The organism is Streptomyces sp. NPDC096323, from assembly GCF_040302845.1.
GTDB lineage: Bacteria > Actinomycetota > Actinomycetes > Streptomycetales > Streptomycetaceae > Streptomyces.
On sequence record NZ_JBEOSI010000006.1, the window covers coordinates 1 to 229,166 of the forward strand.

Annotated in this window: 195 protein-coding genes, 7 tRNA genes, 1 pseudogene and 1 riboswitch (1 of these 204 running past the window's edge); of the genes and pseudogenes, 57 read left to right on the top strand and 146 right to left on the bottom strand. The window is 71.0% G+C overall.

The annotated features are described in order from the left end of the window. The first annotated feature begins 459 nt into the window (after window positions 1–459). Both ABTX18_RS17655 and ptsP read left to right on the top strand, forming a co-directional pair. Window positions 460–909 (top strand): PTS sugar transporter subunit IIA, encoded by a 450-nt coding sequence (locus ABTX18_RS17655; RefSeq protein ID WP_352123622.1) that lies wholly within the window; start codon window positions 460–462, stop codon window positions 907–909. 76 nt (window positions 910–985) lie between these two features. Then, complete coding sequence (gene ptsP, locus ABTX18_RS17660) at window positions 986–2,656, top strand: phosphoenolpyruvate--protein phosphotransferase (RefSeq protein WP_352123623.1); 1,671 nt, start codon at window positions 986–988, stop codon at window positions 2,654–2,656. A gap of 82 nt (window positions 2,657–2,738) precedes the next feature. Here ptsP and ABTX18_RS17665 read toward each other — a convergent pair whose 3' ends face one another. Then, window positions 2,739–3,656, bottom strand: coding sequence for a DUF8829 domain-containing protein (locus tag ABTX18_RS17665; protein WP_352124005.1), 918 nt, complete (start codon window positions 3,654–3,656; stop codon window positions 2,739–2,741). A 68-nt stretch (window positions 3,657–3,724) separates the two neighbouring features. Continuing rightward, complete coding sequence (locus ABTX18_RS17670; protein ID WP_352123624.1) at window positions 3,725–5,701, bottom strand: acetoacetate--CoA ligase; 1,977 nt, start codon at window positions 5,699–5,701, stop codon at window positions 3,725–3,727. 239 nt (window positions 5,702–5,940) lie between these two features. Between ABTX18_RS17670 and ABTX18_RS17675 the strand changes: the two genes are divergently transcribed. After that, a complete protein-coding gene (locus ABTX18_RS17675) occupies window positions 5,941–7,875 on the top strand; it encodes a glycoside hydrolase family 31 protein (RefSeq protein WP_352123625.1) in 1,935 nt (644 codons plus the stop codon). A gap of 36 nt (window positions 7,876–7,911) precedes the next feature. Here the strand turns inward: ABTX18_RS17675 and ABTX18_RS17680 are convergent, their stop codons facing one another. Further along, entirely contained in the window at window positions 7,912–8,427 is a 516-nt protein-coding gene (locus ABTX18_RS17680) for an NUDIX domain-containing protein (protein WP_352123626.1), read from the bottom strand. 113 nt (window positions 8,428–8,540) lie between these two features. On the opposite strand from ABTX18_RS17680, the gene ABTX18_RS17685 reads away from it, so the two are divergent. Together ABTX18_RS17685 and ABTX18_RS17690 are read left to right on the top strand one after the other, a co-directional pair. Continuing rightward, entirely contained in the window at window positions 8,541–9,347 is an 807-nt protein-coding gene (locus tag ABTX18_RS17685; RefSeq protein WP_352123627.1) for a M15 family metallopeptidase, read from the top strand. Window positions 9,348–9,477: 130 nt separating this feature from the next. Further along, window positions 9,478–9,825 carry an Mpo1-like protein gene (locus ABTX18_RS17690; RefSeq protein ID WP_352123628.1) on the top strand — a complete coding sequence of 116 codons (348 nt, stop codon included), beginning with the start codon at window positions 9,478–9,480 and terminating at the stop codon, window positions 9,823–9,825. A gap of 70 nt (window positions 9,826–9,895) precedes the next feature. Here ABTX18_RS17690 and ABTX18_RS17695 read toward each other — a convergent pair whose 3' ends face one another. The 4 genes from ABTX18_RS17695 to ABTX18_RS17710 are packed head-to-tail and all read right to left on the bottom strand — an operon-like array spanning window position 9,896 to window position 14,239. Further along, entirely contained in the window at window positions 9,896–10,501 is a 606-nt protein-coding gene (locus ABTX18_RS17695; RefSeq protein WP_352123629.1) for a GTP-binding protein, read from the bottom strand. Further along, the gene (locus ABTX18_RS17700) at window positions 10,482–10,904 is read right to left on the bottom strand and encodes a DUF742 domain-containing protein (RefSeq protein ID WP_352123630.1); all 423 of its coding nucleotides are present in this window, start codon (window positions 10,902–10,904) and stop codon (window positions 10,482–10,484) included. The genes ABTX18_RS17695 and ABTX18_RS17700 overlap by 20 nt, the downstream gene beginning before the upstream one ends. Before the next feature lie 9 nt (window positions 10,905–10,913). Next, window positions 10,914–11,357: a roadblock/LC7 domain-containing protein gene (locus ABTX18_RS17705; protein ID WP_352123631.1), complete on the bottom strand. Its 444-nt coding sequence runs from the start codon at window positions 11,355–11,357 to the stop codon at window positions 10,914–10,916. Beyond that, the gene (locus ABTX18_RS17710) at window positions 11,354–14,239 is read right to left on the bottom strand and encodes a sensor histidine kinase (protein ID WP_352123632.1); all 2,886 of its coding nucleotides are present in this window, start codon (window positions 14,237–14,239) and stop codon (window positions 11,354–11,356) included. The genes ABTX18_RS17705 and ABTX18_RS17710 overlap by 4 nt, the downstream gene beginning before the upstream one ends. 446 nt (window positions 14,240–14,685) lie before the next feature. Here ABTX18_RS17710 and ABTX18_RS17715 point away from each other — a divergent pair, with 446 nt between their 5' ends. Next, window positions 14,686–15,144 carry a hypothetical protein gene (locus ABTX18_RS17715; RefSeq protein WP_503061171.1) on the top strand — a complete coding sequence of 153 codons (459 nt, stop codon included), beginning with the start codon at window positions 14,686–14,688 and terminating at the stop codon, window positions 15,142–15,144. Between the two features lie 43 nt (window positions 15,145–15,187). Here ABTX18_RS17715 and ABTX18_RS17720 read toward each other — a convergent pair whose 3' ends face one another. The 6 genes from ABTX18_RS17720 to ABTX18_RS17745 form a co-directional block, all read right to left on the bottom strand. Continuing rightward, on the bottom strand, window positions 15,188–19,975 hold the full coding sequence (locus ABTX18_RS17720) for a hypothetical protein (protein WP_352123633.1): 4,788 nt from the start codon (window positions 19,973–19,975) through the stop codon (window positions 15,188–15,190). 78 nt (window positions 19,976–20,053) lie between these two features. Next, a complete protein-coding gene (locus ABTX18_RS17725; protein WP_352123634.1) occupies window positions 20,054–21,043 on the bottom strand; it encodes a hypothetical protein in 990 nt (329 codons plus the stop codon). Between the two features lie 109 nt (window positions 21,044–21,152). After that, complete coding sequence (locus ABTX18_RS17730) at window positions 21,153–22,679, bottom strand: hypothetical protein (RefSeq protein ID WP_352123635.1); 1,527 nt, start codon at window positions 22,677–22,679, stop codon at window positions 21,153–21,155. A 119-nt stretch (window positions 22,680–22,798) separates the two neighbouring features. Further along, on the bottom strand, window positions 22,799–26,482 hold the full coding sequence (locus ABTX18_RS17735) for a hydantoinase B/oxoprolinase family protein (RefSeq protein WP_352123636.1): 3,684 nt from the start codon (window positions 26,480–26,482) through the stop codon (window positions 22,799–22,801). Between the two features lie 153 nt (window positions 26,483–26,635). After that, window positions 26,636–28,057 carry a HEAT repeat domain-containing protein gene (locus ABTX18_RS17740; protein WP_352123637.1) on the bottom strand — a complete coding sequence of 474 codons (1,422 nt, stop codon included), beginning with the start codon at window positions 28,055–28,057 and terminating at the stop codon, window positions 26,636–26,638. Between the two features lie 220 nt (window positions 28,058–28,277). Then, complete coding sequence (locus tag ABTX18_RS17745) at window positions 28,278–28,670, bottom strand: ankyrin repeat domain-containing protein (protein WP_352123638.1); 393 nt, start codon at window positions 28,668–28,670, stop codon at window positions 28,278–28,280. Between the two features lie 312 nt (window positions 28,671–28,982). On the opposite strand from ABTX18_RS17745, the gene ABTX18_RS17750 reads away from it, so the two are divergent. Together ABTX18_RS17750 and ABTX18_RS17755 are read left to right on the top strand one after the other, a co-directional pair. Continuing rightward, on the top strand, window positions 28,983–29,177 hold the full coding sequence (locus tag ABTX18_RS17750) for a hypothetical protein (protein ID WP_018103962.1): 195 nt from the start codon (window positions 28,983–28,985) through the stop codon (window positions 29,175–29,177). Window positions 29,178–29,215: 38 nt separating this feature from the next. Beyond that, a complete protein-coding gene (locus ABTX18_RS17755) occupies window positions 29,216–30,808 on the top strand; it encodes an ATP-binding protein (protein WP_352123639.1) in 1,593 nt (530 codons plus the stop codon). 69 nt (window positions 30,809–30,877) lie between these two features. Here the strand turns inward: ABTX18_RS17755 and ABTX18_RS17760 are convergent, their stop codons facing one another. Then, on the bottom strand, window positions 30,878–32,377 hold the full coding sequence (locus tag ABTX18_RS17760) for an SCO1417 family PLP biosynthesis transcription factor (RefSeq protein ID WP_352123640.1): 1,500 nt from the start codon (window positions 32,375–32,377) through the stop codon (window positions 30,878–30,880). A gap of 102 nt (window positions 32,378–32,479) precedes the next feature. Here ABTX18_RS17760 and yczE point away from each other — a divergent pair, with 102 nt between their 5' ends. The 4 genes from yczE to ABTX18_RS17780 all read left to right on the top strand — a co-directional run bounded on the left by yczE (window position 32,480) and on the right by ABTX18_RS17780 (window position 35,970). Beyond that, a complete protein-coding gene (gene yczE / locus ABTX18_RS17765) occupies window positions 32,480–33,142 on the top strand; it encodes a membrane protein YczE (RefSeq protein WP_352123641.1) in 663 nt (220 codons plus the stop codon). Next, window positions 33,139–33,903: a glycerophosphodiester phosphodiesterase family protein gene (locus tag ABTX18_RS17770; protein WP_352123642.1), complete on the top strand. Its 765-nt coding sequence runs from the start codon at window positions 33,139–33,141 to the stop codon at window positions 33,901–33,903. The genes yczE and ABTX18_RS17770 overlap by 4 nt, the downstream gene beginning before the upstream one ends. A 44-nt stretch (window positions 33,904–33,947) precedes the next feature. Next, window positions 33,948–35,321 carry an MFS transporter gene (locus ABTX18_RS17775; protein WP_352123643.1) on the top strand — a complete coding sequence of 458 codons (1,374 nt, stop codon included), beginning with the start codon at window positions 33,948–33,950 and terminating at the stop codon, window positions 35,319–35,321. Between the two features lie 274 nt (window positions 35,322–35,595). After that, window positions 35,596–35,970 carry an RNA polymerase-binding protein RbpA gene (locus ABTX18_RS17780; RefSeq protein WP_014044757.1) on the top strand — a complete coding sequence of 125 codons (375 nt, stop codon included), beginning with the start codon at window positions 35,596–35,598 and terminating at the stop codon, window positions 35,968–35,970. 214 nt (window positions 35,971–36,184) lie between these two features. Here the strand turns inward: ABTX18_RS17780 and fxsA are convergent, their stop codons facing one another. From fxsA to ABTX18_RS17800, 4 genes are all read right to left on the bottom strand, one after another. Beyond that, complete coding sequence (fxsA, locus tag ABTX18_RS17785) at window positions 36,185–36,760, bottom strand: FxsA family membrane protein (protein WP_352123644.1); 576 nt, start codon at window positions 36,758–36,760, stop codon at window positions 36,185–36,187. Between the two features lie 64 nt (window positions 36,761–36,824). Then, on the bottom strand, window positions 36,825–37,592 hold the full coding sequence (locus tag ABTX18_RS17790; protein ID WP_352123645.1) for a polyprenol monophosphomannose synthase: 768 nt from the start codon (window positions 37,590–37,592) through the stop codon (window positions 36,825–36,827). Window positions 37,593–38,120: 528 nt separating this feature from the next. Then, window positions 38,121–39,761, bottom strand: coding sequence for an amidohydrolase (locus ABTX18_RS17795; protein WP_352123646.1), 1,641 nt, complete (start codon window positions 39,759–39,761; stop codon window positions 38,121–38,123). A gap of 47 nt (window positions 39,762–39,808) precedes the next feature. Next, window positions 39,809–40,249 (bottom strand): Lrp/AsnC family transcriptional regulator, encoded by a 441-nt coding sequence (locus ABTX18_RS17800; RefSeq protein ID WP_024493538.1) that lies wholly within the window; start codon window positions 40,247–40,249, stop codon window positions 39,809–39,811. 203 nt (window positions 40,250–40,452) lie between these two features. On the opposite strand from ABTX18_RS17800, the gene ABTX18_RS17805 reads away from it, so the two are divergent. Next, window positions 40,453–40,854, top strand: coding sequence for a hypothetical protein (locus tag ABTX18_RS17805; protein ID WP_136327381.1), 402 nt, complete (start codon window positions 40,453–40,455; stop codon window positions 40,852–40,854). 497 nt (window positions 40,855–41,351) lie between these two features. Here ABTX18_RS17805 and ABTX18_RS17810 read toward each other — a convergent pair whose 3' ends face one another. From ABTX18_RS17810 to ABTX18_RS17820, 3 genes are all read right to left on the bottom strand, one after another. Continuing rightward, window positions 41,352–42,524 carry an acyl-CoA dehydrogenase family protein gene (locus ABTX18_RS17810; protein ID WP_352123647.1) on the bottom strand — a complete coding sequence of 391 codons (1,173 nt, stop codon included), beginning with the start codon at window positions 42,522–42,524 and terminating at the stop codon, window positions 41,352–41,354. Between the two features lie 255 nt (window positions 42,525–42,779). Then, window positions 42,780–42,932 (bottom strand): SCO1431 family membrane protein, encoded by a 153-nt coding sequence (locus tag ABTX18_RS17815; RefSeq protein ID WP_136327384.1) that lies wholly within the window; start codon window positions 42,930–42,932, stop codon window positions 42,780–42,782. A 315-nt stretch (window positions 42,933–43,247) separates the two neighbouring features. After that, entirely contained in the window at window positions 43,248–45,125 is a 1,878-nt protein-coding gene (locus ABTX18_RS17820) for a glycoside hydrolase family 15 protein (protein ID WP_503061165.1), read from the bottom strand. Window positions 45,126–45,309: 184 nt separating this feature from the next. Between ABTX18_RS17820 and ABTX18_RS17825 the strand changes: the two genes are divergently transcribed. The 7 genes from ABTX18_RS17825 (at window position 45,310) to ABTX18_RS17855 (ending at window position 57,059) form a co-directional block, all read left to right on the top strand. After that, window positions 45,310–45,912 (top strand): TetR/AcrR family transcriptional regulator, encoded by a 603-nt coding sequence (locus tag ABTX18_RS17825; RefSeq protein WP_352123649.1) that lies wholly within the window; start codon window positions 45,310–45,312, stop codon window positions 45,910–45,912. A 116-nt stretch (window positions 45,913–46,028) separates the two neighbouring features. Beyond that, window positions 46,029–46,952, top strand: a complete 924-nt coding sequence (locus tag ABTX18_RS17830) for a TauD/TfdA dioxygenase family protein (protein WP_352123650.1) — start codon at window positions 46,029–46,031, stop codon at window positions 46,950–46,952. A 54-nt stretch (window positions 46,953–47,006) separates the two neighbouring features. After that, window positions 47,007–48,338: an MFS transporter gene (locus tag ABTX18_RS17835; protein WP_352123651.1), complete on the top strand. Its 1,332-nt coding sequence runs from the start codon at window positions 47,007–47,009 to the stop codon at window positions 48,336–48,338. A 77-nt stretch (window positions 48,339–48,415) separates the two neighbouring features. Then, complete coding sequence (locus ABTX18_RS17840) at window positions 48,416–50,122, top strand: aldehyde dehydrogenase family protein (protein ID WP_352123652.1); 1,707 nt, start codon at window positions 48,416–48,418, stop codon at window positions 50,120–50,122. Window positions 50,123–50,192: 70 nt separating this feature from the next. After that, window positions 50,193–51,758 carry a long-chain-fatty-acid--CoA ligase gene (locus tag ABTX18_RS17845; RefSeq protein WP_352123653.1) on the top strand — a complete coding sequence of 522 codons (1,566 nt, stop codon included), beginning with the start codon at window positions 50,193–50,195 and terminating at the stop codon, window positions 51,756–51,758. A 436-nt stretch (window positions 51,759–52,194) separates the two neighbouring features. After that, entirely contained in the window at window positions 52,195–55,929 is a 3,735-nt protein-coding gene (locus ABTX18_RS17850; RefSeq protein WP_352123654.1) for a S8 family serine peptidase, read from the top strand. Between the two features lie 137 nt (window positions 55,930–56,066). After that, window positions 56,067–57,059, top strand: a complete 993-nt coding sequence (locus ABTX18_RS17855) for a helix-turn-helix transcriptional regulator (protein ID WP_352123655.1) — start codon at window positions 56,067–56,069, stop codon at window positions 57,057–57,059. Window positions 57,060–57,087: 28 nt separating this feature from the next. On the opposite strand, the gene ABTX18_RS17860 is transcribed toward ABTX18_RS17855, so the two are convergent. The 6 genes from ABTX18_RS17860 to ABTX18_RS17885 form a co-directional block, all read right to left on the bottom strand. Continuing rightward, window positions 57,088–57,741, bottom strand: coding sequence for a DUF2254 family protein (locus tag ABTX18_RS17860; RefSeq protein ID WP_352123656.1), 654 nt, complete (start codon window positions 57,739–57,741; stop codon window positions 57,088–57,090). Continuing rightward, window positions 57,653–58,549, bottom strand: coding sequence for a cation:proton antiporter domain-containing protein (locus tag ABTX18_RS17865; protein WP_352123657.1), 897 nt, complete (start codon window positions 58,547–58,549; stop codon window positions 57,653–57,655). Before ABTX18_RS17865 ends, ABTX18_RS17860 begins: the two co-directional genes overlap by 89 nt. 73 nt (window positions 58,550–58,622) lie before the next feature. After that, complete coding sequence (locus ABTX18_RS17870) at window positions 58,623–59,675, bottom strand: cytochrome d ubiquinol oxidase subunit II (RefSeq protein ID WP_352123658.1); 1,053 nt, start codon at window positions 59,673–59,675, stop codon at window positions 58,623–58,625. Next, complete coding sequence (locus ABTX18_RS17875; protein WP_352123659.1) at window positions 59,672–61,141, bottom strand: cytochrome ubiquinol oxidase subunit I; 1,470 nt, start codon at window positions 61,139–61,141, stop codon at window positions 59,672–59,674. The genes ABTX18_RS17870 and ABTX18_RS17875 overlap by 4 nt, the downstream gene beginning before the upstream one ends. 34 nt (window positions 61,142–61,175) lie before the next feature. Further along, entirely contained in the window at window positions 61,176–62,015 is an 840-nt protein-coding gene (locus ABTX18_RS17880; protein ID WP_352123660.1) for an SDR family oxidoreductase, read from the bottom strand. Between the two features lie 176 nt (window positions 62,016–62,191). After that, window positions 62,192–64,084 carry a gluconokinase, GntK/IdnK-type gene (locus ABTX18_RS17885; protein ID WP_352123661.1) on the bottom strand — a complete coding sequence of 631 codons (1,893 nt, stop codon included), beginning with the start codon at window positions 64,082–64,084 and terminating at the stop codon, window positions 62,192–62,194. A gap of 83 nt (window positions 64,085–64,167) precedes the next feature. On the opposite strand from ABTX18_RS17885, the gene ABTX18_RS17890 reads away from it, so the two are divergent. Then, window positions 64,168–65,139 carry an alpha/beta hydrolase gene (locus tag ABTX18_RS17890; protein ID WP_352123662.1) on the top strand — a complete coding sequence of 324 codons (972 nt, stop codon included), beginning with the start codon at window positions 64,168–64,170 and terminating at the stop codon, window positions 65,137–65,139. A 49-nt stretch (window positions 65,140–65,188) separates the two neighbouring features. On the opposite strand, the gene ABTX18_RS17895 is transcribed toward ABTX18_RS17890, so the two are convergent. The 4 genes from ABTX18_RS17895 to ABTX18_RS17910 all read right to left on the bottom strand — a co-directional run bounded on the left by ABTX18_RS17895 (window position 65,189) and on the right by ABTX18_RS17910 (window position 69,072). Beyond that, on the bottom strand, window positions 65,189–65,860 hold the full coding sequence (locus tag ABTX18_RS17895; protein WP_352123663.1) for an enoyl-CoA hydratase-related protein: 672 nt from the start codon (window positions 65,858–65,860) through the stop codon (window positions 65,189–65,191). Window positions 65,861–65,907: 47 nt separating this feature from the next. Further along, window positions 65,908–66,486: a TetR/AcrR family transcriptional regulator gene (locus ABTX18_RS17900; protein WP_352123664.1), complete on the bottom strand. Its 579-nt coding sequence runs from the start codon at window positions 66,484–66,486 to the stop codon at window positions 65,908–65,910. A 313-nt stretch (window positions 66,487–66,799) separates the two neighbouring features. Beyond that, window positions 66,800–67,138, bottom strand: coding sequence for an alpha-amylase inhibitor (locus tag ABTX18_RS17905; RefSeq protein ID WP_352123665.1), 339 nt, complete (start codon window positions 67,136–67,138; stop codon window positions 66,800–66,802). Between the two features lie 563 nt (window positions 67,139–67,701). After that, window positions 67,702–69,072, bottom strand: coding sequence for a C39 family peptidase (locus ABTX18_RS17910; RefSeq protein WP_352123666.1), 1,371 nt, complete (start codon window positions 69,070–69,072; stop codon window positions 67,702–67,704). A gap of 173 nt (window positions 69,073–69,245) precedes the next feature. Between ABTX18_RS17910 and ABTX18_RS17915 the strand changes: the two genes are divergently transcribed. Beyond that, window positions 69,246–69,875 carry a uridine kinase family protein gene (locus tag ABTX18_RS17915; RefSeq protein ID WP_352123667.1) on the top strand — a complete coding sequence of 210 codons (630 nt, stop codon included), beginning with the start codon at window positions 69,246–69,248 and terminating at the stop codon, window positions 69,873–69,875. Between the two features lie 360 nt (window positions 69,876–70,235). After that, window positions 70,236–72,140 carry an AAA family ATPase gene (locus tag ABTX18_RS17920; RefSeq protein ID WP_352123668.1) on the top strand — a complete coding sequence of 635 codons (1,905 nt, stop codon included), beginning with the start codon at window positions 70,236–70,238 and terminating at the stop codon, window positions 72,138–72,140. 33 nt (window positions 72,141–72,173) lie between these two features. Here ABTX18_RS17920 and ABTX18_RS17925 read toward each other — a convergent pair whose 3' ends face one another. The 10 genes from ABTX18_RS17925 to ribD all read right to left on the bottom strand — a co-directional run bounded on the left by ABTX18_RS17925 (window position 72,174) and on the right by ribD (window position 80,739). Continuing rightward, window positions 72,174–73,271, bottom strand: a complete 1,098-nt coding sequence (locus ABTX18_RS17925) for a hemolysin family protein (protein ID WP_352123669.1) — start codon at window positions 73,269–73,271, stop codon at window positions 72,174–72,176. Continuing rightward, on the bottom strand, window positions 73,268–74,638 hold the full coding sequence (locus ABTX18_RS17930; RefSeq protein WP_352123670.1) for a hemolysin family protein: 1,371 nt from the start codon (window positions 74,636–74,638) through the stop codon (window positions 73,268–73,270). The genes ABTX18_RS17925 and ABTX18_RS17930 overlap by 4 nt, the downstream gene beginning before the upstream one ends. Before the next feature lie 184 nt (window positions 74,639–74,822). Further along, on the bottom strand, window positions 74,823–75,275 hold the full coding sequence (locus tag ABTX18_RS17935) for a PH domain-containing protein (RefSeq protein WP_352123671.1): 453 nt from the start codon (window positions 75,273–75,275) through the stop codon (window positions 74,823–74,825). Window positions 75,276–75,297: 22 nt separating this feature from the next. Further along, complete coding sequence (hisG, locus tag ABTX18_RS17940) at window positions 75,298–76,146, bottom strand: ATP phosphoribosyltransferase (RefSeq protein WP_352123672.1); 849 nt, start codon at window positions 76,144–76,146, stop codon at window positions 75,298–75,300. Between the two features lie 111 nt (window positions 76,147–76,257). Continuing rightward, on the bottom strand, window positions 76,258–76,530 hold the full coding sequence (locus ABTX18_RS17945) for a phosphoribosyl-ATP diphosphatase (protein WP_018524273.1): 273 nt from the start codon (window positions 76,528–76,530) through the stop codon (window positions 76,258–76,260). 35 nt (window positions 76,531–76,565) lie between these two features. After that, window positions 76,566–77,051 (bottom strand): 6,7-dimethyl-8-ribityllumazine synthase, encoded by a 486-nt coding sequence (gene ribH / locus ABTX18_RS17950; protein ID WP_352123673.1) that lies wholly within the window; start codon window positions 77,049–77,051, stop codon window positions 76,566–76,568. Between the two features lie 36 nt (window positions 77,052–77,087). Then, on the bottom strand, window positions 77,088–78,380 hold the full coding sequence (locus ABTX18_RS17955; protein WP_352123674.1) for a bifunctional 3,4-dihydroxy-2-butanone-4-phosphate synthase/GTP cyclohydrolase II: 1,293 nt from the start codon (window positions 78,378–78,380) through the stop codon (window positions 77,088–77,090). Next, window positions 78,377–79,021, bottom strand: coding sequence for a nicotinamide mononucleotide transporter family protein (locus ABTX18_RS17960; RefSeq protein WP_352123675.1), 645 nt, complete (start codon window positions 79,019–79,021; stop codon window positions 78,377–78,379). Before ABTX18_RS17960 ends, ABTX18_RS17955 begins: the two co-directional genes overlap by 4 nt. Further along, window positions 79,018–79,635: a riboflavin synthase gene (locus ABTX18_RS17965; protein ID WP_352123676.1), complete on the bottom strand. Its 618-nt coding sequence runs from the start codon at window positions 79,633–79,635 to the stop codon at window positions 79,018–79,020. Before ABTX18_RS17965 ends, ABTX18_RS17960 begins: the two co-directional genes overlap by 4 nt. After that, on the bottom strand, window positions 79,636–80,739 hold the full coding sequence (gene ribD, locus ABTX18_RS17970) for a bifunctional diaminohydroxyphosphoribosylaminopyrimidine deaminase/5-amino-6-(5-phosphoribosylamino)uracil reductase RibD (protein ID WP_352123677.1): 1,104 nt from the start codon (window positions 80,737–80,739) through the stop codon (window positions 79,636–79,638). Between the two features lie 159 nt (window positions 80,740–80,898). After that, window positions 80,899–81,029: riboswitch (FMN riboswitch) on the bottom strand. Between the two features lie 264 nt (window positions 81,030–81,293). Between ribD and ABTX18_RS17975 the strand changes: the two genes are divergently transcribed. Then, entirely contained in the window at window positions 81,294–83,618 is a 2,325-nt protein-coding gene (locus ABTX18_RS17975) for a chitinase C-terminal domain-containing protein (protein ID WP_352123678.1), read from the top strand. Between the two features lie 692 nt (window positions 83,619–84,310). Here ABTX18_RS17975 and ABTX18_RS17980 read toward each other — a convergent pair. Then, on the bottom strand, window positions 84,311–85,489 hold the full coding sequence (locus tag ABTX18_RS17980; RefSeq protein WP_352123679.1) for an ROK family transcriptional regulator: 1,179 nt from the start codon (window positions 85,487–85,489) through the stop codon (window positions 84,311–84,313). Window positions 85,490–85,644: 155 nt separating this feature from the next. Between ABTX18_RS17980 and ABTX18_RS17985 the strand changes: the two genes are divergently transcribed. Continuing rightward, window positions 85,645–86,877: an MFS transporter gene (locus tag ABTX18_RS17985; RefSeq protein ID WP_352123680.1), complete on the top strand. Its 1,233-nt coding sequence runs from the start codon at window positions 85,645–85,647 to the stop codon at window positions 86,875–86,877. A gap of 126 nt (window positions 86,878–87,003) precedes the next feature. Further along, the gene (locus ABTX18_RS17990) at window positions 87,004–88,401 is read left to right on the top strand and encodes a uracil-xanthine permease family protein (protein WP_352123681.1); all 1,398 of its coding nucleotides are present in this window, start codon (window positions 87,004–87,006) and stop codon (window positions 88,399–88,401) included. Window positions 88,402–88,426: 25 nt separating this feature from the next. Here the strand turns inward: ABTX18_RS17990 and ABTX18_RS17995 are convergent, their stop codons facing one another. From ABTX18_RS17995 to ABTX18_RS18015, 5 genes are all read right to left on the bottom strand, one after another. Further along, the gene (locus tag ABTX18_RS17995; RefSeq protein WP_352123682.1) at window positions 88,427–90,127 is read right to left on the bottom strand and encodes a flavin monoamine oxidase family protein; all 1,701 of its coding nucleotides are present in this window, start codon (window positions 90,125–90,127) and stop codon (window positions 88,427–88,429) included. A 66-nt stretch (window positions 90,128–90,193) separates the two neighbouring features. Continuing rightward, complete coding sequence (locus ABTX18_RS18000) at window positions 90,194–90,991, bottom strand: carbon-nitrogen hydrolase family protein (protein ID WP_352123683.1); 798 nt, start codon at window positions 90,989–90,991, stop codon at window positions 90,194–90,196. Window positions 90,992–91,205: 214 nt separating this feature from the next. After that, on the bottom strand, window positions 91,206–91,661 hold the full coding sequence (locus ABTX18_RS18005) for an Lrp/AsnC family transcriptional regulator (RefSeq protein ID WP_093709736.1): 456 nt from the start codon (window positions 91,659–91,661) through the stop codon (window positions 91,206–91,208). A 160-nt stretch (window positions 91,662–91,821) separates the two neighbouring features. Further along, window positions 91,822–93,279, bottom strand: a complete 1,458-nt coding sequence (locus ABTX18_RS18010; protein WP_352123684.1) for an aldehyde dehydrogenase family protein — start codon at window positions 93,277–93,279, stop codon at window positions 91,822–91,824. 195 nt (window positions 93,280–93,474) lie between these two features. Next, window positions 93,475–94,941, bottom strand: a complete 1,467-nt coding sequence (locus ABTX18_RS18015) for a GuaB1 family IMP dehydrogenase-related protein (RefSeq protein ID WP_352123685.1) — start codon at window positions 94,939–94,941, stop codon at window positions 93,475–93,477. A gap of 305 nt (window positions 94,942–95,246) precedes the next feature. On the opposite strand from ABTX18_RS18015, the gene ABTX18_RS18020 reads away from it, so the two are divergent. After that, complete coding sequence (locus ABTX18_RS18020; RefSeq protein WP_352123686.1) at window positions 95,247–96,269, top strand: terpene synthase family protein; 1,023 nt, start codon at window positions 95,247–95,249, stop codon at window positions 96,267–96,269. A 75-nt stretch (window positions 96,270–96,344) separates the two neighbouring features. Here ABTX18_RS18020 and ABTX18_RS18025 read toward each other — a convergent pair whose 3' ends face one another. The 4 genes from ABTX18_RS18025 to fmt all read right to left on the bottom strand — a co-directional run bounded on the left by ABTX18_RS18025 (window position 96,345) and on the right by fmt (window position 100,753). Continuing rightward, window positions 96,345–97,361, bottom strand: coding sequence for a sugar-binding transcriptional regulator (locus ABTX18_RS18025; protein ID WP_352124007.1), 1,017 nt, complete (start codon window positions 97,359–97,361; stop codon window positions 96,345–96,347). A 151-nt stretch (window positions 97,362–97,512) separates the two neighbouring features. Further along, window positions 97,513–98,196: a ribulose-phosphate 3-epimerase gene (gene rpe, locus ABTX18_RS18030; protein ID WP_352123687.1), complete on the bottom strand. Its 684-nt coding sequence runs from the start codon at window positions 98,194–98,196 to the stop codon at window positions 97,513–97,515. Window positions 98,197–98,313: 117 nt separating this feature from the next. Next, entirely contained in the window at window positions 98,314–99,747 is a 1,434-nt protein-coding gene (locus ABTX18_RS18035) for an RsmB/NOP family class I SAM-dependent RNA methyltransferase (RefSeq protein ID WP_352123688.1), read from the bottom strand. A 73-nt stretch (window positions 99,748–99,820) separates the two neighbouring features. Continuing rightward, on the bottom strand, window positions 99,821–100,753 hold the full coding sequence (fmt, locus tag ABTX18_RS18040; RefSeq protein ID WP_352123689.1) for a methionyl-tRNA formyltransferase: 933 nt from the start codon (window positions 100,751–100,753) through the stop codon (window positions 99,821–99,823). A 240-nt stretch (window positions 100,754–100,993) separates the two neighbouring features. Between fmt and ABTX18_RS18045 the strand changes: the two genes are divergently transcribed. Next, complete coding sequence (locus tag ABTX18_RS18045; protein ID WP_352123690.1) at window positions 100,994–101,497, top strand: hypothetical protein; 504 nt, start codon at window positions 100,994–100,996, stop codon at window positions 101,495–101,497. Between the two features lie 612 nt (window positions 101,498–102,109). Here ABTX18_RS18045 and ABTX18_RS18050 read toward each other — a convergent pair. The 14 genes from ABTX18_RS18050 to pyrR all read right to left on the bottom strand — a co-directional run bounded on the left by ABTX18_RS18050 (window position 102,110) and on the right by pyrR (window position 118,761). Continuing rightward, entirely contained in the window at window positions 102,110–104,251 is a 2,142-nt protein-coding gene (locus ABTX18_RS18050; RefSeq protein ID WP_352123691.1) for a primosomal protein N', read from the bottom strand. A 91-nt stretch (window positions 104,252–104,342) separates the two neighbouring features. Continuing rightward, on the bottom strand, window positions 104,343–105,551 hold the full coding sequence (metK, locus tag ABTX18_RS18055; RefSeq protein ID WP_352123692.1) for a methionine adenosyltransferase: 1,209 nt from the start codon (window positions 105,549–105,551) through the stop codon (window positions 104,343–104,345). Between the two features lie 238 nt (window positions 105,552–105,789). Continuing rightward, window positions 105,790–106,992: a bifunctional phosphopantothenoylcysteine decarboxylase/phosphopantothenate--cysteine ligase CoaBC gene (gene coaBC / locus ABTX18_RS18060; RefSeq protein ID WP_352123693.1), complete on the bottom strand. Its 1,203-nt coding sequence runs from the start codon at window positions 106,990–106,992 to the stop codon at window positions 105,790–105,792. Between the two features lie 147 nt (window positions 106,993–107,139). After that, the gene (gene rpoZ, locus ABTX18_RS18065; protein WP_003970369.1) at window positions 107,140–107,412 is read right to left on the bottom strand and encodes a DNA-directed RNA polymerase subunit omega; all 273 of its coding nucleotides are present in this window, start codon (window positions 107,410–107,412) and stop codon (window positions 107,140–107,142) included. 92 nt (window positions 107,413–107,504) lie between these two features. Beyond that, window positions 107,505–108,122 carry a guanylate kinase gene (gene gmk, locus ABTX18_RS18070; RefSeq protein ID WP_352123694.1) on the bottom strand — a complete coding sequence of 206 codons (618 nt, stop codon included), beginning with the start codon at window positions 108,120–108,122 and terminating at the stop codon, window positions 107,505–107,507. A gap of 38 nt (window positions 108,123–108,160) precedes the next feature. Beyond that, window positions 108,161–108,484 (bottom strand): integration host factor, encoded by a 324-nt coding sequence (locus ABTX18_RS18075; RefSeq protein ID WP_018524251.1) that lies wholly within the window; start codon window positions 108,482–108,484, stop codon window positions 108,161–108,163. A 245-nt stretch (window positions 108,485–108,729) separates the two neighbouring features. Then, window positions 108,730–109,569, bottom strand: a complete 840-nt coding sequence (gene pyrF, locus ABTX18_RS18080) for an orotidine-5'-phosphate decarboxylase (protein WP_352123695.1) — start codon at window positions 109,567–109,569, stop codon at window positions 108,730–108,732. Then, entirely contained in the window at window positions 109,566–110,675 is a 1,110-nt protein-coding gene (locus ABTX18_RS18085; protein ID WP_352123696.1) for a quinone-dependent dihydroorotate dehydrogenase, read from the bottom strand. The genes pyrF and ABTX18_RS18085 overlap by 4 nt, the downstream gene beginning before the upstream one ends. An 83-nt stretch (window positions 110,676–110,758) precedes the next feature. Next, a complete protein-coding gene (gene carB / locus ABTX18_RS18090) occupies window positions 110,759–114,067 on the bottom strand; it encodes a carbamoyl-phosphate synthase large subunit (RefSeq protein ID WP_352123697.1) in 3,309 nt (1,102 codons plus the stop codon). Next, a complete protein-coding gene (gene carA, locus ABTX18_RS18095; RefSeq protein ID WP_352123698.1) occupies window positions 114,060–115,202 on the bottom strand; it encodes a glutamine-hydrolyzing carbamoyl-phosphate synthase small subunit in 1,143 nt (380 codons plus the stop codon). Before carA ends, carB begins: the two co-directional genes overlap by 8 nt. Then, window positions 115,199–115,810 carry a PH-like domain-containing protein gene (locus tag ABTX18_RS18100; RefSeq protein ID WP_352123699.1) on the bottom strand — a complete coding sequence of 204 codons (612 nt, stop codon included), beginning with the start codon at window positions 115,808–115,810 and terminating at the stop codon, window positions 115,199–115,201. The genes carA and ABTX18_RS18100 overlap by 4 nt, the downstream gene beginning before the upstream one ends. Then, window positions 115,807–117,093, bottom strand: a complete 1,287-nt coding sequence (locus tag ABTX18_RS18105) for a dihydroorotase (RefSeq protein ID WP_352123700.1) — start codon at window positions 117,091–117,093, stop codon at window positions 115,807–115,809. Before ABTX18_RS18105 ends, ABTX18_RS18100 begins: the two co-directional genes overlap by 4 nt. A gap of 2 nt (window positions 117,094–117,095) precedes the next feature. Further along, window positions 117,096–118,091, bottom strand: a complete 996-nt coding sequence (locus ABTX18_RS18110) for an aspartate carbamoyltransferase catalytic subunit (RefSeq protein WP_352123701.1) — start codon at window positions 118,089–118,091, stop codon at window positions 117,096–117,098. A gap of 85 nt (window positions 118,092–118,176) precedes the next feature. Then, entirely contained in the window at window positions 118,177–118,761 is a 585-nt protein-coding gene (gene pyrR, locus ABTX18_RS18115) for a bifunctional pyr operon transcriptional regulator/uracil phosphoribosyltransferase PyrR (RefSeq protein WP_148016313.1), read from the bottom strand. Window positions 118,762–118,982: 221 nt separating this feature from the next. Here pyrR and bldD point away from each other — a divergent pair, with 221 nt between their 5' ends. Further along, window positions 118,983–119,483 carry a transcriptional regulator BldD gene (bldD, locus tag ABTX18_RS18120; RefSeq protein WP_018103903.1) on the top strand — a complete coding sequence of 167 codons (501 nt, stop codon included), beginning with the start codon at window positions 118,983–118,985 and terminating at the stop codon, window positions 119,481–119,483. 169 nt (window positions 119,484–119,652) lie between these two features. On the opposite strand, the gene nusB is transcribed toward bldD, so the two are convergent. From nusB to ABTX18_RS18185, 13 genes are all read right to left on the bottom strand, one after another. Beyond that, the gene (gene nusB, locus ABTX18_RS18125; RefSeq protein ID WP_136318263.1) at window positions 119,653–120,084 is read right to left on the bottom strand and encodes a transcription antitermination factor NusB; all 432 of its coding nucleotides are present in this window, start codon (window positions 120,082–120,084) and stop codon (window positions 119,653–119,655) included. Between the two features lie 2 nt (window positions 120,085–120,086). Next, on the bottom strand, window positions 120,087–120,653 hold the full coding sequence (gene efp / locus ABTX18_RS18130) for an elongation factor P (protein ID WP_352123702.1): 567 nt from the start codon (window positions 120,651–120,653) through the stop codon (window positions 120,087–120,089). A 50-nt stretch (window positions 120,654–120,703) separates the two neighbouring features. Beyond that, window positions 120,704–121,810, bottom strand: coding sequence for an aminopeptidase P family protein (locus tag ABTX18_RS18135; protein WP_352123703.1), 1,107 nt, complete (start codon window positions 121,808–121,810; stop codon window positions 120,704–120,706). 126 nt (window positions 121,811–121,936) lie between these two features. Then, window positions 121,937–122,821 (bottom strand): Pro-rich N-terminal domain-containing protein, encoded by an 885-nt coding sequence (locus ABTX18_RS18140; protein WP_352123704.1) that lies wholly within the window; start codon window positions 122,819–122,821, stop codon window positions 121,937–121,939. A 138-nt stretch (window positions 122,822–122,959) separates the two neighbouring features. Further along, window positions 122,960–123,400 carry a type II 3-dehydroquinate dehydratase gene (gene aroQ / locus ABTX18_RS18145; RefSeq protein WP_073729478.1) on the bottom strand — a complete coding sequence of 147 codons (441 nt, stop codon included), beginning with the start codon at window positions 123,398–123,400 and terminating at the stop codon, window positions 122,960–122,962. After that, a complete protein-coding gene (gene aroB, locus ABTX18_RS18150; protein WP_352123705.1) occupies window positions 123,397–125,028 on the bottom strand; it encodes a 3-dehydroquinate synthase in 1,632 nt (543 codons plus the stop codon). The genes aroQ and aroB overlap by 4 nt, the downstream gene beginning before the upstream one ends. Beyond that, the gene (aroC, locus tag ABTX18_RS18155) at window positions 125,025–126,209 is read right to left on the bottom strand and encodes a chorismate synthase (RefSeq protein ID WP_352123706.1); all 1,185 of its coding nucleotides are present in this window, start codon (window positions 126,207–126,209) and stop codon (window positions 125,025–125,027) included. The genes aroB and aroC overlap by 4 nt, the downstream gene beginning before the upstream one ends. A gap of 794 nt (window positions 126,210–127,003) precedes the next feature. Beyond that, window positions 127,004–127,846, bottom strand: coding sequence for a shikimate dehydrogenase (locus tag ABTX18_RS18160; protein ID WP_352123707.1), 843 nt, complete (start codon window positions 127,844–127,846; stop codon window positions 127,004–127,006). Beyond that, the gene (mltG, locus tag ABTX18_RS18165; protein ID WP_352123708.1) at window positions 127,833–129,632 is read right to left on the bottom strand and encodes an endolytic transglycosylase MltG; all 1,800 of its coding nucleotides are present in this window, start codon (window positions 129,630–129,632) and stop codon (window positions 127,833–127,835) included. The genes ABTX18_RS18160 and mltG overlap by 14 nt, the downstream gene beginning before the upstream one ends. 95 nt (window positions 129,633–129,727) lie before the next feature. Continuing rightward, window positions 129,728–130,201, bottom strand: a complete 474-nt coding sequence (gene ruvX, locus ABTX18_RS18170) for a Holliday junction resolvase RuvX (protein WP_352123709.1) — start codon at window positions 130,199–130,201, stop codon at window positions 129,728–129,730. A gap of 8 nt (window positions 130,202–130,209) precedes the next feature. Then, window positions 130,210–132,879 carry an alanine--tRNA ligase gene (alaS, locus tag ABTX18_RS18175; RefSeq protein ID WP_352123710.1) on the bottom strand — a complete coding sequence of 890 codons (2,670 nt, stop codon included), beginning with the start codon at window positions 132,877–132,879 and terminating at the stop codon, window positions 130,210–130,212. Next, window positions 132,879–133,229 (bottom strand): DUF6167 family protein, encoded by a 351-nt coding sequence (locus ABTX18_RS18180; RefSeq protein WP_352123711.1) that lies wholly within the window; start codon window positions 133,227–133,229, stop codon window positions 132,879–132,881. Before ABTX18_RS18180 ends, alaS begins: the two co-directional genes overlap by 1 nt. 7 nt (window positions 133,230–133,236) lie before the next feature. After that, complete coding sequence (locus ABTX18_RS18185) at window positions 133,237–133,677, bottom strand: DUF948 domain-containing protein (RefSeq protein WP_352123712.1); 441 nt, start codon at window positions 133,675–133,677, stop codon at window positions 133,237–133,239. Between the two features lie 211 nt (window positions 133,678–133,888). On the opposite strand from ABTX18_RS18185, the pseudogene ABTX18_RS18190 reads away from it, so the two are divergent. Then, window positions 133,889–136,130 (top strand): annotated as a pseudogene (locus ABTX18_RS18190) (ATP-binding protein). 15 nt (window positions 136,131–136,145) lie between these two features. Here the strand turns inward: ABTX18_RS18190 and rpsD are convergent. Continuing rightward, window positions 136,146–136,760 (bottom strand): 30S ribosomal protein S4, encoded by a 615-nt coding sequence (gene rpsD, locus ABTX18_RS18195; RefSeq protein ID WP_136327444.1) that lies wholly within the window; start codon window positions 136,758–136,760, stop codon window positions 136,146–136,148. Window positions 136,761–136,948: 188 nt separating this feature from the next. Between rpsD and ABTX18_RS18200 the strand changes: the two genes are divergently transcribed. Then, on the top strand, window positions 136,949–137,650 hold the full coding sequence (locus tag ABTX18_RS18200; protein WP_352123713.1) for a DUF2470 domain-containing protein: 702 nt from the start codon (window positions 136,949–136,951) through the stop codon (window positions 137,648–137,650). 58 nt (window positions 137,651–137,708) lie between these two features. Here the strand turns inward: ABTX18_RS18200 and ABTX18_RS18205 are convergent, their stop codons facing one another. The 4 genes from ABTX18_RS18205 to ABTX18_RS18220 form a co-directional block, all read right to left on the bottom strand. Beyond that, window positions 137,709–139,094, bottom strand: a complete 1,386-nt coding sequence (locus ABTX18_RS18205) for a replication-associated recombination protein A (RefSeq protein WP_352123714.1) — start codon at window positions 139,092–139,094, stop codon at window positions 137,709–137,711. 72 nt (window positions 139,095–139,166) lie between these two features. Continuing rightward, window positions 139,167–139,802: a vitamin K epoxide reductase family protein gene (locus tag ABTX18_RS18210; protein ID WP_352123715.1), complete on the bottom strand. Its 636-nt coding sequence runs from the start codon at window positions 139,800–139,802 to the stop codon at window positions 139,167–139,169. A gap of 315 nt (window positions 139,803–140,117) precedes the next feature. Further along, a complete protein-coding gene (hisS, locus tag ABTX18_RS18215; protein ID WP_352123716.1) occupies window positions 140,118–141,380 on the bottom strand; it encodes a histidine--tRNA ligase in 1,263 nt (420 codons plus the stop codon). 13 nt (window positions 141,381–141,393) lie between these two features. Further along, window positions 141,394–142,086 (bottom strand): MBL fold metallo-hydrolase, encoded by a 693-nt coding sequence (locus ABTX18_RS18220; protein ID WP_352123717.1) that lies wholly within the window; start codon window positions 142,084–142,086, stop codon window positions 141,394–141,396. A gap of 148 nt (window positions 142,087–142,234) precedes the next feature. Here ABTX18_RS18220 and ABTX18_RS18225 point away from each other — a divergent pair, with 148 nt between their 5' ends. Beyond that, window positions 142,235–143,032, top strand: a complete 798-nt coding sequence (locus tag ABTX18_RS18225) for a peptidylprolyl isomerase (RefSeq protein ID WP_352123718.1) — start codon at window positions 142,235–142,237, stop codon at window positions 143,030–143,032. Window positions 143,033–143,210: 178 nt separating this feature from the next. Next, entirely contained in the window at window positions 143,211–144,440 is a 1,230-nt protein-coding gene (locus ABTX18_RS18230; protein WP_352123719.1) for a DUF349 domain-containing protein, read from the top strand. An 83-nt stretch (window positions 144,441–144,523) separates the two neighbouring features. On the opposite strand, the gene ABTX18_RS18235 is transcribed toward ABTX18_RS18230, so the two are convergent. The 15 genes from ABTX18_RS18235 to pgsA all read right to left on the bottom strand — a co-directional run bounded on the left by ABTX18_RS18235 (window position 144,524) and on the right by pgsA (window position 160,026). Beyond that, window positions 144,524–147,094 carry a RelA/SpoT family protein gene (locus ABTX18_RS18235; RefSeq protein WP_352123720.1) on the bottom strand — a complete coding sequence of 857 codons (2,571 nt, stop codon included), beginning with the start codon at window positions 147,092–147,094 and terminating at the stop codon, window positions 144,524–144,526. 171 nt (window positions 147,095–147,265) lie between these two features. Further along, on the bottom strand, window positions 147,266–147,817 hold the full coding sequence (locus ABTX18_RS18240; RefSeq protein WP_136327453.1) for an adenine phosphoribosyltransferase: 552 nt from the start codon (window positions 147,815–147,817) through the stop codon (window positions 147,266–147,268). Continuing rightward, a complete protein-coding gene (gene secF / locus ABTX18_RS18245) occupies window positions 147,814–148,920 on the bottom strand; it encodes a protein translocase subunit SecF (RefSeq protein ID WP_352123721.1) in 1,107 nt (368 codons plus the stop codon). The genes ABTX18_RS18240 and secF overlap by 4 nt, the downstream gene beginning before the upstream one ends. 1 nt (window position 148,921) lies before the next feature. Further along, window positions 148,922–150,682, bottom strand: coding sequence for a protein translocase subunit SecD (secD, locus tag ABTX18_RS18250; protein WP_352123722.1), 1,761 nt, complete (start codon window positions 150,680–150,682; stop codon window positions 148,922–148,924). Window positions 150,683–150,828: 146 nt separating this feature from the next. Continuing rightward, window positions 150,829–151,320, bottom strand: coding sequence for a preprotein translocase subunit YajC (gene yajC / locus ABTX18_RS18255; protein WP_352123723.1), 492 nt, complete (start codon window positions 151,318–151,320; stop codon window positions 150,829–150,831). 164 nt (window positions 151,321–151,484) lie between these two features. Then, entirely contained in the window at window positions 151,485–152,558 is a 1,074-nt protein-coding gene (gene ruvB / locus ABTX18_RS18260; RefSeq protein ID WP_352123724.1) for a Holliday junction branch migration DNA helicase RuvB, read from the bottom strand. A 79-nt stretch (window positions 152,559–152,637) separates the two neighbouring features. Beyond that, window positions 152,638–153,264, bottom strand: a complete 627-nt coding sequence (gene ruvA, locus ABTX18_RS18265; RefSeq protein ID WP_352123725.1) for a Holliday junction branch migration protein RuvA — start codon at window positions 153,262–153,264, stop codon at window positions 152,638–152,640. Next, the gene (ruvC, locus tag ABTX18_RS18270; RefSeq protein ID WP_352123726.1) at window positions 153,261–153,839 is read right to left on the bottom strand and encodes a crossover junction endodeoxyribonuclease RuvC; all 579 of its coding nucleotides are present in this window, start codon (window positions 153,837–153,839) and stop codon (window positions 153,261–153,263) included. Before ruvC ends, ruvA begins: the two co-directional genes overlap by 4 nt. A gap of 133 nt (window positions 153,840–153,972) precedes the next feature. Further along, window positions 153,973–154,725 carry a YebC/PmpR family DNA-binding transcriptional regulator gene (locus ABTX18_RS18275; RefSeq protein WP_136327460.1) on the bottom strand — a complete coding sequence of 251 codons (753 nt, stop codon included), beginning with the start codon at window positions 154,723–154,725 and terminating at the stop codon, window positions 153,973–153,975. A gap of 61 nt (window positions 154,726–154,786) precedes the next feature. Beyond that, window positions 154,787–155,380, bottom strand: coding sequence for a pyridoxal 5'-phosphate synthase glutaminase subunit PdxT (pdxT, locus tag ABTX18_RS18280; RefSeq protein ID WP_352123727.1), 594 nt, complete (start codon window positions 155,378–155,380; stop codon window positions 154,787–154,789). A 6-nt stretch (window positions 155,381–155,386) separates the two neighbouring features. Next, the gene (gene pdxS, locus ABTX18_RS18285; protein WP_136327462.1) at window positions 155,387–156,307 is read right to left on the bottom strand and encodes a pyridoxal 5'-phosphate synthase lyase subunit PdxS; all 921 of its coding nucleotides are present in this window, start codon (window positions 156,305–156,307) and stop codon (window positions 155,387–155,389) included. A gap of 193 nt (window positions 156,308–156,500) precedes the next feature. Then, window positions 156,501–157,046 carry a LemA family protein gene (locus tag ABTX18_RS18290; protein WP_352123728.1) on the bottom strand — a complete coding sequence of 182 codons (546 nt, stop codon included), beginning with the start codon at window positions 157,044–157,046 and terminating at the stop codon, window positions 156,501–156,503. 81 nt (window positions 157,047–157,127) lie between these two features. Further along, the gene (locus ABTX18_RS18295; protein ID WP_352123729.1) at window positions 157,128–158,288 is read right to left on the bottom strand and encodes a glycosyltransferase family 4 protein; all 1,161 of its coding nucleotides are present in this window, start codon (window positions 158,286–158,288) and stop codon (window positions 157,128–157,130) included. 131 nt (window positions 158,289–158,419) lie between these two features. Further along, window positions 158,420–159,349 (bottom strand): phosphatidylinositol mannoside acyltransferase, encoded by a 930-nt coding sequence (locus ABTX18_RS18300; RefSeq protein WP_352123730.1) that lies wholly within the window; start codon window positions 159,347–159,349, stop codon window positions 158,420–158,422. Further along, window positions 159,346–160,026, bottom strand: a complete 681-nt coding sequence (gene pgsA, locus ABTX18_RS18305) for a phosphatidylinositol phosphate synthase (protein WP_352123731.1) — start codon at window positions 160,024–160,026, stop codon at window positions 159,346–159,348. Before pgsA ends, ABTX18_RS18300 begins: the two co-directional genes overlap by 4 nt. 468 nt (window positions 160,027–160,494) lie before the next feature. On the opposite strand from pgsA, the gene ABTX18_RS18310 reads away from it, so the two are divergent. Both ABTX18_RS18310 and ABTX18_RS18315 read left to right on the top strand, forming a co-directional pair. Further along, window positions 160,495–162,720: an elongation factor G-like protein EF-G2 gene (locus ABTX18_RS18310; protein ID WP_352123732.1), complete on the top strand. Its 2,226-nt coding sequence runs from the start codon at window positions 160,495–160,497 to the stop codon at window positions 162,718–162,720. A 147-nt stretch (window positions 162,721–162,867) separates the two neighbouring features. Then, a complete protein-coding gene (locus ABTX18_RS18315; RefSeq protein WP_352123733.1) occupies window positions 162,868–164,538 on the top strand; it encodes an AbeC-like domain-containing protein in 1,671 nt (556 codons plus the stop codon). Between the two features lie 88 nt (window positions 164,539–164,626). On the opposite strand, the gene ABTX18_RS18320 is transcribed toward ABTX18_RS18315, so the two are convergent. Further along, entirely contained in the window at window positions 164,627–165,187 is a 561-nt protein-coding gene (locus tag ABTX18_RS18320) for an HIT family protein (RefSeq protein ID WP_352123734.1), read from the bottom strand. A 65-nt stretch (window positions 165,188–165,252) separates the two neighbouring features. On the opposite strand from ABTX18_RS18320, the gene ABTX18_RS18325 reads away from it, so the two are divergent. Continuing rightward, complete coding sequence (locus ABTX18_RS18325) at window positions 165,253–165,930, top strand: potassium channel family protein (protein ID WP_352123735.1); 678 nt, start codon at window positions 165,253–165,255, stop codon at window positions 165,928–165,930. Between the two features lie 99 nt (window positions 165,931–166,029). Here ABTX18_RS18325 and thrS read toward each other — a convergent pair whose 3' ends face one another. The 3 genes from thrS to ABTX18_RS18340 all read right to left on the bottom strand — a co-directional run bounded on the left by thrS (window position 166,030) and on the right by ABTX18_RS18340 (window position 169,940). Continuing rightward, complete coding sequence (thrS, locus tag ABTX18_RS18330) at window positions 166,030–168,006, bottom strand: threonine--tRNA ligase (protein ID WP_352123736.1); 1,977 nt, start codon at window positions 168,004–168,006, stop codon at window positions 166,030–166,032. Between the two features lie 105 nt (window positions 168,007–168,111). Continuing rightward, window positions 168,112–169,374: a hypothetical protein gene (locus ABTX18_RS18335; protein WP_352123737.1), complete on the bottom strand. Its 1,263-nt coding sequence runs from the start codon at window positions 169,372–169,374 to the stop codon at window positions 168,112–168,114. Continuing rightward, complete coding sequence (locus tag ABTX18_RS18340; RefSeq protein WP_148016276.1) at window positions 169,374–169,940, bottom strand: DUF4365 domain-containing protein; 567 nt, start codon at window positions 169,938–169,940, stop codon at window positions 169,374–169,376. The genes ABTX18_RS18335 and ABTX18_RS18340 overlap by 1 nt, the downstream gene beginning before the upstream one ends. Window positions 169,941–170,131: 191 nt before the next feature. Between ABTX18_RS18340 and ABTX18_RS18345 the strand changes: the two genes are divergently transcribed. Continuing rightward, on the top strand, window positions 170,132–170,857 hold the full coding sequence (locus ABTX18_RS18345) for a 3'-5' exonuclease (protein ID WP_352123738.1): 726 nt from the start codon (window positions 170,132–170,134) through the stop codon (window positions 170,855–170,857). A 79-nt stretch (window positions 170,858–170,936) separates the two neighbouring features. On the opposite strand, the gene ABTX18_RS18350 is transcribed toward ABTX18_RS18345, so the two are convergent. Continuing rightward, window positions 170,937–171,008 (bottom strand) — tRNA-Val (locus tag ABTX18_RS18350). A 39-nt stretch (window positions 171,009–171,047) separates the two neighbouring features. Continuing rightward, window positions 171,048–171,494: an SRPBCC family protein gene (locus ABTX18_RS18355; protein ID WP_352123739.1), complete on the bottom strand. Its 447-nt coding sequence runs from the start codon at window positions 171,492–171,494 to the stop codon at window positions 171,048–171,050. Between the two features lie 81 nt (window positions 171,495–171,575). Here ABTX18_RS18355 and ABTX18_RS18360 point away from each other — a divergent pair, with 81 nt between their 5' ends. Beyond that, entirely contained in the window at window positions 171,576–174,038 is a 2,463-nt protein-coding gene (locus ABTX18_RS18360; RefSeq protein ID WP_352123740.1) for an SCO7613 C-terminal domain-containing membrane protein, read from the top strand. Window positions 174,039–174,071: 33 nt separating this feature from the next. Here ABTX18_RS18360 and ABTX18_RS18365 read toward each other — a convergent pair whose 3' ends face one another. From ABTX18_RS18365 to ABTX18_RS18395, 7 genes are all read right to left on the bottom strand, one after another. Continuing rightward, window positions 174,072–176,816: an exo-rhamnogalacturonan lyase family protein gene (locus ABTX18_RS18365; protein ID WP_352123741.1), complete on the bottom strand. Its 2,745-nt coding sequence runs from the start codon at window positions 176,814–176,816 to the stop codon at window positions 174,072–174,074. 91 nt (window positions 176,817–176,907) lie between these two features. Next, complete coding sequence (locus ABTX18_RS18370) at window positions 176,908–177,498, bottom strand: hypothetical protein (RefSeq protein ID WP_352123742.1); 591 nt, start codon at window positions 177,496–177,498, stop codon at window positions 176,908–176,910. A gap of 7 nt (window positions 177,499–177,505) precedes the next feature. Beyond that, window positions 177,506–178,375 (bottom strand): carbohydrate ABC transporter permease, encoded by an 870-nt coding sequence (locus tag ABTX18_RS18375; RefSeq protein WP_352123743.1) that lies wholly within the window; start codon window positions 178,373–178,375, stop codon window positions 177,506–177,508. After that, a complete protein-coding gene (locus ABTX18_RS18380) occupies window positions 178,372–179,361 on the bottom strand; it encodes a carbohydrate ABC transporter permease (RefSeq protein ID WP_503061166.1) in 990 nt (329 codons plus the stop codon). Before ABTX18_RS18380 ends, ABTX18_RS18375 begins: the two co-directional genes overlap by 4 nt. A 13-nt stretch (window positions 179,362–179,374) precedes the next feature. Continuing rightward, window positions 179,375–180,658, bottom strand: a complete 1,284-nt coding sequence (locus ABTX18_RS18385) for an ABC transporter substrate-binding protein (protein ID WP_352123744.1) — start codon at window positions 180,656–180,658, stop codon at window positions 179,375–179,377. A 176-nt stretch (window positions 180,659–180,834) separates the two neighbouring features. Beyond that, window positions 180,835–180,906: transfer RNA gene (locus tag ABTX18_RS18390), tRNA-Val, on the bottom strand. Between the two features lie 54 nt (window positions 180,907–180,960). Beyond that, a complete protein-coding gene (locus ABTX18_RS18395; protein ID WP_352123745.1) occupies window positions 180,961–181,452 on the bottom strand; it encodes a TIGR02611 family protein in 492 nt (163 codons plus the stop codon). Between the two features lie 190 nt (window positions 181,453–181,642). Here ABTX18_RS18395 and ABTX18_RS18400 point away from each other — a divergent pair, with 190 nt between their 5' ends. Together ABTX18_RS18400 and ABTX18_RS18405 are read left to right on the top strand one after the other, a co-directional pair. Further along, window positions 181,643–182,056, top strand: a complete 414-nt coding sequence (locus ABTX18_RS18400; protein WP_003959770.1) for an SsgA family sporulation/cell division regulator — start codon at window positions 181,643–181,645, stop codon at window positions 182,054–182,056. A 337-nt stretch (window positions 182,057–182,393) separates the two neighbouring features. Further along, window positions 182,394–182,969: a CGNR zinc finger domain-containing protein gene (locus ABTX18_RS18405; protein WP_352123746.1), complete on the top strand. Its 576-nt coding sequence runs from the start codon at window positions 182,394–182,396 to the stop codon at window positions 182,967–182,969. A 4-nt stretch (window positions 182,970–182,973) separates the two neighbouring features. Here the strand turns inward: ABTX18_RS18405 and ABTX18_RS18410 are convergent, their stop codons facing one another. The 4 genes from ABTX18_RS18410 to ABTX18_RS18425 all read right to left on the bottom strand — a co-directional run bounded on the left by ABTX18_RS18410 (window position 182,974) and on the right by ABTX18_RS18425 (window position 186,026). After that, window positions 182,974–183,129, bottom strand: a complete 156-nt coding sequence (locus tag ABTX18_RS18410) for a hypothetical protein (RefSeq protein ID WP_164494018.1) — start codon at window positions 183,127–183,129, stop codon at window positions 182,974–182,976. A gap of 182 nt (window positions 183,130–183,311) precedes the next feature. Then, window positions 183,312–184,283 (bottom strand): acetylxylan esterase, encoded by a 972-nt coding sequence (locus ABTX18_RS18415; RefSeq protein WP_352123747.1) that lies wholly within the window; start codon window positions 184,281–184,283, stop codon window positions 183,312–183,314. 71 nt (window positions 184,284–184,354) lie between these two features. After that, window positions 184,355–185,374, bottom strand: coding sequence for a LacI family DNA-binding transcriptional regulator (locus ABTX18_RS18420; protein WP_352123748.1), 1,020 nt, complete (start codon window positions 185,372–185,374; stop codon window positions 184,355–184,357). Between the two features lie 196 nt (window positions 185,375–185,570). Beyond that, on the bottom strand, window positions 185,571–186,026 hold the full coding sequence (locus tag ABTX18_RS18425) for a hypothetical protein (RefSeq protein WP_352123749.1): 456 nt from the start codon (window positions 186,024–186,026) through the stop codon (window positions 185,571–185,573). A gap of 192 nt (window positions 186,027–186,218) precedes the next feature. On the opposite strand from ABTX18_RS18425, the gene ABTX18_RS18430 reads away from it, so the two are divergent. Further along, complete coding sequence (locus ABTX18_RS18430; protein WP_352123750.1) at window positions 186,219–186,734, top strand: DsbA family protein; 516 nt, start codon at window positions 186,219–186,221, stop codon at window positions 186,732–186,734. A gap of 44 nt (window positions 186,735–186,778) precedes the next feature. Here ABTX18_RS18430 and ABTX18_RS18435 read toward each other — a convergent pair whose 3' ends face one another. From ABTX18_RS18435 to ABTX18_RS18445, 3 genes are all read right to left on the bottom strand, one after another. Beyond that, window positions 186,779–187,615, bottom strand: a complete 837-nt coding sequence (locus ABTX18_RS18435) for a GNAT family N-acetyltransferase (RefSeq protein WP_352123751.1) — start codon at window positions 187,613–187,615, stop codon at window positions 186,779–186,781. A gap of 75 nt (window positions 187,616–187,690) precedes the next feature. Next, complete coding sequence (locus ABTX18_RS18440; protein ID WP_352123752.1) at window positions 187,691–188,512, bottom strand: aminotransferase class IV; 822 nt, start codon at window positions 188,510–188,512, stop codon at window positions 187,691–187,693. Further along, window positions 188,509–189,564, bottom strand: a complete 1,056-nt coding sequence (locus tag ABTX18_RS18445; RefSeq protein ID WP_352123753.1) for a chorismate-binding protein — start codon at window positions 189,562–189,564, stop codon at window positions 188,509–188,511. The genes ABTX18_RS18440 and ABTX18_RS18445 overlap by 4 nt, the downstream gene beginning before the upstream one ends. Before the next feature lie 145 nt (window positions 189,565–189,709). On the opposite strand from ABTX18_RS18445, the gene ABTX18_RS18450 reads away from it, so the two are divergent. The 5 genes from ABTX18_RS18450 (at window position 189,710) to ABTX18_RS18470 (ending at window position 190,152) form a co-directional block, all read left to right on the top strand. Beyond that, window positions 189,710–189,782 (top strand) — tRNA-Gly (locus ABTX18_RS18450). Between the two features lie 37 nt (window positions 189,783–189,819). Continuing rightward, window positions 189,820–189,893 (top strand) — tRNA-Cys (locus tag ABTX18_RS18455). Window position 189,894: 1 nt separating this feature from the next. Continuing rightward, window positions 189,895–189,966, top strand: a tRNA-Val gene (locus ABTX18_RS18460). A 19-nt stretch (window positions 189,967–189,985) separates the two neighbouring features. Further along, window positions 189,986–190,057 (top strand) — tRNA-Val (locus tag ABTX18_RS18465). A gap of 23 nt (window positions 190,058–190,080) precedes the next feature. Continuing rightward, window positions 190,081–190,152 (top strand) — tRNA-Val (locus ABTX18_RS18470). Between the two features lie 105 nt (window positions 190,153–190,257). Here the strand turns inward: ABTX18_RS18470 and ABTX18_RS18475 are convergent. The 4 genes from ABTX18_RS18475 to ABTX18_RS18490 form a co-directional block, all read right to left on the bottom strand. Next, window positions 190,258–190,545, bottom strand: a complete 288-nt coding sequence (locus ABTX18_RS18475) for a TFIIB-type zinc ribbon-containing protein (protein WP_352123754.1) — start codon at window positions 190,543–190,545, stop codon at window positions 190,258–190,260. 68 nt (window positions 190,546–190,613) lie between these two features. Further along, the gene (locus ABTX18_RS18480; RefSeq protein WP_352123755.1) at window positions 190,614–191,615 is read right to left on the bottom strand and encodes a phosphotransferase enzyme family protein; all 1,002 of its coding nucleotides are present in this window, start codon (window positions 191,613–191,615) and stop codon (window positions 190,614–190,616) included. Window positions 191,616–192,115: 500 nt separating this feature from the next. Continuing rightward, complete coding sequence (locus ABTX18_RS18485) at window positions 192,116–192,325, bottom strand: hypothetical protein (RefSeq protein WP_352123756.1); 210 nt, start codon at window positions 192,323–192,325, stop codon at window positions 192,116–192,118. 187 nt (window positions 192,326–192,512) lie between these two features. Next, window positions 192,513–192,773 (bottom strand): DUF8836 family protein, encoded by a 261-nt coding sequence (locus ABTX18_RS18490; RefSeq protein WP_352123757.1) that lies wholly within the window; start codon window positions 192,771–192,773, stop codon window positions 192,513–192,515. A gap of 205 nt (window positions 192,774–192,978) precedes the next feature. Here ABTX18_RS18490 and ABTX18_RS18495 point away from each other — a divergent pair, with 205 nt between their 5' ends. Further along, on the top strand, window positions 192,979–194,265 hold the full coding sequence (locus tag ABTX18_RS18495) for a serine/threonine-protein kinase (RefSeq protein WP_352123758.1): 1,287 nt from the start codon (window positions 192,979–192,981) through the stop codon (window positions 194,263–194,265). A 36-nt stretch (window positions 194,266–194,301) separates the two neighbouring features. Here ABTX18_RS18495 and ABTX18_RS18500 read toward each other — a convergent pair whose 3' ends face one another. The 8 genes from ABTX18_RS18500 to ABTX18_RS18535 all read right to left on the bottom strand — a co-directional run bounded on the left by ABTX18_RS18500 (window position 194,302) and on the right by ABTX18_RS18535 (window position 205,213). After that, window positions 194,302–195,123 (bottom strand): TrmH family RNA methyltransferase, encoded by an 822-nt coding sequence (locus ABTX18_RS18500; RefSeq protein ID WP_352123759.1) that lies wholly within the window; start codon window positions 195,121–195,123, stop codon window positions 194,302–194,304. A 64-nt stretch (window positions 195,124–195,187) separates the two neighbouring features. After that, window positions 195,188–196,432: a uroporphyrinogen-III C-methyltransferase gene (cobA, locus tag ABTX18_RS18505; RefSeq protein ID WP_352123760.1), complete on the bottom strand. Its 1,245-nt coding sequence runs from the start codon at window positions 196,430–196,432 to the stop codon at window positions 195,188–195,190. Window positions 196,433–196,590: 158 nt separating this feature from the next. Beyond that, window positions 196,591–200,079, bottom strand: a complete 3,489-nt coding sequence (gene cobT, locus ABTX18_RS18510) for a nicotinate-nucleotide--dimethylbenzimidazole phosphoribosyltransferase (RefSeq protein WP_352123761.1) — start codon at window positions 200,077–200,079, stop codon at window positions 196,591–196,593. 332 nt (window positions 200,080–200,411) lie between these two features. Further along, window positions 200,412–201,650, bottom strand: coding sequence for a precorrin-6y C5,15-methyltransferase (decarboxylating) subunit CbiE (cbiE, locus tag ABTX18_RS18515; RefSeq protein ID WP_352123762.1), 1,239 nt, complete (start codon window positions 201,648–201,650; stop codon window positions 200,412–200,414). Window positions 201,651–201,770: 120 nt separating this feature from the next. Further along, a complete protein-coding gene (locus ABTX18_RS18520) occupies window positions 201,771–202,448 on the bottom strand; it encodes a GNAT family N-acetyltransferase (protein ID WP_352123763.1) in 678 nt (225 codons plus the stop codon). Between the two features lie 101 nt (window positions 202,449–202,549). Then, window positions 202,550–203,416 (bottom strand): MetQ/NlpA family ABC transporter substrate-binding protein, encoded by an 867-nt coding sequence (locus ABTX18_RS18525; protein WP_352123764.1) that lies wholly within the window; start codon window positions 203,414–203,416, stop codon window positions 202,550–202,552. Window positions 203,417–203,486: 70 nt separating this feature from the next. Next, on the bottom strand, window positions 203,487–204,158 hold the full coding sequence (locus ABTX18_RS18530; RefSeq protein WP_352123765.1) for a methionine ABC transporter permease: 672 nt from the start codon (window positions 204,156–204,158) through the stop codon (window positions 203,487–203,489). Next, complete coding sequence (locus ABTX18_RS18535; RefSeq protein WP_352123766.1) at window positions 204,155–205,213, bottom strand: methionine ABC transporter ATP-binding protein; 1,059 nt, start codon at window positions 205,211–205,213, stop codon at window positions 204,155–204,157. Before ABTX18_RS18535 ends, ABTX18_RS18530 begins: the two co-directional genes overlap by 4 nt. Window positions 205,214–205,843: 630 nt before the next feature. Between ABTX18_RS18535 and ABTX18_RS18540 the strand changes: the two genes are divergently transcribed. Both ABTX18_RS18540 and ABTX18_RS18545 read left to right on the top strand, forming a co-directional pair. Then, entirely contained in the window at window positions 205,844–206,203 is a 360-nt protein-coding gene (locus ABTX18_RS18540; RefSeq protein WP_136327500.1) for a hypothetical protein, read from the top strand. 2 nt (window positions 206,204–206,205) lie between these two features. Next, on the top strand, window positions 206,206–206,646 hold the full coding sequence (locus tag ABTX18_RS18545; RefSeq protein ID WP_352123767.1) for a hypothetical protein: 441 nt from the start codon (window positions 206,206–206,208) through the stop codon (window positions 206,644–206,646). Between the two features lie 13 nt (window positions 206,647–206,659). On the opposite strand, the gene ABTX18_RS18550 is transcribed toward ABTX18_RS18545, so the two are convergent. The 3 genes from ABTX18_RS18550 to ABTX18_RS18560 all read right to left on the bottom strand — a co-directional run bounded on the left by ABTX18_RS18550 (window position 206,660) and on the right by ABTX18_RS18560 (window position 209,039). Next, entirely contained in the window at window positions 206,660–207,163 is a 504-nt protein-coding gene (locus ABTX18_RS18550; protein WP_352124009.1) for a GNAT family N-acetyltransferase, read from the bottom strand. A 37-nt stretch (window positions 207,164–207,200) separates the two neighbouring features. Further along, the gene (locus tag ABTX18_RS18555; RefSeq protein ID WP_352123768.1) at window positions 207,201–207,767 is read right to left on the bottom strand and encodes a sigma-70 family RNA polymerase sigma factor; all 567 of its coding nucleotides are present in this window, start codon (window positions 207,765–207,767) and stop codon (window positions 207,201–207,203) included. A gap of 105 nt (window positions 207,768–207,872) precedes the next feature. After that, a complete protein-coding gene (locus tag ABTX18_RS18560) occupies window positions 207,873–209,039 on the bottom strand; it encodes a glycerophosphodiester phosphodiesterase (protein WP_352123769.1) in 1,167 nt (388 codons plus the stop codon). A 234-nt stretch (window positions 209,040–209,273) separates the two neighbouring features. Between ABTX18_RS18560 and ABTX18_RS18565 the strand changes: the two genes are divergently transcribed. Further along, on the top strand, window positions 209,274–209,945 hold the full coding sequence (locus tag ABTX18_RS18565) for a lysophospholipid acyltransferase family protein (RefSeq protein WP_352123770.1): 672 nt from the start codon (window positions 209,274–209,276) through the stop codon (window positions 209,943–209,945). A gap of 89 nt (window positions 209,946–210,034) precedes the next feature. Here the strand turns inward: ABTX18_RS18565 and ABTX18_RS18570 are convergent, their stop codons facing one another. Together ABTX18_RS18570 and ABTX18_RS18575 are read right to left on the bottom strand one after the other, a co-directional pair. Beyond that, window positions 210,035–211,579, bottom strand: a complete 1,545-nt coding sequence (locus ABTX18_RS18570; protein WP_352123771.1) for an MFS transporter — start codon at window positions 211,577–211,579, stop codon at window positions 210,035–210,037. Beyond that, complete coding sequence (locus ABTX18_RS18575; protein WP_352123772.1) at window positions 211,576–212,127, bottom strand: TetR/AcrR family transcriptional regulator; 552 nt, start codon at window positions 212,125–212,127, stop codon at window positions 211,576–211,578. The genes ABTX18_RS18570 and ABTX18_RS18575 overlap by 4 nt, the downstream gene beginning before the upstream one ends. Before the next feature lie 307 nt (window positions 212,128–212,434). Here ABTX18_RS18575 and ABTX18_RS18580 point away from each other — a divergent pair, with 307 nt between their 5' ends. After that, window positions 212,435–212,866, top strand: coding sequence for a DUF5958 family protein (locus ABTX18_RS18580; RefSeq protein ID WP_352123773.1), 432 nt, complete (start codon window positions 212,435–212,437; stop codon window positions 212,864–212,866). A gap of 222 nt (window positions 212,867–213,088) precedes the next feature. Next, on the top strand, window positions 213,089–213,637 hold the full coding sequence (locus ABTX18_RS18585) for an SMI1/KNR4 family protein (protein WP_352123774.1): 549 nt from the start codon (window positions 213,089–213,091) through the stop codon (window positions 213,635–213,637). A gap of 78 nt (window positions 213,638–213,715) precedes the next feature. Here the strand turns inward: ABTX18_RS18585 and ABTX18_RS18590 are convergent, their stop codons facing one another. Next, entirely contained in the window at window positions 213,716–214,213 is a 498-nt protein-coding gene (locus tag ABTX18_RS18590; RefSeq protein ID WP_352123775.1) for a hypothetical protein, read from the bottom strand. A gap of 325 nt (window positions 214,214–214,538) precedes the next feature. Here ABTX18_RS18590 and ABTX18_RS18595 point away from each other — a divergent pair, with 325 nt between their 5' ends. Then, on the top strand, window positions 214,539–215,159 hold the full coding sequence (locus tag ABTX18_RS18595) for a barstar family protein (RefSeq protein WP_352123776.1): 621 nt from the start codon (window positions 214,539–214,541) through the stop codon (window positions 215,157–215,159). 17 nt (window positions 215,160–215,176) lie between these two features. Here ABTX18_RS18595 and ABTX18_RS18600 read toward each other — a convergent pair whose 3' ends face one another. From ABTX18_RS18600 to ABTX18_RS18610, 3 genes are all read right to left on the bottom strand, one after another. Continuing rightward, entirely contained in the window at window positions 215,177–216,388 is a 1,212-nt protein-coding gene (locus tag ABTX18_RS18600; RefSeq protein WP_352123777.1) for a hypothetical protein, read from the bottom strand. Window positions 216,389–217,228: 840 nt separating this feature from the next. Then, window positions 217,229–217,609 (bottom strand): helix-turn-helix domain-containing protein, encoded by a 381-nt coding sequence (locus ABTX18_RS18605; protein WP_352123778.1) that lies wholly within the window; start codon window positions 217,607–217,609, stop codon window positions 217,229–217,231. Continuing rightward, complete coding sequence (locus tag ABTX18_RS18610; RefSeq protein WP_352123779.1) at window positions 217,609–218,730, bottom strand: tyrosine-type recombinase/integrase; 1,122 nt, start codon at window positions 218,728–218,730, stop codon at window positions 217,609–217,611. The genes ABTX18_RS18605 and ABTX18_RS18610 overlap by 1 nt, the downstream gene beginning before the upstream one ends. A gap of 310 nt (window positions 218,731–219,040) precedes the next feature. Here ABTX18_RS18610 and ABTX18_RS18615 point away from each other — a divergent pair, with 310 nt between their 5' ends. Next, the gene (locus ABTX18_RS18615; RefSeq protein ID WP_352123780.1) at window positions 219,041–219,574 is read left to right on the top strand and encodes an HAD domain-containing protein; all 534 of its coding nucleotides are present in this window, start codon (window positions 219,041–219,043) and stop codon (window positions 219,572–219,574) included. A gap of 39 nt (window positions 219,575–219,613) precedes the next feature. Here the strand turns inward: ABTX18_RS18615 and ABTX18_RS18620 are convergent, their stop codons facing one another. The 3 genes from ABTX18_RS18620 to argH form a co-directional block, all read right to left on the bottom strand. Further along, a complete protein-coding gene (locus ABTX18_RS18620; RefSeq protein WP_352123781.1) occupies window positions 219,614–220,504 on the bottom strand; it encodes a sigma-70 family RNA polymerase sigma factor in 891 nt (296 codons plus the stop codon). A 78-nt stretch (window positions 220,505–220,582) separates the two neighbouring features. Further along, window positions 220,583–221,554, bottom strand: coding sequence for an aldo/keto reductase (locus ABTX18_RS18625; protein ID WP_352123782.1), 972 nt, complete (start codon window positions 221,552–221,554; stop codon window positions 220,583–220,585). A 65-nt stretch (window positions 221,555–221,619) separates the two neighbouring features. Then, window positions 221,620–223,053 carry an argininosuccinate lyase gene (argH, locus tag ABTX18_RS18630; RefSeq protein WP_352123783.1) on the bottom strand — a complete coding sequence of 478 codons (1,434 nt, stop codon included), beginning with the start codon at window positions 223,051–223,053 and terminating at the stop codon, window positions 221,620–221,622. Window positions 223,054–223,313: 260 nt separating this feature from the next. Here argH and ABTX18_RS18635 point away from each other — a divergent pair, with 260 nt between their 5' ends. The 3 genes from ABTX18_RS18635 to ABTX18_RS18645 all read left to right on the top strand — a co-directional run bounded on the left by ABTX18_RS18635 (window position 223,314) and on the right by ABTX18_RS18645 (window position 225,960). After that, window positions 223,314–224,552, top strand: a complete 1,239-nt coding sequence (locus ABTX18_RS18635; protein ID WP_352123784.1) for a hypothetical protein — start codon at window positions 223,314–223,316, stop codon at window positions 224,550–224,552. Between the two features lie 43 nt (window positions 224,553–224,595). Continuing rightward, window positions 224,596–225,189 carry a pyridoxamine 5'-phosphate oxidase family protein gene (locus ABTX18_RS18640; RefSeq protein ID WP_352123785.1) on the top strand — a complete coding sequence of 198 codons (594 nt, stop codon included), beginning with the start codon at window positions 224,596–224,598 and terminating at the stop codon, window positions 225,187–225,189. Between the two features lie 69 nt (window positions 225,190–225,258). Beyond that, the gene (locus ABTX18_RS18645; protein ID WP_352123786.1) at window positions 225,259–225,960 is read left to right on the top strand and encodes a L,D-transpeptidase family protein; all 702 of its coding nucleotides are present in this window, start codon (window positions 225,259–225,261) and stop codon (window positions 225,958–225,960) included. Between the two features lie 9 nt (window positions 225,961–225,969). Here ABTX18_RS18645 and ABTX18_RS18650 read toward each other — a convergent pair whose 3' ends face one another. The 4 genes in view from ABTX18_RS18650 to argJ are tightly spaced (at most 10 nt apart) and all read right to left on the bottom strand, a layout consistent with a single transcriptional unit that may run on beyond the window. Beyond that, a complete protein-coding gene (locus tag ABTX18_RS18650; RefSeq protein WP_352123787.1) occupies window positions 225,970–226,506 on the bottom strand; it encodes an arginine repressor in 537 nt (178 codons plus the stop codon). Between the two features lie 10 nt (window positions 226,507–226,516). After that, window positions 226,517–227,728, bottom strand: a complete 1,212-nt coding sequence (locus tag ABTX18_RS18655; protein WP_352123788.1) for an acetylornithine transaminase — start codon at window positions 227,726–227,728, stop codon at window positions 226,517–226,519. Next, on the bottom strand, window positions 227,725–228,627 hold the full coding sequence (gene argB / locus ABTX18_RS18660) for an acetylglutamate kinase (RefSeq protein ID WP_352123789.1): 903 nt from the start codon (window positions 228,625–228,627) through the stop codon (window positions 227,725–227,727). Before argB ends, ABTX18_RS18655 begins: the two co-directional genes overlap by 4 nt. Further along, window positions 228,624–229,166 carry the 3' end of a bifunctional glutamate N-acetyltransferase/amino-acid acetyltransferase ArgJ gene (gene argJ / locus ABTX18_RS18665; protein WP_352123790.1) on the bottom strand. 612 nt of this gene lie beyond the right edge of the window, so only the last 543 of its 1,155 coding nucleotides appear in the window; the start codon falls outside the window, past its right edge; the stop codon is at window positions 228,624–228,626. Before argJ ends, argB begins: the two co-directional genes overlap by 4 nt.

Consider the following 229,166-nt stretch of genomic DNA (forward strand, 5'->3'; position numbering starts at 1 on the left):
ACCCCTGCGGGCTTTCCTCCGGGCGCTTCCCTTCGGTCTTGCGTTTCCGACTCTATCAGACTCTTTCGTGTCCGATTCCCGGTCGAAGCGGGTCTTGCATTTTCGCTTTCACAGGAATTCGCTTTCGCGTTTCCCTTTCCGGCGATCCAGACTCTATCAGGCCATTTCACTTTCCCTGACCAGCACCCCGCAGACATGAGCCTGCCCGATATCGGGTTAGGGTTTGGGCTTGATAGTCGCTGCCGACCCCCGACTCAATGTCGCGTTGGGGCCAGGCAGGAGTACGACAGTACAGGCTGCCGGGAGTCGAGGCAAATCGTTTCCGGTGCACCCCTAGGTCCTCGAACCGTCAGGACTCGGGCGGAACCGTCACTTCTTATGACTTACCCTGCTGAGCAGTACGCCGTCCCCTACAAGCCGCGGCGGCGCCATTGAAGCTCCACTCTGGGAGGCTCCCCCATGACCACTGTGACGTCCCCTCTTGCAGGGCGTGCCATCGGGCTCACTGCTGTACCCGACCCGGTCTTCTCCGGGGCGATGGTCGGTCCCGGGACCGCCATCGACCCCGTCCGTGAGCCGTCCGAGGCGGTCTCGCCGGTCGACGGAATCGTCGTCTCCCTTCACCCGCACGCCTTCGTGGTCGTGGACAGCGAGGGCCATGGGGTTCTGACCCACCTCGGCATCGACACGGTCCAGCTCAACGGCGAGGGCTTCGAGCTGCTCGTGAACAAGGGGGACACCGTCACGCGCGGCCAGGGCATCGTCCGGTGGGACCCGGCTGCGGTCGAGGCGGCCGGCAAGTCGCCGGTGTGCCCCGTCGTGGCGCTGGAGGCAACGGCCGATTCGCTGTCCGCCGTCATCGAGGACGGCGACGTGAAGGTCGGCGACACACTGTTCGGTTGGCAGTAACGCGTTCGGCGCAGTGACAGCCGACTGGATAACCACCGCGGGGGCATCGTCCGCCGCACGACCGGAGACGGGTGAAATGCAGACAACGCTGCGAGGCGTAGGCGTGAGCCACGGTGTGGCGATCGGCGAGGTACGGCACATGGGCACGGCAGTGCTCGAACCGCCGGCCAAGCAGATTCCGGCCGAGGAGGCCGAGCGCGAGCAGGGGCGGGCCCGGCAGGCCGTGGAGGCCGTGGCGGCCGACCTCATCGCGCGCGGCAACCTGGCCGGGGGCGAGGCCCAGCACGTGCTGGAGGCCCAGGCCATGATGGCGCAGGACCCCGAGCTCATGGCGGATGTGGACCGGCGTATCGCAGTCGGCAGTACCGCCGAGCGCGGTGTGTACGACGCGTTCGCCTCCTACCGCGCGCTGCTCGCCGGCGCCGGTGAGTACCTGGCCGGCCGTGTCGCCGACCTCGACGACGTACGCAACCGGATCGTGGCCCGCCTGCTCGGTGTGCCGATGCCGGGCGTGCCGGACAGCGATGAGCCGTACGTGCTGATCGCCCGGGACCTGGCTCCGGCCGACACGGCGCTGCTCGACCCCACTCTGGTTCTCGGCTTCGTCACCGAGGAGGGCGGGCCGACGAGTCACAGCGCCATTCTGGCGCGGGCGCTCGGCGTGCCCGCTGTCGTGGCGCTCCCCGGCGCCGGCGAGCTGGCCGAGGGCACGGTGATCGCCGTGGACGGCAGCACCGGCGAGATCTTCGTCGAGCCGAGTGCCGAGAAGCAGGCGGAGCTGGAGAGCTCCGCCGCCGCGCGCAAGGCGGCGCTGTCCGCGTCCACCGGTCCGGGCGCGACGTCCGACGGGCACCTGGTGCCGCTGCTGGCCAACGTCGGCGGGCCCGGTGACGTCCCGGCGGCCGTCGCCGCGGGTGCGGAGGGGGTGGGGCTCTTCCGTACCGAGTTCCTCTTCCTGGACGACAGCAAGCAGGCGCCGTCCGAGGAGAAGCAGATCGCCGCGTACCGCGCGGTGCTCGAGGCGTTCCCCGAAGGCCGGGTCGTGGTGCGGGTGCTGGATGCGGGGGCGGACAAGCCCCTGGACTTCCTGACTCCGGCCGACGAGCCGAACCCGGCGCTCGGTGTGCGAGGGCTGCGCAGCCTGCTGGATCACCCCGACGTGCTGCAGACCCAGCTGACCGCTCTGGCGAAGGCGGCCGAAGGGCTGCCCGTCTACCTAGAGGTCATGGCTCCCATGGTCGCGGACCGTGCGGACGCCAAGGCGTTCGCCGACGCGTGCCGCGCGGCCGGGCTGCAGGCCAAGTTCGGCGCGATGGTGGAGATCCCGTCGGCCGCGCTGCGGGCGCGTTCGGTGCTGCAGGAGGTGGAGTTCCTGTCGCTGGGCACCAACGACCTGGCGCAGTACACCTTCGCCGCGGACCGTCAGGTGGGTGCGGTGTCCCGTCTCCAGGACCCTTGGCAGCCCGCGCTGCTGGATCTGGTCGCCATGTCGGCCGATGCCGCCAAGGCCGAGGGCAAGAGCTGTGGTGTCTGTGGTGAGGCCGCCTCCGATCCGCTGCTCGCCTGTGTCCTGACCGGTCTGGGTGTCACGTCGCTGTCGATGGGTGCCGCGTCCATTCCCTATGTACGCAGCACGCTGGCGAAGTACACGCTCGCCCAGTGCGAGCGCGCCGCGGCTGCCGCACGTGCCGCGGACTCGGCCGAGGAGGCCCGCGTCGCCGCGCAGGCGGTGCTGTCGGGCGAGTAGGACGCCACGCATGACCATGGCGTCGTGCGATGTGTGGTGAAGGGGCTTCCCGCCCGGGTCGGCGGGAGGCCCCTTCCGGCCGTCAGTGGTGCGCCTCCGGTTCGTCGGCACCGACGTCGAACCCTGCGCAGTACTCCACGCCCGATTCCGGAGAGACGGGCTCACCGGTGTCCGCGTCGGTGCAGTAGGCGCTGAACACCTCCCCCGCGGTGAGCGGGACGAGGCTGCCGCCGGTGAGTCGCCAGCCGTGGACCCGGTCCGGGGCTCCCGGAGCGCTGGTCCGCAGGACGACTCCCCCGTGGCTTTCCAGCGCGATACCGACGGCCAGCACGGTCACGAACTCGGCGCCCTCCCCCGAATCGAGGTGCGCCGGCCCGGTGGTGTCCCGCTCGGTGTGCAGGGCGGCGAGCAGTTGCTCGTTCTCCGTGGGGGTGCTGCAGACGAGGTGGTGCGTGCCGGGGCCTGCGGCCTCCAGGGTGCGAAGCAGGAGGTGGGACGCGCGGTCGAAGGCGGCGCGTCCGACGTCCTGGCCGCAGTCCGCGCAGTCCCCGAGCCCGGACAGGAGCATCGTGGCGTACTCCCAGGTGGCCTGCCGGACCGCTCGGGAGACCAGGAGAGGGATGAGGGTGTCGAGAGGCTGTCCGGTGTAGGCGACGGTGGCGCCGCAGGCCGCGACCTCCGCGGTGAACCGGCTGCGGCCGGAGGGGCTGTCGGGGGCGATTCCCGTTTCTGCGCAGAACTCCGCGTACTCCTCGGGGTCGAAGAGAGCGACCGTCGTGTGCATGCCCTGGGCGGCGAGTGCCCTGAGCAGGCCTTCCACCTGCTGCAGATAGACGGAGTGGTCGTCGAAGGTGAAGGTGCGGTAGCGCCGCATCGCCGCGAAGTCCTGTTCATCGGTCAGGAGGCCGATGGTGCTCGGTGCTTCGCGGCGCAGCGTGCGTCGCATCGTGGTGCCGGTCCTGCCGCGGACGGTGGCCCGGTTGTTCCTGGTCTGCGCCATGATTTCCCCCAGTGCGCTGTCGAACATTGCTCACACAGCGTAATCATGGGCACTGACAGTGGCCTCGGTCAGCCGCGCTTGCGAGCCAGCTCCTCGTAGAAGTGGAGGAGTTCCAGGTTGTCGACGGATCCGGGGTTGACGGCTTTGGCCAGGGCCGTTCCCTGGAGCAGGCGCTTGACCGGAACCTCGATGCGCTTGCCGGTGAGGGTGTGCGGGATGCCGGGGACCTCGATGACCTCGTCCGGGACGTGGCGCGGGGAGAGGTTTTCGCGGATGGTGCGCTTGATGCAGTCGCGGAGGGTGTCGTCGAGTGCGGCGCCTTCGGCGAGGTGGACGAACAGCGGCATCCAGTAGCCGCCGTCGGGTTCCTCCAGGCCGATGACGAGGGACTCACGGATTTCGGGGAGGCGCTCGACGGCTTCGTAGATGTCCGCGGAACCCATGCGGACGCCCTGCCGGTTGAGGGTGGAGTCGGAGCGGCCGTGGATGACGACGGATCCGCGGTCGGTGATCGTGATCCAGTCCCCGTGCCGCCAGGTGCCGGGGTACGTCTCGAAGTAGCTGTCGCGGTAGCGGCTACCGTCGGGGTCGTTCCAGAAGCGGATCGGCATGGACGGCATGGGCTTCGTGACGACGAGTTCGCCGACCTCTCCGGTCAGGGGTTCGCCTGCGGGGTCCCAGGACTGCAGGTCCGTGCCGAGGCAGGCGGCCTGGAGTTCGCCGATGTGGACGGGAAGGGTGGGGACGGCGCCGGCGAAGCAGCTGCAGACGTCGGTGCCGCCGCTGACTGAGGCGATCCACAGGTCGTCGGCCACTTCGTCGTGTAGCCAGCGGAATCCGTCGGGCGGGAGCGGGGAGCCGGTGGTGGCGGCGCACTGGATGCGGGAGAGGTCGAAGTCCCGGCCCGGGTGGATACCGGCTTTGCGGCAGGCCATGACGTAGGCGGCGGAGGTGCCGAACAGGGTGGCGCCGGTCTGTTCGGCGACGCGCCACTGGGCGCTGACGTCCGGGTAGCCGGGGCTTCCGTCGTACAGCACGAGGGTGGTGCCGGTGAGGAGGCCGGAGACGAGGAAGTTCCACATCATCCAGCCGGTGGAGGTGTACCAGAAGAAGCGGTCCTCGGGGCCGAGGTCGCAGTGCAGGCCGATCTGCTTGAAGTGTTCGAGCAGGATGCCGCCCTGGGACTGGACGATGGCTTTGGGGAGGCCGGTCGTGCCGGAGGAGTAGAGGACCCACAGCGGGTGGTCGAAGGGGACCTGTTCGAAGACCGGTTCCGTGTCCGCTTCGGTGAGGGCGGACCAGTCGAGTGCGCCTTCGGGTGCGTCGGTGCCGAGCAGCGGGATGTGGACGACGGCGCGCAGGGTGGGGAGTTCGCGGCGCAGTTCGGCGACGGTGTCCGCGCGGTGGTGCTCCTTGCCTCCGTAGCGGTAGCCGTCGACGGTGAACAGGACGACGGGTTCGACCTGTTGGAAGCGGTCGAGGACGCTGCGGGCGCCGAAGTCGGGCGCGCAGGAGGTCCAGACGGCGCCGACGGCGGCGGTGGCGAGGAAGGCGACGACCGCCTGCGGGATGTTGGGGAGGTAGCCGCTGACGCGGTCGCCGGGCCTGACGCCGAGGGCGCGGAGTTCGGCGGCGAGCGAGCCGACCTGGCGGCGCAGCCGGGACCAGGAGACGGGCACCTGGGTGTGGGTCTCGTCGACGTGGAGCAGGGCGGGGGCGTCCGCTCGAAGAGGGTCCTCGGCGGTGCGCAGCGCGTGCTCGGCGTAGTTGAGGGTGGCGCCGGGGAACCACTGGGCGCCGGGCATGGTGCGGTCGCCGATGACGGTCTCGTACGGGGTGGAGAACCGGACGTCGAACCATTCGGCGACGGCCTTCCAGAAGGTGTCGAGCTCGTCGACCGACCAGCGGTGCAGGCTCGCGTAACCACCTTCGGCCGGTGCTCCGTGGTGTTCGGCCGCCCAGCTCTGGAAGCGGGTGACGGCGGCGGCCGCGATGCGGTCCGGGCCGGGCTGCCACAGGGGGGCTTCTTCGGCTGCTGAGGTCATGGGGCGGCTCCCTGGCTGTACGGGTACGCGGGGTGTGCGTGAGTCGCGCGCACGGGCTGGGGTGTGCGCGTGAGGCGGCTCCACGGACGATGCCATGTGATCGTCTTTCGCACCAGGGTTGCCCGCCCATGGCCGCGTGTCCCGGTATGTGGTCCCGACACGTCCGGCCACGCCGTACCGCTGGTGAACGGTAGTTGAACAGAACCCGCTCCCGTCGTGCCTGGTGGCAGGCTGAAGCGATGGACGGTCGTGACCTGGTGCGCTCGGTGAAGTCGGTCGGTTCGATGCAGGGGCTGCGTACGGTGCGCTCGGCGTGGCTACGGGTGCGGGCGGATGCGCGGGCGCTGCCTGCGCGTGGTCCGGAGCGGGCGCGGGTGCCGGGGAATCTGGTGGGGGCGGAGCCGGGGCCGGGCGGTGGTGTGGTGAGGTTCGCCCGGTCGGAGCTGCGGGTCCGGGTGGGGGCGGGCGGGGCGGTCTTCCTGGGGTGGGACGGCGCGGAGCCCTCGCCGTCGTACGCCCTGCCGGAGGATGCGCCGGACGCCGATCCGCGGGCCGTGCTGGAGCCGGACAAGGACGGCGGCTGGCAGGTGGTGTCGGAGCGGCTGACCGTGGTGGTGTCCCGGCTGGGGGCGGTGGAGCTGCGGACCCCGGGCGGGGTGGTGCTCCGGCGGCAGCTGCCGCCCCGGTGGTGGGAGCCGGTGGCGGGCGGTCCGGGGCGATGGGTGCAGCGCTCCGAGGTCCCGGCGGACGCGCGGTTCTTCGGGCCCGGCGGGCGGGCGGCGGGGCCACGGCTCGGGAACGGTGTGTACGCGCTGTGGAACAGCGGTCCGGGCGGCCGGCCCGGGCCCGGGGACGATGGGCGGTATCTGACGATGCCGGTGCAGATGGTGGTCTCGGACGCGGGGACGCATCTGATGTTCCACGACAACTCCTGGGCGGGGCGGGTGGAGCTGCGCGAGGGCACGGAGGGGGCCGGATCCGGTCATGACCGGCCGGGGTCGTCCGAGCTGCGCGTCGAGGGAGGTCCGCTGCGCTGCTGGGTGGTCGTCGGCACACCGGCCCGGGTCCTGCAGGGCTGGTCGGCCCTGACGGGGGCGCCGGCGGTGCCTCCGTCGTGGGCGCTGGGGCCGCAGCACGCACGGCGGGGGCCGGGGAGCGAGCGGGAGGCGTGGCAGGTCGCCGCCGGGGACCGGGACAGGGGGCTGCCGTTGTCCGCGCCGGAAGGGTTCGGCGGCGATCAGCGGGAGGCCGACGACGTGGGCGGCCTCGCGACGGCGCGGGCGGGGTACGACGAGTTGCTCCGGCTGCGGCCCGGGGAGCGCCCGTTCCTGGTCTCCCGGTCCGGCTGGGCGGGGACGCAGCGGTACGGGGGGATCGGGTCCGGTGATGTGGCGGCCGGCTGGCCCGGGCTGCGGGCCTCGTTGGCGCTGGTGCTGGGCCTCGGGCTGTGCGGGGTGCCGTATGCGGGGCCGGATGTGGGCGGTTCCGACGGTTCACCGTCTCCCGAGCTGTATCTGCGGTGGTTCCAGCTGGGTGCGTATCTTCCGCTCTTCCGGACGGGTGCGGCGATCGCCGCGGGGCGCCGGGAGCCGTGGGAGTTCGGCGCGCAGGTGCTCGACGGTGCGCGGGAGGTGCTGGTGGAGCGGGAGCGGCTGCGCCCGTACTGGGTGACGCTGGCGCACCTGGCCCGGCTGTCGGGGGCCCCGTACGTACGTCCGTTGTGGTGGTCGGCGCCCGGCGACCGGGCCCTGCGGGAGTGCGAGGACGCGTTCCTGCTCGGTGACGCGCTGCTGGTGGCGCCGGTGCTGGAGCCGGGCGTCGGGGAGCGGCCGGTCCGCCTGCCTCCGGGGCGCTGGTACGACACGGTGAGCGGTGCGGTGTACGAGGGCCCGGGGCAGGTGGTGGTCGAGGCGCCGCTGTCGCGGGTGCCGGTGCTGGCCCGGGCCGGATCGGTGATTCCGGTGCGGGGCGCGGACGGCGGGCTCGAACTGGAGGTGTGGGCTCCGGTGGAGGGGACGGGCGGGGGCGGCTCGGTGGTCCGTGACGGGGGTGACGGCTGGGCGCCGACGGTGGTCGAGCGGTACACGACGCGGCTGGTGGGCGGGCGGGTCGTGGTGGAGCGGGACGGCGGGGAGGGACTGGTGGACTGTCCGGTCCGGGTGCGGGGAATCTGACGGGATGCGCCACCGCGGTCCGTACTGCCCGCGCCGTCAGCGGTAGTGGCCGGCGAACCAGGAGCGGACCGCCTCGGTGTGGAGAGGGAAGGCGAGCGTTTCGGGGGCGCGCAGCACTCCGTATCCGGACGTCTCGTCGGTCGGCACGGACGGCGGAAGGGCGGCCGCCGGCCGCGCGGGGAGCAGCCCGAACAGGAGGAGGTGCCCGTCGGTGTCGCTGAGGGCGTCGGCCAGCCGGACGTCGTCGCGGTCCGCCTCGATGCCGGTCTCCTCGCGGAGTTCGCGTACGACCGCGTGTTTCCAGTCCTCCTCGTGGTCGATGAAGCCGCCGGGGAGGGCGATGCCGCCGAGGCGGGGTTCGATGGTGCGGGTGATGACGACGAGTCCGGTGCCGTCGTCGTCGGTCACGGGGAGCAGTGCGACGGCGACCGGCAGCGGGTTGCGGTAGGCGGTGGCACCGCAGGCGGGGCAGGTGCGGGGCCAGCTGTCGGGGGACGGCAGCGCGGTGTACGGCCTACCGCAACTGCCGCAGTGGGAGTGGGGATCCTTCACGGCTTCTCCGTTCCTCGTCGGTTCACGCCTGCGGCTCGTGCCGGCCGGACGGACACGCGCGGACTGTATCCGATCGTCCGCCCACGGCGGCCGGACTGGTGGACGATGTGCTCATGACAGTCATGAGGTCCGTTTTCCGTGCCCTGGCGGCGAGTGCCGCCACTCTGCTCGCCGTCACCGCTGCCGCTCCGGTGGCGCAGGCGAAGCCCGAGCCGAAGGCTCCCCCGGAGTTCGTCGCCCTGCGCGCGGTCGATCCCACGATCATCCAGGAGATGCGCTACCCCACCGAGCACGACTTCATGGGTGTCCCGGTGGACGGCTACCGCCGGTCGCTGTGCATCCTGACCCGGCCTGCGGCCGAGGCCCTGCACCGGGCCCAGGTCCGGCTGCTGGCCCAGGGGTACTCGCTGAAGGTCTACGACTGCTACCGGCCCCAGCGGGCCGTCGACCACTTCGTGCGCTGGGCGAAGGACCTGGACGACGAGACCATGAAGGGCGAGTTCTATCCGCAGGTCGACAAGACCCGCCTGTTCGCGGACGGTTACATCGCCGAGAAGTCCGGGCACAGCCGGGGCAGCACGGTGGACCTGACGCTGGTGCGGCTGCCGGCCGTGCCGACCAGGCCGTACCGCCCGGGCGAGAAGCTGGTGCCGTGCTACGCCCCGCAGGCCGACCGCTTCCCGGACAACTCGGTGGACATGGGGACCGGCTTCGACTGTTTCGACACGCTGTCGCACACCGACGACCCGCGGATCCAGGGCGTGCAGCGCGCCAACCGCCAGTTCCTCAAGAAGACGCTCACCGACGCCGGATTCGTCAATCTGGCCGAGGAGTGGTGGCACTACACCTTCAAGCCGGAGCTCTTTCCGGACACCTACTTCGACTTCCCGGTGGCCCGCAGATCCGTCGCCGGCCACTGAGGGACCGTGTGATCCGGAAAGCGGACGAGCAGGCGGCCGGGACCACCCCCGTGGGTTCCGGCCGCCCGTTCTTCTTCTCGGACGCGGATGAGCCGTATCCGGTTGCCGATTCAGTCACTACGGTGCCCGTATGCCACAGCAGACGTTCGATTCGTACGAGGAATTCTGGCCCTATTACGTCGCGATGCACTCCCGGGCCGCGACCCGCTGGGTCCATCTGACCGGCACCCTGACCGGTCTCGCGATCACCGCCTACGGACTGGCGCGCGGCCGGAAGCGGTACGCGGCGGCACTGCCGCTGATCGGGTACGGGACCGCCTGGCCCGCGCATTTCCTGATCGAGAAGAACAACCCGGCCACCTTCGGCCATCCCGCCTGGTCGCTGCGCGGCGACGCGCAGATGATCGGGATGATGCTGACGGGCCGCGACCGGGAGCTCGCGGAGACCGCCGCCAAGTGGCTCGCCGACAACGGCTGAGCGCAGCACCGCTTCTGATCCTGTGCCAGGTCCCGTGACCAGTGTGTACGCGGCCTGCGCGCCGGTGCCGTTATGTCGTGGCCGGCTCACGGAGCCGGTCCACGCGGGCCATCGCGTGTTCGACGACGGCCACCAGGACGTCCCGTACGGACGACCGGTCCCGGGCGTCGCACATGAGCACCGGCACCTGCGGATCGAGATCGAGTGCCGCCTGCACCGTCCCGGCCGGGAACCGGTCGGCGCCCTCGAAGCAGTTGACGGCGACGGCGAAGGGAATGTCGCGGCGCTCGAAGTAGTCGACCGCCGCGAAGCAGTCCTCCAGCCGGCGCGTGTCCGCGAGGACGACCGCGCCCAGCGCGCCCTGGGCGAGTTCGTCCCAGAGGAACCAGAAGCGGTCCTGTCCGGGAGTGCCGAAGAGGTACAGCACAAGGTCCTCGCGCAGGGTGATCCGGCCGAAGTCCATCGCCACGGTCGTCGTGGTCTTCGCCTCGACACCGTCCAGGTCGTCCACCGGACGTCCCGCCTCGCTCAGCCTCTCCTCCGTACGCAGCGGCCTGATCTCGCTGACCGCGCCCACCAGGGTCGTCTTGCCCACGCCGAAGCCGCCCGCCACCAAGATTTTCAAGGTAACCGGCTCAACGGGCCGCCTGTTGCGGCTAGAGCGCCCGAAGGCCATTGATCACCTCGCGAAGAATGTTCACGTCCGGCAGCTCGGCCGGCGGAACGGGACGGGTTACGTGCACCAGCTCGTCCTCGACGAGATCACCGACCAGGACCCGGACCACCCCGACGGGGAGATCCAGACCGGCCGCGAGCTCGGCGATCGACTGGGGCATGTCACTGCAGAGTTCGACGATCTCCACGTGTTCCGGGGAGAGCATCTGGTCCCTGCCGGGATCGTCGGCCGCGGGTTCGGGCATGACGATCGCGATCAGGTCGAGGCGGTGACGGGACGCGCTGCTGGTGCGTCCCCTGGTCATCGCGTACGGGCGGACCACCGGGCCGGCGTCGCCGTCGTACCAGCGCGAGGACTGCGGGTCGCCCGGGACGCCGGGGGAACGGGAGGTGTCGGCGCTCATCCCATCCACTCACCCTCCCGAGGACGTACCGGTCGTCCGGGGAGCATTGGCCAGGTGAGCTCCCACGCGCTTGACCATCAGGGTCATCTCGTACGCGACCTGCCCGACGTCCGAGTCGGAATCGGCCAGTACGGCCAGGCAGCTGCCGTCGCCCGCCGCCGTGACGAACAGGAACGCCTCGTCGAGTTCGACGACGGTCTGACGGACCCGGCCGGCGTCGAAATGGCGGCCGACGCCCTTGGCGAGGCTGTGGAATCCGGAGGCGACGGCCGCCAGGTGTTCGCCGTCCTCCCTGGTCAGGTCCTTGGACGCGCCGGTGGGGAGGCCGTCGCTGGAAAGGACCAGCGCCTTACGGATGCTGGCGACGCGCTCGACGAGTTCGTCGAGGAGCCAGTTGAGTTCGCCCGACCCCTGACGTGCGGAGTCGAGTGCTGCGGCGTTCGGTGCGGTCATGGACCGTCCCCTCCCGGAGTGGTTCCTTGTGCTGTGTCGTCGGGGCCGGTCACGTCCTCGGCGTTCTGCAGACGCCCGCGCTGCCAGCCGCGCTGGAGCGAGGCCATGCGGGTGCGTACCTCGTCGGCGTCCCGCTCGATGTCCTCGGCGCTCTCCACCGGGTCCGGCCCGGTGACGCCCGGGCCCTCGCGGAGCTGCGGGGCGAGGCTGGCCTGCCGGACCCGGCGGGGCAGTCCGCCCACGGTGTCGGGGGCGGCCGGCGGTGACGGGACGGCTGACATGGACGAGCGGGGCGCCGGAACCGATGGCGTGCCGGGCGGGGCCTCGGCGGGCCGACGGGGTCCGACGGGGCGGCGGCGTTCCTCGTGCGGAACGGGGCCGGTCGCGGGGCGCCGGGCCGGGGTGTGCGCGGCCTCCGGCTCGGCGGACGTGGGGTGGGCGCGGCCGCTCGCGTCGACGCGGCGGCCCCGGTCGGTGACCAGGGTCGGCGGTGTGCGGCGGGGCAGCGGGCGTGTGCCGTCCGGGCGCAGAGCCCGGACGCCTTCGGGCTGCGCGGTGCGGTCGGCGGCCTGCTGGTGCTGCTCGCGGTCGGCGGTCTGCGGGTGCTGTTCGCGGTCGCTGTCGCGCCGGAGCTCGCGGGCGCGGAAGATGCCGCCGCGTTCGCTCTCCGTGTCGTCCAGGTCGGCGACGCCGTCGAGTACGGGATCCAGGCCCCGGCCGGCGACGGCTTCGAGGAGGGGGTCGCGCTCGAAGTCCAGGGCCCCGGCCGGCCCTTCGAGCTCGACCGGACCGTCCAGCAGGGCCGGGTCCGCCAGCCCGCTGGGGACCGGTGACAGGCCGCCCGGCCGGTCCGGCGGGCGTGTGGCGGCGAGACTGCGGTCCGACGCGTCCTGGCCCCGGTCCTGCCGCGGGTCGCTGCCCGGCCTGCTGCTGGCGATCGCCTTCTCGGACCTGCGGTCGAGGCGGAATCCGGTGCCGTGCGAGTCAGGGGCGTCGGTGAGCAGCGCCGCCGGAATGAAGACGACGGCGGTGGTGCCTCCGTACGGGGAGGTCTGGAGGGACACGCGGACGTTCTGCCGCTGGGCCAGCCGGCTGACGACGAAGAGACCGAGCCGGTCGGTGTCGGACAGCTCGAACTCGGGGGTCTCGGCAAGCCGGAGGTTGGCGTCCAGGAGCACTTCGGGGGGCATCCCGAGGCCGCGGTCGTGGATTTCGAGGGTGAAGCCGTTGGCGACCTGTTCGCCGTGTACCTGGACCGCGGTGTGCGGGGGCGAGAACACCGTGGCGTTCTCCAGGAGTTCGGCGATGAGATGGGTGAGGTCGGCGACGGCGGGGCCGCCCACGCCGATCCGCGGGAGCCAGCGGACCTCGATCCGTTCGTAGTCCTCCACCTCGGCGACGGCGGCGCGCACCACGTCCATGAGCTGGATGGGCTTGCGCCACTGCCGGGAAGGAGCGGCTCCGGAGAGGATCACCAGTCCTTCGGCGTGGCGCCGCATCCGGGTGGTGAGATGGTCGAGGCGGAACAGGTCGGCGAGTTCGTCGGTGTTCTCGGTGCGGCGCTCCATCGTGTCCAGAAGCGTCAGCTGGCGGTGGAGCAGCACCTGGTTGCGGCGGGCCAGGTTGACGAAGACCTCGGAGACGCCGCGCCTCATGTCCGCCTGCTTGACGGCTGCCTCGACCGCGGCCCGTTGCAGCGTGTTGAGTGCCTGCCCGACCTGGCCGATCTCGTCGCGTTCGTAACTGAGGTGCGGGGACTCGGTCTCGACGTCGACGTGTTCGCCCGCGGCGAGGCGGCGCATCACGCTCGGCAGCCGCACTCCGGAGACCTCGTGGGCGTCCTTGCGCAGCCGGGAGAGGTCACGGACGAGCTCGCGGCCGATGCGTACGGACACGAAGACGGAGACGAGCAGGGCCAGGAATCCGAGCACACCGGCGACGCCCGCCTTGATCAGGACGCCGTAGCCGGCGGGCCTGCCCCGGTCCTGGAAGCGGTTGTTCATCTCGGTCGAGTCGTTGGCCAGCCGGTCCAGGACGGGCGGGGCCACCTCCTGCCAGCGGGCGGTGTCCACGGCACGGGAGTCTCGGATGGGGCCCTGGGCGAGGAGTCTGTCCTCGGCGGTGCGCAGCGGTTCGCTGTCGGGGCCGGACCAGTACCGCTCCACGCGCCGGCGCTCGGAGGCGGGGAGCACCTGGAGGTTGATCTCGTACAGCAGTTTCCGGTTGGCCACGAGGTCGGAGATCTGGCGGAGTTCCGGGGCGGAGAACCGTCCCGCCAGGAGTCCGGAGGCGACCAGCGCGTCTTCCCTGGAGAGCATCTCGCGGGCGCGCGAGACACCCGTCAGCGCCCGGACCTGCTTGTCCATGGACACGTTCTCCATCGTGTGGAGGCCGGTCAGGAAGCGGTAGCAGGGGTCGATGAGGCGGTTGTAGTAGTCCATGGCCCTGGCCCGGCCGATGGTGCGCCGGTCGACGGAGCCGCGGAGCGCGTCGAGTTCCTCGACCGCTCCGAGGATCGAGCTGAGCTGGGTCTCGGCGTCGGGGCGCAGGGCGTCGCGGATGTCCTCCTGCTGCGCGCTCGAGGTCACGCGCGCGACGACGCGGTCGGTGACGGCGCGTTGCGTGCGCAGCAGCGGAAGGGCGTCGGAGGCCCGCGGGTCGGCGAGGAAGACGAGGGTCTGGCGGCGCTCGTTCTGGACGGCCCTGACCGTGTCCTCCAGGGGATGGCCGACCTTCTCCACGACGGTGCTCGCGCTCAGCAGCTGGCCGGCCTCGCGCCCGGTCAGATAGGTGGCGAAGCCCCAGAGCGCGGTGAGGGAGACGAGCGGCACCAGAAGCAACGCCACGATCTTCCTGCGGATGGACTTTCCGCGAAAGCGCATGGCCTCCCCCAGCTCCGCCCCGCGGGGCGGGGATGGTGTTCCGTCAACAAACGGCGCGAGCCTACTACCGACACACAGACAACTCGAAGGCGTGTCCGGGCGATTTTCGGCCGCCTTGCCGGGAGTTGACCATGAGATGTCCCGGTATTCCGGGAGATGAAATTCGCGAATGCGACAGAAGGCGCCGATCAGAGCGGCATATTCCTTGCCCCGCCGGTTGGCTGGAAGTCTTCGTTCTGTGCCGGACGGGGGAACGACGGGGGAATCTTCACCGTCCGGCATTCGTCCGTCTGTACGGGGGCAGGAGAGCCACAGGAGTGCACTGGGGCGGGACGGCACAGCCCGTCCGCGTAGAAAGGGTGCATGTGGGGCAGCAACCCTGAAGTCGGACAGCGGTGGGGAGTTGAGATTCGTTGGACACGCAGGAGCGTCACGGTGCGGTGGAGGTGCCATCGGCCCGGAGGGCGAAGGAGGCGGGCACCGCGGCCCCGGCGACGCGGGACGGGCCTGAGATCCCGCGGCAGCCGCTCTGGGTCGAGGAGCCCGCCACGCGTCGGCGGATGCCGGATCCGGTGCGCAGGGCAGCCGTGCGGGCCGTACTCATCGCATCGCTGACCCTCGTCCAGGCCACAGTCGCCTTCCTGACCGAGCTGACCGGTTCCTGGCTGGCCTTCCCGATGATGCTCAGCAGTGTGGGCAGCACGGTGATCGCCACCTGGTCGGTGCTGGATGTGTGGGTCACCCGGCAGGTGTGGAATCAGCGCAACGGTGTGGTGTCGGTGCCCAGTAGTTCGGCCCGGCGGCTGCGCCGCGAGCGGCGCATGGCGAGACGGGCGGCGCGGACCGCCGCGCGGGACGGCGCGCGGATACGCCGGGACGCGGGACGGCGCCTCTCCCGCGCCTGACCCGCGCCTCGGTCGCTCAGCCACGGTGGCGTGCGGGGCTCCGCTACGGGGCCGTGCCGGGCTCCGCCGCCCGGCGGTGTGCGTCCTCGGTCCGGGCCGCCGGTACGTCCGGCGCCGGCGCGGACCGCTTGAACATCCGGGTGGCGGTGATCTCTCCGTGCACCGTCTCCGCGCCGGGGTCCTGCTGCGGCAGTCCGGGGCGCAGGTGCTCCTCGACGCTGATGTACTTCAGCCCGGCCCTCAGGTCGGCGTCGTTGCGCAACCTGATGACCAGCGGGAATTCGGCCAGCGCCGTCGTGTCGAAGAGGCCCGTGGTGTAGAGCAGCTGAACGCCCAGCGCATCCGCGACCGCACGCTGGAGCTCCAGCAGATACGTGGCGTTGGCACGGCCGATGGGGTTGTCGAGGAACAGCGTCCCCGCGTGGCGGTGCTGGTGCCGGTCGCGGCCGCGGTCGTTGCTGCGCAGGGCGGCCATGGTGCAGTACAGGGCGATGGCGGCGGTCAGCAGCTGCCCGCCGGAGAAGACGTCGCCCATCAGCCCGACCGGCACCCGTTCGGCGCGCAGCACCGCGTCGGGCTTGAGGATCTCGACGGCGATGCCCCGGGGCTCCAGCGCCGCCTGTACGCCGCGCAGCAGCAGGGACATCCCGTCGCGGCGCAGGTCGGAGTTCTTCTTCAGGGCCGCCTTGGTCGCCTCGTCGATGACCTCGCCGAGCCGTTCGGTGAGGGTGGCCTGGTCGGGCTCCTCGAAGCGGATCCGGAGGAATTCCTGGCCGGACCACTCCCCCAGGCCCTCGGGGAGCCGGGAGAGCCGCTGGGCGGAGCGGAGGGTGGTGAGCGCCGAGTCCACCAGGCCGCGCAGCCGGTCGACGATGGAGTCGCGGTTGCGCTCCAACTGGGCCAGTTCGTCGGTGAGGACCCGCAGCCGGGGTGCGAACGCCGTCGCCCACTTCTGCGCGTGCTCGGGGAGGGCCGCGGCCGGGAGTTCGCGGATCTGCTGGCGGGCCGGGGTGCGGACCTGTTCGTAGCGGGTGGAGTTGGCGTGGCGGACGAGTACGTCACTCGCCTCCCGCACGGCCGCTTCCGCGGTGGACAGGTCGGCGGAGCAGCCGCGCAGGGAACGGCGGGCCTCGGCCGCGGACCGCCGGGCCTCCTCCAGGCTGCCGGGGTACGGCTCGGGGGTCTCGGGGTCGTCGTCGGCGCCGTGGTCCCGCAGGAGGTCGCGCAGCAGGGCCGCGGTCTCCTCGAAGCCGCCTGCCGAGTCCTCGGCGGTGCGGTGGGCGTGGAGCAGTTCGGCGTGGGCGGCGCGGGCGGTGTCCAGTGCCGCGGTCGCGGCGGCGAGTTCGCCCGTCGCCGTACGCAGGAGGGCCTGGGCCTGTTCGGCGTCGGCGGGGACCTGGTCGTCAGGGAGTTCGGTGTGCAGGCTCTCGCCGTCGGCGGGGGCGAGCCGCTCGGCCTCGCCGCGCAGCCGGCCGAGCTGTTCGCTGGCGGCCGAGGCGCGTGTCTCCAGGAGCTGGACGAGGGATTCGGCGCGGGCGGCGGCGGCCTGGCGGGAGGGCCCGTCGGCGCCGTCCGTGCCTTCCAGGAGCTGGGCGGCCCGGGTGCGGACTTTGTTGGTGAGCCGGTCGAGTTCGGTCAGCGCGGCGCTCTCGTCGCTCTCGGCGCGGGCCTGTTCGGCGCGCAGGTCGGCGCCGACGCCGACCTTCTCGTAGAGCTGGGAGGCCGCCCGGTAGGCCTCGCGCAGGGCGGGCAGACTGTGCCGCGGGGTGCCCGGCTCCGGTTCGGGAAGGTGTTCGGGGGCGCCGGCGATCTCGGCGCGCTCGGCGCGCAGGGCGCGGGCGGTGCGGCGGGCGTCGTCGGCTGCGCGCTGGGCGGCCCTGCGGTCCTCGTCGGCGGCGCGGGCGCGTTCCAGACAGACGGTGGCGCGGGCCTCGGACTCGGCCGCCTCGTCGGCCAGTTCGCGCAGTTTCGCCTGCCAGCCGGCCCTTTCGCGGAGCCGGAAGGCGAGTCCGGCGAGCGCGTCGGCGGCGCGGCGGGCTCGCTGGGCGGCCTCCTGGCGTTCGTCCCGGACGCGGGCGGTGTCCGCCGCCGCCTCGTCGGCCTCCGCCCGGGCCGTGCGCGCCTCGGCGAGAGCGGCCTCGGCCGTCTCGGCGGCCGTGCGGGCGGTGCGGGCGGCCTCCGCGAGTTCGGTGAGCCGGCCGGGCGGGCAGTCGGCGCGCCAGGAGCCGATACGGGCGGCGAGCGCGCGGTCTCCGGCGAGGCGGGCCGCCAGGGTGCGGATGTCCTCGTCGCGGGCGGCGGTCCGGCTCCTGAGTGCCTGCCGTTCCTCGTCCGCGGCGTGCTCGTCGTGCATCGCCGGGTTCGGCGGGACGAGGAACACCCCGTCGGTGCTCGCGGCGGATCCGGCGGCGTGGTTCGGGACGGGGGCGAGCAGCGCGGCGGCGGTGCCCACGGCCACGGCGGAGCGCGGCAGCAGGGCGGCGGCCCCGAGCACCTCACGGGCGCGAGCATGCGCGTCCGGGTCGGTGATGACGACGCCGTCGACGAGCTCCGGGCGGGCGGCGAGCACGGCCGCGTGGTCGGCGGGGTCGACGGCCTGGGCGAGGTAGCGCCAGCCGGGCAGTGCGGGGATGCCGTGTTCGCCGAGGTATTCGACGGTGGCGAGCACATCGGGTCCCGGCGGCAGCAGTCCGCCGTCGCCCAGCGCGCCCAGGATGCGGGAGTCGTCCGCGGCCGCGGTACGCAGCTCGAAGAGCCGGCGCTCGGCCGCGGCGACGCCCTGGTCGAGGAGCTCCCGCAGCTCGTCCGCGTTGCGGTCGAACTCGTCTGCTGTGAGGGCCTGTTCGGCGGTCCCGGACAGCGCGGCGCTCCGGGCTCCGTGAGCGACCGGTCCGGGCTCGGTGCCGGACCCCACCCGGCCCTCGCCGTGCCGCTCGCCCTCCACTCCTTCCTGCCCGCCCAGCCGTGGCCGGGGAACACCGCCGGTGGTGGGCAGCCCCAGAAGGTCGGCGAGGCGGTGGTCGGCGGCGATGGACTCGGCGGCCCTCAGCTCGGCCTCGTAGGCCTGCTCGGCCGCGCGTGCGCCGTCGGAGGCCCGCGCGGCGGCGAGTTCGGCCCGGCTCTCGGCTGCGGCGGCTTGCCTCGACCGGTCCGACGCGGCCCCGGCGGCCTCGCGGGCGGTGTCCCAGGCGGCCACGGCCGTCTGCTCGGCATCGTTCGCCGCGAGGGCGGCGCGGGCCGGGTCCGCGTGGGGCGCGGTGTCGTCGAGCCAGCCCGCGCGGACCGCTTCGGCGGTCTCCTGCTCCACCTCGGCGAGGCGCTGGCGCAGATGGCCGGCCTCGCTGCGGGCGCGCTGGGCCTCGGTGGCGGCGGTGGTGGCGTCGCGGTGGGCGGCCTCGCCCGCGGTCTGGAGCGCGTCGGAGCGCTCCTCCTCCTCGTTGGCCAGGCTCTCGCCCGCTTCGGCGGCGGTGTGCAGGGCCCGTACGAGATCGGCCGCGGCGGTGGCGCGGGCGGCAAGGGCCGGCGCGGCGTCGCGCTCGGCCTCGCGGATGGCGACGGCGACCCGGGCGGAGCGGTCCGCGGCGGCGCGGTGGCGGAGCACCGCCTCGGCGGCCTGCCAGGCGGCGTGCAGGGTGCGGGCATCGCCCAGTTCACGGCGCTGGGCCGCCGCGCTCTTCTCGGCCGCGGTCAGGGCCAGGGAGGCGTGCCGGTAGGCGAGTTCGGCGGCGATGAGGGCGCTGCGGCTCCGGGCCTGCTCGGCGCCGGTGACGGTGTGGGCGGCACCGGTGACCTGCTGGGCGAGCTCCGCGGTCCGGCCGCGCTCCAGGCCGGCGCGGGCGGAGAGCCTGCGGGCCAGGGTGCGGGTGCGGCGTTCGGCGCCGGCGTGGATGTCCCGGGTCCTGGCGCGGGCTTCGGCGGCTTCCACGATGCGGCCGAGCAGGTCGACGGAGCCCGCGGTGAAGTCGCGCTCGGCGGTGAGCTCGGCGCGGCGGCCCAGCTTGTTGCCAAAGCCGCTGACGAGGTCGGCGAGTCCGTCGGTGTCGCGGGTGTCGGTGACGGCGCGCAGCAGCAGGTCGGTGAAGTCGGAGTCCTTCTTCACCGCGAAGAGTCCGGCCGCCTCACCCTCGTCGGCGTTCATCTCGCGCTGGTAGCGGAAGAGTTCGGGGTCCAGGCCCAGGTCGCCGAGGTGCTCGTTCCAGCGGTCGTGGATCTCTTCCCAGTGCACGTCGAGGTGCTGGTAGAACTTGCCCGCCTCGGTGAGCGCGTCGCGGAAGCCCTTCATGGTGCGGCGCCTGCCGCGGGCGCCGGAGGCGCCGTCGGCGGGGCGGCCGACGGAGGTGGCCTCGGCGACGGGCAGCGAGTCGAGACCGAGCCCCGGGCCGGGGCGGAAGGAGTACCAGGCCTCGGCGAACTTCCGGGGGTCGTTGGACACCTGCCGTCCGCGCCATTCGCTGACCTTGCCGACGACCACGCACTCGCCGGTCAGCGTGTGCTGCCACTCCAGCGCGACGTGTCCGCAGTCCTCCGCGAGCAGGAACTTGCGCAGCACGCCGGAGCTGGCGCCGCCCAGGGTGTTGCGGTGACCGGGCAGCATCACGGAGAAGATCAGCTTGAGCAGGACGGACTTGCCGCCGCCGTTCTCCAGGAAGAGCACCCCGGCGGGGGCCGGCCTGCGCGGCGGTCCGACCGGCTCGTCCTCGAAGAACTCCGCCTGCGCGGGCGCGGGGTGGGGCACGGGCTCGCCGACACCGCGCAGGTCGAGCACGGTGTCGGCGTAGCGCGCGCCGGCAGGCCCGATGGAGTAGAGGCGGACCCGGGACAGCTCGTACATGGCGGCGGACTCTCGTCGTTCAGGCAGCGGGAGGGAAACGTCTGGGGGTGGTCAGTGACCGGCCCGGTCGGGGTCGGGTCAGCTGTGGAACGGCAGGCCGGCGCCGGCCGCCAGCTCCAGGCCGTCGGGGTCGGGTGGCGGCAGCAGCGTGGCCGACCCGTCGGTGACCGGCACCACGCCGAGCTCGAGGAGCTCGGCCAGGGCGGCGCTTCCGGCCATGTCGCGGACCTGGAGCTGGTAGCGGGCGGTGGTGCGGAAGGCGCCTCCGGCGTCGTCCCCGGTGCGTTGGAGAAACCCGGAGTCGGTGAGGAACGCCACGGCCTTGCCGACGATGCCGGTGGTGGATCCCGCCAGCCGGCGGGCGTCCTTCGTCGCTCCGGTCGCGCTGCGCCGGGAGTAGATCCGCCAGCCCGCCTCCAGGCCGGGGGCCTCGCTGGCCGGGTCGGTGTTGTCGCCCTGTTCCTCCGCGCGCTCCTCCAGGCGGTGACACGCCTGGCGTACGAAGGCGTCGACGCCGTTGACCGTGATGCGGCCGATGTACGCGTCGTCCGCGAGGTCCTCCGGGCGCGGGAACGCCATCGCGGCGACGGCGAGGTGTGCGAGACCGTGCAGGAAGCGGTCGGCGGAGTCCGGTGAGGCCCGCCGGGCGTAATCGCCCATGCGCACGGCGAAGACCGAGTCCTCGCCCGCCGTGACGGCCATCCCGGCCCGGGTGGACACCTCCAGGACGACGAGGCCGAGCCCGGTGGCCACGGCGTCGGCGAGCCGGGCGAAGGCCGGATTTTCCCGGTAGCGGCGGAGCAGTTCGGCGTACTCGGCATCACGGGCGGGCAGCAGTTTGGGCTGGAGCCCGAAGGCGACGAGCCGGGAGGCGTCCGCCGCGTCGGCGGGGGTGACGGCGGCGGAAACGGCGGGCGCCGCGGGGCGCTCGGCGGGATACGCCTGCGCCGCCCGGTCGGCCGCGTGGCCGGACGCGGGCGCCGCCAGGTCGGCCTGGGGCACGGCGGCCGGGTGGAGCGCGGCCGGGTCGCTCCACGCGTCGGTGTGCTCTGCGCGGTGGTCGCTCACGGTCGCTCCTCGTTGCGGAAAGTCTTCGGTAGGGGTACGGAGTGCCCGGTCCTGATGCCCGTCACCGCGGCGCGGGTTCTCGCGGGAGCGGCAGGGGCGTGACTCGTCCTCATGTCGCCTCCGCCCGGTCGGCCGCCATGCCGACGGCGTCCAGCAGGGCCGTGCCCACGATCAGGTCGGCGCCGCCGAACTCGGGGTCCTCGAGCGGGGTGCCGTCGTCCACGGAGAACAGCAGGCGGCGCTCCCCCTGCCGGTAGGCGGTGCCGACCGGGGGGCTGGCGGCATGCACGGCGAGCAGGGCGACCAGATAGGGCAGTTCCGTGTCGCGCCGCCGGGCCTCGGCCAGGAGCCCGGAGAGGCGGCGCGGCGCGTCGTGCTCCAGGTCGAGCAGCTCCATCGCGGACGCCAGCTGCTCCTCGCTGAACCGGCTGTCGTCCGGAGTGGCGATCAGGTCCGGCTCGGGCATCTCGGCGCCCAGGTGTTCCCGCTCGAGCGGCGGGGTGAGCAGCATGTCGACCAGGTCGCCGACCCGGACCGAGGTGGGGGTGCGCAGCCCCGTGCCGTGGGCGAAGAACGCGTCGGTGGCCCGGATGCCCTGCTCGACGGGGAGCGGCAGCAGCGGGGCCAGGAGCTGTCCGTACAGATCGAGTCCCACGCGGGCGGCGGGCGTGGCGAAGGCCTGGCGGTCCTGCTCGGCGCGGAACAGCGGCCCGGCCTCCAGGAGGCGGGACTGGAGCTGGGTATGGCGGCGGATGCAGTCCTTGACGATGTCGACGAGCTCGGCGGCGCGCCTCTTGTGCTCGGGCTCCTCGGCCTCGTCCCTGGCCTTGCGGATGTTGGTGAGGATCGCGTTCTCGTGGCGGTAGCGGTCGGCGACGTGGTCGAGCGCCTCGGCGATCATGTCGGGCACGGCGTTGAGCCAGTCGACCGCGCGGACGTTGCGCCGGGTGGCGTCGAGCGTCTTGCGGAGCGTTTCCGCGTACTGCACGGTCCGGTAGCGGGCCTGCTCCGCGGCGAGCTGGGCGTCGGCGAGGCGGCCCCGGCTGATCAGGACCTCCAGTTTCACCTCGGCGGCGATCTGGGCGCTGGTGACATCGGTGTCGAGCGCGCCGACCAGGACGTTGACCGCTTCGTCGGTGGCGCGCAGATAGACGCTGCCGCCGTATCCCGGAACCTCCTCGATCAGCTTGAAGTCGTAGTCCCGGCGGACGTAGACGCCGTCCGGTCCGAAGGTGCCGTAGACCGCCCGGAAGCCGCGGTCCACGCTGCCGACGTTGATCAGGTTCTCCAGCACCCAGCGGGCGACCCGCTCGTGCTCGGCCACGGGGCGGCGCGGGGCCTGCGCGGCGACGCGCGGGAGCAGTCTGGCCACTATCTGGTCGTGGTCGGCCCCGGTGTCGAAGTCCATGTTGAGGGTGACGTGGTCGATCGCCGCGAGGGCGACCTCGGCCATCGCGTACACGGTGTACTCACCGGCGAGGTTCGCCTTGCGCACGTCGAGGTCGTGCAGCGGCGCCGTGCAGGCGAGCGCGCGCAGCCGCCGCGAGAGCCCCTCGTCGGCGGCCGGGCCCGGTGCGGGCCGCGGCCCCGCGCTGAGCTGGGGCGCAGCGTTTTCCGTGTAGGCAGGCGAAGTCACGCTGCACAGATTAGGTCCTCGGACTGACAACGGTCGAAACGGCGCAGAAGCGGCCGCTTGCCCCGGAGTCGGTCACGCCTCCGCAGGCCGGCCCGACGGCCTCCCGCTCCCGGCATCCCTCACGCTCCGTATCCCCCGCCGCCCGGCGTGCGGACGACCAGCACGTCCCCGGCCTTCAGCTCGGCGGTGTCGCAGCCTTTCAGCGGGGTGCGGCCCCCGTCGGCGTGCTCGATGTGCTGGCTGCCCAGGGCGCCCGGCCCGCCGCCCGCCATGCCGTACGGAGGAACGCGGCGGTGCCCGCTGAGCAGCGCCACAGTCACGGGTTCCAGGAAGCGGATCCGGCGTTCCACTCCGCATCCGCCGCGCCGGCGGCCCGGCCCCCCGCTCCCCTCCCGTACCCGGAAACTCTCCAGCAGCACCGGGTAACGCCATTCGAGGATCTCGGGATCGGTGAGCCGCGAGTTGGTCATGTGCGTCTGCACGGCGTCGGTGCCGTCGAAGTCCTCCCCCGCGCCCGAGCCGCTCGCCACGGTCTCGTAGTACTGCACCCGTTCGTTGCCGAAGGTGAGGTTGTTCATGGTGCCCGAGCCCTCGGCCTGGACGCCCAGGGCGGCGTACAGGGCTCCCGTGACGGCCTGCGAGGTCTCCACGTTGCCGGCGACGGTGGCCGCGGGGTGGGCGGGTGCCAGCATCGAGCCTTCGGGGACTCTGATCTCCAGCGGGGTGAGGCACCCGCTGTTGAGCGGGATGTCGTCGGTCACCAGGGTCCGGAACACGTACAGCACGGCGGCCATGACCACCGACTTGGGCGCGTTGAAGTTGCCCGGCTGCTGCGGCGAGGTGCCGGTGAAGTCGATGAGCGCGCTGCGGGCGTCGCGGTCGACGGTCAGCGTCACCTCGATCACGGCGCCGTTGTCGGTCTCGTACCGGCAGTGGCCGTCGTGGAGCCCGGCGATGATGCGGCGTACGGACTCCTCGGCGTTGTCCTGCACGTGCCCCATGTAGGCGGCGACGACGTCGGGGCCGAACTGGGTGACCATGCGGCGCAGTTCGGCGATGCCCTTCTCGTTGGCGGCGATCTGTGCGCGCAGGTCGGCGAGGTTGGTGTCCGGGTCGCGGGAGGGGTACGCGGCGGAGCCGAGCAGTTCGCGGGTCGCGGCCTCGCGGAAGGCGCCGTCCCGCACCAGGAGCCAGTTGTCGAAGAGCACGCCCTCCTCGTCGACGGTGCGGCTGAAGGCCGGCATCGAACCGGGAGTGATGCCGCCGATCTCGGCGTGGTGTCCCCGCGACGCCACCAGGAAACGCAGGGCGGGGGCGCCGCCCGTCTCGTCGAACACCGGTGTCACGACGGTCACGTCGGGCAGGTGCGTACCGCCGTGGTAGGGGTCGTTGATGGCGTACACGTCACCGGGCCTCATCGTGTCGCCGTTGCGGCGCAGCACCTCCTTGATGGACTCCCCCATGGAGCCGAGGTGCACCGGGATGTGCGGTGCGTTGGCGATCAGGTTGCCGTCCGCGTCGAAGAGGGCGCAGGAGAAGTCCAGCCGCTCCTTGATGTTGACGGAGTGGGCGGTGTTCTGGAGGCGCACGCCCATCTGTTCGGCGATGGACATGAAGAGGTTGTTGAAGATCTCCAGCATGACCGGGTCGACGCGGGTGCCGACCGCTTGTCTGCCGGGGCGTGGAAGGGCGCGGGTCAGGATCAGATGGCCGGTGTCCCCGAGGACGGCCTGCCATCCCGGGTCGACGACGGTGGTCGCGTCCGGCTCGGCGATGACGGCGGGGCCGGTCACGGTGTCCGTGGGCCGCAGGTCGGCTCTGCGGTGGAGCGCGGCCTGCTGCCAGCGATCCCCGGCGAACATCCGCGCCGTGTCGTGGGGCCGCGGCGCGGTGGCCTCGTCCCGCTCCGGTGCGGACGGTCGCGGCGCGGAGGCCTCGTCCCGCTCCGGTGCGGACGGTCGCGGCGCGGAGGCCTCGCCCGGCCCCCGTCCGTACGGTCGCGGCGCGTCGTACTCCCTCGTCCTGCCCGTCGCCTCCGCGGAGACGGCCTCGACCACGAGCGGCCGGTCCATCGTGAAGCCGTAGCGCGCGCGGTGCTCGCCCGTGAACGCCTCCGTCATGGCCGCCACGGTGTCCAGGCCGGTGGAGAGGCTCGCGTCGGTGCCCTCGTACCGCAGGAGCACGCGTGCCCGGGTGCTGATCGCCCGGTCCGGGACGCCGTCGGCGCGCAGTTCGGCCCGGGTACGGGCGGTCAGCGCGTCGCACACGTCGTCCAGGCGGGTCCGGGTGGAGTCGTCGAGCGGCGCCTCGACGGACTGTTCGCGCATGGCGGTCGCGTCGGCGAGGCCGATGCCGTACGCGGACAGCACACCGGCCAGCGGGGGTACGAGGACCGTGTCGATGCCGAGGGCGTCGGCGACGGCGCAGACATGCTGGCCGCCTGCTCCGCCGAAGCCCGTGAGGGCGTACCGGGTGATGTCGTGCCCTCGCTGGACGGAGATCCGCTTGACCGCGTTCGCCATGCCGAGCACGGCGATCTCCAGGAATCCCGCGGCGGCCCCGGCGGCGGTCCGCCGGGTTCCGGTGGCTCGTGCGACCTCGTCGGCGAGCGCCTCGAAGCGGGTCCGCACGATGTCCGCGTCGAGGGGGAGGTCGCCGTCCGGCCCGAAGACGGCGGGAAAGTGGGCCGGCCGGATCCGGCCGAGCATCACCTGGGCGTCGGTGACGGTCAGCGGCCCGCCCCTGCGGTAGCAGGCCGGCCCGGGCACCGCTCCGGCCGAGTCGGGGCCGACCCGGAAGCGGTTGCCGTCGAAGTGCAGGACCGAGCCACCGCCGGCCGCGACGGTGTGGATGTTCATCATGGGGGCGCGCATCCGGACGCCTGCCACCTCGGTGCCGAGCTCGCGTTCGAACCCGCCCGCGTAGTGCGAGACATCGGTGGAGGTGCCGCCCATGTCGAAGCCGACGACCCGGTCGTATCCGGCGCGCTCGGAGGTGCGGGCCATGCCGACGACTCCGCCCGCCGGTCCGGAGAGCACGGCGTCCTTGCCCCGGAAGCGGGCGGCCTCGCGCAGGCCGCCGTTGGACTGCATGAACATCAGCCGGATGCCGTCGAGTTCGGCGGCGATCGTGTCGACGTACCGGCGCAGGATCGGCGAGAGGTAGGCGTCGACGACGGTGGTGTCGCCGCGCGGCACCAGCTTGATCAGCGGGCTGACCTCGTGGGAACAGCTGATCTGGGTGAACCCCGCCGCACGGGCCTCCTCGGCGACCGCCCTCTCGTGGTCCGGGTGGCGGTAGCCGTGCATGAGGACGACGGCGGCGCTGCTCAGTCCGTCGCCGCGCGCGGCGCGCAGCCGCTCCGCCACCGCGCCCCGGTCCAGGGGCCTGACGGTCCGCCCCCGCGCGTCGACCCGCTCGGGGACCTCGATCACCCGCTCGTACACCGCCTCGGGGAGCAGGATGCGGCGGTCGAAGATCCGGGGCCTGTTCTGGTACGCGATGCGCAGGGCGTCCCGGAAGCCTTCGGTGATGACGAGGACGGTGGGTTCGCCGCGCCGTTCCAGCAGGGCGTTGGTGGCGACGGTGGTACCCATCCTGACGGCGGCGACCCGGTCGGCGGGGACCGGTTCGTCGGGACCGAGTCCCAGCAGCAGCCGGATGCCGGCCACGGCGGCGTCCCGGTAACGGTCGGGGTCGTACGAGAGGAGCTTGCGGGTGACCAGCCGCCCTTCGGGGTCTCGGCCCACCACGTCGGTGAACGTGCCGCCCCGGTCGATCCAGAACTCCCAGCGTCCGGTCATCCCTCCATAGTGGCGCGCCGCCCCTCGACAGGGGTGCACGACGCGAGGACGACGGGCGGGGCGGTACGGGCGCGGCGCGCCCCCGACGCGCTGCCCTTCCTGCGGTTCCCCGGCTGCACGCTCTTTGAGCGGCAGGGGGTCTGCGGTCCCGTTTCAGACCGCCGGTGCGTCCGGCCCGATCCTGCTGCGTACGGCGGACTGGACCTCGGCCTCCTCGGCCGGATCGGCGGCCAGCCGGCGCAGGCGCTCGGCCACCCTGATGTCGCCGGTCTCCGCGTGGCGTGCGGCGACCTCCCGGGTCGTCTCCTCGCAGTCCCACAGGCATTCGACGGCGAAGCCGGTGGCGAAGGAGGGGTCGGTGGCGGCGAGGGCGCGGGCGGCCCTGCCCCTCAGGTGGGAGGAGGACGTCTCCCGGTAGACGTGGCGCAGTACGGGCGCGGCGCAGGCGATGCCGAGCCGGCCGGCCCCGTCGACCAGGGCCCACAGGCGGGGCGCGTCCGGTCCCTCGCCGCGTACGGCGTCACGCAGGGCGCCGAGGACCAGCGGGGCGTCCTGTGCGCCGCCCCGGCCGGCCAGTACGCCGGCCGCGGAGGCGCCGAGCGCGTCGGGCCGGCGGGCCCAGCGGCGGGCCCGTTCCACGGCCGCCTCGCCGCACATCCGTTCGAAGGCGGCGACGGCCGCTTCGGCGACGGTGTGTGAGGCGCCGACCGCCGCGGCCTCGATCAGGTCGAGCACGGCCGGGTCGCGGACCTCGGCGGCGAGGTAGTGCAGCGCGGCGCATCGGGCGCCTTCCGGACCGCTGCGGGCGGCCTCGACGATCATGGGCCGGTCCTCGGTCCCCGCCACGGCGGAGAGGCAGCGGGCGGCCGGAACGTGAAGAACGCTGCCCCGGTCGAGCCCTTCCTGGGCCCAGTCGAAGACGGCACTGACGCTCCAGCCGGGGCGCGGACCGCCGGGCCGCATCTGCCGCTGCCAGCGGTCGAAGGAGCCCTGTTCCGAGGCGGCTCTCACCCGGGCGCCGACCGGGGGGCGCGGATCGTCGGCCCAGAGCCGCCAGGGGCGGGGCTCGTAGGCGTCCCGCACGGTCGCGGCGAGCTCGGCGCGGCCCTCGGCGTTCTCGGGGAACCGGGCGAGCACGGGCAGGGCGAGGGACCGGAGCCCGTCGTCGTCGTCACGCAGCGCCAGCTCGTCCAGCGCCCAGGCCCAGTTGGAGCCGGTCGCGGCGTAGCGCCGCAGCAGGGCCAGGGCGTCGTCGCGGCCGTACGAGGCGAGGTGACCGAGAACCGCCAGGGCCAGACCGGTCCGTGAGTCGTCCGTGTCGAGGTGGTCGTCGGCGTCGTACAGGTGCCGTTCGATCTCCTCGATCCCGCCGTCGAGGTCGAGGTACAGGCGTGCGTAGTAGAGGGAGCGGTTCTCGACCTGCCAGTCGTGACGCGGGTCGCTCAGGACGCAGTGGTTGACAGCCGCCAGGGCCTCGGGGCGTGGTGCGGCGAGTGCGTGGAGCGTGCCGTCGCCGCGGCCCCTCTGCAGCAGGCCGAGCAGGGTGCCGCTCGGCGCTATGAACGGATCAAACATGGGAAAAGCCTCACATCAAGCTGTCGACGCAACCGGGACTGTGCAGTTCCACGTGCCGAAAGTGGCACTAGGCCGCGCAGCAACATGATCGGCCGACCGCCGTCTTCCGCCTGGTGTAGACCATCTTCCTCTGCCTCTCGTCGGTGGCCCGAATCGGGCCCGCGACGTCATGATGACCCAGCCATTTCGCCACCGCGACCACATTTACGGCGAAGCCCCCTCAGCGGGCGCCGAAGAGTTCCAGCAGGTCGGCCTTGCCGAACATGCGCGCCGTGTCCAGCGCGGAGGGTGTTCCGGCCGCCGGATCGGCCCCCGCGTCGAGCAGGGCCTTGATCACCGCTTCCTCGCCCTTGAAGACGGCTCCGGCGAGCGGTGTCTGCCCGCGGTCGTTGGCGCGGTCCGGGTCGGCGCCACGCCCGGCGAGGGCGATGACCGCGGGGGCGTGCCCGTGGTAGGCCGCGAGCATCAGCAGCGAGTCGCCGCGGTCGTTGGTGAGGTTCACCGGGACGCCGGCGTCGATGTAGGCCGCCAGCGCGTCGGCGTCGCCGTGACGTGCCAGGTCGAAGACCTTGGTCGCCAGCTCGACCACCTCGGGATCAGGGGTTTCGCTCATCGGGGGACCGCCTTCCTTAACCGTTCGTGCTGATTCCGGCCCGCTGTGCTGTGCACCAGTGGGCCGTACGAGTGATTGGACAGAGTACTGCCCGGGCGCCCACACGCCCGGGCCCACCCATGGCAAAAGATCACCCGGAGTGACGAGAACGAGAGGCCCGCGCCCGGAGATCCCCTCTCGGCGGCACTTTTCCGTGAGCCACTCCAGTGAACAATCAGACTTTTCACCCAATTGCAGCTTTTATCCTATGGATACTTCCGGTGAGCTTGGAAGGACTCATGGTGACTGTCCCCCCAACCAGGAGAACCACTCATGATCCTTTCCATGTCAGGCGTCGTCATCCTCGGCATCATCGTCTTCCTGTTCTTCAGGAAGGACGGCCTCAAAGCGTCGCACGCCCTCGTCACCGCCCTGTTCGGCTTCTACCTGGCCGGCACCGCCATCGCACCGAGCATCACCGCGGGCGGAGCGAGCCTCGCCGGCCTCTTGGGCGGGATCAAGTTCTGACCCTCCGCTCCCGCTCCCACCCCCTTCAGGAGACCGACGTGGCCCGGCGACCACTCCCCCGCATTCTGAGCAGCGGCAGCGCTTCGATCACTCGCAGTCGAGAGATCGCGCGTACGGCCGCCGACAGCGCCACCGACGTGCTCCATCCGCTGATCATGATCACTCGTGGTCTGCGGCTGCTGGCCGGTGCAGGACGGCAGAAGTGGGCCGCGACGCCCAAGGACCGGCGTGGTCCCACGCTGTTCCTCGTCGCGGCCTGCGTCCTCGTGGTCGCGCTCATCCCGTACGGGCCGCTGCTGGCCCTCGTCGCGGTGATGGGCGCCGCCGCATGGAAGGGACGGGAACGCACCCCCGTCAAAACCGGTCCCGACGAGGCGGAGGCCGGCCGCCTGAAAGCGCTGTACGAGGCGCTCGTGCCGTACTTCTCGACGGCCGACGACCCCAGTCCGCTGTTCACCCACGGCGGCGACTGGGACAAGGTCTTCAGCGAGTACGAGTTCGACGGGGACGGCCGCGTCAGCAGCCTCCGTGTGACGTACCCGGCCTACTTCACCGACAGCGAGGCCGCTTCCCGCGCCCGGATCGAACAGCTGCTGCACACCAAGTCGGGCCGCGGCCGGGAGTACCTCTTCAGCTGGGACGAGGAGGGCAACCAGCTCCTCATGAACGTGCTTGACGCCCTGCCCGCCACCCTCACCGCCCAGCGCTTCGTCACCGCCCCCGGAGAGACCGTCCTCGGGTTCACCGACGAGGACGCGGTGCAGCGCACCGTGCCGGTGAGCGACGGCGACGAGACCCGGGACGCGCCCGGCGTCGTCTGGCGGACCGGCGCGCGCTCCACCGAACCGCATCTGCTGATCGTCGGCCAGCCCGGCAGCGGCACCACCACGCTCCTGCGCTCCATCGCTCTTCAGGCACTCCAGCACGGCGACATCCTGATCATCGAAGGAAGCGGCACCGGCGAGTACACGTGCTTCACCGGCCGCGAAGGGGTCCTGGCCGTCGAGTGCGGACTCGCCGGCGCCCTGTCCACCCTGGAATGGGCGGCCGACGAGACGGAGCGCCGGCTGATCGAGGCCAACCGGGCCCGGCAGTCCGGCGAGGCCCCTCCCGAGGACACACAGCGCCCCCTCTGGATCCTGCTGGACCGGCCGAGCGCGCTCGGCCACCTCGCCACCGCGGACAGCGGGCCCGGCCCGCAGGACCTGCTCCACGTGCCGTTGCGCCACGGCAGGGCCGCAGGCGTCACCGTGGTGATGACCGAACAGTTCGACAGCCTGGACGGCGTGAGCGACACCGTCCGGTCCCACACCAGGGCCCGGGTCGTGCTCGGTCGGTGCACACCCGGCCAGATCGAGTCCGTCCTCGGTGTCGGGCCGCACACCACCCCGCCCCCGGACGTCCCGCCGGGCCGCGGTTACGCGCGCCTCGGCACGGGTGAGGTGCTGCGGCTCCAGGTGCCCGCCACCCCCGATCCGCACGACGACGCGACGAGCGAGGCGCAGCGCCAGGCTGTCCTCGACCTGCTCCCCGAGCGGCGCACGGCGGTCGAGGCGAGCGTGCCCGACCCCGTGATGGCGGACACGCTGACGGCTTCCGTCTCCGTCGAGGGCCTGACCCTCAGCGACTGATCCGGGCAGGAAGAGGCCCGCGGACCGGGACGGGCGGATCCGCGGGCCCCTCGTCGTGTGCGCCGGCGCTCAGGCCACGAACGTACGGGGTGTCTCGGCCCCCGCCCCCGCTCCCGAACCGACCAGCTGGGCGGCGGCCGCGAGCCGCTGGGCCGCCTCGTCCGCGACCGGCCCGCCGACCGTGAACGGCAGCCGCACATAGCCCTCGAAGGCCCCGTCGACCCCGAAGCGGGGTCCGGACGGCACCCGCACCCCGACCCGCTCCCCCGCCACCGCGAGCCGCGATCCGGAGAGCCCGCCGGTGCGTACCCAGAGGGTCAGCCCGCCGCGCGGCACGGCGAACTCCCAGTCCGGCAGCTCCCGGCGCACCGCCGCGACGAGCGCGTCCCGGTTGTCCCGCGCCTGCTCCCGGCGGATCTGCACCGCCTGCTCCCAGCCCCCTGTGCGCATCAGCCAGTTCACCGCGAGCTGTTCGAGGACCGGGGTGCCCATGTCGGCGTAGGCGCGGGCGGCCACCAGGCTGCGGATCACGTCCGGAGAGGCACGGACCCAGCCGATGCGCATGCCGGCCCAGAAGGCCTTGCTGGCCGAGCCGACGGTGAGCACGGTGCTGCCCGCCGGATCGAAGGCGCAGACCCGGCGCGGCATCCTCACATCGTCGTCCAGGTACAGCTCGTTCATCGTCTCGTCGACCACCAGGACCGTGCCGGCCGAGCGCGCGGCGTCCACCAGCGCCCGGCGGCGGTCCTCGTCGGCGAGCGCGCCGGTGGGGTTGTGGAAGTCCGCGACGACGTACGCGAGCCGGGGCGCCGCGTCCCTCAGCACCTGGCGCCACCGGTTCATGTCCCAGCCGCCGAGCCCCTCCTCCATGGCCACCGGGACCAGACGTGCGCCCGCCTCCCGCATCAGCTGGAGGATGTTGGCGTAGCTCGGGGACTCCACCGCGATCCGTTCGCCGCGGCCGGCGAAGAGGTGGCAGATCGCGTCGATCGCGCCCATCGCCCCGGTGGTGACCATGATCTGTTCGGGCATCGTCGGGATACCGCTCGCGGTGTAGCGGTCGGCGATCATCTGCCGCAGCGCGGGGAGGCCGGCCGGGTAGTCGCCGTGGGTGTGGGCGTACGGGGCCAGCTCCTCCAGGGCGCCCTGGACGGCCCGGGTCAGCCAGGGTTCGGGAGCGGGCAGTGAGGCGCAGCCCAGGTCGATCATGGATCCGAGGGCTTCGGGCGGCAGCGGTTCCAGCCCGCGGGCGGGCAGCGGGTTACCGGCGGGGACCGCCGTCCAGCTGCCGGCCCCGCGCCGGGACTCCAGGAAGCCCTCGGCGCGCAGTGCCTCGTAGGCCGCGGCTACCGTGGTGCGGCTGAAGGACAGGGCCAGGGCCAGCTCCCGCTCGGCGGGCAGCCGGGCGGCGACCGGGACGCGGCCCTCGAGGACGAGCAGCCGGATGCCGTCGGCGAGCGCACGATAGGCGGGAGGCCTGCGGGTGCCGGGGCCCGCGGGCCGGGGCTGCTGGGCGTGGAGCTGCCGGGCGAGCTGTGCAGCACCGACGGCCGAAGTCCACTGCGCCATGAAAATCAGTCCACCTTCCTCGGATTGGCCATAGTTGGCAGCCAATCCCCTGCCACAGAGTGACACGCAGCAGTCCACGACCACCACACCAGGGGGCACGCCTTGTCCATCACCGCAGCGGCGCGCGGGGCTCATCTGCCCCGCCGGCTGATCCAGCTCTACGCGGGCCTGGCGCTCTACGGGGCGAGTTCGGCCCTGCTGGTCGTCGCCGGACTGGGCCTGGAGCCGTGGGGTGTGCTGCACCAGGGACTGGCCGAGCGCACCGGTATCAGCATCGGGGTCGTCTCGATCATCATCGGCGCGATCGTGCTGCTGCTCTGGATACCGCTGCGCCAGCGGCCCGGCCTGGGCACCGTCTCGAACGTCTTCGTCGTCGGTCTCGCGATGGACGGCACACTCGCCGTCGTCCCCGAGGTGCACGGTCTGGCCGCGCAAGCCGGGGTGATGGTGGCGGGAATCGTCCTCAACGGCGTGGCGACGGGGCTCTACATCGCCGCCCGGTTCGGCCCCGGGCCGCGGGACGGGCTGATGACCGGGCTGCACCGGCGGACCGGCCGGTCGATCCGGCTCGTCCGTACGGCGATCGAGGTCGCTGTCGTGCTCACCGGGTTCCTGCTCGGCGGCTCCCTCGGCGTGGGCACGGTCCTGTACGCCCTGGGCATAGGCCCGCTCGCCCAGTTCTTCCTGCGCTTCTTCGAGGTCACGGACGGCGGTGACACCACGGCCGCCGCCCGGACGCCCCCGCAGGCCATACTGCGGCAGTGACTTCCGTACGCCACCCCTATCTGGACCACCCCGCGCCGCTCGCGTTCGCCCACCGGGGCGGGGCGGCGGACGGGATCGAGAACACCGCGGCCGCGTTCCGGCGCGCCGCCGACGCCGGGTACCGGTACTTCGAGACCGATGTGCACGCCTCGGCGGACGGCCGGCTGGTCGCCTTCCACGACGCCACCCTGGACCGGGTCACGGACGCGGGGGGCCGGATAGCGGAACTGCCGTGGAGCGAGATTCGGCGTGCCCGGGTGGCCGGGCGGGAGCCGCTGCCGCTCTTCGAGGAGCTGCTGGAGACGTTCCCCGGTGCCCGCTGGAACGTGGACATCAAGGCCGCCCAGGCCCTCGCGCCGCTCGTGGAGCTGATCCGCCGGACGGACTCCTGGGACCGGGTGTGCGTCGGCTCGTTCTCCGAGGCGCGGGTGGCCAGGGCGCACCGGCTGGCGGGCCCGCGGCTCGCGACCTCCTACGGCGTCCGCGGTGTCCTGGGGCTGCGGCTGCGTTCGTACGGGATCCCGGCGGCGCTGCGCGCCGGCGCGGTGTGCGCGCAGGTCCCGGAGAGCCAGGGCGGTGTCCGGGTCGTCGACCGGCGCTTCGTACGGGAGGCGCACGCGCGCGGACTCCAGGTGCACGTCTGGACGGTGAACGAACCGGAGCGGATGGCCGCGCTCCTGGACCTCGGGGTGGATGGCATCATGACCGATCACATCGAGACGCTGCGTACGGTGCTGAGCGAGCGGGGGGCCTGGGCCTGACGCCGGCCCGGTGACGTCTCCACGGGGAGAGACGAGGGGTGCGGATGAGCGCCGAGACCGCGGACAGCGCCGGGCCGGCGGACGGCACGGCCGGCCGGGACGCCGCCGGCGACCGGCGCCGTGAGCAGCGTGGGTGGTACTTCTACGACTTCGCCTGCTCCGTCTACTCGACGAGCGTCCTCACGGTGTTCCTCGGGCCGTACCTGACGTCGGTCGCCAAGGCCGCCGCCGATGCCGACGGCTATGTCCATCCGCTCGGCGTGCCGGTGCGTGCCGGGTCGCTGTTCGCGTACGCGGTCTCGGCCTCGCTCGTCGTCGCGGTGATCCTGATGCCGATCGTGGGCGCGGCAGCCGACCGTACAGGCCGCAAGAAGCCCCTCCTCGCCGCTGCCGCGTACACGGGCGCGACCGCGACGGCCGCGATGTTCTTCCTGGACGGACACCGTTATCTGCTCGGCACGTTCCTGCTCATCGTGGCGAACGCCTCGATCTCGGTGTCGATGGTGCTCTACAACGCCTATCTGCCGCAGATCGCGGGGCCCGAGGAACGCGACGCGGTCTCCTCACGGGGCTGGGCGTTCGGCTACACGTCGGGGGCTCTGGTCCTCGTCCTCGATCTGGTCCTGTACACCGGCCACGACTCCTTCGGCCTCTCCGAATCGGAGGCCGTGCGGATCTGTCTCGCCACGGCCGGTGTCTGGTGGGGCGCCTTCACCGTCGTACCGCTGCGGCGGCTGCGCGACCGGCACATGAAGGGGGCCGGTGACGGGGCGGCGGGCTCCGGGTGGCGGCAGTTGACGGCGACCCTGCGCGACATGCGCCGCCACCCGCTCACCCTCTCCTTCCTGCTGGCGTACCTCGTCTACAACGACGGCGTGCAGACCGTCATCTCGCAGGCGTCCGTGTACGGCTCCGAGGAACTGGGCCTGAGCCAGACGACCCTGATCACGGCGGTATTGCTGGTCCAGGTGCTGGCGGTCGCCGGGGCGCTCGGGATGGGGCGCATGGCCCGGGTCCACGGCGCGAAGCACACGATTCTCGGCTCGCTCGTGGTCTGGACGCTGATCCTGGTCGCGGGCTACTTCCTGCCCGCCGGCTCACCGGTCTTCTTCTACGCGCTGGCCGCGGCGATCGGCCTCGTCCTCGGGGGCAGCCAGGCGCTGTCCCGTTCCCTTTTCTCGCATCTGGTGCCGCGCGGCAAGGAGGCCGAGTACTTCTCCGCGTACGAGATGAGCGACCGCGGGCTGAGCTGGCTGGGGCCCTTGGTGTTCGGGCTCGCGTACCAGCTGAGCGGCAGTTACCGGGATGCGATCATCTCGTTGGTGATCTTCTTCGTGGCCGGTTCCGTGCTGCTCGCGAGGGTGCCTGTGCGGCGGGCGGTGGCGGCGGCCGGGAATCCAGTCCCCGAACGGATTTAGACGTTGAAGTGAAAGGCCGGTAGTGTACGCCTTTGGCCTGCCCGGAGGACCGTTACTGCGAGTGGAAGCATCCAAACCGTTGGGTGACACCTTCCGCCAGATGTGACAAACCGGGCATTGGCGGGTACTTCAACACTCGCAAACCTGAAAAAGCAGCGGCACGACGGGCGACGCATGACCGGCAACGGGAATCTTTGCCGCCGACCGGACGTTGACCGGATGACGACGACAGCGACATTTGTCCTGTGGGCGACAAGCCCGGGAGGCACGATTCATGAGTGAGCGAGCTCTCCGCGGCACGCGACTCGTGGTTACCAGCTACGAGACGGACCGCGGCATCGATCTGGCCCCGCGCCAGGCGGTGGAGTACGCATGTCCGAACGGACATCGATTTGAGATGCCGTTCTCGGTAGAGGCGGAAATTCCGCCGGAGTGGGAGTGCAAGGCGTGTGGCGCCACGGCACTCCTGGTGGACGGGGATGGCCCCGAGGAGAAGAAGGGCAAGCCTGCGCGTACGCACTGGGACATGCTCATGGAGCGGCGCACACGCGAGGAGCTGGAGGAGGTGCTGGCCGAGAGGCTGGCGGTTCTGCGCTCCGGAGCCATGAACATTGCCGTGCACCCGCGGGACAGCAGGAAGTCTGCCTGACCGCACAGCACCGCATCGAGACAGAGCCGCGGGCCGCGACACCTTGTGTGTCGCGGCCCGCGGCTCTGTTGTGGGCCGGGCCTCGGAAAACGTTGTGCGCCCTGGAGGAACCGAGCCCGTCCGGCGATTGAGGACCACCTGTGACCGCGGCCCGACGCGGCCGCGCACGGGCTCGGGTGTGATGTGGCAGCCTCGGCCGGACGGGCGAATGACGTTACGGCGCCAGCGGTGGGCGCGGCTCGTCGTCCGCGCCGGAGGGGCGCTCGCGGATCACCTCGCCCTGGACCACCTTCCCGTCCGGGCGGTGCATCCGCGCCTGCTGGAAGGCGTCCGAGAGGCTGCCGGGGCCCGCCGACCTCATGCGCCGTTCCAGCGAGCGCTCCGCGTACCCGCTGAGCGCCGACCGGACCGGCGGCACCAGGAGCAGCAGTCCGGCCACGTCCGAGATCATCCCCGGAATCATGATCAGGAGCCCGGCGAGCATCAGGAAGCCGTTGCCCCGGGTGCTCGAAGGGGCGGGCGAGGCGCCGTCGGCCCCCGGCTGTCCCGGCATCTGCTGGAGCGTCTCGGTGAGGTTGCGGAAGGCGCGGCGGCCGGACCGCTTCATCACCACCGCCCCGAGGACGACCCCCGCGGCCAGGAGCAGCAGCACGGTGAACCCGCCTGCCACGTCCGCCACCACGGTGAGCAGCCAGATCTCCAGCACCGCCCAGGCGGCGATGGCGAGAGGTACGAAGGTCCGGGCGCGCGAGCGCTTGCGGGCGGTCGGGGGCGGGGTGCCGGTCGTCATGCTCCCAGTGTGCCTGGACCGGCGTGCGGACGGGGTAAGGGGCCGGGAGGCCGCCCGCCCGCGGTCAGGGGTTCCGGCGGCCGAGCACCCGGTTCGCACGGGTGGTGACACCCCACGCGGTCACCCGCCAGAGCGCCTCGACCAGGATGTCGCGGCTCATCTTGGAGTCACCGATCTCCCGGTCCACGAAGGTGATCGGGACCTCGACGACGTGGAAGCCGGCCTCGATCGCCCGGCGGGCCAGGTCGACCTGGAAGCAGTATCCCTGCGAGGCGACCTCGTCCAGGCCGATGCCCTGCAGCGTCTCGGTGCGGAACGCCCGGTAGCCGCCGGTGACGTCCCGCGTCCGCAGCCCGAGCAGCAGCCGGGAGTACGTGCTGCCGCCGCGGGAGATCATCTCGCGGGACTTGGGCCAGTTGACCACCCGGCCGCCCGGGACCCAGCGGGAGCCGAGCACCAGGTCCGCGCCCTTGAGGGCGGTGAGGAGGCGGGGCAGTTCCTCGGGCTGGTGGGAGCCGTCGGCGTCCATCTCGACGAGGACGCCGTAGTCGTGGTCCATGCCCCAGCGGAAGCCGGCGAGGTAGGCCGCGCCGAGCCCTTCCTTGCCCTTGCGGTGCAGCACGTGGACCTGGTCGTCGGTCGCGGCCAGTTCATCGGCGAGCTTGCCGGTGCCGTCCGGACTGTTGTCGTCGGCGACGAGAATGTCGGCCTCCGGCACGGCGGCGCGCACCCGGCTGACGATCGGCTTGATGTTCTCGGCCTCGTCATAGGTCGGAATGATCACCAGAACCCTGCCGAGCGGGCCGTATCGCCTCTGACCGCCGTCGTTCACTTACTGCCCCTTAAGTCCGTACGCAGATGCACACCATATCGAGCGCGGCGCGCACACCGACCGACCCGGTCGGGCGGCGTGGACGGCGGCGGCGGACAGAAGCGCGGAAGTACGGACAGAACTGCGGGTCGGGGCCCGGCGCCCTTCGGGCCGACCTGGGGCCCGCTGGCTGCGGGTCGACCTAGAGCCGTTGTCTACTGAACGTCCGGGCCCCACCCGGGTCACACCCTCCGCCCGGCTGAAACCTTCCCTCGCCCCCGAGGCGCGGACGCTGAACCTGGCTGTCAGGGGTGGTGCGCCGGTGCGGCACACCAGCCCCATGACCCAGCGGCGTTCGACGACTGCGTGGAGTTTTACCCGGTCGGACGTCCTGTGGTGGACTCGGCCGAACCTACCGGCCGGTGGGCGCACTCTGTCAATAGTCGCCTGACCTGCACCGTTTACGGAACTTGCCTGGTCAGTCCCGAAGATCCCCAGGTCGTGGCAGAACGCGGGCGGCATCGATCGGCGGTGCGAAATGTCCGTAGGTCACTCGTTCGGCCGCACATAGACCGTTTGTCCGAAGACAACCGTCCGCAGGCAGACCGGGAGTTCGCCGCCGGGGCTGAGGTCGGGCAGTCCCGGCGTCCCCGACCGGGGATCCGTCGACCATCGCGCCACCCGGTCGTCCGGCGCCTGGACCACCAGTTCGGCGGTCCGCCAGACCGCGTAGTCGGCCGGGGCTCCGGGCACCAGGGTGCCCGCGTCGTCGCGGCCGACGGCCCGCCAGCCGCCCCGGGTGTGGGCGGTGAAGCCGGCCCGCACCGAGATCCGGTGCTCGGGCGTGCGGTGGAACGCCGCGGCCCGCACCGTCCCCCACGGGTCCAGCGGGGTCACCGGGCTGTCGGAGCCGAACGCGAGGGGCACACCGGCCCGCAGGAGCGCCGCGTACGGGTTGAGGGTCCTCGCCCGCCCGGCGCCCAGCCTGCGGGCGTACATGCCCTCCTCACCGCCCCAGGCGGCATCGAAGGCGGGCTGGACCGAGGCGGTCAGACCGAGTTCGGCGAACGCGGCCACGGTCTCGGGCGTGAGCATCTCCGCGTGCTCGACGCGATGCCGGGCGGCCCGCACCCGGCCGAGGCCGACCTTCTCGGCCGCCGCCCTGATGCCGTCGACGACGGCGGTCAGCGCCGCGTCGCCGATGGCGTGGAAGCCGGCCTGGAGTCCCGCCTCGGTGCAGGCGGCGACGTGGGCGGCGATCTGCGCGGCGTCCAGATGGGCGGTGCCGGATACCGGCGCGTCGGCGTAGGGCTCGTGGAGGCAGGCGGTATGCGAGCCGAGCGACCCGTCGACGAAGAGGTCGCCCGCCGCACCCACCGCGCCGAGCTCCCGGACGCGCCGGGCGTCCTTCTCGTCGGCGACCTGTTCGGCCCAGTAGCCGAAGACCCGCGGCCCCGCTCCCCCCGCCGCCAGCTTGAGCAGCGAGGTGAAGTCCTCCTCGTCGGAGATGTCCGGGCCGCCGCACTCGTGGACCGTGCCGATCCCGAGGGAGGCCGCGTGAGCCAGCGCGGCCTTCTGGGCGTCGGCGCGCTGACGCGGCGAGACGGCGTCGTGGGCGGCCGCGCGCACCGCGTGGTGGGCGGCGCCCGTCAGCGGCGCGTCGGGCCGGTAGCCGGCCATCGAGGTGACCCGGGGGACGAGGTCGAGCAGCGCGGTGGTGACGACCGCCGAATGCACGTCGATCCGCGGCAGGTAGACCGCGCGCCCGCCCGCCGCCTCGTCCAGCTCACCGCGCGTGGGCGGACGCTGCTCCGGCCAGCGCGTGGCATCCCAGCCGTTCCCCAGGACCACCCGGTCGGCGGGGTGCGCCGCCACGTACGTCCGTACGAGAGAAAGGGCCTCACCGAGGGTGCGGGCGCCGGAGAGGTCGAGGCCGGTGAGTGCCAGACCGGTGGACGTGGTGTGGACGTGCGCGTCGGTGAACGCGGGAGTGACCAGGGCGCCGTCGAGGTCGATCACTTCGTCGACACCGCTGGCGAAGGCGTCGGCGGCCCCTTCGGAGCCCACCCAGGCGACATGGCCCCGTTCGACGACCATGGCGGTCGCGAAGGGGTCGGCGGGGCTGTGGACGTCTCCACCGCGCAGCAGCACGGTGCGGTGTTCGCTCTGGGGGGCGGTGCTCTCGGTCATGGGCACCAGTCTCCCGCCTGCCGGGGCAGGCGCCGTGCGCGGCCCCCTCAGATCTGCGGCGGGCGCGCCTCGTACGGCGTGGAGAGGACGACGGTGGTGCGGGTGGAGACGCCGGCGAGCGAACGGATCCGGGTGAGCAGGTGCTCCAGCTCCAGCGGGGTCGCGACCCTCACCTTGAGGATGTAGTTCTCGTCGCCGGCGACGCTGTGACAGGCCTCCAGCTCCGGGACGCCCGCGAGCCGCTCCGCGATGTCGTCCGGGGCACTCGGGTCGAAGGGCTTCACCGAGATGAACGCGGTCAGGGGCAGGCCGACGGCCTCGGGGTCGACGACCGCGGCATAGCCCCGGATCACCCCGCGCTGCTCCAGCCTGCGGACGCGCTGATGAACGGCCGAGGTGGACAGGCCGGTGGCCTTGCCCAGGTCGGTGTAGCTCATCCGCCCGTCCTTGACGAGCAACTCCACGATTTGACGGTCCAGCTCCTCCATATGGATCAATCTATGGCCCCCGGCCCTCCAGGCACAGCCGTGGAGACCCTGTGAAGGGCACCTGCGGGCGGCATGTGACCAATGCCACAGGTTTACGCACCGGTAGCCGGGCGGCTCGCGGTTACGGCGGATGCGCTACGGGAAGTGCTTGCTGTGGTCGAGGCCGCGGCGCCTTGTCGGCCCACCCGAGGGGGGAATTACCCATGCAGAGCCTGAAGCTCACCGGACGTACCGAACCGGAGCCCGTTGATCCTTTCGAGGACACCGATCCCGACGCGTACGACACCTTCGAGATGTACCGGGTCGTCTGCCCGGACTGCTCACAGCCCATCGCGCTCCTGGCGGACGAGGACGTGCTGCCGGAGCACGCGCTGTGCCCCACGCCGTGGAACCCGTTCGTCCTGACGGTGTGCGCCGGGACCGGCCGTGCCGCTTCGAAGGCCCGGCCCGCCGACGAGTCGGCCGATGTCCAGGAACAGGAGACGGCCCTGCTGCTGACGCTGCCTCAGGGGCTCGACTGGCGGATGCAGCCCTTCTCGCACGCCGGCGGCGCAGGCTCGCGTCCGCTGCGGGTACCGCATCAGCTGCGTCGCCACGCCGCCTGATACCGAGGCCACCGCAGGGCGCCGGGGCGCCGGAGGCGGACCGCCCGCACCGTGACGGAGCCCGGCTCCGCGTGGTGCGGCGCTCCGTAGCCGTTCGGGTGCGTACGGCACGGGACGGGACGGGCATGGCATCGCATCGCACCGGGGATGACCCGCCGAACGCGCGCCCGAATCGGCCGGGCAGTGACCCGGCCCGGCCTCGCGCCGTTGGCCCTGCATGACCCTGCTGCACTCCACGGCCGGCCCCGGTCGCCGCCGTCTCGCCGCTCCGCCCTCCGAAGAATCGGTTCCGCAGTCCAGCACCTCGTCCGCGCCGGCGGACCCGGCCCACCCGGCGCCGCGAGCGGCGCGGTCGACGCCCCACTCGACCGATCCGCCCCTCTACCGGGCGCTGCTCCGGCACTGGGAGAGCACCGGCAGGACCCTGCCGGGCCGCCATGATCAGGAGTGGAACCGGATCATGACGACGCCGGTGTGGTCGGACCGGCCGCTGCGGGTCAGCGCGTCTCAGGACCCGCGAGGTGGCGGGCGATGACCATTCGCTGAATCTGGTTGGTGCCCTCGACGATCTGCAGCACCTTCGCCTCGCGCATCAGCCGCTCGACCGGGAAGTCCAGCGTGTACCCGTATCCGCCGAGCACCTGGACGGCGTCGATGGTGACCCGCATCGCGGCGTCCGTGCAGAACAGTTTGGCCATGGCCGCCCGTCGCGAGAAGGGGCTCCCCGCGTCGCGCAGCCGGGCGGCCTCCAGGTAGAGGGCACGGCCCGCCTCGATCTGGGTGGCCATGTCGGCCAGCATGAACCGCAGCCCCTGGAAGTCCGCGATGGGGCGGCCGAACTGCTTGCGCCCGGTCGCGTAGGCGACGGCCTCGTTCATCGCCGCCTGGGCCACGCCGATGGCACAGGCGGCGATGCCCAGCCGGCCGGAGTCGAGCGCGGACAGGGCGATCGCGAAGCCCTGCCCCTCCTCGCCGATCCGGCGCGCGTCGGGGATCCGCACGCCGTCGAAGTGGAGCTGGGCGGTGGGCGAGCCCTTCATCCCCATCTTCTTCTCGGGAACGGCCGCGCTCAGGCCGGCCGCGTCGCCGGGGACGAGGAAGGCGGTGATGCCGCGGGGGCCGTCGACGCCGGTGCGCGCCAGGACCGTGTAGAAGTCGGCGATGCCGCCGTGGGTGATCCACGCCTTGGTGCCGGTGACGACCCAGTCCTCACCGTCCCGTACGGCCTTGGTGCGCAGCGAGGCGGCGTCGGAGCCCGAGGCGGGCTCGGAGAGGCAGTAGGCGCCCAGCAGGCCGCCCGCGAGCATGGCGGGGAGGTGTTCGGCCTGCTGCTCCTTGGTGCCGTAACCGGCGACCGCGTGGCAGGCGAGGGAGTGGACGCTGACGCCGAGTCCGACGGTGAGCCGGGCGGCGGCGAGTTCCTCGAGGACCTGGAGATAGACCTCGTACGGCTGGTCCCCGCCTCCGTGGGCGGAGTCGTAGGGCAGGCCGAGCAGGCCGGACTCGGAGAGCAGAGTGAATACTTCGCGCGGGAACAGGCCCGCGTCCTCCTCGGCGGCGGCCTGCGGCGCGATCTCGCGCTGGGCGATGTCGCGTACGAGCGCGATGAGTTGCCTGGACTCCTCGCTGGGCAGACGGCGTTCCACCGATTGCGGGGCACGGTCGGGCATGACGGCGCTCTCCTCCCTGTCGGGCGTTGCGGCGGTCGCACGCGCGGGGTGTGAGCGGCGCCGCCGGGGGATCTCCGGACGATGTCCGGAAAACACTGCTGCCCAGCCGATGTTGCCCTCCCGGGTTGCGGGAGGTGCGGGTCAGCAGCTGTGGCGGCTTGAGTATGCCCGATCGGACGGTATCCGTCACCGGTTGACAGGGGCGGGGAGCCGGGTGGGCTCCCCGCCCCTGTCAGGTCCGGGGACGGAGGCGGATCACATGAGGCCGAGCTGCGTGACGAACATGGCGATGACGACGACGAGCGTCCAGCCGAGGACGTTCTCCAGCAGCTTGGAGCCGTCCTCGGGCCCTCCGGTCCGAGCGCGGCGGCGGGCGTGGGTGGTGGTTGCGGCGGCAGTCGCGGTCATGGCATCTCGTTCGGTCGGCCGGCAGTCGGTGCCCTGGTGGGAGCGCTGACGACCTGCGCCGCAGGACGGGGCAGGCCCTGCGGCACTCCGCGAGGACCCGACCACAGTGCCACCCCGCAGGCCCCCGGGGTAGAGATGTGCGTCACTGCCGCAGGGGGCGGCCGGAGCCTGTCAGCGGCTGCCGACAGCCGCCGGGGCCCGGCACCGCGCGGCTGCCGGGCCGTCGGGGACGTACGGGAGCGGATGCCGCTTGTGCCCGACACCACACGGCCGCTCGCTCCTCGCGAGTCGGCGCCGGCGGACAGGGGCTGCCCGCTACCTCCCGCCCTTGCGGTTCCCGTCGAGCATCGCGTCCAGGGTGATCGCCGCGTCGATCAGGGCCAGGTGTGTGAAGGCCTGCGGGAAATTGCCCAACTGCCGTCCCGTCAGGCCGATCTCCTCGGAGTACAGGCCCAGGTGGTTGGCGTAGGTGAGCATCTTCTCCAGCACCAGCCTCGCCTGGTCGGTGCGTCCGGCGCGCGCCAGGGCGTCGACGTACATGAAGGTGCACAGGGAGAACGTTCCCTCGGAGCCCCGCAGCCCGTCGGGTGACGCCTCGGGGTTGTAGCGGTAGACGAGGCTGTCGCTGACCAGCTCGCGCTCCATCGCGTCCAGCGTGGACTTCCACATCGGATCGTCCGGCGTGATGAAGCCGACCGTGGGCATCCGCAGCAGCGAGGAGTCGAGGACATCTTCGCCGTAGTGCTGGACGAACGCCTGCTTGTTCGGGTCCCATCCCCGGCTGAACACCTGCGCGTAGATCTCGTCACGCGTTTCCATCCAGCGCCCGCGGGCCGCGGGGCGGCCGTCGTCGTAGGCGATGCGCAGCGCCCGGTCGAAGGCCACCCAGGACATCACCCGGCCGTAGGTGAAGTCCTTCTGTCCGCCACGGGTCTCCCACAGTCCCTCTCCGGGCTGGTCCCAGTGGTCGACGAGCCAGTCGAGAAGGGTGTGCGTCGCCGACCAGCCCTTGTGATCGAGGTGCATGCCGTGCTGGTGCGCGAAGTAGATGCTGTCAAGCGCCTCGCCGTAGATGTCCAGTTGCCGCTGGGTCGCCGCTCCGTTGCCGATGCGGACCGGGGCGGAGCCGCAGTAGCCCTCCCAGTGCTCCAGGGTTTCCTCGATCATGTCGCTGGAGCCGTCGACGCGGTACATGATGTTCAGCGGCCCCGTGCCGTCCCCTTGGCCGGCTTCTTCCTTGACGCGCGCGTGCAGCCAGTCGATGAACGCGGCGGCCTCCTCCTTGAACCCCATGCCCAGCAGGGCGTATACGGAGAACGACGCGTCGCGGATCCAGGTGAACCGGTAGTCCCAGTTGCGTTCTCCGCCCAGTTGCTCGGGCAGAGCCGTCGTGGGAGCCGCGACCAGGGCGCCGGTCGGCGCGTAGGTCATGAGCTTCAGCGTCACGGCTGAACGCTCGACCGACTCGCGCCAACGGCCGGAGTAGGTGGACTGCCCCAGCCAGGAGCGCCAGAAGCCGACCGTCTCGTCAAACAGTTGCTCGAAATCGGCTACCCGGATCTGGTGGGGCGGCCCGTCGGGGGACGACTCCATCACCAGCCCACGCTGCTGGCCGGCCTGCAAAGTCAGCGTGAAGCGCAGGTCGTTGTCGCCCGAGAGAATATTGAGCAGCCGCTCGTCGTCGGGTTCTCGGACCGCGTGGATGGCGAGGTTCATGTCCTGCGAGGTGAACAGGGCCCCGTGCTCCGTGATGTGCAGCTCGTGCGGCTTGCGGCCGTAGTCGAAGCGCGGAGCGATCTCGCCTTCGAACGTCATGCTGCCCCGGACACAGCGCAGCATGCGGACGAGACGGTGCCGGCCGGTCGCGGTGGTGCCTGTCACCGGCATGAAGTCGATCACTTCACCGGCTCCGGCTTCCGTCATGAAGCGCGTCACCAGGACCGCGGTGTCCGGGTGGTAGAGCTGCTTGGTGGTGTACGTGTCCGCAGCCGGTCCGACGGTGAAGTGACCGCCCCGCCGCCGGTCGAGCAGAGCGCCGAAGATGCTGGGTGAATCGAAGCGCGGACAGCAGAACCAGTCGATCGTCGCGTCCGTGCTCACGAGAGCCGCGGTCTGAAGGTCACCGATCAGACCATGGTCCTCGATGGGGGGGTATTCATCCATTTTGAGCCCCTTTCGGCCTCGCTCGAGCAAGCGTAGGCCAGCAAGGGCGGCCCGTCCTGGCGAGGCGCTGGAAACAACCCGGCGAGGCCCTGCCGCACCGGCCCGCGAGGCACTCCGCGTGAGGTCCTCGCAGGTCAGACCGTTGATGGGGGCGGACTGGCCGACTACGGGGCCCCTTCTCCGCACTCGCCCACTCCCCGCGTAGTCTCTGCGCATGGTGCGCATGCAGCCGGACGGGGCCGTACGGGGGCCGGGTCGACCACGGGAGGAACGGGTCACCGGCGCCGTCCTCGACGCGGTCGTGGGCCTGGTGACCGAGCAGGGCATCGGAGCGGTCACGATGGACGCGGTCGCGGCCCTGGCCGGGGTGAGCAAGCCCGCCATCTACCGACGGTGGCCCACCAAGCAGGACTTGCTCATCGCCGCCGCGGAAACCCGCATCGGCGTCCTGTCGGTGCCCGACCTGGGCGACTTCCGCGCCGAGCTCCGCTACGTACTGACCGCGCGCCTGGAGGCCTACCGGTTGCCGGGTTCGGACCGGCTGATCGCGGGCCTCATCGGGGCGTCGGCGGACACCGGCGCGGTGCGGAGCCAGTACGCGCAGTACACCGAGCGGATCACGAGCGAGACGAGGCGCATCCTCGAAAGAGGCATCGCCCGCGGTGACGTCGGCCCGGACACCGACGTCCGTGCCGCTGCGACCCTGGTGGCCGCGCCCCTGATCTTCCGGCTGATCGGTGAGCTGGAGCTGCCCGACGCCCGCTTCGTCGACGCGCTCGTCGATCTCGTCACCCAGGCGGTCGGCACAGGCGGCTGACGGCCTCCCCCAGCGGCTTTTCCGGCTTCGGATTTTCAAGCGACCAGGCCCTTGTCTCTCCAGGCCCGAATAACGATACTTCCAGTAACGATTTCCCGGCTCGTTACGGAGGACCCATGAACAGCGCCGCCCCCGCCCCCACCCCCGCACTCGACAAGCCGCTGATGCACTACGGAAAGCGCAGGCTCGACCGCATCGGGCCCGGCGCGGAGCAGCCCGCCTACCGGCTCGTCGGCATCAGCCCACTGACCCCGCACATCGGTGCCGAGGTCGAAGGCGTCGACCTCTCCCGTCCGATCGGCGAGGACCTCGCCGAGGAGATCCGGCAGGCGCTGCTGGAATGGAAGGTGCTCTTCTTCCGCGATCAGCACTCCTTCGAGCCGCAGTCCCAGCTCACGTTCGCCGGCCTGTGGGGCGTGCCGGAAGCCAACCCCTTCTTCCCGAAGGGCGACAGCATCGGCGTCTCACGCCTGGCCAAGGACGCCATGGCCATGGGCAGCGAGAACATCTGGCACAGCGACCACTCGTTCATGGCCGCGCCCGCGCTCGGCTCCGTCCTGCGGGCCGTCGAGGTCCCCTCCGCCGGGGGCGACACCATGTGGGCGGACATGGCGGCGGCCTACGACAACCTCACCGATGCCATGAAGGCCCGGATCGAGGGCCTTACCGCCGTGCACGACTGGGTACCGAGCTGGGGCGCGCTGATGACTGACAGCCAGGTCACGGCGCACCGCCAGAACCTGCCGGCCGTCGAGCACCCGGTGGTCGTCCGCCACCCGCGCACCGGACGCAGGCTGCTCTACGTGAACGAGCCCTTCACCACCCGGATCGTCGGCCTGTCCGACCCGGAGAGCCGTGAATTGCTCGACGAGCTCGTACTCCAGGCCCGCATCCCCGAGTACCAGGTGCGCTTCCGCTGGCAGCCGGGCTCGGTCGCCGTCTGGGACAACATCGCCACCCAGCACTACGCGATCAACGACTACTTCCCGCAGCGCCGTGTCATGGAGCGCATAGCCGTCGCCGGCGTCCCGCTGGCCTGAACGGCCTCCGAGCCCTCCTCCCCCCTGCCCACCGAGTCTCCGCGGAGCCCCTCTGTGACCGACACCGATGTTGCACCTGCTGTGCCTGCCGGCCCTCCGGAGGCGCCGAGCGGAAAGAGGCGCAGAGCGTGGACCGTCACCGCGCTGCTCCTCGTCTTCATGATGATCAATTTCGCCGACAAGTCCGTAATGGGTCTGGCCGCGGAGGAGATCCGACAGGACCTGGGACTGTCCGCCTCGGCTTTCGGGCTCGCCAGCAGCGCCTTCTTCCTGCTGTTCTCGATCTCCGGTGCCGCGGTGGGGCTGCTCGCGGACCGCGTCCGTCCCAAGTGGCTCATCCTGGCTATGGCCGTGCTCTGGTCCGTCTCCCAGGCACCGATGGCAGTGGGCGGGGGGCTTGCCGTACTCGTCATCTCACGTGTTCTGCTCGGGGCCGCCGAGGGGCCCGCCTTCCCTGTCGCCCAACAGGCCACCCTGTCCTGGTTCCCCAACCACCGACGCAACCTGCCCGGCGCGTTGATCACCCTCGGGATCACCCTGGGTGTGCTGGTCGCCGCTCCCGTTCTCACTTGGGTGATCGAGCACCACGGCTGGCGCTCGGCCGTCACCGCAGTGGCCCTGGCCGGTGCGGTCTGGGCGCTGCTGTGGATCTCCCTCGGCGGGGAGGGGCCCTATGCGGCCGCACCGGACGGGTCCCACGACGTGAGTGACGCGAGGGCCGGCGCCGGTTCCCGGACGGTTTCCGCGCAGCGCGGGATTCCGTACCGCCGGATCCTCGCCACCCGTACATGGATCGGTGCCACCGCCGCCTACTTCGGAACCTACTGGGTCATCGCCTTCGCCCTGGTCTGGCTCCCCTCCTACCTTCAGGACGCGCTGGGCTACACCTCGTCCGGATCCACCCGGGTGCTGATGCTGGTCTGGGGGCTGGGCGGCGTCGCGGTGATCGGCCAGGCCTGCCTGACCGGATGGCTGCTCCGTCGGGGAACGGCCAGCCGGTGGGCGCGCGGCGGAGTCGGCGGTGTTCTCCTGCTCATGGCAGCCGCGGCATGCCTGGCCCTGCCACTGGCCTCGGCCGGCATCCTCACCGCCCTGCTCCTGATCGCCGGATTCGGGCTCGCCGGAGCGATGAGCAGCATCGCCGTCACCACCGTCACGGAACTGGCTCCGGCCGATCGTCGCGGCGGCGCCCTCGGCAGCATGAACGCCGTGGTGACCACCGCCGGGCTGATCGCTCCGACGCTGATCGGGCACCTCGTGGACACCTACGGTGCCGAGGGCTACCACTACGCCGTCCTGATCACCGGTGCCGTACTCCTGCTGAGCGGAACAGCCGCCCTCGCCCTGATCGACCCGGACCGCGACGCCCGCAGGCTGTCCGCGTGACTGCACGCGCATGCCTGCTCGTCGCGCAATCCCCGGAGCAGGTCCCCCTTCCCACTCCGCCTCTCCTAGGAACGACGTTGAATACCAGCGCTCTCGACACCTCCTTCCTCGACCGCACCGTCGCCGACGTACGCGGCAACGCCGAGTCCTGGTCCACCACCCCGCTCACCGAACGCATCGCTCTTCTGGAGCGGCTGCAGCCGCGCGTCATCTCGCGGGCGGTCGAGATGGCCGGCGCGGGCGCCCGGGCCAAGGGGTACGAACCGGACTCCCGCTGGGCGGCCGAGGACTGGATCGGTGGCCCCTGGGCCGTGGCCCAGAACACCGGGGCGTATCTCCACGTCCTTCGAAGGATCGCCGCGGGCAAGGACCCTGTCGACGGCAAGGCGGTGCACGAGGAGGACGGCCACACCCGTGTGGACGTCTTTCCCGGCACCGGCTGGGACGCCCTGCTGCTCAACGGGTTCACAGCCCAGGTGTGGATGCGCCCCGGCGTCACCGCGGAGCAGGCACGGGCGTGCGCCGCGGGTGAGTACCGGGGCAGGCAGAGGGATCCGGCCGTGGCCCTCGTGCTGGGCGCCGGCAACGTCGCCGCCATCACCGCGCTGGACATCCTGCACAAGCTCTACGCCGAGGGTCAGGTCGTCATCGCCAAGATGAACCCGGTCAACGCCTACGTGCGCCCCCACTTCGAGTACGTCTTCGCCGAGTTCATCGAACGGGGCTGGCTGCGCTTCGTCGACGGCGGCGCGGCCGAGGGCGGCTATCTCGCCCACCACGAAGGCGTCGACACCATTCATGTCACCGGCAGCGAGCGTACCCACGACGCCATCGTCTGGGGCACCGACGAGGGCGCCGAGCAACGCCGGCGTGACGACCTCCCGTTGACAGCGAAGCCCCTCAGCAGCGAACTGGGCGGGGTCAGCCCCTGCATCGTGACACCGGGCCCGTGGAGCGACGCCGACTTCCGCTTCCAGGCCGAGCACATCGTCACCAGCAAGATGAACAACTCCGGCCACAACTGCATCGCCAGCCAGGTCCTGGTCCTGCCGCGTGACTGGGACGGTTCCGACCGGCTGCTCGACGAGATCCGGCGCGTGCTGCGCGCGCTTCCCGAGCGCGCCGACTACTACCCCGGCGCCGCCGATCGCCTCGCCTCCGTCCAAGCCGCACATGCGACGGCGGAGGCATACGGCGACGGCTGCCGGCTGCTCGTGCCCGACATCACGGACCACGACGACCTGCTCGTCATCGGCGAGGTCTTCGGCAGCGCGCTGGGCGTCGTACGCCTGCCGGGCGCGACTCCGGCCGATTTCCTCCGCCATGCCGTCGACTTCGCCAACGACACCCTGCCCGGCACCCTCGGTGCAACGCTGATCGTCCATCCGAGGACCGAGAAGAGCAACCCGGAGGCGGTGCGCCTCGCCATCGCCGGACTGCGCTACGGCACCCTCGGCGTCAACTGCTGGTCGGGTGTCGGATTCCTGCTCGGCTTCACCCCCTGGGGAGCGTTCCCCGGCCACACGCGCCAGGACATCGGCAGCGGCATCGGCTTCGTGCACAACGCCTTCATGCTCGAAGACATCGAGAAGACCGTGTTGCGCGCCCCCTTCGCCCCCGCTCCGCGCGGTCTTCTCACGGGCGACCCGTCGCTGTCCCCGCGCCCCCCGTATTTCGTCACCCACCGCACGGCGCTGACCACGGTGCAGCGCCTCACCCGCTTCACGGCGGCGCCGGGCCTGACCAAACTCCCCGCACTCTTCGCTGCCGCGTTGCGCGGCTGACCAACAGCGCCCGGCGCCCGCCGCAGCCGCCAACGCCCCACGCTCGCAGACCATCCCCTACGGAGACCTCATGCTCAATCTCGCCACGCTGCTGGAAAGCAGCGCCCGAACGGTGCCCGACCGCACGGCGGTCGTCCTGGGCGTACAGCGGCTGACCTACGCGGAGTTGGACGCGGCCGCCCGCCGCGTGGCCGGCCTGCTGCACGCGCGCGGTATCCGGCCGGGCGACAAGGTCGCCCTGTCCTGCCCCAACCTTCCGTGGTTCCCGATCGTCTACTACGGCATCCTCAAGGCGGGCGCGGTGGTCGTCCCGCTCAACGTTCTGCTCAAGGGCCGCGAGATCGCCTATCACCTGGCCGACTCAGGGGCAAAAGCCTACTTCTGCTTCGAAGGCAGCCCGGATCTTCCGATCGGCCTGGAGGGCTGGTCCGGCTTCGGAGTGACTCCCGGCTGCGAGAACTTCTTCCTCATGACCGCCACCCCTACCCCGCACTCGCCGATCACGGGCGCCGAGACCCTGACTGCGGCGCTGGCAGGCCGGAGCGCGGACTTCGAGACGGTGGCCACCGAGTCCGGTGACACGGCGGTCGTTCTCTACACCTCCGGCACCACGGGTACGCCCAAGGGCGCCGAGCTCAGCCACTCCAACGTGATGCTCAATGTGCTGACCTGCCACAAGCTGTTCGGCGAGGTCGAGCACGACGTACACCTGATAGCCCTGCCGCTCTTCCACTCCTTCGGCCAGGTCGTGCAGATGAACGCCGGGCTCGCCTCGGGGGCGACTCTGGTACTGCTACCGCGCTTCGACGCCGGGTCCGCCCTGGACCTGATGCAGCGTCACGCGGTCACCTTCTTCGCCGGTGTTCCCACGATGTACTGGGCCCTGCTCGACGCGGACGCACCCGACGTGGACCCGTCGCAGATCGCCGTGAACCTGCGGATGGCCGGGTCGGGCGGCGCCGCACTGCCGGTCGAGATCCACCGCCGGTTCAGCGAGCGCTTCGGGGTCACCATCATGGAGGGGTACGGCCTCTCGGAGACCAGTCCTGTGGTCACCTTCGCCCCGCGCGGCCAGAAGGTGCGCCCGGGTTCCATCGGGCTCCCGGTCTGGGGAGTGGAGGTGGACCTGGTCGACAAGGACTGGATCCCGGTGCGCGACGCCGACGCCACCGGAGAGATCGTCGTCCGCGGCCACAACGTCATGAAGGGGTACCTCAACCGGCCCGAGGCGACGGCCGAGGTGATGCGCGACGGCTGGTTCCGCACCGGTGACCTGGCTCGTCGCGACTCCGACGGATGGTTCTACATCGTGGACCGGGCCAAGGACATGATTCTCCGCGGTGGCTTCAACGTCTATCCCCGGGAGATCGAGGAAGTGCTGCTCACCCATCCGTTCGTGAGCACGGCGGCCGTCATCGGCGTTCCGCACGACCGCCACGGCGAGGAGGTCAAGGCATGCGTGGTCCTCGCCCAGGGAGCGACGCTCACCGAGGAAGAGCTGGTCGCCTGGTGCAGGGAGGAGATGGCCGGCTACAAGTACCCCCGCATCGTGGAGTTCCGCGCGGCCCTGCCCACCAACGCCACCGGCAAGGTCCTCAAGCGTGACCTCAGGGACGCGCACGGGGCGGGGCGGTGAGGACCTGCCCCTCAGTCGCGGCCGAGGCGGGCCGGTGAGCACGCCGTCGGGCAGCGTCCGGAGCGCCCGCGTCGCCTGACGTGCGGGGTGAGGTCGGGAGGACCGGCGCCGGGTTCGGGCGACGGAACCCCGGCCCCGGCCCGCTTCCTGCACCCGCAACCGCCCCGCGCCCGAGTCGGCGTGATTATATTTTTGACAGGTGCATGCTAGATCGACCCTCTTTCGGGTCGCTGGACGCAACGATCCCTGCGCCGGCAGAGCCGCCCCCGAGCGACGGGCAGCCTGCCGCATCGCGCTGCGCCCGGTCCGTGAACGCCGGCTCCATGGGCGCCTTGCCCGGCTTCCAGCCGTTTACCGCTGTCGAGTCCTTGCCATGGCAAGGACTTGCCGCCCTCAGGCCTTCACGGCGGGCGTCGCCTGCGGATAGACCCGTGCCATGTTCTCCCCCTTTCAGTCTTCCGCCTTCCGGCGCAGGCGCCGACAGCTGATCTCGGCTGCCGCCGCGGTGCCGCTTCTGGCGTCGGGGCTTGCCGTTCTGCAAGCGCCCGCACAAGCTGCTCCGAGCAAGCCCACCGCACCCGCCACGCCCTCGGCGACCCACAAGGTCACCCTGGTCACCGGCGACGTCGTCACCGTCACCACGATGGCCGACGGCAAACAGACCGCAGACGTCGACCGGCCGGACCACGCCGTCGGCGGCGTCAAGATCCAAGAGATCAAGGGCGACCTGTTCGTCACCCCGGACGAGGCGGAGCCGCTGCTGGCCAAGGACGAACTGGACCGGCGGCTGTTCAACGTCACCGACCTGATCGAGATGGGCTATGACGACGCGAAGTCGGCCGCGCTGCCGCTCATCGCGACGTACGAACGCTCGAAGTCCCGCTCCGCCGTCGAGCCGAAGGCCCCGCGGGGCAGCAAGCTGACCCGCAAGCTCGACGGCATCCACGGTGCCGCGCTCAGCGCCGACAAGCAGCAGGCCCGCACCTTCTGGGCCGGCGTCGCCCCGCAGGGCAGCGCGACGTTGAGCGCTGGTGTGGAGAAACTGTGGCTCGACGGCCGGGTGAGAGCCGCCCTGAAGGAGAGCGTGCCGCTGATCGGCGCGCCCGAGGCCTGGGCGGCCGGGTACAACGGCAAGGGCGTCAAGGTCACGGTGCTCGACACCGGCATCGACGTCAACCACCCCGACTTCGCGGGGCTGATCGACGGCACCGCCAGCTTCGTGCCGGGTGAGGCCGTCACCGACGTCAACGGGCACGGTACGCATGTGGCCGGCACGATCGTGGGTTCGGGCGCCGCGTCCGGCGGCGACAACAAGGGCGTCGCGCCCGGCGCCGATCTGTTCGTCGGCAAGGTGCTCGGCGGTGCGGAGGGCTCCGGCCAGGACTCCTGGGTCATGGCCGGCATGCAGTGGGCCGCCGAGACGGGTGCGGACGTCGTCAACATGAGCCTCGGCGACTCCTACCCGACGGACGGCAGCGACCCGATGTCGCAGATGGTCGACGCGCTGTCCGAGCAGTACGGCACGCTGTTCGTCATAGCCGCCGGCAACGCGGGCCCGGAGAGTATCTCCGCTCCCGGCGCGGCCGCCTCCGCGCTGACCGTGGCCGCCACGGACAAGCAGGACCGGCTCGCGTCCTTCTCCAGCACCGGCCCGCTGGCGTACTCCGGCGGCATGAAGCCGGACATCTCGGCGCCCGGGGTGGACATCACCTCGGCCCGCTCGCAGGAGATGACCGACGGGGGCGAGGGCCTCTACCGCACCATCAGCGGCACGTCGATGGCCACACCGCACGTGGTCGGCGCAGCGGCGATCCTGGCTCAGCGGCACCCGGACTGGACCGGCGCGCAGCTCAAGGAACAGCTGATGAGCACCGTGAAGGGCTTGGCGGACGGGTATACGCCGTACGAGGTCGGCACCGGCCGCGTCGACGTCGCCGCCGCCGTGAGCACCTCGGTCCGCAGCACCGGATCGCTCTTCTTCGGCAACTACACCTGGCCGCACGAGCCGGGCGACGTCGCCGTCACGAAGGACCTGACCCTCACCAACACGGGTTCCGCCGACGTCACGCTGAACCTGACGCTGACCGACGCCGACGGCCCGTTCGCCCTGGGCGCCACCTCGGTGACCGTACGGGCGGGCGGCACCGCCACCGTCCCGGTGACCGGTGACCCGAAGGCGGCCCCGGCGGGCCGGCATGCCGGCTACGTGATCGGGACCGACGCGGTCACGGGGAAGCCCGTGACCCGCACCTCCGTGGCGCTGCTCAAGGAGGAGGAGCGCTACGACCTGAACATCAAGCTGGTCGGCCGGGACGGCAAGCCCGCCGCCGGCATGGTCACGGTCAACCTGGCCGGCGACTTCTGGCCGTGGTCGGTCTACGTCGACGGCTCCACCACCATGCGCATGGCGCCCGGTCTCTACACCGTCGCGGCGTACCTCGACGTGGCCGGCGAGAAGGCGGACCGCTCGGGCCTGGCCGTGCTCGTCGCACCGGAGACGGTGCTCGGCAACGCCTCCGCGGACGTGGTGCTGGACGCGAGCAAGGCCCGCCTGCTGCGGACCGAGGCGCCGCAACGCACCGAGGACCGTCAGCGCAAGGTCGACTTCAACGTCCACTACAAGGGCCTCGACCCGTTCACGGACTTCCGCAGCGCGTACGTGCTGCCGCCGTCGTACGACGACGTCTATGTCGCGCCGACGAAGCCGATGAAGCAGGGCGAGTTCCTCCTGACCACCCGCTGGCGCAAGGGCGAGCCGGTACTCGGCCTGAGCGCCATGGGCGGTCGGCTCCGCTTCGACGCGCTGGCGCAGGCCGGCAGCGCCCTGGGCACCGCCACGGACCGGCTGGACGCCGTCTGGGCAGGAAACGGCGAGGCGGCCGCGTACGAGAAGATCAAGGCCAAGGGCAAGGTCGTCGTCGTCACACGCAGCGACGAGGTCGCGCCGCAGGAGCGCGCCGAGGCGGCGGCCGCGGCCGGTGCGAAGGCACTGATCGTGGTCAACGACGGCGTCGGCGCCCTGATGGAGTACGTCGGCGAGTCGGCCATCCCGGTCGCCACCGTGCACCGCGACGCGGGCAAGTCACTCGTCTCGATGGCCAAGGGCGGCGCCCTGAAGCTGACCGTGCAGCAGACCGAGTACACGCCGTTCGTCTACGACCTGACCCGGGAGTACCCCGGCCAGGTGCCGGACCGGCCCCTGGTCTACCAGCCGGCCCAGCGCGACCTGGCCCGGATCGATGCCCGCTACTACGCGGCCGCGAAGGGCGGGCTCGCGGAGGGCTACCGCTCCGACTTCAGCCTCAGCCCGTCGTTCAACTTCCCCGAGGCGGAGTGGCACCCGGGCACCCGCACCGAATGGGTGACACCGGGCCAGGTGTGGCGGGAGTTCCATGCGCAGGGCGTCGACGGAACCCTGCCCTGGGTGATGGTGTCGGGCGACAACACGTACGCCAAGGGCACCACCACCCGACTGAACTGGTTCGCTCCGGCGACCCGGCCGGGCCAGGGCGAGTCCTTCGGTGTGTACAACTCCCGCTGGCAGAACTACATGACATGGAACGTGCAGGCATGGGCCTCCGCGAGCGACACCATGCGGCTCGGGGGCTACCTGCCCTGGGGTGAGACTCCGTCCCACCTGAAGGTCTTCCAGGGCGACACCCTGATCCACGACAACCCGGTCAGCGGAGACATGCAGTGGCAGGAGGTGCCCGCGGGCAACCTGCCGTACCGCGCCGTCCTCGACGCCGAACGGCCCGGCGACGTCTTCCGGCTGTCGACGCGCACCCACACGGAGTGGACGTTCATGTCCGGCACCGTCGACTCGGAACTCTTCGAGCGGTTCTCGGTGCTGAATCTGGACTACAAACTGGAGTCGGACCTGCACGGCGACGTGAGAGCCGGTGCGACCCAGAAGATCGGGATCAAGCCGGTGTCGATGGACTCCGGAACCGTGCCGGGCAAGGTCGGCACGGTGAAGCTCGACGTCTCGTACGACGACGGCGCCACCTGGCAGAAGGTGACCCTGGCCAAGGGAGCCGACGGGTACTGGACCGGGTCGTTCAAGACGGCGAAGAAGCCCGGCGGCTTCGTCTCGGTCCGTGCGAGCGCCGGAACGGACCGCGGCTACAGCGTCAGCAACGAGATCATCCGGGCGTACGGCCTGCGATGAACCGCGCCACCGGGCCCCGGGGAGGCGACTCCCCGGGGCCCTTGCCCTCGCACCTGCTCCCACCAGGGACTATTCAGGGTCTGCCGCCATGGCGCATACTCTCCCCGCTGCGGCAAGCGGAAGAGAGTCGATCGACGATGCTGGATGTCCTGGGCCTCGAACCCGATGACGAGCGGGTCTACCGGGCGCTGCTCGGACAGCCGGACTGCCCCGCGGCGCTGCTGGCGGATCTGCTCGATGCCCCGCAGACCCCCGTCGACAGGGCCCTGGGCCGTCTGGTCGAGTGGGGGCTGGCGATCAGGTCGGCGGACGACCGGTTCACCGCCGCGCCGCCTGCCATGGCTCTGGGCGCTCTCATCGGCCAGCGCCGGGACGGTCTGCGCAGGGCCGAGCAGGCGCTGGTGACCTTCGCCGAGGAGCACCGGGCAGCGATGACCGGGAGCAGCATCAGCGACCTGATCGAGGTCGTCACGGGCGTCGACGCGATCCGCCATCGCTTCCTCCAGGTACAGCAGGCGGCCCGCACACAGGTCCGCTCCTTCATCACCGCGCCGTTCGTCGCCGTGCGGCCCGACGAGAATTCGGCCGAGCCCATGGCCATCGGTCGCGGCGTACATTTCAGGGCCGTACTGGACCGGGCGGTGCTGGCGGAGCCGGGCATCATCGCCGATGCGGCGGAGTCCCTGCGCAACGGCGTGCAACTGCGGGTCGCCGACCAGTTGCCGATGAAACTCGTGCTGGCCGACGCCGAACTCGGGCTCGTCCCGCTGGCGGTCACACCGGCCGGGGAGCCGGGCGCCGTACTGCTGCACCGCAGCGGCCTCCTGGACGCGCTCGACGCGCTGTTCGAGACGGTATGGCGCACCGCCCATCCGCTCGAACTGCCGGGCGCGGGCGGAGAGTCCGAACCCGCCGTCGAGCTCGCGGCGGAAGGCCCGACCGACCTCGACCGGAAGATCCTCGCCCTGCTGCTGGCCGGCCTGACCGACCCCACGGCGGCGGCGCAGCTCGGCCTGTCACCGCGCACCCTGCACCGGCGCCTGCGCCACCTCATGGACCTGGCCGGGGTCCGGACGCGGATGCAGCTCGGCGGCCATGCCGTCCGGCATGGATGGGTCGCTCCGGGCTGAGCGGGCTGCGGGGTGGCTGGAGACACGGTCACCCCCGCGAGCGGCCGCCCACGCCCTGGCTGTCGGGCGTCTGCGCGACAACACGGCGGGCCGCATCGGGGAACGCACGCTCCACCGCTGCACTCAGGAGATCCATCTCTGCCCGGACCGCCGGATGGTGAGCCGGCGGCAGGCTGTCGAGCAGCGCTTCGAGCAAGGCCCGCAGGCGTCGGCAGACCTGTACGGACGTCGCCCCGTAGTCGCGGATCTCCCAGACGGCGAGCTGGAGGTAGTCCTCCCACGCCCTCCCCCGCAGGCTGAGGCGCTGCCTGCCGTCGTCACCGGCCGGCGTGTACTGGCCGGGGAGCGGCGCCCGGCCTACCACGGTGAGGAACGACTCGATGTGGTTGATGACCTGTACGGCGGTGGTGGGATCGTTGACAGCGGGCGAGAGCGCGCGGATGGCGATGTCGACGAGCACCCGCAGGGCGAAGGCGGGGTCCTGTTCGATCGTCCGCTCGGGACCGAGCGCGATGAGATCGGTGACGCGCCGGTCCTCAGGCGTCGACGTACCGCCGTGGACTTCGACGAGGACGGCGCCGCGGTGCACGTAGTCACCGATCACGTGAGGCACCGAGATGACGCAGTCGTGCCGCGCGGCGACAGCCGAGAGGCCCGCCGTGTGGAGGGCGGGAAGGAGCACAGGGACGAGTGACGCCGGCGTGATCGTGGAGGAACAGGAGCCCGATGATCAGCTGGGCCAGGGTCTCGAAGAAGGGACGCCGCGCGGGCATGTCGAAACCCTTGATGTTCGTGACGGCGAGGCCCGTGACGATGGCGGCGATGAGTCCCGTGTCGTCCCTGACGATGTCGGAGCCCGCGGACACGGCGATCACCGTGGTCAGTTGCGCGAGCGTACCGAGCGTCTCGCCGAGCCGCAGCGTGCGGAGCGTCAGCCAGAGCAACGCCGTGCCCACCGCGCCGCCGGCCAGGCCCACGGCGATGCTGAGGGCGAACTGGCCGATCTGATATCCCCGGCCGATGTCTACCTGGTGCGTGGTGGCGATGGCGTGGAAGACCAGTGCGCCCAGGATGCCGCCGATCGGGTCGGTCAGGGTCCCTTCCCAGATGAGAATGCGGCGCACCCTGTCCGTGGGCCGTACGAAGTCGAGAAGGGGACCCACGACCGTGGGCTCGGAAACGACCAGGATCACGCCGAGCATCGACGCCACCCTGAGGGGCACGTCGAGCATCGCCGGTGCGATGGCGGCGGTGATCAGGAAGGTGAGGAGCACGCCGAGCAGCAACAGCCGTCCGACGATCCACCGCGTGCGGCCGGTGAGCTTGCGCAGATTGAGCCCGAGGCCGGCGTCGTACAGGATCACTGCCACGGACATCGACACGAGGACGTCGAAGTTCTGCCCCATCAGCTTGTCGGGGTGGATGACGTCGGTCAGCGCGCCCGCCGCGAAACCGGCGGGCAGCAGAATGATGAGCGCGGGAACGCGCACTTGCTCGCCAGGATCTGTGACCCGGTGGCGAGCAGCAGGGCCAGCGTGATTCCGAGGTAGATCTCGTCGTCCGTCACGGCGCCTCCCCGCCGTCCGGGGCGCCGCCGCCCCGTCGCAGGTCGGCCTCCGTGAGTTCTTCGAGGTCGCCCCGGGTGTCGAGCCAGTACAGGAAGACGACGGCCGGAACCACGATCAGCAACGCGACGAGAGTGACGAACGCCAGCCAGGTCAGGGTGGCCGGTGCGCCGGCTCCTTCGGCGACGGTCATCGACGTCGGGAGGAGGTACGGACGCTGAGCCAGGCCCCAGGCGATCACCGCGCAGGCGACGGCGGCGACGGCGGATGCGCGGACCCAGCCGCCAGGCCTGCGCGTGAGCAGCCAGGCCGTGACGAAGGATGCCGCTCCCGCGACGACGGCGAGGACGAGCCCCGCGCCATGGGTGAGTCCGTGCCACACATGCGGGGCGTCGTCGCTGGTGATCCACAGGGTGATCACCACCAGCACCACGAGCGCGGCGAGGCTCAGCAGTCCGCGCCGCCGGAAGTAGACGATCAGATCGGGTGCGTCGAAGCGGCGGGCGTCCGCGGCCAGGAAGACCGCGCCCAGGAAGGCCGTCGCGGCGACGGCCAGCAGACCGAACATGACCGAGGTGGGGTTGGACCAGGCGTCCGCCGAGGCCTCCGTGCCGGGCTTCACCCGGCCCGAGGCGATACCCCCCGCGGCGGCGCCGAGGAAGAACGGCGTCACGAGCGAGGCGAGGGCGAAGACGGCACCGTAGAGCCGTCGGCCGACGCGCCGGGTCACGACCTTCCGGAAGGCGAAGCCCGCGCCGCGCAGGACCAGGCCCACGGCGGCCAGCGCCAGTGGCAGCCACATGGCGGAGAACACCGTCTGGAAGAGCGTGGGGAAGCCGGTCCACATGATGACGAAGACGAAGATCAGCCAGACGTTGTTGACCTCCCAGACGGGTGCCATCGCGTGATCGATGAGCCATCTCGGACGCCTGCCGCGTTCGGCGCCTCCCGCGAGCAGGTCCCAGAAGCCGGCCCCGTAATCCGTACCGCCGGCGCAGGCGTACGCGGCGACGGCGAGCAGCAGGACCACTGCCATCAGGTCGGCCGTCACCGCCGGTCGCCTTCGGACGGGGCGGCCCCACCGCCGTCACGTGCGGGAACGGTCGCACGAGGGCCGTACGGGCTGCCCGCCTCCGGGGGGTCCACCGGGCGCCCGGCCGCCTGCTCCGCGTCGGCGAGCCGCCAGCGGGTGCGCAGCTTGAGGAGCACCGCCAGGAGGGAACCGAAGACGAGCACGTACACGACGACCACCAGGCCGAGCATGATCCACAGGGTGGACGAACGCGTCGCCGTCACTGCCTCGGAGACGCGCATGTTCTGGTAGACGATCCACGGCTGACGGCCCACCTCGGTCGCGATCCAGCCGCATTCGACGGCCACCACCGACGCCGGACCCGCGCAGGCCGCGCCGAGGTAGAACCACCTGGACCGGGGAAGCCTGCGGTGCCGCCACCACACCAGGCCGTACCAGAGCGCGAGGAGCACCAGCGCGGAGCCGATGAGCACCATGATGTCGAAGGCCCAGTGGGCGATCGTCGCCTGAACGGCCGTCGGCCGTTGGTCCGGCGGTACGGAAGTCAGCCCCACGACCTCGGTGTCCGGGCTGAAGCCGGCGAGAACGGAGTCGAGCAGAGGAACCTTGATGCCGCCCGAGACCGAGCCGTCGGAATGGAGGCGGCCGAAGAGGTACTCCGGTACGCGGGTGTCGGTCTTCCAGACGATCTCCATGGCCGCGAACTTGACCGGCTGCTTGTGGAACACCGACCGGGCGATGGAGTCGCCCAGGACGAACTGCACCGGGGTCGCCACAGCCGCGAGGGTGAAGGGCACGATGAAGCCCAGCCGGTGGTAGCGGTCGCGGCGCCCTCTCAGCCACCCGACCGCGTAGACGCCGGCCACCAGGTAGCCCGCGGTCAGCAGCATGGCCACGACGAAGTGCCAGTACTGCGGACCGAACATCGGCGTGAAGATCGCCTTCCAGATGTTCACGTCCGTCGGACGGCCGGCGGCGTCCAGGGAGAAGCCCTGGGGCGTGTTCATCCACGAATTGGCGGCCAGAATGCCGAAGGCTCCCAGCAGCGCCGCGGCCGGGAGCGGCAGCCCGAGCAGGAAGTGCGTCCGGGGCTTCAGCCGCCGCCATCCGTAGAGGTAAATGGCGATGAGGACCGCTTCGAGGAAGAACGCCCATGCCTCGACCCCGAAGCCGATGCCGAAGACATCGCCCCACCTGCCCATCAACCCCGGCCACAGCAGACCGAATTCGAAGGAGAGCACGGTGCCGGTGACGACGCCGACGGCGAACTGGACCGCCATGACGGCCGACCAGCGCCGCGCCAGCAGGAGGGCGGTCGCGTCCTTGTGGCGCAGCCCGCGGTAATGCATGACCAGGGTGATCAGCGGCAGGGCCACACCCAACGGGACCAGGATGATGTGGGAGGCCAGGGTGAAGGCCATGAGCTCTCTGGCCGGCAGGAGCTGGTCCGGAGCGCTCGCCAGCAGGTGGACCGAGGTGTGCATAGCCGCCTTCGCTGTTCGGGTCCCGCGAAAGGGGTCAGCCGCCGGTTGCGAAGCCGGGGAAGAGCGTCATTCCGCCATCGACGTAGAGGGTCGTCCCCACGACGTAGTCCATGAGGTCGGAGGCGAGCAGGACAACAGCGTGGGCGATGTCCTCGGGTTCACCGATCCGGTCGTAGGGGATCAGACGAAGGAGGTCCTCGCGGGCCTCCGGCGTCTCCCAGGCGCTGCGGTTGATGGGGGTCTTGATCGCCCCGGGGGCGACGGCGTTCACCCGGATCTTCTCCGGTGCGAGCTCCTGCGCCAGGGTCTGCATCATCATCTGCACGCCTCCCTTCGACGAGGCGTAGTTCACGTGCCCCGCCCAGGGGATGAGCTGGTGCACGGAGCTCATGCAGATGATCTTCCCGGCCGCCCGGGACACCTCCGGGACCACTCCGCGCCGGCGGAACTCCTTGACCGCCTCCCGCGCGCACAGGAACTGACCTGTGAGGTTGACGTCGAGGACCTTCTGCCACTGGGCGAGACTCATGTCGGTGAACGCGGCATCACGCTGCATACCGGCATTGGCGACCAGGATGTCGAGCGTCCCGAAGTCCTGGACCGTCCGCTCCACCATCGCGGCCACCTGGGTCTCCTGCGACACGTCGGCCTCGTACGCCACCGCGCGCGCCCCGGAGGACGTGATCTCCTCGACCACTTGCTCGGCCGCCTCGCGACCCGCCACGTAGTTGACCACCACGTCGGCTCCGGCCCGGCCCAGTCCGATGGCGGTCGCCTTGCCGATGCCCGAGTTGGCACCGGTCACGAGTGCGGTCTGGCCCTTCAGCAAGCTGGCCGGCAGAGCACCCCGCACTGCCCCGGCGTGAGAATCCATGAGGCCCTGTCTCCTTGCTGTGGCGCTCCGGCCCGCCCGGCTGCTGCCCGGCAGGCGGGGTACAGGCAATCACCCATGTGCGCGGCCATCCCCCCGGCGGGCCGCCGTTCGGCCGTTGGGCAGAGCAGCTTCCCCCGGTTGGCCGCAACCCGGCGCCGGCCGATCAGCTCATGCGCTCACGAGGACTGCCATGCCGTCAGGCCCCATCGGAGCACATGGGTCTCGCCCGGGTTCAGTACGTCGGGACCGGGTCCGCTGCGAAAGGCGTCGGGTGGGCAGGACATGGGCTCCACCGCGACGCCCTGCCGGCGTTCGGCCGCCGGCAGGGTGTCGCCTGTGTAGATCTGCACGTACCGGGCGCCTTCGCCGAGCCGGACGTCCACTCCGTGGGCCCCTGAGGGGTGCGCCAGGCGTACGGCGGCCGAGCCGCCGTCGTCGCGGTCGAGGCTGAAGGCGGTGTCCAGCCGTGCGGGGCCGATGGGGCGAGCCGTACGGAAGTCGAAGGCCGAACCCTCGACGGGCTCCCGACCGACCGGCAGCCCCCTGTCGTCGGTGAGAACGCGGTCCCGTGCGGGCACGGTGAGCACCAGGGGGTCGACCGTACCGGTTCCGAGCGTGAGGTAGGGGTGCTGCCCCACGCCGTAGGGTGCGGGCCCGTTCCCCACGTTGGTCGCGAAGATCGCGACGTCGAGGCCGTCGGGGCCCAGTCGGTATTCGGCGGTCACGTCCACCGAGAACGGATAGCCGGGTTGCGGACGGATGACGGTGCCCAACCGAAGTGCTTCCTCGCTTCGGGCGAGCAATCGCCACGGGACCCAGCGGACGAGACCGTGGATCGCGTTGCCGTTCTCCGGTTCGGTGAGCGGGAGTTGCAGGTCTGATCCTGCGAACTGGTAGCGGCCGTCGCCGATGCGGTTGGGCCAGGGGACGAGCACTTGCCCTCTTCCGCCGGTGACGGGGGCGTCGGCGGCGAAGCCGTCCAGCAGGGCCCTGCCGTCCGCCTCGTAGTGGCGCAGGGCGGCGCCCAGTTGGACGACGACGGCCGTCTGCCGCTGCCACCGCAGGGTCCACTGTTCACCTGTCGGGCTCACTGGAGCCACCACTCCCCCGGCGCTCCCGCGTACGGGGGCGGGCTGCAACAACGAAGCCAGCTCGGCGACGATCGCCTCCGGCGGCTGGTCGATCTCCACCACCAGCGGGTGCTCGTCCGGTTCCGGCTCCTCGAAGGCGGCGATCTGGCTCTCCAGCAGGGCGGCCGGGAAGAAGTGGCCGCGTCTGGCGGCCAGCCGGGACCGGATCAGTTCGGGTGCGCCATGCAGATACACCAGGCGCACCTGCGGCCTCCCGCGCCGCAGGCGGTCACGGTAGGCGCGTTTGAGGGCGGAACAGGTGACGACCGCCGGCCGGTGCGCGGCGATCTCGTGGTCCATCCACGCGGAGACGGCGCTCAGCCAGGGGTCGCGTTCGCTGTCCGTGAGTGCCTGGCCGGCTGCCATCGCGGCCCGGGCGGTCGCGGAGTGGAACTCGTCCGCGTCCCGGTAGGACCAGCCGAGCCGCTCGGCGAGAAGCCGGCCCACCGTCGTCTTGCCCGAGCCGGACATGCCGACGATCAGCGCCAGCGGAGGCGGCGGTGCACCGGTCCCGGCCTGCGCGGCGCCTGCCTGCGAGCCGGACGTCAGATCCTCCCGGAGCCGGAGGCCCCGCGCAAAGCCGTCGCGACGAGTGCCCGGGACAGTGTCTGCGGCAGTGCTCCGCCGCTCGTGGCGCGGAGTGCGGTTCGCTCTCTCGTCATACGGGCTCCTCCGCATCACGTGGCCGGTGCGACGGAGGTCGCCCGCCGGGTGGCCGGTACCTCCAATCTCGGCCCCCCGGCTCGATGGCGCATCTCGGGCGGGGCGGGCCGGGAACGCGGCCTCGAGTCGTCCGCGCGGTTGTCGAGGACGACGCCGACCGGCCGCATGAGCGTGAAGCAGGAGCAGACCGCGTGCGCGGACACCGCCGTGAGGCATGGAGCCTTCCGCGGTCGGCTTGCGGGGGGCGGATGGGGCACGAACGATGGAGCCGGGCATGAACGCCCGTGGGCGGGGCCGTCAGCCGCGGCCGGTGAGACCTCGGCACCAGGGCACGTGCGTGCCGCGACACTGGAGTGGACATGACCGATCTTCCTCCTCCGATCACCCCCTCCCTCGAAGCGGCCGCGAAGGAGTTGTGTGAGGCCACGGACCCGCACCCGCGGATCTACGAGGTCCCGCCGGAGAAGGGCCGCGACATCCTGCTCGGCCTCCAGAGCGACGCGAGCGTGCCCCGCCCCGATGTCGACGAGGAGTGGGTCGACGTGGACGCGGGCGAATGGGGCACGGTCCGCACCCGGATCATCCGGCCCGGGGGAGCCTCCGGACCACTGCCGGTCATCTTCTACATCCATGGCGCCGGCTGGGTCTTCGGCGACGACAAGACGCACGACCGGCTCTTCCGCGAACTCGCGGTCGGCGCCGGGGCGGCAGGCGTCTTCCCCGTCTACGACCGCGCGCCCGAGGCGAAGTACCCCACGCAGATCGAGCAGAACTACGCGGTCGGCCAGTGGGTCCTGGAACACGGCGCGGAGCACGGCCTGGACGCCTCACGCGTCGCCGTCACCGGTGATTCGGTCGGCGGCTGCATGTCCGCGGTGTTCGCCCTGATGAACAAGGAACGTGGCGGCATCGGCCTCAAAGCCCAGTGCCTCCTCTACCCGGTGACGAACGCCGACTTCGACACCCCGTCCTACCTGCAGTTCGCCGAGGGCTACTACCTGACCCGCGACGGCATGAAGTGGTTCTGGGACAACTACTCCGAGCCCGGCCGGCGCACGGAGGCACACGCCTCCCCGCTCCGGGCGTCCCTGGAGCAACTCAAGGGTCTGCCCACGACTCTGGTCATCACCGACGAGGCCGACGTCCTGCGCGACGAGGGCGAGCAGTACGCCAACAAGCTCCGCGAGGCCGGGGTCGACGTCACCTCCGTCCGCGTCGCCGGCATGGTCCACGACTTCCTCCTCCTGGACAGCCTCCGCGACACCCGCGCCGCCAACGTCGCACGCAAAGTCGCCGTCGACTTCCTCCGCACCGCGCTCCACGAGGGCTGAGCTCCGGCCCGCCCCCGGGGAGCGCGGTGCGGTCGGTGCGGATGTCGGCTCAGCCGAGCGGGTTGGTGGTGTCGCGCAGGGTGGCGAGGGCCGGGGCGTACATGCGGGCCTTGATGGTGCCGAGGGTGTCGCCGGCCTTGTTCACCTGCGCCTGGGCGATCTCGATCGCGGTGGTGCGCACGGCGTCCTCGCCGACCGCGTGGTCGACGATGCCGGCGGCCTCGGCGTCGGACCCGCCGTAGCGGTGGGCGGTGAGCATGGCCCTGTGTGCGGTCTGCGGGGCCAGCCGGGACTGGATCAGGGCGGCCATGCCGGGCGTGAAGGGGATGTTGATGTCCGCCTCGGGCAGGCACCAGTATCCGCGGTCGGCCCGCATGACACGGAAGTCGTGGGCGAGCGACAACATCGCACCGGCAGCGAAGGTGTGCCCCTGCAGCGCGGCCACCGTGATGACCGGCAGCGACAGCATCCGGGCGAGGAGCTCGTGGACCGAGACCACATAGTCCTGATGCTGGTCGGCGTGGGCGAACAGCCAGTCCAGGTCGAGCCCGTTGGAGTAGAACTTGCCGGTGGCGGCGGTGACCAGGGCGCGGGGGCCCTCCGCCTTCTCCACCTCGTCGAGCGCGGCGCCGACGGCGGTGAGCCAGTCAGGATGGAAGCGGTTCTCCCCGTCTCCGAGGTCGAGGACGAAGACGTTGTCGTGGCGGTCGAGCGAGGGCATGGCGACTCCTTCGGACTGAGCTGACTTGAGTGGAAGAGGACTGCGCGCTACGTCCCGGGCCGGGGCTCGGATTCTGGACGCTCCCGCAGGGCGTAGCGGAGAAGGTCGTGGATCTCGGCGGCGGCGGCCTCGATCGGGCGGGTGCTCCGCTCGGCCCGGCACATGATCACCGCGCCTTCGACCGCGGCGATGATGAAGGATCCGAGCCGTCGGCTGCGTTCCTCGGTCAGGCCGTGCCGCAGGAACAGGCCCGCGAGGGCTTCCTGCCAGCGGGCGAAGACGGCGGCGGCGGAGCGGGCGAGCTGTGGAGCGTCGTCGTTCGTCTCGACGGCCACCGCCACGATCGGGCAGCCGGCCCGGAAGCCGCTCTCGACCAGCCGGTCGCGCCACAGGGCGAAGAACGCGTCGACGGCCTCCACCGGGTCCTCCGCCTGCACGGCCGCGTCGATCAGGCCCGCGATGAAGTCCCCCGCCAGCGTCACCGCCTCGTCGATGAGCTGCGCCCGTCCCCCGGGGAAGTGGTGGTACACCGAGCCCCGAGGGGCACCGCTGTGCGCGAGCACCCGGTCGACGCTGGTCGCACTCGCCCCGTACTCGCGCAGCAGAGCGGCGGCACTGAGGATCATCCGCTCGCGACTGTCACTCCTGCGCGGACTCACCCGCCACCCCCTCCACACGGTCGGGCGAGCCGCCAAATGGACTACCCATCGGTAACTTATGGGATCTGTCATAAGACATGCAAGAGCGAGAACCGCGGAATTGTTCGACCGCCGCCACAAGCGAGCACCGTCCGGGGACTCTCGGCTCAGGCGAATACCGCCGCGAGTGGAGGCGAGTACCGCCGCAGGTGACGCGTCGGCCTCACCTCCCCGGGGCGGGCGGAGCCGACGACCGCGAGCCGCCGCCCCGCGCCGCAACCGGGCCCCGGAACGCCGAGGGTCAGGCGCCGCTCGTCTCCAGAGGGTCGCAGCCGCGCAGTCCCGTGACGTAGTTGCCGTCCGTTCCGTAGCCGGCGAAGGTCGCCCAGCCACCGGGCGCGAGAACGCGGCACGGGGCGGACTGGCCGTTCGCGTACTCGACCGTGACGGCGACGGTCTCGCCACAGCCGTTGAAGACATCGGTGTAGCGCCAGCTCTGGTAGTGCTGCACGCACTCCGGGGCGGGGGTGTCGGTCGCGCCCGAGGCGGACGGGGCGGCGATCAGCGCCAGCAGGAGCCCTGCCGCGGTCATGGCGCCGAGGCCGGCCGGTCGGGATATGCGCTTCAGGAGGTTTGCCATGCCCCGCATCCTCAAGGGCGACAACACCTTGCGCAAATTGCTGCAAGAAGTTTCAGCCACCGCTTTGCGTTGAGCCTTAACCAACACGTCAGAAGGCATTCTCGCGCCTGCAACAAGTTTCACGACTTCACCGGCTCAGCGGATGAAAGATCCTGCGTCTGCGCGCCTTCTCTCCTCTTGGCGGCGTCAGCCACTGCACGGGCCGCCGCCCGGCCCGCGGCGCAGCGTGACCGAGATTCGACGCCCCCGGGCAGCGCGGCGACGGCGCCGAAGGCGCAGTGCTCCGCATGGCCCGGAGCGGTGGCGACGACGAGGCTGCGGCTCGGGCGGCGGAGTTCCACCAGATGGCCGGGGCGCCCGCGTCGTCGTGCGGCGTCGTCGTCGGCGTCTCCGCACGGGGGCCCACCGCGGCCCCGACGAACGGTGTGTCCAGTCACGAGGCGTCTCGCCCGGCTCGGACATCGTTCGATCAGGGTCACGGTGGACCGGCACGGACACCTCATCCCGGGACGGCCCCAAGCGGTGGCGTCAGGTCGTCGGGACGACCGTGGGGCCGCACATGTTCACAGCAAGCCGAGCGACCGCAGCGCGCGGCGCTGATCCGGTGCTGTCCTGACCGGCCAGAAGATGTAACACACGCCGCCGGTACCGCTTCTGACCTTGCCGTTCGCGTCGTAGCGCTTCGTACGCAGCCAGATGTTCTCCCACTCCGACCGCAGGTAGACCCGTCGCACCGCCTCGTCGTTCGGCGACGCCGGGTCGTTGGCGATCACGTCGCCGTCCTCGGTGAAGCCGATCACCGTCATCAGGTGGCCGGAGGTGCCGTAGCCCGCGCCGGTCAGTTCCGTCTTGAGGAACGACTGCGACGTTATGACCGGGATGCCGGCCCGGATCAGGGTCTCCAGGTCCTCCAGCGAGCCGAGCCGGGTCACCGCGGCGTTCATGTCGTCGTACGTCGCCGCATAGGCGGCGTTGAACGGCCAGTTCCCGCAGCCCTCGTACTGATGGTCGTACGTGAAGCGCGCCGCGTGGCAGACCTGTGGGTCCTCCAGTCCCGGCTTGACCCAGGAGAGGTCCTCGGCGCTGGGCCTGCGGCCCCAGTACTCGATGATCATCTGCGAGGAGGTGGGGCTGCACCATGCCTCGCCGCCGTTGTCGTACTCGGGGTACTGCCCGACGTGCACGTTCTGCGAGTAGCGCGGCACCGGCAGCTCCCGGGCCAGGCCCGGGGTGGAAGCGGGCACGGTGAAGCGGTCGGGGATGTCCGAGGCCATCGCGCCGATGCGCCACACCGTCGGGGTGAGCCGGGTGCCCGGCGTGCGGTACAGGGTCAGCCGCAGCCGGTAGGACAGCAGGCGCAGACCGCTCGCCGCGTCGTCCACCGAGAAGGTGTCGGTCCAGATGGAGCTCTTGCCGTCGGTCTGGTCGTCGACCGAGGTGCGGCGGATGTCTCCGTCGCCCGCGGCCCAGCGGCCCATGACGTACCAGGGGGTCTCGGTGCCGTCCGAGTAGTCGCCCCGCAGCTCGATCTGGATCCAGGTGCCGGCGGGCGTGTTTGCGTTCCAGGAGGCGATCACCTCGGTGGCCGGGACGGTGGAGCGGTGGACCGGTGAGGTCCAGGTGGCGTAGTCCCACGTCGCGGTGGTGCCGGTGTGCGGGTCGGTGTAGTCGGTACGCCCCAGCGGGTGCCCGATCACCAGCCCAGCGCGGCGGCCGGCGACGGCACGGGTGCCCGCGCCCGATCCGCAGCGCCAGTCGGTGTACGTCGACCAGAATCGGTTGTCCACAAGAGAGGCTGCCGCCGAAGGTGCGTCGAGCCGGGTACGGGGTGGGGCCGCGGCCGAAGCGGAAGCGGCGGACGACACCGCTCCGGCGCCGGCCGCTGCCGCGATCGCGGCGGTGAGCACGGTTCTGCGTGAGGTCGGACTTGGCATGGGCGAGACCCCCGGGTGTCAGTGGAATGGGGCTGCGGGTGCACGACAGTGCGCCAACTATTGCGGTTCGGTCCCCGGTTCGGCCAGCGATTCGGCCCGTGCCGACGGACCAATATGGGTCTGGACCACTGGCGTGACCTGGGCCGCTCCGCACCGGCTCGTAGGCTGGGGCCATGAACGACCTCTCGCGCCTTGCCGCACGGCTGCGCACCCTGCCGCCGTCCTGCGGGCCGGTCCGGCTGGTCGCCGTCGACGGCCACGCGGGATCCGGCAAGAGCACCTTCGCCGCCCGGCTCGCGGCGGCGCTCGGCGACGCTCCCGTGCTGCACCTCGACGACCTGGCCACGCACGAGGAACTGTTCGGCTGGACGGGACGACTGCGGGAACAGGTGACCGGACCGCTGTCGCGCGGCGAAACCGCCCGCTACGCGCCGTACGACTGGACGGCGCGCAGCTTCGGGCCGCCGCGCTCGCTGGCCCCGGCCCCGCTCGTGGTGATCGAGGGCGTCGGCGCGGGACGGCGGGCTCTGCGCCCGGCTCTCGCGCAACTGCTGTGGATGGACCTGCCGGCCGCGGAGTCCTGGGAGCGGGGCCGGCGGCGGGACGGACCGGCGCTGACCGCCTTCTGGGACGGCTGGACGGCTGCCGAGGCGGCTCATTTCTCGGCCGATCCCTCGCGCCCCTGGGCCGATGCTCTGATACGTCAGTTGCCTGTGGGGTACGAGTGGCTGGAGGGAACGCCCCCGACAGCAGGAATGAATCATTCCGTCACTGAGCGCGACCACCCGGACCGGCCATACTGAGCAGTCGGAAAACAGACCGGAAGTGCCCCAACTCTGCTTGACCCGGGGGCGGTACAGGTCTTACGTTCTCAATGTGCGGCTTTTCGGAGCCCCCGCGGACGCGAAGCCCCCGGTTGTTCCCCCGTGACCGGGGGCTTCGCTCTGTGCCCGGTGCCGGTTTCCGGCCTCTCCGCACTCACTTTCGCCTACCGTCGGTAATGGCCGCCTTCGGCTTGCGGCGCCCTTAGTCGCATACTCCCTGCGCAGGTACGATGCCTCTCGGTGCGGTCAATTCCCGTCCATGGCACAGTGATTCGGCGCACCTCGGTGGGCCGGCGTGCCCGGCGGGACATCCTGGGGGCACGGTTTGTGGGGGACCTGATGGACATCGGCACGAAGGGCACACAGGCCCCGGCCGACCTCGCGTGGCTGCGCGGCGTGGACGCCTACACGATGGGCGCCTATCCGCAGGCCGAGGAGGAGTTCAGAGCTGCCGTGCGGCTCGATCCCGGCATGGCCGACGCCTGGCTCGGCCTCCACGCGCTGCGGGTCGACACGACGGCGGCGCTGCTGCACATGTACCGCCACCGCGACCGGTTCGGCGACCAGCGCGGACGCCACCGACGCACCCTCAACTCCTGGTACTGGCTGGGCTGGTGGGTGCAGCCGGTGCTGGAGAGCCCGCGCGACCTGCTGCTCGCGCACGCCTCGCACTGGCTGGACGGCCGCCATGTGCCTGAACTCGACCGGGCGTTGGCCGGACTGCCGCCGGTGGACGCCGACCCGCAGGTCCGCTTCCTGCACGCCTGCCGCTCCTACCTCGTCAAGGACTGGGACCAGCTCGTACGCCATACGGAGCAGCTGATCGACGATCCGCTGCTGGGCATCGAGGCAGGGCTCTTCGGCGGGATGGCGCGGGTGCGGCTGGAGATGTACGGGCAGGCCGAACCCCTCCTGTCCACCGCGCTCATGCGCTGCCGCAGCGAGCAGCCGCAGCGCAAGGAACTGCGCTACTGGCTGGCCCGCGCACACGAGGGCACCGGCCGCAGCGCGGCCGCGCTGCCCCTGTACCGGGCGGTCCACCGCATCGACCCCGCGTTCATGGACACCTCGGCGCGGCTGGCCGCGATCGCGGACTACGACGGGCTGGACGGCTCCGAGGAGGCGTCCGGACTCGCCGCCGTCTCGCTGACCGGACTGGGCGCCGACGGGACGTTCGCGGAGGCGCAGCCGGACGGCGACTCGCTGCTCGGCACCGACCTGGTGGACGGCAGGGAGCCGCGGCCGGGCGTCGAGGCGCAGGACCTGCCGGGCGTCGGGGCTCCGCCGCCGGGCGGGGCACGGCACAAGAGCGCGGCCGCCACGCAGCAGTCGTTCCCGGCGGGGCCCAGCGATCCGGTGCTGCTCGCCGAGGCGCTGGCGGAGCTGGAGCGGATGGTCGGCCTGGAGCCGGTGAAGCGGCAGGTCAAGGCGTTGTCGGCGCAACTGAACATGGCGAGGCTGCGGTCGGGCCAGGGGCTGCCCGTACAGCCGCCGAAGCGGCATTTCGTCTTCTCGGGGCCGTCGGGGACCGGCAAGACCACGGTGGCCCGGATCCTGGGGCGGGTGTTCTACGCGCTGGGCCTGCTCGGCGGTGACCATCTGGTCGAGGCCCAGCGTGCGGACCTGGTAGGCGAGTTCCTGGGACAGACGGCGGTCAAGGCCAACGAGCTGATCGACTCCGCGCTGGGCGGGGTGCTCTTCGTCGACGAGGCGTACAGCCTCTCCAACACCGGGTACAGCAAGGGCGACGCGTACGGCGACGAGGCCCTGCAGGTGCTCCTCAAACGCGCGGAGGACAACCGGGACCATCTCGTCGTCATCCTGGCCGGCTACCCGGAGGGCATGGACCGGCTGCTGTCCACCAATCCCGGGCTCTCGTCCCGCTTCACCACCCGGGTGGACTTCCCCAGCTACCGGCCGCTGGAACTCACCGCCATCGGCGAGGTGCTGGCGGCGGAGAACGGGGACGCGTGGGACGAGGAGTCGCTCGAGGAGCTGCGCTCCATCAGCGGCCATGTCGTCGACCAGGGATGGCTGGACGAGCTGGGCAACGGTCGTTTCCTGCGCACGCTGTACGAGAAGAGTTGCGCCTACCGTGATCTGCGGCTGTCGGGGTATGCGACGGTGCCGACGCGGGACGATCTGGCGACGCTGCGGCTGCCGGATCTGATGCAGGCGTACGGCGAGGTGCTGTCCGGGCGGGGCCCGGTGGGGCGGGGCCGGCAGGAACCGCCCGAGGTGTGAGGCGGTTCCTGCCGGCCCGACCGGACGAAGGGCCTACCCGACCAGGGCGGACCGTTCGTCCGAGCCGGTCTGCCGTTCCTCGGTGCGGCGGGGCTCCGAGACCCGGTGGGCCGGGTCCCGTACCTCTCCGACCAGCATCTCCAGTACGTCCTCCATGGCCACGAGGCCCAGGACCCGGCCCGACGCGTCGGCGACCTGCGCCAGATGCGTCGCCGCGCGGCGCATCACCGTCAGGGCGTCGTCCAGCGGAAGTTCGGCCCGCACGGTCGCCATGGGGCGCCACACGTGCTGCGGGACGGCCCGCTCACCGTCCTCCAGGTCGAGGACGTCCTTGACGTGCAGGTAGCCCATGAACGGGCCGCCGCCCTCCGCGCAGACGGGGAAGCGCGAGTAGCCGGTCCGCACGGTGAGCTCCTCGATCCGGCGCGGGGTGACGGAGGGGTCCACCGTCACCAGGGCCGCCCGGCGCAGGAGCACGTCGGTGACGGGCCTGCTGCCGAGTTCGAGGGCGTCCTCCAGCCGTTCCTGCGCCTCGGGCTCCAGGAGCCCGGCCTGTCCGGAGTCCTCGACGAGCCGGTTGAGCTGCTCGCTGGTGAAGACGGCCTCCACCTCGTCCTTCGGCTCGACCCCGAAGATCCGGAGCACCAGCCGGGCGCAGGCGCCGAGCGCGGAGGTGACCGGCCGGCAGAGGCGGGCGAAGCCGACGAGGCCGGGGCTGAGCCACAGCGCGGTCTTCTCCGGAGCCGCCATGGCCAGGTTCTTCGGGACCATCTCGCCGACGACGAGGTGGAGGGAGACGACGAAGGCCAGCGCCAGCACGAAACCGAGCGGGTGGATCATCCCCTCCGGCAGGTGCGCCGCGTGGAACACCGGCTCCAGCAGCCGGGCGACGGTCGGTTCGGCCACGGCGCCGAGGGTCAGCGAGCAGATGGTGATGCCGAACTGGGCGGCCGCCATCATCTGCGGCAGGTTCTCCAGGCCGTACAGCACCTGGCGGGCCCGGCTCGACCCGGCTGCGGCCAGGGGTTCGACCTGGCTGCGGCGCACGGAGACGAGCGCGAATTCCGCCCCGACGAAGAAGCCGTTCGCCAGGACGAGAAGTCCGGCGAAGATCAACTGGACCAGACTCATCGTGCGGCCTCCAGGACGCGGCGGGACGCCCGCGGCGCGGCGGCCGGTGCGGGTGCCTCGGCCAGGCGTACGAAACGGACCTTCTCGGCCCGGTAGTGGCCGACCTCCCGGACGGCGATCCGCCATCCGGGCAGTTCGGTCCGGTCACCGGGGGCGGGAATCCGGCCCAGCAGGTCGGCGACCAGCCCGGCGACGGTCTCGTACGGGCCGTCGGGTACGTCGAGGCCTATCCGGCGCAGGGTCAGTACGCGGCAGCTGCCTTCGGCGTCCCAGGCGGGCCGCCCGTCCTCGGGGGCCGCGGCGGCCAGCTCGGGGCGGTCGGCGCCTTCGGCGTCGTGCTCGTCGCGCACCTCGCCGACAAGCTCCTCGATGATGTCCTCCAGCGTGACGACTCCGGCGGTACCGCCGTACTCGTCGACCACCACGGCGATCGGCTGCTCGTTGCGCAGCCGCTGGAGCAGCTGCCCGACGGGCAGGGTCTCGGGCACCAGCAGCGGCGGCACGGCGATCCGGCCGGCGGGGGTCCGCAGCCGGTCCGGGGCGGGGACGGCCAGCGCGTCCTTGAGGTGGACCATGCCGACGACCTCGTCGATGCGCTCCCGGTAGACGGGAAAGCGGGAGAGGCCGGTGGCGCGGGTGAGGTTGAGGACGTCCGCCGCGGTGGCGGTGGACTGGAGGGCGCTGACCTTCACGCGCGGCGTCATCACGTGCTGGGCGGTGAGCCCGGCGAGCGACAGTGTCCGTACGAAGAGGTCCGCGGTGTCCTGCTCGAGGGTGCCGGCCTCGGCCGAGTGCCGCGCGAGGGAGACCAGCTCCCCCGGCGTACGGGCGGACGCCAGCTCGTCGGTCGGCTCGACGCCCAGGAGGCGCACCAGCCGGTTGGCGACGGTGTTCAGCAGTCCGATCAGCGGGCGGAAGACCCGGGTGAAACCCAGCTGGGGTCCGGCGACGAACCGTGCGACCTGGAGCGGCTTGGAGACCGCCCAGTTCTTCGGTACGAGTTCGCCGATGACCATCTGGACGGCGGCCGCGAGCAGCATGCCGATGACCACGCTGATGCCGGGGACGGCGCCGCCGGGCAGACCGGTCAGGGAGAGGGGGGCGTGCAGCAGCTGGGCCAGCGCCGGCTCGGCGAGCATCCCGACCACCAGGGAGGTGATCGTGATGCCGAGCTGGGTGCCGGAGAGCTGGAAGGAGAGTTCGCGCAGGGCGTCGACGACGGTGCGGGCCCGTCGGTCGCCCTCGGCGGCGGCGCGCTCGGCGTCCGCCCGTTCCACCGTGACGAGCCCGAATTCGGCTGCCACGAAGAATCCATTGGCGAGGATGAGAAGGAATGCCGCGCTGAGAAGCAGCAGGGGGGTGGTCATGCCGCCGCCTCCATCGAAGGGGCGGCGCAGGTACTACCGGACGATCCGTCCATTGCTGGAGGGAGTCACTCCTTGGGTCGCAGGAAAGCCCCGCGGGCCTCGGAGGCCTCTGGTGCGGGGCGGGGCGCACAGGGCGCCGCCGCCTTCCAGAGTAATCAACAAGAGGCCCGTCGGGGCAGGGGGCTCAGCGGTTGTCCGTGCCGGTGCCGTGGTTCTCGGCGAGGGCGCGGAGCGTGCGGGCGTCGCGGATGGCGTGTTCCTTGGCGATTCCGGGCTGGATGCCGAGGGCCGGCATGCTGGTCCCGTCGCTGAGGTCGAGGAAGACCCACGGGTCGCCGACACGCAGGTTGACGCGCACGATCTCCGCCCAGGACAGCCGCCGGGTACGAGTGATGTTGACCACGGTCACCCCGCTGTCGTCCGCCACGATCTTGGGGCGGCTGAGCAGCGCCAGGACGCCGAAGAAGAGCAGCGCCGTGAAGACGAAGCTGACGCGCTCTCCCCCGCTGAGCTGTTCCAGGGTGAAGGCGACGACGGTGATGACGGCGAACATCGCCGCCCCGACGCTCAACAGGACCACCCGGGTGAGGGTGGGCCGGAAGGTGACCGGAAGGGCGGGCAGTGCGGGGGCTGGCATGGTCTTCTTCCGTCTCCCGCCGTCAGAGGCGGCAGGCGTGGATGGCCGTGGTGAGAATGGCGCGGGCGCCGAGATCGTACAGGTCGTCCATGATCCGCTGCGCCTCCTTCGAGGCGACCATCGAGCGGACCGCGACCCAGCCCTCGTGGTGCAGCGGGGAGATGGTCGGCGACTCCAGGCCGGGGGTGAGGGCGACGGCGCGTTCCAGGTGCTCGACGCGGCAGTCGTAGTCCATCATCACGTAGCTCCTGGCCACCAGGACGCCCTGCAGGCGGCGCAGGAACTGCTGGACCTTGGGATCGTCCGCGGGGGCGCCGGTGCGGCGGATGACGACCGCTTCCGACTTCATGATCGGCTCGCCGATGACTTCGAGTCCGGCGTTGCGCATGCTGGTGCCGGTCTCGACGACGTCGGCGATGATCTGGGCGACGCCCAGCTCGATGGCGGTCTCCACGGCGCCGTCGAGGTGGACCACGGAGGCGTTGACGCCGGTGTCGGCGAGGTGCTTGGCGACGATGCCCTCGTAGGAGGTGGCGATCGTCATGCCGTCGAAGTCCTGCGGCCCGGCGGCGGTGCCGGGCTTGGTGGCGTAACGGAAGGTGGAGCGGGCGAAGCCGAGCTGGAGGATCTCCTCCGCATCGGCGCCGGAGTCCAGCAGCAGGTCGCGGCCGGTGATGCCGATGTCGAGGCGGCCCGAGCTGACGTAGATCGCGATGTCGCGCGGGCGCAGGTAGAAGAACTCCACCTGGTTGTCGGGATCGACGAGGACGAGTTCCTTGGACTCCTTGCGCTGCTTGTAGCCCGCCTCATGGAGCATCGCCATCGCAGGCCCGGAGATAGCACCCTTGTTGGGGACGGCGATGCGCAGCATGAGGTCGGGTTTCCTTTGCGAAAGAGGCGGCTGGAACGTGCGGAGGGGCGCGGAGATCGTGCTCGGAGGTGGCACGGACGTTGTGCTCAGAGCCGGGCGCGGACGTCGTGCTCAGAGATGGGCGTACACGTCGTCGAGGGAGATTCCGCGCGCGACCATCATCACCTGGACGTGGTACAGCAGTTGCGAGATCTCCTCGGCGGCCGCGTCCTTGCTCTCGTGCTCGGCGGCCATCCAGACTTCGGCGGCCTCCTCGACGACCTTCTTGCCGATGGCATGCACGCCCTTGTCCACCAGTTCGGCGGTACGGGAGGTGGAGGGGTCGCCGTTGGCGGCCTTGAGCTGCAGCTCGGCGAAGAGCTCTTCGAAGGTTTTGTTCGCCATGATGTCCTTAAGAATAAGGGGTCCCGGACCCGCACTCAGCGCCAGGGTTCGCTGACCGAGCGGAGTGTGGTGGCGGTGGCGACGGCGGCGGTGACCGCTTCGTGCCCCTTGTCCTCGTTGGACCCGTCCAGGCCGGCCCGGTCGAGTGCCTGCTCCTCCGTGTCACACGTGAGGACGCCGAAGCCGACGGGGACACCGGTGTCGACGGCGACCTGGGTGAGGCCGTTGGTGACGCCGTGCGACACGTATTCGAAGTGCGGGGTGCCGCCGCGGATGATCACGCCGAGGGCGACGATCGCGTCGTACCCGCGGCCGGCCAGCACCTTGGCGACGACCGGGAGCTCGAAGCTGCCGGGCACCCGCAGCAGGGTCGGCTCGTCGATGCCGAGCTCGTGCAGCGCGCGCAGTGCGCCGTCGACGAGTCCGTCCATGACCTTCTCGTGCCACTGCGCCGCGATGACCGCGACGCGCAGGTCTCCGCAGTTGCGTACGGACAGTTCGGGTGCGCCCTTGCCGCTCATGTCTCTCCTACTTCGTACCGGAAACGTGCTGGTGTGTTACTGGTTGCCGCAGGTCGACGCGGTGGCCGCGTCGAGCCAGGGCAGGTCGTGGCCCATGCGGTCGCGCTTGGTGCGCAGGTACCGCAGATTGTGCTCGCCGGCCTGGACGGGCATCGGCTCCCGTCCGGTGACGGCCAGACCGTGCCGCAGGATCGCGGCGGTCTTCTCGGGGTTGTTCGTCATGAGCCGCAGACTGCGGACGCCGAGGTCCTCGAGGATCTGGGCGCCGGCCGCGTAGTCCCGGGCGTCGGCGGGCAGGCCCAGCTCCAGGTTGGCGTCGAGGGTGTCGACGCCGCGCTCCTGGAGTTCGTACGCGCGCAGCTTGGACAGGAGCCCGATGCCGCGGCCCTCGTGGCCGCGCAGATAGACGACGATGCCGCGGCCCTCCTCCGTGATGCGCTCCATGGAGGCGTGCAGCTGGGGGCCGCAGTCGCAGCGCTGGGACTGGAAGATGTCGCCGGTCAGGCACTCGGAGTGGACGCGGACCAGGACGTCCTCGCCGTCGCCGATGTCGCCGTGGACCAGTGCGACGTGTTCGACGCCGTCCACGAGGGAGCGGTAGCCGTACGCGGTGAAGGCGCCGAAGGTGGTCGGCAGCCGCACCTCGGCCTCGCGGCGGACCGTCGGCTCGGCGCTGCGCCGGTAGGCGATGAGGTCCTCGATGGAGATGATCGTCAGACCGTGCTTGCGGGCGAACGGGACCAGCTCGGGCAGGCGCAGCATGACGCCGTCCTCACCGGCGATCTCGACGATCGCCCCGGCGGGCCGCAGCCCGGCCAGCCGGGCGAGGTCCACGGCGGCCTCGGTGTGGCCGTTGCGCACGAGCACCCCGCCGGAGCGGGCGCGCAACGGGAAGATGTGGCCGGGGCGTACGAAGTCGCCGGGGCCCGCCGTACCGCCCGCGAGCAGCCGGAGGGTGGCGGCCCGGTCGGCGGCGGAGATGCCGGTACTCACGCCGTGCGCGGGCGAGGCGTCGACGGAGACGGTGAAGGCCGTCTTCATCGACTCGGTGTTGTGCTCGACCATCTGCGGCAGTTCGAGCCGTTCCAGCTCGTCGTTCTCCATGGGCGCGCAGATCAGTCCGCGGCACTCGCTCATCATGAAGGCGACGATCTCGGGCGTGGCCTTCTCGGCCGCGATGACGAGGTCGCCCTCGTTCTCCCGGTCCTCGTCGTCGACGACGACGACGGGCCGGCCTGCGGCGATGTCACGGATGGCCTGCTCGACGGGGTCGAGGGAGAGGTCCTCGGCGGGCACGTCGCGGTGCAACCAGGCGGGCTGGGCAGTCATGCCGTGGCTCCTTCCAGAGCGGGTGTCCGCGTGCGCAGCCACCAGTCGCGCATCCCCCACAGGACGAGGGCCCCGTAGACGACGTAGATGAGACCCGAGAAGGCGAGACCGCTGTGGAAGTTGAGCGGTACGCCGACCAGGTCGACGAGGAGCCAGGCGAACCAGAACTCGACCATGCCGCGGGCCTGGGCGAGCATCGCCACGAGCGTGCCGGAGAAGATGTACGCGTCCGCCCACGGGCTCCAGGAGAGCGAGGGAAACGCGGTGAACAGGCCGCCGACCGCGAGGGTGCCGAGGGCGGCGCCGCCGAGCAGGTAGCCGCGCTCGCGCCAGGTGGCGAACCGTACGGCGAGGGAGCCGTCCTGGGCCTGCTGTCGGCCCCGGGTCCACTGCTGCCAGCCCCAGACGGCCACGGCGATGACGATGATCTGCTTGCCGACGCTGCCCGCCTGGTGGACGGAGACGTTGGCGGCGACCAGCACCGCGCCGGACAGGAGCTGGGCGGGCCAGGTCCAGATCGAGCGCAGCCAGCCCAGGGCCAGGGCGATCAGACCGATCGTGTTGCCGATCATGTCGGACCAGATGATGTGCTGGTCGAAGGCGGTGAACGCCTCCGAGTTCAGCCAGTGCAGAGCGCTCACTTCGCCGCCTCCCCGTTCTCCGGCGCGGAGTTGCCGAGCAGCCGCTCGACGTACTTCGCGATGACGTCCACCTCGAGGTTGACCGGGTCGCCGGGCTCCTTGATGCCGAGCGTGGTCAGGGCGAGGGTGGTGGGGATGAGGCTGATGGTGAAGTAGTCGGGCCCCGCGTCCACGACGGTCAGGCTGACGCCGTCGACGGTGATCGAGCCCTTCTCCACCACGTAGCGGGTCAGCTCCGAGGGAAGGGAGATCTTCACGATCTCCCAGTTCTCGGAGATCTTTCGTTCGACGACGCGGCCCGTGCCGTCGACGTGACCCTGGACGATGTGTCCGCCGAGCCGGCCGCCGAGCGCCATGGGGCGCTCCAGGTTGACCCGGGAGCCCGTGGCCAGGGCGCCGAGGCTGGAGCGGTTCAGGGTCTCGGCCATCACATCGGCGGTGAACTCGTCCTCGCCGAGGTCGACGACGGTCAGGCAGACGCCGTTGACGGCGATCGAGTCGCCGTGCTTGGCGCCCTCGGTGACGACGGCACCGCGCAGGCGGAACCGTGAGGCGTCGCCGAGCTTCTCGACGGCGGTGACCTCACCCAGTTCTTCGACAATTCCGGTGAACACTCAGATTTCCTTCCGGGCGGGGCCGAGTACGGCGGTGATGCGCAGATCCGGGCCGATGTGAACGGTCTCGGTCACATCGAGCCGCAACGCCTGGGCGATGGTGGAGATTCCGGCGTCGGCGAGGGCCGCGGGGCCGGCGCCGAGGAGGACTGGGGCGAGGTAGCCGACGACCTTGTCGACCAGTCCCGCCGCGACGAAGGCCCCGGCCAGGGCCGGCCCGCCTTCGAGGAGCACGGAGCGGACGCCGCGGCCGTGGAGGGCGGCGAGCAGGGCGGAGAGGTCCAGTCCGGGGCGGCCGCCGGCGGCGCGCGGCAGCCGCAGCACGGCCTCGTCGGGGAGGTGCCGGGCATCGGCGTCGTCGGCGACCGCGACCACGGTGGGCGCGGTGGCGTCGAGGACCCGGGCGCCGGGCCGTACGGCGGTGGCCGCGGTGTCGACGACGACCCGCAGCGGCTGGACGGCGCCGTCGATGCCCCGTACAGCGAGCTGGGGGTCGTCGGCGCGGGCGGTGCCGGAGCCGACCACGACGGCGTCCGCCTCGGCGCGCAGCCGGTGGACGTCGGCGCGGGCCTCGACGGAGGTGATCCAGCGGCTGGTGGCGTCGGCGGCCGCGATCCGGCCGTCCAGGGTCGCCGCGTACTTCCAGGTGACGTGCGGACGGCCGAGGCGCACCGAGGTCAGCCAGGCGGCGTTGACCGCTTCGGCCTCATCGGCGAGCAGGCCCTGCTCGGCCTTGATCCCGGCGGCGCGCAGGGTGTCCGCACCGCCGGTGGCCTGCGGGTTCGGGTCGCCGACCGCGTACACGACACGGGCGATCCCCGCCTCGATGAGCGCCTGGGCACAGGGACCCGTGCGACCGGTGTGGTTGCAGGGTTCGAGGGTCACGTAGGCCGTGCCGCCACGCGCCTTCGCACCGGCCGCGCGCAGGGCGTGGATCTCGGCGTGCGGCCCGCCGGCGCGCTGGTGGAAGCCTTCACCGACGGGCTGTCCCGTCGCGTCGAGGACGACGCATCCGACGACCGGATTGGGGCTGGTGGAGCCGAGACCGCGGGCGGCGAGCGTGACGGCTCGGCGCATGGCGGTCGTGTCGGCTGCGGTATCCACCGGGTCCTCCTGCCTCTTCGGGCACGGACTCCGGGGCCTGTCGATGACGACAGATGAAGCGGAACGCTGCACAGGAAGACGCCGACTGCCCGAAAAAACGGATGGATCGGTCGCCCGAAAAACCATCCGCCGACGGCGGCGTACCCGCGAAACGGCCCGCCGCGCACTGCCTCCCATCCGGACTTTAACCGTCGGTCCAGGAATCTCACCTGGTCAACCGGCCGCTGGATGCGGACGGGTCGCGGACTATAACCGCCGGTTCGGAATTGCACCGACCCCGGAGTGCGCTGCTGCTGGTACACGATCAGTGTGCCACGAGTCTCCGTGACCCATACGGGCGAACGCTGTGGAGTGGCTCACAGACAGCCCGTGACAAGGGCTCTTTTCGGACACCCCCACCTTGTTGGTCCAGACCTATTGACGCAGTGGTCTAGTCCTCTTAATCTCTGCGTCACCTCCGAGGAGCGGTTCCGCGGTGTGCGCACACCCGGGAACCAACACGACCCACCGCCTTGTCAGTTGTGTTCTGCCGACCTCCCCAGGAGGAACCGAACGTGCTGTTCCCCACTCGCGCGAGAGCCACCCTGCTCGCAGCCGGCGCCGGTATCGCCGCACTGCTGGTCGGCTCGCTCGCCGCAACCCCCTCGCAAGCCGCCGACCAGGAATCCTGTCGCCCCGACGGGCTCTACGAGACCCCGGGCGTCGCCGTCCCGTACTGCTCCGTGTACGACTCCGAGGGCCGCGAGAAGATGGGCGCCGACCACCCGCGGCGTGTCATCGGCTACTTCACCAACTGGCGGACCGGCAAGGACGGCAAGCCCGCCTACCTCGCCTCCGACATCCCGTGGGACAAGGTCACCCACCTCAACTACGCCTTCGCCCACGTCGACGGCGCCCACAAGATCTCCGTCGGCGGCGACGGACCGGCCAACGCCTCGACCGGCATGACCTGGCCGGGTGTCGCCGGAGCCGAGATGGACCCGGCGCTGCCCTACAAGGGCCACTTCAACCTGCTCAACAAGTTCAAGAAGCAGTACCCGAACGTGAAGACGATGGTGTCGGTCGGCGGCTGGGCCGAGACCGGAGGCTACTTCGACGACAGCGGCAAGCGGATCGACTCCGGCGGCTTCTACTCCATGGCGGCCAACGCCGACGGCTCGGTCAACCAGGGCGGCATCAACACCTTCGCCGACTCCACGGTCGACTTCATCAAGAAGTACGGCTTCAACGGTGTCGACATCGACTACGAGTACCCGACCACGATGAAGGACGCGGGCAACCCGCTCGACTGGACCCTGTCCAACGCCCGCCGGGCCGGTCTGGTCAAGAGCTACGCCGCGCTGATGAAGACACTGCGCGAGAAGCTCGACCGCGCGTCCGCCGCCGACGGCAGGCACTACCTGCTCAGCGTCGCCGCCCCCTCGTCCGGCTACCTGCTGCGCGGCATGGAGACCTTCCAGGTCCAGAAGTACCTGGACTACGTCAACATCATGTCGTACGACCTCCACGGCGCCTGGAACGAATACGTCGGACCGAACGCCGCCCTGTTCGACGACGGCAAGGACGCCGAACTCGCCCAGGGGAGCGTCTACTCGACCTCGCAGTACGGCGGAACCGGCTACCTCAACACCGACTGGGCCTACCACTACTTCCGCGGTTCCATGCCGTCAGGCCGCATCAACATCGGACTGCCGTACTACACCCGCGGCTTCAAGAACGTGCAAGGCGGCACCAACGGCCTCTGGGGCAGAGCCGCCACCACCGACTGCCCGGCCGGCGCGGGGCTGACCAAGTGCGGGGACGGCGCCGTCGGCATCGACAACCTCTGGCACGACCAGGACACCAACGGCAAGGAGGCGCCCGCCGGCTCCAACCCGATGTGGCACGCGAAGAACCTGGAGAAGGGCGTCGTCGGCGACTACGTCACGGATTACGGATTCCCCGCCGGCACGAAGCTGACCGGCACCTACGTCCGCAACTACGACTCCACGCTGGTCGCACCGTGGCTCTGGAACGCCGAGAAGAAGGTCTTCCTCTCCACCGAGGACGAGCAGTCCGTGAAGGCCAAGGCGGCCTACGTCGCCGACAAGGGCATCGGCGGCACGATGATCTGGGAACTCGCGGGCGACTACGGCTGGAACGCCGCGAAGGGCCAGTACGAGCCGGGCTCCACACTCACCTCCGCGATGTACGACGCCTTCAAGTCGGCGGCTCCGTACGGGGCGAAGCGCTCCACGATCGACCTGCCCACCCGGGCACTGAACATCGACGTCTCCTTCGACCAGTTCCCGCTGGGTGACTCCAACTACCCGATCAGCCCCAAGCTGAAGATCACCAACAACACGTCGGCGACGCTGCCCGGCGGTACGGAGTTCCAGTTCGACTACGCGACCTCGGCGCCCGCCAACGCCAAGGACCAGTCGGGCTTCGGCACCACGATCGTGCGCAGCGACCACACCGCCGCCAACAACATCGGCGGGCTGAAGGGCGACTACAACCGCGTCTCGCTCAAGCTGCCCTCCTGGCAGACGCTGGCGCCTGGCGCGTCGGTGCAGATCGACTTCGTGTACTACCTGCCGACGTCCACGCCGTCGAACTGGACCGTCACCTTCGGCGGGCAGTCGTACGCGCTGGCGGCGGACCTGGCCCGGGGCACGACGGTCGTCGAGCCGGGCGGCTCCACGACGTCGCCGTCACCGTCGCCGGACCCGACGGGCGGCAGCTGCGCCGCGGCGGCCTGGAGCGCGTCGGCGGAGTACGGATCGGGTGCGACCGTCAGCCATGGCTCGCACCAGTGGAAGGCCAAGTGGTGGACGAAGGGCGAGACGCCGGGGTCCACCGGTGAATGGGGCGTCTGGCAGGACCTCGGAGCCTGCTGACGGTCCATGGGGCGGGGGGTTCCATCCTCAATCGCCGGACAGGCTTGTGTGCGGGTCCCCTCGCGGGGTGCGGGTGCGCCACGCCGGTGGGTGGGGGTGGGGTCCCTCCGGGGAGACTCCTCAGAAATGGCATTTGCGACCGGGTGCGGAAACGACCCGAGTCGTACGCCATTTCCTGCGGGGACTCCCCTGCACGCCCCCACCCGGCCGTCTTGCGTGTGAACGCCCGGTGGATCGACTGTCGCAGACGCCAGACGGGCGGGTCCGGGGGCGTGCAGGGGAGTCCCCGCAGGACGACGAACACCGACCCGGGTCCGCTGCGTACCCGCCGAACGTTCGTCGTCCGAGGAGACGCCCCGGAGGGACCCCGGACCCCCACCGGGCAGGGGCGCCCGCACCGGCGGGGCAAGCCGCACCACTCCAAGCCCGTCATGGGGGTCCCCCCATGCCCTTAAGGCTATGGGGGAGATTGAGGACGGAACCCCGCGCCGTGGGGAACCCGCACCCCGCGGGGCAAGCCGCCCCCTTCAAGCCCGTCCGGCGCTTGAGGACGGAACCCCGCACCAAGGGGGATCCGCACCCCGCAGGGGACCCGCAGAAATCAAGCCCGTCCGGCGATTGAGGACAAAGACCCGTGCCCCGGACCGGGGCAACCGGCAAAGGGACCCGTCCTCGCAAGAGGGCCCCGGCCGTCAGCGCGGCGGGCCGAACAAGGAGTCCTGCGCCGCGTCACGCGCCGCGAGCACCGCTCCGTGGAGGACCGCCGTGCCGCCCAGGCGCCCCGCCCGGACCTCCGTACGCAGCGGGGACATCATGGCGAGCCGTTCCTCGACGCGCGCGGCCAGCTCGTCGCCGCCCGCCGAACCGACCTCGCCGGCCAGCAGCACGCAGCCCGGGTCGAGGACCGAGGCGACGGCGGCGACGCCCAGGGCGAGGCGGTCGGCGAGGGTGCCGAGGAAGGCCGCGCTGTCCCCCTCCCCCGCGAGCGCCAAGCGGACGACGGCCGCGCCGCCGGGCTCCTGGCCTCCGGCCGGGGCGGTGATGCCGTGCGCGGCGGCCAGTTCGCAGAGCGGCGCCGAGCCTACGAGGGAGTGAAAGCCCCCGTCGCAGTTGACGGCCGAGGGGATCCCGATCGTGCCGGGAACCGGCAGGAAGCCGATCTCGCCGGCGCCGCCCGAGGCACCGCGGCGCAGCTTCCCGTCCAGCATGACGGCCGCTCCGACCCCGTGGCCGAGCCACAGCAGGACGAACGTGTCGTGATCCTGGGCGGCTCCGACGCGGTGTTCGGCGACGGCGGCGAGATTGGTCTCGTTCTCCACGAGCACCGTGGCCGGCAGCCGCTGCTGGAGGGCCTGGACGAGTCGGCGGTGCCAGGCCGGCAGGCCGGTCGTGTCCCGCAGTTCACCGGTGACCGGGTCGATGAGCCCGGGGGCGCCGATGCCGACGCTGTGCAGGGGCGCCGGGCCGGCCGCGCGCGCCGTGTGTTCCAGGAGGGCGACGGCCTGTTCGACGGCGTCGTCCGTGGCGGTGTCGCTGCCGATCGGCAGGGTGGCTTCGGCGAGGGTCGCGCCCAGCAGGTCGGCGACGACGACGGCGACGCTGTCGGTGCGTACGTCGAGGCCGGCCAGGTGGGCGCGGTCGGCGACGATGCCGTAGAGCCGGGCGTTGGGCCCGCGGCGCTCGGCCCCGCTCTCCCCGACCACGCTGATGAGTCCCGCGTCCTGCAGCCGTTCGACCAGGTCGGCGACGGTGGGCCGGGAGAGCCCGGTCAGGGTCTTCAACTGGGTGGCCGTCAGCGGGCCGTCCTGCTCGAGGAGGCGCAGGGCGAGCCGGTCGTTGATGGCCCGGGCGGTGCTCGGTGATGCGGGCATGCCGGGATCCTTCCAGATCACCGCCGTGGTCCGGGACCGGGCGGCCTATTTATCAGGCAGGGTTCCTGATATTTTACTCCCCGCATCGTGGAGAAGGGCGCCCGGAGCGTCGCGGACCACGCGGACGGAGAATTCCCAGGGGAGGGCACGGCGGTATGACGACTGATTCCACGGATACGGGCTTCGGCACACGAGAGGTGCGGCGGGCCAGGTATGCCGTCGCCGCGGTCTTCACCGTGCACGGCGCGGTGACCGGCAGTTTCGCCACGCGGGTGCCCTGGATCCAGGATCACGCCGGGGTCAGCGCGGGCCAGCTCGGCATCGCTCTGGCCTTCCCCGCGATCGGCGCCTCGCTCGCGATGCCGCTCGCCGGCACGGTCAGCCACCGCTTCGGCGCCAGGACCGCGCTGCGCGGGCTGCTGGCCATGTGGACCCTGGCACTGATCCTGCCGGCCCTGGCCCCGAACCTGCTCACGCTGTGCGCGGCGCTCTTCGTGTACGGGGCGTCCGCCGGCATGTCGGACGTGGCGATGAACGCCCTCGGCGTCGAGGTGGAGAACCGTCTCGACAAGTCGATCATGTCCGGGCTGCACGGGATGTGGAGCGTCGGCGCCCTGATCGGTTCGGCGGCCGGCACCGTGGCCGCGCATGTGGGGGCCGACGCGCGACTGCACCACACGGTCGTCGCGCTCGTGCTGACCGTCCTGGGCCTGATCGCCTGTCAGCGGGTGCTGGACCTGCGCAGCGAACCGGACGAGGAGCCGCCGCCTCGCTTCGCCCGGCCGCCGAAGTCGGCGCTGATCATCGGCGCGGTCGGCTTCTGCGCGGTCTTCGCCGAGGGGGCCAGCCTGGACTGGTCGGCGGTCTACCTGCGTGACGTACTGGACAGTTCCGCGGGGCTGGCGGCCGCCTCGACGACCGCGTTCGCCCTGACCATGGCCGTCGCCCGGATCGCCGGGGACCGGATCGTCGACCGCTTCGGCGCGGTGCGGACCGTGCGGTCCGGCGGTGTTCTCGCGACGGTCGGCGGCGTGATGGTCGTCACCGCCCCGAACGCGGCTCTGGCGATGTCCGGTTTCGCACTGATGGGGCTCGGCATCGCCGTGGTCGTGCCGCTCGCCTTCGCCGCGGCCGGCCGCAGCGGGCCGAATCCGAGCCAGGCGATCGCGGGCGTCGCGACGATCACGTACACCTCGGGACTCATCGCTCCGTCGGCCATCGGCTCCCTGGCCGAGGCCACTTCGCTGGTCGTCTCGTTCGGTGTGGTGTCGGTGCTGGCGTTCGGACTGGTGCTGGGCGCCGGGGTGCTGCGTGCCGGTGACCGCAAGCCCGTGGCGGTTCCGGACGCCGGCGCCGCGAGCAGGGCGGCGGCCGAGCCGCGTCCCTGAGGTGCGGCGGGCCGTCCCCGGCCGAGAGGGCACGCCTGTCCGGCACTAACATGGCGCTGATCTTTTCCGCGGTGGCGCCGTGCCCGACGAGGCACCGGACTCCGCATCTACACACAGGGAGCAACCATGGGCGGCCTCGGCGTGCGCTGGACCTTGCACGGCGACGGGAAGACGCCCGCACCGGGAGCGGTGGTCCGCCCCGACGAGCGGCTCTCCTGGCCCCGGACTTTCGGGCTCGGCGCTCAGCATGTGGTCGCGATGTTCGGCGCCTCGTTCGTCGCACCCGTGCTCATGGGCCTGGACCCGAACCTGGCGATCATGATGTCGGGTGTCGCGACAGCCATCTTCCTGCTGGCCACCCGCGGCCAGGTGCCCAGCTACCTGGGCTGTTCGCTCTCCTTCGTCGGCGTCGCCGCGACCATCCGGGCCAGTGGCGGCAGCAGCGCGGTCGTCACCGGCGCGGTGTTCGTCGTCGGCGCGGTGCTCTTCCTCGCCGGTCTCGCCGTGCAGCGTTTCGGAGCGCGGATCATCCACGCGGCCATGCCGCCGGTGGTGACGGGAGCGGTCGTGATGCTGATCGGGTTCAACCTGGCGCCGGTGACCGCGTCGACGTACTGGCCGCAGGACCAGTGGACCGCCCTGCTGGTGATGCTCTTCACGGGACTGGCCGTGGTCTGTCTGCGCGGCTTCTTCTCCCGTATCGCGATCTTCCTCGGTCTCGTCTTCGGCTATGTGCTGTCGTGGGTCCTGGACCGCGTCTTCGGGAAGGTCCACTCCCCCGCCGGCGGGGCCGAGGCCGTGGACCACTGGCGACTGGATCTGTCGGGAGTATCGAAGGCCGACTGGGTCGGGCTGCCGTCGTTCCACGCCCCGGCTTTCGAGTGGTCCGCGATCCTGGTCGCGCTGCCTGTCGTCATCGCCCTGATCGCGGAGAACGCCGGTCATGTGAAGGCCGTCGGCGAGATGACCGGCCGTTCCCTGGACGCCAAGCTGGGCACCGCGATCGCCGCGGACGGCGCCGCCTCGATGCTGTCGACCGCGGTGGGCGGACCGCCGAACACGACGTACTCGGAGAACATCGGGGTGATGGCCGCGACCCGGGTGTACTCCACCGCCGCCTACTGGGCCGCCGCCTGCTTCGCCCTGCTGTTCGGTCTGTGCCCCAAGTTCGGCGCGGTCGTCGCCGCCATCCCCGGCGGGGTCCTCGGCGGGATCACCGTGATCCTGTACGGCATGATCGGGCTGCTCGGCGCCCAGATCTGGCTCAACGCCAAGGTGGACCTGCGCAATCCGCTGAATCTCGTGCCGGCCGCCGCGGGCATCATCATCGGGGTCGGCGGAGTCAGCCTCAAGATCTCCGACAACTTCGAGCTCAGCGGAATCGCGCTCGGCACCATCGTCGTGATCACCGGATATCACGTGCTGCGTGCCTTCGCCCCGGCCCATCTGAAGACGCAGGAGCCCCTGCTGGACTCCGGCACGTCGGCGTACGACGACGAGGAACGGCCGGCCGCCGGGGCCTGAACCCGGCGGACCCGTCGTACGCCGCTCAGTCCTCCGGGAGTTCGACCGGGGCGATCTCGTCGAAGAGGTCGCCGGGGCCGGGGTTGGTGGCGTCGGTCGTCCCGCCGAACTGGTTCATCACGCCCCAGACTGCGTTCAGAGCGGTCTGGACGGCCCCCTCGGCCCAGCCGGCCGTCCAGGAGATGTCGTCGCCCGCCAGGAACAGTCCCCGCTTGTCGGCGGGCAGCCGGTCCTGCATGAAGTGGGTGAACAGCCGCCGCTGGTAGCGGTAGTGGCCCGGCAGGTTGGCCTTGAACGCGCCCATGAAGTACGGCTCGTTCTCCCACGACACCGTCACCGGGTTGCCGGTGATGTGCTTGCGGATGTCGACGTTCGGATAGATCTCGCCGAGCGACTTCAGCATGACGTCCATGCGCTCGGTCGCGGAGAGCGGCAGCCACTTCAGGCTGTCGTCGCACCAGGTGTAGGAGAGGCAGATGCTGGCCGGCCTGTCCGGGCCGTCGTCGAGGAGGTACGTGCCCCGCGTCATCCGGTCGGTCAGCGTCATCGACATGGCATCGCGTCCGGTGGTCTCGTCCTTGTCCAGCCAGAACGGCCGGTCGACGGGGACGAACAGCTTGGACGACTCCATGTAGTGGGTGCGCTCCATCGCCGTCCAGTGGTCGATCGGGAAGAGCGCGTCGTCGCAGGCGATCTTGGACAGCAGCAGCCAGGACTGGCCGGTGAATACGGCGGCCCGGAAGGTGCGGATGTCTCCGGTGGCGTCGGTGACGGTGATCCGATTGCCGGCGGTGCGGTTCAGCCGGGTCACGGCCCCGCGCGGCTCGCCGCCGTGCAGGGAGGCCAGCGATGTGCCGAGCGGCCAGTGCACGATCTTCTGCGGTTCGCGCTCCCACAGGCGCAGCGGGAGCTGCTGGCTGCCGCCGACGATGGAGCGGTGGTGGTCGTCCGCCTCGGTGTAGACGACGCGCAGGATCTCCAGGATGGAGTTGGGGAAGTCGGTGTCCCAGCCGCCGGTGCCGAAGCCGACCTGGCCGAAGATCTCCCGGTGGCGGAAGGACTTGAAGGCGTCGGAGTCGCAGAGGAAGCCGTAGAAGGTCTGGTTGTCGAGCTTCTCGACGAGCCGGGCCCAGATCTCCCGGATCCGCGGCACGTCGCGCTCACGCATCGCGCGGTTCATGTCGGAGAAGTCGGCGCCCTCCTCCAGGCAGGTGTTCCAGGCGTCCATCACGTCGCGGTAGACCTGCGGGAGGTCGTCGATGGTGCGGGCGTAGTGCGACTCGCCCTTCAGGTCGACGACGGTCGAGGGGGTGACCGGGGAGAGCGGGTTGGGGAACGGCTTCGTCTCCAGTCCGACCAGGTCGATGTAGTGCTGGAGGGCCGTCGAGGACGGCGGGAAGCGCATGGCGCCCATCTCGGCGGTGAGCGGTTCGCCGTCCGTGGTGCAGCCGTCGAACTCGACGGTGCGCAGCCGTCCGCCGATGCGGTCCGCCTCGTAGACGACGGGCCGGAGGCCCATCTTCATCAGCTCGTAGGCGGTGACGATGCCGGAGAGCCCGCCGCCGATGACGGCCACCTCGCTGCCGTGCTCGGTCGCCGGTATCTGCCCGAGTCCCGCGGGGTGTGCGAGGAAGTCGTCGTACGCGTAAGGGAAGTCCGGCCCGAACATGGTGATCGGCGGGGCTGCGTCGGTGTGCGGAACGGCCGGGGGCACCGTGGACGTCATGGGGTACGGACTCCTTGCGGGAAAACGGGTGGGGGAACGGGGCGGCGTGCTCGGGCCGGTCGGGTCTCAGGCGAGGGAGCCGTACAGGGCGGGGCGGCGGTCGCGGAGGTAGGGGTTGCCCGCGCGGGAGGCGGTCAGAAGGACGGGGTCGACGTCCCCGATGACGAGTTCCTCGCCGCGTCCGGCCCGGGTGCGGACCGTGCCGTCGGGGCCGGCGAGAGCGCTCAGGCCGACGAATTCGAAGGGCCCTTCCGTGCCGGTCCGGTTGGCGTACGCGACGTAGAGCTGGTTCTCGAAGGCGCGGACCGGGACGACGGACTCCGCGACGAAGGGGAAGGGGTGCATCAGCGCGGTGGGAACCAGCAGCAGGTCGGTACCGGCCAGGGCGTGCGCCCGTACGTTCTCCGGAAACTCGACGTCGTAGCAGATCAGCAGGCCGATGCGGACTCCGTCGAGCTCGGCCTGGACGACCGGCTGGTCGCCCGGGGTGAACCACTGCTCCTCGAAGTCGCCGAAGAGGTGGGTCTTGCGGTAGTTGGCGAGCGCGGTGCCGTCGGGTCCGATGAGCTGCGCGGCGTTGTACAGGGTGTGGCCGTCGCGTTCGGGATAGCCGTAGTGGACGGCGATCCGGTGACCTGCGGCGATCTCGGCGACCGCCCGGGCAGCGGGCCCGTCGGCGGCTTCGGCCAGGCGGGGCACGTCGTCCCCGATCGCGTATCCGGTGAGGAACATCTCGGGGCAGACGAGCAGCCGGGCGCCGCTCGCCGCGGCGCGGGCGGCGGCGCTGTCCAGCGCGTCGAGGTTCCGGGCCACCGAGCCCGGGCAGCCGGAGCTCTGGAGCAGGGCGGTGCGCAACGGCGGCATGGCTGACCTCGGACGATGGCGGGGAGGGGACGTATTGACGGTACGTTCCCCACTTCTCCCCGGACAAGGCGCGAGCGTTGCGCACCGACCGTCGATCCGTTGCGTTCGACCACACGGGCGCGGCGATTCATTGCACGGCGCGGCAAAGCCGGCCCGTCCGGTGTCCGAGGACGGAACCATTGCCGGAGGACCTGGCCGCGTGCGCGGAGGGCCTCTATCCCGGCGACCCCGACGAATAGCGCCGCAGCAGCGGCGAGAGCACCAGCACGGACTTCGTCCGCTCGACGTACGGCTCGCCCGCGATCCGCTCCAGCACCTGCTCGAAGTGGCGCATGTCCGCCGCGAACACCTGGACGAGCGCGTCCGCGTCCCCCGTGACCGTGGATGCCGAGGCGACCTCCGGGTAGCGGGCGAGCCCCTGTTTGATGGAGTCGGGTGAGGTGTTGCGGCTGCAGTAGATCTCGATGTATCCCTCGGTCTCCCAGCCGAGCGCCGCCGGATCCACCCGGACGGTGAACCCCGTGATCGCTCCCTCGGCGCGCAGCCGGTCCACCCGGCGCTTCACCGCGGGGGCGGACAGCCCGATGATCGAGCCGATGTCGGCGTAGGAGCGGCGGGCATCTTCGGCGAGGGCGTGGACGATGCGTTCGTCGAGGTCGTTCAGTCGCACGTCGTACGGGTCACTTCTCTGCGATGGCGAGGGCCTTGGCGCGGCCGGGGCACGGCTGTTCCGGGGGCGGCGGCGCCGCCCCCGGAAGTAGACCATGGGCCCGCCCCGCGGGCGCGCTCGGCGCAGGTGGCGCCGGGTCGGACGGAGGACCGGTACGGGATCAGAAGGGGAACTGCGAGCGCCCGTGCTGCACGGAGATCCACTTCTGGGTGGTGAAGGCCTCCAGCATGGAGTCGCCGTTCAGCCGCCCGAGCCCGGAGTTCTTCTCGCCGCCGAAGGGGACGATGGGCTCGTCGTGGACCGTGCCGTCGTTGATGTGGATCATGCCGGTGCGGATGCGCTGACCGATGCGGACGCCGCGCTCGATGTTGCCGGTGTGCACGGCGCCGCTCAGCCCGTACGGGGTGTCATTGGCGATGCGGACCGCCTCGTCCTCACCGTCGAACGGCACGAGGAGGGCGACCGGGCCGAAGATCTCCTGGGACAGCACGGGGGAATCGGGGGCCAGCCCGGTGAGGACGGAGGGGCTGACGACGTTCCCGTCGGCGCGCCCGTGCAGCAGCGCGGTCGCTCCGGCCGCGACGGTCTGGTCGACGAGGGTGGAGATGGCCTCGGCCTGGGTCGAGTTGATCAGCGGGCCGATCTGGGTCGCCGGGTCGGCCGGATCGCCGACGCGCAGGGAGGCGACCTTCGCGACGAACTTCTCGGTGAACTCCTGCTCCACCGCGCGGTCCACGAGGATGCGGTTGGCGGCCATGCAGACCTGCCCCTGGTGCACGTATCGGCTGAACACCGCCGCGTCCACGGCGTAGTCCACATCGGCGTCGTCGAGCACGATCAGCGCACTGTTGCCGCCGAGTTCGAGCACGGAGCGCTTGAGGTTCGCCGCGCAGACCGTCGCGACGTGGCGCCCGACCTTGTCGGAGCCCGTGAAGGAGATGACCTGCGGTATCGGGTGCTCGAGGAGCGCGTCACCGATCTCCGCGATGTCGGTGACGACGACGTTCAGCAGACCGGCAGGCAGTCCGGCGTCCTCGAACACCTTGGCGACCAGCGTGCCGCCGCAGACGGGGGTGTTCTGGTGCGGCTTGAGCACCACCGCGTTGCCCAGCGCCAGGGCCGGGGCCACCGACTTCAGGGACAGCAGGAAAGGGAAGTTGAAGGGGCTGATGACCCCGACCACGCCGACCGGCACCCGGTAGACCCGGTTCTCCTTGCCGGGGGTGGGCGAGGGCAGGATCTGCCCGGTGGAGCCCAGCGCGAGCCGGCTCGCCTCGCGCAGGAACTCCTTGGCCAGGTGCAGCTCGAAGGCCGCCTTCAGCCGGGTGCCGCCGAGCTCGGCGACGATCGCGTCACCGATCTCCTCCTCGCGCTCCTCGACGATCCGCAGGGCCTTCTCCAGCACCGCTCGCCGGGCGTACGGATTGGTGTCCGCCCAGGCCTGCTGAGCGGTCTCGGCCGCGCGGTAGGCCTGGTCCACCTCGTCGGCCGTGGCGACCGTGATGGAGGCGAGCTTCTCCCCGTCGAACGGGTTGAAGTCGATGATGTCCCAGGACCCCTTGCCCGGCCTCCACTCGCCGTCGATGTACTGATGGGCCAGGTCAGTGAAGAAGGACATGAGATCCCTTACCGCAGAGTGGCGGGCAGCTGAGTGGGATTCATATTACTTATTTCTCAGCACAGTTGGTATGGATCCCGGCCCGGCCGGGGCACCCATTCCGGCCATGTCCCAGCTCTCGATGCCCGGACAACACCGGTGCCCCCGCCGGCGTCGGACAGCCGGCGGGGGCACGGTCGGTGCGCGGGGGAAGGATCAGCTCCAGCTGGCGTGCAGCGGCTTGCCCTCCGCGTAACCCGCGGCGCTCTGCACTCCCACGACCGCCTTCTCGGCGAACTCCGCGAGGGAGCCCGCACCGGCGTAGGTGCAGGAGGAACGGACACCCGCGATGATCGAGTCGACCAGGTCCTCGACGCCGGGGCGGGTCGGGTCCAGGAACATCCGCGAGGTGGAGATGCCCTCCTCGAAGAGCGCCTTGCGGGCCCGGTCGTACGCCGACTCGTCGGAGGTGCGGTTCTTCACGGCACGCGCGGACGCCATGCCGAAGGACTCCTTGTAGTTGCGCCCGTCCGCGGACTGCTGGAGGTCGCCGGGCGACTCGTACGTCCCCGCGAACCAGGAACCGATCATCACGTTGGAGGCGCCGGCGGCGAGCGCCATGGCCACGTCGCGCGGGTGGCGGACGCCACCGTCGGCCCAGACGTGCTTGCCGTACTTCTTCGCCTCGGCCGCGCACTCCAGGACGGCGGAGAACTGGGGCCGGCCCACGCCGGTCATCATCCGGGTGGTGCACATCGCGCCGGGCCCGACACCGACCTTGATGATGTCGGCACCCGCCTCGATGAGGTCGCGCACGCCCTCGGCGGCGACGATGTTGCCCGCGACGATCGGCACCCGCGGGTCCAGCGCCCGGACGGCGCGCACCGCGCTGATCATGGACTCCTGGTGGCCGTGCGCGGTGTCGACGACGAGGGTGTCGGCGCCGGCGTCGAGGAGCTGTTTGGCCTTGCCCGCCACGTCGCCGTTGATCCCGACGGCTGCCGCGATCCGCAGCCTGCCCGCCGCGTCGGTGGCGGGCGTGTAGAGGGTGGCGCGCAGTGCGGCCTTGCGGGTGAGGATGCCGGCGAGCCGGCCGTCGGCGTCGACCGCGGGGGCGAGCTTGCGGTTGGCTCCGTCGAGCTTGTTGAAGGCATCGCGCGGGTCGATGTCCGCGTCCAGCAGCACCAGGTCCCTGGACATGACCTCGGAGAGCTGGGTGAAGCGGTCGACGCCGGTCAGGTCGTGCTCGGTGACCACACCGACGGGGCGGTGGTCGCTGTCGACGACGACCCCGGCGCCGTGGGCGCGCTTGGGCAGCAGCGACAGGGCGTCGGCGACCGTCTGGCCGGGGGCCAGCACGATGGGGGTGTCGAGCACGAGGTGGCGCGTTTTCACCCAGCTGATGACCTCGGTGACGACCTCGATCGGAATGTCCTGCGGGATGACGACGAGCCCACCGCGGCGGGCGATGGTTTCGGCCATCCGGCGGCCCGCGATGGCCGTCATGTTCGCGACGACGAGCGGGATGGTGGTGCCGGTGCCATCGGGCGAGGAGAGGTCGACCCCCTGGCGGGATCCGACCGCCGACCTGCCCGGAACCATGAAGACGTCGTCGTACGTGAGGTCGTACGGGACGGCGGGAGACTCTGTGTATCGACCGGTGCCGGGCTCAAGAAAACGCATAACACTCATTTTTTCATACGAAACGGCGCAGGTCGTTTCCACGAAGACACAGCAAATGACTCCCGCCTTCGTATGTTCCTCCAAGGAACAGCTCGGGAGTCCCGGGCAAGTGGAACCTGCCTTACCCGCAGACCCTACCCGAGGGGCGTCCCCATCATTCGCGATCATCTTCCCTGGACCTGGTGACTAGGGGTCAGGTAGCTTCAAACGCGCAGGTCCCGCGGGTCACCCAACACCCCGGAGCATCAGGCGGATCCGTCACAACTGCCGCCACACGTACGACCGGAGAGGATGACGACCCGCCCGTGGAGAGCGAACTTCCGGACATCTACTGTCCCTTCCCCCAGCGGACCAACCCGCACGTCGCCCACGTACGGGAACACCTCGACAGCTGGACCCGCAACACCGGTCTGGTACACCGGGATTCAGCCAGGGACCGCTTCGAGCAAGCGGACTTCGGAGCCTTCGTCGGCATGGTCTACCCGACCGCCGACAGCAAGAACCTGGACCTCGTCGCCGACTGGTTCGTCTGGCTGTTTCTCGTCGACGACCAGCTGGACGACGGACATCTGGGCCGCAGCCCCGACCGGGTACGCGACGTCGTCGCGCTGATGCAGTCCGTGGTCGAGGGAACCGGCACCGGCACCCTGGCGAACGAGAAGCTGCCGGCCGCGGTCGTCGCCCTGGCGGACCTGTGGGAACGCACGACGCCGGCCGCGGCCGCCCACTGGCGGCGGCGCTTCGCCTGGCACCTGATGACCTACCTCACGACGGCCACCACCTGGGAGGCAGGTAACCGCGCGAACGGCGTGGTCCCGTCCGAGGCGACGTACATCGAGAAGCGCCGCCACACGGGCGCGATACACGTCTGCATGGACCTGATAGAGATCGTGGCCGGCATCGAGGCCCCCGAGTCGATCCACAACGACCCACGCTTCATCACCGCGCTCGAAGCCTCGTGCAACGTCGTGTGCTGGGCGAACGACGTGTACTCGTACGAGAAGGAACAGGTGCTCGGCGAGATCCACAACCTCGTCCATCTCGTCCGGCACCACCGCGGGCTGGGCAAGCGGCAGGCGCTGGAACTCGTCTGCGCGGAGATCGCCACGGAGACCGGGCGCTTCCTCACCGCGGAGACCGAGCTGCTGAGCGCCTACCCGCAGCTCAGCTGGATGCTGGAGCCGTATCTGGACGGGATGCGGAGCTGGATGCGCGGGAACCTGGACTGGTCCCGGCAGACGCCGCGCTACAACCCGGCCGACGTCAGCCAGTACAAGGAGCCGGAGCAGTACCTGGAGGCGACGGTGCTGGGCGTCGGGCAGGACTGACCGCAGGCGGGACGGAGCAGACGGGAGGGGGCGGACGGTGTGATCACCGTCCGCCCCCTCCCGTCACGCTCCGGCTCAGACCCCGTCAGGGTCGGCACGCTCCAGCGCGGGCCGGCGGGGCGCGGCCGATTCCGTCAGCAGGTAGTCGGCCGCCGCCGTGTCGGTCACCAGGCTGGTGACGAGACCGGACCGCAGCACCGCCCCGATCGCCGCGGCCTTGCGCTGGCCGCCGGCGATCGCCACCACCTCGGGGATCCGGCGCAGCCGGTCCGCCTCGACCGTGATGCAGCGCTCGCCGAGGTCCCGGCCGACCCGCCGCCCGTCCGCGTCGAAGAGGTGCGCCGACATCTCGGCGGCCACACCCAGCGAGGCGTAGTGCTCGCGCTCCGTGTCGGAGAGCATGTCGTGCACCGTGGAGATCCCGGGCTCCCAGGAGCCGATGGAGACGGCCGCGACCGTCACCTTGTCGAAGTACTCGAAGGCGCGTGCGATCCCCGTCTGGTGGCGGAGCGCGGCGGCCGTCGCCGGGTCCGGGAGCAGCATCGGGGCGTAGATCGGGTGGGCCTCGCCGCCGGACACCTGCGCGGCGCGCCGCACGGCCTCGACGGAGCCGCGCTCGGCCGTTCCCGCGTCGTACACCCCGGTGAGCTGCACGACCGTGCAGGGCGGCAGCCGGTCGAGGGCGGCCGCCATGTGGATGGTGGACCGCCCCCAGGCGAGCCCGAGCACATCGCCCTCGTTCACCAGTTCGCCGAGCAGGTCGGCCGCGACCTCGCCCAGGTTCTCCGGGTCGGCGGCGTCGTCCTGCTCCTCCGCCGGGGATTCGACCACAACCGCGTGGCGCAGCCCGTAGCGGGCGCGGAGCGCGTCGGAGCGCTCGGCGTCCAGCTCCGCGGGGACCCGGATCTCGATGCGTACGAGGTCACGTTCCAGGGCCGTCTCCAGGACCCGGGCCACCTTGAAGCGGCTGACGCCGAACTCCTCGGCGATCTGGATCTTGGATTTGCCCTCGAGGTAGAAGCGGCGGGCCATGGCCGCCGCCTGCACCAGCTCCGCGGGCCCCATCCGCAGGGCGGACCGGCCCGCCGACATTGCAGACACCGCGTTCTCCTCACTGCTGTTCACGCTCTCGATACGCCGTCATCCTGTCAGATGCGGCGATCCTTGACCGGTCCCGTCGGACCGCGTTCATCTGCACTTGGGCCGGCCGACGTGTGATCGGGTGCCGGCGCCGCCATCGGCGTCAGTGGCCGCACGCCCAGCCGGCCGAGGCGATGGCCCCGTCGGCCTTGGCGCGCAGGGCCCGGACGGCTCCGGCCGGGTCCTGGGCGCCGTACACGGCGGAACCGGCGACGAAGACGTCCGCGCCCGCCTCCGCGCAGCGTTCGATGGTGGACTCGGAGACCCCGCCGTCGACCTGGAGCCACAGTTCGAGTCCGTGCTTGGAGATCAGCTCACGGGTGCGGCGGATCTTCGGCAGCATGATGTCGAGGAACGACTGGCCGCCGAAGCCCGGCTCCACCGTCATGATCAGCAGCATGTCGAGCTCGGGGAGCAGGTCCTCGTACGGCTCGATGGGCGTCGCCGGCTTGAGCGCCATGGACGCGCGGGCGCCCTTCGCCCGGATCTCGCGCGCCAGCCGGACGGGGGCCGCCGCGGCCTCCACGTGGAAGGTGACGGAGCCCGCCCCCGCCTCGACGTACTGCGGGGCCCAGCGGTCCGCGTCCTCGATCATCAGATGGCAGTCCAGCGGCGTGCTGGTGGCCCTGCTGAGCGATTCCACGATCGGGACGCCGAGCGTCAGATTGGGCACGAAATGGTTGTCCATGACATCGACATGGAGCCAGTCGGCACCTTCGACGGCCTGCGCCTCCTCGGCGAGACGTGCGAAGTCGGCGGAAAGAATGCTGGGGTTGATCTGGGCCATGGGTCAAGCCTGCCATGTTCTGGGGCACTTCCCCGCTTCGGTGTGTTCCAAAGCCTCACGGGATCATTACAGTTCGCGCATTCCAGGTCTTTTCGCCCCGGGTCCGGGAGGCCGGGCTCAGCCGGTACGCCTCAGGAGAGCCAGGTACATCGCGTCGGTGCCGTGCAGATGCGGCCACAGCTGGACGTCCGGTCCGTCGCCCAGGCCGGCCACACCGGGCATCAGCGGGCGGGCGTCCACCCACTCGGCCTCGACGGGCGCGCCGCCGCGGCCCTTGAGCACGTCCTCGACGACGACCCGCGTCTCCGCCAGGTGAGGTGAGCACGTCGCGTATCCGACGACGCCGCCGATCCGTACGGCCTTCAGCGCCTCGCGCAGCAGACCGCGCTGCAGGGGCGCGAAGCTCTCCAGGTCCTCCTTGCGGCGACGCCAGCGGGCCTCCGGGCGGCGGCGCAGTGCGCCGAGGCCGGAACAGGGGACGTCCATCAGGATCCGGTCGAAGGTGTCGGGCAGCCACGGCGGGCGCGTGCCGTCGGCGGTGATCACCTGGTACGGGCCGGGGTTGCCGGCCAGCGAACGCTCGACGAGGCGGGCCCGGTGGGGCTGCTTCTCGGCGGCCAGCAGGGCGGCACCGCGGCCTGCTGCGAGGGCGGCCAGCAGCGCGGCCTTGCCGCCGGGGCCGGCGCAGCCGTCGAGCCAGCGGGTGTCGCTGCCCTCCAGCGGGGCGTTGGCGAGAGCGGCGGCGACGAGCTGGCTGCCCTCGTCCTGGACGCCGGCCCGGCCTTCCTGCACGGCGGTCAGGGCGCCGGGCTCGCCGCCCTCGGCCATCCGCACGGCGTAGGGGGACCAGCGGCCCGGCAGGCCGTTCTCCTCGCCGAGGGCGTCGAGCAGCTCCTGCGTGGTGGAGCGGCCGGGGCGGGCGACCAGGGTGACCTCGGGCCGCTCGTTGTCGGCTTCGAGCAGGTCCTCGATGCCGGCGCGGCCGCCGCCCAGAGCGTCCCAGAGGGCGGAGACGACCCACCGGGGGTGCGAGTGCACGACCGCGAGGTGGTCCTCGGCGTCGTCCTCGTAGGAGGGGGCGACCCGCGCCACCCAGCCGTCGAGGTCGTCGGCGGACACCTTGCGCAGCACGGCGTTGACGAATTTGGCGCGCCCCTCGCCGAGCACCACGCGGGCCAGCTCCACGCTCGCGGACACCGCGGCGTGGGTCGGGATGCGGGTACCGAGCAGCTGGTGCACGCCCATGTTCAGGACGTCCAGGACGGGCGGGTCGACCTCGACCAGCGGCCGGTCGATGCAGGCGGCGACGATCGCGTCGTACGTGCCCTGGCGGCGCAGCGTCCCGTAGACGAGTTCGGTCGCCAGTGCCGCGTCCCGGTTGTCGAAGTCGCCCTTGGCCCGGGCCTTCTTCAGCAGCGGCGGGAGAACGAGGTTGGCGTAGGCGTCGCGTTCGTCGACGGCCCTGAGGGCCTCGAAGGCGAGGAACCGGACCGGATCCTTCTGCGGGCGGCGGTGCGGCTTGGCGGGACGGCGACGCGGCTGGTCGTTCACGTGAAAGGTGCTCCGCTGATGGTGAGAGGGCGAACCCTCCCAGCCTACGTCCCCGCCCCGGCCCGCAGGTCCGTCAGCTGCCCAGGAGCTCGCCGGGGACGATGCGCACCCCGCGCGCCCAGTCCGCGGCGCGCATCGGCTTCTTGCCCTGCGGCTGGACCCAGAGCAGCTCGATCGCGTGCGATCCGGTGCCCACGAAGACGTTGTTCTTGGCGGCGGACAGCTCGCCGGGCGCCAGGTGGGACCGGTCCACGGCGGGCACGGCCTGGATCAGCTTGAGGCGCTCCCCGCGGAAGAGGGTCCACGCGCCGGGGGCCGGCGTGCAGGCGCGCACCACCCGGTCGACGCGCAGGGCGGGCGCCGCCCACTGGACCTGGGCGTCCTCGACGGAGATCTTCGGCGCGAGGGTGATGCCCTCGGCGGGCTGCGGCACGGCGTGCAGCGTGCCGTCCTCGATGCCGTCCATCGTGGCGGCGAGCAGACCGGCTCCGGCGAAGGCCAGCCGGGTCAGCAGGTCACCGCTGGTGTCGGTGGGCCGCACCTCTTCGGTGAGGACGCCGTAGACCGGTCCGGAGTCGAGCCCCTCCTCGATGAGGAAGGTGGAGGCCCCCGTCACCTCGTCGCCCGCCATCACGGCGTGCTGGACGGGCGCGGCGCCGCGCCACGCGGGCAGCAGGGAGAAGTGGAGGTTGACCCAGCCGCGGGCCGGGATGTCGAGTGCGGTCCTCGGCAGCAGAGCCCCGTACGCCACCACCGGGCAGCAGTCCGGCGCGATCTCCCGGAGCCTCGCCAGAAACGCCTCGTCCCGTGGCCTGGCCGGCTTCAGCACCTCGATCCCGGCTTCCTCCGCCCGCTCGGCGACGGGACTGGCCACCAGCCGGCGACCGCGCCCCGCCGGCGCGTCCGGCCTGGTCACGACCGCGGCCACCTCATGGCGGCCGGAGGCGATCAGGGCGTCCAGTGCGGGAACGGCTACCTCGGGGGTGCCTGCGAAGACGAGCTTCATGGGTGGCTGACTGCCTCTCAGGCGGAACGTTACGGTGACGAGCAACGCACAAGTCTATGGGCCCCGGGGCCGGGCAGCCGCCGGGGGGCGTACGCACGGTTGCGCGCCCCTTGCATGTGCGTATACGCCCCCGGAGCGTGACCAGATCCCCCGGTGAGGCGTTGGTCAAGAGAGATTGACCGAAGCGAGCCGCCCTGGTGCGGCCCGATCCCTTTCAACGCCGGTTCGAGAGGCTTCTTCATGGCCGACCACGCAACCCACGACGCCCAAGCGCGGGCCAGCCTGCACCTTCTGGTGCGGGACATCGAGCGGGTTCGGCGGCAGGTGGACGCACTGCGCACACTCACCGCCCAACTGGGCAATGTCTACCGCCCACGCCGCTCGGGACCTTCCGCGGGCTTCGTCGTCTACGGCAGGGCCCCGGCCCCCACCGTCAGACTCGCCCAGGAACTGCGGGACAGCGTCGAGACCCTGGTCACGGCGGCGGTGGACTTCGACCGTTCGCTGGGCTTCTCCTGGGACGCGGTGGGCTCCGCGCTCGGAGTCACCAAGCAGGCGGTCCACCGTCGCTACGGGGCGCGGCGCGCCGCGCCCCAGCCGGTTCCGGCGGACGGCGCGGCGGACGGCGCTCCGGCGCTGCCCTCCGTCCCGGCGGCGCGCTCGATGCCGCCGCAGCCGTCGGAGCGACCGCCCCTGCGCGACGACTTGCGCCCGGGCGCGTTCCCTGGCCCGCGCAACGGCTGACGCCGGGGTCTCCGCGGGGTGCGGCCCGTCCGGGCCGAGGGTTTCCGTCCTCAATTGCCGGACGGGCTTGTGGTGCGGCTCCCCCGCCGGGTGCGGGCGCCTTTGCCCGGTGGGTGGGGGTGGGGTCCCTCCGGGGAGACTCCTCAGAAATGGCATTTGCGACCGGGTGCGGAAACGACCCGAGTCGTACGCCATTTCCTGCGGGGACTCCCCTGCACGCCCCCACCCGGCCGTCTTGCGTGTGAACGCCCGGTGGATCGACTGTCGCAGACGCCAGACGGGCGGGTCCGGGGGCGTGCAGGGGAGTCCCCGCAGGACGACGAACACCGACCCGGGTCCGCTGCGTACCCGCCGAACGTTCGTCGTCCGAGGAGACGCCCCGGAGGGACCCCGGACCCCCACCGGGCAGGGGCGCCCGCACCGGCGGGGCAAGCCGCACCACTCCAAGCCCGTCATGGGGGTCCCCCCCATGCCCTTAAGGCTATGGGGGAGATTGAGGACGGAACCGGCCCGCCGGAGCAACCCGCACCCCGCAGGGGACCCGCACCCAATCAAGCCCGCCCCGGACCGCGGCAACCACACCAAGGCGCGGCCCCCCGCAGGGGCACCGCGTCAGCCGATGTCCGGGGGGTCCACGCGGATCCGGACCGCGCCGCCGCCGCGCGGCATCCGCGCGGCCTGGGCCGCCTTCAGTGCGGCCGCCAGCGCCGCCCCGCTGCCCGGGGGCACCCTGATCAGGGCCCGCTCCCACGCCTCGCCGACCGGCGCGTCGGAGGGCCGGCGGGGCCGGCCGGGCTCGCCTCCCGGGACCGGCACCGGACCGAGCACCTCGGCGTCCGGCGGCAGCTCCACGGCGGCCAGGAACGCGGCGAGCGCCTCGGGCGTCCCGGTGACCGACGCCATCCGGGACACCGGGGGAAAGCCCAACTCGGCCCGGTCCGCGAGCTCGCGCCGGGCGTGTCCGACCGGGTCCCAGCGCACCAGGGCCTGGACGGGCCGCAGCGTCGGCTCGGCGACGATCACTACCGTGCCGCCCTCCGGCTGCCCCCGTACCAGCGCGGCGGCGGCCGTCCAGCGGCGCAGCGCCTCCTCACCGGCCCGCAGGTCGGGGCGGCCGACCATCGCCCAGCCGTCCAACAGGAGCGCCGCCGTGTACCCGCCCTCGGCCACCGGCTCCGCGCCGGGGGTGCTGACCACCAGCGCGGGCTGGTCGGGCACCGAGTCCAGGATGTGGTCGCGGCCGGAGGTCCGTACGGGCACGGCGGGAAAGGCCCGGCCGAGCTCCTCGGCGGTCCGGCGCGCGCCGACGATCTGTGCGCGCAGGCGGCGGAAGCCGCAGGCGACGCAGTGCCAAGAGGTCTCGGCCCGTCCGCACCAGGCGCAGTTCAGATCCTGCTGGTCGGGCGCCTCCAGCGGCCCCGCGCAGTGCCGGCACCGGGCGGGCTCCCGGCAGCGCTCGCAGGCCAGCCGGGGGGCGTACCCGCGGCGCGGCACCTGTACCAGGACGGGTCCCGTGCGCAGTCCGTCGCGCACGGTCTGCCAGGCCAGGCTCGGCAGCCGGGCGGTCCTGGCCGCGCCGTCCCGGGCGAGTTCGCCGTCGCCGACGGTGCGGACCAGGGGGGCCGCGATCCGCAGTTGTTCCCGGTCCGCGCGCAGCGGCAGCGCCCAGCCGGTCTCGACGAGTTGCGCGGCCTCGACGGTGCAGCTCGTGCCGCCCAGCAGGAAGGCGCACCGGCTGTGGGCGGCGCGCAACTCCAGGACCTCGCGGACGTGCGGGAAGGGGGCGTTGTCGTCGCTGTGGCTGGAGTCCCCGTCGTCCCAGATCGCGACCAGGCCGAGATCGGCGACGGGCGCGAACATGGCGGCCCGGGTCCCGACGACCGCCCGGACGGAGCCGCGGCTCACGGCGAGCCACTCCCGGTAGCGCTTCTCGGGCCCCGACCCCGCCGTCAGCAAGGCATGGCGGCCCTCGCCGAGCAGTCCGGTCAGGGCCGCGTCGACGCGCCCCGCGGTCCGCCCGTCGGGGACGACGACCAGTGCGCCGCGTCCTGAGGAGAGGGTTGCGGCGACGGCGGCGGCGAGTTCCTGCGGCCAGTGCGGTCCCGGCAGCGCGGTCCAGACGGCCCTGGGCGCGCCCCCGTCGGCCAGGGCGGACAGGAAGGCGGGGCCCTGTGCGTACCGCTGCCAGGTGCCGGGCGCCGGTGGCGGGGGCGGCGGCAGCGGCTCCGGCGCCGCCTTGGCCTCGGCCCGGGCGTTCCTCGGCGGGACCGCGAGCTGGAGGACGTCGGCGAGGCTGCCCGCGTACCGGTCGGCGACGGCCCGCGCGAGGGAGAGCAGCTCGGGGCCCAGGACGGGTTCGGGCGAGACGACGGAGGCCAGCGCGGCCAGCGCCCCGCTGTAGTCCGACTCGGCCAGCCGCTCGACCAGGAATCCGTCGATGAGGCCGCCGCCCTCGCGGCGCCCGCCGCGGACGTTGCGCCCTCCGGCTCCGAACCGCACCCGTACCCGTACTCCGGGCTGCGCGTCGGCGTCGAGCTCCTCGGGCACGGCGTAGTCGAAGTACTGGTCGAGGTGGAGAGCACCCTTGTTGACCAGTACGCGGGCGACGGGAAGCTCCTTGGCGAGTGCGGCGCCGCGCCACGTCCGCGGTTTGGCGCGCGGCACGTCGGCGCGGCGCACGGTCTCCCGGATCAGCGCAAGCTGCTCCGGTGCCCCGGCACCGGGCTCGTCGGACCGCTTGTCGTCGCTGCTCACAGCCAAATTCCTACCAGACACCACTGACACTCGAGCCACGCGCCGGAGCCCGGACACCGTGACGGTGTCCGGGCTCCGGCGGAACAACTCCCTAGAGGCCCGCGGCCTTGCGCAGTGCGTCCACCCGGTCGGTGCGCTCCCACGTGAAGTCGGGAAGCTCACGGCCGAAGTGGCCGTACGCGGCGGTCTGGGCGTAGATCGGGCGCAGCAGGTCGAGGTCGCGGATGATCGCGGCCGGGCGGAGGTCGAAGACCTCGCCGATGGCGTGCTCGATCTTCTCGGTCTCGATCGAGGCGGTGCCGAAGGTCTCGACGAACAGGCCGACCGGCTCGGCCTTGCCGATCGCGTACGCGACCTGGACCTCGCAGCGGGCCGCGAGACCCGCCGCCACGACGTTCTTGGCCACCCAGCGCATCGCGTACGCGGCGGAACGGTCCACCTTCGACGGGTCCTTGCCCGAGAAGGCGCCGCCGCCGTGACGGGCCATGCCGCCGTAGGTGTCGATGATGATCTTGCGTCCGGTCAGGCCGGCGTCGCCCATCGGGCCGCCGATCTCGAAACGACCGGTCGGGTTGACCAGCAGGCGGTAGCCCTCGGTGTCGAGCTTGATGCCGTCCTCGATCAGCTGGTTCAGGACGTGCTCGACGACGAACTCGCGGATGTCGGGCGCCAGCAGCGAGTCGAGGTCGATGTCGCTCGCGTGCTGCGAGGAGACGACGACCGTGTCGAGACGGACGGCCTTGTCACCGTCGTACTCGATGGTGACCTGGGTCTTCCCGTCCGGGCGCAGGTACGGAATGGTCCCGTTCTTGCGGACCTCGGACAGCCGGCGCGACAGCCGGTGCGCGAGGTGGATCGGCAGCGGCATCAGCTCGGGCGTCTCGTCGCAGGCGTAGCCGAACATCAGACCCTGGTCGCCGGCGCCCTGCTTGTCGAGCTCGTCCTCATCGCCTTCGACGCGCTGCTCGTACGCCGTGTCGACGCCCTGAGCGATGTCGGGCGACTGCGCGCCGATGGACACCGACACGCCGCAGGAGGCGCCGTCGAAGCCCTTCTTGGAGGAGTCGTAGCCGATCTCGAGGATCTTGTCGCGCACCAGCTGGGCGATCGGGGCGTAGGCCTTGGTCGTGACCTCACCCGCAACGTGCACCAGACCGGTGGTGATCAAGGTCTCGACGGCGACGCGCGACGTCGGGTCCTCGCGCAGAAGTGCATCGAGAATGGTGTCGCTGATCTGGTCAGCGATCTTGTCGGGGTGACCCTCGGTGACGGACTCCGAGGTGAAGAGACGGCGGGACACATCGCTCCCTGGGGTTGCAGCGGCTGCTGGCTGATCATGGGCGGCCGGCCCGGGAGCTGCGCCCGAGTACGAACCTGGGCCAGTTTATCGGTCGGCTCCGGCTGCCGGACAGCATGTCTCGCCCTTTGGGAGATCTGTGACATGCGACACCGGTGCCCGGAGGTCCCGTGAACGCCACTCTTGCACCGTTTTTAGCCGTATTGCCAGGCCCGGGGCATGGTGTGGCGAGGCGGAAAATTCACCCGAGACGCGCCGACACGAGGTCCCAGACCGTGTCGGCGAGCGCTTCCTTGGGCCCGTGGGGCACCGGCGTCTCGCTTCCGTCGGCCGCGAGCACGATCGCCTCGTTCTCCTCCGAGCCGAAGGTCTTGCGCTCCCCCACCTCGTTGACCACCAGCAGGTCGCAGCCCTTGCGGCGGAGTTTCTCCCGGCCGTTGGCCAGCACGTTGTCGGTCTCGGCGGCGAATCCGACGACGACCTGCCCTGGCGCGGCGCGGTCTGCCGCCACCTCGGCGAGGATGTCCGGATTGCGTACGAGGATGAGGGGGGCGGGCTCCTGGCCGTCCTTCTTCTTGATCTTCCCCGCCACGTACTCGGCCGGGCGGAAGTCGGCGACGGCCGCCGCCATCACCACGACGTCGGCCTCCTCGGCCGCCTTCAGTACGGCCTCGCGCAACTGCACGGCGGTGCCGACGCGCACGACGTCGGCGCCCGAGGGGTCGGGCAGGCCGGTGTTGGCCTCGACGAGTGTGACCCGGGCGCCGCGGGCGACGGCGGTGCGGGCGAGCGCGTAGCCCTGTTTGCCGGAGGAGCGGTTGCCGAGGTAGCGGACCGGGTCCAGCGGCTCACGGGTGCCGCCCGCACTGATCACCACGTGCCGTCCGGCGAGGTCGGGTGCGACCGGGCCGCGGGCCAGAACCCGGCGGCAGACCTCGAAGATCTCCCCCGGGTCGGGCAGCCGGCCCTTGCCGGTGTCGACTCCGGTGAGCCGCCCGACGGCGGGCTCGATGACGACGGCGCCCCGGCGCCGCAGGGTGGCGACGTTCTCCTGGGTGGCCGGGTGTTCCCACATCTCGGTGTGCATGGCGGGCGCGAAGACGACCGGACAGCGGGCCGTCAGCAGGGTGTTGGTGAGCAGGTCGTCGGCCAGGCCGTGGGCCGCCTTGGCGAGCATGTCCGCGGTGGCCGGGGCGACGACGACGAGGTCGGCGTGCTGTCCGATCCGCACGTGCGGGACCTCGTGGACGTCGTTCCACACCTCGGTGGAGACCGGGTGGCCGGAGAGCGCCGACCAGGTGGCGGCGCCCACGAAGTGGAGCGAGGACTCCGTCGGGACGACCCGTACGTCGTGTCCCGACTCGGTCAGCCGGCGCAGCAGCTCGCACGCCTTGTAGGCGGCGATGCCCCCGCTGACCCCCAGGACGACCTTCGGCTTGTCCACTGCGTCTCCCCGCACTCGGATACGTACGCGCTCCCGTACATCCCCCATGCTGCCTCACCGCCGGCGGCGCGGGTCCCTCGCCCCGGAACACGTCACAGGCCCGGCGGTCGTGACCGCCGGGCCTGTGACGAAGGTGCGTTTTCCTGCTTACTGCGCGGGGCCCTCGATGGCCTCGGAGGTGAGCAGGCCCGCGTTGATCTCGCGGAGCGCGATCGAGAGCGGCTTCTCGTGGACGTGGGTGTCCACGAGCGGTCCGACGTACTCGAGGAGTCCCTCACCGAGCTGCGAGTAGTACGCGTTGATCTGGCGCGCGCGCTTGGCGGCGTAGATCACGAGGCTGTACTTCGAGTCGGTTGCTTCGAGGAGCTCATCAATCGGCGGGTTGATGATGCCCTCGGGCGTGGTGATGGAAGAGGACACTCTCTGCCTTCCGAAGGGGGTGAAGATCAAAGAAATCTTTGACAGTCAGGGGCTTTGTAGCCGGTGCCCCCGTGTCGGTGCGTTCATCATGCTCATTCGCCGCCGGCACGGTGGCCGGAAGCCTCCAGCATCAAGGCTAGCAGCTCGCGTGCCACGTCCTCGACCGAGGTATTGACCAGCGTCGTGTCGAACTCGGATTCGGCGGCCAGTTCGACCTTCGCCGCGCCGAGTCGGCGCTCGATCACGTCGGGCGCCTCGGTGCCCCGGCCGGTGAGCCGGCGCACCAGCTCGTCCCAGCTCGGGGGCGCGAGGAAGACCAGCTGGGCGTCCGCCATGGACTGCCGGACCAGCCGGGCGCCCTGGAGGTCGATCTCCAGCAGCACCGGCTCACCGGCCTCCAGCCGCTCCTGCACGGCACGCCGTGGAGTGCCGTAGCGGTTGCCGGCGAACTCGGCCCACTCCAGCAGCTCACCGTTGGCGATCAGCTTGTCGAACTCCTCGTTGTCCACGAAGAAGTAGTGGACGCCGTTGCGTTCGCCGGGGCGGGGCTTGCGGGTCGTCGCCGACACCGAGAGCCACACCTCGGGGTGGACTTTGCGCATATGCGCGACGACCGTGCTCTTGCCGACCCCCGAGGGGCCGGAGAGCACGGTCAGCCGCGGACGTACGTCCGGGGGTACGGGGGACGTCCCCCGGGATGTTGCAGCCATGGAACGATTATCCCGGTTCTCAGGAGTGCCTGAGACCGTCAGGCGGCGCTGCCGCCGAACTCACGCTCCAGGGATGCGATCTGGTTGGAGCCGAGACCCCGGACCCGGCGGCTCTCGGAGATGCCGAGCCGCTCCATGATCTGCTTGGCGCGGACCTTGCCCACGCCGGGCAGGGACTCCAGCAGGGCGGAGACCTTCATCTTGCCGATGACGTCGTTCTCCTGTCCCGACTTGATGACCTCGTGGAGGGAGGCGCCGGAGTGCTTGAGTCGATTCTTGACCTCGGCCCGCTCCCGGCGAGCCGCGGCGGCCTTTTCGAGCGCGGCTGCGCGCTGTTCAGGGGTAAGGGGCGGAAGAGCCACGCCTACGTCACCTCGGATGTCGATCTGTCGGATACGGACCGGTGAGGCGACGGAAACGCCCCTCACCTGGTGAGCCGCGAACAACCTGTGCTCGTTGGCTCTCGACGGAGACTAGCGGCCAGGGCCGCCGGAGTCAGCGAGAACAGACGAAAAGTCCTGGTCAGCCTGCGCCGACCAGGACATTCCTGGCATAACACCTGAGTTTTTTGGTCAGGATTCCGTCAACGGGCTGTTACGTGGCAGTGTCAGCCGTCCGAGAGGGCCGCGCGGACCTCGTCCGCGAACCGATCGGCGGCTTCGCGCAGCCCTGACGCGTCCGGACCGTGGCGCAGCACGCCCCGGCTCACGCTGGGCACCACGTTGCCGACCGCGTCGCCGAAGAGGCCCGGAAGATCCGCGGGCGTGGCGCCCTGGGCGCCGATGCCGGGCGCGAGCAGCGGGCCGTTGATCGCGAGGTCCGCCCCCGCGTCGCCGAGCGTCGCGCCGACCACCGCACCGACCGAGCCGAGCGGGGTGGCACCCTCGTTCTCGGCGGCCATGTGGTCGAGCATCACCTGCGCCAGCGAACGGCCGTCCGCGGCGGTGGCGCGCTGCACCTCGGCGCCCTCCGGGTTGGAGGTGAGGGCCAGCACGAAGACGCCGGAGCCGGAGACCGCCGCCGCGTCGAGCGCGGGCCGCAGGGAACCGAAGCCGAGGTACGGCGAGACCGTGACCGCGTCGGAGTACAGCGGCGAGTCCTTGTTCAGGTAGGTCGCGGCGTAGGCCTCCATGGTGGAGCCGATGTCGCCGCGCTTGGCGTCCATCAGGACCAGCGCGCCGGCCGCCCTGGCCTCCTCGACGGCCTTCTCCAGTACGGCGACGCCGCGCGAGCCGAACCGCTCGAAGAACGCGGACTGGGGCTTGAGGACGGCGACCCGGTCGGCCAGTGCCTCGACGACCGTACGAGTGAAGCGCTCCAGGCCCGCGACGTCGTCGCGGAGCCCCCAGGAGCTCAGCAGGCTCGCGTGCGGGTCGATGCCGACGCAGAGGGGTCCACGGGTGTCCATGGCGTGGCGCAGGCGTGCGCCGAAGGGTTCCTGGGTCATTTCACGGCCTTCCTGGTGTCCGCGCCGACGGCGTCGGCGAGGGTGGCGTACGGGGAGGCGGCCAGGCGTGCGGCCAAGCCCTTGTGGATCGCGCGGGCGTAGAACGGGCCCTCGTAGATGAAGGCGCTGTAGCCCTGGACGAGCGTGGCGCCGGCGAGGATGCGCTGCCAGGCGTCCTCGGCGTTCTCGATGCCTCCGACGCCCACGAGCGTGATCCGGTCGCCCACGCGGGCGTACAGGCGGCCCAGGACCTCCAGGGAGCGCTCCTTGAGGGGCGCGCCGGACAGTCCGCCGGTCTCCTTGACCAGGGAGGCCGGGGACTTCAGTCCCAGGCCCTCGCGGGCGATGGTGGTGTTGGTGGCGATGATGCCGTCCAGGCCCAGTTCGACCGCGAGGTCGGCGACGGCGTCGACGTCCTCGTCCGCGAGGTCGGGGGCGATCTTGACGAGCAGCGGGACCCGGCGGGCGGTGACGGTCCGGTCGGCCGCCTCCCGTACGGCGGTCAGCAGCGGGCGCAGGGCCTCGGTGGCCTGGAGGTTGCGCAGCCCGGGGGTGTTGGGCGAGGAGACGTTGACGACGAGGTAGTCGGCGTGCGCGGCCAGGCGCTCGGTGGACTTCACGTAGTCGGCGGCGGCGTTGGCCTCGGGGACGGTCTTGGTCTTGCCGATGTTGACGCCGACCGTGGTGCGGAAGACCGGGTTGCGGGCGGCCAGGCGCTCGGCGACGGCGGCGGAGCCCTCGTTGTTGAAGCCCATGCGGTTGATGAGCGCCCGGTCGGCCACGAGGCGGAACAGGCGCTTCTTCGGGTTGCCCGGCTGCGGTTCTCCGGTCACCGTGCCGATCTCGACGTGGTCGAAGCCGAGCATGGCCATGCCGTCGATCGCGATGGCGTTCTTGTCGAAGCCGGCGGCGAGTCCGAAGGGGCCGTGCATCCGCAGGCCGAGCGCCTCGGTGCGCAGCTCCTTGTGACGGGGGGCCAGCGCGGCGGCCACGAAGGTGCGCAGGACCGGGGTGCGGGCGGCGAGGCGGATCCAGCGGAAGGCCAGGTAGTGGGCCTGCTCCGGGTCCATGCGCTTGAAGACCAGGTCGAAGAAGAATTTGTACATCACGGGTGTCCTCGGTGTTCTCGCGGAGCGTCGGTGGTCTCGCGAAGAGGGGGACACCGTTTCCGGTGTCCCCCTCTGGGCTGCTATTCCCGCGCTGCGGTCAGATGCTCCGCGTGTTCCTGGAGGGAACGTACGCCGACGTCTCCCTGGTTGAGGGCGTCGATGCCCTGGACGGCCGCGGCGAGCGCCTGGACCGTGGTGAGGCAGGGAACGGACCGCGCGACGGCCGCGGTGCGGATCTCGTACCCGTCGAGCCGGCCGCCGGTTCCGTACGGCGTGTTGACGATGAGGTCGACCTCGCCGTCGTGGATGAGCTGGACGATCGTCCTCTCGCCGTCCGGGCCCTGGCCCTCGGACTGCTTGCGCACGACACGCGCGTTGATGCCGTTGCGCTTGAGGACCTCGGCGGTGCCGGAGGTGGCCATCAGCTCGAAGCCGTGGGCGACCAGTTCGCGGGCCGGGAAGATCATCGAGCGCTTGTCGCGGTTGGCGACGGAGATGAAGGCGCGGCCCTTGGTGGGCAGCGGGCCGTACGCGCCGGCCTGCGACTTGGCGTACGCCGTGCCGAAGACCGAGTCGATGCCCATGACCTCGCCGGTGGAGCGCATCTCCGGGCCGAGGACCGTGTCGACGCCGCGGCCGTGGATGTCGCGGAAGCGCGACCACGGCATGACGGCCTCCTTGACGGAGATCGGCGCGTCCAGCGGCAGGGTGCCGCCGTCACCGTGCCTGGGCAGCAGGCCCTCCGCGCGCAGCTCCGCGACGGTCGCGCCGAGCGAGATGCGGGCGGCGGCCTTCGCGAGCGGGACCGCGGTCGCCTTCGAGGTGAAGGGGACGGTGCGGGAGGCGCGCGGGTTGGCTTCGAGGACGTAGAGGATGTCGCCGGAGAGCGCGAACTGGATGTTGATCAGTCCGCGGACGCCTACGCCCTTGGCGATGGCCTCGGTGGAGGCGCGCAGCCGCTTGATGTCGTACCCGCCGAGGGTGATCGGGGGCAGGGCGCAGGCGGAGTCGCCGGAGTGGATGCCGGCCTCCTCGATGTGCTCCATGACGCCGCCGAGGTAGAGCTCGGTGCCGTCGTAGAGGGCGTCGACGTCGATCTCGATGGCGTCGTCGAGGAAGCGGTCGACCAGGACCGGCCGGGTGGGGCTGATCTCGGTGGACTCGGCGATGTACGAGGAGAGCCGGGTCTCGTCGTACACGATCTCCATGCCGCGGCCGCCGAGCACGTACGACGGGCGTACGAGGACGGGGTAGCCGATCTCGTCGGCGATGGCCTTGGCCTCGGCGAAGGTGGTGGCGGTGCCGTGCTTCGGCGCCGGGAGACCTGCCTCGGCGAGGACGCGGCCGAACGCGCCGCGGTCCTCGGCGGCGTGGATCGCCTCCGGGGAGGTGCCGACGACGGGCACGCCGTTGTCCTTGAGCGCCTGCGCCAGGCCCAGCGGGGTCTGGCCGCCGAGCTGGACGATGACCCCGGCGATCGGGCCTGCGAGGGACTCCGCGTGCACGATCTCCAGCACGTCCTCGAGCGTCAGCGGCTCGAAGTACAGGCGATCGGAGGTGTCGTAGTCAGTGGAGACCGTCTCCGGGTTGCAGTTGACCATCACCGTCTCGTAGCCCGCGTCGCTCAGGGCGAAGGAGGCGTGGACGCAGGAGTAGTCGAACTCGATGCCCTGGCCGATGCGGTTGGGCCCGGAGCCGAGGATGATCACCGCGGGCTTGGTGCGGGGAGCGACCTCGCTCTCCTCGTCGTAGGAGGAGTAGAAGTACGGCGTGTTCGCGGCGAACTCGGCGGCGCAGGTGTCGACCGTCTTGTAGACCGGGCGGATGCCTAGCGCGTGCCGCACCTCCCGGACGACGTCCTCGCGCAGGCCGCGGATCTCGGCGATCTGCACGTCGGAGAAGCCGTGCCGCTTGGCGTCGGCCAGCAGCTCGGGGACGAGCTTGTCGGCGGCGGCGAGCTCGTCGGCGATCTCCTTGATGAGGAAGAGCTGGTCGACGAACCAGGGGTCGATCTTCGTGGCGTCGAAGACCTCTTCCTGGGTGGCGCCGGCCCGGATCGCCTGCATGACGCTGTTGATCCGGCCGTCGGTCGGGCGGACCGCCTCGGCCAGCAGTTCGGCCTTGTCGCCTGGCTCCCCGGTGAAGGCGAACTGCGAGCCCTTCTTCTCCAGGGAGCGCAGCGCCTTCTGCAGGGCCTCGGTGAAGTTCCGGCCGATCGCCATGGCCTCGCCCACCGACTTCATGGTGGTGGTGAGGGTGGAGTCGGCGGAGGGGAACTTCTCGAAGGCGAAGCGCGGGGCCTTGACCACGACGTAGTCGAGGGTCGGCTCGAAGGAGGCCGGGGTCTTCTCGGTGATGTCGTTCGGGATCTCGTCGAGCGTGTAGCCGACGGCCAGCTTGGCGGCGATCTTGGCGATCGGGAAGCCGGTGGCCTTCGACGCGAGCGCCGAGGAGCGGGAGACGCGGGGGTTCATCTCGATCACGATGACGCGGCCGTCGGCCGGGTCGATGGCGAACTGGATGTTGCAGCCGCCGGTGTCGACGCCGACCTCGCGGATGATCGCGATGCCGATGTCGCGCAGCCGCTGGTACTCGCGGTCGGTGAGCGTCATGGCGGGGGCGACGGTGATCGAGTCACCCGTGTGGACGCCCATGGGGTCGAAGTTCTCGATGGAGCAGACGACGACGACGTTGTCGTTCTTGTCGCGCATGAGCTCGAGCTCGTACTCCTTCCAGCCGAGGATGGACTCCTCCAGGAGCACCTCGGTGGTCGGGGAGAGCGTGAGGCCCTGTCCGGCGATGCGGCGCAGCTCGTCCTCGTCGTGGGCGAAGCCGGAGCCGGCGCCGCCCATGGTGAAGGAGGGGCGGACGACGACGGGGTAGCCGCCGAGGGTGTCGACGCCCTTCATGATGTCGTCCATCGAGTGGCAGATGACGGACCGGGCGGATTCGCCGTAGCCGATCTTCGCCTTGACGGCCTCGACGACACCCTTGAAGAGCTCGCGGTCCTCGCCCTTGTTGATGGCCTCGACGTTGGCGCCGATGAGCTCGACGCCGTACTTCTCCAGGACACCGTTCTCGTGCATGGAGATCGCGGTGTTGAGCGCCGTCTGGCCGCCCAGGGTCGGGAGCAGCGCGTCGGGGCGCTCCTTGGCGATGATCTTCTCGACGAACTCGGGGGTGATCGGCTCGACGTACGTGGCGTCGGCGATCTCCGGGTCGGTCATGATCGTCGCCGGGTTGGAGTTGACCAGGATGACGCGCAGGCCCTCGGCCTTGAGGACGCGGCAGGCCTGGGTGCCGGAGTAGTCGAACTCGGCGGCCTGTCCGATGACGATCGGACCGGAGCCGATGACCAGGACGGACTGGATATCGGAGCGCTTAGGCACGCTGGCCCTCCATCAGGGAAACGAAGCGGTCGAAGAGGTACGCGGCGTCGTGCGGGCCGGCGGCTGCTTCGGGGTGGTACTGGACGCTGAAGGCCGGCCGGTCGAGGAGCTGGAGGCCCTCGACGACCTGGTCGTTCAGGCAGACGTGGGAGACCTCGGCGCGCCCGTAGGCGGTGTCGGAGACCTTGTCGAGCGGGGCGTCGACGGCGAAGCCGTGGTTGTGCGCGGTGACCTCGACCTTGCCGGTCGAACGGTCCTGCACGGGCTGGTTGATGCCGCGGTGGCCGTACTTCAGCTTGTACGTGCCGAAGCCGAGCGCGCGGCCCAGGATCTGGTTGCCGAAGCAGATGCCGAAGAGCGGGGTCTGCCTCTCCAGGACGCTCTGCATGAGAGAGACGGGGTGGTCGGCGGTGGACGGGTCGCCGGGGCCGTTGGAGAAGAAGACGCCGTCGGGCTGCACCGCGTACACCTCCTCCAGCGTGGCGGTGGCGGGCAGGACGTGGACCTCGATGCCGCGCTCGGCCAGCCGGTGCGGGGTCATGCCCTTGATGCCGAGGTCGATCGCGGCGACGGTGAACTTCCTGGTGCCGATCGCGGGGACGACGTACGTCTCCTTGGTCGCGACCTCGGCGGAGAGGTCGGCGCCGTTCATCTCGGGGGCCTGGCGCACCTTGGCGAGCAGGACGCCCTCGTCCTCCAGGGCGTTGCCGGAGAAGATGCCGACCCGCATCGCGCCGCGTTCGCGCAGGTGGCGGGTGAGGGCGCGGGTGTCGATGCCGCTGATGCCGACGACGCCCTGGGTCGCGAGCTCCTCGTCGAGGGAGCGGCGGGAGCGCCAGTTGGAGGGCACCCGGGCGGGGTCGCGGACGACGTAGCCGGCGACCCAGATCCGCTTGGATTCGGGGTCCTCGTCGTTCACACCGGTGTTCCCGACGTGCGGGGCGGTCATCACGACGACCTGGCGGTGGTACGAGGGGTCGGTCAGGGTTTCCTGGTAGCCGGTCATGCCGGTGGAGAACACCGCCTCGCCGAAGGTCTCCCCCACGGCCCCGTAGGCGCGGCCGCGGAAGGAGCGGCCGTCCTCCAGGACGAGTACGGCGGGAGCTTTGGCGGCTCCCCGGGTGGAGATCGTCATCGTGCGGTGCCTTCCGTAGTGCTGGTGAGAGGAGTGCTGGTGCGGGTGCCGGCGAGAGCGTTGACGGCTTCGACCCAGGCGGCGTGCTCGGCCGCGTGGTCGGAGCGGAATCCGGAGTCGATCAACTGGTCGCCGAGCGCCCAGGTGATGACCAGGAGGCCGCCCTCGGGCAGGACCTTGCCCGCGAGTGCCTTGTCGGTCCGGGCTTCGCGCAGGTCGGCGGCGGGGACGAAGAAGTCCGTCGCGCCGGGCCGTACGACGTCGAGGCCCTGTTCGGTGAGGGTGAGCTCGACACGGCTGCGGGTGCCGAGGCCGTGGGCGACGATGCGGTCGAGCCACTGCCCGGCGGTCGTCGAGGCGTGGTAGCGCCCGGTCAGCGTGAGCAGCTTCTCGCCGTCCGCGTAGCCGTCCGGGGTGGTCGCGAGGTCGGCGAGGCCGGACTGGAGGCTGCCGCGCCACTTCCATCCCTGGCGCATCAGCCAGTAGACGAAGGCGATGAGGACGATCAGTCCGATCACCCAGCTGATGCGGGCGGACCAGTCGGTGACCTCCGCCGATTTCTGCTCGGCCAGTCGGTACAGCTGGTGGGTGGGGCTGAGTGTTGTCACGCGAGTTTCCCGTCGACGACCGTGGCACGGCCCCGCAGGAAGGTGTGGGTCACTCGGCCCGGCAGCTCGCGCCCCTCGTAGGGGGTGTTGCGGCTGCGGGAGGCGAAGCCCGCGGGGTCCACGGCTCCACGGTATGCCGGATCGACCAGGGTGAGGTTGGCAGGCTCGCCCTCCGAGACGGGCCGGCCGTGTCCGTCGAGGCGGCCGATGGCCGCGGGGCGCAGCGACATCCGGTCGGCGACGCCGGCCCAGTCGAGCAGACCGGTGTCCACCATCGTCTCCTGGACGACGGAGAGCGCGGTCTCCAGGCCCACCATGCCCATGGCGGCCGCGGCCCACTCGCAGTCCTTGTCCTCGTGCGGGTGCGGGGCGTGGTCGGTGGCGACGCAGTCGATCGTGCCGTCGGCGAGGGCCTCGCGCAGGGCCATGACGTCGGCCTCGGTGCGCAGGGGCGGGTTCACCTTGTAGACCGGGTTGTAGGACCGGACGAGCTCGTCGGTGAGAAGCAGGTGGTGCGGGGTGACCTCGGCGGTGACGTTCCAGCCCTTGGACTTGGCCCAGCGGACGATCTCGACGGATCCGGCGGTCGACAGGTGGCAGATGTGCACCCGGGAGCCGACGTGCGCGGCGAGGAGCACGTCGCGGGCGATGATCGACTCCTCGGCGACGGCGGGCCAGCCGCCGAGGCCGAGCTCGGCCGAGACGATGCCCTCGTTCATCTGGGCGCCCTCGGTGAGGCGGGGCTCCTGGGCGTGCTGGGCGACGACCCCGTCGAACGCCTTCACGTACTCCAGGGCGCGGCGCATGATCACCGCGTCGTCGACGCACTTGCCGTCGTCGGAGAAGACCTTCACTCCGGCGGCCGAATCGTGCATGGCGCCGAGTTCGGCGAGCTGCTTGCCCTCCAGGCCGACGGTGACGGCGCCGATGGGCTGCACGTCGCAGTAGCCGGATTCCTTGCCGAGCCGCCAGACCTGCTCGACGACGCCGGCGGTGTCGGCGACCGGGAAGGTGTTGGCCATGGCGTGCACGGCGGTGAAGCCGCCGACCGCGGCGGCCTTGGTGCCGGTCAGGACGGTCTCGGAGTCCTCGCGGCCGGGCTCGCGCAGATGGGTGTGGAGATCGACCAGGCCGGGGAGCAGGATCTGGCCGGCCGCCTCGATCACGGTGGCGTCGCCGGCGTCGAGCCCGGTGCCGACCGCGGCGATGGTCTCGCCGTCGATGAGGACGTCCTGGGCTGCGCCGCCGAGTACCTTCGCGCCGCGGATAAGGATCTTGCTCATGGTTACTTGTTCTCCTCGGTACGGGCGGCGGCTGGGGCTGTGGCGGGCGCGGCGGGCTCGGAGCCGCCGAGCAGCAGGTAGAGCACGGCCATGCGGATCGAGACGCCGTTGGCGACCTGCTCGACGACCGTGCACCGGTCGGAGTCGGCGACCTCGGCGGTGATCTCCATGCCGCGGACCATCGGGCCGGGGTGCATGACGATGGCGTGCTCGGGCATCTTCGCCATCCGCTCGCCGTCCAGGCCGTAGCGGCGGGAGTACTCGCGCTCGGTCGGGAAGTAGGCGGCGTTCATCCGCTCACGCTGCACACGAAGCATCATCACAGCGTCCGACTTCGGCAGCACCTCGTCGAGGCTGTAGCTGATGTCGCAGGGCCACTGCTCGACGCCGACGGGGACGAGGGTGGGCGGGGCCACCAGGGTGACGTGGGCGCCGAGCGTCGTCAGCAGGTGGACGTTGGAGCGGGCGACACGGCTGTGCAGGATGTCGCCGACGATCGTGATCCGCCGGCCGTCGAGGTCCTTGCCGAGCCCGGCGTCGGCCCCGACCAGCCTGCGGCGCATGGTGAAGGCGTCCAGGAGCGCCTGGGTGGGGTGCTCGTGCGTGCCGTCACCGGCGTTGACGACCGCGCCGTCGATCCAGCCGGACGTGGCCAGGCGGTACGGGGCGCCGGAGGCGCCGTGCCGGATGACGACGGCGTCCGCGCCCATCGCCTCCAGGGTCAGGGCGGTGTCCTTGAGCGACTCGCCCTTGGAGACCGAGGAACCCTTGGCGGAGAAGTTGATGACATCGGCGGACAGCCGCTTGGCGGCCGCCTCGAAGGAGATGCGGGTACGCGTCGAGTCCTCGAAGAAGAGGTTGACGACGGTACGTCCGCGCAGGGTCGGGAGCTTCTTGATCGGCCGGTCCGCGACCCTGGCCATCTCCTCGGCGGTGTCGAGGATCAGGACGGCGTCGTCGCGGGTGAGGTCGGCGGCCGAGATGAGGTGGCGCTTCATCTGGGTGTTCTCCGGGTGGCTGGAGGGTTCAGGCGTGCGGGCGTGCGGAAGCCGCCGTACGGCAGGTGGGCCGTACGGAGGGCAGCTACCGCTCGACCGCCGGGGCGGCCTGCTCGACCCCGAGCAGCACGGCGTCGCGGCCGTCCTCCTCGGCGAGCTGGACCTTGACCGTCTCCCGCAGCGACGTGGGGAGGTTCTTGCCGACGTAGTCGGCACGGATGGGCAGTTCGCGGTGTCCGCGGTCGACGAGGACCGCGAGCTGCACCGCGCGGGGCCGGCCGATGTCGCCGAGCGCGTCGAGTGCGGCGCGGATCGTGCGGCCGGAGAAGAGGACGTCGTCGACGAGGACGACGAGGCGGCCCTCGATGCCCTCGCCGGGGATCTCGGTGCGGGCCAGGGCGCGCGCGGGGCGCATCCGCAGGTCGTCGCGGTACATGGTGATGTCGAGCGACCCGACCGGCATCTTTCGGCCGGTGATCTCTTCGAGCTTGTCGGCGAGCCGGCGGGCGAGGAAGACGCCCCGGGTCGGGATGCCGAGAAGCACCACGTCGTCGGCGCCCTTGGCGCGTTCGACGATCTCGTGGGCGATGCGGGTCAGTACTCGGGCGATGTCGGGAGCCTCGAGAACGGGGCGTGCCGCATTGCCGGTGGCGTCGTGCTGTGCGTCCATAAGAAACGGACCTCCTTCTCCGCCTCACTGGACGGATCTTAAAGGACGTCGAAATTGCGTCATCCACGTTACCAGGGCCTGAGCAGGGCCCTTGTACCACCCCCGGGAGGCACCGGTCCGGACCATTCAGCTTGACGCACCCAAGTAACGCTGCGTAACCTCACAGTGAGTTACCAGCCACGCGGCGGAGCCGCACAATGTTCCAGCGTCCGGGGAGCCTTATGTCCAGCGAATACGCAAAACAGCTCGGGGCCAAGCTCCGCGCCATCCGCACCCAGCAGGGCCTCTCCCTCCACGGCGTGGAGGAGAAGTCCCAGGGCCGCTGGAAGGCCGTCGTGGTCGGCTCGTACGAGCGCGGCGACCGCGCCGTGACCGTGCAGCGCCTCGCCGAGCTGGCGGACTTCTACGGGGTTCCGGTGCAGGAGCTCCTGCCCGGCACGACGCCCGGCGGGGCCGCCGAGCCGCCGCCGAAGCTCGTGCTCCAGCTCGAGCGCCTCGCCCACGTCCCGCCGGAGAAGGCCGGACCCCTCCAGCGCTACGCGGCCACGATCCAGAGCCAGCGCGGCGACTACAACGGCAAGGTGCTGTCGATCCGCCAGGACGACCTGCGCACGCTGGCCGTGATCTACGACCAGTCGCCGTCCGTGCTCACGGAGCAGCTGATCAGCTGGGGCGTCCTGGACGCGGACGCGCGCCGCGCGGTCGCTCACGACGAGGGCTGACCACCCCGCGCAGAAACGTACCGCCGGGTCGGCGGGGCCCTTTTCCGGGCGCCCCGCCGGACCCGGCGTTTCCGTTTTCCGGACCCGTTTTCCCGGGCGGGCCCGGGACATGCCGAAGGGCCCGCGGTCTCGCGACCGCGGGCCCTTCGGCGGCAGAACGCCGCCGGGGCTACTGCTCCCGGCGAAGGTTCGGCTTGAGGTCCTTGAATCGGGCCAGCAGGCCGTTCACGAAGGACGGGGACTCATCGGTGGAGAACTCCTTGGCGATCTGCACCGCCTCGTCGATCACCACCGCGTCGGGTGTCGCGTCCACCCAGATCAGCTCGTACGCACCGAGCCGCAGGATGTTCCGGTCGACGACCGGCATGCGGTCGATCTCCCAGTCCACGGCGTAGGTGACAATGAGGTCGTCGATGCGGTCCGCGTACTGCGCGTACCCCTCGACGAGCTCCATCGTGTACTCGGTGACCGGCGGCTGACGGGTGTCCGACCGCGAGTGCCGCACCCAGTCCGCGAGGACCGTCTGCACGGACTCACCGCGCTGGTCGGCCTCGAAGAGGATCTGGAAGGCGCGCTTGCGGGCCGTATTCCGGGCAGCCACGGTTAGCTGTTCACCCGGCCGAGGTAATCGCCCGAGCGGGTGTCGACCTTGATCTTCTCACCCGTGGTGATGAAGAGGGGGACACCGATCTCGTAGCCGGTCTCCAGCGTGGCGGGCTTGGTGCCACCGGTGGACCGGTCGCCCTGGACGCCCGGGTCCGTGTGCTGGACGGTCAGCTCGACGGCGGCCGGCAGCTCGACGTAGAGCACCGCGCCCTCGTGCTGGGCGACGGAGGCGGTGAAGCCCTCGATCAGGAAGTTGGCGGCGTCGCCGACAGCCTTGCGGTCGACCATCAGCTGGTCGTAGGTGTCCATGTCCATGAAGACGAAGTACTCGCCGTCCATGTACGAGAACTGCATGTCGCGCCGGTCAATGGTGGCCGTTTCGACCTTCACACCGGCGTTGAACGTCTTGTCGACGACCTTGCCGGAGAGCACGTTCTTGAGCTTGGTGCGCACGAAAGCCGGGCCCTTGCCGGGCTTGACGTGCTGGAACTCGACGACGGACCAGAGCTGGCCTCCGTCGAGCTTGAGCACCAGGCCGTTCTTGAGGTCGTTCGTGGAAGCCACGGTTGCGGAATCTCCTGGACTGAAGCTGGTGGAACGGCCAAGGATGCGCGCTAGAGCGCGAGCAGCTCCTTGGTCGTAATGGTGAGTAGCTCGGGTCCGCCGTCCGCCTCGGGGCGCACGACGAGCGTGTCATCGATCCGGACTCCGCCCCGGCCCGGGAGGTGGACCCCCGGTTCGACGGTGACCGGCACACAAGCGTCCAGTTTACCCATGGCTTCAGGTGCCAGCTGCGGGTCCTCGTCGATTTCGAGCCCCACCCCGTGCCCGGTCCAAGGTGCGAGGCCCTCGCTGTGGCCCGCGGAGTCCAGGACCTGGCGGGCCGCACGGTCCACATCACGGTAGGCGGCGCCGGGCACGAGGGCCTCGCGGCCGGCCCGCTGAGCGGCGAAAACCAGGTCGTAGAGCTCGATCTGCCAGTCGGCCGGAGCCGTTCCGATGACGAAGGTGCGGCCGATCTCGCACCGGTAGCCGCGGTAGGTGGCGCCGAGGCAGACGGAGAGAAAATCTCCTTCTTCGACCCGCCGGTCCGAGGGGCGGTGGCGGCCTCTTCCGGAGTTGGGTCCGGTGGCGACGGACGTGGCGAACGCGGGGCCGTCGGCGCCGTGGTCCACCAGCCGGCGTTCCAGTTCGAGCGCGAGATGCCGCTCGGTGCGGCCGACCAGGATCGATTCAAGGAGCTCGCCCAGCGCCTGGTCGGTGATCTCGGCGGCGATCCGCAGGCAGCCGATCTCCTCCTCGTCCTTGACGAGACGCAGCTGCTCGACGTTGGCACCGAGATCGGCCAGCCGGAGCTTCGGGGCGACCGAGGCCATGGCCCGGTGCCGGGCGACGGTCAGGTCGTGTTCCTCGACGGCCAGGGACTCGGCCCCGCCGGCGGCGGCCAGATCCGCGGCGGCGACCACGGGATCACCGCCGCTCACCGGCAGCAGGTCCACCCGCAGCTGTTCGTCGGTGCGCCCGTCGGCCGGATCACCGGTCGGGGCGCGGGGGCAGAGCAGGACGTCCTCGTCGGGGCCGAGCAGCAGCACGGCACCCGGGGGCGCTCCGCCCGCCAGATAGCGGACATTGGCGGGGCGGGAGACCAGGGCGGCCGCGGATCCGACGGCGGCGCACCGGTCGCGGAGCAGCCCGCGGCGGACGGCGTACACCTCTGACATGCATCGAGCGTACGAGCGAGAAGCCCGGCCCGCCCGGCCTGCGCACCCGACCGGGGTACAGCACCCGTCCTTGCTCAGCGGCCACGAGGTCCGCTCAGCCCTCACGAGGCCCCCTCAGGCGCCGGATCACCAGGCCGGGGGGCTGGCGAGGGAGCGGGCGAGTATGTCGTCCAGGACGCGGGCGGTGGTCTCCACGTCGTACGTGGAGTTGTCGATGATCGGGAGGCCGGAGCCGTACCAGCCGGCCATACGGCCGTGGATGCGGGCGACCTCCTCGTCGGAGAGACGGCGGTTGCCGCTGCGAGCCGCGTTGCGCTCCAGGACGACCTCCAGGCCCGGCAGCAGGACGACGGGGAGCAGGCCCGGGCCGACGTGGCGCTTCCAGCCGCCGAGGCCGATGACGGGGCGGTCGGGGAAGACCGCGTCGTCGAGGATGCAGGAGATGCCGTTGGCCAGGAAATTGCGGGCCGCGAAGCCGCAGGTGCGGCGGGCCAGGCGGTACTGGGCCTCGGACTGGTCGTTCCACCCCGCCTGCGGGTCGGCGAAGCCGGAGCAGACCCACTCGCGTACGTCGTCGAGGCTGACGTGGGCGGTCGGGACGCGGCGGCGGGCGGCCCACAGCTTGGCCACCGTGGTCTTCCCGGCGCCTGCCGGGCCGATCAGGAGCACGGCGAGGGTCGCCGTGCCGGTGCCGGGCCCTGTGGGCGGTGCGGGCAGCGGTACGGGCCCGCCGGGCGGCAGCTGGATGTGCCCGGTGGTCTCCCGGGAGACCGGGGCGGAGGCCTGGCGTGGCGCGGGGCCGGTCCAGCCCTGGGCGCGCTGCCCCTGCGGAGCGGGCGGCGCCGCGGGCGGCGGACCCGGGTGACCGGCCGGTGGCTGGGCGGGCGGACCGGCCGGCGGAGGGACCGGCGGGCCCTGATGCCCGGGGTGCTGGGCCTGGTGCGACCAGCCGACGGGTCCGTTTCCGGGTCCCTGGGGCGGCGGCAGCGGGGCCCCCACTGCGTGCTGCATCCGGTGGCACTCCGTCTCGTACAGGCAACTGGCGCTGGTGGAACGGCAACCGTACCTTCCCCGGCCGCCACCGTGAGAACGGCCGGGGAGGGTCCACGGTGCCCGTCGGCCAGTCGGCTTCCGGAGCGTGGCGGTGCGTCAGTCCGTCAGTTCGTCCGCGAGCGCGCGCAGGGCGAGCCGGTAGGAGCCGATGCCGAATCCGGCCACGGTCCCGGTGGCGACCGGTGCGACCACGGAGGTGTGGCGGAATTCCTCGCGCGCGTACGGGTTCGAGATGTGGACCTCGATCAGCGGAGCGGTGCGCTGGGCGGCCGCGTCCCGCATCCCGTACGAGTAGTGCGTGAAGGCGCCCGGGTTGAGAACGACCGGAATTGAACCGTCCGCGGCCTCGTGGAGCCAGCGGATCAGCTCCCCCTCGTCATTGGTCTCCCGGACGTCGACATCGAAGCCGAGCTCCTTGCCGAGAGTGCGGCAGGTGTCCACGAGCCCCGCGTACGAGGTGGCTCCGTAGACATCGGGTTCCCGGGAGCCGAGCCGGCCGAGGTTGGGACCGTTGAGGACGAAGACCCGGCGGGTCACGCCGAGACCTCCCCGTAGGCGGCCAGCAGAACGGCCGGGTCCGGGCCCTCCAGGACGGTGGGCTTGCCGAGGCCGTCCAGGACGATGAAGCGCAGCAGGTTGCCGCGGGACTTCTTGTCGACCTTCATGTTCTCCAGGAGCTTGGGCCACTGGTCGGCGCGGTAGGTGAGCGGCAGTCCGACGGACTCCAGAACGGTGCGGTGCCGGTCGGCGGTGGCATCGTCCAGGCGGCCGGCCAGGCGGCCCAGTTCGGCGGCGAAGACCATGCCGATGGACACGGCGGCGCCGTGGCGCCACTTGTAGCGCTCGTTCTTCTCGATGGCGTGCGCGAGGGTGTGCCCGTAGTTGAGGATCTCGCGGAGCCCGGACTCCTTGAGGTCGCTGGAGACGACCTCCGCCTTGACCCGGATGGCCCGCTCGATGAGCTCGGCGGTGTGCGGTCCGGCCGGGGTGCGCGCGCCCTGCGGATCCGCCTCGACGAGGTCGAGGATCACCGGGTCGGCGATGAAGCCGGCCTTGATGATCTCCGCCATGCCGGAGACGTAGTCGTTGACCGGCAGCGAGTCCAGCGCGGCCAGGTCGCAGAGCACCCCGGCCGGCGGGTGGAAGGCGCCGACGAGGTTCTTGCCCTCGGCGGTGTTGATGCCGGTCTTGCCGCCGACGGCCGCGTCGACCATGCCGAGCACGGTGGTGGGCACGGCGATCCAGCGCACCCCGCGCAGCCAGGAGGCGGCGACGAAGCCGGCGACGTCCGTGGTGGCGCCGCCGCCGATGCCGACGATGACGTCGGTACGGGTGAAGCCGGTCTGGCCGAGCGCCTTCCAGCAGTAGGCGGCGACCTCGACGGTCTTGGCCTCCTCGGCGTTGGGCAGCTGGATCGCGATGGCCTCGTAGCCCTGGTCCGCGAGGTCCTGGCGGACGGCCTCGCCGGTCTCGGCGAGCGCCTCGGGGTGGAGGACGGCGACGCGCTGGGCACGGTCGCCGATGAGCGTGGGCAGCTCGCCGAGGAGCTGCCGGCCGATCAGCACTTCGTACGGGTCGGTGCCCGCGCTGCCGGCGATCTGAATGCGGGTGGCGGCCTGATCGGTCATCGTTGGGTTCTCCCGGCCGGACGGTGCGTCCGGCAGCTCCAGTGCGTCGAGGACCGCCTGCGCGACCTCCTCCGGTGTGCGCTCGTCGGTCGCGACGACCGCGCGGGCCACCTCCGTGTAGAGGTGGCGGCGGGCCTCCATGAGCTCGCGCCACTGCCGGCGCGGGTTCACGGCGAGCAGCGGGCGCGCGGTGTTGAGCCCGACGCGCTTGACCGCCTCGTCGACGTCCATCGAGAGGTAGACGACGGGGTGCTCGGAGAGCAGGTCCCTGGTCGCCTCGTCGAGGACGGCTCCGCCGCCGAGCGAGAGGACGCCCGCGTGTTCGGCGACGGCGGCCTGTACGGCCTCACGTTCCAGTGCGCGGAAGTGCTCCTCGCCCTCGTCGTAGAAGATCTCGGCGATGGACTTGCCGGCCGTGGCCACGACATCGGCGTCGGTGTCCCGGTAGCCGGTGCCCAGCCGGGCGGCGAGCAGCTCGCCGACCGTGGACTTTCCCACGCCCATCGGTCCGACCAGGACGATCAGCGGACCGCTCATCGGATCTGGAGGTGGTCGAGGTACGACTGGACGTTGCGGTGGGTCTCGGCGACGCTGTCGCCGCCGAACTTCTCCGCGACCGCGTCGGCGAGGACCAGCGCGACCATCGCCTCGGCGACGATGCCGGCCGCAGGAACGGCACAGACATCGGAGCGCTGGTGGTGCGCCTTGGCCGGCTCACCGGTCACCACGTCGACCGTGGCAAGCGCGCGCGGCACCGTCGCGATCGGCTTCATGGCGGCACGGACGCGGAGCAGCTCACCGGTCGTCAGACCGCCCTCTGTGCCGCCGGCGCGACCGGAGGCGCGCCTGATGCCGTCCTCGGTCACCAGGATCTCGTCGTGCGCCTGCGAACCGGGCACCCGGGCGAGGTCGAAGCCGTCGCCGACCTCGACGCCCTTGATGGCCTGGATGCCCATGAGCGCGGCGGCGAGCCGGGCGTCGAGGCGGCGGTCCCAGTGCACGTGCGAACCGAGCCCGACCGGCACTCCGTACGCCAGCACCTCGACGACGCCGCCGAGCGTGTCGCCGTCCTTGTGGGCCTGGTCGATCTCGGCGACCATCTGCTTGCTCGCGGTGGCGTCGAGGCAGCGCACCGGGTCGGCGTCGAGCTTCTCGACGTCGGCCGGGACCGGGTAGACCCCGTACGGGGCCTTGGCCGCGGCCAGCTCGACGACATGGCTGACGATCTCGATGCCGGCCGTCTCCTTGAGGTACGACCGGGCCACGGCTCCGAGCGCGACCCGCGCGGCGGTCTCCCGGGCGCTGGCACGCTCCAGGATCGGCCGGGCCTCGTCGAAGCCGTACTTCTGCATGCCCGCGAGGTCGGCGTGGCCGGGCCGGGGGCGGGTCAGCGGGGCGTTACGGGCCTGGGCGGCCAGCACCTCGGGGTCGACCGGGTCGGCCGACATGACCTGTTCCCACTTGGGCCACTCGGTGTTGCCCACCATCACGGCGACGGGCGAGCCCATGGTCAGGCCGTGCCGGACCCCGCCGAGGAAGGTGACCTCGTCCTTCTCGAACTTCATCCGGGCGCCGCGCCCGTATCCGAGCCGTCGCCTGGCGAGCGCGTCGGCCACCATCTCCGTGGTGACGGGGATGCCGGCGGGAAGACCCTCCAGCGTCGCCACCAGTGCGGGGCCGTGCGACTCTCCGGCGGTCAGCCAGCGCAACCTGCTCAACGGTGCTCCTCATGCTCGCGCCTGTTAACTCCAACGGCGCGACCGGGTGCGCGGCCCTGGCCCGCCGCCCCCGATCCTCCCACGACCGGGCCCTCCGGCCCGCCGCCGGTCCAGCAGACGGACGGTTCATTGGATGTTCGTCCTCAGGGGCCGGAATCCCGTGTACATGGCCACGGCTGCCGCACGCAGCGCGGACGCTCCATGCGGCAGCCACTGCCGATTCAGCTGATGAAAATCGATCAGCCACACCATCCGTAAGGGCTGGTATGACTACCCCAAAATATGCCGTTGTCGACGTACTGCACGCCCCCCGTATACCGCACGCAGGTATCTACCGCTTTCACGTACACCGGGCCGGCGTAATATTTGTAGTACCCGCGATCCTTCTTCCAGCTTCCGCCTTGGGCCTGAACTCCAGACTCCAACAATTCTGTGCCCTGCCCGTACCACCCAGGACTGCGCATAGTCACGACACAGTTGCTCCCTGTGGCCGAACTGTAAAGCAGGTAGACACGAGCCGAGAACTCCTGGTTCTGACTGCTCCAGCCGATACCGGCCGACTGGAGCCGGGAATAGCCGGACCCGCAGGCGGCCTCCGGGGTTGACGCGGCAGCCGCAGCAGACGGGGCTGCAACCACTCCAGCAGCCAGCATTGCAATAAATGCGGTAACGAAAACACCGACACGCTTAATGTTCATACTTCCCCCTCGTCGACGAGAGATTGAACATAGCAATGCCCCACCCCGAAACACAATGACTTGGCGGGAAATCGCCCTTCCGCCAGGCATACCCGGTCAGGAGCCCCTACTTGCCAGAGCAGCCCACCCGGATTCCCTGAGAAGAGAAAGCGAAATATCCGACTTCCCGGTGAATTTCTGAATCTGCAACAGCGCCTGGTGAACAAGCAGATCGATACCACTGATCACTGGACAGCGCCTCGATGACCAGGCGACAGCAAGAGGAGTAGGCCACGGGTCGTACAAAACGTCGAAGAGAACACCACCTGGGACCGTCAACGAGGCAGCCAGCTCATCGGTGGCGCCGGCGGGGGTCGTCGCAATGACCAGCGGTGCACTGACGATGTCACCCGCTTGAGCCCAATTCTCGATCCGGACATCCACGCCCAGTCGGTCCCCCCAGCCACGCATCTCGTCACCGCGCTCCCGGCTACGAACGTAGGCCGTGACCGGTCCGGTGCAGATCTGCGAGAGCGCGGCGAGCGCGGACGAGGCTGTGGCGCCTGCGCCGAGGACGGCGGCGGACCCGGTCTTCTCGACACCACGTTCGCGCAGGGCGGCGATCATGCCCGGAATGTCGGTGTTGTCACCGACGCGTCGGCCGTCCTCAGTGAAGACCACCGTATTCACAGCCTCGACCGAGGCAGCGGTTTCGCTGATCTCGTCCAGCAGCGGGATGATCGCCCGCTTCAGCGGCATGGTAAGGGACAGACCAGCCCAGGAGGAGTCCAGCCCTTCGATGAAGCCGGGGAGCGCCGCCTCGTCCACGTCGAACGGGTCGTACGACCAGTCGTCGAGGCCGAGTTCGGCGTACGCGGCCCGGTGCAGGACCGGGGAGAGCGAGTGGGCGATGGGCGAGCCAAGGACGGCTGCCCTGCGGTGCCCGTCAGTCGAGGCCATCGAACTTTTCCTTGAGCTTCAGGAACTCTTTGTAGGTCTTGGCGAACTCGGTCTTGTGCTCACCGTCGGTGGCCACGAAGTAGATCCAGCCGTCGCCGGTCGGGTTCAGAGCGGCGGCAAGAGCTTCATTTCCGGGGTTCCCGATGGGCCCCGGGGTAAGACCTTGTCTGGTGTACGTATTGTACGGATCCTTGTTCTTCCGGATCTCTTCCAGAGTGATATTGATCTCGCTCTGTTTGTTGAGGTAATTAAACGACGAGTCGAACTGAAGGTACTGGTTCGTCTCGGTATTGGTCGGCTTGAGACGGTTGTAGATGACCTCCGCCATCTTCCGGAAGTCGTCATGCGTCTTGCCTTCCGCCTGAACAAGGCTGGCCGCCGTGAGGAGCTGCCAAGGGCCGTCCAGATTGTGCTTCTTGGCCGCGCCCGCCAGATCGAGCTTCTCGTACTCCTCGTTCGACCGCGAGACCATCTTCTTGAGAATCGCCTCCGGCTTGGTCTCCTTCGTCACCGGATACGCGGCCGGGTAGAGGAATCCTTCCAGCGGGTCCTTGATGTCCTTGTTCTTGCTCACCCAGCCGGGCAGTCCCAGGTCGGACTTCTTGGACTTGGCGATGCCCTCGGTCGTGCCCTTCTTGAGATCCAGCTTCTTGTCGACCATCGCGTAGACGGTGGCGTTGCGGGTTCCCTCGGGGATGATCAGAAGGTTCTGGCTCTTCGGGTCGACCATCATCTTCACGGCCTCGGACGCCGACATCTCCTCGTGGAGGAGATAGACCCCGGCCTGGATCGACTTTCCCTTGGGGTTCTCGTTCTGGGCGGAGACGAACGCGTCGACGCTCTTGACGACACCGGCCTTCTTCAAGATGTTGCCGATGTCGTACCCGTACGAGCCCTTCGGGATCTCCACCTCGACCGAGCCCGACCCGCTACCCGCGTAGTCAGGGGCGGAGCCGAACTTGTCCTTGTAGAAGGAGTAGCCGAAGTAGCCCACTCCGCCGAGGCCGCCGGCCAGGACGAGGGAGACGACCAGACAGGCGCAGCCGCTGCGACCCTTCTTCTTCTTGCCCTTGCCACGCCGCTCTCCCCCGTCGCCGCGCCGGGACTCGCGTGGGTCGTCGTCGTACTCGTCGTCGTCCTTGGGCTTGCCGTCGTCCGCGCCCGTGAAGAAGGGGTGGGTCTCCTCCGGCTGGACCTCGGGGTCCCAGTCCGGGTTCTCCTCGGGAGCCTGCGCGGGTGCCGCCTCGCGGCGGCCCGGGGGCTGCGGCGGCGGGTACGCGTCAGGTGTGCCGTAGTAGTCGTTCGTCTCGCCGTAGTGGTACGGGGCGGCTGGCTGGCCCTCGTACGGCGTCGCGGCCTGCTGCTGGCCGGTGTCCCAGCCGCCGTTGTAGCCAGGCTGCTGCTGGGCGTACGGGTCCTGTTGCTGGTCGTACGAGGGCTGCTGCTGGTACTGCGGCTGCTGGGCGTACGGGTCCTGCTGCTGGTCGTACGAGGGCTGCTGCTGGTACTGCGACTGCTGGGCGTACGGATCCTGCTGGTGCTGTTGCGGCTGGTGGTGCTGCTGCTGCGCGTACGGGTCCTGCTGTGAGGCGTAGGGGTCATGCTGCTGCTGCTGCGCGTACGGGTCCTGCGACTGCGGCTGCTGCTGCGCGTACGGGTCCTGCTGCTGGCCGCCGTACTGGCTGTGGCCATGGGCAGGCTGCCGGCCTCCCCATCCCTGGTCCCCGTTCAAGGGGTCCTCGGGATGCCACGGTTCGGAGCCGGGGCCCCGGCCATACTCAGTCATCGATCCCCTTGAGCCGCGAGACGACGTTCCGTCTCTTTGCTGTGCGGTGTTTGTTCGAACACCGCCGCATCGCGCGGAACGTTACCGTATCGCGATCAGACCACCACTTCGACGCCCTCGCCGGGTGGATTGCCCGAAGCCCTTTCGGACTCCAGAGCGTTCTGGAGGATCACCACAGCGGCAGCCTGATCAATGACCGAACGGCCTTTTTTGGACTTCACGCCCGAAGCGCGCAGCCCTTGAGTGGCCGTCACTGTGGTCATCCTCTCGTCCACCAATCGCACCGGAATGGGTGCGACCGCACGGGCGAGCACCTCGGTGAAGGCGCGGACCTTGGCCGCGGCCGGTCCCTCACCGCCGCCCAGGGACCGGGGCAGCCCGACGATGACCTCGATCGGCTCGTACTCCGCGACGATCTGTCCGAGCCGCCGGTGGGCGGCCGGGACGTCTCGTCCTGGCACGGTCTCCACCGGTGTGGCGAGGATCCCGTCGGGGTCGCACGAGGCGACCCCGATCCGGGCGTCCCCGACGTCGATCGCCAGGCGGCGACCGCGGCGCATCTGCGTCATGTCCGGCGTCACGCCGTCTCGGTGACGAGGCGTTCGACTGCGGCGACGGCGTCGCCGATCGCGTCCGGGTTCTGGCCGCCGCCCTGGGCGACGTCCGGCTTGCCGCCGCCACCGCCGCCGAGCGTCTTGGCTGCGGTACGGACGAGGTCACCGGCCTTGAGACCGCGTTCGCGGGCGGCCTCGTTGGTGGCGATGACGGTGAGCGGGCGCCCGTTGGCCGTGGTGAACAGGGCCACGACGGCCGGGCGGCCGCCCTGGATGCGCCCGCGGACGTCGAGGACGAGCCTGCGCAGGTCGTCGGCCGACGTGCCGTCCGGCACCTGGCCGGTGACCAGGGCGACGCCCCGTACGTCCTTGGCGGAGTCGACCAGGCCGGCGGCGGCCGCCAGGACCTTCTCCGCCCGGAACTTCTCGATCTCCTTCTCGGCGTCCTTCAGCTTGCCGAGCATGGAGGCGATCTTCTCCGGGAGCTCCTCGGAGCGGCCCTTGACCAGCTCCTGGAGCTGGGCGACGACCGTGTGCTCCTTGGCCAGGAAGTTGTACGCGTCGACGCCGACGAGTGCCTCGATCCGGCGCACGCCGGAGCCGATGGACGACTCGCCGAGAAGCTTCACCAGACCGAGCTGGGCGGTGTTGTGGACGTGGGTGCCGCCGCACAGCTCCTTGGAGAAGTCGCCGATGGTGACGACCCGGACCCGCTCGCCGTACTTCTCGCCGAACTCGGCGATGGCGCCCTGCTTCTTGGCGTCGTCGATCGACATGACCTCGGCCTGCACGTCGAGCTCCCGGGCGAGGACCTCGTTGATCTTCTGCTCGACGTCGACGAGGACCGTGCCGGGTACGGCGGCGGGCGAGCCGAAGTCGAAGCGGAAACGGCCCGGGGAGTTCTCCGAACCGGCCTGGGCGGCCGTCGGGCCGAGCGCGTCGCGCAGCGCCTGGTGCGTGAGGTGGGTGGCGCTGTGGGCGCGGGCGATGGCACGTCGGCGGGTGGTGTCGATGGCGGCGAGGGCGGAGGCTCCGACCGTCACCTCGCCGACCTGGACCGAGCCCTTGTGCACGGAGACGCCGGGCACGGGCTGCTGGACGTCGCGCACGTGGATGACGGCCCCGTTGTGGAGCCGGATCCGGCCCTGGTCGGCGAGCTGGCCGCCGCCCTCGGCGTAGAACGGGGTGCGGTCCAGGACGACCTCGACCTCGTCGCCCTCGGAGGCGGCCGGTGAGGAGACGCCGTCGACGAGGAGGCCGACGATCGTCGACTCGCCCTCGGTGGAGAGGTAGCCGGTGAACTCGGTGACGCCGGAGTGGTCGGCGACCTCGCGGTAGGCGGACAGGTCGGCGTGACCGGTCTTCTTGGCCTTGGCGTCGGCCTTGGCCTTGGCCCGCTGCTCCTGCATGAGGCGGCGGAATCCGTCCTCGTCCACGGACAGCCCCTGTTCGGCGGCCATCTCCAGGGTGAGGTCGATCGGGAAGCCCCAGGTGTCGTGGAGCAGGAACGCCTTGTCGCCGGCGATGACCCGGCCGCCGGCGGCCCTGGTCTCGGTGACGGCGGTCTCCAGGATGTTGGTGCCGCCCTTGAGGGCCTTGAGGAAGGCGGCTTCCTCGGCGAGGGCGACGGTCTCGATGCGCTTGCGGTCGGTGATCAGCTCGGGGTACTGCTGCCCCATCGTGTTGATCACGACGTCGACCAGCTCGTTCACGACCGATCCCGTGGCGCCCATCAGCCGCATGTTGCGGATGGCCCGGCGCATGATGCGGCGCAGCACGTAGCCGCGGCCCTCGTTGCCGGGGGTGACGCCGTCGCCGATGAGCATCACGGAGGTGCGGATGTGGTCGGCGACCACGCGGAGCGAGACGTCGGTGCCCTGGGCGGCGCCGTAGCGCACACCGGTGAGCTCGGTGGCCCTGTCCATGACGACGCGCAGGGTGTCGGTCTCGTACATGTTCTGCACGCCCTGCAGGATCATCGCGAGGCGCTCGAGGCCGAGGCCGGTGTCGATGTTCTTGGAGGGCAGGTCGCCGAGGATCGGGAAGTCGTCCTTGCCGTCGCCCGCGCCGCGCTCGTACTGCATGAAGACCAGGTTCCAGATCTCCACGTACCGCTCGTCGTTGACGGCCGGGCCGCCCTCGACGCCGAACTCGGGGCCGCGGTCGTAGTTGATCTCGGAACACGGTCCGCAGGGGCCGGGGACGCCCATGGACCAGAAGTTGTCCTTCTTGCCCAGGCGCTGGATGCGCTCGGCCGGAACGCCGATCTTGTCGCGCCAGATCTGCTCGGCCTCGTCGTCGTCGAGGTAGACCGTGATCCACAGACGCTCGGGGTCGAGGCCGAAGCCGCCGTCCGCCACGGAGCTGGTGAGCAGCTCCCAGGCGTACTCGATGGCGCCTTCCTTGAAGTAGTCGCCGAAGGAGAAGTTCCCGCACATCTGGAAGAACGTGCCGTGCCGGGTCGTCTTGCCGACCTCTTCGATGTCCGGCGTACGCACGCACTTCTGCACGCTGGTGACGCGCGGGGCGGGCGGCTTGACCTCGCCGAGGAAGTACGGCTTGAAGGGCACCATGCCCGCCGGGACCAGCAGCAGAGTCGGGTCGTCCGCGATGAGCGACGCCGAAGGGACGACGGTGTGACCGCGCTCCTCGTAGAAGCTCAGCCAGCGGCGGCGGATTTCTGCCGACTCCATCAGTGGTCCTCATTCCGGTTGTACGAGTTGTACGTGCGTGACGTGCGGGGAAGCCCGCGCTGCGCCTCGGGTTCGGCCGCCTCGACGGCGAAGTGGCGCTGCACGGGGAGCGCGGGGTCGACGGGCGCCTCGAGTCCGAGTGCCTCGCCCAGTTCGGCCTCGCGCCTGACCATGCCCTCGCGGACGTCCAGGGCGAAGTCCTTGAGCTTGTGACCGGCCACGAGCGCCTTGTCGGCGGCCTGCGCCGCAAGGCTTTCGGGGGTCAGCTGCTTGATCTTCCGGTTGACCTTGGCGGTGGCCCACACGCCGGCGGCTGCGCCGGCGGTGAACCAGAACGTACGGCGGAACATCGCTGCGTCAGTCCTTCGGTCCGCGGGGGTTTCTGCCGTCGCGCTTCCTGCCACGCGCGGACGGCACGGTCCGGCCCACGATCACCGCGCGCCGGGAACGCGCTTCCGGTTCGGGAGCCGTCTTGCGGCCGATGGCCTGCCGGACCCCGTACCCGAACGCCGCGACCTTGACCAGCGGGCCGCCGAAGGTGGAGGCCACGGTGGAGGAGAGCGCAGAGGCGTTGGAGGTGACTTCCTGGACGTCCGTCGCGATCGCGTCGACCTTGTCGAGCTGGGTCTGCGCGGAGCGTACGGTCGCGGAGGCGTCGGCGAGCAGCGGGACGGCCTGTTCGGTCACGTCCGCCACGAGTTTCGTGGTCGCCCTGAGCGTCTGGGCGAGCCTCACCAGTACGACGGCGAGGAACGAAACCAGGATCGCCCAGAAGACGGCCACCAGAATCCCGGCCACCTCACCACCGGACACAGTGCACCGCTCTCTGGCTTGTCGTCTGTCTGTCTTGTTTCCTGCTCTTCGGCGCGGCCGTCGCGGCGGCCGGTCACCGTTCCCCGAGCCTATCGCGCCGGGCCTCGCGCCTTGTACCGCATTACGGTCCGGCCCGGCGGGAGTTCACGCGACGAGATTGTACGGAGCGCTTTCGGGCCAGTACTCTGCGTGTTTCATGCGACGCCCTCAGCGCCCCGTTCCCTCTCCCGACGATTCGAGCCCCCCGGCCGCCGTCCCCGACACTCCCCTGCCCGGCCGTCCGGGCAATCTCCCGGCGGATCTGAACAAGTTCGTGGGGCGCGACGGTGAACTGGCCGATGTCGTCGGGCTGCTGGAGGAGTCGCGGCTCGTCACCGTCGTCGGAGTGGGCGGGGTCGGCAAATCGCGGCTGGTCACCAAGGCGGCGGCGCTATTGGAGAAACGGTACTGCGACGGCGTCTGGCTGGTGGAGCTGTCCGCGGTCCACGATCCCGCGCTGCTGGAGCACGCGCTGGTCGACGCCCTGGGTCTCACGGACCATACGAGCAGGCCACCCCGCTCGACACTCCTCGAACACTGTGCCGAGCGCCGACTCCTTCTGGTGATCGACGGTTTCGAGCATCTCGTCGACGCATGTGCCGGGTTGGTACGGGATCTGCTGCGCCGCGCCCCCGGGCTGCGGGTACTGGCCGCCGGCCGCCGGCCGCTGGATCTCGACGGTGAGTGCGGCTACCCGCTCGCGACGATGAGCGACGAGGACGCGCTGCTGCTCTTCGCCGAGAGGGCGGCCTCGGTGCAGCCCGAATTCAGGCTGAGCGACCGCACCCGGAGCACCGCCCTGGAGCTGTGCCGGCGCCTCGACGGCATTCCGCTCGCGCTGGAGCTGGCCGCCGGGCGGCTGCGTGCCCTGTCGGCGGAGCAGGTGCTGCAGCGGCTGGACGACCGGTTCCGGCTGCTGACCGGCGGCAGCCGCAGCGCGCTCGCACGCCACCAGACGCTCCGCACCGCGATCGGCTGGAGCCATGAACTCTGCGCCCCTGAGCAGCGGCTGCTGTGGGCGAGGCTGTCCGTCTTCGCGGGGCAGTTCGACCTGGAGGCGGCCGAGTACATCTGCAGCGGTCCCGATCTGCCCGCCGACTCGGTGCTGGACGTGCTGTCCGGTCTGCTGGCGCAGTCGGTGGTCCTGCGCGAGGACTCGGCCGTCGGTGCGCGCTACCGGCTGCTGAACACGGTGCGGGAGTACGGCGCGGAGTGGCTCGCGGCCACGGGTGACACGGACCGGCTGCGCCGCCGCCACCGGGACTGGTTCCTGGGGCTCGCCACCTGGTGCGAGCTCGACTGGTTCAGTCCGCGGCAGGCGGAGGTGGCCGCCCGGGTGGAGAGCGAGCTGCCGAATCTGCGGCGGGCCATGGAGTGCTCGCTGGAGAGCCCCGAGGAGGCACATCTCGCGCAGTACCTGGCGGGCGCGCTCTGGTTCCTGTGGGTCGGCTGCGGCCGCCTCTCGGAGGGGCGGCACTGGCTGGAACACGTACGGGAGGAGGAGACGCCGTACGACGCCTCGCGGCTGAAGGCGCTGTGGGTGCTCGGGTACGTCGCGGTCCTCCAGGGCGATCCGGTGGGCGCGATCTCGGCGCTGACGGAGTGCCGGGAGGAGGCGGATCTGGCCGGGGACGCGGTGGCGTCGGCGTACGCGGTGCACCGCACCGGCTGTCTGGCCCTGGTCACGGACGACGTGGCGCGGGCGCAGGAACTGCTGCAGGAGGCGCTCGGCCGCTACCGCGATCTCGGCGAGCTGAACAGCAATGTGCTGATGGCACAGGTCGAGCTGGCCATGACGGTCGCCTTCCAGGGCGATCTGGACGGCGCGGTCGTGATCTGCGAAGAGGTCCGGGACATCTGCGAGGACCACGGGGAGCGGTGGGCGCTCAGCTACGCGCTGTACGTTCTGGGCTTCGCCGCGCTGCAGCGGGGCCGGCCCGCCCGGGCGCGGGAGCTGCTCGGGGAGGCGCTGGCCATCAGCCACACCTTCCATGACCTCCTGGGGACCGTGCTCACCCTGGAGCTGCTGGCGCTCGTCACGGTGATCGAGGGCGACGCGGCGGAAGCGGCTCTGCTCCAGGGGGCCGCCGACGGGATCTGGCCGTCGGTGGGGCTGCCGCTGTTCGGGTCGGCGCACTACGGCGCACCCCGGGGCCGCTGCGAGGAGCTGGCCCGTCATGAGCTGGGCGAGGCACTGTACGCGTCGGAGCGGGGCGCCGGCGGGAGGCTGGACGCGGACACGGTGGTGGCCAGGGCCCTGGCGGGCCGGCCCGGGAAGCGGCGTCCGGGTACGGGCCCCGGCGGACCGGAGGCACCGGGTGCCCAGCCCCCGGCGGGGGCGACGCGAAAGCCCGCCGCCTCCCCTGTCGGGGAGGGGCGGGCCTGAGCGCCGGTGTTGAGCGGCTACGCCTGAATCAGCGGGCGTAGTACTCGACGACGAGCTGCTCGTCGCAGATCACGGGGATTTCCTTGCGGTTCGGGTCCCGGTCAAGGCGGAAGGCCAGGGCCTTCAGGTTCACCTGCAGGTAGCGCGGGGTCTCACCGTCGGTGTCGTAACCACCCTCGCGGGCCACCTGGAAGGGGTACTTCTCGCGGCTGCGCTCGCGGACCATCACGATGTCGTCGGGACGGACACGGAACGACGGCTTGTCGACCTTGCCACCGTTGACCTCGATGTGGCCGTGGACGACCATCTGACGCGCCTGGTAGATCGTCTTGGCGATACCGGAACGCAGGACCAGCGCGTCGAGGCGGCGCTCGAGCTCGACGACCAGCGCCTCGCCCGTCTTGCCTTCGGCCTTCTTGGCGCGGTCGTAGGCGCGCGCCATCTGGCGCTCGCTGATGTCGTACTGGGCGCGCAGACGCTGCTTCTCGAGCAGACGGACCTTGTAGTCCGAGTTCTGCTTGCGGCCGCGGCCGTGCTCGCCCGGCGGGTAGGGGCGGGCCTCGAAGTACTTGACGGCCTTCGGCGTCAGCGCAATGCCGAGCGCGCGGCTCTTCTTGACCTTGGGACGCGACTGATTAGGCACGTTCTCCAGACCTCCGTTGTAGGTTAGGTTAGGCTCACCTTACTCAAGGAGATCGCATGTCTCGCCCTGGGAACACCACACACGTCACGGACAGCACAGACAGCGGCAGCACACAGAAAAGTGCTGCTACGACGGAAGGCCGATCTGATCGTGGTCAGCCGCGTCCCAGCGGGCTTGAAAACACACGGATGCCGTCAGCAGCCGAGCGCACACGAACTCTCGTACAGAGTACCTGCTCCGCGGTGCTGCTCATCCCCGGGCTGGAGTCCGCGGGCTCGGACCAGCTGATGCCGCTGTCCCGGACGGTGGGTCCGGACGGTGATCTCTTCCTGGAATTCCCCGCTGATTCCCCGGCCGTACGGGCCGCCGCGCACGCCCAGGACGACGAGCTGACAGCCGTGCTCGAGATCACGGACGTCGCCCCGGTCTCCGTACCGCACCGCGTGCGCGGCCGGGCCCGCGTCTGCGGATGGCTCACCTCCCTGCCCGGGATGGCCGGCCCCGGGCGGATGCTGCTGCGGCTGGAGACGGGCGAGGCCCATGTCGAGGACCTCTGGGGCGCCGAGGCGGTCGAGCCGGAGGAGCTGCGGGACGCGGCCGCCGACCTGATCGCCGGCCACGAGGCGGAACTGCTGCAGCACCTGCACGCGGCCCACGGAGAACGGCTGGGGACGCTGTGCGAGCTGCTCGGCGAACGGACGGCCGGGACCACCTCGGGCAGCCGGCCGTCCGTCGTGCCGGTCGCGCTGAACCGTCACGGGCTGCGGGTCCGCTTCTTCGAGCGGAACGGGCCCTGCTTCGACGCCCGCTTCGAGTTCCCCGAGCCGGTGCGCGACATGACGGAGCTGCGCCATGCCATGCGCACGCTCTTCGACGCGGCCGCGCACTGAGAGCCCCACGGGGAGTCCCTGCCGCCCGTCCGGACGGGCGGGATTGTGCGGACCCGGTCTACGGACTCTCCGGCGCGCTCGCGCCGCCTTCGGTGTCCGGGCGGCCCAGCCGCTCGCGGACCCGGTCGGCCACATCCGCGTACCGCGCCTCGGCGCCGTAACGGGTGGGCCGGTAGTAGCGCTTGTCGCGCACCGCGTCCGGGGCGTACTGCTGGGCGGCGATGCCGCCGGGGACGTCGTGCGGGTAGACGTAACCCTGCGCGTGGCCGAGCTTGGCGGCGCCCTTGTAGTGGCCGTCGCGCAGATGGGCCGGGACCGGTCCCGCCAGTCCCTTGCGTACGTCGTCCTGGGCCGCGGAGATCGCCAGCGTGGCCGCGTTGGACTTCGGGGCGAGTGCCAGCGCGATGGTGGCGTGGCTGAGGGTGAGCGCCGCCTCGGGGAAGCCGATCATCGCCACCGCCTGAGCCGCCGCGACGGCGGTGGGCAGCGCCGTGGGGTCGGCGAGACCGATGTCCTCGCTGGCCGAGATCATCAGCCGGCGGGCGATGAACCGGGGGTCCTCCCCCGCCTCGATCATCCGGGCCAGATAGTGCAGCGCCGCGTCGACGTCGGAACCGCGGATCGACTTGATCAGCGCGCTCGCCACGTCGTAGTGCTGGTCACCGTCCCGGTCGTACTTCACGGCCGCCCGGTCGACGGTCTCCTCCAGGGTGAGGAGGGTGATCTCCTCCTCCTGCTTGGACAGCGCCGCGCCGGCCGCCGCCTCCAGCGCCGTCAGCGCCCGGCGCGCGTCGCCCCCGGCGATGCGCAGCAGATGCTCCTCCGCCTCCTCGGGCAGCGTCACCGCCTCGCGAAGTCCGCGTTCGTCGGTGAGGGCCCGGCGCAGCAGAGCGCGCAGGTCGTCGTCGGTCAGCGACTCGAGCGTCAGCAGCAGCGAGCGCGAAAGGAGCGGGGAGATGATCGAGAAGTAGGGGTTCTCGGTGGTCGCGGCGATCAGCGTGACCCAGCGGTTCTCCACGGCCGGGAGCAGGGAGTCCTGCTGTGCCTTGGAGAAGCGGTGGATCTCGTCGAGGAAGAGGACGGTCTCCTTGCCGTAGCCGCCGGTGGCGCGACGGGCGCTCTCGATCACGGCCCGTACTTCCTTCACACCCGCGGTGATCGCGGAGAGCTCGACGAATCGTTTGTTCGTCGCCTTGCTGACCACGTACGCCAGGGTCGTCTTCCCGATGCCGGGCGGGCCCCAGAGGATCACCGACGAGGGGCCGGCCGGACCCCCGCTCCCGTCACCGACGAGGCGGCGCAGTGGCGAGCCCGGCTTGAGCAGATGCTGCTGGCCCACGACCTCGTCGAGGGTACGCGGACGCATCCGGACAGCGAGGGGGCTGCTGGACGGGTCCTTCTCCTGGCGGTCTTCGGCAGCTGCGGTAAAGAGGTCGGGCTCCACGGTTCGAAGCCTATGTCACCGCACTGACATCCCGGCCGGGCCCGCGGGGCCCGGCGACGGAGGGCGGGCCGGTCAGCTGGTCCAGAAGTCCCACCAGCGGGTCAGGATCAGCATGCCAATGATCCCGATCCACAGCACCGGGGGCACCCAGTGGAACTCGGTGAGCCCGTTGCGCAGCCAGCTCGGCGCGGGAATGATCCGGTGCTTGATGTTGTGCGTCGTGATGTAGCAGAACATGAGGATCGTGGCGACCCAGGCCAGGCAGCACCACAGGCACAGCGAGTTGATGTTGTACAGCGACTGGTACTGGAGCCAGGTGCAGAAACCGACGCCGAACAGCGTGCCCGCGTTCATCCCCAGCCAGTACCAGCTGCGGAAGCGCGCCCCGGCGAGCAGTGCCAGACCGATCCCGATGATCACGGGGTAGGTCGCCAGACCGAGCATGGGGTTCGGGAAGCCGAAGGCCGACGCCTGCTCGCTCTTCATGATGTTGCCGCAGGCCACCACCGGGTTGAGACTGCAGCCCGGAACGAAGCTGGGGTCCTCCAGCAGCTTGAACTTGTCGATGGTGATGACCCAGGCGGCGAGGAGTCCGGCAGCGCCCGTGACGACCAGCAGCAGTGCCAGCGCGCGACTGCCGCCGGTGGTGCGCTTCCCGCTGTCCTCGTCCTGATGGGATGAGGGGTGGTCAACCGCTGCAGTCGTCATATCGCCGTTCCGTCAGTGAGTGGCCTGCTGGGGCACGGTCATTGTGCCGTACGGGCGCACCGGTCTTCCGTTCGATGCACATAAAAATGTGCGCACCGGTGAGGGCTCATACGGCCCGGAACGAAGCGGCGCCGGGCCACCGTCGCCGTGACGAGGGGGTCTGTCCACGGCCTCGGCCAGGGCCCGGGTCACCCGTGGGCGTCAATGCCACCCCGGCCGAAACCGCCCGGCAGGATGAGGGAGCCCCCGCCAGGTTGACGGCAGGGGGAACGGGACGTCGCGGGCGGGCACTGCTGCCCGCCCGCGACGGCTGTCTCACGCGAGGCGCCCGCGGACCGCCTCGGTCACCTCGGCCAGGGGCACGGCCGTCTGCTCGCCGGACTCCATGTCCTTGAGCTGGACGACGCCCTCCGCCAGATCGCGCTCACCGGCCACGAGGGTGAGGCGTGCGCCCGAGCGGTTGGCGCTCTTCATCGCGCCCTTGAGACCGCGGCCACCGAAAGCGAAGTCCGCGGCCACGCCCTCGCGGCGCAGCTGTGTGACCACGCCGAACAGCACGCGCCGCGCCTCCTCGCCGAGCGGGACGGCGAAGACGCTGGTGGTGGAGGGGAGTTCGAGCTCGATGCCCTCCGCCTCCAGTGCCAGCACGGTGCGGTCCACGCCGAGCGCCCAGCCGACGGACGGCAGCGCGGGGCCGCCGATCATCTCGGACAGGCCGTCGTACCGGCCGCCGCCGCCGACCGCCGACTGCGAGCCCAGTCCGTCGTGGACGAACTCGAAGGTGGTGCGGGTGTAGTAGTCGAGGCCGCGGACGAGCTTCTCGTCGTCCTCGTACACGACACCTGCCGCGTTCAGCAGGTCCCGGACCTCCTCGTGGTACGCCTTGCAGGCGTCGCACAGGTAGTCGCGGAGGACGGGGGCGCCGGTCAGCTGCTTCTGGACCTCGGGGCGCTTGTCGTCGAGGACCCGGAGCGGGTTGATCTCGATGCGGCGGCGGGTCTCCTCGTCGAGGTCGAGCTCGCGCAGGAAGCCCTGGAGCGCGTCGCGGTAGACGGGCCGGCACTCCTTGTCGCCCAGCGAGTTCAGCAGGATGCGGAATGCGCGCAGGCCGAGGGCCCGGTACGCCTGGTCGGCCAGGATGATCAGTTCGGCGTCCAGGACCGGGTCCTCGGCGCCGATCGCCTCGGCGCCGACCTGCGAGAAGTGCCGGTAGCGGCCCTTCTGCGGGCGCTCGTAGCGGTAGTACGAGCCCGAGTACCAGAGCTTGACCGGCAGGTTGCCGAGCTTGTGGAGGTTGGCCTCCAGGGCGGCCCGCAGCACGGACGCGGTGCCCTCGGGGCGCAGGGCGAGCTCGGAGCCGCCCTTGGTGGTGAGGGTGTACATCTCCTTGCTCACGATGTCGGTGGACTCGCCGACGCCGCGGGAGAAGAGGGCCACGTCCTCGAAGCCGGGCGTCTCGATGTAGCCGTAGCCGGAGTTCTTCAGCGGAGCGGAGATCGCCTCGCGCACCGCGAGGAACTTCGCGGAGTCGGGCGGGGTCAGGTCGTACGTGCCCTTGGGGGCCTTGAAGGTGCTCACGATTTCGCTCTCGTCACATTCCTCGTCGGGGCGCGTCCGCGTCCATACCGCTCAGGTACGGATTGGTGGCGCGCTCGCGGCCGATGGTCGTCTGGGGGCCGTGGCCGGACAGCACCACGGTCGAGTCGTCGAGCGGCAGGCACACGCGGGCCAGCGACTCGAGGAGCTCGGCATGATCGCCGCCGGGCAGGTCGGTGCGTCCGACGGAGCCGGCGAAGAGCAGGTCGCCCGAGAAGAGGACCTGCGGAACATCCGCGGCCTCGGGCATCCTGAACGTCACCGACCCCTTCGTATGGCCGGGCGCATGCGAGACGCCGAACTCCATACCGGCCAGCAGCAGCCGTGCGCCGTCGCTCAGCTCCTTGACGTCGTCCGGCTCGCCCACCGTCAGCTCGCCCATGAGCGGCATCCCGATGGAGCGGCCGAGGGCCTTCTCCGGGTCGCTCATCATGTAGCGGTCCTCGGGGTGGATCCAGGCGGGGACGTCGTGCGCGCCGCACACCGGGACGACCGAGGCGACGTGGTCGATGTGGCCGTGGGTGAGGACGACGGCGACGGGCTTCAGCCGATGCTTCTTCAGCGCTTCCTCGACCCCGGAGGCGGCCTGGTGGCCCGGGTCGATGATCACGCACTCCTCACCAGCGGCGGGGGCGACCAGGTAACAGTTGGTCCCCCAGGCCCCGGCGGGGAACCCGGCAATGAGCACGATCGTCCTTAATGGTCGTCCGACGAGGGAGGTCGGCTGCGAGGTCGCAGCAGTTCAGAGCCTACCGGCGCTCCTCATTCCACAGCTAACCCATATACGGTACGGGGCAACCCAGGCCCGATCACACGACGTACAAGGAGATCACCCGGTGGTCAGCAGCGATCAGCGGCGGCGGCAGCTCGCCAGGGAGAAGTTCGAGCGGCAGCAGCAGCGCCGGGAGGACGCCCGTCGAAGGACGAGGCGGCTGACCGTCGTCATCGCCTCCGCAGTGGCCGTGGTGGCGGTCATCGGGGGTGGCACGTACCTCGCCACCAGCGGCGACGACGGCAAGAAGGACACGGCCGACGCGGCCGCGAGCCAGAGCCCGTCGGCGTCACCGTCGCCCTCGGCGACCGAGGAGAGCGCGCCCGAGCCCGCGATGAAGATCGACAAGAAGGCGACGTACACCATGTCGCTGAAGACGAGCCAGGGCGACATAGCGTTCGCGATGGACGCGGCCAAGACCCCCCACACGACGAACTCGTTCAAGTCACTGGCCGACAAGAAGTACTTCGACGGCACCAAGTGCCACCGGCTGACCACCGACGGCATCTTCGTCCTGCAGTGCGGTGACCCCAAGGGCGACGGCACCGGCGGTCCCGGCTACACGATCCCCGACGAGAACCTGACGGCCCTGGGCAAGGCGGGCGCCGACGGCACCGTCACGTACCCGGCGGGCACGGTGGCGATGGCCAACACCGGCCAGCCGCACACCGGCGGCAGCCAGTTCTTCCTCGTCTACAAGGACAGCAAACTGCCGCCCAGCTACACGCCGTTCGGCACCATGGACAAGGACTCCCTGAAGGCCGTCGAGGCCATCGGCAAGGCGGGCGTGAGTGGCGGTGCCGCCGACGGCGCCCCGAAGAAGGCCGTGAACATCACGAAGGCGGCCGTCGACAAGACGTAGTACGACGGGCCGCCCCTCGTGTGCCGGCCGGTCGAATTTCGGCCGTGCTGAGTGCGGACAGGCGGGCGGCCCGTCGCCTAGATTGGCGTTGTGCAGGGCGGGCGCTGCCCGCCCCCGGAAACTGTGGACGATGCCAGGGGGGCGAACCCCCTCACGCGCATCAGGTGGAGGAGGCGCTGTGAGCAGCGACCCGTGGGGCCGTGTCGATGAGACAGGCACCGTGTACGTGCGTACAGCCGACGGCGAGCAGGTCGTCGGATCGTGGCAGGCCGGTTCTCCGGAGGAGGCCCTGGCCTATTTCGAGCGCAAGTACGAGGGCATTGTGGTCGAGATCGGCCTCCTCGAACGGCGGGTGAAGACCACCGACCTGTCGGCGAAGGACGCGACGACCGCCATCGAGCACTTGCGCGGTCAGGTCGACGAGCATCACGCCGTCGGCGACCTGGACGCGCTGCGCAAGCGGCTGGACGCGCTGGTCGCGACGGTCGACGCGCGGCGCGAGGAGCGCAAGGTCCAGAAGGCGAAGCAGACCGACGAGGCGAAGCACGCCAAGGAGGCGCTGGTCGTCGAGGCCGAGGAACTGGCGCAGAGCGAGCAGTGGCGCTCCGCCGGTGAGCGGCTGCGCGCACTCGTCGACACGTGGAAGGGCCTGCCGCGGCTCGACCGCAAGTCGGACGACGAGCTGTGGCACCGCTTCTCGCACGCGCGCTCGGCGTTCTCCAAGCGCCGCAAGGCCCACTTCGCCTCGCTGGACGCCCAGCGCGAGGAGGCCCGCAAGGTCAAGGAGAAGCTGGTCGCCGAGGCCGAGGCGCTCTCCGGGTCCACGGACTGGGGCACGACCGCTGCCCGCTACCGGGACCTGATGACCGACTGGAAGGCGGCGGGCCGCGCCCAGCGCGAGGCCGAGGACGAGCTGTGGAACCGTTTCCGCGGGGCCCAGGACGTCTTCTTCGCCGCCCGCAGCGGGGTCTTCGCGGAGCGTGACGCGGAGCAGGGCGAGAACCTCAAGCTCAAGGAGGAGCTCGCCACGGAGGCCGAGAAGCTGGTGCCGGTGAAGGACCTGAAGGCGGCCAGGGCCGCGTTCCGGGCCCTCAACGAGCGCTGGGAGGCCATCGGTCATGTGCCGCGTGACGCCCGCCCGAAGGTCGAGGGGCGGATGCAGGCGGTGGAGCGGGCGCTCCAGGAGGCCGAGGAGTCGGAGTGGCGCCGGACCAACCCGGAGGCACGGGCCCGTGCCGAGGGTCTGACCGGGCAGCTCCAGGCGGCCGTCGACAAGCTGCGCACGCAGATCGACACCGCTCGCGCCTCGGGCAACAACGCGCGCGCCGACAAGCTGGCCCGTGAGCTGGAGGGCCGGCAGGCGCTCCTGGACCAGGCGCTCAAGGGCCTGGAGGAGTTCGGCGGCTGAACCCGCCGCCGGCAGGCACATGGAGCGGGCCCCGGTACGCATCGCGTACCGGGGCCCGCTCCATGTGCTTGATACGTGCCGCGTCAGGGCCTGCGGGCCGAAGTCACCCGGTAGACGTCATAGACGCCCTCCACGCCGCGTACGGCCTTCAGGACGTGCCCCAGGTGCTTGGGGTCGCCCATCTCGAAGGTGAAGCGCGAGGTGGCCACCCGGTCGCGGGACGTCTGCACGGCCGCGGACAGGATGTTGACGTGCTGGTCGGACAGGATCCGGGTGACGTCCGAGAGGAGCCGGGACCGGTCCAGCGCCTCCACCTGGATGGCGACCAGGAAGACCGAGGACTGGGTGGGGGCCCACTCGACGTCGAGGATCCGTTCCGGCTGCTGCGAGAGCGAGTCCACGTTGACGCAGTCGGCGCGGTGCACGGAGACGCCGCTGCCGCGGGTGACGAAGCCGATGATCGGGTCGCCGGGTACGGGCGTACAACAGCGGGCCAGCTTGACCCACACGTCCTCGACGCCCTTGACGACCACACCCGGATCCGCCTTGGCGCGGCGCTTGTTGCGGCCGTGCGAGGGCGGGGAGCTCTCCGCCAGGTCCTCATTGGCCGCGTCCTCGCCGCCGAGCGCCTGCACCAGCTTCTGGACGACGCCGGCCGCCGCCACATGTCCCTCGCCGATCGCGGCGTAGAGGGACGAGATGTCGGGGTAGCGCATCTCGTGGGCGAGCGTGACGAGCGAGTCGCCCGTCAGAATGCGCTGGATCGGCAGATTCTGCTTGCGCATGGCCCGCGCGATGGAGTCCTTGCCCTGCTCGATCGCCTCGTCGCGCCGCTCCTTGGAGAACCAGGCACGGATCTTGTTGCGGGCGCGCGGTGACTTGACGAAGCCGAGCCAGTCGCGGGAGGGCCCGGCGCCGGCCGCCTTGGAGGTGAAGACCTCCACCAGGTCGCCGTTGTCGAGCGTCGACTCGAGCGGGACGAGCCGCCCGTTGACCCGTGCCCCTATGGTCCGGTGGCCGACCTCCGTATGGACGGCGTACGCGAAGTCGACCGGTGTCGCCCCGGCGGGCAGCGCTATGACGTCGCCCTTGGGCGTGAAGACGAAGACCTCGTTGCGGGAGAGGTCGAAGCGCAGCGATTCCAGGAACTCGCTGGGATCCTCCGTCTCCTTCTGCCAGTCCAGGAGCTGGCGCAGCCACGCCATGTCGTTGACGGTGTCCTGGCCGCGGCCGGTGTTCTTGGGGACGTCGGTGCGCACCTTGGAGGCGCCGGCGACGGCCTCCTGCTTGTACTTCCAGTGCGCGGCGATGCCGTACTCGGCGCGCCGGTGCATGTCGAAGGTGCGGATCTGCAGCTCGACTGGCTTGCCGCTGGGGCCGATCACCGTGGTGTGCAGTGACTGGTACATGTTGAACTTGGGCATCGCGATGTAGTCCTTGAACCGGCCGGGGACCGGATTCCATCGCGCGTGGACCGTGCCGAGCGCCGCGTAGCAGTCGCGGACCGTGTCGACGAGGACCCTGATGCCCACCAGGTCGTAGATCTCGGCGAAGTCCCGGCCCCGCACGATCATCTTCTGGTAGACGCTGTAGTAGTGCTTCGGCCGTCCGGTGACGGTGGCCTTGATCCGGGCGGCGCGCAGGTCGGACTGGACCTCGTCGGTCACTATGGCGAGGTATTCGTCGCGCTTGGGCGCCCGCTCGGCGACGAGGCGGACGATCTCGTCGTACATCTTGGGGTAGAGGATCGCGAAGGCGAGGTCCTCCAGCTCCCACTTGATGGTGTTCATGCCCAGGCGGTGGGCCAGCGGTGCGTAGATCTCCAGCGTCTCGCGGGCCTTCTTCTCCTGCTTCTCCCGCTTGAGGTAGCGCATGGTGCGCATGTTGTGCAGCCGGTCGGCGAGCTTGATGACGAGGACCCGGGGGTCCTTGGCCATGGCGACGACCATCTTGCGTACGGTCTCGGCCTGCGCGGCCTCGCCGAACTTGACCTTGTCCAGCTTGGTGACGCCGTCGACGAGCAGGGCGACCTGGTCGCCGAAGTCCCGGCGCAGTGTGTCCAGGCCGTACTCGGTGTCCTCGACGGTGTCGTGCAGCAGCCCCGCCATCAGCGTGGCCGGGTCCATGCCCAGTTCGGCGAGGATCGTCGTCACGGCGAGCGGGTGGGTGATGTAGGGGTCGCCGCTCTTGCGCTTCTGGCCCCGGTGCCAGCGCTCGGCGACCTGGTAGGCCTTCTCGATCTGGCGCAGCGTGGACGACTCGATCTTGGCGTCGTTGCTGCGGACGGTACGCAGGAGCGGTTCCAGTACCGGGTTGTACGGGCTGGTGCGCTGGACGCCGAGGCGGGCCAGCCTCGCCCGGACGCGGTTGGAGGAGCCTCCGGTGCGGGCCACCGGGCCCACGGGGGCGGCCGGAGCCGTCGCGGGCTTGGCGGGCGGCTTCGGGGCGGTGGGGGGAGGGGAGGCGGGGACGGCCGGCTGCTCGGGGGAAGCGGGCGCGGGCCCGTTCGCCTCGGCGGGGGCCGGGCCCGCTCCGGGCTCGGGCGCCGGGGGCTTCGGCTTCTTCTCCGCGGGCTGCTGCTTCGCGGGCGTGGCTGAGGCCGCCGCGGGCTTGTCGGGCTGCGGGGCGGCGACTGGCTGGGCCTCGTCTGGCAAGAGCACTCCTCGTGCGGATCCGGACACCCGGAAAGGCCATCGTATCGACCCTGCGGCCGGAGCTCCCCCGGGGACGGTGAGAGCCCGCACAACGCGAAACGGGCACCCCGTTGTTCCCGGGTGCCCGCCGCGGTGTGCGGGTGGCTGCGACGACCGCCGTGCGGCGGCCGTTCAGACCGTGATCAGGGCCTCCAGCGGAGCGCCCCGCAGGTGCGGTGCCAGGCGTTCACGGCCGGACAGGAATCCCAGCTCCATGAGGACGCAGACGCCGGCGACCGTGGCTCCGGCCCGCCGGATCAGCTCCAGCGAGGCGCCGGCGGTGCCGCCGGTGGCGAGGACGTCGTCGATGACCATGACGCGGTCGTCGGCCGACAGGTCCTCCGCGTGGACCTCGATCTCCGCGGTGCCGTACTCCAGCTCGTACGCCTGGCCGAGCGTGGCTCCCGGCAGCTTCCCGGCCTTGCGGACGGGGATGAAGCCGAGGCCCGCCTTGACCGCGACCGGTGCGGCCAGGATGAAGCCGCGGGCCTCCAGACCGACGATCTTCGTGGCGCCGTGCCGTACGCACAGTTCCGCGAGGGCGTCCGTGAGGGCCGTGAACGCGACCGGGTCCGCCAGCAGCGGCGTGATGTCCTTGAACATCACGCCCGGCTTCGGGTAGTCCGCCACGTCACGGATCCGGCTGAGCAGCAGTTCCCTGGTGCTCTCGGTGGTGCTGGTCATCGACGCTTCCCCGGGGTCCTGCCGTGGCCCCTGGGGGGCTCCTGGCGCTGACCGACGACCGCACCGGCGGGCGCGGTGTCCTCCTCGGTGAACCGCTCGTCCTCCTGCTCGGCCTCGTTCAGCTCGCCCTTGGCGGCGGCCGCGGCGCGCTTGGCGAGGATCCGCTTCTTCAGCGCCTTCATCTGCGGTTCGCGTTCCTTGAGGTCGGCGACGAGCGGAGTGGCGATGAAGATCGAGGAGTACGCACCGGCGGCGAGGCCGACGAAGAGGGCCAACGAGATGTCGTTCAGCATGCCGGCGCCGAGGACTCCGCCGCCGATGAACAGCAGACCGGCGACCGGCAGCAGGGCGACGACCGTGGTGTTGATCGAGCGGACCAGCGTGCCGTTGATGGAACGGTTGGCGATCTCGCTGTACGTCCACCGGGTCTGCTTGGTGATCCCCTTCGTGCCCTCCTTGAGGCTGTCGAAGACGACGACCGTGTCGTAGAGGGAGTAACCGAGGATCGTCAGCAGACCGATGACCGTGCCCGGGGTGACCTCGAAGCCGACGAGCGCGTAGACACCGACCGTGATGGTGATGTCGTGGATCAGCGCGACGAGGGCCGCGATGGCCATGCGCCATTCGAAGGCGATCGCCAGGTAGATCACCACGAGGACCATGAAGACGCCGAGGCCGGTCCAGGCCTTGTTGGCGATCTGCTCGCCCCAGCTGGGGCCGACGAGGTCGGCGGCGATCTTCTCGGTCGGGACGTCGAGGCCCTTGGAGAGTTCGTCCTTGATCTCGTCGGACTTCGCGGTGTCGACCTCGGTGATCTGGATGCGCAGACCGCCGTTGCCCAGCTTCTGGACGATGGCCTGGTGCCCCGAGGACTCGGACGCCAGCGCCTCCGCCTTGTCGACGGAGACGCTCGTCTTCGGGGTCGTGAAGACGGCACCGCCCTTGAACTCGATGCCCATGTTCAGGCCGCTGACCGCCAGGCCGACGATGGCCGTGATGGTGATCAGGATCGAGACGCCGTACCAGATCTTGCGCTTGCCGATGAAGTCGTAGCCGACCTCGCCGCGGTAGAGACGGGCGCCGAGATTGCCGAGTCGCGACATCTCACGCCTCCTTCGGGTCGGTGGGGGCGTTGACACGGCGCGAACGGCGCAGCGGCGGCTTGGCGCCGAGCCGCTTCGGGTCCAGTCCGGACCACGGGTGACCGCTGGAGAAGAACTTCGTACGGGCCATGAGCGTCATGACGGGCTTGGTGAAGAGGAACACCACGACCACGTCGAGCAGGGTGGTGAGACCCAGCGTGAACGCGAAGCCCTGGACCTTGCCGACGGTGACCACGAACAGGACCGCCGCCGCCAGGAACGACACGAAGTCGGAGACGAGGATGGTGCGCCGGGCACGCGGCCAGGCCCGTTCGACGGCCGGGCGCAGGGTGCGGCCCTCGCGGATCTCGTCCCGGATGCGTTCGAAGTACACGATGAACGAGTCCGCGGTGATACCGATCGCCACGATGGCGCCGCAGACGGCCGGCAGGTTCAGCGCGAAGCCGATGGCCGGGCCGAGCAGCGACATGATCGTGTAGGTCAGGATGCCGGAGACCAGGAGGCTGAGCAGCGCGATGAGCGCCAGCCCGCGGTAGTAGGCCACCAGATAGATGACGACCAGGGCCAGGCCGATGGCACCGGCGATGAGGCCGGCGCGGAGCTGCTCGCCGCCGAGGGCGGCGGTGACGGTGGTGACGCTCTGCTCCTGGAAGGAGAGCGGCAGCGCACCGTAGGAGAGCACGTTGGCCAGGTCTTCGGCGGACTGCTGGGTGAAGCTGCCCGAGATCTCGGCGTTCTTGCTCAGCGCCTGGCTCACGGAAGGCGCCGAGACGACCTCGCCGTCGAGCGCGATCGCGAACTGGTTCTGCGGCTGCTGCTGCTGGGCGAGCTTGCCCGTGGTCTTGTTGAACTTCTTGGCGCCGCCGCCGGTGAACTCCATCTGGACGATCCACTGACCGGACTGCTGGTTGATCGCCGCCTTGGCACTGTCGACGTCCGTGCCGTCGACCTCGGCCGGGCCGAGGACGTACTTGGCGCTGCCGTCCTGCTCGCACGCGACGACCGTGTCGGTGGCCTTGGTGCCCTGGGCGGCCTTGGAGCGGGAGGCCTTGCTGGAGCAGTCCAGCGCCTCGAACTTCTTCTGCAGATCGGCGGCCGCCGCCTGCTCCTCGGCCGAAGCGGTCGGGGTGGAGCTCGCCTTCGGCGTGGTGCCGGCCTTCGGCGTGGTGCTGGCCTTCGGCGTGGGCGTCGAGTCGGCCTTCAGGGCGCCGGTGACGGCGCGGCCCTGGGTGGTGGCGCTCGTGCTGGGCTTCGCCGACGGGCTGCTCGCCTTGTCCGAGGCGGAGGCGCTCGGCTTTGCGGACGGGCTGGCCTTGTCGGTGGAGGAGGCGCTCGGCGCGGGCGTCGGCGTCCCCTGGGCGACGGTCAGCACCGGCCGGAAGTAGAGCTTGGCGGTCGTGCCGACCTGCGCACGGGCCTGGGCGGAATTCGTGCCCTTGGGGATGTTGACGATGATGTTGCGATCGCCCTGGGTCTGGACCTCGGCCTCGGAGACACCGAGACCGTTGACACGGCGTTCCATGATCTGGACCGCCGTGTCCATGTTGGTCTTGTTGACCGCCGACTCCTGGCCGGGCTCGGCCTTTGCCTCCAGCGTGATGGACGTGCCGCCGGCCAGGTCGATGCCGAGTCGCGGCGTCGGCTGGTCGGCCAGGAACATCCCGCCGGTGAGAGCGACCATGGCGATCAGGATCAGAGCCAGGGAACGCCCCGGCCTGCCCTGACCGCCGGCCGGTCCTCGGCCCTTCTTCGGTGCTGCCACCTTCTCGTTTCTCCCTGTCCAACCGCCCCGCGCCGGGTATGCGCCCGAGCGGCCACGAAGTTTAGTGGGGACCCGCCCCCGCAGAAGACCGCACGGACCGGGGATGGGCGGATGCCTGTGGGCTCACAGCATCCCCGGGTCGTGTGCTACTTCGCGTCGGTGTCGCCGTCGGCCTTGCCCTCGGACTTCTTGCCGGCCGTGTCGTCGGCCTGCTCCGCGTCGTCCGACTCGGTCTTCTTGACCAGGTCGGTCTTGGCGTCGTCCGAGGTGACCTCGTCGGCGTCGGCGGTTTCGGCCTCGGTCAGCGAGGAGGCGTCGTCCGGCACGATCGCGCCGTCGACGTCGAGCTCCTCGACGTCGCCGTGGACGATGCGGTTGTACTCCGCGTCGTCGAGGACGGCGCCGATGGAGTTCTTCGCGTAGATGGCGTGGACGCCGGGGGCGACCTCAAGGAGGACCGTGTCGTCGTGAAGCTCCTTGACGGTGGCGTACATGCCCCCGATCGTCCGGACGCCGGTGCCGGGCTGCATCTCATTGCGCATGTTCGCAGCCGCCGCCTGCTTCTTCTTGGCGGACCGCGTCATCAGGAACATGGCCCCGATGAGCACGATGAAGGGGAGGAGAGTCACGGGATTCACGGGACGATTTTCCTTCGCACGACCGCACTGGAAGGCGGCCTGGTCTACGGGGGTGGGTACACCGACCTTTAAGGGCGGCATCGGCGGAGTCTAAGCGAGTCCGCATCGATGGAACAACGCCCAGCATGGCATCGTGGTTCCTCTGTGGGTCAACCTGTGATGCATCACGCCCCGAACAGGCCCTGTTGTCCCTTTCCGCCGTGCTGCGGAGGGGCCAGGCCGAGATGGGCCCATGCCGCCGGGGTGGCGACGCGCCCCCGCGGCGTCCTGGCCAGCAGTCCTTCCCGTACGAGGAAGGGCTCCGCGACCTCCTCGACCGTCTCGCGCTCCTCGCCCACGGCGACCGCGAGCGTGGACAGGCCCACCGGGCCGCCGCCGAAGAGTTTCAGCAGGGCGCCGAGCACCGCCCGGTCCAGCCGGTCCAGTCCCCGGGCGTCGACCTCGTAGACCCGCAGGGCCGCGGCGGCGATGTCCCGGTCGATCCTGCCCTCGGCCTTGACCTGGGCGTAGTCCCTGACCCGGCGCAGCAGCCGGTTGGCGATGCGGGGGGTGCCGCGGGAGCGTCCGGCGATCTCGGCGGCGCCTTCGACGTCTATCGCGACGTCCAGGAGGCCGGCCGAGCGGTGAATCACCCGTTCCAGTTCGGCCGGGGCGTAGAACTCCATGTGACCGGTGAAGCCGAAGCGGTCGCGCAGCGGGGGCGGCAGCAGTCCGGCGCGGGTGGTCGCGCCGACCAGGGTGAAGGGCGGCAGCTCCAGGGGGATGGCGGTGGCACCGGGACCCTTGCCGACGATCACGTCGACGCGGAAGTCCTCCATGGCCATGTAGAGCATTTCCTCGGCGGGCCGGGACATGCGGTGGATCTCGTCGAGGAAGAGGACCTCGCCCTCCTGGAGCGAGGACAGGATCGCCGCCAGGTCTCCCGCGTGCTGGATGGCGGGACCGGAGGTGATCCGGATCGGCGCGTTCATCTCCGCCGCGATGATCATCGACAGGGTGGTCTTGCCCAGGCCGGGGGCGCCCGAGAGCAGCACGTGGTCGGCGGTGGCGCCGCGGGCGCGGGCCGCCTTGAGGACGAGGTCGAGCTGTTCGCGCACCTTCTCCTGGCCGACGAACTCGTCGAGGTCCTTGGGGCGCAGGGCGGCCTCGACCGCGGTGTCCTCGCCGTCCGCGCCGGCGTCGACGAGCCGCTCGTCGAGGAGCTCGTCGGTGTCGGGTCCGGTCTCGTCCCAGTTCATCTCGTCAGTCCCGCCTCGGGTGTTTCGGTGCCGGGCCGTGGGGTGCGGGCCGGGCGTCAGGGGTGGTGCCCGGGTCCGCTCAGCGCGTGCGGTTGAGGGTCTGCAGGGCGGCGCGCAGCAGTTGCGGCACGGGCGGCTGGGCGCCCTGGGCGAGCGCCGCTTCCGCCTGGGGTGCCACGGCGCTCACCGCTTCGTCGGCCTCGCGGGTGGCGTAGCCGAGGCCGATCAGGGCGGCCTGGAGCTGGTCGCGCCAGGCGGCGGAGACCGGGGTGCCGATGCCCTGCTGGCCGATGTGGGCGCCGACGGGCTCGCCGAGTCTGTCCTTCAGTTCGAGCAGGAGTTTCTGGGCGCCCTTCTTGCCGATGCCGGACACGGCGGTGAGCGCCTTCTCGTCACCGGTGGCCACGGCGATGCGCAGGGCGTCCGGGCTGTGCGTGGCGAGCATGGCCTGGGCGAGCCGGGGTCCGACGCCGCTGGCGGTCTGAAGGAGCTCGAAGATCTGCCGTTCGTCGTCGTCGGCGAAGCCGTAGAGCGTCAGCGAGTCCTCCCGTACGACGAGGGAGGTGGCGAGCCTCGCCTCCTTGCCGACGCGGAGGCCGGCGAGGGTGTTCGGTGCGCACTGGACGGCCATGCCGATGCCGCCGACCTCGATCACGGCCGTGGTCGGGGCGAGCGCGGCGACGGGGCCGGTGACGAAGGCGATCATCGGGGGACCTTCCGGACGGGAACTGCTGCTGCGGTGCGCGGGACGCGCGGGGTGCGGGCAGCCGCTGCGGCGGCCGCGTGTGCTTGCTGGAGGCGGTTGAGCGCGGGGGCGCGCCAGATGTGGCAGATGGCGAGGGCGAGGGCGTCGGCCGCGTCCGCCGGCTTCGGCGGGGCGTCCAGGCGCAGGAGCCGGGTGACCATGGCGCCGACCTGGGCCTTGTCCGCGCGTCCGCTGCCGGTGACGGCGGCCTTGACCTCGCTGGGCGTGTGCAGGGCGACCGGGATGCCGCGACGGGACGCGCAGAGCATGGCGACCGCGCTGGCCTGGGCGGTGCCCATCACCGTACGCACGTTGTGCTGGGCGAACACGCGCTCGACGGCGACGAATTCGGGCCGGTGTTCGTCGAGCCACTGCTCGATGCCGCGCTCAATGGCTACCAGCCGGTGACCGAGCTCCGCGTCGGCCGCCGTGCGCACGACGCCCACCCCGAGCATCGTCAGGGGCCGGCCGGCGACGCCTTCGACGACTCCGACGCCGCAGCGCGTGAGCCCGGGGTCCACGCCGAGTACCCGCACGTCTCGCCCCCTCTCTGCCGATCGGTCAACTGTTCCGGCAGGCTATCGGCTCGCACTGACAATGCGACGGGCCGACGGGGTGTGTCCCCGTCGGCCCGTCCACAGAGAGCGGCGCCGGTCGCCCGGCGGCCTCTCAGGCGTCGACCTTCTCCATGACCTCGTCGGAGACGTCGAAGTTGGCGAAGACGTTCTGCACGTCGTCGCTGTCCTCCAGCGCGTCGATCAGCTTGAAGATCTTGCGGGCGCCCTCTTCCTCCAGCTCGACCTGCATGGTCGGGACGAAGTTGGCCTCGGCCGAGTCGTAGTCGATGCCCGCCTCCTGGAGCGCGGTGCGGACCGCGACCATGTCGGTGGCCTCGCTGAGGACCTCGAACGTGTCACCGAGGTCGTTGACCTCCTCGGCGCCGGCGTCGAGCACCGCGCCCAGGACGTCGTCCTCGGTGAGCTCACCCTTGGGGACGATCACGACGCCCTTGCGGTTGAACAGGTACGAGACCGAGCCCGGGTCGGCCATCGAACCGCCGTTGCGGGTCATGGCGACGCGGACGTCGGACGCGGCACGGTTGCGGTTGTCGGTGAGGCACTCGATGAGCACGGCGACACCGTTCGGGCCGTAGCCCTCGTACATGATCGTCTCGTAGTCGGCGCCACCGGCCTCGAGGCCGGCGCCGCGCTTGACCGCCGAGTCGATGTTCTTGTTCGGGACCGAGCTCTTCTTCGCCTTCTGGATGGCGTCGAAGAGGGTCGGGTTCCCGGACACATCGGCACCGCCGGTGCGGGCCGCGACCTCGATGTTCTTGATCATCTTCGCGAAGAGCTTGCCGCGCTTGGCGTCAATCACGGCCTTCTTGTGCTTCGTCGTAGCCCATTTAGAGTGGCCGGACATCTGCCTTCTCCTTCGCGTCACCAAAATCCGTACGAACCCGAGAGATCCTACCGGGGTCGAGTCAGCCGACCGCGCGCACCATGTCGACGAAGTACGCGTGAACCCGGTGGTCGCCGGTCAGTTCCGGGTGGAATGACGTGGCAAGGGCGTTTCCCTGCCGTACCGCCACGATGTGCCCGCCGTGCTCGGCCACCACCTCGGCCCGGGCGCCCACGGATTCGACCCAGGGGGCCCGGATGAAGACGCCTTCGACAGGGCCGTCGTCGATTCCGGCGACCTCGACGGCCGCCTCGAACGACTCGTTCTGCCGCCCGAAAGCGTTACGCCGCACGATCATGTCGATGCCGCCAACGGTCTCCTGGCCCGAGCGCGGGTCGAGGATCTTGTCGGCGAGCAGGATCATCCCGGCACAGGTGCCGTAGACGGGCATCCCCGCCCGCACCCGCTCGCGCAGGGGCTCCAGCATGCCGAACAGGACGGCCAGCTTGGACATCGTGGTGGACTCGCCGCCCGGGATGACCAGGCCGTCGACCTCGGCGAGTTCCTCGGGACGCCGGACCGGCCTGGCCAGGGCGTCCGCCGAGGCCAGGGCGATCAGGTGTTCCCGTACGTCGCCCTGGAGAGCCAGGACACCGATCACAGGGGTGTCGCTCATCAGTGACTACCAGCCGCGGTTGGCGTAGCGCTCGGTCTCGGGCAGCGTGTCGCAGTTGATGCCGACCATGGCCTCGCCCAGGTTGCGGGAGGCGTCCGCGATGATCTTCGGGTCGTCGTAGAAGGTGGTGGCCTTCACGATGGCGGCGGCGCGCTTGGCCGGGTCGCCGGACTTGAAGATGCCGGAGCCGACGAAGACGCCCTCGGCACCGAGCTGGCGCATCAGCGCGGCGTCGGCCGGGGTGGCGACGCCACCTGCGGAGAAGAGGACGACGGGCAGCTTGCCCAGCTCGGCGACCTCCTTGACCAGCTCGTACGGGGCACGGAGGTCCTTGGCGGCGGCGTACAGCTCGTTGTTGTCGTAGCCGCGCAGGCGGGCGATCTCGTTCTTGATCTGGCGCAGGTGACGGACGGCCTCGACGACGTTGCCGGTGCCTGCCTCGCCCTTCGAGCGGATCATGGCCGCACCCTCGGCGATGCGGCGCAGGGCCTCGCCCAGGTTGGTGGCACCGCAGACGAACGGGGTGGTGAACGCGAACTTGTCGCTGTGGTTGACCTCGTCGGCCGGGGTGAGGACCTCGGACTCGTCGATGTAGTCGACACCGAGGGACTGCAGGACCTGGGCCTCGACGAAGTGTCCGATGCGGGACTTCGCCATCACCGGGATGGAGACGGACTCGATGATCTCCTCGATCATGTTCGGGTCCGACATCCGGGCCACGCCGCCGTCCTTGCGGATGTCGGCCGGCACCCGCTCCAGGGCCATGACGGCCACGGCGCCCGCGTCCTCGGCGATCTTCGCCTGCTCGGCGTTGACGACGTCCATGATCACGCCGCCCTTGAGCTGCTCGGCCATGCCGCGCTTGACGCGGGCGGTGCCGGTGGCGGGGGCGTCTGCGGACTGGGGGGTGGCGGGATTCGTGGACACGGGGCGACCTCACTCGGAGAAAAAGGGTGCTGAGCCTGCGGACTGAACTGATGCGCTGCACTCATGCACTGCTGAGCTGCACTGCACTGATGCACTGCTGAGCAAACGCTGCGACACCAGTCCACAGCAAGGGCCAATGGAAGGCCGGTGGATCGTTTTGGCCCGGGGCACAGGGCCCAGCCGGTCCCCGGCGTCAGCTGCCCGGGCGGTCCGCGAGGGCCACCGGTGGCTCGTCGTCCATCTCGAAGGCCAGCGGGAAGGGGGCGTGGCCTGCCAGCCGGAACCAGCGCACCGTGCGGTGGCGGCGCAGCGCACGCGCCGCCCGCACCGCGTCGTTGTGGAACCTGCGCGCCATCGGGACCCGGCGTACGGCCGCGGCCAGCTCCGACGCGGCCTCTTCGCCGCCCGGGATCTCCTTCACCGCCTCGACCTGGACCGGCTCGCCGAACACCGCGCGCAGAGCGGTGCTCAGCTCGCTCTCGGCGACCTCGCGGTGCTCCTCCTCCGACTGGCGGGCGGCGTGGGCTGCCTCGTACAGAACGATGGAGGCCGCCGGGTCGAGGACGCCGGACGTGGCGAGTTCCTGGGTGACCGAGGCGCGGCGCAGGAGTTGGGCGTCGAGGGCGGCGCGGGCCGCGTCGATGCGGGTGTGCAGCCGGTCGAGACGACCCGCGGTCCAGCTGAGATACAGGCCGATCGCGATGAGCACGACGACGGTCCAGATGAGGGTTTGGGTCACGGGCGGCAAGGCTACCGGGGAGCCGCCACGCCCCGGCCCTCCCGGCCGGCGGGATCACCGTCCGAGGGGGCCGGCACCGGCTCAGTCCCGGGCCAGCCCGAACCGCGCCCGCAGCCCTGTGCGTTCGTCCGTCGCCACTGAGGCGGCCCCGTCCGCCACCGTCTCGTACACCCCGAGGATGTCCGCCCCGACCGTGGACCAGTCGAAGCGCCGCACATGCGCGGTTCCGCGCGCGCCGAGTTCCGCGCGCCGGTCCGGGTCGCCGAGCAGGCGGACCGCCGCCCCGGCCAGGGCGTCGGCGTCCTCGTTCGCGAACAGCTCCCCCGCCGCGCCCTGGTCCAGGACCTGCGCGAACGCGTCCAGGTCGCTGGCCAGGACCGGTGCGCCCGCCGACATGGCCTCGACGAGGATGATGCCGAAGCTCTCGCCTCCCGTGTTGGGCGCGACGTACACGTCGACGCTGCGCAGCAGCCGCGCCTTGTCCTCGTCGCTCACCATGCCGAGGAACTCGACGCGTGCGCGCATCTCCTCCGGCAGCGAGGCGACGGCCTCCTCCTCGTCTCCCCGGCCCGCCACGAGCAGCCGGGTGTCCGGGCGTGCCGCGAGGATCGCGGGCAGGGCCCGCATCAGGACGGGCAGGCCCTTTCGGGGCTCGTCGATGCGTCCGATGAAGCCGATCGTGCCCCCCTGCCACTCGGGCCTGGGCTCGGCCGCGTCGAAGAACCCGACGTCCACCCCGTTGGGGATGACGACCGCGTCGCCGCCCAGGTGCTCGACGAGGGTCCGGCGCGCGTACTCGCTGACCGCGATGCGCGCGCTGATCTTCTCCAGCGCCGGCTGGAGGATCGGATAGGCGGCGATCATCGCCCGCGAGCGCGGATTGGACGTGTGGAACGTGGCGACGATCGGACCCTGCGCGGCCCAGCAGGCCAGGAGTCCCAGCGACGGCGAGGTCGGCTCATGGATGTGGATCACGTCGAACGCGCCGTCGTTCAGCCACCGCCGTACCCGGGCCGCGGACAGGAAGCCGAAGTTCAGCCGGGCGACGGAGCCGTTGTACGGGACGGGCACGGCCCGGCCCGCGGAGACCACGTACGGCGGCAGCGGCGTCTCGTCGTCGGCCGGGGCCAGCACGGAGACGTGGTGGCCGAGCCGGATCAGATGTTCGGCCAGGTCACGGATGTGGAACTGGACGCCGCCCGGTACGTCCCAGGAGTACGGGCAGACGATGCCGATCTTCACTGCCGGGGCCTTTCGTTCGGTCGGGCCGGATCGGGGAGTGCGTGCAGGTGCGAGGCGACCGAGCGTGCCAGACCCCGCGAGCCCGGCATGACTCGAACGGAATCGAAAGGCCCTGGGGCCTCTCGTCCGGATCAGGCCGCGCCGGGTTCGAGGTCGGCGAGCCAGAGCCGCTGCAGCATGTGCCAGTCCTCCGGGTGCTCGGCGATGCCCAGGGCGAACGCGTCGGCCAGGGCCTGTGTCATCACGGACGTCTTTCCGGCACGGTCACCTGTGCCGGGTACCTCGACGGGCGGATGGATCCGCGCCTTCATCACCGGCGTGTCGTCGTACGAGAGGGTGACGGGAAGCAGCAGCGCACCGGTCTGCTGGGCCAGGAGGGCCGGTCCCGCCGGCATCCGGGCCGTGTCCCCGAAAAACGTCACCTCGACGCCAGAGGCCGACAGGTCGCGGTCGGCGACCAGGCAGACGAGGCCACCCTCGCGCAGCCGGCGCGCCAGCGTCCCGAACGCGGTGCCGCCGTTGTGGGCGAGCACCTCCATGCCCAGGCCCTCGCGGTAGGCGACGAACCGGTCGTAGAGCGATTCCGGCTTGAGCCGCTCGGCGACGGTCGTGAACGGGACCTTCAGATCGGTGGTGACCCACGCCCCCGCCAGGTCCCAGTTACCCAGGTGCGGCAGCGCGAGGACGACGCCGCGCCCGGCGTCGAGGCCCTCGGTCAGCCGGTGCGCGTCCGTCACGTCGATGGACGCCTTGATCCGCTCCGGGGTCCAGGTGGGCAGCCGGAACGACTCCATCCAGTAGCGCATGTACGAGCGCATCCCCGCCTTGGACAGGGCCGCCAGCCGGGCCGGGCTCGCGTCCGGCACGACCCGCGCCAGATTCGACTCCAGCCGCAGCACGCTCTTGCCGCGCCGCTTCCACACCTGGTCGGCCAGGGTCCTGAAGAGCGCCCGCGCGGCCGGTTCGGGGAGCTTCTTGACCGCGGCCCAGCCCAGCCCGTACAACGCGTCGCTCAGCCGTTCACCGGCACCGGGCTTCGTCTCCCCGGGCTCACCGCTCACTGCGCGGCCTCGCTCCCCCGGTCCGGCGCGGCCGGCACCGCGGCGGCCGCGTCGGCCTCGGCGGACTCACGGCGCACGGTCACGACCCGCTGCACCAGCGTCACCAGGCTCCCCGCGGCGACGATCCACAGGGCGATCGGCAGGAGGACCTGGATGCCCGGCACACCGAACCCGTGGAGCCCCGCGAGACCGGCGGCCACCAACGAGATCACCAGGCGCTCGGCACGCTCCACGAGCCCGTTCACCGCCACCGGCAGCCCGATCGACTCACCGCGCGCCTTGGTGTACGAGACCACCTGACCGCTCGCCAGGCAGAAGATCGAGACCGCGCACAGGACGTTGTCGTCGCCGCTGCCCGCGTACCAGAGCGCGAAACCGGCGAAGATCGCCCCGTCGGCGACCCGGTCGAGCGTCGAGTCGAGGAACGCGCCCCAGCGGCTGGAGATGCCCGCCTGCCGCGCCATGTTGCCGTCGACGAGATCGGAGAAGACGAAGATCGTGATGACGATCGTGCCCCAGAAGAACTCACCCATCGGGAAGAAGACCAGCGCACCTGCCATCACCCCGGCCGTGCCGATCAGAGTGACCGCGTCGGGACTCACGCCCAGACGGAGCAGCAGTGCGGCGAACGGCGTGAGGACACGCGTAAAGAATGCACGCGCGTACTTGTTCAGCATGGCCTTCCCGAGGGTCGGTGGGCCGCATGACCCCGTCGGCCACCGGCTCGAGGGCGCTGAACGTCCGGCCGGACACGGAATGCGGTGTCCGGTGCGTGCGGCTGCGATGCGCCGGAGCCTCCCCATGGCAGAGCCATGAGGGACACTTCGGCAACGCCGCAGATGTGCGTGCCGGACACCGCGGGCCCGGCCGGGGCTTCAGCACCCTCCTGGCCCATCGTAGTCACGCGCGAGGCGCTCCACCGTACGGGCACCCTGGGCAGGGCCTTCGGTCCGCCGCCACGCGACGCCCGTACCCCGCCGCCGCGGGGTACGGCGTATGGACGCGGCCCGGACGGAGTGGAAAGCTCGGAAGTACCGCGGGCGTCGTCGTAGCCGCCGCGGCGGCTCCCCGTACCCGTGCGACCGCTCCCCATCCCGCGCCGGCGGGCCCTCCGCCAGGCGCCATCCACCCGGGAGGCACGCGTCATGGGCGACAAGGCACACACGCACACCGGAGCCGCCGGAGGAGTAACGGCGGCCGGCCACCCCTCCGCCATAAGGAACGTGGTACTGGTCGGCCACAGCGGCTCCGGCAAGACCACCCTCGTCGAGGCCCTGGCACAGACCGCGGGCGCGGTCAACCGGGCGGGCCGGGTCGAGGACGGCACCACGGTCTCCGACCACGACGGGATCGAACAGCTCCGACAACGCTCCGTATCACTCTCCCTCGTCCCCGTCACCTGGGACGGGATCAAGATCAACCTGCTGGACAGCCCCGGATACGCCGACTTCGTCGGGGAACTCAGGGCCGGTCTGCGCGCGGCGGACGCGGCCCTCTTCGTCGTCTCGGCCGCCCAGGAGGCCGACGCCGTCGCCGGCACCACCCGCGCCGTCTGGGAGGAGTGCGCGGCCGTCGGCATGCCGCGCGCCATCGTCGTCACCCACCTGGACACCGCCCGCACCTCCTTCGACGCGATGACCCGGATCTGCGGCGAGATCTTCGGCGGCGACGACCCCGACGCCGTACTCCCCCTCTACCTGCCGGTGTACGGCCCCGAGGCCGCCGACGGACACGCCCCGCTGACCGGGCTCACCGGACTGCTCTCGCAGCGGATCCTCGACTACTCCGGCGGCGAACGGCAGGAGCGCCCGCCCGCCGAGTCCCAGCAGGCGCCGCTGGCCGACGCCCGCAGCCGTCTGATCGAGGGGATCATCGCCGAGAGCGAGGACGAGACCCTGATGGACCGCTACCTCGGCGGCGCCGACATAGACATCCGGACACTCGTCGACGACCTCGAACGCGCGGTCGCCCGCGGCACCTTCCACCCCGTCCTCACCGCCGCCCCCGCCGCCGACGGCGCCCGCGACGGCATCGGCACCGTCGAACTCCTCGACCTGATCACCGGCGGCTTCCCCACCCCGCTCGAACGCCCCCTGCCCGCCGTGACCACCCTGCACGGCGCCTCGCTCCCCGCCCTGGACTGCGACCCGCAGGGCCCTCTGGCCGCCGAAGTCGTCAAGACGGCCTCCGACCCCTACGTCGGCCGGCTCTCGCTCGTACGCGTCTTCTCCGGCACGCTGCGCCCCGACGACACGGTGCACGTTTCCGGCCACGGACTCGTCGACCCCGGCCACGAGGCCCGGCCCCTGCACGAGGCCGAGATCCGCGTCGGCGCCCTCTCCTCGCCCTTCGGCAGACAACAACGGCCGCTCACCGCCTGCATTGCCGGCGATCTCGCCTGCGTCGCCCGGCTGGACACCGCGGAGACCGGCGACACCCTGTCCGCGCCGGACCATGCCCTGCTGATGGAACCGTGGACGAGGCCCGACCCGCTGCTGCCGCTCGCCATCGAGGCGCACGGCAAAGCCGACGAGGACAAGCTCTCCCAGGGCCTCGCGCGCCTCGTCGCCGAGGACCCGACCATGCGCCTGGAACAGAACCCGGACACCCACCAGGTCGTCCTGTGGGGTCTCGGCGAAGCCCACCTGGACGTGGCGCTGGACCGTCTGCGCACCCGCTACGGCGTTCAGGTCGACGCCGTACCCCACCGCGTCGCCCTGCGCGAGACGTTCGCCGGACCGTCCACCGGACGCGGCCGCCACGTCAAACAGTCCGGCGGCCACGGCCAGTACGCCATCTGCGAGATCGACGTCGAGCCGCTGCCGGCGGGCTCCGGCATCGAGTTCGTCGACCAGGTGGTCGGCGGATCGGTGCCCCGCCAGTTCATCCCGTCCGTCGAGAAGGGCGTCCGCGCCCAGGCCGCCCGCGGCCTCAGCGGCGGACATCCGCTGGTCGACGTGCGCGTCACGCTGCGGGACGGCAAGTCCCACTCCGTGGACTCCTCCGACGCCGCCTTCCAGACCGCGGGCGCCCTGGCCCTGCGCGAGGCCGCGGGCGACGCCCGTATCCGGCTCCTGGAACCCGTCGCCGAAGTCCGCGTCCTGGTCCCCGACGACTACGTCGGCCCGGTGATGAGCGATCTCTCCGGCCGCCGAGGCCGGGTGACCGGCACCGAACAGTCGGGCGCCGGACGCACCCTCGTACGGGCCGAGGTGCCGGAACTGGAGATCGGACGCTACGCGGTCGACCTGCGCTCCCTGTCCCACGGAACCGGCCGCTTCGACCGCTCCTACGCCCGCCACGAGGCCATGCCCCCACAACTCGCCGACCGCCTCCACGCACAGCAGGACAACGGCACGAAAGGAACATAGAGCCGTCGTCCGGCCGGCGTTGTCCACAGGGCCGGACGGGGTACCGATCCGGACGATACGCTGTGCTGCCAGGTCAGAAAGTGTGCCGGACCCGGCAGTTGGGAAACAGCCGCAGGAGCGGTTCCTCGGTGGCGAGTGGGGGCGACAGTGGCCAGCAACGGATTCGATTTCTCTCCCGGAGCGCAGATTCCGCTCCAGGGCTCGGCGGGAGCGGCGGTGGCGACCAACGCCCTCGCCTCCGCCGCGTACCGCGACAGCCCGGTGGAGGACATCCTCAAAGCCAACAGCGAGTGGCACAAGTCCGAAGTGAAGGCAGGACGTTCCAAGCTCTTCAAGTCCGACTACTTCAAGCCCAACCTCGGCGAGGCCTTCGCCCGCGCCGTCCAGGAACGCATGCTGGGCGGTGCGCGGAAGGCCCTCATCCAGTCCTTCGGCAGCGACCCGCAGACCGTCGTCGAGCACTGCCTCTCCGCGACCCGCCTCCGCAAGGCCCGCGACACCAAACTCACTGCCGTCACCGCCCTGTTCGGCTTCGCCTTCCTGCCCGGAATGCTGCTGTGGGTCATCGCTTTCCGCCTGCGCGACGGCCTCGGCAACACCAAGGACAAGGTCCTCGCCACCGTCGGCAACGCCCTGCTCCCCGTCTTCGGCATCGCCGCCCTGTTCTTCCTCGTCAAAATGCCCCTCACCGGGCTCCTCGGGCTGTACCTGCGCGCGATGGTCGTGGCCCCCGTCATCGGCTGGCTGATCGCCAAACGGATCGCCGAGACCTCCGCCAAGGACATGCGCGCCCGCTGGGAGGGCCTGCTCTCCGGCGGCGGCGTCATCGCCAAGATCCCCGAAGCCGTGCCGAAGAACCCCAACGAGACCGCACGCGAGGCACTCCGCCAGGGCCTGGAGAAGCTCGCCGCCGAGCAGCAGTCCAACTCCGTCTTCTACGCCGGCCCCAAGGGTATCCTCGGCATGGGCACCCGCTGGGGCAGCTGGCAGCTCGCCGAGGACCTCGTCCCCAAGGAACCCGGCAAGGAATTCCACCAGTTCCGCAGCTGGGACCTGATACGCGTCATCCACGACCAGCTCAAGATGATGGAGCGCGGCCCGCTGAACACCGGCGGATTCCCCAAGCCCTCCGTCACCCACTGGATCGTGTCACCCGTCGGTGAGAACGCCGACGAGGTGTCCCGCCCCGAGGGCGAGGACGTCGCCACCTTCCAGGTCAAACCCCACGAGATACAGCGGATCTGCAACCACCAGCAGTTCGGCGGCGGCGACCGCCACTACCTGGGCGTCCAGTTCACCCTGTGGGACGGCCAGCTGGTCATCACCATGATGATCACCGTCACGGTCCTGTACGAGACCCTGCGCATCGAGGTCACCGGACACGCGCTCGGACCGGTCCACTCCCTGTTCACCAGCAAGCCCGCCGCCAAGAAGAAGACCGTCAACAAGACCGTCAAGTTCTGGGAGACCCGCGACATCACCCTCGCACTCGTCGAATCGAAGGAGGTCGTCCGCCTAGCCCTGCGCGCCCCCTTCACCTGGTACCCGCCGATACTCGACTACCTCGGCGGCAAGATCGCCCTGCCGGAACCCTTCGGACTGCGACACGCCTGGGCCGAGAAGCCGTGGCGCCACCGCTTCATGGCCGACGACGCGATGCGCGCCGCCACGCCCGTCCTGCGCGTCGTGCACAGCGCCGTCCTGAAGGTCCTGGAGGAAAACGGCGTCGACACGGAACGCTTCGACAACCGCTCGACGATACTGAGCGGACTCATCCAGGACCCCACCCCGCGCAAGGCCGACCTGTACGAGGCGTAACCCACACAGCACATACGCGTGCGGGGCGCTCCGGAAAGATCCGGAGCGCCCCGCACGATGAGCGTGCCCCGCACAATGAGCGTGAAGATCAGGCAGCCGGCCAGACGCCGGCCAGCATCTTCCGGGTGTCGGCCAACAGTTGCGGCAGCACCTTGGTGTGACCCACCACCGGCATGAAGTTCGTGTCCCCACCCCATCGGGGCACCAGATGCTGATGCAGATGCGCGGCAATACCCGCACCGGCAACCGCACCCTGATTCATCCCGATGTTAAAACCGTGCGCCCCCGACGCCGCACGCAGCGCGGTCATCGCACGCTTGGTGAAATCGGCGAGCTCCAGCGTCTCCGGACCGTCCAGCTCGGTGTAGTCCGCGACATGCCGGTACGGCACCACCATCAGATGACCGCCGTTGTACGGGTACAGATTCAGCACGGCGTAGACCTTCTCGCCGCGCGCGACGACGAGCCCGTCCTCGTCCGACTTCGAGGGGATCTCACAGAACGGACAGCCGTCGCCTGCCTCCGGGCCGGTCGGCTTGTTCTCGCCCTGGATGTACGCCATCCGGTGGGGCGTCCACAGGCGCTGGAACGCATCGGGCGTTCCCACTCCGATCTGCTGCTCCGGCTCACTCGTCATGCCGATCAGCATATGGCGTCCCCCCTGCGAAGCGTGTCGCCGGGGCCGATCCCGTCCCCCGGCGCGATGCTGGGCCGATGAGCGACCGCACCCCGGCCCGCCCCTCGCCCACTCTCACCCACTGGGAGCAGCGCACCGAGGTACCGCTGTTCGCCGCCTCGCTGCTCTTCCTGCTCGGCTACGCGGTCCGCGTCCTCGGCCCGCACGACGCCGACCCGTGGCACGACATCTCCCTCGCCCTGGTCGCCGCCACCTGGCTCCTCTTCGTCGTCGACTACGCCGTACGCATCCGCCTCAGCGGCCTGGGCCACCGCTTCGTCCGGACCCACTGGCTCGACACGCTCGTGCTCCTGCTGCCACTGCTGCGCCCGTTGCGGCTGGTCAAGGTCTACTCGGCCATCCAGCAACGCCGCGACGAGCCGCGGCTGAGCCTGTACGCACGGGTGATGTCGTATGCGGGCCTGACGGCACTGCTGCTCGGCTTCTCGGCGGCCCTCGCGGTCTACCACCAGGAGCACGACGCGCCGGGCGCCTCGATCCGGACCTTCGGCGACGCGGTCTGGTGGGCCTGCGCGACGCTCACGACGGTGGGGTACGGGGACGCCGTGCCGGTGACGCCGTGGGGCCGGGTGGTCGCGGCGTTCCTGATGGCCTGCGGGCTGGCGCTGCTGGGGGCGGTGACGGGTTCGTTCTCGTCGTGGCTGATTCAGGTGTTCCGCAGGGAGGACGAGAAACGGCCCCCGGCGAGCGGGTAGCTCACCGGGGGCCCAGCCCCGCTTGCGCGGGGAGCAGAACCTCTGACCCCGGCTCTGAATCTCCTGCATCGGGCCATCCCCGCTCACGCGGGGAACGCATCACACCTGCTCGCGACGCTCCACCACATCAACGAGCTTGGCGATCGCTTCGTCACGGGCGATGCCGTTCTCCTGCGAGCCGTCGCGGTACCGGAACGACACCGTGCCCGCGTTCATGTCCTCGTCACCGACGATGATCATGAACGGCACCTTGGCCTTCTGATGGTTCCTGATCTTCTTCTGCATGCGGTCCGAGGAAGCGTCCACGTCGATGCGCAGCCCCTTCTTCCGCGCCTCCGCCGCGAACTCCTGGAGGTACGGGATGTGCGCGTCGCCGATCGGGATGCCGACCGCCTGGACGGGCGCCAGCCACACCGGGAACGCACCCGCGTAGTGCTCGAGCAGCACCGCGAAGAAGCGCTCGATGGAGCCGAACAGGGCGCGGTGGATCATGACCGGGCGCTGCTTGGTGCCGTCGGGACCCGTGTACTCCAGGTCGAAGCGCTCCGGCAGGTTGAAGTCGAGTTGCACGGTCGACATCTGCCAGGTCCGGCCGATGGCGTCCTTGCACTGCACCGAGATCTTCGGGCCGTAGAACGCGGCGCCGCCCGGGTCCGGGACGAGGGGCAGACCCTGCTTCTCGGCGACCTGCTGCAGCGTCGCCGTGGCCTCTTCCCACGCCTCGTCCGACCCGACGAACTTCTCGGGGTCCTTGGTGGACAGCTCCAGGTAGAAGTCCGTCAGCCCGTAGTCGCGGAGCAGGTTCAGGACGAAGGTGAGCGTCCGGTCCAGCTCCTCCGCCATCTGCTCCTTGGTGCAGTAGATGTGCGCGTCGTCCTGCGTGAAGCCGCGCGAGCGGGTCAGGCCGTGCACGACGCCCGACTTCTCGTACCGATACACCGTGCCGAACTCGAACAACCTCAGGGGCAGTTCACGGTAAGAGCGGCCGCGGGCGTCGAAGATCAGGTTGTGCATCGGGCAGTTCATCGGCTTGAGGTAGTAGTCCACCCCGTCGTCGAGCTGCATGGGCGGGTACATGCCGTCGGCGTACCAGTCCAGGTGACCGGACTTCTCGAAGAGCTTGCCCTTGGTGGCGTGCGGCGAGTAGACGAACTCGTAGCCCTCCTCCTCGTGGCGGCGCCGCGAGTAGTCCTCCATGGCCCGGCGGATGACGCCGCCCTTGGGGTGGAAGACGGCGAGGCCGGGACCGATCTCGTCGGGGAAGGAGAACAGGTCCAGCTCGTTGCCGAGCTTGCGGTGGTCCCGCTTGGCGGCCTCCTCCAGGAACTCCAGGTGCGCCTTCAGCTCGTCCTTGGTCGGCCAGGCGGTGCCGTAGATGCGCTGGAGCATGGGATTGCGCTCGCTGCCCCGCCAGTACGCCGCCGCGTTCCGCATCAGCTTGAACGCCGGGATGAACCGGGTGGTCGGCAGGTGGGGGCCGCGGCAGAGGTCCTTCCAGCACAGCTCGCCGGTCTTCGGGTCGAGGTTGTCGTAGATGGTCAGCTCGCCGCCGCCCACCTCGACGTCCGCGCCGTCGTCCGAGGAGGCGGAGCCCTTGATGCCGATGAGCTCCAGCTTGTACGGCTCGTCGGCGAGCTCCTCGCGGGCCGCCTCGTCCGTCACGACCCGGCGGGAGAACTTCTGGCCCCGCTTCTGGATCTCCTGCATCTTCTTCTCGATGGCCTTGAGGTCCTCGGGCGTGAACGGCTTCTCGACGTCGAAGTCGTAGTAGAAGCCGTCCTTGACCGGCGGGCCGATGCCGAGCTTGGCCTCGGGGTGGAGCTCCTGCACGGCCTGGGCCATCACGTGCGCGGTGGAGTGCCGCAGGATGTTGAGGCCGTCCTCGGACGAGATCAGGACGGGCTCGACGGTCTCGCCGTCGGAGACGACGTACGCGAGGTCCTTCAGTTCACCGGCGATGCGGGCGGCGACGACGGTGCGCTCGCCGGGGAAGAGCTCGGCTGCCGTAGTGCCCGTCGTCACCACGCGCTCTTCCCGCTCGGAATCGCGTTGGATGGTCACACGGACGTCTGACACCGGTCTCTCCTGACTGAGGGGACTACCCACATTTCTATGGTGGGCACAATGGGGAATCGTACCGAGCCGACCGCCCCCTTAGCGAAATGGGCCACCTGCGCCCCGCTACTCCCCCGCGCAGGCCTCCTCGAAATAGTCGACGTTCTCCTGGAGCGACTTCATCAGCCGGTCCCGTTCCTCCTCGTCGACCTGCACCGGAACCACCTGCGAGGCCCTGGTCAGCCGCCGGAAACCGCCCCGGCTCTCCAGCCTGCCCTCCACCCGTATGGGCAGCCCCACGAGGTGGGCCTGGCCCGCTATCCGGTAGGCCTCCTCGTCGAGTTCCAGCCGTACGTGCGGCACCTCGGCGCCCGCCAGGACCCGCAGCCGTACGATTCCGGCCCCGCGCGGCCCCGAGCGGCGCAGGCGCACGACCGCGCCGGTGATCCGTACCGTCACCGCGGGCTCTTCCTGGAGGTAGCGGGCCCCGGCCAGGCGCAGGGCCGGCAGGTCGCCCGGGGAGAACTCGACGGGTTCGGGGCGTACGGGGCAGCCGTCGGGGACGCCCGCGGAGGGCGCCCATTCCAGGGCGATCCCGGCCCCCTCCGATCCCCGGACGAGCGCGATGACCGCCTCGGTCAGTTCCCGGCTGACGCCCGCCTCGACGGCGGTGTCGAAGGCCTCCATGCCGCCGGTGGCCCGTTGGTAGTCGACCGCCTCCCGGCAGGCGTGAAGGGCCTGATAGAGCCGTACGGCGACGGGACGGCCCGCTTCGACGGGGACGAACGCGGTGAGCTCGCGGCCGCCGGGTGCGGGTCCGATGAGGATGGAGCCGAGCGTCGCGAGGGCGCGGCGGCGGTGGCGGGCGCCGTGGTAGCCGGCCCGGCCGCGGACGGCGAGCGCTCCGGCCAGCAGGATCTGCCGGGCGGAGCCGTGCAGCTGCTCCGCCCGGGTCCAGTTGGCCGCCCCGGCGGCTCCGGCGGCCGGTTCGGGCACGTCGCGCCACCAGCGGATCTCGTCGCTGGGGACGGCGAGGGAGACCAGGATCTCGCGGGCGGAGGGTGCCGCGCTGCGGGCCAGGGCGGTCAGTGCCTCGCCCAGCAGGTCCTCGCTGTCGGGGAACGCGGTGGTGTCCGGCACGAGCAGGCTGGTGGCGGTGCCGGACGGTTCTGGCGGGGTCCAGCGGCTGTAGCGGCCGGCCGCTCCGCCGCGCCGCTGCCAGCCGTGCCGGGCGAGCAGGGCGCCGAGGACCGCGGGGTCGACGCGGGCGGGATCGGGCAGAGCCCCGGCCGGTGAGCCGGTGGGCCAGGGGCCCGCCTGTTCGGCGGGGTGGGATCGTACGGCTGACGGGAACACTTCGTGGACGGACTCGTCCATCGGCCGGTGCATCAGGGTCTCCCTCCCGCCCCGACACGGGTCATGATCTCGCAGAGCGCTCGGTCGTCGAAGATGCGCGAGGTCGGGATCCGCACGGTGGTCCGGTGCCGGCCGGTCACGGCGTGACCGGCCAGGTTGGTCCAGTAACAGCAGTGCCGCAGGTCGAGGCGGTCGTGCCCGGCACGCAGCCAGTCGTCCTGGCTGCGGGGCACGAGCATCACGACGAGGATCTTGTGCACGGACACGGGGGTCCGGGCGAGCTTCACGAGGTGGGCGTTGTCGAGGGTGAAGGCGAACGTCGGGCCGGGTGGGCGGGGCGGTATCTGGTAGGTGCACTTCAGCTGGACCTTGATGGTCACCTCGTCGTCGACGACGTGGCCGGGGGCTCCGTGGCTGACGTGCCAGTCGATGCCGTTGTCCGGGAAGGGCTGCGACAGGGAGCACCCCGCGGCGGCCGCGACCGCGTGCAGATAGCCCACCTGGAGGGTCTCCATGCAGGCGGTGGTGGCGAGTGCGCCGCGCAGCGGTGCGGTCCGCTGGGGCAGCAGCCCGCTCGGTTCGGGCTGCGCGAGCGCCATGGCTCCGTAGGCCTTCCGGGCTGTGCCGATGGGTGAGTTGGACGGGGCGGCATGTCAACGTCCGCCCCCGTCACCTGTGTTGTCACCGCACTGGGCGGCCCTCAAACGGCGTATCAGGCAAAGGGTGCGGGTATCACCGAACCGGGCAGAGGAATCACCTCATCTGCCGCCGGGGCGCGAGGAGTTCGGGGATGACTCATTGGTATGAGGGGCCGCTGGCCGCTTTCGACACCGAGACGACGGGCGTGGACGTCGAACGGGACCGGATCGTTTCGGCCGCGCTCGTCGTCCAGGACAGTGCCGGCGGGCGGGCGCGTGTCACCCGCTGGCTGGTGAATCCGGGAATTCCGGTGCCCGTGGGGGCGACGGAGATCCACGGCCTGACGGACGACCACCTCCAGCGCAACGGGCGGTGGCCCGCGCCGGTGGTCGAGGAGATAGCGAGGGCGCTGGCCGAGCAGAGCGCGGCGGGCCGGCCGCTGGTCGTGATGAACGCGCCGTTCGATCTGACGCTGCTGGACCGGGAGTTGAGGCGGCACCGGGCGTCGTCGCTCGCCGGCTATCTGCAGAACGCCTCGCTGTGCGTCCTGGATCCGCGGGTGCTCGACAAGCACCTGGACCGCTACCGCAAGGGACGCCGCACGCTCACGGACCTCTGCGAGCTGTACGGGGTGGTGCTGGACGGAGCGCATGACGCGGCAGCCGATGCGGCGGCGTCGCTGGAGCTGGTCCGGGCGGTGGGGCGGCGGTTCGCGGCCCGGCTGGAGCGGCTGTCCCCGGCGGAGCTGCACACGCTCCAGGCGGTGTGGCACGCGGCGCAGGCGCGCGGTCTGCAGGCCTGGTTCGCCAAGAGCGGGACGCCGGAGACGGTGGATCCGGCCTGGCCGCTGCGTCCGGAGCTGCGCGCCGCGGCGTGAGCGCGGAGTCACGGTCTTCGCGTCCGGACACGCGAAGGCCGGTCCGTCGGTGATGCTGACGGACCGGCCTCTCCCGGGGTGGGCGATACTGGTTTCGAACCAGTGACCTCTTCGGTGTGAACGAAGCGCTCTCCCACTGAGCTAATCGCCCGGGAACGGGTTGAACCATACAGGGCTCGGCGGGTGTGGTTCAAACCGCTTCCAGCCGGGCCGCGAGGCCGCGCCGTCCGGCCCGCATCATCAGGGCGTGATTGGCCCGGAACAGGGGCCGTCCCGGCACGGCGAGGACCCGCATCAGGCCGCGGCGCACCACGACCTCCTGCTCGTACGTGGCACGGCTCCCGGCGCCATGCGGGACGACGGTCCAGCGCGCCCAGCCGTCGAGGTCGCCGGTGAGGGTCACCTCGAGGACGCCGCCGGGCACGTCGTGGCGGCGTGCGCGCAGGGTGACGACGAGGTCGTACGGGAGGAGGGAGCGGATCCGGGCGGTTCCGGAGGACTCGTCGACGCGGGTGACCTCGCGGACCTGGGGCCACCATCGCGGGTAGTGCTCGACGCGTTCGAGGTGGGCGTAGACGGCCCGGGGCGGGGCGGGGAGCTCCCAGGTGCTGACGAATCGGTAGTGGCTCCAGTCCATGGCTCCAGGATGCGTACTCAGCCGGGGATCTGAGTACCCGTGCGCATGCCCCTTCGCGTGGCCCGCACCACACTCGCCCGTATGGAACATCTGCCGCCACCCGCCGAGGAACTGGTCCTCCTCGACCGTGAGCTCGCCCGGCTCGATCTGCGCCGGTCCCAGCTGCTGACCCGCCGCGCCTGGCTGCTGAGCGTGCTGCAGGCGCCCGGCCCCGCGCCGGTCACGCCGCCCCGTGTCTGGGGCGCGCCGCCCGTTCCCCCGGTCCGCACCCGTAGTGCGCAGAATGTGCTGCTCACCCTCGGCGGTCTGCTGCTGACGATCGCCGCGATCGCGTTCACCCTGGTGAGCTGGGGGCAGATGGGGATCGGCGGGCGTTCGGCGGTCCTGACCGCGGTCACGGTCGCGGCGCTGAGTGCGCCCGCGGTGCTCCTGCGGCGGGGTCTGTCCTCGACGGCGGAGGCCCTCGCGGGCCTGGCGTCGGTGCTGATGGTGCTGGACGCCCTCGCCCTGTATCTGGTCGCTGTTCCGGACTCGGGTGCCGGGTACGCGGCCGGCGCCTCGGCCGTGCTGGCGGTGCTCTGGGCGGCCTACGGTCTGCTGGTGGGCCGGTTGCGGCTGCCGCTGCCGCTGGCCGTGGCCGGCGCGCAGCTGCCGCTGGTGCTGTGGGCGTGGGCCGGGGAGGCGGGCGCTCTGGTGTTCGCGGTAGCGCTGCTGGCGACGGCGGCGCTGGACTGCGCGATCGCGGTGTGGTGCAAGGGAGTCGCGGTGCGGGTCACCGCCTGTGCCGGTCTCTGTGTCACGGGCGGTGCGGGTCTGCTGGTGGCTCTGGTGCAGTCGCTGTCGGCCGGGGGCCCGGCGGGTGCGGTGGCGCCGGGGGCGCTGCTCCTGGCCGGTGCGGTGATCGCTCTGGCGGGGGCCCGTCGGGCTCCGGTGGCGCTCGCGGTGGCCGCGGGTGCGGTGGCGGGACTGGCCGCGGTCGCGGCGGTGGGCGGTGTCGTGGCGGCGGGGGTGCCCGACGCCTGGGCGGTGCAGGTGTATCTGGTGTGCGGCGGGCTGGTTCTGCTGGGTGTACGGGCTCCGCTGGGGCGTCCGGCCGGGCGGGGTCTGGTGTGGGCGGCGGGTTCGGTGGCGGCCGCGGCGGTACTGTTCGCGGCCGCCCCGGTGGCGGTGGTGCTGGTGGGTCCGGTGGCTCAGCTGGGCCGGCTGTGGTCGGGGGCGCCCGAGGACGGGATCCGGGCAGCGGTGGGGGCCGCGGAGCTGCCGTGGCAGGACATGGCGGCGGCTCCGGTGGTGCTGCTGTCGGTGGCCGTGGCGCTCGGGGCGGCGTTCCGGTCGTGGGAGGGCGTGGTGCGGTGGGCCGGTCCGGTGCTGTCGCCCGGGCCCGGGTGGCGCACGGCCGTCGGCGCCTCGGCGGTGGCGGCCGGCTGGGCGGGGCTCACGGTGCTGCCGCCCGCGCTGGACGCCTCGTACGCGGCGGCTGTCGCGTCGCAGACGGTGCTGGTCGCGGGGGTTCTCGCCGGTGCGGTGGCCGCGCTGCGCCGGGGTCCTTCGGGGGCGGCGCTGACCGCGTGGGTGTGCGGGTCGGCCGGTGCGATGGGTGTGGCGTTGCTGGCGCTGGGTTCGGAGCCGGCCACCTATGCGGTGTTCGGGGTGCTGTTGCTGCTGTTCGCGGGCGCCGCGGTGGCGTTGGAGGCACCGGGGGACCCGTCGCGTTCGCCGGTGGTGGTGACGGTGCAGGCGGTGGTGGCGTGCGCGGCGGTGATCTGTGCGGCGGTGCTCGCGGCCGCCTTCGGTGCGTCGCTGGGTCTGGCGTTGTACGAGGCGGCGCCGGTCCTGCTCGTCGTCCCCGCGGTGACGGCCGGGCTGGGCGCGCGGCTGAAGGGCCGCCCGGTGGCGCTGCCGCTCGAACTGGCCGGCGCGGCGGCGGGGATCGCCGCGGTCGTGGCGGCGCTGGGCGACCCGGCGTTCCTGGCTCTGGTGCTGGCCCTGTGCGGCGTACTGGCGGCGGGTACGGCGCTGCGTCCGGAGCGGCGGCAGGTGGCGGGCTGTCTGGCCACGGCGCTGTTCGTCCTGGCGTCGTGGGTGCGGCTGTCGGCGTCCGGGGTGTCGTCGCCGGAGGCGTACACGCTGCCGGTGACCGTGCCGGCGCTGGTGATCGGTGTGCTGCGCCGTCGTCGCGATCCGTCGGCGTCGTCGTGGACGGCGTACGGGGCGGGTCTGGCGGTGACGCTGGTGCCGGCGCTCGTCGCCGCCTGGACCGACGCGTACTGGCTGCGGCCGTTGCTGCTGGGTGCGGCGGCGCTGGTGAGCACGCTGCTGGGGGCGCGGCTGCGGCTCCAGGCACTGCTGGTGCTGGGCGGTGCGGTGCTGGCGCTGGACGCGCTGCACGAGCTGGCGCCGTATGTCGTGCAGGTGGTGGGTGCGATGCCGCGCTGGGTGGCGCCGGCGCTGGCCGGGGTGCTGCTGCTCGCGGTGGGGGCGACGTATGAGAAGCGGCTGCGTGAGGCCCGGCGGCTGCGGGACGCCCTGGGCCGGATGCGGTGACCCGCATGCCGGCCCGGGGCGCCCTCAGGGGCCTCAGGCCGGCATGTGGTCGCCGACCAGCGCGAGGTTCTCGATGGCGGCGAGTCCGTACAGCGCGGTGTCGTTGGTGTAGACCCAGTTGGCCTCGCTGCCCGGGACGGTGGTGACCGGGCCGCTCACCTTCTCGGTCTTCCAGGGGGCGGATTCCTTGTAGCCGTCGCTGTTGTAGAACTTCTCCCAGGCACGGGCGGCGAGCTTCGCGTCGCCCGTCTGCACGGCGGCGTACGCGTCCATGCGGGAGTGGCCCTGGAAGAGGAGCAGGCTGCCGAAGTTGGAGCCGTAACGGGCGGTCTGTTCGGCCTTGGTGGCGTTGAAGTAGCGGCAGTAGTCGAGGTACGCCTCCTTGAACTTCGGCATGTCGATCAGGCCGATGAGTTCGGCGCACAGTTCATTGAGGCCGAAGACGCCGGACAGGTGGGAGACGCTGACGACGGGTTGGGTGGCGACGGCGAACTTGCCGGTGTCCAGGTCGTAGAGGCCGCTGCCCTGGACGAATCCGTTGGGCTGGGCGGCGATGGTCTCCATGGTGCCGAGCACCCGGGCCTTCGCCTTCTCGGCCTGCGGTCCGCCGCGTTCCCATTCGGTGAGCCAGGCGGAGACGAGTCCGCTCCAGTCGGTGCCGAAGCCGACGGACAGGGCGTGCCGGTCGGGGGTGTAGGGCTCGGTGCGGATCTTGCGGAGCGGGTCGAGGCCGAGGAAGGTCTCGTCGGAGTCGACGTTGGCGCGCATCAGGTCACCGACGCGTTCGTCCGCGGTGAGGAAGTAGTAGAAGCGCCGGTAGGTGGTGTTGGCGATGCGCTGCTGCTTGGCGCTGTCGGCGTAGTGCTGGACGCCGTGGCGGGTGCCGAGGCCGGCCCATTCGCCGAGGTGGTAGACGTCGACCTCGCCGGTGTGACGGGTCATGGCCTCGGCGAAGCGGAAGATGTCGGCGCGGCCCGAGCGCAGGTAGGCGTACCAGAGCCAGAGGTCGGGCGAGAGCTCGGAGTTGTCCCAGGCGTAGCCGCCGACGTCGTAGCGCCACTGGTGCCGGGCGGGGTCGTAGGAGTGCATGATGTCGCCGTAGTCCCAGAAGCCGTACCAGCGGCGCATCTCGACCTGGTCCTTGTAGTACGTGAACAGGAAGTCCAGGTGGTCCTCGATCTTCGCCCTGGCCGGGGTGGAGCGGTCGACCGGGGAGAAGAGTCCGCCGAAGACGCCCGCGCCGATGAGCTGGGACGGCGGGGCGACGAGCTGTGGGAGGGTGCGCACGGTGCGGGTCTGCTGGGCGAGGGCCTCGGCGCTGGGGGTGGAGTCGTTGGCCCAGAAGACGAGTTCGCTGGTGCGTGCGATGCCGTAGGGGGTGCCGAAGCCGGGCTCGTAGTCCTCGTAGGTGATGTTGAGGCCTTCGAGCTGTTCGGCGAAGGTGTCCTGGCCGAGGCCGTCGTGATAGAAGCGCAGGTCCATCGGTTCGGCCTCGGGCGACCAGAGCCAGAGGGTGACTTCGGCGGCGTCGGTGTCGGCGCCGCGGATGTCGAGCTGGGCGGGGAACTTCTCCCAGAAGTCGCGCAGCCCGAAGGAGAGGCCGCCGCTCGCGCCGCCCACGTAACCGAAGCCGGAGGCGCGTCGTCCGCCGCCTGCGGCGATCCAGCCGTGGCCCTTCTTGGTGCGCTTGCGCAGGGAGAAGCCGTCGGCGGAGAGCTGGCTGAGGGTGTAGTCGCCCCAGGTGGGGATGAGCGGGAGGCGGGTGGTGACGCGCTGGTCCCAGGTGGCCGGGTCGGGCAGTTTCGTGCCTTCGAACTGGGCGGCCTGGACGGCGGCTCCCGGGTCGCGGCGCAGTCCGGTGATGCCCTTGACGGCTTCGCGGAGCATGCCGCTCTCGTCGCCGCCGATGCGGATGTGGCGGTCGTACGTCTCGTCGCGCATGGGGACGGTGAAGCGGACGCCGAGGCCGCGGATGAAGTCGCCGCTCGCCTTGCCGGGTTCCTGGGTGCCGTCGAAGGTGATGGTGTGCATCATGCGGAACGATTCGGCGCCCGCGTAGAAGTAGAGCCGGACGGAGAACGGGAGCCACGAGCGGTTGCCGTGGCGGTGCTTGCCGTCGATGCGGACGACGGCGCGGACGGGGCCGCTCTGTTCGACCTCGGTCCTGCTGATGGCGCTCTCGAAGCGTTCGTACTTCTCCTGCCCCTGGTCGCCGTCCTCGATCTCGCCCTGGCGGATGAGGACGAGGCGTCCGTCCTTGGCGATCTCGGTGGAGCCGCGGGTGAGGGAGGTGACGAGCGAGGAGCCCGTCTTGCCGATCTTCGCGGTGATGACGCCGGTGGAGACGGTGATCGAGCCGCCGCTGTTCTTGACGGTGACCTTGTGGGCGGCGGTGGCGGGCTCGCCGGTGGTGAGGGTGAACTTCTTGGCGGCACCGGCCTCGGGGCCGACCGCGTGGGCGGTCCACTTCAGGGAGCCGTCGGGCCACTTGGCGGTGGCCCAGGTCTGGACGGGGATGTCCTTGCCGTCGGCGGTGGCGAGGGCGAACTTCTGGTCGGCTGGGTAGCGCCCCTTGGCCCAGGGGACGCCGAAGGTGGATCCGGGGGCGGCGCCGAGGCCGTCCTCCTCGAGCCAGCCGATCTCGACGGGCCCTTCATCGGCCTTCCCGGTGGCGGCGGAAGCCTGCTGAACGGTGTCGTTCAGCACCCAGGAGAAGGTGCTGGCCGCACCGGCGACGGCGGCTGCCTTGAGGACGGTGCGGCGGGGGATCGGGGACATCACGACTCCAATTCGTGGCGAAAATGGGCATGACTGATCGCACGCTGACGCGTGGTGGGGAGAGTGCGGTAGGTGGGTCCGGGCCGCCGGGTCAGCGGCGGTCGGCGGCGACCGCCGCGGCGGCGAGAGCGCCGAGGGCGGGTGCGGCGAGCGGCGGGATCTGCCAGGCGGTGAGGGCCAGGGCGACGAATCCGCCGACGAGCAGCAGTGATCCGGCCGGGTCGGTGAAGGTGCGGCGGCCGGCGGTCCGCGCGGTCTGCGCCCAGGGGGTGCCGGGCCGCCAGGCGGCGGCCGTACGCAGTCCCCAGACGGCGACGGCCGGCAGGCCGAGCAGGCTCACGGCGATGAGCGGACGGCCGCCAGGCAGCAGGCCCGACCGGGCGACCTGCCAGTCGAAGGCGAGCAGCGCGAGCGCCGCCCACCACAGCAGGGAGATCCGCCACCCGCTGCGGAACGCCTCCCGTACATCGGCGGCGAACTCCCGCACCCCGCCCGCCTCACCGGCCAGATACCGGCGCAGGTGCCGGCTCCCCGCGGCGAACGCCGCGGGGAACGTCACCAGGGGCAGCGCGGCGACGGTGATCCACACGCCGGTGAGCAGACATTCGGAGAAGACGCTGAATCGCTCCCGGACGAAGGAGGTCCTGGGTGCGGTGCGTACGGTGCCGGATTTCGTCGCCACGGGGTGCTCAGCCCTTCAGGCCGGAGGTGGCCATGCCGTCGATGAGGTAGCGCTGGAAGGCCAGGAAGAAGGCGAGCACCGGCAGCAGGGCCACCAGGGACATCGCGATCATGCCGCCGTAGTCGGCTACGGCGTCCTGGTCGATGAACATCCGCAGCCCCATCGAGACGGTGTACTTGTCCGGCTCGTTGAGGTACAGCAGCGGGCCCATGAAGTCGTTCCAGGCCTGGATGAAGGTGAAGATGGCGCTGGTGATGAGCGCGGGCCGGCACAGCGGCATCACGATCGACCAGTAGATCCGCAGGTGCCCGCAGCCGTCCAGCCGGGCGGCCTCGTCGAGTTCCTTGGGCAGTCCGCGCATGAACTGGACCATCAGGAAGACGAAGAACGCGTCGGTGGCGAGGTACTTGCCGATCAGCAGCGGGGTGAAGGTGTTGATCAGCTCCAGTTTCTGGAACATCACGTACTGGGGGATGATCAGTACGTGGTACGGGAGCAGCAGCGTCCCGATCATGATGCCGAACATGAGGTTGCGCCCGGCGAAGCGGACCTTGGTGAAGGCGTAGGCCGTGAGCGAGCAGGAGAGTACGACTCCGATGACCGAACCAACGGACACATAGGCCGAGTTCAGGAAGAACTTCCAGATCGGGATGTCGGCGATGCCGTCGGCGAGACGCCGGTAGTTGTCCGTGATCGGGTCGGTCGGGAAGAGGTTCAGCGCGCCGACGATGTCCCCGCTCGGCTTGAACGAGGCGCCGATCGTCCACGCCACCGGGTAGAGGACCACCACGAGGAGGGCGAGTGCGCCGATGTGCCAGGCGAGGGAGCCGGGGAACCGGCGCCGTACGGCGGTGGTGGTGGTTTCCATCGGGGTCATCGGCCCCCCTCCTCGTAGTGCACCCAGCGCTTCTGGGACCAGAACAGCACGGCGGTGACCAGGCCCACGGCGACGAGCAGCAGCCATGCCATGGCGGAGGCGAAGCCCATGCGGCTGTTCGCGAAGCCCTGGTCGTACAGGTAACAGGTGTAGACGAGCGTGGCGTCGGCCGGCCCGCAGCTGCCGTTGCTGACGATGTAGGCCGATCCGAAGATCTGGAAGGAGTGGATGGTCTCCAGCAGGACGTTGAAGAACAGCACCGGCGAGATCATCGGCAGGGTGACGCTCCAGAACCGGCGCCAGGGGCCGGCCCCGTCCATCGCCGCCGCTTCGTACAGCTCCTTGGGGACCTGCTTGAGGCCGGCCAGGAAGATCACCATCGGGGCGCCGAACTGCCAGACCGTGAGGGCCACCAGCGCGTAGATGATCATCTGCGGGTCGCCGATCCAGCCGCCCGCGTCGATGCCGAACAACTGCTGCCCCCGGTCGACGACGGCGTCGTCGGAGAACAGGGCGCGCCAGACGATGGCGGCCGAGACGCTCGCGCCGATGAGCGACGGGGCGTAGAACGCGGCCCGGTAGAAGGACTGGCCCCAGCGCTTCTGCGCCAGCAGCATGGCCACGGCGAGCGCGGCCGCCAGCTTGATCGGTGTGCCGATCACGACGTACCAGGAGGTCACCTTGACCGACTGGCGCCAGCGGGGGTCGGCGAACATGTCGGTGAAGTTCTGCAGGCCGACCCACTTCGGGGCGTCGAACAGGTTGTAGTCGGTGAACGCGAGGTACAGCGAGAAGACCATGGGCCCGGCGATCAGGAACAGGAAGCCCGCGATCCAGGGCGACATGAAGAGATAGCCGGTCAGATTCTCGCGGTGGCCCCGCGGTCGCGGTGCGGGGCGGGGCGTACGTCCCGGGCCGCTCCGCTCCACGGCGGCGAGGTCCTTGTCGAGGACCGGGCCGCTCGTGGAGGTCTGGATGTGAGTCACCGCGTCATTCCTCTCAGTTCGAGGCGAGGGCGGTCTTCGCCTCGGAGAAGAACTGCTTCACGGAGTCCTCCGGCGAGGCCTTGCCCAGGGACATGTCGGCGGCGATGCGCAGGAACGCCGCCTCGACGACGTCGGCGCCGGCCGGGTGCGGGGTGATGGGCTCCAGCACGCCCGCCTTGGCGATCTCGGTCTCGTACGCGCCGATCGCCTTGCTCGGGGCGTCGGTGGGCTGGAAGGCCTCGAACTGCGCGGTGGTGGCGGGGACTCCGCGGTCGTAGCCCATGATGCGGGCGACCGCCGGGTCGTGGGTCATGAAGCTGATGAAGGTGGCGACCTCGGCGGGGTGCTTGGTGCGGGCCGTGCCGCTCAGCATCAGCGAGCCGAGGTACTGACCGGTCTTCTTGCCGTCGGTGCTCGGGATGGGCGCGAGGCTGTAGCTGCTCTTGCCCTCCGCGCTGTAGCGGACGGAGAAGTTGTCCCAGGTGAACTCGCCGGCCGAGAGGCCCTTGGCGAGGGCGGAGGCCGGCTTGATCTGCTCGACCTTCTTCGGGTCGGCGTAGATGCCGGCCTTGACCCGGGCGAGCGCCTCGGTCCAGTACGGCAGCAGTTCGCTCTCGCCGAAGCCCATGCCGTCCTCGGTGAAGAACGCCTTGCCGTTCTGGCGCAGCACCAGGTCGTACAGGTACATGACGCCGTGCGGGCCGGAGTCGCCGGCTATGCCCTGACCGGACTTGATCTTCCGCAGGCCCGCGTACCAGTCGTCCCAGGTCCAGCCGAGACTGTGGTCGACGCCGGCCTTCTCGAAGACCTTCTCGTCGATGACCAGGGCCATCGAGTTGCTGCCGACCGGCACGCCGAGCAGTTTGCCGTCGATCTCGGCGAACTTCTCCAGCCCGGCGCGGAAGCCGTCCATCTGGAGGTTGCCCTTCTTCGCCTGCGGGTTGAGGTCGAGCAGGACGTGCTTCGCCTCGTACTTGCGCAGGAAGGTCACCGCGTTCTGGATGACGTCGGGCGGGTTGCCGCCGGCCGCCTGGGTGTTGAACTTCTTCCAGAAGTCCGGGTACTGCTGGAAGTCCGTCTTCACCTTTATCTTCGGGTGCTTCTTCTCGAAGAGCTTGACGCACTCCTGGACCTTCTTGGCCCGGTCGTCGGCGCCCCACCAGGCATGCCGGATGGTGACCGGCCCGTTCGAGCCGCCGCCCGAGCCGCAGCCGGCCGCGGTCAGCCCGAGACCGGCTGCCGAGAAGCCCGCGAGCTTCAGCATCTGCCGCCGGTCCATGCTCTGGTTCCGAGACATAGTTCGCCCCTACGCTTGATTGAATCGTTTTAGAAAGCGCTTGCCGGGTCAAAGTAAGGAGCGGCACCGGCGACGTCAATGGCTGGGACGAAAATCGATGGAAGCGGGCCCCCGGGAGAGCCGGAAACGCCGACGGCCCGGAAGCTTGTGGAAGCTTCCGGGCCGTCGGTCCGGGGTGGGCGATACTGGGTTCGAACCAGTGACCTCTTCGGTGTGAACGAAGCGCTCTCCCACTGAGCTAATCGCCCGGGCGCACGCCAAACATTACCCCATGTCAGCGGCGCGCCCCGACCATCCCCGGGTCACTCGTCGATCTTCCACGGCATGACGATTCCGAACTTCCACACGTAGATCCCGACCAGCACCGCGATGATCACGAGACCGATCACCGTGAGGATGATGTTGCGCTGTCGCACCTTGGGATCGAGCGCGCGCTGGGCGGCCTCGGTGACCTTCCGGCGCGTCCAGCGCAGCACCAGCTGGGCCCAGACGAACTCGGTCGCCCAGATCGCCATGCCGCCGAAGATCACCAGCCAGCCGGGGCCCGGCAGCGGCAGCATGACGACGCCCGCCGCCACCACGGCCAGGCCGACGACGAACACGCCGACCTGCCAGCTCAGGTGCAGCGCCCTGGACGCCTTGATGAAACCGGGCGCCCTGGAGCCCAGCTCCCGCTCCTCCTTCACCACACCCTCCGTGACGTCCCCCGTCACGCTCTTGTGTCCATCCCCCGCCGCAGGGGCCGGATCCGCCGGTGCGGCGGCTCCGCCCCGCTCGTCACTCTCCGCATTCATGGAGCTCAACCTACCGGAACGCTCCTCGTCACCGGAATGGCCGCATGACTCAAAGTTACACACCGCTGTACGAGCTACCCGAAGAATCACAAAACGGTCAGAGGGGTTTACAACGCCACCGTAGGTGGCATGTCGATTTCGCCGACGTGCGAATCCCCGAGCGCACACTGAGCGAAAGGCCCTGGCGCTTATGAACACCACGGTCAGCTGCGAGCTGCACCTGCGCCTCGTTGTGTCGAGCGAGTCCTCACTGCCTGTACCCGCGGGCCTGCGGTATGACACGGCCGATCCGTATGCCGTGCACGCCACCTTCCACACCGGAGCGGAGGAGACGGTCGAGTGGGTTTTCGCCCGTGACCTCCTTGCCGAGGGGCTGCACCGGCCCACCGGCACCGGAGACGTCCGTGTCTGGCCATCCCGTAGTCACGGCCAGGGCGTCGTCTGTATCGCACTGAGCTCCCCAGAGGGCGAAGCCCTGCTGGAGGCCCCGGCACGGGCCCTGGAGTCGTTCCTGAAGAGGACCGACGCCGCGGTTCCGCCGGGGACCGAGCATCGTCACTTCGATCTCGATACGGAGCTCTCACACATCCTGGCCGAGAGCTGAGCCAGGCGAGAGCCGCACGGCACCGTCCGACTCGGGGAGACGGCGCCGCACCCACAACCTCATACGGCTGACACCGGCGCCGTCCTCACGGAATCCACCGTGGGGACGGCGCCGGTCCGCGTTCGCGCCGCCCGTCGCCGCGAGGCTCCCAGACCCGGCCGGAGGCCCGCGTACGCCCGCCAGACACGCGTGGAGCCTCCTCTGCCGGTCACGGGCCGAACCGGTACGCCCCAGGGGCCTCAGAGGCCCCTCGCGGCCCGGGGCGCCGGGGGCGTACCAGTAGAGTCGGCCGGCATCGGCGGGCGTCCGGTCCCGCCGGAGGCCAGGGAGCGGAAGCGTGCTGATCCCCCACGACACCCGGATCGCCCTCGAAACGGTGGTCGATCTGGTGAACACCGCGCCGGAGAACGAGTCGCCCGGGGGCGGCTCACCGGTCGACGGGCTCGCCGGCATCGAGGCGCTGTACGCGTTCGCCGGGCGTCACCGGGTGAGCGGAGTGAGCGAGCTCGGTGAGAAGGACCTGCGAGCCGTCCACGACGTACGGGCACGATTCGCCGAGGTCTTCGCCGCGGCCGACGCGCAGGTCGCCGCCTCGCTCGTCAACGCGCTCGTGGCCGCCGCGGGCACCACGCCGCAGCTCAGCAACCACGACGGCTACGACTGGCACGTGCACTACTTCTCACCGGACGCCTCGCTCGCCGACCACCTGGCGGCCGACTGCGGCATGGCCCTCGCCTTCATCATCGTGGCGGGCGAGACGGAACGGCTGCGGCGCTGCGAGGCCCCGGACTGCCGGGACGCGTTCGTCGACCTCTCGCGCAACCGCTCCCGCCGCTACTGCTCCAGCCGCACCTGCGGTAACCGCTTGCACGTCGCCGCGTACCGGGCGCGCCGCAGGGAAGCAGCCGGCTGACGGCTCACAGCACGAAGAGATCGTGCAGCGCGGCCATCAGCAGCAGGCCGCCGATCACCGTGAGGAAGATCATCAGGGGGGGCTGGGAAAGCGCGAAGAGGCAGCCACGCGGCTCTTCGGCTGGGGGTGCGGGGGCATCGCCCCGGGAGGTGTCCACCATCTCGGGACGATCATGACGCAGACCGGCCCCATATTGACGGCCAACACGCCTTTTCGGGAGGGGAGTTCACGCCTCCCCGGGCGGTCCGAATCGCTCCGGCGTCCGATCGTGCGTCAGGCTTTCGGAACGCACTCCCCCCGCAGGCTTCCGGGACTCCGCCCCCGCAACCCGCCCTTGTCCGGTCAGCCCAGGTCGCGCAGCATACGCAGCTGCGCGGCGCGGTGGGCGGAGGCGCCGCCCTCGTGGCCGTTCCAGGGGTAGACCTCGATCTCCTTGGGGCCGGCCCAGTTGTTGTAGGCGGCGAAGACCGTGGACGGCGGGCAGATGGGGTCCATCAGGGCCACCGAGTACAGCGCCGGCAGGTCCGCCCGGGCGGCGAAGCTGATGCCGTCGAAGTACGACAGGGTCCGGAACACCTGGTCGGCGTGGCCGTGCTGGGTGGCCAGGAAGCGCACGATCTCCTGGTAAGGGTCCTTGTCGGTGATCTCGACGGCCCGCCGGTAGTGCGTCAGGAACGGTACGTCGACGAGCGCCGCCTTGACGTGGGGGCTGAGCCCCGCGACCGCCTGGGCGATGCCGCCGCCCTGGCTGCCGCCGTGCACGACGATCCGGTCCGGGTCGACGGAGGGGTGGGCGCGGGCCACCTCGACGGCGCGCACGGCGTCGGTGAACACCCGTCGGTAGTAGTACTCGTCGGGGTCGAGGATGCCGCGGGTCATGAAGCCCGGGGACTGCGGGTTGGCGCCGCCGTGCGGGTCGGCGGTGGAGCCCGCCGAGTGGCTGTTGACGGCGCCCTGGCCGCGGGTGTCCACGACCAGCGTCGCCCAGCCGGCGGCGGGCCAGACCAGGTGGTCGTGCGGCAGTCCGCGCCCGCCGCCGTAGCCGAGGTAGTTCACGACGGTAGGCAGCGGGCCCTCGGCGCCGGCGGGCACGTTCAGCCAGGCGCGTATGCGGTGGCCGCCCCAGCCCGCGAACGACACGTCGTGGACGTCGACGGTGCTCAACGCGGCGTCGTACGGAGTGAATTCCGCGTCCAACGGGTGCGCGGCGGCCTCGTCGAGGGTGCGGCGCCAGAAGGCGTCGAAGTCGTCGGGCTCGCCGGACTCCGGCCGGTAGGTGCGAAGTTGGTCCAGGGGCAGGTCGAACAGGGACACGGCATCTCCATTTCGGGCGTGCGGAAAGGGAACGGCGGCGGAGGGAAGGGAAACAGGCCGGGCGGCGGCGCTCAGCGGGGCGTGGAACTCGACGCGCGCACGACGAGTTCCGGCTGGAGCACGACGCTGCGGTGCTCGTGGGTTCCGCCCTCGTCGTCCGCCTCCTCCAGCAGGAGTTCGGCGGCCATCCGGCCCATCACGACCGCGGGCTGGCGGACCGAGGTGAGCGGCACGGCAGCGGCGGCGGCGAATTCGATGTCGTCGTAGCCGACGATGGCGATGTCCTGCGGCACCCGCACGCCTGCCGCGTACAGGGCCTGGAGCACGCCGAGGGCGAGCAGGTCGTTCGCGCAGAACACGGCCGTGGGGCGGGGGACGAGGCCGAGCAGCCTGGCCCCGGCGTCACGGCCCGCCGCCACGTCGAGGCGGTCCGAGGGGATCTCGACGAGCGCCTCGGGCGGCAGCCCGGCCTCGGCGAGGGCGGACAGCGCGCCCACCCGACGGTCCCTGATCTGGTGCAGGTCGCCGGGTCCGCTGACGTACGCCACCGAGCGGTGCCCGGCCGAGATCAGGTGGCCCGCGGCCAGGGCGCCGCCTCGGACGTCGTCGACGGAGACCGCGCAGGTGCCGGTGCCGGACGCGACCCGGTCCACGAGGACGTGGGGAATCCCGTGGCGGGCGAAGGACTCGAGGTTGCGGCCGGTCGCGTCGGCCGGGGTGACCAGCACGCCGCAGACGCGCTGTTCCGCGAAGAGGCCGAGGTATTCGGCCTCCTCCGCGGGGCTCTGGCCACTGTTGCAGACCATGACGCCTAGGCCGGCCTGGCGGGCGGCGCGTTCGGCGCCGCGGGCCACGTCGACGAAGAAGGGGTTGCCCATGTCCAGGACGAGGAGCGCCATGATGCGGCTGCGGCCCGCCCTGAGCTGGCGGGCCGACTCGCTGCGGACGTAGCCGAGCTCCTCGATGGCGGCCAGCACGCGGGCCCGGGTCTCGGGCAGCACCGCTTCAGGACGGTTGATCACATTGGAGACCGTGCCCACGGAAACGCCGGCCTGCCGGGCCACGTCCTTGATCCCTGCCACACGCGCCACTTGTCCTGCCCCACTGCCCTTGGCCGCGCTCGTCAAGCGGCGTCACGCCGTCGTACGGACGGGCGTGAATGAATTGTTTCAATCGGTCGGGACGCTAGCCCTCTCCCCGAAGCTCGTCAAGGATCATGCCTGAATCGATTCATAAGGGCGCGGTTCCGGCGCTCCTCCGGACGGGCCCGGGCAGGCCGGCCGCCCCTCAGATGCCGTGCTTCTTCAGGATGGCCTCGATGTCGCTGAAGTCGTCGCCGGGCCCGGCGGCGGAGGACTGCTTCTTCGGCTTCTGCCGCGGCTCGGCCGCGGGTACGCCCGCCCCCAGCGAGGGGGCCGCGGCGGCCGGCGCCACCGCGTCGGTCCGCGCTGCCCGGGCCGCCGCCTTGCGCTCCTTGCGCGTCCCCCCGCCGCGGCGTTCGATCGCGCGGGTGGTCATGAACAGCAGCCAGGCCACGCCCAGCACGCCGAAGCCGAGCCACACGCTCGGCTTGAAGGCGATGTCCGACACCCACTCGACGACGCCCGTCAGCACGAGGCCGATCGGCACCAGGGAGTAGGCGGCGATCCTGGTGGCCGTGAGGAACCGCTTGCGGTACGCGGTGACGGCGGCGATGCCCAGGCCCGCCGCGGACACCGCGGAGCAGATGGTCTCGGCAAGCATCGGTGCCTCCAGGCGCAGGGGAAACGTCCCTTCCATCCTGCACCGGCGACCGGGCGGGCGGCCATGCTCCGAGCCCACATCAGGGACATTTCAGGGCCGGGATCCTCCCCAGGTGCCGTACGGCCCGCAACCGTCCGCTCCCCTCCCCCGGGCCGGTCGTGGCGCCCCCGCGCGTCCTGGGAGACTGGACCCATGAGCGATTCCACCCCCGCAGCGCCCGTCGTCCTCGACATCTGGTGCGAGCTTCAGTGCCCCGACTGCCACCGCGCCCTCACCGATGTGCAGGCCCTGCGCGCCCGGTACGGCGACCGGCTCGACATCCGGTTCCGGCACTTCCCGCTGGAGAAGCACAAGCACGCCTACGCCGCCGCGCAGGCGGCCGAGGAGGCTGCGGCGCAGGGCAAGGACTGGCCGTACATCGAGGCGGTGCTCGCCCGCACCGCCGATCTCGGCCGCACCGGCGAGCCGCTGCTGGTCGAGGTGGCGGAGTCACTGGGTCTGGACGCCGAGGAGTTCGACACCGCTCTGATCGACGGCCGGCACATGCTGATCGTCGATGCCGACCAGGCCGAGGGCAAGGCGATCGGGGTCACCGGCACGCCCACGTACGTGATCGGTGGCGAGCTGCTGGACGGTGGCAGCAGCCAGGAAGGTCTGCGGGAGCGCATCGAGGCGATCGCCGACCGGCTGCTCGCCGAGCAGGGCTGAGGACGGGGCTGGGGGGCTGTGGGCGGTACTGCCGGCAGCCCGCGTCAGAGCGGCTTGGCCAGGTTGTACTGGGTCGGCTCGTAGCCGAGCGACTCGTAGAGCCGGAGTGCGGGCGTGTTGGCCGTGACGACGTGCAGGCCCAGCCGCGTGTCGCCGGCCGCGAGCACGAGGCGCTCGGCCTGGAGCATCAGCGCCCGGCCGTACCCCCGCCCCCGGAACCGTTCGTCCACCTCGACGTCGAAGACGTATCCGACCACCTGGCCGGGGTGCATCTCGAACTTCGCCACCCACAGGAACCCGGCCTTCTCGTCCTCGTGGATGAGGTGGTGCAACTGCGCGCCCTCCGTCGCGAGGCCCTGCGGCAGAAATCGGGCGTGCGAGGCGCGGGCCGCCCGCAGCGCCGATTCCCGTGGGGTGCCACGCGTCACCAGGCTCTCCGCGTACCCGGCGATCGCGCCGTCCTCCCAGGCCGCGAACTCCTCCGGCGTCATGGGCCGTGTGGTCAGTCCTCCGGGCAGGTCCGGGGGGTCCGAGGGCAGCTGCTTGACCATGTTGCGGCTGCGTTCGGTGTAGCCGAGTGCGGCGGTCAGCCGCCCGCCGGCGACGTTGCCGGCGGCGACGTCCGTCCGCACCTGCGTGCAGCCCCAGCTCCTGAGCACTTCCTCGGCCGCCAGGGCGGCGATCGTGCCCCGGCCGCGCCGCCGGACCGGCTCGTCGATCCTCAGGGACCTCAGCAGCCCCGTGCCGCCGTCCGAGCCGGGCTCGACGCCGATCTCGACGGCGCCGACGGGGCGGCCGTTGTCGCACACGTCGTAGGCGCGGCTCTGTGCGCCGTCGGCGCCTGGCTGGATCGGCCCGGACGGCCGGAGTGTCGTGGTCATCAGAGGATTTCTATCCCCCGGCCGGGCGCCCGTCATCCGCTTTTCCGGCGGCGGACCCGCCGGTCGGCATCCCGGTCACGGATCCAGGTCGTCGGCGGCCCGCTCGTCGAAGACGCGCATGGCCTTGGCGGTCACCGGTCCCGGCCCGCCGGGCAGCTCCCGGCCGTCGACCCGGTGGACGGCCTGGATGTCACGGAGGGTCGAGGTCAGGAAGATCTCCTCGGCCCGGTCCAGGACGTCGAACGGCAGGTCGGTCTCCTGCGCCCCGGTCCACTCCACCGCCAGCGCGCGGGTGATTCCGGCCAGGCAGCCGGAGGCGACCGGCGGCGTGTGCAGCTGTCCGTCGAGGACGACGAAGACGTTGGAGCCGGTGCCCTCGCAGAGCCGGCCGACGGTGTTGGCGAACAGCGCCTCGGAGGCGCCCTGCTCGTGGGCGCGGGCCAGCGCGACGACGTTCTCCGCGTACGACGTGGTCTTGAGCCCGGTGAGCGCGCCGCGTTCGTTACGGGTCCAGGGGACGGTGATGACGGCCGTGGTGTCCGGGCGGCGCTTCACCTCGCCGAGGGCGACGACCAGTCCGGGGCCGGCGGTGCCGCGCTCGGAGCCGAGCGGCGAGATCCCGCCGGTGTAGGTGATGCGGAGCCTGCCGAGCGGGACCGGATTGGCGTCGATGACGGCGGCGCAGGCCCGGCGCACCTCGTCCGGGTCGGGCGCGGGCAGGCCGAGGCCCAGGGCGGAGCGCGTCAGCCGGCCGAGATGGCGGGTGAGTGCGAAGGGCCTGCCGTCGGCGGTCCTCACCGTCTCGAAGATGCCGTCGCCCACGGTCAGTCCGTGGTCGAGTACGGACACCCGGGCGTCTTCGGCGGCCCGCAGTCCCCCGTTGACCCAGATCTTCATGGTGCGGTCCTTCCGGTTGTTTCGTATGCGCCCGACGCTACCGCGAGCAGCCTGGACGCCTTGAGTTCGGTCTCGTCCCATTCGCGTTCCGGATCCGAGCCCCAGGTGATGCCGGCCCCGGTGCCGAACCGCAGCACCGGAGCACCGCCCGTGCGGTCGGCCCAGAAGGTGCGGATGCCCACGGCGAGCGAGCCGGTGGCCCGGTCGGCGTCCACCCAGCCGATGCCGCCGCAGTACGGGCCGCGGGGAGCGGTCTCCAGTTCCCCGATGATCCGCAGCGCGCTGGACTTGGGCGCCCCTGTCACCGACCCCGGCGGAAAGGCCGCGGCGAGCAGTTCGGGCCAGCCCGCGCCGTCGGCCAGCCGGCCGCGCACGGTGGAGACGAGGTGGACGAGGCCGGGGTGTTTCTCGACGGCGCAGAGGTCCGGGACGGTGACCGATCCCGTGGCGCAGACCCGGCCCAGGTCGTTGCGGACCAGGTCGACGATCATCACGTTCTCGGCGTGGTCCTTCTCCAGCAGATCGGCCTCGGTACGGCCGGTGCCCTTGATCGGTCCGGACTCGACCGTGCGGCCGTCCCTGCGCAGGAACAGTTCCGGGGAGGCGGTGGCGATCTCCACACCGTGGCCGGGGAGCCGAATCGTTCCTGCGTACGGGGCGGGGTTGCCGCGCGCCAGGAGCGCGGTGAGGGCGTCCACGTCGGCCGCGTACGGATCGGGCAGCGGCGCGGTCATCACGCGGCAGAGGTTGGCCTGGTAGACCTCGCCCGTCGCGATGTACGCGCGAATGCGGCGTACGCCCTCCAGGTACGCGGCGCGGTCGAGGGACGAGGTCCAGTCACCGGCGGCGGGGCCCCGCCAGGCGCCCGGCACCGGCGCGGGCACGGCCTCGGTGCGCACGGTGGCGAAGCGGGCACAGACGAGCCGGCCCTCGAAATCGGCCGATACGGCCCAGAAGCCGGACGAGTCGAGGGCTGCGGGATCACTGGTCACGTCCCGCAGACCGGAGGCGACGAGGCCGCCGAAGCGGGCGATGGGGGGGAGGTCGTGCACGTCGGTGAGTCTAGAACCGCCCGCGGCGACCTGCGTCGGGGCGGGCGCAGCTGCGCACGCTGCGCAAACGCGTTTTTGTGCTGGCCCCGGAATCCGCTAGAGTTCAACACGTCGCCGGGACGCGCAAGTGAACCGGAACCGACAAGCGGACGTAGCTCAGTTGGTAGAGCGCAACCTTGCCAAGGTTGAGGTCGCCAGTTCGAACCTGGTCGTCCGCTCGCAGAAGGTGGGGGATCTTCCCGAACCCCCGCCCCTGGTGGAGTGGCCGAGAGGCGAGGCAACGGCCTGCAAAGCCGTCTACACGGGTTCAAATCCCGTCTCCACCTCCAAGGACGATTAGCTCAGCGGGAGAGCACTTCCCTGACACGGAAGGGGTCACTGGTTCAATCCCAGTATCGTCCACCGGTCCGCAAGGACCCCCGCGCGATTAGCTCAGCGGGAGAGCGCTTCCCTGACACGGAAGAGGTCACTGGTTCAATCCCAGTATCGCGCACGCAGTACACGCAGGGTCACCCTGCGCGATTAGCTCAGCGGGAGAGCGCTTCCCTGACACGGAAGAGGTCACTGGTTCAATCCCAGTATCGCGCACAGCCCGAAGCCCCGGTCGTCTCGACGACCGGGGCTTCGTCGTTCCCTCATGCGCCGGCGCCGCTGCCCGGACGCGTTCCGTCCGGGCAGCGGCGCCGGGCCGGGTCAGGACGAGAAGAGCATCCGGCCGAAGCTCTTCTGCCGGTAGTGGCCCTGGTGGTGGCCGCCGTGGTGCTGCTGCGGGGCGCCCCAGGCGGGCGCCGGGGCTGCCGGGTAGGCCTGGGGGGCGGGCGGCGCCGGCGGAGCCTGCTGCGTCCACTGCGCCTCGATGCGGGTCAGGGACTCCAGCTCGCCGTAGTCGAGGAATATCCCCCGGCAGCCGCTGCACTGCTCGATCTGAATGCCGTTGCGGTTGAACGTCTGCATCTGTGCGTGGCACTTGGGACACTGCATCTGCGGGCTCACTCCTCGTCGTCGGTCAGCCGTCGCCGGAATGCATGCCCGGCGGCGGTCGGTTCACCCTACGACGAGTGCTCGGCGCTCAACTCGGGCCGGAGAGCGGCAATTCGGGCACAAGCATCGATCATGACCTGTTCCACCTCATCCGGAACCCTGTGCTCCGCGGCGGACTTGGCGAGAGCCAGGGCCGCCGTCTGTACGGTCAGGGCCCGGGCGGCGACGTCCAGCGCGGGCCAGGGATCGCCGTCGGGGCACACCGCGGGGCCCCCCGCGGCCCGGTAGGCGTCCAGGAAGCGGAACCAGACATCGGGGGGCAGCAGCCCGGCCGCGTACCAGGCGGCGGGCCGCGCCAGATCCCAGGCGGGGTCGCCGGTTCCCGCGTCGTCGACGTCGATGAGCAGCCACGGGCCGTGCGGTGCGGGGTGCCGGACGAGCTGGCCCAGGTGCAGGTCTCCGTGACAGAGAACGTGCGCGAGGTGCGCGGGGGCGGGGGCCTCGTCCCGCGCCCAGGGCGGCAGCCCGTGCCAGGCCGCGAGCACGGGGGCGACGGCCGGGTCGCCGGACCGGGCCGCCCGCATCCGGGCCACGGCGAGCGCGGCCTTCGCCGGGCCTCGCATGGCGGGTGGCGCGGGAGAGGCGGACCGGACCGTGCGGTGCAGGCGGGCCAGCAGGACGGCCGCCTCCTCCCACGGTGCCGCGTCCGGGTCTCCGGGGTCCACGGGCTCTCCGTACGGCCACAGGGTGACCGGGCGGCCGTGCAGCTCGGTGAGGCGGGGCGAGGCGCCATCCGCCCGTGCCGGGCCTCCGGGGGGCGGCACGGGAAGGGGGGCGAGCAGGATGCCGGCCCGCATGGGGTCTGCGGCCAGGGCGAGGCGTACGGACAGGTCGGCGGTGTCCGTACCGGCGGCGTGGGCCTTGGCGACGACGGGCCCGCAGCGGACCACGGTGCCGTCCGCCCGGTCCGCGAGGACGACCGGCGGCGGGCAGGCGCAGCCGGGGCCTGGAAGGGCGTGGGCCGCTTCGTGGGCGAGGGCGCCCAGCGCGCCTACGAGTGCGGTGGTCACGGACTCCCCCGGTGGCACAGGATCGGCGGACCCAGCCTGCGCCGCGCCCGCCGGAGAGCGTACGCGGATCGCACCGGGCGGGCCGTGCGCGGGGGGTACGCCTCGGGGCGCAGGTCCGCGGTCCCGGCTCCGAAGCCCCCCGGGGTGGTGCAGGTCTGCGGGCTTCCCGGCTCCGAAGCCCCTCGGGGTGCGATTCCGCCGGCTTCCCGGCTCCGGGCCCCGCGGGCGCAGGTCCGCGGGCGCAGGTCCGCGGGCGCAGGTCCGCGGGCGCAGGTCCGCGGGCGCAGGTCCGCGGGCGCAGGTCCGCGAGCGCAGGTCCGCGGGCCAACTGGCTCCGGGCCATGGGGCGCCGCGCGCAGCCGCACGGGCCCGGACAGCGCGATGTCCGGTCAGCTCCCCAGCTGACCGGACAAACGCTGCCGTCCGCCGCACCCCCGTCCCCACGGGGTTGTTGGCCGGATGTCCCGGTCCGGACCGCTCTTCCGGACCCGGGGCGCCGCTCAGCGCCCCAGCATCACGCCCACGGACGACGCCTGTGTGACCACTGCCTCCCAGCCGCCGAAGACGACTGCGAGGAGGGCCGCCAGAGGAAGAACCATGGCCGTCGCCACCAGGGGGTGGCGCTTGCCGGAGGACGGGCGGCTGCCGAACGAGGCGTAGGCCCTGCGTCCCTGCGTGCGGATCATCGTCCGCGCTGCCGTGTCCGCCATGGTTCCTCTCCTGACCTGTGTTGGGGGCGGCGGGCGTTTGACCTCGGGGGACGAGTGCGACGCCCGCCGCTTGACTTCAACATTAGGGATCCGGGAGGCGGGCGGCGTCATGCCCGCGTACCGAATGCCGGGCCTCCCGGAGGATGAGCCGTGGGTAGTCGGCGTACTCCCCTGGGTGGAGACGGGCCTACCCGGCGTGAGGGTCGTCCCGGAGGGGACGCTCGGAGGTGTCCTCCCTGGGGACCGGCTGTTCGACCAGGGCGAGGACCCTGGTCGCCATGAAGCGAGCGGTGCGCACCACGGTGCCGTTCCTCGTGACTTCACTCACTTCGACCACGCCTCGGCGGATCGCGGTCTCCACCCTGCGCCCTGCCCTGGAGGCCACCATTTCGTAGGTTCGGGTCGTGTCTCCGGCGTCCACGACTATCTCGACTCGATCGCCCTTCACTGATCCAATCCCCCTTCTGCGACGGACCTTTGAGATCTCGCACGGGCCGGGGAGCCTGGATCCGCGGCTCCCTGACCACTCCTCAAGTTTCCCACCCGGCACTGACAATCGATTCTCCGGCGAGGGCGCGGCCTCTGAGCGCCCCGGGCGGCGGGTACGTAAGCTGTGCCTCGTCAGGCGGACCAGGCAGCGGGGATGGGCAGACATGGCGATGATGCGGCTCCGGCGCGAGGACCCGCGTGTCGTCGGCTCGTTCAGGCTGCACCGGCGGCTCGGGGCGGGCGGCATGGGCGTCGTCTACCTGGGCTCGGACCGGCGGGGCCAGCGCGTGGCGCTGAAGGTGATCCGCCCCGACCTGGCGGAGGATCAGGAGTTCCGCTCGCGGTTCGCACGCGAGGTGTCCGCCGCCCGGCGGATCCGCGGCGGCTGTACGGCACGGCTGGTCGCGGCCGACCTGGAGGCGGACCGCCCGTGGTTCGCGACACAGTACGTTCCGGGGCCCTCGCTGCACGACAAGGTGGCCGAGGAGGGCCCGCTGTCGGCCGCGGAGGTCGCCTCGATCGGGGCCGCGCTCTCCGAGGGGCTGGTGGCGGTGCACGAGGCGGGTGTCGTCCACCGTGACCTGAAGCCGTCGAACATCCTGCTGTCCCCCAAGGGCCCGCGCATCATCGACTTCGGGATCGCGTGGGCGACCGGCGCCTCCACGCTCACGCACGTCGGTACGGCGGTGGGCTCCCCCGGCTTCCTCGCTCCCGAGCAGGTGCGCGGCGCGGCCGTGACGCCCGCGACGGACGTCTTCTCCCTCGGGGCCACGCTGGCGTACGCGGCCATGGCCGACTCGCCGTTCGGCCACGGCAGTTCCGAGGTGATGCTGTACCGCGTGGTGCACGAGGAGCCCTCGCTGTACGACGTGCACGACGCGCTCGCCCCGCTGGTGAGCGCCTGCCTGGCGAAGGACCCGGAGGAGCGGCCCAGCACGCTTCAACTCTCCATGCGGCTCAAGGAGATCGCGGCGCGGGAGGCCCAGGGGCTGCACGAGAGCCGGCCGCCCGCCCAGCGTTCGGCCCAGGAGGCGGACCGGCCTACCGGGCGCCTGGAGGGCCCGTACACCGAGCAGCAGACGCGTCGCGCGCCCGGTCCGGGTCCGGTGTCGCGCCCGCAGAACCGGCAGACGGGATCACCTCGTCCGGCCTCGCCCCGTACCGGGGGTTCGCGCCCCCCGCAGCAGCAGCCGCGCAGTACGACAGGTGCGGGCAAGAGGCCGCAGGGCGCCGGCGGGACCAACGGCAGGCCGGGCACCCGGCCCGGCGCCCGCACGACCTCGACCGGCCGGCGTCCCGCCAATCCGCGGCTGCTGCGCCAGCGGCTGGTGGTCTTCGTCGTCGTGACGCTGCTGGTGGCGCTGGGCATCGCGGCGGCGCAGGGCTGCCAGGGGCCGGCCCGTGGCCTCGGCGCGGACCGGAGCCAGGTGCGGAGCGAGCAGCAGGCGTAGCGACCCGGAGACGGCCCCGGCCGCCTCGATGTGCCGTTACCGGCTGCCCGGGCGGCCGGTGGCGACCGCGTAGAACGCGACCGCGGCGGCCGCGCCGACGTTCAGCGAGTCGACGCCGTGGGCCATCGGGATGCGGACCCATTCGTCGGCGGCGACGAGGGCCTGCGTGGAGAGTCCGTCGCCCTCGGCCCCGAGCATCAGGGCCACCTGGTCCATCCGGTGCGGGGCGGCCTCCTCGATGCTGCTGGCCTTCTCGTCGGGCGTCAGCGCGAGGAGCTTGAAGCCTGCCTCCCGTACGGTCTCCAAAGCCTTGGGCCAGGTGTCGAGGCGGGCGTAGGGCACGGAGAAGACCGCGCCCATGGAGACCTTGACGGAACGCCGGTAGAGCGGGTCCGCGCAGTCCGGCGAGAGCAGCACGGCGTCCATGCCGAGCGCGGCGGCGCTGCGGAAGATCGCGCCGATGTTCGTGTGGTCGTTGACGGCCTCCATGACGACCACGCGGCGGGTCGTGCGGAGCAGCTCGTCGGCCGTCGGCAGGGGCTTGCGCTGCATGGAGGCGAGGGCGCCGCGGTGCACGTGGTAGCCGGTGACGCGTTCGGCGAGCTCGGGGCTGACCGCGTACACCGGAGCCGGGACCTCGTCGATGACGTCGCGCATCAGGTCGACCCACTTCGCCGAGAGGAGCATGGAGCGCATCTCGTACCCGGCGTGCCTGGCGCGTCTGATCACCTTCTCCCCCTCGGCGATGAAGAGGCCCTCCGCGGGCTCTCGCCTGCGCCGGAGCTCGACGTCGGTCAGACCGATGTAGTCGCTCAGGCGGGGGTCGTCGGGGTCCTCGACGGTGATGAGATCAGCCACAGGTTGATACTGCCTTGTCCGGTGTGTGGTGCCAACGGTCTGGAGAAAGATCCGTTACCGCTGGTTACTCTGCGATGGTCCCGGCGCCGACCGCGACGACGTCACCGATGACGATGACGGCGGGCGGGCGGACGTCCTCGGCGGCGGCTCGCTCGGCGACCGTCGCGAGCGTCGCGTCGACGCGGCGCTGGGCGGCCGTGGTCCCTTCCTGGACGAGTGCGACCGGGGTCTCGGGGGACTTGCCCTGGGCGATGAGCGTACGGGCGATGGCGCCGATCTTGTCGACGGCCATCAGGAGCACGAGCGTGCCGCGGAGCCGGGCGAGGGCCTCCCAGTCGACCAGCGAACGCTCGTCGTCGGGGGCGACGTGGCCGCTGACCACGGTGAACTCGTGGGCGACGCCGCGGTGGGTGACGGGGATGCCGGCCGCGCCGGGGACCGAGATCGAGCTGGAGATGCCGGGGACGACGGTGCACGGGATGCCTTCGGCGGCCAGCGCCTGGGCCTCCTCCATGCCGCGCCCGAAGACGAAGGGGTCGCCGCCCTTGAGCCGGACGACGGCCTTGCCGGCCTTGGCGTGCTCGATCAGCGCGTTGTTGATCGCCTCCTGGGCCATGTAGCGGCCGTACGGGATCTTGGCGGCGTCGATCACCTCGACGTGCGGCGGGAGTTCGTCGAGCAGGTCGCGCGGGCCGAGCCGGTCCGCGATCACGACGTCCGCCTCGGCGAGGAGGCGGCGGCCGCGGACCGTGATCAGGTCGGGGTCGCCGGGGCCCCCGCCGACCAGGGCGACGCCGGGGTGGCGGGTGCGGTGGTGGGGGGCGGCGAGGGTGCCGTCGCGCAGGCCCTCGACGATGGCGTCGCGGACGGCGGCGGAGTGGCGCGGGTCCCGGCCGTGCGCGTCGGTGGTGAGGACGGCGACCGTCACGCCCTCGCTGCGGCCGGTGGCGGGGGTCCAGGCGGTGGCGGCGTCCGCGTTGTCGCTGCGGACGCACCAGGTGCGGGTGCGCTCGGCCTCGGCGGAGGCGGCGTCGTTGGCGGCCGTGTCGTCGGACGCGATGAGGGCGTACCAGGTACCGGCCAGGTCGCCATCGGCGTACGGGCGGCGCTCCCAGCGGATCTCGCCGGCGTCCGCCATCGCCTCGACGGACGGGGTGGCGGCGGGTGACACGAGGACGATGTCGGCCCCGGCCGCGATGAGGGCGGGGAGCCGGCGCTGCGCGACCTGGCCGCCGCCGACGACGACTACGCGGCGCCCGCTCAGGCGCAGTCCGACGGGGTACGCGGGGTGATCGGCGTGCTCGGCCATGGCGGTGCGGGCTCCTCGTGCGATGCGGGGGCTGCGGGCCGCTGCGGCGGTGGAGCGGCTGAAACGGGGTGGGGTTCACGATACGGGGTGGGCGCGGGGCCCAAGCGGGGCTCCGCCCCGGACCCCGCGCCTCAAACGCCGGCGAGGCTGGTTTTCTGCTACTTCTCCGTGACGCCCGCCGAGTCGAACGTGGCCACCTCATGCATCGCGCGGGCCGCGCTCTGCACGATCGGAAGCGCCAGCAGCGCGCCCGTGCCCTCGCCGAGGCGGAGGTCGAGGTCGACCAGCGGGCGCAGGCCCAGCTTGTTGAGCGCGGCGACGTGGCCGGGTTCGGCGCTGCGGTGGCCCGCGATGCAGGCGGCCAGGGCCTCCGGCGCGATGGCGCGTGCGACCAGGGCCGCGGCGCCCGCGCTCACGCCGTCGAGGATGACCGGCGTGCGAAGCGACGCCCCTCCGAGCAGGAACCCGGCCATCGCGGCGTGCTCCAGGCCGCCCACGGCCGCCAGTACGCCGATCGGGTCGGCCGGGTCCGGCTGGTGCAGGTCGAGGGCGCGGCGCACCACGTCGACCTTGCGGGCGTGCATCTCGTCGTTGATGCCGGTGCCGCGACCGGTGACCTCGGCCGGGTCCATCCCCGTGTACACACAGATCAGGGCGGCGGACGCCGTGGTGTTGGCGATGCCCATCTCGCCGGTCAGCAGGCCCTTGTTGCCTGCCGCGACCAGATCCCGGGCGGTCTCGATGCCGACCTCGATCGCGGCCAGGACCTCCTCGCGGGTGAGCGCGGGGCCTGTCGTGAAGTCCGCCGTTCCGGCGCGTACCTTGCGGGGCACCAGGCCGGGCTGTGCGGGCAGCTCCGTGGCCACACCGACGTCGACGACACACACCTCCGCCCCCACCTGGGCCGCGAAGGCGTTGCAGACCGCGCCGCCGCCGAGGAAGTTCGCGACCATCTGGCCGGTGACCTCCTGCGGCCAGGCCGTGACGCCCTGGGCGTGCACGCCGTGGTCGCCCGCGAAGATCGCGACCGCCGCGGGCTCCGGGATCGGCGGCGGGCACATCCGGGAGAGACCGGAGAGCTGCGCCGAGATGATCTCCAGCATGCCGAGCGCGCCGGCCGGCTTCGTCATCCGCTTCTGCCGCTCCCAGGCCTCGCCGAGCGCCTTGGCGTCCAGCGGCCGGATACCGGCGATCGTCTCCTGGAGCAGGTCGTGCGGCTCCTCGCCGGGCAGGGCGCGGCGTCCGTACGTCTCCTCGTGGACGACCCAGGACAGCGGGCGGCGCTTGGACCAGCCCGCCTGCATCAGCTCGGGCTCCTCCGGGAATTCGTCGACGTACCCGACACAGAGGTACGCCACGACCTCCAGGTGCTCGGGCAGGCCCAGGGCACGGACCATCTCGCGCTCGTCGAAGAAGCTGACCCAGCCGACGCCGAGGCCTTCGGCCCGGGCGGCGAGCCACAGGTTCTCGACGGCGAGGGCCGAGGAGTACGGGGCCATCTGCGGCTGGGTGTGCCGGCCGAGGGTGTGGCGGCCACCGCGGGTGGGGTCGGCCGTGACGACGATGTTGACGGGGGTGTCGACGATCGCCTCGATCTTCAGTTCCTTGAACTGCTTCGCCCGCGCCTTGGGGAGCGACTTCGCGTACGCCTCGCGCTGGCGCTGCGCCAGTTCGTGCATGGAGCGGCGGGTCTCCGCGGAACGGATGACGACGAAGTCCCACGGCTGCGAGTGGCCCACGCTGGGCGCCGTGTGGGCGGCCTCCAGCACCCGCAGGAGCACCTCGTGCGGGACGGGGTCGCTGCGGAAGCCGTTGCGGATGTCGCGGCGCTCGCGCATGACGCGCAGTACGGCCTCGCGCTCGGCGTCGGCGTAGGGCGGGGCGGGGGGCGCGACGGCGGGCGTCTCCTCGGCCTCCGGGGCGGGGGCGTCGGTGTCCTGCGGGGTCTCGGGTACACCGGCCGTCTTGGGGCCGGCCGTCGGGGCGGTCTCCTCGGGCTCGGTGACCTCGGGTCCTACGGGCTCCGGCCGGCCGGCCGTCAGGTCCGGGGTCTCGATGACCTCGGGACCCGTCTCGGCCTCGCGCTCGGTGAGCTCGGGGCCCGGCTCGGGCTCGTTGACGGGGTGCGGCGCGGCGGTCTCGACGACCGCCTCCATCGCCGCTTCGGCCGGTCCGGGCTCCGCGACGACGGCTGCCGCCTCGGGCGCCGGGTTCACCGGCTGCTCGGCCACCGGCGTCGGTGCCAGGTGTGGTGTGGTCGGAAGCGAGCCCGCCACGGGTACGAACCGGCCCAGCGACGCTCCGTCGGGAACCGGCTCCACCGGCGGCTGCACCGGCGCCGCGGGGGCGAACGGGGCTTCTTCGGCCTGCGCGTCGGGGGCGGGTGCCGCCGCGACGGGCGCGGTCTCGACGGGAGCGGTCTCGGCAAGCGGCTCCTCAGCCCGTGCGACATCGACCGGGGCCACCGGCTCCGCAGGCGCGGCCTCGGCGACCGGCTCCTGGACAGGCGCGGTCTCGACGGGTGCGACCTCGGTCACCGCGGCCTCGACAGGCGCGATCTCGACCGGGGCGGCCGCGGCCTCGGCAACCGCCGCGGAGTCAGCAGGCGCCACCTCGACGAGGGCCGGTGCCACGTGCACGGGCACGGTTTCCTCCGGGGTCTCGGCCGGCACACCGACCGCTACGGGCCCGGACACCGGCTCCTCCACCACGACGGGCGCGGGCTCGACGGGCGCCACCTCCACGGCCACCGGCTCGACGCGCACGGCCTCGACGGACTGCGCGACGGGCGCGGGCCCCTCCACCTGCGTCTCGGCCACGGGCTGCCCGGCGACGGGCTCCTCGGCGGCGGCCTCAGCCTCCGGGACGACCGTTTCTGCTGCCGACGGCTCCGCCTCCACCGCGGGAGGAGCGACAACCGGTGCGGCGGGCTGCTGCGGTGTGTGGGCCGCCCACTGGCCCGTGCCCTGCGGCGGGATCTCGCCGAGCTGCGGGCCAGGGAGCGCTGCCACCTCGTCGGCCTGCACCTCGAAGTACTCGGGTCCGGCGGTGGCCGGGCCGGCGTGCCGTGCGGGCGTCTGCACAGCCGCCTGCGCCTGCCGCTGGACCTGAGCCGGGCCGCGGTCGGCCAGGGAACGGACCACGCCGCCACCCGACGTACCACCGTAGGAAGGGCCGGATTCGGCGGAGGCGGGACCGCGGTGCAGCGGGCGGCGCACGGGTGCCTGGGCCGCCTGCGCCGGTGCGGGAGCGGGCGACGGGATGCGCACGCCGCCGAGGTCGACATGGCCGGAGTTCCGGCCGCCGGACTCATGGGTCCCCTGGCCGGTCTCCTGGAACGACGCGCCGGCCTGCTGCATGGCGTACGCCGGAACCTGGGCCTGCTCCTGGAACTGGTCGGAGGCCTGGGCTCCACCGTCGGCCAAAGGCTGGTACCCGCCGCCCTGCTCGGGCAGCGGTGCCTGCACCGTCTGGGGTTCGCTCCAGGCGCCCTGGGGGCTCGGCATCAGCAGAAGGTCGTCGTCCTCGGACGCGTGCTCGGAGGGGTCGAGGTAGGTGTAGGCGCCAGGGGCGGGGATGCCCTGCTGCTCCACCATGCCTGCGTTCTCCGGCAGTCCCTCGCCCGGGATCTGGCCGGTGTCACTCATGCGTACCCCTCGCCCATCGTCAGTGCTCCTTCGGCCCTTCGCCCGGGACGCCCCGACACTGCACGCCGGTGCTCGTCCCATGGGACGAGCGGGCGCGCCGCGCGGCACGAGTCGGTCGCGGACATACTGCATTCTCGCGGCCGTTCGCCGCCGCGGCAGGTCATTTCGCCACGGCTCGCTGTGGACTGCGCCACGTTGCGCGTCCTCCGGTTCTGCCGTACCACAACGGGGGTCAAAACAGTCCCCTTTTCCGGACATTGACGAACGAAGCGACGAACGTCCGGGCGCGGTGCAACGATCGGCCAGCCTACCTCGCACCGTATGCCGACGGGTCAGGGGGCAAGGTCCGAACGCAGTGCGGACAGCAGAAAGACGACCGTGCGTTCGCGCTCCGCCCACGCGGCCGTGTCGAGTTCGACGGACTGGAGGAGGGAGCAGGCGACCGTGTATCCGTTCTCGATGAGGGCTGCCCCCAGCGCCTCGGCCTCGTCCCGGGTCGACGCGTGCGTCACGATCCGCTCGGGCCTGCGGGCGGCGACCGCGGTGACGACCGGGGCGCCGCCGCCCCCGATCCGTACGACATCGGGCTCGGGCAGTCGTTCCAGTACGTGGGGCGCCCGGCCCTCGACGACCTGGAGCTGCACGCCGAACGCACGGGCCGCCGCGGTCGTGCGGGCGCAGGCGTCCGGGTCGCTGTCGACCGCCAGAACGGCCGCGCCGAAGCGGGCCGCCTCCACGGCCAGGGCGCCACTGCCGGAGCCGACGTCCCAGAGCAGGTCGCCGGTCCGGGGCCCGAGGTGGGCCAGTTGGGCGGCGCGGAGTCCGGGCGCCTCCCCTTCGCCGCTCCGGCCGCCGGCGTCCGTTCCGGCACCCCGGTAGGCGTCGGCGGGCAGCGCCCAGCCGCGTACGCCCTGGGGGTAGGCGGGGTGGCGGCCCGCGATCCAGGCGCCTTCGGCTCGCTGTTCGGGGCCTCCCCCGATGACGATGACGACGTTGGGGTCGCGCCAGACGTGATCGGCCGCGGCGTCGGAGGTGACGACGGTGACCTGTTCGCGGTCGGTGCCGAGTTCCTCGCAGATGACGAAGGTGCGGTGGACGCCTTCGAGCAGCAGGGCGAGTTCGGCGGGGCCGGCGCCGGGCGAGGTGAGGACGGCGACCTTGTGGTGGGCGCGGCAGACGTTCACGGCGCGGCGCAGGGTGCGGGGGTGGGCGACGACCGTCTGGGCGTCCTCCCACGGCATGCCGGCGCGGGCGAAGGCGGTGGCGACGGAGGAGACGGCGGGCACGACTTCCACCTCGAGGCCGTGCTCGGGGGCGCGCAGGGTGCGGACGACGCCGAAGAATCCGGGATCACCGTCGGCGAGGACCACGGCGCTGCCGCGGTGGCCGGCGATCCGCCGGGCCGCGAGATCGACGGACCCGAGCCGGATCCGTTCCGCGCCGTCCGGGATTTCGGGAAGGGCGAGGTGGTGGGCAGCGCCGGCGACGAGGGTGGCGGCCGAGAGCGCGGCGGTGGCCGCTCTGGTCAGTGGCGAGCCGTCCCAGCCGATCACTGTGACCCGGTCGGCCATCTGGCGTCAGTCTCCTGTGTTGTCGCAGGTGGGGCAGGTTGCCCGAGGCCGGGCAGCGGTGAGCGGGGCTACCTGGTCCGGACCAGTGTGGCGTGCGTGCCCCGGGATAGTCGGATGCTCTCAGTTCCAGTCGTTGTAGGTGCCGTAGCCGCCCGCGTCGGCGAGCTCTTCGGCCACCCCTTCGAGGTCCTCGGGAAGCAGGCCCCAGACGATCAGATCGGTCCTGATGTCGGTCCATCCTCCGTCCTCGGTCTGTGAGCGGGCTATGCGGGCGTTGCGCAGCACTCCCTCACTGATGCAGCCGAGCTTCTGCGCGACCTGCTGGGAGGCGGTGTTGTCGGCGGCGGTGCGCAGTTCGATGCGCTCGAAGGCCTGGTCGCGGAAGAGCCACTGGGCCAGGGCCAGGACCGATTCGGTGGCGTAGCCCTCGCCGCGCGCCCACGGGGCGGTGATGTAGGCGGCCTCGGTGGCGCGGGTGCGCCAGTCGGTGTTGCGCAGCCGCACCGAGCCGACGAGCCGCTGGGTGAGGAACTCCGTGACGGCGAGCACGATGCCGTCGCCCTTGGTGCGCTGTGCTGGAGCGATCCTGCGGACCCAGCGTTCGGCGTCGACCTGGGTGTAGGGCTGGGGCGCCTCGGTCCAGGCGATGACGAGTTCGTCGTTCATCATCTCGACGTACGCGGGGATGTCCGCCATGTCGAACGGGCGCAGCACCAACCGGTCCGTGCTGATGGAGATGTCCGGAAAGGTGGAAGTCATGCGCAGCTCCATGCCGAAGACCGTGTAAAGGCACAGCATGCAGCATCGGGCGGACCTCATGCATGACCGGGTCTGCACGGCGGAGCCCCGCGCACCCGGGCGGGGTGTGCGGGGCTCCGCGGGCAAGTGCCGCGCCGGGGTCAGGACTTGGCGGCCGTACCGAAGGCCGGGATGACCGAGCCCTGGTAGGTGTCCTCGATGAACTTCCTGACCTCGTCGGAGTGGAGGAGCTTCACGAGCTTCTCGACGCGGGCGTCCTTCTCGTTGCCCTTCTTCACGGCGATGATGTTGGCGTACGGGTTGCCCTTGGCCTTCTCCAGCACCAGGGCGTCCTTGGCGGGCTTGAGGTCGGCCTCGATGGCGTAGTTGCCGTTGATGACGGCGGCGTCCACGTCGTTCAGGGCGCGGGGGACGGTCGCGGCCTCCAGCTCCTTGAACTCCAGGCCCTTCTTGTCGGTGATGTCGCTCAGCTTGGCGCTGGTGCCGACGCCGTCCTTGAGGGTGATGAGGCCGTTCTCGGCGAGCAGCTGGAGGGCGCGGCCCTCGTTGGTGGTGTCGTTGGGTACGGCGATGGTCTGGCCGGACTTGATGTCGCCCAGGTCCTTGACCTTCTTGGAGTAGAGGCCGAGGGGCTCCAGGTGCACGGTGCCGACGGAGACCAGGTGGGTGTCGTTCTTCTTGTTGAAGTCGTCCAGGTAGGGCTGGTGCTGGAAGAAGTTGGCGTCGACCTGGCCGGTCTCGGTGGCGGTGTTCGGCAGGACGTAGTCCGTGAACTCCTTGACCTCCAGCTTGAGCCCGGCCTTGGCCGCCAGGTTCTTGCTGACGAAGCCCAGGATGTCGGCGTGCGGTGTCGGGGACGCCGCGACGACGAGCGCCTTGGAGGTGTCGGCCTGGGCGCCGGTCCCGGCCTTGGACGCCGGGTCGGAGTCCGTGCCGCAGGCGGTGAGGCCGAAGGCGAGGGCGGCGGTGGCGGCGGCAGCCGCGGTGATCTTGATGTTCTTACGCACGAAGAGTGCCTCTTTCAGGTGGTGATGGTGGTACGCCCGGACAAGGAGTGCGGGCTCTGAGAGAAGAAGTTCAGGAGGTGGTGCGGCCTCGGCGGGCCAGCAGGCGTACGGCTCCGTCGCCGATCAGCTGGATCACGGTCACGATGACGATCAGCAGCGCGACGGTGATGAGCATGAACTGGTTGTCGAAGCGCTGGAATCCGTAGGTGACGGCCTTGGAGCCGAGCCCTTCGCCGCCGACCGCTCCGGCCATCGCGGAGTAGCCGATGAGCACGATGAGGGTGGTGGTGACGCCGGAGACGAGCGAGGGAAGCGCCTGCGGGAGCAGAACCTTGCGGACGATCGTCGGGATCGAGCCGCCCATGGACTGGACGGCTTCGACGAGCCCGTGGTCGACCTCGCGCACGGCCGTCTCGACGAGCCGGGCGAAGAAGGGGATGGCGCCCACGGCGAGCGGCACGATCATCGCGGTCGGGCCGATGAAGGTGCCGACGACCCAGGTGGTGAAGGGGATCAGGGCGATCAGCAGGATGATGAACGGCAGCGAGCGGCCGATGTTCACGATCACGCCGATGACCTTGTTCACCGGGGTGTTCTGCAGCAGTCCGCCCTTGTCGGTGAGGACGAGCAGCACGCCGAGCGGCAGTCCGGCCAGGATGGTGACGGCCGCGGACCACAGGACCATGTAGAGGGTGTCGACGGTGCCCTGCGTGAGCAGCGGCTGCATTTCGGACCAGGTCACTTCGCCACCTCCTTGGTGAGCGGTGCGGGGATGACGACGGGTGCGGGGTCTGTGCCGTCCACGAGCTCGGCCTGCAGTCCCTGCTCGCGCAGGAAGCCGATCGGGACGACGTTGTCCTCGAACCGGCCGGGCAGCTCGATGCGCATCCGGCCGATCTGCTTGCCGCCGACGGTGTCCATCGCGGCGCCCAGGATCGAGATGTCGATGTTGTACGTACGGGAGAGCTGCGAGATCACCGGCCGGTCGGCGGCGTCCCCGTGGAAGGTGACGTCGACGACCGTGCGGTCGGGGCCGGAGGCGGTGCCGCCGACCGGGAAGAGTTCGTGGGCGAGTTCGGACCCGGGGGTGGCGAGCAGGTCGCCGACGGTTCCGGACTCGACGATGCGGCCGTTCTGCATCAGCGCGGCGGAGTCGCAGATCGTCTTGACGACGTCCATCTCGTGCGTGATGAGCAGGACGGTGAGGCCGAGCTGCTGGTTGAGGTCGCGCAGCAGCTGGAGGATGGAGCGGGTGGTCTCGGGGTCCAGGGCCGAGGTCGCCTCGTCGGAGAGCAGCACCTTGGGGTCGCCGGCGAGGGCGCGGGCGATGCCGACGCGCTGCTTCTGGCCGCCGGAGAGCTGGCCCGGGTAGGCCTTGGCCTTGTCGGCGAGGCCGACCAGGTCGAGGAGTTCGAGCGCCTTGCGGGTCCGTTCGCGGCCGGTGACTCCGAGAATCTCCAGCGGGAGTTCCACGTTGCCCTGGACGGTGCGGGAGGCCAGCAGGTTGAAGTGCTGGAAGACCATGCCGATGCGGCTGCGCGCCTCGCGCAGTTCCTTGCCGGCCCGGCGGCCACGGCCCGCGAGCGCGGTGAGGTCCTGGCCCGCGACGGTCACGGTGCCGGAGGTGGGGCGCTCCAGCAGGTTGACGCAGCGGATGAGGGAGGACTTGCCGGCGCCGCTCTGCCCGATGACGCCGTACACCTCGCCCTCGCGGACGTGCAGGTCGACGCCGTCCAGAGCGGTGACCTCACGGCCGCGCGACTGGTAGACCTTCGTGAGGCCCGTAGTGGTGATCACAGGGTTTCCGTCACTGTCGAGTGCGCGGCGCGGTGTCCGCCGGGCACGGGGCATTCGTCCGGTGAGACTGTCCGGACGTTTCGATCGGACGTTCCGAGCGGGGGCACGGCCGGACACGGCGGTGGCCGCGCGGCAGCGTGCTGTGAGGCGCGTTCCGCTGGGTGCGGACGGCTCGGGCTCGGTCTCGCTTCGGGGCGCGAGGCTCAGGCGGGGGCCCTCAGAAGGCGCGCATTCGACACATACAACGAGCACCGGGCGTCGTGATCGCCTCGGTCGCAAGGATGCGGCTGCTCGTCGTGGTCATGGGCCAAGTAAAGCAGACGTGAGGTTCTGGCCGGACCGGCTGTCCGGATAGCGGACAGCCTTGGATGGTGGCGCACCGCCGCCCGAAGGGTCTGGACGGACTCGGCTCTCCCCGCCGTGACCTGCGGGGATACGAGAATGGGCCCGGGGACAGGACCAGCCCTCACCGGCTGCGGGCCCCGGGAGTGTGGTCAAGACCACGACCAGGGGCTCCCCCTCGGCCGGAGTCCCCGCCGCCCGCCCGTGGGGCGAGGCACGGGCTTCCGCCTCGTCCGCGGGCACGGGGGCGCACGCAACGGGCGCCGCGGCCCGTAATACCCTCGGCTCATGCTTGACGCCCTGACGATCGCGGTCGGCGTGGCCGCCCTCGCCCTCGCCGCCTGGTGCGGATTCGCCGCCTACCGGGACCAGCCCACCAAGGACTGGCACTTCATCGGGATGGCCGTGGTCTCGCTGCTGGCGCTGTCCCAGCTGGTGGTGGGAATCGTGCAGCTGGCCCGCGGCGAGCGGCCGGAACAGGGCATGACCATCTTCCTCGCGTATCTGATCGGGGCCTTCCTCGCCGTACCGGCGGCGGGCTTCCTGTCGCTGAGCGAGCGGACCCGGTGGGGTTCGGTGACGGTGGCGGCGGGCGCGGTCGTGCTGGCCGTTCTCGAAGTACGGCTCTACGACATCTGGGGAAACTGACCGTGACCGACACCGATCGCACCCCCGCAGCGGCCCCCGCCGAGAAGCAGCCCTTCGATCTGGGCACCGGTCCCGGGCGCGTACTGGTCTGGTTCTACGGCGTGTTCACCGTGGCGGCGGCGTCCCGCGCGATCGTCCAGATGATCCTGGACTTCGGGAAGGCTCCCCTGTCCTACGTGCTGTCGGCGGCCGCCGCGGCCGTCTATGGCTTCATCACGTATTCGCTGGTGCGCGGCGGCGAGAAGGCGCGGCGGACGGCACTGGTGTGCTGTGCCGCCGAGCTCGCCGGGGTGCTGATCGTGGGCACGTGGACGCTGGTCGAGCCTTCGGCGTTCTCGGACGCGACGGTCTGGTCCTACTCCGGCCGGGACTACCTGTTCATCCCGGTGATCCTTCCGGTCACCGGGATGATGTGGCTGCGCCGCGCGAGGCCTTCGAACTAAGCGCTCGTCACCGTTAAGCGCTCGTCACGTACGCGGGCGCGGATGCCTCCTTCTCCAGGAGGATCATCCGGACGCCGTCCTGACCGGTGGCGTCGCCGACGGGGGCGTAGCCCGCGCGCCGGTAGAGCCGTAGATTGCCTTCGCTCCGGTGCCCGGTGTGCAGCCGGAAGCGGGTGGCCGACCGCTCGTCGGCGAGTCCGGCCTCCGCCGCGCCCAGCAGGCGGGCGCCGAGGCCGTGCCCCTGGAGCCGGGGATGGACGCAGAGTTTCCCGATCTGCCCGGTCCCGTCCTGGTCCGCCGACCCGCGTACCGAACCGACGACTTCTTCGCCGAGCCGCGCCACGAACACCAGGTTCGTGGCTATTTCGGCGCGTACCGAGTCGAGGGTCTGGACGAGCGGGTCGATCCGGTAGTTCCCGTACAGCTCCGCCTCGCTCTGAAAACAGAGGTACTGGAGTTTCAAGATCTGTTCGGCGTCCTGTGCCTTCGCCGCCGAGATGATCACGCTCATGCCCATCTGCGCATACCTCTCGCTCACCTGATCCGCCGGTTGTCTACCGCTCCTTTCCCCGCAGTTCAGGAGCTACAACCTCCGCCGCCAGCATTCTGCGCAGACATCCAAGGCATCGGGAACGGATCGGCCCCAAACTCCCCTGTGACATACCCAACTCCCCTGCGATTTCGCGGTAGGTGAGGTCGAGCGGGGAGAACAGCGCGCGCAGTAAGCGCGGACAGGGACCGGGCAGCCGGTCCACCGCGGCGTGCAGCACCCGGCGTTGGTCGGCGAGGAGGGCGGCCTTCTCGGGGCAGCCGGAGGGACCGACGGCCGCCTCGTCGCGGTAGGGGCGCTCCCGCCGGGCGGTACGGCGGGCCCGGCGGGCCTCCGACCTGATGGTGTCCCGGACCCATCGGGCGGGGTCCGCCGGCAGGCCCCGGCCCGCCGGCCGTTCCAGCAGCCGCAGCCAGACGGCCTGTTCGAGGTCGGCGGCGTCCAGGGCGGCGCCGGTGGCGGATGCCGCGGCCTCGGCGTTCGCCTCGGCCCTGACGAGCGGATACAGAAGGCGGACGAGGGTGGCGGCACCCGGGGCGGGCAGGGCCTGAGGAAGATCGAGAAGCGTCACGCCCCCACCCGACCCGGTATACGGTCCGCCGGTCGCCGAACCCGCCGGGACCACCCGACCGGGGCACGCCCGGGCCGGGTGCTGACGTCCGGAGACCCGGGGCCGCTACTTCGCGGCGAAGTCCGCCGCCGCGAGCAGCGCCGTGTCCGGGTTGTCGGAGAAGATCCCGTCGATTCCCGTGGCGAAGTACGCGGCGAAGGCGCCGAAGGCGTCCCCGTAGGCGCTGGGGTCCGTGCCCCGGCGGAAGTCGGCGGGCAGGAAGGTGTTCTCGTTTCGCATCGTGTACGGGTGCAGGATCAGGCCCTGCGCGTGCGCGTCCCGGACCAGGGTGGTGGGCGTGGTGAGCCGGCCGGATCCGTCCTTCGGGATGATCAGGTCGAGGGTGGGGCCGATGCCCTGGGCGAAGGACGCCATCCACTTCAGGCCGGCGGGCCTCACCAGGTCGTCGGTGGTGCGCGGGTCGCCGGAGGTCACGAAGTCCCAGGGCTTGGAACCGGCGCCGGAGAGCAGCACGACGCGCGGGGTGGCGACGAGCTTCGCGAGGCGCTGGATGCTGCCGGGTTCGAAGGACTGGAGGATGAGCGGCGACTGCGCGCGGTGCCGGCCGTAGCGGCGCAGCAGCTTGGCGAGCGGCTCCTCGAGCCCGAGGCCCAGGCCGCGGAAGTAGGTGGGGTGCTTGGTCTCCACGTACAGCCAGACGGGCTTTCCACGCTTGCGGCCCTCACGGTCGGCCCAGCGCAGAACCTCCTCGAAGGTGGGGATCTCCCAGCGGCCGTCGTACAGCGTGTTCTTCTGGCGGCTGCCGGGGATGCGCTCCTTGGCCCGCAGCGTCTTCAGTTCGGCGAGGGTGAAGTCCTCGGTGAACCAGCCGGTCAGGGACACGCCGTCGACCGTCTTCGTCGTCCGGCGGCTGGCGAACTCCGGGTGGGCGGACACATCGGTGGTGGCGGTGATGTCGTTCTCGTGGCGGCATACGAGATGGCCGTCGCGGGTCGGCACCAGGTCCTGCTCGATGATGTGCGCGCCCATGTCGAGGGCCAGCTGGTAGGAGCCGAGCGTGTGCTCGGGGCGGTAGCCGCTGGCGCCGCGGTGTCCGATGACGGTCGGCACCGGCAGGCCGAGGCGGTGGCCGCCGTGCCCGCCGGACTTGTCCGCAGGCTTCCCGGCCGCCTGCGCCGTTGCGGTGACTCCGAGCGCGGCGGTGCCGAGCACCGCCGCCCCCACCCCCACGACGGTCCGCCGTCCGGGGCTGGCCTGCTCACGCTCTGTCATGAATGCTCCTCGCATGTGATGTCCGGCACCTGTCGGCGAGGACCGAGCGTAGGCAGCGGCGCGGTCCGGACGGCGCCATCCGGACGAACATGGCGCAAACACACATCAACACTGCGTATCCACTGGGTGAACCCGATGTGCGATCGGCGAGTACCCGCGAGTATCGTCCTCACCTGCATGGACCCTCACCATCCGTCGCCCCCGGCCGGCCCGGCCACAACACCGGAGGAACCGTTGTCCCGACTCGCACTCATCAAGGCAGTGCTCGGACCGATCCTGCGTCTGATGTTCCGCCCCCAGGTGGAAGGCGCGCAGAACATTCCGGGGACCGGGCCGGTGATCCTCGCGGGCAACCACCTGACGTTCATCGACTCGATGATCATGCCGATCTGCTGCGACCGGCCGGTGTTCTACATCGGCAAGGACGAGTACGTGACCGGCAAGGGCATCAAGGGCCGGCTGATGGCCTGGTTCTTCACGGGCAGCGGGATGATCCCGGTGGACCGGGACGGCGGCCGCGGCGGTGTCGCGGCGCTGATGACGGGCCGCCGGGTGCTGGAGGAGGGCAAGGCCTTCGCGATCTACCCGGAGGGCACCCGCTCCCCCGACGGCCGCCTCTACCGGGGGCGTACGGGCATCGCGCGGCTGACGCTGATGACGGGCGCCCCGGTGGTGCCGTTCGCGATGATCGGTACGGACAAGCTGCAGCCGGGCGGCGCCGGTCTGCCGCGGCCGGGCAAGGTCACGGTCCGCTTCGGTGAGGCGATGGAGTTCTCGCGCTACGAGGGCATGGACCGCGACCGCTATGTGCTGCGGGCGGTGACGGACTCCGTGATGGCCGAGGTGATGCGGCTGTCCGGGCAGGAGTACGTCGACATGTACGCGACGAAGGCCAAGGCCGCCTGAGCCGGAGCCCGACGGCACGGCGCACGAGCGCCGGAAGGGCCCGTACCTCCCCGCAAACCGGGCGGTACGGGCCTTTCCCCGTGCCCGCGTCAGTCGTGCACGATGCCTTCCTCCAGTTCCTGGTCCCGCAGCAGGAACCAGGCCGCGACCGCCGTCGCCACCAGCACGACCGCGCCGATGGCCGATGCGGCTCCCAGCCCGTCGACGAAGGCGTCCTGCGCGGCGGAGACCAGGGTCGTCGCCTGCTGTTCGGGCAGCGACTCGGCCGCCTCGACCGCGCCGCCCAGTGACTCGTGGGCGGCCGAAGCGACATCCGGAGGTGTCCCGGCGGGGGCGTTGAAGCCCTGGTAGACCCCGGTGACGATGGATCCGAGCAGGGCGATGCCGAGGGCGGCTCCCAGCTCGTACGCCGTTTCCGAGACCGCGGACGCGGAGCCGGCGTGCTCCTTCGGGACGCTGGAGAGGATCACGTCGGAGGTGACCGTGAAGGCGAAGCCCGCGCCGACGCCGACGACCAGCAGGAGCGCGCCGATCAGCGGATAGGCGGTGTCCTTGTGGACGGCGGCGACCGCGGCCAGGGCCAGGCCGATCGCGCCGAGGCCTCCGGCCACCACCGACCGTACGGAGAAGCGGCGGGCGGTGGTGCCGGCCAGCAGACCCGCGGTGACCGCGCCGATGGCCGCGGGCAGTTCGGCGAGCCCGGCCTCCAGAGGTCCGCGGCCCTGGACGAGCTGCAGGAACTGGGAGAGGAAGAAGACCAGGCCGGAGAGGCCGAGGATGGTCAGCAGATCGGCGAGCACCGCGCCGGAGAAACCCCGGTGGTGGAAGAGCCGCATGTCGAGCAGCGGGGCGGGGAGCCGGAACTGCCGGCGTACGAACCAGACGAGCACCGCCAGGCCGCCGAGGCCCGAGACCGCGACCTCCCAGCTTCCGCCGTGTGCGGCGAGCTCCTTGACGGCGTAGACGACCCCGACCATGCCGACCAGGGAGAGCAGCACGCTCAGCGGGTCCCACGGTCCGGGCGCCGGGTTCTTCGACTCGGGGATCATCTTGATCCCGACCACCACGAGCACCGCCATGACCGGCAGGTTGATCAGGAAGACCGATCCCCACCAGAAGTGCTCCAGCAGGAACCCGCCGACGACGGGTCCGACGGCGGCGCCCGCCGAGGCCATCGCTCCCCAGATACCGATGGCGAGGCTCCGCTCCCGCGCGTCGTGGAAGAGGTTGCGGATCAGGGCGAGGGTGGACGGCATCAGGGTGGCGCCGGCGACACCGAGCAGGGCCCGCGCGAGGATCATCATCTCGGGCGTCTGGGCGTAGGCGTTGAGCACGGAGACCGCACCGAAGGCGGTGGCTCCGCACAGCAGCAGCTTCTTGCGGCCGATGCGGTCACCGAGGCTGCCCATGGAGACCAGGAGCCCGGCGATGACGAAGGAGTAGACGTCACCGATCCAGAGCAGCTGGGTACCGGTCGGTTCGAGGTCCTCGCTGAGGAACGGGGTCGCGAGGCCCAGCACGGTGGCGTCGACGGCCACCAGCAGCACGGCGAGGACGAGTACGGCCAGCGCGATCCACCGCCCGGGGCGGTACAGCTCGTACGGGGGCTCGGGTTGCCGTTCCATGCTGCTCATTGCTCCACGCTCCGGCGTGCGCCGCCGAGCAGCAACTCGACGATCATGTACGCGAAGTCCTGTGCGGCCACCCGTCCCGCCTGAACGGCCCACGCGGCGCTGCTGATGAGCCCGTAGAGCGCTTCGGTCAGCCAGGCCGGAGCCAGGTCGATGCGGATCTCGCCGCGCTCCTGGCCGCGCCGGAAGAACGCGGCGACCCGGGCGTCGAGGCGGTCCCAGCCGTCGTTCTGCCCGTCGCCCTCGAAGAGCTGATTCTCGGTCACGAGGAAGGAGAGGAGCCCGGCGCTCGGCTCGATCGCGGCGACGAACCTGCGCAGCGCCTCCTCCGAGGTGCCCTCGTCCAGCAGTGCGGCGTCGAGAGCTGCCCCGACCTCCTGGATTCCCAGCTCCTCCAACGCTCTGACCAGGGCGTCCCGTCCGGCGAAGTGCCGGTGAAGCGTGGCGCGGCCGATCCCGGCGGCCTTGGCGACCTCGTCCATGGTGGCCGTCGATTTGCGGGTCAGCAGGGCGGCGGCGCTGCGCAGGACCTGCTCACGATCAAGAGACATGAGACGACACTAGCCCATTTGAGACGTTCACGTCTCACCAGAAATGGGCTCGCGCCGCTCGCCGGGGCCGGAGGACCATGTCGCCATGAAGCCGCTGCTACTGGCGGTGGGCAGTATTGGTTCTTGCCCAGTGCGCCAAGCGAGTAGTCACGTTGGGTGACTACTTCCAAGCCGGCATCTACGGCTCAGCTGTGCCGATGATGAAGTTCTGTCAAAATTGGCCAGTCCGCTTTTTGTTCCCCAGTCGGTTGGTGCCAGCAACGATGGCCGGAGCCTTGGAGAACCGACGTCGTGAAATCATCCAGCGATGACCAAACCGAGCAGCGACGACGGCCGCACCTCCCGGCGCGAGATGGAGCGGGTCGTCAACGAGATCGCCCAGGGGCTTCGCACGTTGGACGCTGGTGTGAGCTGGTTCTCAGGCCTCGCCCCGACACGCCAGCAGATGGTTCTGCAGGAAGTCGCTGGCTATGCGATGCAGGCGCACATTACAGCTGCGGACGGCCGTGCGGGGGTGGCGCGGTCCGGCGTGAAGGCCACGGCTAACCCCTCGGTAATGATCTGCATGGACCCGCCCCGCTACGGGTTCGCTGGCCTGCCCTCCGCCGAACACGTCAAGGCGTTCCGCGTCCTCGTTTCCGTGTTTGCCGTTGCTGACGCTCGCCGCCGCGAGACGTACTGCAAGGGCGCCTGCGGACATGCATGGCACAACCGTCCAGCGGCAACCGAGCAGCCGTAGCACCGACCATTCCCGCTCTGGCTGGACTGGCTATCGGGCGGCGCCTCCAGAGTGACATCCGTCCGCAGGTCAGAGCGCGGCGGGTGGGGAGAGATGTGAGCAAGTCCGGGGAACCACCTGAGCACTGGGTGGGGAAATTCAAGGCTCTGACCGGACCTGCGTGAAAGCCGCTGATCGGGCTCCGGCCGTTGATCTATCGGATGCATCAGAGAAGATGCGGCCGTGAAGGACTTCGAAGAGTTGATCAACCGAGTTGTAGCTGCTTCAGCAGCGAGTGACCTGCTTCAGCCTCCGGTTTCCGCCGCAGAGCTGGCCAAGGCCGAGCGGAAGCTGGGCTTTCGCCTGCATCCCCTGCTCGCCACGCTCTACCGGAAGGTGGGCGATGGCGGCTTCGGCCCTGCGGACTCTGTGCTGCCACTCTCCGGCGGACCGGAGGCAGACTGGGAGACTTCTGTCGTGCAGGAGTACTTGGACAGGATCCCTCCGGAGGGATCGGACACCTGGTGGTCGTGGCCCGAAGGGGTCGTGCCGGTGCTGGACTGGGGCTGCGCGATGTTCGCCTGCGTGGACTGCCGCAGCGAAGACGGAACTGTCCTGCTCTTCGAGCCCAACGCGATCACGGGCCAGGACGTTTCCAGGGCGTGGTTCGTCGACGCAGGAAGCCTCGCCGAGTGGCTTGAGACCTGGCTCAACGGCCGGGGCTGGTACGAAGAAGACGCCGTCGACCGAGACTTCGACATGGCGCCGTGGGCAGACGCCTCCTCGCGGTAGTAATCGGCTCAATCTCAGGAGCGGGTGAGGATCCAGACCCTCACCCGGCTTTGAGTCGGCTCGCCCTTCGACAAGCCGTCAGAGCTGGCCGCTGATCCGCCGAGAGAGCCCCTCGAAGAACTCCTGAAGACCGGCCGCAGCAAGGTCGAACTGATCGAACCACGAGGCGGTGGTCGACCTCCAAACCCGCCCAGAGCGCGCCAGCGCGAACAGATGGCCGCCCCCGTCGCTGGCGAATATCAGGGCAGGCTCTTCCCCGTCGATCTGGACGGCCCCGTACTCGCGGAAGTGGTTCGCGACCAGCGAGGCCGGATGGACGAAGTAGCCGTTCTCCACATCGGGCAAGGAGACCTCGTCGATCACCCAGTACATCGTGGTCAGGTCCGAAGGAATCGGCGTCAGCTCCACGAGAGCGTCGGTGGCCTGATGGCTCGCCTCCGAAGCGTGCACGACCACGTTGTTGCCAGGCTCGAAGCCAAACCGTGCCTGGAACGATTCCATCAGCTTCGCGAGCGCCGCATCCGCCTGCTCACACCAGCCGCGAAGCCACTCGGCATCAAGCCGTTCGTCAGCCACGGTCACTCCCTTTCGCCGGGGATCCGCCCACGCGAGTCCGGAAGAACCTACAGGAGCGTTCACGCGGATCCAGTCAGAGCCAAATTCAACGAGGCTCATCACCGACGCCCGGGCCAGTAAGATCGACTGCTGGTCGAGATGGTGGGGGCAAGGTATGGGCGTTGTTGGGGCCGGCTGTTCTTTGACCAGCGATGATGACGAGGGTGACTTCTGGGGGCATGCCCAAGAGGCCGCCGGGCTCTTCGTGCCGCTGAGGGACGGGTCACGGAGAGTTGAGTTGCTCGGATGTTCGCCTCAAGGCGGCCTGCGGGTGTGTATTGATCGCATGGGCAGCAAGCGAGGGCTGGCTGGCAATGCCAATCTCGCGTTCTTGGACTCATCGGGCGCCAGGATGGGGCAGTACTTCGTCAGCAACGTGACGCCGGAGGCGGTGCGACCCTCGACGAGAGGAGCGGGCCTGGTCGATCTGGCCGCGCGTCTGTGGTGCGACAACGCGCTCGTGGAGTCCGAATGGCCATGGGAGCTCATCCGCGCCGGACAGATGAACCGGGCCGGGTTGTGGCATTCTCTCGGCCCGGCTGGCCGTCGTGGTTGGCTGTCCGTGGCGCTGACGCATCACAGCTTTCGATCCTTGCCGGATCGCCCATCCAGCACCACCTATCACCTGGACGGTGAGCACATCGCGGACGAGGACGGCTTCTACTGCGCTCTGGGCGAGGCCGTGAACGGGCCAGGCGGCTATTTCGGGTGGAACCTCGACGCTCTGGACGACTGCCTGCGCGGCCGCTGGGGTGCCAAGTCACCATTCACGCTGGAGTGGCACTCCGCCAGCGTCGCGAAGTCGTCCCTTGCTCAGCGCGACGGCCCGAGTAGGGAGGGTGTGTCGCTGTTCGAAGTCATCTTGGAAATTTTTCGGGACCACAGCATTAACGTCATCATTCGCTGAGTAATTCGCCAGGCCAGCTATTCAGGGCTGGTCGATGCAGGGTGTTTCTTCAGACGGCTGGCCACGTAGCTGGCTCGGTCGCCGCCGTTGATGTGATGCCAGTGATATGCGGTCTGGTCGGCGAGGCCGAGCAGGTCAGCGACGAGTTTCCAGTGGATGTTGTCGACCATGGCGAGGATCGCGCCATTGCGCGCGAGTCGGGCTGCAGGAATACCGTGCGCGGCCAGGCGTCGGGTGAGTGTGCTCGCTGAGATCGGCTGGCCCGGTCGGCTGCCAGGGAACAGGTAGGGGTTGGGCAAGTGCGTGGCGGCAATCGGGCGGCGTTCGTCAATGAGCCTTCGGACCAGGGCGGAGAGCCGCGGACGGAGCCAGAGGGGATCGCGGCCGACCTTGAGCCCGCAGACCGCGGGATCCGAGGGATGATCGAGTACGTCGTCTGCATTGAGAGCAACCAAGCGGGTGCAGTGTTGGCCGTACTGAAGGACCAGGCATCCTGACACCCTGACCGGCAGCGTGATGCTCCCGTCAGTCTCGAGCCGATGCGCGAGCACCACGCGGTCCCGGTCGCTCATGATCGACCGGTCCTCGCAGTTGGCCAGAGCAGACACGGCCAGGTACTTGGGAGCGAGTTGGTGGGCTGCGGCCCACGTCAGGAAGCGCCGAACTTCGCCCTGCCGGACGCGGTGTGCGGCCACCCAACGGTCCACCAGTGGCTGCAGGCAGGTGCCGAGCGAGCTTCGGTGACCGCGGAGGTGGAGGCAGAGCTGACGCGCTGCCCGTAGGTGGTTCGTCAGGTATGTCCGGCTGCCGATCGTCAGGCTGCCGCGCTGATTGATCTGCCGGTGGGCCATAGGCAACAGCTGCCAGCGGGCATAGCGGACGAGCACAAGGCGGTCGTCGGTGTCAGATACGTCCGCGAGCCGGCGGATGTCCAATTGAAACTGGGCGAGTTGCTCGTCACGCGCTGGTAGGACCTCGGTGAGTACGAGTAAATTACGCAGGTGCGTCACCGAATTAGTTTGCGGGAGCCCGTCGAGTGCCTCGTGGCTGCATTTGAGCTCCCCGGTTACCATCTTGCGGATGAGTTTCCCTCCTGCTTTGTTCTGCAGGTAGCCGAGCACCGTGTGCGGGTTGTCGTAGCGGGCCAACTCCTCCGCGAGGGGAATCAGCCGAATGTTCGGGAGGTTGCCACACGCGGTGAAAGTTTCCTCAATTTTGATCTGGACCATGCATGCTGGGCAGCGACCGCGGTGTTCAAGTCTGCCGAGGGAGCCGCAGGAAATGCACCGGTACCGGAGATGGACACCTGAGCATTCAGGACAGAGCGGGTCGCCATTGTCAGTGCGCTGGAAGACGACGGAATCCCGGTGGCATGTGGCGCAGGCAGCATGCGTGCTGAAGACAGCATTGGCGCAGGAGATACAGATGGGCCCCTCCGGCCAGTGGCGATCGGCGCGGGACACAATCCCGCATCGGCTGCAGGGGACACGCATGGCCAAATAACACAAGTGACAGCGAGGAAGGCCGTCGACAGTGGGAACCGGTGCCGATGGGCGACGCTTGCAAGTCGTGCAGAGCGGCGAAGGCCGAAGCCGGTTCCAGCACGCCCGACAGTACTGCCCTTGGGACGTACGGGCGTTGATACGACGGGTTTCACCGCAGCCATCGCAGGGTTGGCGGTCGGTGCGTTCGCGGCAGGTGCTGCACTGTGGCCCATCAACGGTCCGGCCGGCGACGCGGCGGACCTGCCCGCAGTCCCGGCACGCCTCCCTGCGTCCCTTAACACGTGCCCAGCAGGAACCGCAAAGCCGATCAGTGCGAGAGGTGAGGTGCCGCATCCGGCCGCAGCCGGAGCACTGTTCGAGTGGCTGGCGCTGTCTCCAACACCGGTCACAGACCGGACCGGCCTCGGTAATCTTTCGCGAGCGTTTAACTTCACTGCAGTCGATGCAGCTCCGCCGTCGACTGTCCCGCCAACACGGTTCGCATCTAGGGCGTCCGGCTTTGCGCGACACAATCTGTTTTTGTTGCCCGCAGGAAGCACACGTTGTCGTTTCGGCAGACACGGATCAGCTTTCGGCATCGAAGAAGTCCGGGGACAGCATCGGAGTGTCAGGAAGAACCGGCCTCAGCCGAGTTACCGGACCAGGCTCCGGCGCCGCAGGTTCTTCCGGGGTGATCGGGGCCACGAGTTCCTCAAATGTACATTCCAGGATCTGACAGAGAGCAACAAGGAGGCCGATGGCCACCTTGGGTGGTTGGTCCGCTTTCACCAGGCGAAAGATGTAGCTGCGGTCGAATTCGAAGCCACGCTCACGAAGTGCTGGGACCAGCTTGGTAGTGGTGTACCAGTTCTTGCGTACGGCCATCAGCTCACGTAGGCGCCACTCGTACTGGGGCTGCAGCTCTTCCATGGCTTTGCGGCGTGCAGCATCGTTGGGGTCAGCCATCATGCCCTCCTGCGTTTACTGCGTGGCTCTGCGGGAGCATCTTCGAACTCATCCTCCATCTGAGCCTCCGCATCAGCACGGGCGAATGCCTGGTGCAGCATCTTCTCCTCTTGGGCATCGAGGAATTCCCGCACCTTGAGGTTCTTGTAGTCGCTGCTGAGCGCCGTGTAGATGGCCGTCGTGGCCGCGTGGGAATGCCCAACCTGCTCAGTTACGAATTGCGTGTCATAGCCGCTCTCGATGAGCCGGGTAACGTAGGTATGGCGCAGACAGTGCGGGTCCAGGTCCGCAGACAGGCTGGCCCGGTCACGCCAGGTCGCAAAGCGCGCATTCACCGAACGTTCAGAGATCGTCTCGTGGCGCTCGGTCGGGAACATGACTCCGTCGTCCGGCCGGTCAAGGTAGAACTGCGGACGCACGTGGTCGAGGTAGAAGCGAACGGTGGCAACCGCCCACGGCCATACGGACACCACGGTCCGCCGCCGGGGCGGCTGCCCAGCACTCGCCTTGCCCCAGCGCACCGATAGCCCGGCCAGGTCTCCGAACTCCGGCAGCTTCGCCTGCCGCCGCCAGTCATGCGTCTCCAGCCGGGCGGTCTCTCGACGCCGTAGCCCCCACCCGTAGGCGGTGGTGAACATCGCTACGTCCCGGGCCGCCGCCAGCGCGCCTTTATGCCCCACAGCCTGCATCCGCTTGATCTCCGGATCCATTTGGGAAAAGAACTGCTTGATCTCCTGCCGTGTCAGTGGACGATTCCGGTTGGGCCGCCCCACGTAATCCTGCGAGTGCCGAACCGCGTTGAGGTCACGCACCACCTGCGCTGGGAAGGTGCCGAAGAGGTTCAAGCACACTTCTTGCCACTGGTAGGCCGGGTTGGTGAGGTACTCCAAGTACAGCCTCAGGACTCGCGCTTTCGACCCCAGAGTGCCGCTCGTGTTGCCCGGAGCGCATAGCGACATCCAGCGGTCGAACAACGCAGCATTCCAGTCAGGCTCCCACGGGTAGGCGTCCGCAACGGCATGAACCTGCCGGATTACGTTCTCCCGGCCGTTGACCGTCGTGTCCTGCAGGTTCCTGGCCTTCTGGTGCTCGCGAAAGCCTAGGAGGGTGCTCTCGAACACAGCCTCCGCAGGCCGCAACATGGGCACGCCGGGAACGACGTACAACGTCGCAACACCGGGTGCCGGCGCAGGACCACGCTGGACCGGACTGCGGCTGACTCGACTCACCAATCACGCTCCGTGCTCATTCATAGCGTCACCAGACTGCCCTCGCGTTGTGCGAGCGACACCGTTGATGCATCACAGTCATCAGAACGAGGAAACAGGCAGCAGGACACGCAACTTGGCTCGCTGCATCGTGGTAGAACTCGTCCCGAGACGGCACGCAGAACCTGCACTTCTCGCGCTCGCAAGCGGCATCATTGGTGCTGTGGAGTCAACACTGCCTCTTCTGCTGATCGACATCGACGGTCCGCTCAATCCGTACGCGGCACTTTCCCGCCGCCGCTCGCCGGAGGGATACACCAGGCACCTCATGCGGCCGACAGGGTGGACCGACGGCCCGGCGCTGCCCGTCCTGCTCAACCCCGAGCACGGCGAGGAGCTGCTCGCGCTGGCCGGCCGCTACGAACTTGTCTGGGCGACGACCTGGAAGGACGAGGCGAACGAGTGGATCGGGCCGCGTCTGGGGCTGCCCGCCCTGCCGTACATCGACTGGCCCGACATGCACGGCCCCGCACCGGCCGGGACGTACTGGAAGACTCGGTACGTCGTCGAGTACGCGGCCGGACGGCCGTTCGCCTGGGTCGACGACGAGATCACCGGGCAGGACCGGGCATGGGTCGAGGAACACGGGGCGGGCGCGCGGAGCCTCCTGCTGTGGATCGATCCGCGGACCGGTCTGGATCGGGCCGACTTCGACGCCCTGGCCGCGTGGGCGGACGGCCGGGGAGTGGCCGGCTGACCTCTCCCCCGCCCAGTCGGCCCTGCCCGCCCCGCCCGCTCAGTCGTTGAGGAGAACCAGGTCGAGCCCGGGCAGCTGCGCCGGGTCGTTGATCACGAACAGCTCGACGACCTTCCCGCGCTCGATCGTGAACCGCATGACCGAGAAGCGCTGCCCCTCCACCTCCGAGACGACCGCCGGCACGCCGTCGAGCGTGGCGAACCGCGCCGACCGGGCGAAGGGGGCGAACATGAGCGCCTGCCGGGCCACGTTCGCGGCCCCGCGCACCAGCGAGGCCGCTCCGGCCGCCCCTTCGGAGCGGGCCACGACGTCCGGGTCGAGCACGGCGACGAGCGCGTCGAAGTCGCCGCCGCGGGCGGCCGCGAGGAAGGCGTCGACGACCTCGCGGCGGCGGGCCGCGTCGGGGTCGGGCACCGGGTCGGCGCCCTGCACCCGGCGGCGGGCCCGGCTGGCGAGCTGCCGGGCGGCGGCCGGGGTGCGGTCCACGATCCGGGCGATCTCGTCGAACGGCACCGCGAACATGTCGTGCAGCACGAAGGCCAGCCGCTCGGCCGGGTCCAGGGTCTCCAGCACGACGAGCAGCGCGAGGCCCACCGAGTCGGCCATCAGCGCCTGCTGCTCCGGGTCGGCCCCGGGCTGCGGGCCCAGGGCCGGGCCGGGCACGTCGGCCTCAGCCACGCCGGGCTCCAGGGGTTCCTCGCGGCGGGAGCGGCGCGAGCGCAGGATGTCCAGGCAGACGCGCCCGACGACGGTGGTCAGCCAGCCGCCCAGGTTGTCGATCGCCGCGCTGTCGGAGCGGCCGAGGCGGATCCACGCCTCCTGGACGGCGTCCTCCGCCTCGCTGTCGGAGCCGAGCATCCGGTACGCCACCGCCCGGAGGCGGCCCCGGTTCTCCTCGAAGCGCGCCGCCAGCAACTCGTTTCCGTCCACAGCCGTCCTCCTGCGTCGTGTGCCGTCACCACACTGACGTACCGCAGCCGTCCGATGTGACCGAAGAGGGGGGAGGGCTCAGCTCCAGGGGAGCGAAGCGCGGTGCCGCCAGTACGCCTCCGGCTCCTCCACCAGCGCGTCCAGCCGCGCCCTGCGCTCCTCGTCGAGGTCGAGGACGGCCGCGTGGAGGTTGGCGGAGAGCTGGTTCACGGTCGCCGCGCCGGAGAGCACGACCCCGGCCCACGGCTGGTGCAGGACCAGCGCCAGGGCGACCGCGTCGCTGCCGAGACCCTCCTCGTCGGCGATCTCCCGCATCACGGCGGGGGCCTCCGTGCCCGCGAGCCTGCCGTTGGCCATGGCTTCCTTCACGATGACGGTGAGCCCCGCGGCATGGGCCTCGGCGAGCGCCGGGCCGGCCGAGGTCTCCAGGGCGTTGTAGGTGGCCTGGACCGTGCGGAAGAGGGGCTCGCCGTCCACCGTGACGGCGAGGGCGGCCCGGATCGCGTCGGCCTGGCCCGGTCCGCTGGTGGAGAGGCCGACGCTGACCCCTTCGGCGGCGAGGGCGGCGAGGCGGGCGTGCAGATCCTTGTCGGTGAGCGCCGGGCTGTCGGGGGTCACCGAGTGGATCTGGTAGAGGTCGAGCCGGTCGCCGAGCAGAGCGGCGGTCTCCGCGCGCTGGCGGTCGAATGTGGCGGGGGTGTGGTCCTTCACCTCGTGCGCCTCGGCGTCGACGCTCCAGTCGGCGGTGTAGGTGTAGCCCCACTTGCTCCCGACGACGACGTCCCTCACCTCGGGCCGGGCGGTCAGCCAGTCGCCGAGGAACTCCTCGGAGCGGCCGTACGAGCGGGCGGCGTCGAAGTACCGGACGCCCTGCGCGTAGGCCGCGTCGAGCAGTTCGTGCGTACGCGCGCGCAGTTCGTCGACCGTCCGCTCGCCCGGCAGATCGCGGTCGCGGTGCAGGTTGATGTAGCCGGGCCTGCCGACCGCTGCCAGGCCGAGCCCGATGTGGGCGGTCGGGGTGGTCGCTGTGGTCAGTCGGGCGAACGGCATCGCGGGCTCCTCGTCGTGGGCAGGAATCTCGGCTACCCCCAACGTAGCCCGCGATGCCTGTCCGGCTACTTGCGGGCGGCCGCCCAGGCGTGCTGCGTCGCCAGGTCCACCTTGACCTCGGCGAGCTGCACGGCGACCGCCGAGGGGGCGGTTCCGCCGCGGCCGTCGCGGGAGGCGAGTGCGCCGGCCACGTTGAGGACCGTGCGGACCTCGGGCGTGAGGTGCTCGGAGATCTTCGCGAACTGCTCGTCGGTCAGCTCGTCGAGCTCGATGCCGTGGCTCTCGCACTCCTTGACGCACTCACCGGCGACCTCGTGGGCGACGCGGAACGGCACGCCCTTCTTGACGAGCCACTCGGCGATGTCGGTGGCGAGCGAGAAACCGGCCGGGGCCAGCTCCTCCATGCGCGCGCGGTTGACGGTGAGGGTGGCCATCATTCCGGTGAAGGCGGGGAGCAGGACTTCGAGCTGGTCGCAGGAGTCGAAGACGGGCTCCTTGTCCTCCTGGAGGTCGCGGTTGTACGCGAGCGGCAGCGCCTTGAGCGTGGCCATGAGGCCGGTCAGGTTGCCGATGAGCCGTCCCGACTTGCCGCGCGCCAGTTCGGCGATGTCGGGGTTCTTCTTCTGCGGCATGATCGAGGAGCCGGTGGAGAAGGCGTCGTGCAGGGTGACGAAGGAGAACTCCTTCGTGTTCCAGATGATGATCTCCTCGGCGATCCGGGAGAGGTTCACACCGATCATCGCGGTGACGAACGCGAACTCGGCGACGAAGTCCCGCGAGGCCGTGCCGTCGATGGAGTTGCCCACCGAACCGCCCTCGAAGCCGAGGTCGGCGGCGACGGCCTCCGGGTCGAGCCCGAGCGATGAGCCGGCGAGCGCGCCGGAGCCGTACGGGGAGACGGCGGTCCGCTCGTCCCACTGCCGCAGCCGCTCCGCGTCCCGGGACAGGGACTGCACATGGGCCAGGACGTGATGGGCGAAGAGCACCGGCTGGGCGTGCTGGAGGTGCGTACGGCCGGGCATGGCCACGTCCGGGTGCGCCTCGGCGAGGCCGACGAGGGCGTCCTGGAGCTCGGCGATCAGTCCGCCGATGATGCGGGCGTGGTCGCGCAGGTACATCCGGAAGAGCGTGGCGATCTGGTCGTTGCGGGACCGTCCGGCGCGCAGCTTGCCGCCCAGGTCGGGGCCGAGCCGCTCCAGCAGTCCCCGCTCCAGGGCGGTGTGGACGTCCTCGTCGGCGATCGTGCCGGTGAAGGAGCCGTCCGCGACATCGGCTTCCAGCTGGTCGAGCCCGGCGGTCATCCGCTTCAGCTCGTCCTCGGTGAGCAGGCCCGCCTTGTTCAGGACGCGCGCGTGGGCGCGGGAGCCGGCGATGTCGTACGGCGCGAGCCGCCAGTCGAAGTGGACGGACGCGGACAGCCTGGCCAGCGCCTCGGCCGGACCGTCCGCGAAGCGGGCGCCCCACAGACGTACATCGCCGTTGCCGTTGCCGTTGCTCACTGCGTGCTCCTCGGAAGAACCAGGGGGTTGGATGTGCGACCGCTTCTCCGCGCGAGTGCGGCCCACTCGGTCACGGATGCCTGCTCACGGCGCGATCCACGGTGCAGCCACTGCCGCGATCACTATCAGGCATAACTATGCGGTCCTCCGTATGTTTTGTCAAAGCCGGGGAGGGTGACCGCGGCGGCCGGGATATTCACGGGAGCGGCCCCGCCGTCCCCGGTACGGTCGGCACTCCGGCACACCCAGGGGGACCAACCATGAACGACGTCCGGACGGCAGCGCGGCAACTGGCAGCCGGCGCGTCCCTGCACGAGGCACTCGGACCGGTCTCGGCCGCCTCCTGGCCGGAACTCGACCACGCGATACGCGACCTGCCGCGCTGGGAGCTCGGAGCGTACGTCGCGCCGGGCGGGCGGCGGCTGCGGTGGGACCTGACCGCGCCGCTGTCGTACCTGCGAGGGGGCCGCAGCCGCCGGGCGCAATCGGAGTCCGCGGCCGTCATCGCCCTGTGCCACCATGACGGCCGGATCCGCGAGTCGGCCCTTGACCTGGTGCCCGGCTCCCCCGCACTGCTGCCGCTCCTGCTGGTGCGGTGCACGGACTGGGCGGCTCCGGTGCGCGACCGGGCCCGGGCGCTGCTGTCGGAGATGCCCCTCTCCACGCTCGTCCCGTGCGCGGAACTCGTCCTGCTGCTGGCCCGGCGCGAGCAGGGCCGGTTCGCGGTGGACCTGCTCGACCGGGGCCTGCGCGAAGGGCCCGCCACGCAGGTGGAGGCCCTGCTCGCGAGCGAGGACCGCACGACCCGCAGGTTCGCCCACCGCATCGCCGTGGACCGCGGCCTCCTTGCGCCGGGCCGGCTGGCCCGCCTGGCCGCGGGCTGCGATGACGCGACCCTGCAGGACCTCTGCGCCGACGCGGCCATCGCCTCCATGCGGGACGAGGAGCACGACGACGTATTCGGTGTGCTGCTGGCGGCCCGGGCCACGCGCGTGCGGGCGGCGGGCGTCACCGCGCTCCGGCGCGCCGGGCGGCACGACGCGGCGCGGGCCTGGCTCGCGGACCGTTCGGGAGTCGTACGGGCCTGCGCCCGGTACGTGGTGCGGCAGGGCGGGACCGACCCGCTGCCGCTGTACCGGGCGATGTGCGCGGGTGAGGTCGACGAACCGGGCGCCGCCGCAGGGCTCGGCGAATGCGGTGACCGGTCCGATGCCGGGACGCTGTGGGCGCTGACGAACCACCCGGCCCCGGCCGTCCGCGTCCACGCGGTCAGCGGGCTGCGGGCGCTCGACGCCGTGACCCGGGACCGGCTGATCCGGCTGATCGACGACCCGTCACCGGCCGTGGTCCGGGCGGCGACCCGCGCCCTGCTGCCCGAAGCGGCCGGGCTCTCCCGGGAATGGCTGTCCGAGCGGGACGCGCCGGACCGGCCCCGGGCGGTGCGGGTGGCGGCGCAGCGGCTGCTCCGGGCGGCGGGGTGGCTGCGTCCCACCGGCTGAAATGTCACCGCCACCCTTCGGATTGGGGCAGATAATCAGCCTCATGGGAAAGACGTATGAACGCATAGACGGACGGCTTCGCACTTTCATCGAGGCGCAGCCCATTTTCTTCACCGCCACCTCCCCGCTGGATGCCGACGGCACGGTGAACCTCTCGCCCAAGGGTGTAAGCGGTTCGTTCGCCGTCCTCGACGAACGGACCGTCGCCTACCTCGACTTCGCCGGCAGCACCGCCGAGACGGTCGCCCACCTGCGCGAGAACGGGCGGATCACCCTGATGTGGTGCGCCTTCCAGGGGCCGCCGAACATCGTGCGGGTGCACGGCCGGGGCGAGCCGGTCTTCCGTGACGATCCCCGCTTCCCGGAACTCCTCGCGCGCTTCGACGGCGTCGATCCTTCCCGGCACGGGCTGAGAGCCATCATCGTGGTGACGGCCGAGCTGATCCGGGACACGTGCGGGTACGGCGTGCCGTTCATGAGTTACGACGAGGACCGGACGCTGCACGGGCAGTACTTCGCGCGGAAGGACGACGCCTCGCTCGCCGACTACTTCGAGAAGAAGGAGCACATCGCCACCAGCATGGACGGGCTGCCGGGGCTGCCGCTCCCGTTGCCGGTCATGCCTGCCTCGCCCTGAGCTGAGCGGCTGGGCCGGACGGACCAGGCCCGCGGGTGGCGTGGCCGCGGCCGGTCTACGGTCCGGGGCATGCGGAGAATTCTGGTGACGGGTTCGGTCCTGCTCGCTCTCGCCGGCCTGCTCGGGGCCAGTCCCCCGGCGGCGGCACCGCTGCCGTCGCGGCTGGCGGAGACCGGCGGCGGCAGCCAGCTCATCACGGCGGTGGCGTCCTCCACCGCCTCCACCACGGGCACCGTCACGTGGTGGAGTCTGCGGGCGGGCCGCTGGGTGGCGGCCGGGTCGGCGCCCGCCCGCTTCGGGGCGAACGGGCTAACGGAGGGGGCCTCGCGCAAGCAGGGCACGTCGACGACGCCCACCGGACTGTACGGCCTGCCGTACGCCTTCGGGATCAAGGCGGCCCCGCCGGGGACGCGCTATCCGTACCGCCGGGTCGGCGACCGGTCGTGGTGGTGCCAGGACAACGCGGCGCGTGCCTACAACCGGTGGGTGGAGCCACGGCCCGCCGACTGCCGGGCTGCCGAGGCCGAGCACCTGATCACGTATCCGGTGCAGTACGCCCGGGCCCTCGTCGTCGGGTTCAACTACGACCGGCCGGTACGGGGCCGGGGCGCCGGGATCTTCCTCCACGTCAACGGGCGCGGCGCGACCGCCGGCTGTGTCTCCGTGCCGGCGGCCGCGATGGACCGGATCCTGGCCTGGGCCGATCCGGTCCGTCGTCCGCATCTCGCGATCGGGACCCGCTCCGGTCCGACGGCCATCACCCGCTACTGAGGGCTGGCGTCAGCGCTCGTTCTGGGCGAGCCGCAGCAGGTGGTCGGCGAGCGCCTGCCCGCCGGCCGGGTCGCGGCTGATCAGCATGAGCGTGTCGTCGCCGGCGATGGTGCCGAGGATGTCGTGCAGCTCGGCCTGGTCGATCGCCGAGGCGAGGAACTGGGCCGCGCCCGGGGGCGTACGCAGCACGACGAGATTGGCCGAGGCCTCCGCCGAGATCAGCAGCTCGGCGGAGAGGCGGCGCATCCGCTCCTCCTTGGCGGAGCCGCCCAGCGGGGCGTGCGGGGTGCGGAATCCGCCCTCGCTCGGCACCGCGTAGATCAGCTCGCCACCGGTATTGCGGATCTTCACCGCACCCAGCTCGTCCAGGTCCCGGGAGAGAGTCGCCTGGGTGACGCTCAGCCCGTCGTCGCTAAGGAGCTTGGCCAGCTGGCTCTGCGAGCGCACCGGCTGCCGGTTCAGGATGTCCACGATCCGGCGGTGGCGTGCGGTGCGGGTCTGCGGCACGGACGGCCCGCCGTGCTCGGAATCCTGCGCCTCGGTCATCGTCGTCGCCTCATTCTCCGGTGGGTCCCTCTCCGGATCGTCCGTCCCCGTATGCCGCGTCGAGGGCGCCCGGCAGCGCCTGGAGGAACGCGTCCACCTCCGCCTCACCGATGATCAGCGGCGGCATCAGCCGTACGACATCGGGGGCGGGTGCGTTCACCAGAAGCCCGGCACCCTGAGCCGCCTGCTGCACCTGGGGTGCGAGGGGCTCGGTGAGCACGATACCCAGCAGCAGGCCGGCGCCGCGGACGTGGGATACCAGGGGGTGCCCCAGACCCTCCACGCCCTCGCGGATCCGTTCTCCGAGCCGCTTCACGTTGTCCAGCACTCCGTCGGCGGCCAGCGTGTCCAGCACCGCGAGACCGGCGGCGCAGGCGATCGGGTTGCCGCCGAACGTCGTGCCGTGCTGGCCGGGCGCGAGCATGTCTGCGGCCTCGCCGAACGCCACCGTGGCACCGATCGGCAGTCCGCCGCCGAGCCCCTTGGCGAGCGTGACGAGATCGGGCTCCACGCCCTGGTGCGCCTGGTATTCGAACCAGGTGCCGCACCGCCCGATGCCGGTCTGCACCTCGTCGAGGACGAGAAGCGTGCCGGTGGCGCGGGTGATCTCCCGGGCCGCCTCCAGGTAGCCCTTCGGCGGCACGGCCACACCGATCTCGCCCTGGATCGGCTCGATGATGAGCAGCGCGGTGTCGGTGGTGACCGCCGCCCGCAGCGCCTCGACGTCGCCGTACGGGACGTGCGTGACGTCACCGGGCAGCGGGACGAAGGGCTCGCGCTTCTTGGTCTGGCCGGTGAGCGCGAGGGCTCCCATCGTCCGGCCGTGGAAGCCGCCGTCGGTGGCGACCATGTGGGTGCGCCCGGTCAGCCGGCCGATCTTGAACGCGGCCTCGTTGGCCTCGGCTCCCGAGTTGGAGAAGTAGACCCTGCCGGTGCGGCCGAAGAGCTGGAGCAGCCGTTCGGCGAGGGCGACGGGCGGCTCGGCGATGAAGAGGTTGGAGACATGGCCGAGGGAGGCGATCTGGGTGGAGACCGCCTCGACGATCGCGGGGTGGGCGTGACCCAGCGCGTTCACCGCGATGCCGCCGACGAAGTCGAGGTACTCGGTGCCGTCGGCGTCCCACACGCGGGCGCCCTCGCCGCGCACGAGGGACAGCTTCGGGGTGCCGTAGTTGTCCATCAGCGCGGACTTCCACCGCTGCGAGAGCTCGGCGTTGGTCATGCTTCCCCCTGTGCGTCGGGCACGACCATCGTGCCGATTCCTTCGTCGGTGAAGATCTCCAGCAGGATCGAGTGCTGGACCCGGCCGTCGATGACGCGGGCGGTCTCCACGCCGTTGCGCACCGCGTGCAGGCAGCCCTGCATCTTGGGCACCATGCCGCTGGAGAGTTCCGGCAGGAGCTTCTCCAGTTCGGTGGCGGTGAGCCGGCTGATCACGTCGTCGCTGTTCGGCCAGTCCTCGTACAGGCCCTCGACGTCGGTGAGGACCATCAGCGTCTCGGCGTTCAGCGCGGCGGCGAGCGCGGCGGCCGCGGTGTCGGCGTTGACGTTGTAGACGTGGTTGTCCTCCGCCGAGCGGGCGATGGAGGAGATGACCGGGATGCGGCCGTCGTCCAGCAGCGCCTGGATAGCCCCGGTGTCGATCGCGGTGATCTCGCCGACGCGGCCGATGTCGACGGCCTCGCCGTCGATCATGGGGCGGTGCTGGGTGGCCGTGATGGTGTGCGCGTCCTCGCCGGTCATGCCGACGGCGAGCGGGCCGTGCTGGTTGAGCAGGCCGACGAGCTCGCGCTGGACCTGCCCGGCGAGCACCATCCGTACGACGTCCATCGCCTCCGGCGTGGTGACGCGCAGCCCGGCCTTGAACTCGCTGACCAGGCCCTGCTTGTCGAGCTGGGCGCTGATCTGCGGTCCGCCGCCGTGCACGACGACGGGCTTGAGGCCGGCGTGCCGCAGGAAGACGACGTCCTGGGCGAAGGCCGCCTTCAGCTCCTCGTCGATCATGGCGTTGCCGCCGAACTTGATGACGACGGTCTTGCCGTTGTGCCGGGTCAGCCACGGCAGCGCCTCGATGAGGATCTGCGCCTTCGGGAGTGCGGTGTGCTTCCGCGCGGCGGTCATGAGCTGTACGCGCTGTTCTCGTGGACGTAGTCCGCGGTGAGGTCGTTGGCCCAGATGACGGCCGACTCGGTGCCCGCGGCGAGGTCGGCGGTGATCTTGACCTCCCGGTAGCGCATGTCGACGAGGTCGCGGTCCTCGCCGACTCCGCCGTTCTTGCAGACCCAGACGCCGTTGATGGCGACGTTCAGCTCGTCGGGCTCGAAGGCCGCCTTCGTGGTGCCGATGGCGGACAGGACGCGGCCCCAGTTGGGGTCCTCGCCGTGGATGGCGCACTTGAGGAGGTTGTTACGGGCGATGGAGCGGCCCACCTCCACGGCGTCGTCCTCGGTCGCGGCGTTCACGACCTCGATCCGGATGTCCTTGGACGCGCCCTCCGCGTCGCCGATCAGCTGCCGGGCGAGGTCGGCGCAGACGGTCCGTACGGCCTCGGCGAACTCCCCCTGCTCCGGGGTGATGCCACTCGCCCCGGAGGCCAGCAGCAGCACGGTGTCGTTGGTGGACATGCAGCCGTCCGAGTCGACCCGGTCGAAGGTCGTCCG

Coding starts and splice junctions, on each gene's coding strand:
- ABTX18_RS17700 (WP_352123630.1), bottom strand. CDS start 10,904: ATGAGCGCCGACACCTCCCGTTCCCCCGGCGTCCCGGGCGACCCGCAG.
- ABTX18_RS18160 (WP_352123707.1), bottom strand. CDS start 127,846: ATGGCCTCGACTGACGGGCACCGCAGGGCAGCCGTCCTTGGCTCGCCC.
- ABTX18_RS18365 (WP_352123741.1), bottom strand. CDS start 176,816: ATGTCCCCGATCCCCCGCCGCACCGTCCTCAAGGCAGCCGCCGTCGCC.
- ABTX18_RS17800 (WP_024493538.1), bottom strand. CDS start 40,249: ATGGAGGAGCTGGACCGTCAAATCGTGGAGTTGCTCGTCAAGGACGGG.
- aroB (WP_352123705.1), bottom strand. CDS start 125,028: ATGAGCGGTCCGCTGATCGTCCTGGTCGGACCGATGGGCGTGGGAAAG.
- ABTX18_RS18605 (WP_352123778.1), bottom strand. CDS start 217,609: ATGGCTGACCCCAACGATGCTGCACGCCGCAAAGCCATGGAAGAGCTG.
- ABTX18_RS17815 (WP_136327384.1), bottom strand. CDS start 42,932: ATGACCGCGACTGCCGCCGCAACCACCACCCACGCCCGCCGCCGCGCT.
- ABTX18_RS18210 (WP_352123715.1), bottom strand. CDS start 139,802: ATGACGACTGCAGCGGTTGACCACCCCTCATCCCATCAGGACGAGGAC.
- ABTX18_RS17955 (WP_352123674.1), bottom strand. CDS start 78,380: ATGACTGCCCAGCCCGCCTGGTTGCACCGCGACGTGCCCGCCGAGGAC.
- ABTX18_RS18425 (WP_352123749.1), bottom strand. CDS start 186,026: ATGCTTGCCGAGACCATCTGCTCCGCGGTGTCCGCGGCGGGCCTGGGC.
- fmt (WP_352123689.1), bottom strand. CDS start 100,753: ATGAAGCTCGTCTTCGCAGGCACCCCCGAGGTAGCCGTTCCCGCACTG.
- ABTX18_RS18440 (WP_352123752.1), bottom strand. CDS start 188,512: ATGAAGATCTGGGTCAACGGGGGACTGCGGGCCGCCGAAGACGCCCGG.
- hisG (WP_352123672.1), bottom strand. CDS start 76,146: ATGCTGCGCATCGCCGTCCCCAACAAGGGTGCTATCTCCGGGCCTGCG.
- ABTX18_RS17780 (WP_014044757.1), top strand. CDS start 35,596: ATGAGTGAGCGAGCTCTCCGCGGCACGCGACTCGTGGTTACCAGCTAC.
- ABTX18_RS18015 (WP_352123685.1), bottom strand. CDS start 94,941: ATGCGTTTTCTTGAGCCCGGCACCGGTCGATACACAGAGTCTCCCGCC.
- ABTX18_RS17690 (WP_352123628.1), top strand. CDS start 9,478: ATGCCACAGCAGACGTTCGATTCGTACGAGGAATTCTGGCCCTATTAC.
- ABTX18_RS17710 (WP_352123632.1), bottom strand. CDS start 14,239: ATGCGCTTTCGCGGAAAGTCCATCCGCAGGAAGATCGTGGCGTTGCTT.
- ABTX18_RS18595 (WP_352123776.1), top strand. CDS start 214,539: ATGGGCAGCAAGCGAGGGCTGGCTGGCAATGCCAATCTCGCGTTCTTG.
- ABTX18_RS17750 (WP_018103962.1), top strand. CDS start 28,983: ATGATCCTTTCCATGTCAGGCGTCGTCATCCTCGGCATCATCGTCTTC.
- ABTX18_RS18140 (WP_352123704.1), bottom strand. CDS start 122,821: ATGCAGCACGCAGTGGGGGCCCCGCTGCCGCCGCCCCAGGGACCCGGA.
- ABTX18_RS18435 (WP_352123751.1), bottom strand. CDS start 187,615: ATGACCACGACACTCCGGCCGTCCGGGCCGATCCAGCCAGGCGCCGAC.
- ABTX18_RS18135 (WP_352123703.1), bottom strand. CDS start 121,810: ATGTCAGAGGTGTACGCCGTCCGCCGCGGGCTGCTCCGCGACCGGTGC.
- ABTX18_RS17825 (WP_352123649.1), top strand. CDS start 45,310: ATGGTGCGCATGCAGCCGGACGGGGCCGTACGGGGGCCGGGTCGACCA.
- ABTX18_RS18085 (WP_352123696.1), bottom strand. CDS start 110,675: ATGTACAAATTCTTCTTCGACCTGGTCTTCAAGCGCATGGACCCGGAG.
- ABTX18_RS17900 (WP_352123664.1), bottom strand. CDS start 66,486: ATGATCCTCAGTGCCGCCGCTCTGCTGCGCGAGTACGGGGCGAGTGCG.
- cbiE (WP_352123762.1), bottom strand. CDS start 201,650: ATGGCCGACCGGGTCACAGTGATCGGCTGGGACGGCTCGCCACTGACC.
- bldD (WP_018103903.1), top strand. CDS start 118,983: ATGTCCAGCGAATACGCAAAACAGCTCGGGGCCAAGCTCCGCGCCATC.
- pdxT (WP_352123727.1), bottom strand. CDS start 155,380: ATGAGCGACACCCCTGTGATCGGTGTCCTGGCTCTCCAGGGCGACGTA.
- carA (WP_352123698.1), bottom strand. CDS start 115,202: ATGACGATCTCCACCCGGGGAGCCGCCAAAGCTCCCGCCGTACTCGTC.
- ABTX18_RS18495 (WP_352123758.1), top strand. CDS start 192,979: ATGGCGATGATGCGGCTCCGGCGCGAGGACCCGCGTGTCGTCGGCTCG.
- ABTX18_RS17855 (WP_352123655.1), top strand. CDS start 56,067: ATGCTGGATGTCCTGGGCCTCGAACCCGATGACGAGCGGGTCTACCGG.
- ABTX18_RS17850 (WP_352123654.1), top strand. CDS start 52,195: ATGTTCTCCCCCTTTCAGTCTTCCGCCTTCCGGCGCAGGCGCCGACAG.
- ABTX18_RS17885 (WP_352123661.1), bottom strand. CDS start 64,084: ATGCCCGGCTCCATCGTTCGTGCCCCATCCGCCCCCCGCAAGCCGACC.
- ABTX18_RS18475 (WP_352123754.1), bottom strand. CDS start 190,545: ATGCAGTGTCCCAAGTGCCACGCACAGATGCAGACGTTCAACCGCAAC.
- ABTX18_RS17775 (WP_352123643.1), top strand. CDS start 33,948: ATGAGCGCCGAGACCGCGGACAGCGCCGGGCCGGCGGACGGCACGGCC.
- ABTX18_RS17920 (WP_352123668.1), top strand. CDS start 70,236: ATGGACATCGGCACGAAGGGCACACAGGCCCCGGCCGACCTCGCGTGG.
- argB (WP_352123789.1), bottom strand. CDS start 228,627: ATGACCGCCGCGCGGAAGCACACCGCACTCCCGAAGGCGCAGATCCTC.
- ptsP (WP_352123623.1), top strand. CDS start 986: ATGCAGACAACGCTGCGAGGCGTAGGCGTGAGCCACGGTGTGGCGATC.
- ABTX18_RS18550 (WP_352124009.1), bottom strand. CDS start 207,163: ATGGGCATGAGCGTGATCATCTCGGCGGCGAAGGCACAGGACGCCGAA.
- ruvB (WP_352123724.1), bottom strand. CDS start 152,558: ATGAACTGGGACGAGACCGGACCCGACACCGACGAGCTCCTCGACGAG.
- cobA (WP_352123760.1), bottom strand. CDS start 196,432: ATGGCCGAGCACGCCGATCACCCCGCGTACCCCGTCGGACTGCGCCTG.
- ABTX18_RS17880 (WP_352123660.1), bottom strand. CDS start 62,015: ATGGATTCTCACGCCGGGGCAGTGCGGGGTGCTCTGCCGGCCAGCTTG.
- ABTX18_RS17925 (WP_352123669.1), bottom strand. CDS start 73,271: ATGAGTCTGGTCCAGTTGATCTTCGCCGGACTTCTCGTCCTGGCGAAC.
- pyrF (WP_352123695.1), bottom strand. CDS start 109,569: ATGACCCAGGAACCCTTCGGCGCACGCCTGCGCCACGCCATGGACACC.
- ABTX18_RS18110 (WP_352123701.1), bottom strand. CDS start 118,091: ATGAAGCGCCACCTCATCTCGGCCGCCGACCTCACCCGCGACGACGCC.
- secF (WP_352123721.1), bottom strand. CDS start 148,920: ATGTCGCGACTCGGCAATCTCGGCGCCCGTCTCTACCGCGGCGAGGTC.
- ABTX18_RS17745 (WP_352123638.1), bottom strand. CDS start 28,670: ATGAGCGAAACCCCTGATCCCGAGGTGGTCGAGCTGGCGACCAAGGTC.
- ABTX18_RS17805 (WP_136327381.1), top strand. CDS start 40,453: ATGCAGAGCCTGAAGCTCACCGGACGTACCGAACCGGAGCCCGTTGAT.
- ABTX18_RS18345 (WP_352123738.1), top strand. CDS start 170,132: ATGACTCATTGGTATGAGGGGCCGCTGGCCGCTTTCGACACCGAGACG.
- ABTX18_RS17945 (WP_018524273.1), bottom strand. CDS start 76,530: ATGGCGAACAAAACCTTCGAAGAGCTCTTCGCCGAGCTGCAGCTCAAG.
- cobT (WP_352123761.1), bottom strand. CDS start 200,079: ATGAGTGACACCGGCCAGATCCCGGGCGAGGGACTGCCGGAGAACGCA.
- gmk (WP_352123694.1), bottom strand. CDS start 108,122: ATGGCTGCAACATCCCGGGGGACGTCCCCCGTACCCCCGGACGTACGT.
- ABTX18_RS17720 (WP_352123633.1), bottom strand. CDS start 19,975: ATGTACGAGCTGTCCCGGGTCCGCCTCTACTCCATCGGGCCTGCCGGC.
- ABTX18_RS17935 (WP_352123671.1), bottom strand. CDS start 75,275: ATGCCAGCCCCCGCACTGCCCGCCCTTCCGGTCACCTTCCGGCCCACC.
- ABTX18_RS18360 (WP_352123740.1), top strand. CDS start 171,576: ATGGAACATCTGCCGCCACCCGCCGAGGAACTGGTCCTCCTCGACCGT.
- ABTX18_RS18575 (WP_352123772.1), bottom strand. CDS start 212,127: ATGTCTCTTGATCGTGAGCAGGTCCTGCGCAGCGCCGCCGCCCTGCTG.
- ABTX18_RS17875 (WP_352123659.1), bottom strand. CDS start 61,141: ATGCACACCTCGGTCCACCTGCTGGCGAGCGCTCCGGACCAGCTCCTG.
- ABTX18_RS17685 (WP_352123627.1), top strand. CDS start 8,541: ATGACAGTCATGAGGTCCGTTTTCCGTGCCCTGGCGGCGAGTGCCGCC.
- ABTX18_RS17930 (WP_352123670.1), bottom strand. CDS start 74,638: ATGACCACCCCCCTGCTGCTTCTCAGCGCGGCATTCCTTCTCATCCTC.
- ABTX18_RS17890 (WP_352123662.1), top strand. CDS start 64,168: ATGACCGATCTTCCTCCTCCGATCACCCCCTCCCTCGAAGCGGCCGCG.
- ABTX18_RS17905 (WP_352123665.1), bottom strand. CDS start 67,138: ATGGCAAACCTCCTGAAGCGCATATCCCGACCGGCCGGCCTCGGCGCC.
- ABTX18_RS18400 (WP_003959770.1), top strand. CDS start 181,643: ATGAACACCACGGTCAGCTGCGAGCTGCACCTGCGCCTCGTTGTGTCG.
- ABTX18_RS17675 (WP_352123625.1), top strand. CDS start 5,941: ATGGACGGTCGTGACCTGGTGCGCTCGGTGAAGTCGGTCGGTTCGATG.
- ABTX18_RS18640 (WP_352123785.1), top strand. CDS start 224,596: ATGGGAAAGACGTATGAACGCATAGACGGACGGCTTCGCACTTTCATC.
- ribH (WP_352123673.1), bottom strand. CDS start 77,051: ATGAGCGGCAAGGGCGCACCCGAACTGTCCGTACGCAACTGCGGAGAC.
- ABTX18_RS18540 (WP_136327500.1), top strand. CDS start 205,844: ATGCTTGACGCCCTGACGATCGCGGTCGGCGTGGCCGCCCTCGCCCTC.
- ABTX18_RS18340 (WP_148016276.1), bottom strand. CDS start 169,940: ATGGCGCTCGCGCAGCCCGAACCGAGCGGGCTGCTGCCCCAGCGGACC.
- ABTX18_RS18240 (WP_136327453.1), bottom strand. CDS start 147,817: ATGACCAGCACCACCGAGAGCACCAGGGAACTGCTGCTCAGCCGGATC.
- ABTX18_RS17705 (WP_352123631.1), bottom strand. CDS start 11,357: ATGACCGCACCGAACGCCGCAGCACTCGACTCCGCACGTCAGGGGTCG.
- ABTX18_RS17830 (WP_352123650.1), top strand. CDS start 46,029: ATGAACAGCGCCGCCCCCGCCCCCACCCCCGCACTCGACAAGCCGCTG.
- ABTX18_RS17740 (WP_352123637.1), bottom strand. CDS start 28,057: ATGTTTGATCCGTTCATAGCGCCGAGCGGCACCCTGCTCGGCCTGCTG.
- pgsA (WP_352123731.1), bottom strand. CDS start 160,026: ATGCTGAACAAGTACGCGCGTGCATTCTTTACGCGTGTCCTCACGCCG.
- fxsA (WP_352123644.1), bottom strand. CDS start 36,760: ATGACGACCGGCACCCCGCCCCCGACCGCCCGCAAGCGCTCGCGCGCC.
- ABTX18_RS18650 (WP_352123787.1), bottom strand. CDS start 226,506: ATGACCGAGGCGCAGGATTCCGAGCACGGCGGGCCGTCCGTGCCGCAG.
- ABTX18_RS17910 (WP_352123666.1), bottom strand. CDS start 69,072: ATGCCAAGTCCGACCTCACGCAGAACCGTGCTCACCGCCGCGATCGCG.
- ABTX18_RS18045 (WP_352123690.1), top strand. CDS start 100,994: ATGGCCGACCACGCAACCCACGACGCCCAAGCGCGGGCCAGCCTGCAC.
- ABTX18_RS18025 (WP_352124007.1), bottom strand. CDS start 97,361: ATGTCGGCGGGCCGGTCCGCCCTGCGGATGGGGCCCGCGGAGCTGGTG.
- ABTX18_RS18320 (WP_352123734.1), bottom strand. CDS start 165,187: ATGCTGATCGGCATGACGAGTGAGCCGGAGCAGCAGATCGGAGTGGGA.
- ABTX18_RS18385 (WP_352123744.1), bottom strand. CDS start 180,658: ATGTCTCGGAACCAGAGCATGGACCGGCGGCAGATGCTGAAGCTCGCG.
- ABTX18_RS18580 (WP_352123773.1), top strand. CDS start 212,435: ATGACCAAACCGAGCAGCGACGACGGCCGCACCTCCCGGCGCGAGATG.
- ABTX18_RS18010 (WP_352123684.1), bottom strand. CDS start 93,279: ATGTCCTTCTTCACTGACCTGGCCCATCAGTACATCGACGGCGAGTGG.
- ABTX18_RS17985 (WP_352123680.1), top strand. CDS start 85,645: ATGACGACTGATTCCACGGATACGGGCTTCGGCACACGAGAGGTGCGG.
- mltG (WP_352123708.1), bottom strand. CDS start 129,632: ATGACTGAGTATGGCCGGGGCCCCGGCTCCGAACCGTGGCATCCCGAG.
- ABTX18_RS17845 (WP_352123653.1), top strand. CDS start 50,193: ATGCTCAATCTCGCCACGCTGCTGGAAAGCAGCGCCCGAACGGTGCCC.
- ABTX18_RS17995 (WP_352123682.1), bottom strand. CDS start 90,127: ATGACGTCCACGGTGCCCCCGGCCGTTCCGCACACCGACGCAGCCCCG.
- rpe (WP_352123687.1), bottom strand. CDS start 98,196: ATGGCCCAGATCAACCCCAGCATTCTTTCCGCCGACTTCGCACGTCTC.
- ABTX18_RS18430 (WP_352123750.1), top strand. CDS start 186,219: ATGAGCGATTCCACCCCCGCAGCGCCCGTCGTCCTCGACATCTGGTGC.
- ABTX18_RS17915 (WP_352123667.1), top strand. CDS start 69,246: ATGAACGACCTCTCGCGCCTTGCCGCACGGCTGCGCACCCTGCCGCCG.
- ABTX18_RS17980 (WP_352123679.1), bottom strand. CDS start 85,489: ATGCCCGCATCACCGAGCACCGCCCGGGCCATCAACGACCGGCTCGCC.
- ABTX18_RS18275 (WP_136327460.1), bottom strand. CDS start 154,725: ATGTCCGGCCACTCTAAATGGGCTACGACGAAGCACAAGAAGGCCGTG.
- pyrR (WP_148016313.1), bottom strand. CDS start 118,761: ATGGACGCACAGCACGACGCCACCGGCAATGCGGCACGCCCCGTTCTC.
- ABTX18_RS18335 (WP_352123737.1), bottom strand. CDS start 169,374: ATGCACCGGCCGATGGACGAGTCCGTCCACGAAGTGTTCCCGTCAGCC.
- ABTX18_RS18200 (WP_352123713.1), top strand. CDS start 136,949: ATGCCGTCAGCAGCCGAGCGCACACGAACTCTCGTACAGAGTACCTGC.
- ABTX18_RS18485 (WP_352123756.1), bottom strand. CDS start 192,325: ATGGCGGACACGGCAGCGCGGACGATGATCCGCACGCAGGGACGCAGG.
- ABTX18_RS17695 (WP_352123629.1), bottom strand. CDS start 10,501: ATGGCCTTCGGGCGCTCTAGCCGCAACAGGCGGCCCGTTGAGCCGGTT.
- ABTX18_RS17895 (WP_352123663.1), bottom strand. CDS start 65,860: ATGCCCTCGCTCGACCGCCACGACAACGTCTTCGTCCTCGACCTCGGA.
- ABTX18_RS17670 (WP_352123624.1), bottom strand. CDS start 5,701: ATGACCTCAGCAGCCGAAGAAGCCCCCCTGTGGCAGCCCGGCCCGGAC.
- ABTX18_RS17990 (WP_352123681.1), top strand. CDS start 87,004: ATGGGCGGCCTCGGCGTGCGCTGGACCTTGCACGGCGACGGGAAGACG.
- ABTX18_RS17795 (WP_352123646.1), bottom strand. CDS start 39,761: ATGACCGAGAGCACCGCCCCCCAGAGCGAACACCGCACCGTGCTGCTG.
- ABTX18_RS18410 (WP_164494018.1), bottom strand. CDS start 183,129: ATGGTGGACACCTCCCGGGGCGATGCCCCCGCACCCCCAGCCGAAGAG.
- ABTX18_RS18520 (WP_352123763.1), bottom strand. CDS start 202,448: ATGCTGTGCCTTTACACGGTCTTCGGCATGGAGCTGCGCATGACTTCC.
- ABTX18_RS18325 (WP_352123735.1), top strand. CDS start 165,253: ATGAGCGACCGCACCCCGGCCCGCCCCTCGCCCACTCTCACCCACTGG.
- ABTX18_RS18655 (WP_352123788.1), bottom strand. CDS start 227,728: ATGACCAACGCCGAGCTCTCGCAGCGGTGGAAGTCCGCGCTGATGGAC.
- ABTX18_RS18355 (WP_352123739.1), bottom strand. CDS start 171,494: ATGGACTGGAGCCACTACCGATTCGTCAGCACCTGGGAGCTCCCCGCC.
- ABTX18_RS18560 (WP_352123769.1), bottom strand. CDS start 209,039: ATGACAGAGCGTGAGCAGGCCAGCCCCGGACGGCGGACCGTCGTGGGG.
- ruvX (WP_352123709.1), bottom strand. CDS start 130,201: ATGACGCAGATGCGCCGCGGTCGCCGCCTGGCGATCGACGTCGGGGAC.
- ABTX18_RS18570 (WP_352123771.1), bottom strand. CDS start 211,579: ATGAGCAGCATGGAACGGCAACCCGAGCCCCCGTACGAGCTGTACCGC.
- ABTX18_RS18180 (WP_352123711.1), bottom strand. CDS start 133,229: ATGTTCCGCCGTACGTTCTGGTTCACCGCCGGCGCAGCCGCCGGCGTG.
- ruvA (WP_352123725.1), bottom strand. CDS start 153,264: ATGATCGCCTTCGTCACCGGCCCCGTCGCCGCGCTCGCCCCGACCACG.
- ABTX18_RS17735 (WP_352123636.1), bottom strand. CDS start 26,482: ATGACCGGACGCTGGGAGTTCTGGATCGACCGGGGCGGCACGTTCACC.
- alaS (WP_352123710.1), bottom strand. CDS start 132,879: ATGGAGTCGGCAGAAATCCGCCGCCGCTGGCTGAGCTTCTACGAGGAG.
- ABTX18_RS17665 (WP_352124005.1), bottom strand. CDS start 3,656: ATGGCGCAGACCAGGAACAACCGGGCCACCGTCCGCGGCAGGACCGGC.
- ABTX18_RS18375 (WP_352123743.1), bottom strand. CDS start 178,375: ATGACCCCGATGGAAACCACCACCACCGCCGTACGGCGCCGGTTCCCC.
- ABTX18_RS17810 (WP_352123647.1), bottom strand. CDS start 42,524: ATGCCCGACCGTGCCCCGCAATCGGTGGAACGCCGTCTGCCCAGCGAG.
- ABTX18_RS18600 (WP_352123777.1), bottom strand. CDS start 216,388: ATGGTCCAGATCAAAATTGAGGAAACTTTCACCGCGTGTGGCAACCTC.
- ABTX18_RS18635 (WP_352123784.1), top strand. CDS start 223,314: ATGAACGACGTCCGGACGGCAGCGCGGCAACTGGCAGCCGGCGCGTCC.
- ABTX18_RS18105 (WP_352123700.1), bottom strand. CDS start 117,093: ATGAGCAAGATCCTTATCCGCGGCGCGAAGGTACTCGGCGGCGCAGCC.
- ABTX18_RS18395 (WP_352123745.1), bottom strand. CDS start 181,452: ATGAATGCGGAGAGTGACGAGCGGGGCGGAGCCGCCGCACCGGCGGAT.
- ABTX18_RS17655 (WP_352123622.1), top strand. CDS start 460: ATGACCACTGTGACGTCCCCTCTTGCAGGGCGTGCCATCGGGCTCACT.
- ABTX18_RS17760 (WP_352123640.1), bottom strand. CDS start 32,377: ATGGCGCAGTGGACTTCGGCCGTCGGTGCTGCACAGCTCGCCCGGCAG.
- ABTX18_RS18645 (WP_352123786.1), top strand. CDS start 225,259: ATGCGGAGAATTCTGGTGACGGGTTCGGTCCTGCTCGCTCTCGCCGGC.
- ABTX18_RS18625 (WP_352123782.1), bottom strand. CDS start 221,554: ATGCCGTTCGCCCGACTGACCACAGCGACCACCCCGACCGCCCACATC.
- ABTX18_RS18000 (WP_352123683.1), bottom strand. CDS start 90,991: ATGCCGCCGTTGCGCACCGCCCTGCTCCAGAGCTCCGGCTGCCCGGGC.
- ABTX18_RS18310 (WP_352123732.1), top strand. CDS start 160,495: ATGGGCGACAAGGCACACACGCACACCGGAGCCGCCGGAGGAGTAACG.